210 protein-coding genes, 2 tRNA genes, 1 other RNA gene and 6 pseudogenes (1 of these 219 only partly in view) are annotated in these 230,686 nt (G+C 28.8%); 106 read left to right on the plus strand and 113 right to left on the minus strand.

Annotation, left to right across the window (positions count from 1 at the left end; translation table 11 throughout):
• Positions 1-57 precede the first annotated feature (57 nt).
• The 3 genes from CORN_RS05965 (at position 58) to CORN_RS05975 (ending at position 2,301) form a co-directional block, all read left to right on the plus strand.
• Positions 58-621: a bacteriohemerythrin gene (locus CORN_RS05965; protein WP_066008738.1), complete on the plus strand. Its 564-nt coding sequence runs from the start codon at positions 58-60 to the stop codon at positions 619-621.
• A gap of 9 nt (positions 622-630) precedes the next feature.
• Positions 631-852, plus strand: a complete 222-nt coding sequence (locus CORN_RS05970; protein WP_066008737.1) for a CopG family transcriptional regulator — start codon at positions 631-633, stop codon at positions 850-852.
• Between the two features lie 240 nt (positions 853-1,092).
• Positions 1,093-2,301, plus strand: a complete 1,209-nt coding sequence (locus CORN_RS05975) for a major outer membrane protein (protein WP_172663987.1) — start codon at positions 1,093-1,095, stop codon at positions 2,299-2,301.
• Positions 2,302-2,324: 23 nt separating this feature from the next.
• On the opposite strand, the gene CORN_RS08565 is transcribed toward CORN_RS05975, so the two are convergent.
• Positions 2,325-2,450, minus strand: a complete 126-nt coding sequence (locus tag CORN_RS08565) for a hypothetical protein (RefSeq protein WP_281360261.1) — start codon at positions 2,448-2,450, stop codon at positions 2,325-2,327.
• Between the two features lie 128 nt (positions 2,451-2,578).
• Between CORN_RS08565 and CORN_RS05985 the strand changes: the two genes are divergently transcribed.
• The 10 genes from CORN_RS05985 to lepA are packed head-to-tail and all read left to right on the plus strand — an operon-like array spanning position 2,579 to position 14,148.
• On the plus strand, positions 2,579-3,016 hold the full coding sequence (locus CORN_RS05985) for a c-type cytochrome (RefSeq protein WP_066006939.1): 438 nt from the start codon (positions 2,579-2,581) through the stop codon (positions 3,014-3,016).
• Between the two features lie 16 nt (positions 3,017-3,032).
• The gene (locus CORN_RS05990; RefSeq protein ID WP_066006935.1) at positions 3,033-4,145 is read left to right on the plus strand and encodes an ABC transporter substrate-binding protein; all 1,113 of its coding nucleotides are present in this window, start codon (positions 3,033-3,035) and stop codon (positions 4,143-4,145) included.
• A gap of 11 nt (positions 4,146-4,156) precedes the next feature.
• Positions 4,157-5,272 carry an ABC transporter substrate-binding protein gene (locus tag CORN_RS05995; RefSeq protein ID WP_066006934.1) on the plus strand — a complete coding sequence of 372 codons (1,116 nt, stop codon included), beginning with the start codon at positions 4,157-4,159 and terminating at the stop codon, positions 5,270-5,272.
• Positions 5,273-5,294: 22 nt separating this feature from the next.
• A complete protein-coding gene (locus CORN_RS06000; RefSeq protein WP_066006933.1) occupies positions 5,295-6,191 on the plus strand; it encodes a branched-chain amino acid ABC transporter permease in 897 nt (298 codons plus the stop codon).
• A 1-nt stretch (position 6,192) separates the two neighbouring features.
• A complete protein-coding gene (locus CORN_RS06005) occupies positions 6,193-7,224 on the plus strand; it encodes a branched-chain amino acid ABC transporter permease (protein WP_066006942.1) in 1,032 nt (343 codons plus the stop codon).
• Positions 7,221-7,991, plus strand: a complete 771-nt coding sequence (locus tag CORN_RS06010) for an ABC transporter ATP-binding protein (RefSeq protein ID WP_066006932.1) — start codon at positions 7,221-7,223, stop codon at positions 7,989-7,991. The genes CORN_RS06005 and CORN_RS06010 overlap by 4 nt, the downstream gene beginning before the upstream one ends.
• A complete protein-coding gene (locus CORN_RS06015) occupies positions 7,978-8,673 on the plus strand; it encodes an ABC transporter ATP-binding protein (RefSeq protein WP_066006930.1) in 696 nt (231 codons plus the stop codon). Before CORN_RS06010 ends, CORN_RS06015 begins: the two co-directional genes overlap by 14 nt.
• A 4-nt stretch (positions 8,674-8,677) precedes the next feature.
• Entirely contained in the window at positions 8,678-11,908 is a 3,231-nt protein-coding gene (gene ccsB, locus CORN_RS06020; RefSeq protein WP_066006941.1) for a c-type cytochrome biogenesis protein CcsB, read from the plus strand.
• Positions 11,909-11,919: 11 nt separating this feature from the next.
• Complete coding sequence (locus CORN_RS06025) at positions 11,920-12,348, plus strand: hypothetical protein (RefSeq protein WP_066006928.1); 429 nt, start codon at positions 11,920-11,922, stop codon at positions 12,346-12,348.
• 9 nt (positions 12,349-12,357) lie between these two features.
• Positions 12,358-14,148, plus strand: a complete 1,791-nt coding sequence (lepA, locus tag CORN_RS06030; RefSeq protein WP_066006926.1) for a translation elongation factor 4 — start codon at positions 12,358-12,360, stop codon at positions 14,146-14,148.
• 27 nt (positions 14,149-14,175) lie between these two features.
• On the opposite strand, the gene CORN_RS06035 is transcribed toward lepA, so the two are convergent.
• Positions 14,176-14,796: a hypothetical protein gene (locus tag CORN_RS06035; RefSeq protein WP_066006924.1), complete on the minus strand. Its 621-nt coding sequence runs from the start codon at positions 14,794-14,796 to the stop codon at positions 14,176-14,178.
• A gap of 276 nt (positions 14,797-15,072) precedes the next feature.
• On the opposite strand from CORN_RS06035, the gene CORN_RS06040 reads away from it, so the two are divergent.
• Positions 15,073-16,407, plus strand: a complete 1,335-nt coding sequence (locus tag CORN_RS06040) for an MATE family efflux transporter (protein ID WP_066006923.1) — start codon at positions 15,073-15,075, stop codon at positions 16,405-16,407.
• Here CORN_RS06040 and CORN_RS06045 read toward each other — a convergent pair.
• Genes CORN_RS06045 through thiD form a run of 4 tightly spaced genes read right to left on the minus strand, consistent with a single transcriptional unit; the run spans position 16,388 to position 19,233 of the window.
• Positions 16,388-17,029 carry a uroporphyrinogen-III synthase gene (locus CORN_RS06045; protein WP_066006922.1) on the minus strand — a complete coding sequence of 214 codons (642 nt, stop codon included), beginning with the start codon at positions 17,027-17,029 and terminating at the stop codon, positions 16,388-16,390. The genes CORN_RS06040 and CORN_RS06045 overlap by 20 nt on opposite strands.
• Positions 17,026-17,652 carry a thiamine phosphate synthase gene (thiE, locus tag CORN_RS06050; RefSeq protein WP_066006921.1) on the minus strand — a complete coding sequence of 209 codons (627 nt, stop codon included), beginning with the start codon at positions 17,650-17,652 and terminating at the stop codon, positions 17,026-17,028. Before thiE ends, CORN_RS06045 begins: the two co-directional genes overlap by 4 nt.
• The gene (gene thiM / locus CORN_RS06055; protein ID WP_066006920.1) at positions 17,639-18,421 is read right to left on the minus strand and encodes a hydroxyethylthiazole kinase; all 783 of its coding nucleotides are present in this window, start codon (positions 18,419-18,421) and stop codon (positions 17,639-17,641) included. Before thiM ends, thiE begins: the two co-directional genes overlap by 14 nt.
• 2 nt (positions 18,422-18,423) lie before the next feature.
• The gene (gene thiD / locus CORN_RS06060; protein WP_066006940.1) at positions 18,424-19,233 is read right to left on the minus strand and encodes a bifunctional hydroxymethylpyrimidine kinase/phosphomethylpyrimidine kinase; all 810 of its coding nucleotides are present in this window, start codon (positions 19,231-19,233) and stop codon (positions 18,424-18,426) included.
• A 205-nt stretch (positions 19,234-19,438) separates the two neighbouring features.
• Here thiD and CORN_RS06065 point away from each other — a divergent pair, with 205 nt between their 5' ends.
• The 3 genes and pseudogenes from CORN_RS06065 (at position 19,439) to CORN_RS08665 (ending at position 21,964) form a co-directional block, all read left to right on the plus strand.
• Entirely contained in the window at positions 19,439-19,909 is a 471-nt protein-coding gene (locus CORN_RS06065; RefSeq protein WP_066006918.1) for a low molecular weight protein-tyrosine-phosphatase, read from the plus strand.
• A 333-nt stretch (positions 19,910-20,242) separates the two neighbouring features.
• Positions 20,243-20,725 (plus strand): annotated as a pseudogene (locus CORN_RS08660) (PDC sensor domain-containing protein); the annotation flags it as partial.
• A gap of 798 nt (positions 20,726-21,523) precedes the next feature.
• Positions 21,524-21,964: a methyl-accepting chemotaxis protein gene (locus CORN_RS08665; protein WP_410688686.1), complete on the plus strand. Its 441-nt coding sequence runs from the start codon at positions 21,524-21,526 to the stop codon at positions 21,962-21,964.
• Positions 21,965-21,992: 28 nt separating this feature from the next.
• On the opposite strand, the gene CORN_RS06075 is transcribed toward CORN_RS08665, so the two are convergent.
• The 3 genes from CORN_RS06075 to ribA are packed head-to-tail and all read right to left on the minus strand — an operon-like array spanning position 21,993 to position 23,499.
• Positions 21,993-22,355 carry a hypothetical protein gene (locus tag CORN_RS06075; protein WP_066006832.1) on the minus strand — a complete coding sequence of 121 codons (363 nt, stop codon included), beginning with the start codon at positions 22,353-22,355 and terminating at the stop codon, positions 21,993-21,995.
• Positions 22,349-22,942: a 16S rRNA (guanine(527)-N(7))-methyltransferase RsmG gene (gene rsmG, locus CORN_RS06080; RefSeq protein ID WP_094750268.1), complete on the minus strand. Its 594-nt coding sequence runs from the start codon at positions 22,940-22,942 to the stop codon at positions 22,349-22,351. Before rsmG ends, CORN_RS06075 begins: the two co-directional genes overlap by 7 nt.
• Positions 22,939-23,499, minus strand: a complete 561-nt coding sequence (gene ribA, locus CORN_RS06085; protein ID WP_066006830.1) for a GTP cyclohydrolase II — start codon at positions 23,497-23,499, stop codon at positions 22,939-22,941. The genes rsmG and ribA overlap by 4 nt, the downstream gene beginning before the upstream one ends.
• Before the next feature lie 70 nt (positions 23,500-23,569).
• Between ribA and hemB the strand changes: the two genes are divergently transcribed.
• The 4 genes from hemB to CORN_RS06105 are packed head-to-tail and all read left to right on the plus strand — an operon-like array spanning position 23,570 to position 27,653.
• Positions 23,570-24,553 (plus strand): porphobilinogen synthase, encoded by a 984-nt coding sequence (hemB, locus tag CORN_RS06090; protein WP_066006826.1) that lies wholly within the window; start codon positions 23,570-23,572, stop codon positions 24,551-24,553.
• Between the two features lie 2 nt (positions 24,554-24,555).
• Positions 24,556-25,041 (plus strand): DUF2603 domain-containing protein, encoded by a 486-nt coding sequence (locus tag CORN_RS06095; protein ID WP_066006825.1) that lies wholly within the window; start codon positions 24,556-24,558, stop codon positions 25,039-25,041.
• Positions 25,028-26,383, plus strand: coding sequence for an oxygen-independent coproporphyrinogen III oxidase (gene hemN / locus CORN_RS06100; RefSeq protein WP_066006824.1), 1,356 nt, complete (start codon positions 25,028-25,030; stop codon positions 26,381-26,383). Before CORN_RS06095 ends, hemN begins: the two co-directional genes overlap by 14 nt.
• 1 nt (position 26,384) lies before the next feature.
• Positions 26,385-27,653, plus strand: coding sequence for a (Fe-S)-binding protein (locus tag CORN_RS06105; RefSeq protein ID WP_066006823.1), 1,269 nt, complete (start codon positions 26,385-26,387; stop codon positions 27,651-27,653).
• Positions 27,654-27,659: 6 nt separating this feature from the next.
• Here the strand turns inward: CORN_RS06105 and CORN_RS06110 are convergent, their stop codons facing one another.
• The 3 genes from CORN_RS06110 to CORN_RS06120 are packed head-to-tail and all read right to left on the minus strand — an operon-like array spanning position 27,660 to position 29,886.
• Positions 27,660-27,869 carry a hypothetical protein gene (locus CORN_RS06110; protein WP_066006821.1) on the minus strand — a complete coding sequence of 70 codons (210 nt, stop codon included), beginning with the start codon at positions 27,867-27,869 and terminating at the stop codon, positions 27,660-27,662.
• Between the two features lie 38 nt (positions 27,870-27,907).
• On the minus strand, positions 27,908-28,915 hold the full coding sequence (locus tag CORN_RS06115) for an alanine racemase (RefSeq protein ID WP_066006819.1): 1,008 nt from the start codon (positions 28,913-28,915) through the stop codon (positions 27,908-27,910).
• Entirely contained in the window at positions 28,915-29,886 is a 972-nt protein-coding gene (locus tag CORN_RS06120) for a L,D-transpeptidase family protein (RefSeq protein WP_066006817.1), read from the minus strand. Before CORN_RS06120 ends, CORN_RS06115 begins: the two co-directional genes overlap by 1 nt.
• A 120-nt stretch (positions 29,887-30,006) precedes the next feature.
• Between CORN_RS06120 and CORN_RS06125 the strand changes: the two genes are divergently transcribed.
• The 3 genes from CORN_RS06125 to CORN_RS06135 are packed head-to-tail and all read left to right on the plus strand — an operon-like array spanning position 30,007 to position 31,433.
• Complete coding sequence (locus CORN_RS06125) at positions 30,007-30,426, plus strand: copper chaperone PCu(A)C (RefSeq protein WP_066006812.1); 420 nt, start codon at positions 30,007-30,009, stop codon at positions 30,424-30,426.
• The gene (locus CORN_RS06130; RefSeq protein WP_066006811.1) at positions 30,426-30,872 is read left to right on the plus strand and encodes a hypothetical protein; all 447 of its coding nucleotides are present in this window, start codon (positions 30,426-30,428) and stop codon (positions 30,870-30,872) included. The genes CORN_RS06125 and CORN_RS06130 overlap by 1 nt, the downstream gene beginning before the upstream one ends.
• Positions 30,873-30,875: 3 nt before the next feature.
• Complete coding sequence (locus CORN_RS06135) at positions 30,876-31,433, plus strand: SCO family protein (protein ID WP_066006810.1); 558 nt, start codon at positions 30,876-30,878, stop codon at positions 31,431-31,433.
• An 11-nt stretch (positions 31,434-31,444) separates the two neighbouring features.
• On the opposite strand, the gene CORN_RS06140 is transcribed toward CORN_RS06135, so the two are convergent.
• The 6 genes from CORN_RS06140 to mapA form a co-directional block, all read right to left on the minus strand.
• On the minus strand, positions 31,445-32,647 hold the full coding sequence (locus CORN_RS06140; protein ID WP_066006809.1) for an ABC transporter permease: 1,203 nt from the start codon (positions 32,645-32,647) through the stop codon (positions 31,445-31,447).
• Between the two features lie 62 nt (positions 32,648-32,709).
• Positions 32,710-33,156, minus strand: a complete 447-nt coding sequence (locus CORN_RS06145) for a hypothetical protein (protein WP_066006807.1) — start codon at positions 33,154-33,156, stop codon at positions 32,710-32,712.
• Positions 33,132-33,647 (minus strand): LPP20 family lipoprotein, encoded by a 516-nt coding sequence (locus CORN_RS06150; RefSeq protein WP_066006805.1) that lies wholly within the window; start codon positions 33,645-33,647, stop codon positions 33,132-33,134. The genes CORN_RS06145 and CORN_RS06150 overlap by 25 nt, the downstream gene beginning before the upstream one ends.
• Positions 33,648-33,712: 65 nt before the next feature.
• Positions 33,713-36,301: a DNA gyrase subunit A gene (gene gyrA / locus CORN_RS06155; RefSeq protein WP_066006803.1), complete on the minus strand. Its 2,589-nt coding sequence runs from the start codon at positions 36,299-36,301 to the stop codon at positions 33,713-33,715.
• Between the two features lie 21 nt (positions 36,302-36,322).
• Positions 36,323-36,904: a ComF family protein gene (locus tag CORN_RS06160; RefSeq protein ID WP_066006801.1), complete on the minus strand. Its 582-nt coding sequence runs from the start codon at positions 36,902-36,904 to the stop codon at positions 36,323-36,325.
• Positions 36,901-37,548: an outer membrane lipoprotein MapA gene (gene mapA, locus CORN_RS06165; protein WP_066006800.1), complete on the minus strand. Its 648-nt coding sequence runs from the start codon at positions 37,546-37,548 to the stop codon at positions 36,901-36,903. Before mapA ends, CORN_RS06160 begins: the two co-directional genes overlap by 4 nt.
• Before the next feature lie 199 nt (positions 37,549-37,747).
• Between mapA and CORN_RS06170 the strand changes: the two genes are divergently transcribed.
• Positions 37,748-39,109 carry a DASS family sodium-coupled anion symporter gene (locus CORN_RS06170; protein WP_066006799.1) on the plus strand — a complete coding sequence of 454 codons (1,362 nt, stop codon included), beginning with the start codon at positions 37,748-37,750 and terminating at the stop codon, positions 39,107-39,109.
• A gap of 4 nt (positions 39,110-39,113) precedes the next feature.
• On the opposite strand, the gene CORN_RS06175 is transcribed toward CORN_RS06170, so the two are convergent.
• The 19 genes and pseudogenes from CORN_RS06175 to ileS all read right to left on the minus strand — a co-directional run bounded on the left by CORN_RS06175 (position 39,114) and on the right by ileS (position 61,652).
• Complete coding sequence (locus CORN_RS06175) at positions 39,114-39,728, minus strand: thiamine phosphate synthase (RefSeq protein WP_066006834.1); 615 nt, start codon at positions 39,726-39,728, stop codon at positions 39,114-39,116.
• Positions 39,718-40,824: a 2-iminoacetate synthase ThiH gene (gene thiH / locus CORN_RS06180; RefSeq protein WP_245162270.1), complete on the minus strand. Its 1,107-nt coding sequence runs from the start codon at positions 40,822-40,824 to the stop codon at positions 39,718-39,720. The genes CORN_RS06175 and thiH overlap by 11 nt, the downstream gene beginning before the upstream one ends.
• 28 nt (positions 40,825-40,852) lie before the next feature.
• Positions 40,853-41,611, minus strand: a complete 759-nt coding sequence (locus tag CORN_RS06185; RefSeq protein WP_066006798.1) for a thiazole synthase — start codon at positions 41,609-41,611, stop codon at positions 40,853-40,855.
• Entirely contained in the window at positions 41,611-42,408 is a 798-nt protein-coding gene (gene thiF, locus CORN_RS06190) for a thiamine biosynthesis protein ThiF (protein WP_066006797.1), read from the minus strand. Before thiF ends, CORN_RS06185 begins: the two co-directional genes overlap by 1 nt.
• Positions 42,408-42,599 (minus strand): sulfur carrier protein ThiS, encoded by a 192-nt coding sequence (thiS, locus tag CORN_RS06195; protein WP_066006795.1) that lies wholly within the window; start codon positions 42,597-42,599, stop codon positions 42,408-42,410. The genes thiF and thiS overlap by 1 nt, the downstream gene beginning before the upstream one ends.
• Positions 42,596-43,708, minus strand: coding sequence for a succinyl-diaminopimelate desuccinylase (gene dapE / locus CORN_RS06200; RefSeq protein ID WP_066006793.1), 1,113 nt, complete (start codon positions 43,706-43,708; stop codon positions 42,596-42,598). Before dapE ends, thiS begins: the two co-directional genes overlap by 4 nt.
• Before the next feature lie 4 nt (positions 43,709-43,712).
• The gene (locus CORN_RS06205) at positions 43,713-44,306 is read right to left on the minus strand and encodes a LysE family transporter (RefSeq protein WP_066006792.1); all 594 of its coding nucleotides are present in this window, start codon (positions 44,304-44,306) and stop codon (positions 43,713-43,715) included.
• Positions 44,300-44,998: an SIR2 family NAD-dependent protein deacylase gene (locus tag CORN_RS06210; protein WP_066006789.1), complete on the minus strand. Its 699-nt coding sequence runs from the start codon at positions 44,996-44,998 to the stop codon at positions 44,300-44,302. The genes CORN_RS06205 and CORN_RS06210 overlap by 7 nt, the downstream gene beginning before the upstream one ends.
• A gap of 41 nt (positions 44,999-45,039) precedes the next feature.
• Positions 45,040-49,070, minus strand: a pseudogene (locus CORN_RS06215) (N-6 DNA methylase).
• Positions 49,071-49,078: 8 nt separating this feature from the next.
• Positions 49,079-51,277, minus strand: a complete 2,199-nt coding sequence (locus tag CORN_RS06220) for an endonuclease MutS2 (RefSeq protein ID WP_172663989.1) — start codon at positions 51,275-51,277, stop codon at positions 49,079-49,081.
• Positions 51,277-51,624 carry a hypothetical protein gene (locus CORN_RS06225; RefSeq protein WP_066006781.1) on the minus strand — a complete coding sequence of 116 codons (348 nt, stop codon included), beginning with the start codon at positions 51,622-51,624 and terminating at the stop codon, positions 51,277-51,279. The genes CORN_RS06220 and CORN_RS06225 overlap by 1 nt, the downstream gene beginning before the upstream one ends.
• Complete coding sequence (gene murC, locus CORN_RS06230) at positions 51,617-52,909, minus strand: UDP-N-acetylmuramate--L-alanine ligase (protein WP_066006779.1); 1,293 nt, start codon at positions 52,907-52,909, stop codon at positions 51,617-51,619. Before murC ends, CORN_RS06225 begins: the two co-directional genes overlap by 8 nt.
• Before the next feature lie 87 nt (positions 52,910-52,996).
• On the minus strand, positions 52,997-54,520 hold the full coding sequence (locus tag CORN_RS06235; RefSeq protein ID WP_094750269.1) for a sulfatase-like hydrolase/transferase: 1,524 nt from the start codon (positions 54,518-54,520) through the stop codon (positions 52,997-52,999).
• Positions 54,521-54,717: 197 nt separating this feature from the next.
• Positions 54,718-54,969 carry a hypothetical protein gene (locus tag CORN_RS06240; protein WP_172663990.1) on the minus strand — a complete coding sequence of 84 codons (252 nt, stop codon included), beginning with the start codon at positions 54,967-54,969 and terminating at the stop codon, positions 54,718-54,720.
• Positions 54,970-55,006: 37 nt separating this feature from the next.
• Positions 55,007-55,795: a carbon-nitrogen hydrolase family protein gene (locus tag CORN_RS06245; protein ID WP_066006773.1), complete on the minus strand. Its 789-nt coding sequence runs from the start codon at positions 55,793-55,795 to the stop codon at positions 55,007-55,009.
• Entirely contained in the window at positions 55,788-55,961 is a 174-nt protein-coding gene (gene xseB / locus CORN_RS06250) for an exodeoxyribonuclease VII small subunit (protein ID WP_039628709.1), read from the minus strand. Before xseB ends, CORN_RS06245 begins: the two co-directional genes overlap by 8 nt.
• The gene (guaB, locus tag CORN_RS06255) at positions 55,961-57,412 is read right to left on the minus strand and encodes an IMP dehydrogenase (protein WP_066006771.1); all 1,452 of its coding nucleotides are present in this window, start codon (positions 57,410-57,412) and stop codon (positions 55,961-55,963) included. The genes xseB and guaB overlap by 1 nt, the downstream gene beginning before the upstream one ends.
• A 10-nt stretch (positions 57,413-57,422) precedes the next feature.
• Positions 57,423-58,787: an Asp-tRNA(Asn)/Glu-tRNA(Gln) amidotransferase subunit GatA gene (gatA, locus tag CORN_RS06260; RefSeq protein WP_066006770.1), complete on the minus strand. Its 1,365-nt coding sequence runs from the start codon at positions 58,785-58,787 to the stop codon at positions 57,423-57,425.
• A gap of 99 nt (positions 58,788-58,886) precedes the next feature.
• The gene (gene ileS / locus CORN_RS06265) at positions 58,887-61,652 is read right to left on the minus strand and encodes an isoleucine--tRNA ligase (protein ID WP_066006768.1); all 2,766 of its coding nucleotides are present in this window, start codon (positions 61,650-61,652) and stop codon (positions 58,887-58,889) included.
• Between the two features lie 100 nt (positions 61,653-61,752).
• Here ileS and CORN_RS06270 point away from each other — a divergent pair, with 100 nt between their 5' ends.
• Complete coding sequence (locus CORN_RS06270) at positions 61,753-62,844, plus strand: CinA family protein (RefSeq protein ID WP_172663991.1); 1,092 nt, start codon at positions 61,753-61,755, stop codon at positions 62,842-62,844.
• 49 nt (positions 62,845-62,893) lie between these two features.
• On the opposite strand, the gene CORN_RS06275 is transcribed toward CORN_RS06270, so the two are convergent.
• The 4 genes from CORN_RS06275 to CORN_RS06290 all read right to left on the minus strand — a co-directional run bounded on the left by CORN_RS06275 (position 62,894) and on the right by CORN_RS06290 (position 71,475).
• Positions 62,894-64,975 (minus strand): ShlB/FhaC/HecB family hemolysin secretion/activation protein, encoded by a 2,082-nt coding sequence (locus CORN_RS06275; protein WP_246260875.1) that lies wholly within the window; start codon positions 64,973-64,975, stop codon positions 62,894-62,896.
• Between the two features lie 147 nt (positions 64,976-65,122).
• Positions 65,123-67,975: a filamentous hemagglutinin N-terminal domain-containing protein gene (locus tag CORN_RS06280; protein WP_172663992.1), complete on the minus strand. Its 2,853-nt coding sequence runs from the start codon at positions 67,973-67,975 to the stop codon at positions 65,123-65,125.
• Positions 67,976-68,005: 30 nt separating this feature from the next.
• The gene (locus CORN_RS06285) at positions 68,006-70,615 is read right to left on the minus strand and encodes a hypothetical protein (RefSeq protein WP_172663993.1); all 2,610 of its coding nucleotides are present in this window, start codon (positions 70,613-70,615) and stop codon (positions 68,006-68,008) included.
• 368 nt (positions 70,616-70,983) lie between these two features.
• On the minus strand, positions 70,984-71,475 hold the full coding sequence (locus CORN_RS06290) for a TlpA family protein disulfide reductase (RefSeq protein WP_066008448.1): 492 nt from the start codon (positions 71,473-71,475) through the stop codon (positions 70,984-70,986).
• 559 nt (positions 71,476-72,034) lie between these two features.
• Between CORN_RS06290 and CORN_RS06295 the strand changes: the two genes are divergently transcribed.
• Positions 72,035-73,411 carry a cation:dicarboxylate symporter family transporter gene (locus tag CORN_RS06295; RefSeq protein WP_066008449.1) on the plus strand — a complete coding sequence of 459 codons (1,377 nt, stop codon included), beginning with the start codon at positions 72,035-72,037 and terminating at the stop codon, positions 73,409-73,411.
• Here CORN_RS06295 and CORN_RS06300 read toward each other — a convergent pair.
• Both CORN_RS06300 and CORN_RS06305 read right to left on the minus strand, forming a co-directional pair.
• Positions 73,408-74,265 (minus strand): aminotransferase class IV, encoded by an 858-nt coding sequence (locus tag CORN_RS06300; RefSeq protein WP_066008450.1) that lies wholly within the window; start codon positions 74,263-74,265, stop codon positions 73,408-73,410. The genes CORN_RS06295 and CORN_RS06300 overlap by 4 nt on opposite strands.
• Before the next feature lie 11 nt (positions 74,266-74,276).
• Positions 74,277-75,254 (minus strand): glycosyl transferase family 90, encoded by a 978-nt coding sequence (locus tag CORN_RS06305; RefSeq protein ID WP_066008451.1) that lies wholly within the window; start codon positions 75,252-75,254, stop codon positions 74,277-74,279.
• Positions 75,255-75,383: 129 nt separating this feature from the next.
• Here CORN_RS06305 and CORN_RS06310 point away from each other — a divergent pair, with 129 nt between their 5' ends.
• A complete protein-coding gene (locus tag CORN_RS06310) occupies positions 75,384-75,875 on the plus strand; it encodes a hypothetical protein (RefSeq protein WP_066008452.1) in 492 nt (163 codons plus the stop codon).
• On the opposite strand, the gene CORN_RS08405 is transcribed toward CORN_RS06310, so the two are convergent.
• The gene (locus tag CORN_RS08405) at positions 75,872-76,792 is read right to left on the minus strand and encodes a hypothetical protein (protein WP_066008453.1); all 921 of its coding nucleotides are present in this window, start codon (positions 76,790-76,792) and stop codon (positions 75,872-75,874) included. The genes CORN_RS06310 and CORN_RS08405 overlap by 4 nt on opposite strands.
• A gap of 3 nt (positions 76,793-76,795) precedes the next feature.
• The gene (rsmH, locus tag CORN_RS06320; protein ID WP_066008454.1) at positions 76,796-77,713 is read right to left on the minus strand and encodes a 16S rRNA (cytosine(1402)-N(4))-methyltransferase RsmH; all 918 of its coding nucleotides are present in this window, start codon (positions 77,711-77,713) and stop codon (positions 76,796-76,798) included.
• Positions 77,714-77,775: 62 nt separating this feature from the next.
• Between rsmH and CORN_RS06325 the strand changes: the two genes are divergently transcribed.
• The 5 genes from CORN_RS06325 to CORN_RS06345 all read left to right on the plus strand — a co-directional run bounded on the left by CORN_RS06325 (position 77,776) and on the right by CORN_RS06345 (position 83,785).
• Complete coding sequence (locus tag CORN_RS06325; protein WP_066008455.1) at positions 77,776-78,354, plus strand: class II aldolase and adducin N-terminal domain-containing protein; 579 nt, start codon at positions 77,776-77,778, stop codon at positions 78,352-78,354.
• A gap of 82 nt (positions 78,355-78,436) precedes the next feature.
• Positions 78,437-79,915 (plus strand): peptidylprolyl isomerase, encoded by a 1,479-nt coding sequence (locus CORN_RS06330; RefSeq protein WP_066008456.1) that lies wholly within the window; start codon positions 78,437-78,439, stop codon positions 79,913-79,915.
• Positions 79,912-81,291, plus strand: coding sequence for a cell division protein FtsA (ftsA, locus tag CORN_RS06335; protein WP_066008457.1), 1,380 nt, complete (start codon positions 79,912-79,914; stop codon positions 81,289-81,291). Before CORN_RS06330 ends, ftsA begins: the two co-directional genes overlap by 4 nt.
• Positions 81,292-81,302: 11 nt before the next feature.
• Positions 81,303-82,409 carry a cell division protein FtsZ gene (gene ftsZ, locus CORN_RS06340; protein WP_066008458.1) on the plus strand — a complete coding sequence of 369 codons (1,107 nt, stop codon included), beginning with the start codon at positions 81,303-81,305 and terminating at the stop codon, positions 82,407-82,409.
• 23 nt (positions 82,410-82,432) lie between these two features.
• Positions 82,433-83,785 carry a nicotinate phosphoribosyltransferase gene (locus tag CORN_RS06345; protein WP_066008459.1) on the plus strand — a complete coding sequence of 451 codons (1,353 nt, stop codon included), beginning with the start codon at positions 82,433-82,435 and terminating at the stop codon, positions 83,783-83,785.
• Positions 83,786-83,792: 7 nt separating this feature from the next.
• Here the strand turns inward: CORN_RS06345 and ispG are convergent, their stop codons facing one another.
• The 5 genes from ispG to CORN_RS06370 are packed head-to-tail and all read right to left on the minus strand — an operon-like array spanning position 83,793 to position 87,682.
• Positions 83,793-84,863: a flavodoxin-dependent (E)-4-hydroxy-3-methylbut-2-enyl-diphosphate synthase gene (gene ispG / locus CORN_RS06350; RefSeq protein ID WP_066008460.1), complete on the minus strand. Its 1,071-nt coding sequence runs from the start codon at positions 84,861-84,863 to the stop codon at positions 83,793-83,795.
• 56 nt (positions 84,864-84,919) lie between these two features.
• Complete coding sequence (locus CORN_RS06355; protein ID WP_066008461.1) at positions 84,920-86,764, minus strand: primosomal protein N'; 1,845 nt, start codon at positions 86,762-86,764, stop codon at positions 84,920-84,922.
• Positions 86,761-87,225: a type II secretion system protein gene (locus tag CORN_RS06360; RefSeq protein WP_066008462.1), complete on the minus strand. Its 465-nt coding sequence runs from the start codon at positions 87,223-87,225 to the stop codon at positions 86,761-86,763. Before CORN_RS06360 ends, CORN_RS06355 begins: the two co-directional genes overlap by 4 nt.
• Positions 87,226-87,462, minus strand: a complete 237-nt coding sequence (locus tag CORN_RS06365; protein ID WP_066008463.1) for a hypothetical protein — start codon at positions 87,460-87,462, stop codon at positions 87,226-87,228.
• Entirely contained in the window at positions 87,452-87,682 is a 231-nt protein-coding gene (locus tag CORN_RS06370; protein ID WP_039665884.1) for a hypothetical protein, read from the minus strand. The genes CORN_RS06365 and CORN_RS06370 overlap by 11 nt, the downstream gene beginning before the upstream one ends.
• Positions 87,683-87,833: 151 nt before the next feature.
• On the opposite strand from CORN_RS06370, the gene uvrB reads away from it, so the two are divergent.
• The 3 genes from uvrB (at position 87,834) to CORN_RS06380 (ending at position 91,787) form a co-directional block, all read left to right on the plus strand.
• Entirely contained in the window at positions 87,834-89,807 is a 1,974-nt protein-coding gene (gene uvrB, locus CORN_RS06375) for an excinuclease ABC subunit UvrB (RefSeq protein WP_066008464.1), read from the plus strand.
• An 8-nt stretch (positions 89,808-89,815) separates the two neighbouring features.
• Positions 89,816-90,088 (plus strand): hypothetical protein, encoded by a 273-nt coding sequence (locus CORN_RS08670; protein WP_066008465.1) that lies wholly within the window; start codon positions 89,816-89,818, stop codon positions 90,086-90,088.
• 196 nt (positions 90,089-90,284) lie between these two features.
• Complete coding sequence (locus CORN_RS06380; RefSeq protein WP_066008466.1) at positions 90,285-91,787, plus strand: LTA synthase family protein; 1,503 nt, start codon at positions 90,285-90,287, stop codon at positions 91,785-91,787.
• A 21-nt stretch (positions 91,788-91,808) separates the two neighbouring features.
• Here the strand turns inward: CORN_RS06380 and efp are convergent, their stop codons facing one another.
• From efp to pheS, 8 genes are read right to left on the minus strand one after another with little or no spacing between them, the layout of a single operon-like run.
• Positions 91,809-92,378: an elongation factor P gene (efp, locus tag CORN_RS06385; protein WP_039618934.1), complete on the minus strand. Its 570-nt coding sequence runs from the start codon at positions 92,376-92,378 to the stop codon at positions 91,809-91,811.
• A gap of 60 nt (positions 92,379-92,438) precedes the next feature.
• Positions 92,439-94,019, minus strand: a complete 1,581-nt coding sequence (gene serA / locus CORN_RS06390; RefSeq protein ID WP_066008467.1) for a phosphoglycerate dehydrogenase — start codon at positions 94,017-94,019, stop codon at positions 92,439-92,441.
• On the minus strand, positions 94,016-94,495 hold the full coding sequence (locus tag CORN_RS06395; RefSeq protein WP_066008468.1) for a hypothetical protein: 480 nt from the start codon (positions 94,493-94,495) through the stop codon (positions 94,016-94,018). Before CORN_RS06395 ends, serA begins: the two co-directional genes overlap by 4 nt.
• A 6-nt stretch (positions 94,496-94,501) precedes the next feature.
• Positions 94,502-96,169: a 30S ribosomal protein S1 gene (locus tag CORN_RS06400; protein WP_066008469.1), complete on the minus strand. Its 1,668-nt coding sequence runs from the start codon at positions 96,167-96,169 to the stop codon at positions 94,502-94,504.
• A 55-nt stretch (positions 96,170-96,224) separates the two neighbouring features.
• A complete protein-coding gene (locus tag CORN_RS06405; RefSeq protein ID WP_066008470.1) occupies positions 96,225-97,061 on the minus strand; it encodes a 4-hydroxy-3-methylbut-2-enyl diphosphate reductase in 837 nt (278 codons plus the stop codon).
• Positions 97,051-98,337, minus strand: coding sequence for a 3-phosphoshikimate 1-carboxyvinyltransferase (aroA, locus tag CORN_RS06410; protein WP_066008471.1), 1,287 nt, complete (start codon positions 98,335-98,337; stop codon positions 97,051-97,053). The genes CORN_RS06405 and aroA overlap by 11 nt, the downstream gene beginning before the upstream one ends.
• Positions 98,334-100,664, minus strand: a complete 2,331-nt coding sequence (gene pheT / locus CORN_RS06415) for a phenylalanine--tRNA ligase subunit beta (RefSeq protein WP_066008472.1) — start codon at positions 100,662-100,664, stop codon at positions 98,334-98,336. Before pheT ends, aroA begins: the two co-directional genes overlap by 4 nt.
• Positions 100,661-101,653, minus strand: coding sequence for a phenylalanine--tRNA ligase subunit alpha (gene pheS / locus CORN_RS06420; protein ID WP_066008473.1), 993 nt, complete (start codon positions 101,651-101,653; stop codon positions 100,661-100,663). Before pheS ends, pheT begins: the two co-directional genes overlap by 4 nt.
• Positions 101,654-101,737: 84 nt before the next feature.
• On the opposite strand from pheS, the gene CORN_RS06425 reads away from it, so the two are divergent.
• A complete protein-coding gene (locus CORN_RS06425; RefSeq protein WP_066008474.1) occupies positions 101,738-102,103 on the plus strand; it encodes a histidine triad nucleotide-binding protein in 366 nt (121 codons plus the stop codon).
• A gap of 17 nt (positions 102,104-102,120) precedes the next feature.
• Here CORN_RS06425 and pckA read toward each other — a convergent pair whose 3' ends face one another.
• The 5 genes from pckA to CORN_RS06450 are packed head-to-tail and all read right to left on the minus strand — an operon-like array spanning position 102,121 to position 109,586.
• Positions 102,121-103,695, minus strand: coding sequence for a phosphoenolpyruvate carboxykinase (ATP) (gene pckA, locus CORN_RS06430; RefSeq protein WP_066008475.1), 1,575 nt, complete (start codon positions 103,693-103,695; stop codon positions 102,121-102,123).
• A 10-nt stretch (positions 103,696-103,705) separates the two neighbouring features.
• On the minus strand, positions 103,706-105,484 hold the full coding sequence (locus tag CORN_RS06435; RefSeq protein WP_066008476.1) for a biotin/lipoyl-containing protein: 1,779 nt from the start codon (positions 105,482-105,484) through the stop codon (positions 103,706-103,708).
• Between the two features lie 58 nt (positions 105,485-105,542).
• A complete protein-coding gene (locus CORN_RS06440) occupies positions 105,543-106,877 on the minus strand; it encodes a sodium-dependent transporter (protein WP_066008477.1) in 1,335 nt (444 codons plus the stop codon).
• 9 nt (positions 106,878-106,886) lie between these two features.
• Positions 106,887-108,224, minus strand: a complete 1,338-nt coding sequence (locus tag CORN_RS06445; protein WP_066008478.1) for a sodium-dependent transporter — start codon at positions 108,222-108,224, stop codon at positions 106,887-106,889.
• 9 nt (positions 108,225-108,233) lie between these two features.
• A complete protein-coding gene (locus CORN_RS06450) occupies positions 108,234-109,586 on the minus strand; it encodes a sodium-dependent transporter (protein WP_066008479.1) in 1,353 nt (450 codons plus the stop codon).
• 198 nt (positions 109,587-109,784) lie between these two features.
• On the opposite strand from CORN_RS06450, the gene CORN_RS06455 reads away from it, so the two are divergent.
• From CORN_RS06455 to cetZ, 5 genes and pseudogenes are all read left to right on the plus strand, one after another.
• A complete protein-coding gene (locus CORN_RS06455) occupies positions 109,785-110,108 on the plus strand; it encodes a F0F1 ATP synthase subunit C (RefSeq protein WP_066008480.1) in 324 nt (107 codons plus the stop codon).
• A gap of 23 nt (positions 110,109-110,131) precedes the next feature.
• Positions 110,132-110,217, plus strand: a tRNA-Leu gene (locus CORN_RS06460).
• Between the two features lie 20 nt (positions 110,218-110,237).
• Complete coding sequence (locus CORN_RS06465) at positions 110,238-110,672, plus strand: hypothetical protein (protein WP_066008481.1); 435 nt, start codon at positions 110,238-110,240, stop codon at positions 110,670-110,672.
• Positions 110,673-110,751: 79 nt separating this feature from the next.
• A pseudogene (locus CORN_RS08675) lies at positions 110,752-111,519 on the plus strand (PAS domain-containing protein); the annotation flags it as partial.
• A 102-nt stretch (positions 111,520-111,621) separates the two neighbouring features.
• A pseudogene (gene cetZ / locus CORN_RS08680) lies at positions 111,622-112,047 on the plus strand (energy taxis response protein CetZ); the annotation flags it as partial.
• Positions 112,048-112,060: 13 nt separating this feature from the next.
• Here cetZ and CORN_RS06475 read toward each other — a convergent pair.
• The 8 genes from CORN_RS06475 to CORN_RS06510 all read right to left on the minus strand — a co-directional run bounded on the left by CORN_RS06475 (position 112,061) and on the right by CORN_RS06510 (position 120,668).
• A complete protein-coding gene (locus CORN_RS06475) occupies positions 112,061-113,224 on the minus strand; it encodes a metal-dependent hydrolase (RefSeq protein WP_066008483.1) in 1,164 nt (387 codons plus the stop codon).
• Positions 113,221-114,123: an NAD(P)H-dependent glycerol-3-phosphate dehydrogenase gene (locus CORN_RS06480; protein WP_066008484.1), complete on the minus strand. Its 903-nt coding sequence runs from the start codon at positions 114,121-114,123 to the stop codon at positions 113,221-113,223. The genes CORN_RS06475 and CORN_RS06480 overlap by 4 nt, the downstream gene beginning before the upstream one ends.
• A 2-nt stretch (positions 114,124-114,125) precedes the next feature.
• The gene (gatB, locus tag CORN_RS06485) at positions 114,126-115,544 is read right to left on the minus strand and encodes an Asp-tRNA(Asn)/Glu-tRNA(Gln) amidotransferase subunit GatB (RefSeq protein ID WP_066008485.1); all 1,419 of its coding nucleotides are present in this window, start codon (positions 115,542-115,544) and stop codon (positions 114,126-114,128) included.
• A gap of 126 nt (positions 115,545-115,670) precedes the next feature.
• Positions 115,671-116,351, minus strand: coding sequence for a F0F1 ATP synthase subunit A (locus CORN_RS06490; protein ID WP_066008486.1), 681 nt, complete (start codon positions 116,349-116,351; stop codon positions 115,671-115,673).
• A 62-nt stretch (positions 116,352-116,413) separates the two neighbouring features.
• Positions 116,414-117,922, minus strand: coding sequence for a phytoene desaturase family protein (locus CORN_RS06495; RefSeq protein ID WP_066008487.1), 1,509 nt, complete (start codon positions 117,920-117,922; stop codon positions 116,414-116,416).
• Positions 117,913-119,253, minus strand: a complete 1,341-nt coding sequence (radA, locus tag CORN_RS06500; protein WP_066008488.1) for a DNA repair protein RadA — start codon at positions 119,251-119,253, stop codon at positions 117,913-117,915. Before radA ends, CORN_RS06495 begins: the two co-directional genes overlap by 10 nt.
• 3 nt (positions 119,254-119,256) lie before the next feature.
• Complete coding sequence (ftsY, locus tag CORN_RS06505; protein WP_066008489.1) at positions 119,257-120,123, minus strand: signal recognition particle-docking protein FtsY; 867 nt, start codon at positions 120,121-120,123, stop codon at positions 119,257-119,259.
• A complete protein-coding gene (locus CORN_RS06510) occupies positions 120,123-120,668 on the minus strand; it encodes a TlpA family protein disulfide reductase (protein ID WP_066008490.1) in 546 nt (181 codons plus the stop codon). Before CORN_RS06510 ends, ftsY begins: the two co-directional genes overlap by 1 nt.
• Positions 120,669-120,735: 67 nt before the next feature.
• On the opposite strand from CORN_RS06510, the gene CORN_RS06515 reads away from it, so the two are divergent.
• From CORN_RS06515 to CORN_RS06530, 4 genes are read left to right on the plus strand one after another with little or no spacing between them, the layout of a single operon-like run.
• Positions 120,736-121,365: a 5-formyltetrahydrofolate cyclo-ligase gene (locus CORN_RS06515; RefSeq protein ID WP_066008491.1), complete on the plus strand. Its 630-nt coding sequence runs from the start codon at positions 120,736-120,738 to the stop codon at positions 121,363-121,365.
• Entirely contained in the window at positions 121,289-122,842 is a 1,554-nt protein-coding gene (rny, locus tag CORN_RS06520) for a ribonuclease Y (RefSeq protein WP_066008492.1), read from the plus strand. Before CORN_RS06515 ends, rny begins: the two co-directional genes overlap by 77 nt.
• 8 nt (positions 122,843-122,850) lie before the next feature.
• Positions 122,851-123,414: a DedA family protein gene (locus tag CORN_RS06525; protein WP_066008493.1), complete on the plus strand. Its 564-nt coding sequence runs from the start codon at positions 122,851-122,853 to the stop codon at positions 123,412-123,414.
• Positions 123,411-124,667 (plus strand): ComEC/Rec2 family competence protein, encoded by a 1,257-nt coding sequence (locus tag CORN_RS06530; RefSeq protein ID WP_066008494.1) that lies wholly within the window; start codon positions 123,411-123,413, stop codon positions 124,665-124,667. The genes CORN_RS06525 and CORN_RS06530 overlap by 4 nt, the downstream gene beginning before the upstream one ends.
• Here the strand turns inward: CORN_RS06530 and CORN_RS06535 are convergent.
• The 3 genes from CORN_RS06535 to CORN_RS06545 are packed head-to-tail and all read right to left on the minus strand — an operon-like array spanning position 124,614 to position 127,509.
• Complete coding sequence (locus CORN_RS06535; RefSeq protein WP_066008495.1) at positions 124,614-125,426, minus strand: YihY/virulence factor BrkB family protein; 813 nt, start codon at positions 125,424-125,426, stop codon at positions 124,614-124,616. The two genes, CORN_RS06530 and CORN_RS06535, sit on opposite strands and share 54 nt — an antisense overlap.
• Complete coding sequence (locus CORN_RS06540; protein ID WP_066008496.1) at positions 125,426-126,808, minus strand: FAD-linked oxidase C-terminal domain-containing protein; 1,383 nt, start codon at positions 126,806-126,808, stop codon at positions 125,426-125,428. Before CORN_RS06540 ends, CORN_RS06535 begins: the two co-directional genes overlap by 1 nt.
• Positions 126,808-127,509, minus strand: a complete 702-nt coding sequence (locus tag CORN_RS06545; protein WP_066008539.1) for a plasminogen-binding N-terminal domain-containing protein — start codon at positions 127,507-127,509, stop codon at positions 126,808-126,810. The genes CORN_RS06540 and CORN_RS06545 overlap by 1 nt, the downstream gene beginning before the upstream one ends.
• 135 nt (positions 127,510-127,644) lie before the next feature.
• On the opposite strand from CORN_RS06545, the gene CORN_RS06550 reads away from it, so the two are divergent.
• Genes CORN_RS06550 through tpx form a run of 3 tightly spaced genes read left to right on the plus strand, consistent with a single transcriptional unit; the run spans position 127,645 to position 130,679 of the window.
• Positions 127,645-128,802, plus strand: a complete 1,158-nt coding sequence (locus CORN_RS06550; protein WP_066008497.1) for a peptidoglycan DD-metalloendopeptidase family protein — start codon at positions 127,645-127,647, stop codon at positions 128,800-128,802.
• 1 nt (position 128,803) lies between these two features.
• On the plus strand, positions 128,804-130,147 hold the full coding sequence (mgtE, locus tag CORN_RS06555; protein WP_066008498.1) for a magnesium transporter: 1,344 nt from the start codon (positions 128,804-128,806) through the stop codon (positions 130,145-130,147).
• A gap of 13 nt (positions 130,148-130,160) precedes the next feature.
• Positions 130,161-130,679 carry a thiol peroxidase gene (gene tpx, locus CORN_RS06560; RefSeq protein WP_066008499.1) on the plus strand — a complete coding sequence of 173 codons (519 nt, stop codon included), beginning with the start codon at positions 130,161-130,163 and terminating at the stop codon, positions 130,677-130,679.
• Here the strand turns inward: tpx and CORN_RS06565 are convergent.
• The 6 genes and pseudogenes from CORN_RS06565 to waaF all read right to left on the minus strand — a co-directional run bounded on the left by CORN_RS06565 (position 130,676) and on the right by waaF (position 137,024).
• The gene (locus tag CORN_RS06565; protein WP_066008500.1) at positions 130,676-132,061 is read right to left on the minus strand and encodes a replicative DNA helicase; all 1,386 of its coding nucleotides are present in this window, start codon (positions 132,059-132,061) and stop codon (positions 130,676-130,678) included. The two genes, tpx and CORN_RS06565, sit on opposite strands and share 4 nt — an antisense overlap.
• A gap of 12 nt (positions 132,062-132,073) precedes the next feature.
• Complete coding sequence (gene cysK, locus CORN_RS06570; protein ID WP_066008501.1) at positions 132,074-132,976, minus strand: cysteine synthase A; 903 nt, start codon at positions 132,974-132,976, stop codon at positions 132,074-132,076.
• A gap of 96 nt (positions 132,977-133,072) precedes the next feature.
• Positions 133,073-133,375, minus strand: a complete 303-nt coding sequence (locus CORN_RS06575) for an HU family DNA-binding protein (RefSeq protein ID WP_066008502.1) — start codon at positions 133,373-133,375, stop codon at positions 133,073-133,075.
• Positions 133,376-133,453: 78 nt separating this feature from the next.
• A complete protein-coding gene (locus tag CORN_RS06580; protein WP_066008503.1) occupies positions 133,454-134,590 on the minus strand; it encodes a hypothetical protein in 1,137 nt (378 codons plus the stop codon).
• 8 nt (positions 134,591-134,598) lie between these two features.
• Positions 134,599-136,103, minus strand: a pseudogene (locus CORN_RS06585) (MBOAT family O-acyltransferase).
• Positions 136,104-137,024, minus strand: coding sequence for a lipopolysaccharide heptosyltransferase II (gene waaF, locus CORN_RS06590; protein ID WP_066008504.1), 921 nt, complete (start codon positions 137,022-137,024; stop codon positions 136,104-136,106).
• A gap of 52 nt (positions 137,025-137,076) precedes the next feature.
• On the opposite strand from waaF, the gene CORN_RS06595 reads away from it, so the two are divergent.
• Positions 137,077-137,901, plus strand: coding sequence for a glycosyltransferase family 2 protein (locus tag CORN_RS06595; RefSeq protein WP_066008505.1), 825 nt, complete (start codon positions 137,077-137,079; stop codon positions 137,899-137,901).
• On the opposite strand, the gene CORN_RS06600 is transcribed toward CORN_RS06595, so the two are convergent.
• From CORN_RS06600 to CORN_RS06635, 8 genes are read right to left on the minus strand one after another with little or no spacing between them, the layout of a single operon-like run.
• A complete protein-coding gene (locus tag CORN_RS06600) occupies positions 137,881-138,597 on the minus strand; it encodes an acylneuraminate cytidylyltransferase family protein (RefSeq protein ID WP_047208541.1) in 717 nt (238 codons plus the stop codon). The genes CORN_RS06595 and CORN_RS06600 overlap by 21 nt on opposite strands.
• Entirely contained in the window at positions 138,584-139,615 is a 1,032-nt protein-coding gene (locus CORN_RS06605; protein ID WP_066008506.1) for a nucleotidyltransferase family protein, read from the minus strand. Before CORN_RS06605 ends, CORN_RS06600 begins: the two co-directional genes overlap by 14 nt.
• Positions 139,612-140,772, minus strand: coding sequence for a UDP-N-acetylglucosamine 2-epimerase (neuC, locus tag CORN_RS06610; RefSeq protein ID WP_094750324.1), 1,161 nt, complete (start codon positions 140,770-140,772; stop codon positions 139,612-139,614). Before neuC ends, CORN_RS06605 begins: the two co-directional genes overlap by 4 nt.
• On the minus strand, positions 140,762-141,772 hold the full coding sequence (gene neuB, locus CORN_RS06615) for an N-acetylneuraminate synthase (protein WP_066008508.1): 1,011 nt from the start codon (positions 141,770-141,772) through the stop codon (positions 140,762-140,764). Before neuB ends, neuC begins: the two co-directional genes overlap by 11 nt.
• A complete protein-coding gene (locus tag CORN_RS06620) occupies positions 141,759-142,880 on the minus strand; it encodes an N-acetyl sugar amidotransferase (RefSeq protein WP_066008509.1) in 1,122 nt (373 codons plus the stop codon). Before CORN_RS06620 ends, neuB begins: the two co-directional genes overlap by 14 nt.
• A gap of 2 nt (positions 142,881-142,882) precedes the next feature.
• On the minus strand, positions 142,883-143,446 hold the full coding sequence (locus tag CORN_RS06625; RefSeq protein ID WP_047208542.1) for a PglD-related sugar-binding protein: 564 nt from the start codon (positions 143,444-143,446) through the stop codon (positions 142,883-142,885).
• 7 nt (positions 143,447-143,453) lie between these two features.
• A complete protein-coding gene (locus CORN_RS06630; protein ID WP_066008510.1) occupies positions 143,454-144,464 on the minus strand; it encodes an NAD-dependent 4,6-dehydratase LegB in 1,011 nt (336 codons plus the stop codon).
• A gap of 10 nt (positions 144,465-144,474) precedes the next feature.
• A complete protein-coding gene (locus CORN_RS06635; RefSeq protein ID WP_172663994.1) occupies positions 144,475-145,320 on the minus strand; it encodes an alpha-2,3-sialyltransferase in 846 nt (281 codons plus the stop codon).
• A 1,763-nt stretch (positions 145,321-147,083) separates the two neighbouring features.
• Between CORN_RS06635 and CORN_RS06640 the strand changes: the two genes are divergently transcribed.
• Positions 147,084-148,769 (plus strand): phosphoethanolamine transferase, encoded by a 1,686-nt coding sequence (locus tag CORN_RS06640; protein ID WP_280642218.1) that lies wholly within the window; start codon positions 147,084-147,086, stop codon positions 148,767-148,769.
• A 778-nt stretch (positions 148,770-149,547) separates the two neighbouring features.
• Here CORN_RS06640 and CORN_RS08570 read toward each other — a convergent pair.
• Together CORN_RS08570 and yibB are read right to left on the minus strand one after the other, a co-directional pair.
• On the minus strand, positions 149,548-149,640 hold the full coding sequence (locus CORN_RS08570; RefSeq protein WP_141071507.1) for a glycosyltransferase family 4 protein: 93 nt from the start codon (positions 149,638-149,640) through the stop codon (positions 149,548-149,550).
• Between the two features lie 853 nt (positions 149,641-150,493).
• Positions 150,494-151,432 carry a protein YibB gene (gene yibB, locus CORN_RS06645; protein ID WP_047208546.1) on the minus strand — a complete coding sequence of 313 codons (939 nt, stop codon included), beginning with the start codon at positions 151,430-151,432 and terminating at the stop codon, positions 150,494-150,496.
• Between the two features lie 57 nt (positions 151,433-151,489).
• On the opposite strand from yibB, the gene CORN_RS06650 reads away from it, so the two are divergent.
• Positions 151,490-152,485 (plus strand): capsular polysaccharide synthesis protein, encoded by a 996-nt coding sequence (locus tag CORN_RS06650; RefSeq protein WP_066008512.1) that lies wholly within the window; start codon positions 151,490-151,492, stop codon positions 152,483-152,485.
• Here CORN_RS06650 and CORN_RS06655 read toward each other — a convergent pair.
• The 4 genes and pseudogenes from CORN_RS06655 to waaC form a co-directional block, all read right to left on the minus strand.
• Positions 152,469-153,642: pseudogene (locus tag CORN_RS06655) on the minus strand (glycosyltransferase family 2 protein). The gene CORN_RS06650 and the pseudogene CORN_RS06655 overlap by 17 nt on opposite strands.
• A gap of 3 nt (positions 153,643-153,645) precedes the next feature.
• On the minus strand, positions 153,646-155,193 hold the full coding sequence (locus tag CORN_RS06660) for a glycosyltransferase family 2 protein (protein ID WP_066008514.1): 1,548 nt from the start codon (positions 155,191-155,193) through the stop codon (positions 153,646-153,648).
• An 8-nt stretch (positions 155,194-155,201) separates the two neighbouring features.
• Positions 155,202-156,074, minus strand: a complete 873-nt coding sequence (locus CORN_RS06665) for a lipid A biosynthesis lauroyl acyltransferase (protein WP_066008515.1) — start codon at positions 156,072-156,074, stop codon at positions 155,202-155,204.
• Positions 156,071-157,090, minus strand: a complete 1,020-nt coding sequence (waaC, locus tag CORN_RS06670) for a lipopolysaccharide heptosyltransferase I (RefSeq protein ID WP_066008516.1) — start codon at positions 157,088-157,090, stop codon at positions 156,071-156,073. Before waaC ends, CORN_RS06665 begins: the two co-directional genes overlap by 4 nt.
• A gap of 66 nt (positions 157,091-157,156) precedes the next feature.
• Between waaC and CORN_RS06675 the strand changes: the two genes are divergently transcribed.
• The 20 genes from CORN_RS06675 (at position 157,157) to CORN_RS06770 (ending at position 177,295) form a co-directional block, all read left to right on the plus strand.
• Entirely contained in the window at positions 157,157-157,936 is a 780-nt protein-coding gene (locus tag CORN_RS06675) for a 3'-5' exonuclease (protein ID WP_066008517.1), read from the plus strand.
• A gap of 60 nt (positions 157,937-157,996) precedes the next feature.
• A complete protein-coding gene (gene galE, locus CORN_RS06680; protein ID WP_066008518.1) occupies positions 157,997-158,983 on the plus strand; it encodes a UDP-glucose 4-epimerase GalE in 987 nt (328 codons plus the stop codon).
• The gene (gene pglK / locus CORN_RS06685) at positions 158,977-160,671 is read left to right on the plus strand and encodes a BC-type lipopolysaccharide transporter PglK (protein ID WP_066008541.1); all 1,695 of its coding nucleotides are present in this window, start codon (positions 158,977-158,979) and stop codon (positions 160,669-160,671) included. Before galE ends, pglK begins: the two co-directional genes overlap by 7 nt.
• Complete coding sequence (pglH, locus tag CORN_RS06690) at positions 160,668-161,732, plus strand: GalNAc-alpha-(1->4)-GalNAc-alpha-(1->3)-diNAcBac-PP-undecaprenol alpha-1,4-N-acetyl-D-galactosaminyltransferase (protein ID WP_066008519.1); 1,065 nt, start codon at positions 160,668-160,670, stop codon at positions 161,730-161,732. The genes pglK and pglH overlap by 4 nt, the downstream gene beginning before the upstream one ends.
• Before the next feature lies 1 nt (position 161,733).
• The gene (gene pglJ / locus CORN_RS06695; protein ID WP_066008520.1) at positions 161,734-162,834 is read left to right on the plus strand and encodes an N-acetylgalactosamine-N,N'-diacetylbacillosaminyl-diphospho-undecaprenol 4-alpha-N-acetylgalactosaminyltransferase; all 1,101 of its coding nucleotides are present in this window, start codon (positions 161,734-161,736) and stop codon (positions 162,832-162,834) included.
• 1 nt (position 162,835) lies between these two features.
• Positions 162,836-164,974 (plus strand): undecaprenyl-diphosphooligosaccharide--protein glycotransferase, encoded by a 2,139-nt coding sequence (gene pglB / locus CORN_RS06700; protein ID WP_066008521.1) that lies wholly within the window; start codon positions 162,836-162,838, stop codon positions 164,972-164,974.
• A complete protein-coding gene (gene pglA, locus CORN_RS06705) occupies positions 164,971-166,098 on the plus strand; it encodes a N,N'-diacetylbacillosaminyl-diphospho-undecaprenol alpha-1,3-N-acetylgalactosaminyltransferase (RefSeq protein WP_066008522.1) in 1,128 nt (375 codons plus the stop codon). Before pglB ends, pglA begins: the two co-directional genes overlap by 4 nt.
• Positions 166,091-166,693, plus strand: a complete 603-nt coding sequence (pglC, locus tag CORN_RS06710) for an undecaprenyl phosphate N,N'-diacetylbacillosamine 1-phosphate transferase (protein WP_066008523.1) — start codon at positions 166,091-166,093, stop codon at positions 166,691-166,693. The genes pglA and pglC overlap by 8 nt, the downstream gene beginning before the upstream one ends.
• The gene (gene pglD / locus CORN_RS06715; protein WP_066008524.1) at positions 166,680-167,276 is read left to right on the plus strand and encodes a UDP-N-acetylbacillosamine N-acetyltransferase; all 597 of its coding nucleotides are present in this window, start codon (positions 166,680-166,682) and stop codon (positions 167,274-167,276) included. The genes pglC and pglD overlap by 14 nt, the downstream gene beginning before the upstream one ends.
• Positions 167,273-168,433 carry a UDP-N-acetylbacillosamine transaminase gene (gene pglE / locus CORN_RS06720; protein WP_066008525.1) on the plus strand — a complete coding sequence of 387 codons (1,161 nt, stop codon included), beginning with the start codon at positions 167,273-167,275 and terminating at the stop codon, positions 168,431-168,433. The genes pglD and pglE overlap by 4 nt, the downstream gene beginning before the upstream one ends.
• Position 168,434: 1 nt before the next feature.
• The gene (pglF, locus tag CORN_RS06725; RefSeq protein ID WP_066008526.1) at positions 168,435-170,198 is read left to right on the plus strand and encodes a UDP-N-acetylglucosamine 4,6-dehydratase (configuration-retaining); all 1,764 of its coding nucleotides are present in this window, start codon (positions 168,435-168,437) and stop codon (positions 170,196-170,198) included.
• A 110-nt stretch (positions 170,199-170,308) separates the two neighbouring features.
• The gene (locus tag CORN_RS06730) at positions 170,309-170,686 is read left to right on the plus strand and encodes a chemotaxis response regulator CheY (protein WP_066008527.1); all 378 of its coding nucleotides are present in this window, start codon (positions 170,309-170,311) and stop codon (positions 170,684-170,686) included.
• A 12-nt stretch (positions 170,687-170,698) separates the two neighbouring features.
• The gene (locus CORN_RS06735; RefSeq protein ID WP_066008528.1) at positions 170,699-171,535 is read left to right on the plus strand and encodes a 50S ribosomal protein L11 methyltransferase; all 837 of its coding nucleotides are present in this window, start codon (positions 170,699-170,701) and stop codon (positions 171,533-171,535) included.
• A complete protein-coding gene (gene ftsH, locus CORN_RS06740) occupies positions 171,535-173,457 on the plus strand; it encodes an ATP-dependent zinc metalloprotease FtsH (protein ID WP_066008542.1) in 1,923 nt (640 codons plus the stop codon). Before CORN_RS06735 ends, ftsH begins: the two co-directional genes overlap by 1 nt.
• Positions 173,457-174,074 carry a phosphatidylserine decarboxylase gene (locus CORN_RS06745; protein ID WP_066008529.1) on the plus strand — a complete coding sequence of 206 codons (618 nt, stop codon included), beginning with the start codon at positions 173,457-173,459 and terminating at the stop codon, positions 174,072-174,074. The genes ftsH and CORN_RS06745 overlap by 1 nt, the downstream gene beginning before the upstream one ends.
• Complete coding sequence (gene pssA / locus CORN_RS06750; protein ID WP_066008530.1) at positions 174,071-174,781, plus strand: CDP-diacylglycerol--serine O-phosphatidyltransferase; 711 nt, start codon at positions 174,071-174,073, stop codon at positions 174,779-174,781. Before CORN_RS06745 ends, pssA begins: the two co-directional genes overlap by 4 nt.
• 62 nt (positions 174,782-174,843) lie before the next feature.
• Entirely contained in the window at positions 174,844-175,398 is a 555-nt protein-coding gene (locus tag CORN_RS06755) for a hypothetical protein (RefSeq protein ID WP_066008531.1), read from the plus strand.
• A gap of 49 nt (positions 175,399-175,447) precedes the next feature.
• A tRNA-Ser gene (locus tag CORN_RS06760) sits at positions 175,448-175,537 on the plus strand.
• 101 nt (positions 175,538-175,638) lie between these two features.
• On the plus strand, positions 175,639-177,108 hold the full coding sequence (locus tag CORN_RS06765; protein ID WP_066008532.1) for a Y-family DNA polymerase: 1,470 nt from the start codon (positions 175,639-175,641) through the stop codon (positions 177,106-177,108).
• On the plus strand, positions 177,101-177,295 hold the full coding sequence (locus tag CORN_RS06770; RefSeq protein ID WP_066008533.1) for a hypothetical protein: 195 nt from the start codon (positions 177,101-177,103) through the stop codon (positions 177,293-177,295). The genes CORN_RS06765 and CORN_RS06770 overlap by 8 nt, the downstream gene beginning before the upstream one ends.
• An 18-nt stretch (positions 177,296-177,313) precedes the next feature.
• Here CORN_RS06770 and ciaB read toward each other — a convergent pair whose 3' ends face one another.
• Positions 177,314-179,149, minus strand: coding sequence for an invasion protein CiaB (gene ciaB, locus CORN_RS06775; protein ID WP_066008534.1), 1,836 nt, complete (start codon positions 179,147-179,149; stop codon positions 177,314-177,316).
• Positions 179,150-179,213: 64 nt separating this feature from the next.
• On the opposite strand from ciaB, the gene CORN_RS06780 reads away from it, so the two are divergent.
• The 4 genes from CORN_RS06780 (at position 179,214) to CORN_RS06795 (ending at position 185,195) form a co-directional block, all read left to right on the plus strand.
• On the plus strand, positions 179,214-179,618 hold the full coding sequence (locus CORN_RS06780; protein ID WP_044599200.1) for an acyl-CoA thioesterase: 405 nt from the start codon (positions 179,214-179,216) through the stop codon (positions 179,616-179,618).
• A 64-nt stretch (positions 179,619-179,682) separates the two neighbouring features.
• A complete protein-coding gene (locus CORN_RS06785) occupies positions 179,683-180,612 on the plus strand; it encodes a ribose-phosphate pyrophosphokinase (RefSeq protein WP_066008535.1) in 930 nt (309 codons plus the stop codon).
• Between the two features lie 115 nt (positions 180,613-180,727).
• Positions 180,728-182,668 (plus strand): site-specific DNA-methyltransferase, encoded by a 1,941-nt coding sequence (locus CORN_RS06790; protein ID WP_066008536.1) that lies wholly within the window; start codon positions 180,728-180,730, stop codon positions 182,666-182,668.
• Positions 182,661-185,195, plus strand: coding sequence for a DEAD/DEAH box helicase family protein (locus tag CORN_RS06795; RefSeq protein ID WP_066008543.1), 2,535 nt, complete (start codon positions 182,661-182,663; stop codon positions 185,193-185,195). The genes CORN_RS06790 and CORN_RS06795 overlap by 8 nt, the downstream gene beginning before the upstream one ends.
• A gap of 27 nt (positions 185,196-185,222) precedes the next feature.
• On the opposite strand, the gene ssrA is transcribed toward CORN_RS06795, so the two are convergent.
• Positions 185,223-185,581: a transfer-messenger RNA gene (gene ssrA, locus CORN_RS06800) on the minus strand.
• A 1-nt stretch (position 185,582) separates the two neighbouring features.
• Positions 185,583-185,993 carry a histidine phosphotransferase gene (locus CORN_RS06805; protein WP_066008537.1) on the minus strand — a complete coding sequence of 137 codons (411 nt, stop codon included), beginning with the start codon at positions 185,991-185,993 and terminating at the stop codon, positions 185,583-185,585.
• Positions 185,994-186,080: 87 nt separating this feature from the next.
• Here CORN_RS06805 and ruvB point away from each other — a divergent pair, with 87 nt between their 5' ends.
• Positions 186,081-187,091 (plus strand): Holliday junction branch migration DNA helicase RuvB, encoded by a 1,011-nt coding sequence (ruvB, locus tag CORN_RS06810; protein WP_039619088.1) that lies wholly within the window; start codon positions 186,081-186,083, stop codon positions 187,089-187,091.
• Positions 187,081-188,124 carry an AI-2E family transporter gene (locus CORN_RS06815; protein WP_066008538.1) on the plus strand — a complete coding sequence of 348 codons (1,044 nt, stop codon included), beginning with the start codon at positions 187,081-187,083 and terminating at the stop codon, positions 188,122-188,124. The genes ruvB and CORN_RS06815 overlap by 11 nt, the downstream gene beginning before the upstream one ends.
• A gap of 27 nt (positions 188,125-188,151) precedes the next feature.
• Here CORN_RS06815 and CORN_RS06820 read toward each other — a convergent pair whose 3' ends face one another.
• From CORN_RS06820 to CORN_RS06830, 3 genes are all read right to left on the minus strand, one after another.
• On the minus strand, positions 188,152-189,903 hold the full coding sequence (locus CORN_RS06820; RefSeq protein ID WP_172663995.1) for a coiled-coil domain-containing protein: 1,752 nt from the start codon (positions 189,901-189,903) through the stop codon (positions 188,152-188,154).
• Positions 189,904-190,012: 109 nt separating this feature from the next.
• On the minus strand, positions 190,013-191,257 hold the full coding sequence (locus tag CORN_RS06825) for a two-partner secretion domain-containing protein (protein ID WP_066006663.1): 1,245 nt from the start codon (positions 191,255-191,257) through the stop codon (positions 190,013-190,015).
• Between the two features lie 176 nt (positions 191,258-191,433).
• On the minus strand, positions 191,434-192,729 hold the full coding sequence (locus tag CORN_RS06830; protein ID WP_066006661.1) for an MFS transporter: 1,296 nt from the start codon (positions 192,727-192,729) through the stop codon (positions 191,434-191,436).
• A gap of 76 nt (positions 192,730-192,805) precedes the next feature.
• Between CORN_RS06830 and CORN_RS06835 the strand changes: the two genes are divergently transcribed.
• Entirely contained in the window at positions 192,806-193,420 is a 615-nt protein-coding gene (locus CORN_RS06835) for a non-canonical purine NTP pyrophosphatase (protein WP_066006659.1), read from the plus strand.
• A 56-nt stretch (positions 193,421-193,476) separates the two neighbouring features.
• Here the strand turns inward: CORN_RS06835 and CORN_RS06840 are convergent, their stop codons facing one another.
• The 3 genes from CORN_RS06840 to CORN_RS06850 are packed head-to-tail and all read right to left on the minus strand — an operon-like array spanning position 193,477 to position 197,178.
• Positions 193,477-195,912 (minus strand): efflux RND transporter permease subunit, encoded by a 2,436-nt coding sequence (locus tag CORN_RS06840; RefSeq protein WP_066006657.1) that lies wholly within the window; start codon positions 195,910-195,912, stop codon positions 193,477-193,479.
• A complete protein-coding gene (locus tag CORN_RS06845; RefSeq protein WP_066006655.1) occupies positions 195,912-196,481 on the minus strand; it encodes a Tgt2/MlaC family protein in 570 nt (189 codons plus the stop codon). The genes CORN_RS06840 and CORN_RS06845 overlap by 1 nt, the downstream gene beginning before the upstream one ends.
• Position 196,482: 1 nt before the next feature.
• Positions 196,483-197,178, minus strand: a complete 696-nt coding sequence (locus tag CORN_RS06850) for an MlaA family lipoprotein (RefSeq protein WP_094750262.1) — start codon at positions 197,176-197,178, stop codon at positions 196,483-196,485.
• A gap of 221 nt (positions 197,179-197,399) precedes the next feature.
• Between CORN_RS06850 and modA the strand changes: the two genes are divergently transcribed.
• The 4 genes from modA (at position 197,400) to CORN_RS06870 (ending at position 199,887) form a co-directional block, all read left to right on the plus strand.
• Complete coding sequence (gene modA / locus CORN_RS06855) at positions 197,400-198,146, plus strand: molybdate ABC transporter substrate-binding protein (RefSeq protein ID WP_066006650.1); 747 nt, start codon at positions 197,400-197,402, stop codon at positions 198,144-198,146.
• The gene (locus CORN_RS06860; protein ID WP_066006648.1) at positions 198,143-198,532 is read left to right on the plus strand and encodes a hypothetical protein; all 390 of its coding nucleotides are present in this window, start codon (positions 198,143-198,145) and stop codon (positions 198,530-198,532) included. The genes modA and CORN_RS06860 overlap by 4 nt, the downstream gene beginning before the upstream one ends.
• Positions 198,526-199,380 carry an ABC transporter ATP-binding protein gene (locus CORN_RS06865; protein ID WP_066006646.1) on the plus strand — a complete coding sequence of 285 codons (855 nt, stop codon included), beginning with the start codon at positions 198,526-198,528 and terminating at the stop codon, positions 199,378-199,380. The genes CORN_RS06860 and CORN_RS06865 overlap by 7 nt, the downstream gene beginning before the upstream one ends.
• Before the next feature lie 192 nt (positions 199,381-199,572).
• Entirely contained in the window at positions 199,573-199,887 is a 315-nt protein-coding gene (locus CORN_RS06870) for a DMT family transporter (protein ID WP_066006645.1), read from the plus strand.
• 10 nt (positions 199,888-199,897) lie between these two features.
• Here CORN_RS06870 and CORN_RS06875 read toward each other — a convergent pair whose 3' ends face one another.
• Entirely contained in the window at positions 199,898-201,550 is a 1,653-nt protein-coding gene (locus tag CORN_RS06875) for a 4Fe-4S dicluster domain-containing protein (RefSeq protein WP_066006643.1), read from the minus strand.
• Between the two features lie 89 nt (positions 201,551-201,639).
• Between CORN_RS06875 and selA the strand changes: the two genes are divergently transcribed.
• The 4 genes from selA to CORN_RS06895 are packed head-to-tail and all read left to right on the plus strand — an operon-like array spanning position 201,640 to position 206,049.
• Positions 201,640-202,971, plus strand: a complete 1,332-nt coding sequence (gene selA, locus CORN_RS06880; RefSeq protein ID WP_066006641.1) for an L-seryl-tRNA(Sec) selenium transferase — start codon at positions 201,640-201,642, stop codon at positions 202,969-202,971.
• Positions 202,964-204,769, plus strand: coding sequence for a selenocysteine-specific translation elongation factor (selB, locus tag CORN_RS06885; RefSeq protein ID WP_066006639.1), 1,806 nt, complete (start codon positions 202,964-202,966; stop codon positions 204,767-204,769). Before selA ends, selB begins: the two co-directional genes overlap by 8 nt.
• 52 nt (positions 204,770-204,821) lie before the next feature.
• Positions 204,822-205,535 (plus strand): bifunctional thiol oxidoreductase, encoded by a 714-nt coding sequence (locus tag CORN_RS06890; protein WP_066006637.1) that lies wholly within the window; start codon positions 204,822-204,824, stop codon positions 205,533-205,535.
• Positions 205,522-206,049, plus strand: coding sequence for a hypothetical protein (locus CORN_RS06895; protein WP_066006635.1), 528 nt, complete (start codon positions 205,522-205,524; stop codon positions 206,047-206,049). The genes CORN_RS06890 and CORN_RS06895 overlap by 14 nt, the downstream gene beginning before the upstream one ends.
• A gap of 20 nt (positions 206,050-206,069) precedes the next feature.
• Here the strand turns inward: CORN_RS06895 and gdhA are convergent, their stop codons facing one another.
• The 4 genes from gdhA to gltX all read right to left on the minus strand — a co-directional run bounded on the left by gdhA (position 206,070) and on the right by gltX (position 210,990).
• Positions 206,070-207,437: an NADP-specific glutamate dehydrogenase gene (gene gdhA / locus CORN_RS06900; protein WP_066006633.1), complete on the minus strand. Its 1,368-nt coding sequence runs from the start codon at positions 207,435-207,437 to the stop codon at positions 206,070-206,072.
• Between the two features lie 12 nt (positions 207,438-207,449).
• Positions 207,450-208,115 (minus strand): MqnA/MqnD/SBP family protein, encoded by a 666-nt coding sequence (locus CORN_RS06905; RefSeq protein ID WP_066006631.1) that lies wholly within the window; start codon positions 208,113-208,115, stop codon positions 207,450-207,452.
• Between the two features lie 248 nt (positions 208,116-208,363).
• The gene (locus CORN_RS06910) at positions 208,364-209,599 is read right to left on the minus strand and encodes a malic enzyme-like NAD(P)-binding protein (protein ID WP_066006629.1); all 1,236 of its coding nucleotides are present in this window, start codon (positions 209,597-209,599) and stop codon (positions 208,364-208,366) included.
• A complete protein-coding gene (gene gltX / locus CORN_RS06915) occupies positions 209,599-210,990 on the minus strand; it encodes a glutamate--tRNA ligase (RefSeq protein WP_066006627.1) in 1,392 nt (463 codons plus the stop codon). The genes CORN_RS06910 and gltX overlap by 1 nt, the downstream gene beginning before the upstream one ends.
• Positions 210,991-211,054: 64 nt before the next feature.
• Here gltX and CORN_RS06920 point away from each other — a divergent pair, with 64 nt between their 5' ends.
• Positions 211,055-211,882: a SurA N-terminal domain-containing protein gene (locus CORN_RS06920; protein WP_066006625.1), complete on the plus strand. Its 828-nt coding sequence runs from the start codon at positions 211,055-211,057 to the stop codon at positions 211,880-211,882.
• A gap of 17 nt (positions 211,883-211,899) precedes the next feature.
• On the opposite strand, the gene CORN_RS06925 is transcribed toward CORN_RS06920, so the two are convergent.
• The gene (locus CORN_RS06925) at positions 211,900-213,231 is read right to left on the minus strand and encodes an acetyl-CoA carboxylase biotin carboxylase subunit (RefSeq protein ID WP_066006623.1); all 1,332 of its coding nucleotides are present in this window, start codon (positions 213,229-213,231) and stop codon (positions 211,900-211,902) included.
• Between the two features lies 1 nt (position 213,232).
• On the minus strand, positions 213,233-213,682 hold the full coding sequence (accB, locus tag CORN_RS06930; RefSeq protein WP_039619124.1) for an acetyl-CoA carboxylase biotin carboxyl carrier protein: 450 nt from the start codon (positions 213,680-213,682) through the stop codon (positions 213,233-213,235).
• 130 nt (positions 213,683-213,812) lie between these two features.
• Here accB and dcd point away from each other — a divergent pair, with 130 nt between their 5' ends.
• Genes dcd through CORN_RS06955 form a run of 5 tightly spaced genes read left to right on the plus strand, consistent with a single transcriptional unit; the run spans position 213,813 to position 218,106 of the window.
• Positions 213,813-214,373, plus strand: a complete 561-nt coding sequence (gene dcd / locus CORN_RS06935; RefSeq protein WP_066006622.1) for a dCTP deaminase — start codon at positions 213,813-213,815, stop codon at positions 214,371-214,373.
• 50 nt (positions 214,374-214,423) lie between these two features.
• Entirely contained in the window at positions 214,424-215,431 is a 1,008-nt protein-coding gene (gene pseB / locus CORN_RS06940) for a UDP-N-acetylglucosamine 4,6-dehydratase (inverting) (RefSeq protein WP_066006620.1), read from the plus strand.
• A complete protein-coding gene (gene pseC, locus CORN_RS06945) occupies positions 215,428-216,555 on the plus strand; it encodes a UDP-4-amino-4,6-dideoxy-N-acetyl-beta-L-altrosamine transaminase (protein WP_066006618.1) in 1,128 nt (375 codons plus the stop codon). The genes pseB and pseC overlap by 4 nt, the downstream gene beginning before the upstream one ends.
• Entirely contained in the window at positions 216,552-217,841 is a 1,290-nt protein-coding gene (locus CORN_RS06950) for a DUF4910 domain-containing protein (RefSeq protein WP_172663996.1), read from the plus strand. The genes pseC and CORN_RS06950 overlap by 4 nt, the downstream gene beginning before the upstream one ends.
• Before the next feature lie 28 nt (positions 217,842-217,869).
• On the plus strand, positions 217,870-218,106 hold the full coding sequence (locus CORN_RS06955) for an acyl carrier protein (protein WP_425337381.1): 237 nt from the start codon (positions 217,870-217,872) through the stop codon (positions 218,104-218,106).
• Here CORN_RS06955 and CORN_RS06960 read toward each other — a convergent pair.
• Together CORN_RS06960 and CORN_RS06965 are read right to left on the minus strand one after the other, a co-directional pair.
• On the minus strand, positions 218,103-218,852 hold the full coding sequence (locus tag CORN_RS06960) for a hypothetical protein (RefSeq protein WP_066006614.1): 750 nt from the start codon (positions 218,850-218,852) through the stop codon (positions 218,103-218,105). The genes CORN_RS06955 and CORN_RS06960 overlap by 4 nt on opposite strands.
• 9 nt (positions 218,853-218,861) lie before the next feature.
• Positions 218,862-220,067: a DUF2920 family protein gene (locus tag CORN_RS06965; RefSeq protein WP_066006612.1), complete on the minus strand. Its 1,206-nt coding sequence runs from the start codon at positions 220,065-220,067 to the stop codon at positions 218,862-218,864.
• A gap of 71 nt (positions 220,068-220,138) precedes the next feature.
• On the opposite strand from CORN_RS06965, the gene CORN_RS06970 reads away from it, so the two are divergent.
• The 6 genes from CORN_RS06970 to CORN_RS06995 are packed head-to-tail and all read left to right on the plus strand — an operon-like array spanning position 220,139 to position 225,057.
• Positions 220,139-220,921: an AAC(3) family N-acetyltransferase gene (locus CORN_RS06970; RefSeq protein WP_172663997.1), complete on the plus strand. Its 783-nt coding sequence runs from the start codon at positions 220,139-220,141 to the stop codon at positions 220,919-220,921.
• Position 220,922: 1 nt separating this feature from the next.
• Positions 220,923-222,422, plus strand: a complete 1,500-nt coding sequence (locus tag CORN_RS06975; protein ID WP_066006607.1) for an amino acid adenylation domain-containing protein — start codon at positions 220,923-220,925, stop codon at positions 222,420-222,422.
• Positions 222,409-223,149, plus strand: a complete 741-nt coding sequence (locus CORN_RS06980) for a GNAT family N-acetyltransferase (RefSeq protein ID WP_066006605.1) — start codon at positions 222,409-222,411, stop codon at positions 223,147-223,149. The genes CORN_RS06975 and CORN_RS06980 overlap by 14 nt, the downstream gene beginning before the upstream one ends.
• Positions 223,139-223,873 (plus strand): formyltransferase family protein, encoded by a 735-nt coding sequence (locus tag CORN_RS06985; RefSeq protein ID WP_172663998.1) that lies wholly within the window; start codon positions 223,139-223,141, stop codon positions 223,871-223,873. The genes CORN_RS06980 and CORN_RS06985 overlap by 11 nt, the downstream gene beginning before the upstream one ends.
• 3 nt (positions 223,874-223,876) lie before the next feature.
• On the plus strand, positions 223,877-224,101 hold the full coding sequence (locus CORN_RS06990) for an acyl carrier protein (protein ID WP_066006603.1): 225 nt from the start codon (positions 223,877-223,879) through the stop codon (positions 224,099-224,101).
• Positions 224,098-225,057, plus strand: a complete 960-nt coding sequence (locus tag CORN_RS06995) for a 3-oxoacyl-ACP synthase (RefSeq protein ID WP_141071480.1) — start codon at positions 224,098-224,100, stop codon at positions 225,055-225,057. The genes CORN_RS06990 and CORN_RS06995 overlap by 4 nt, the downstream gene beginning before the upstream one ends.
• Positions 225,058-225,087: 30 nt before the next feature.
• Here CORN_RS06995 and CORN_RS07000 read toward each other — a convergent pair whose 3' ends face one another.
• Complete coding sequence (locus CORN_RS07000; RefSeq protein ID WP_066006599.1) at positions 225,088-226,305, minus strand: DUF2920 family protein; 1,218 nt, start codon at positions 226,303-226,305, stop codon at positions 225,088-225,090.
• Positions 226,306-226,381: 76 nt separating this feature from the next.
• Between CORN_RS07000 and CORN_RS07005 the strand changes: the two genes are divergently transcribed.
• The 7 genes in view from CORN_RS07005 to CORN_RS07035 are tightly spaced (at most 25 nt apart) and all read left to right on the plus strand, a layout consistent with a single transcriptional unit that may run on beyond the window.
• Positions 226,382-227,191, plus strand: a complete 810-nt coding sequence (locus CORN_RS07005) for an AAC(3) family N-acetyltransferase (RefSeq protein ID WP_066006598.1) — start codon at positions 226,382-226,384, stop codon at positions 227,189-227,191.
• A gap of 13 nt (positions 227,192-227,204) precedes the next feature.
• The gene (locus CORN_RS07010) at positions 227,205-227,792 is read left to right on the plus strand and encodes a hypothetical protein (RefSeq protein ID WP_066006597.1); all 588 of its coding nucleotides are present in this window, start codon (positions 227,205-227,207) and stop codon (positions 227,790-227,792) included.
• Positions 227,793-227,801: 9 nt separating this feature from the next.
• Positions 227,802-228,731 (plus strand): ketoacyl-ACP synthase III, encoded by a 930-nt coding sequence (locus CORN_RS07015; RefSeq protein ID WP_066006595.1) that lies wholly within the window; start codon positions 227,802-227,804, stop codon positions 228,729-228,731.
• Positions 228,721-228,951, plus strand: coding sequence for an acyl carrier protein (locus CORN_RS07020; RefSeq protein WP_066006593.1), 231 nt, complete (start codon positions 228,721-228,723; stop codon positions 228,949-228,951). The genes CORN_RS07015 and CORN_RS07020 overlap by 11 nt, the downstream gene beginning before the upstream one ends.
• Before the next feature lie 13 nt (positions 228,952-228,964).
• Positions 228,965-229,705, plus strand: a complete 741-nt coding sequence (locus tag CORN_RS07025) for a GNAT family N-acetyltransferase (RefSeq protein ID WP_066006591.1) — start codon at positions 228,965-228,967, stop codon at positions 229,703-229,705.
• A 25-nt stretch (positions 229,706-229,730) separates the two neighbouring features.
• Positions 229,731-230,036: a hypothetical protein gene (locus CORN_RS07030; RefSeq protein ID WP_066006589.1), complete on the plus strand. Its 306-nt coding sequence runs from the start codon at positions 229,731-229,733 to the stop codon at positions 230,034-230,036.
• On the plus strand, positions 230,015-230,686 hold the 5' portion of the coding sequence (locus tag CORN_RS07035) for an AAC(3) family N-acetyltransferase (protein WP_066006588.1). The gene runs 81 nt beyond the window's last position; 672 of the gene's 753 nt are visible here — the first part of the coding sequence; it begins with the start codon at positions 230,015-230,017; its stop codon lies beyond the right edge, outside the window. The genes CORN_RS07030 and CORN_RS07035 overlap by 22 nt, the downstream gene beginning before the upstream one ends.

Genomic DNA, 230,686 nt, shown 5'->3' on the forward strand with positions numbered 1-230,686 from the left:
TAAAATATTGTAAATTATAATTCTTACAAAATTCTGTCAACAAACAAAGGATTAATTGTGTTACCAAAATGGTGTGACAAATATAGTATTCATAATGAAGAAATAGATAGACAACATCAAAAACTTTTTGAACTTGCTGCTAATGTTGAAATGATTTCAGATAAACCTATCCATAAAGGTCAAATCAAATTTCTACTTGCAGATTTTTTTAACTATATGAAAGAACATTTTGCCGAAGAAGAAAAGTATATGGCAAAAATAGGTTATCCTGAACTAGTTAATCATCAAAAAATTCACAAAAGCATTATCCAATCTATGATTGACTTAATTCAAAATATTAAAAGCACCAACGATCTAAAAGAAAAACTTAACATCATTGCATCAAAATGGCTTTTAGAGCACATCTTAAGAGAAGATATGAAGATAGAAAAGTGGCATCAAACACAATTAAATAAAAAAGACAATGAAACAAATCTAGAAGATTTGCAAGAATTTTATGAATACATATGTTCTTGTACTGATAAAATCCACAAAGTACCTTGTGAAATTCATCAAAAAATCCAAAAAACTAACGCAAGCTATAAATGTAAAACTTGCCAAGAAGCAATCAAACTAAAATAAGGGCTAAAAATGAACAAACGCTATACTTTAATTCTCTCAATAGAACTTTATGAACGCTTAAGCCAAACTGCAAAATTTTCTAAAAAGAAAAAATCTGAAATTTTACGTAATGCTTTAGAAAACTATCTTGACGAAATGGAAGATTTTGCTCCAGCTATAGAAGCCTTAGAGGATCTAAAAGATGGAAATAGTAAAAAATTGGATAATATTATTAAAAAATTAAAATGCTAGTTTTATTTAGTTTCCATACATTAACTATCAAAGAGCATAATTACATTTGTAAAAGCAAACATTCATAGATAACTCCTTAGTTTTTAAAGATCTAGTTTAAAACTAGATCTTTAAAGATATATCTACTTTCAATACACAATCTTTAATATATTTATATTGTTTTTGTTTACTTTAAGAATTCTTATATAAAACTATGCTATAATACAAGCCATAGTTTTAATTTTAATAAGGAGAATTCTCATGAAACTAGTTAAACTTAGTTTAGTAGCAGCATTGGCTGCAGGTGCTTTTTCAGCAGCTAATGCTGTTTCACTTGAAGAAGCTATAAAAGATGTTGATGTATCAGGAATGTTTAGATACAGATTTGAATCTGATAGATTAGAAAAAGGAAACACTGTTTCTAATGGTTATAATGGCGCTAAAGAAAACAGACATAGATTTAAATCACAAATCAATTTCAAAGCAGCTTTAGATGATAACTTTAAAGCTTTCGTTCAACTTCAATACGATAGTACAGGTGAGTTAGGTTTTAATAGTCCAACTGCTAAAGCTGAAACAAACACAGCTCAAGGTTTTGATGTTGAACAAGTGTATTTAGAATACACTAATGAAGCTTATGCTACAAGTGTAATCTTTGGTAAAATGGAAGTTGGTTCTATTTGGACTGATGATGCTATCGGTACAGGAGCTAAAATCATCAATAACTCTATCGAAGGTTTAACTTTTGCTGGTTATTGGTTTGACAGCTTTAACGTTACAGACGATGGCGATTTCACTGCTTTAGGTATAGCTGATTCTTCACTATATGGTGCTGCTGTATTAGGTGATTTTGATCCATTTGCTTTCCAACTATGGGCTGCTTATTCAAACAACTGGGCATTTTTATATGCTGTAGATGCTAGCTATAAATTTAGCTTCAATGATGTAGCTAACTTCAAAATCCAAGGTCAATACTTAGGAAATAGCTTAGATAGTGACAAAGAAAAATTAGGTCTTGACAACGGTAATTTCTATGCTGCTCAATTACAAGGTCAAATTTCAGCATTTGATTTCCAAGCAGGTATTGTTGGTTATGGTGAAAAAGATAAAGCTACTATAGTAACATTGGAAGATAAAGGTAGAGTAATAGCTCCAGCAGAGCAAATTTTCTATTCATCTGCAGGTAGTGACTTAAGAGGTAGCACTGGTGAAAATTTCTATTACTTTGCAGGCTTAGGTTATACTTTTGCTGAAACTGTAAGAGTAGGATTTGACTATGTAGGTGGTAAATCTGAACAAGTTGGTTATGATATAGATAAAAATGAATATATTGCAAGATTATCTTATAAATATAGTCCAAAACTTACATTTAGTGGCTTCTATTCTTACCTAACTGAAGATTTCAATCAACAAGGTGTAGAAGATAACGATGATCAATTCATCAGACTTGAAGCTCTATACAAATTCTAATTATAAAAGCTAAGCCAAAAGGCTTAGCTTACTATATCCAAAACTATTTCTTCTTTTAATCCTTGAATTTTAATTTCTTTTATTTTTAGGTCATTAGGTAGATTTTCAAGCAAAGCTTCTTTATTATGTATATTTTTACTTGCTAACACTCTTAGTATTTTACCTCTGTATGCTTTTGCAAAATGACTTAAAGTTTTGGAATTTTTAAAAAAATAAAGTAAAATTATTTATTTTTTTTAGATATAATCAAGCTTTATTTATATTTAAAGGTATATTTATGTTACGCTTGTTTATGATAAGTATCTTGTTAATTAATTCACTATTAGCTTTTAATATAAAATCTTTATTTACTTACACTTTTAACGATAATATTAGCTATGATCCAGAAAAAACTAAAGAAATATATTTCAAAAATAAATGCAATACTTGTCATGGTGAAAACGGAGAAAAAAATTCTTATGGTAAAAGAGCCATTAAAGATCTAAACCCAGAAGAGATAAAAGGAGCTTTAAAAGATTATGCCAACGGGTACTATAAAAGCCAATCAAGTGATAATATTCAAATGGGTATATATGCTAAAAAATTAAGTGATAGTGATATGGATCATATCATTGCTTATTTAAAAGGGCAAAATTTTTCTATAGAACTTAATCAAAAAGATCTTTTAGAAGAAGAACCTGCACCAAAAACTAAGCATAATACATTTTTAAAATAACAAAAAAGGAGTTTTCATGAAAAAAAATCTACTACTGGCTAGTCTGCTTTGTGCTAGTTCAATTTATGCCGCAGAGATAAAAATAGGTGTTATCTTGCCACTTACTGGCACCTTAGCTGCTTATGGTAATGATGTATATGAAGGCATCAAATTAGCTAATGCCTTAAATCCAAATTTAAAAAATGGAGATAGTGTTAAAATCATAGCCATAGATACGAAAGGTGATAAAATAGAAACAGCAAATGCTGCTACTAGACTCATCTCACAAGATAAAGTTTTAGGGCTTATAGGTGAAGCTGTTACGCCAAATACCATGCAAGTTTTATCTATAGCCGAAGAAAGGAAAATTCCTGCTATAGCACCAGTTGCTTCAGGAGATAAACTTTTAGATAAAAAAACTTATGCTAGTAGAGTTTGTTTTATGGATAGTTTTCAAGGAGATAAATTCGCTAACTATGCATATAAAGATTTAAATTTAAAAAGCGTAGTTGTAATAGTTGATCAAAGCAATGTATATTCTTTAGGTCTAGCAAGAGCTTTTGAAAAGGAATTTAAACAAAACGGTGGAAAAGTACTTAAAAAACTAACCATTTCTTCAGGTGATAAAGACTTTAAAGCTATTGTTTCACAACTAAAAAGCATCAACCCTGATTTTGTTTATATGCCAATCTATCATCCTGAAGCAGCTTTGATAGCAAGACAAGCAAAAGCAGTAGGTTTTGATAAACTTTTAAGTGCAGGTGATGGAGTAAACAACAAAACATTTATCGAACTTGGTGGTGATGCTGTAAATGGAGTAGTTTTTACTGATAGTTTTGATTATAACAATCCTCCAACAACTTTATCTAAAAAATTTATTGAGGCCTATGAAAAAGATCATGGCACTAAAGAACTCCCAGCTTTTTCTGCTATGGGAGCTGATGCTTATTATGTAATGGTAAATGCAATGAATGAATGTACTAATAACCTTACCGCACAATGTGTTAATGAAAAAATTCATTCAACTAGTAATTTTGAAGGTGTAGGTGGAGTTATAAGCATAGATGCAAGTGGCAATGCGAGTCGCTCTGTAGTTATAAAAGAAATACAAAACCAAAAACAAATTTACAAAACTATTATCAATCCCTGAAAGGTCAAATTATGAAAAAAATCAGTATAGTTATATTATCCATCATAACTAGTAATATCATACAAGCAAAAGAAATTAACATTGGTGTAGTCTTACCTCTAACAGGTCCAACTGCAGCTTATGGACAAAGTGCTTTAGATGGAGTTAAAATTGCAAACTCTATGAATAACACTTTAAGCAATGGTGATAAAGTAAATATAGTTGTAGTAGATACAAAAGGTGATAAAATAGAAAGTGCTAATGCTAGCACAAGATTAGTTTCGCAAAATAAAGCTTATGCTCTTATTGGAGAAATGCTAACAGCTAACACTTTGCAAGTTATAAGAATTGGTGAAGAAAAAAAGATTCCTGTAGTTGCTCCTGCTGCTACTGCAGATAAAATTTTAAACAAAAAACTATATGCTAGTAGAGTTTGTTTTATGGATAGTTTTCAAGGATCATCTTTGGCTACATATGTAAAAAATAAACTAAATTACACCAAAGCTGTTATTGTTAGCGACCAAAGTGCTGACTATTCTTTGGGTTTAACTAGAGCTTTTGAAAAAGAATTTAATAAGCAAGGTGGAAAAATTTTAGATAAATTTAGAATTACTGCAGGAGATAAAGATTTTAAAGCTATACTTTCGCAAATTAAAAATTTAAAACCTGATTTTATTTATCTTCCAGTATATTATACTGAAGCTTCTTTATTTGCACGTCAAGCAAAAGCAATGGGTGTAAATATCCCTATGGGTTCAGCAGATGGAGTAGCTGATGAAACTTTTATCAATCTTGCTCAAGAAGCAGCCGAAGGATATTTATTTACCGATAGTTTTGATTACAACAATCCTCCGACGCAACTTTCAAAAGATTTCATATTAGCCTATGAAAAAGAAAAGCAAAACAAAGAGGTTCCAAATTTCACAGCTATGGGTGCTGATGCATATTTTGTAATCTTTGAGGCTATGCAAAAATGTATTAATGATTTTAATAGCAAATGTATTAATGATAATATTCATTCAACCTCTAATTTTGAAGGAGTAAGTGGGGTAATTAGTATTGATAAGACTGGTAATGCTACACGCTCAATTGTTATAAAATCAATAGAAAATCAAAAACAAGTTTACAAAGATTCAATTCTTCCGTAAATAAAATTTTTTAAGAGGTTTAATGGATAGTTCTTTAATTTTACAACAAATTATAAATGGTTTTAGTTTAGGTAGCATGTATGCACTTATTGCCATAGGCTATACAATGGTCTATGGTGTTTTAAGATTAATTAATTTTGCACATGGTGATATTATGATGGTAGGTGCATACTCAGCTTTATTTTGTGTTACAAGTATGAATGTGCCTTTTTTAGGTGCTCTTTCTCTAGCTATGTTGTTTGCAGCAGCCTTGGGTATAGCAATCGATAGAGTAGCTTACAAACCTTTAAGAAAAGCACCTAGGATTTCTTTGCTTATTACAGCCATAGGTATAAGTTTTTTAATACAAAATGTATTTAATGTTTTATTTGGTTCTACGCCAAAATATTTCCCTGTACCAAGCTACCTAGAAGCAGTAATTAATTTTAATAATATTAGTATCAGTATTAACAGTATCTTGGTGCCAATTTTAACATTTTTTATACTATTAGTAGTTTTATTTATACTCTATAAAAGTAAATATGGCATTGCAATTAGAGCTTTAGCTTTTGATGTTCATACTGTAAATTTAATGGGTATTGATGCAAATCGTATTATAGCTATTGTATTTGCGTTAGGATCAGCTTTAGCTGCCATTGGCGGTATTTTTTGGGCAGTAAGCTACCCTTCAGTAGAACCTAGCATGGGAACTCTAATAGGGCTTAAAGCTTTCGGCGCTGCTGTTTTAGGTGGTATTGGTTCTGTTGCTGGTGCGGTTTTAGGAGGCTTGATCATAGGATTTACAGAAGTTGTAGTGGTTGCTATCTTTCCTGATCTTTCTGGTTTTAAAGATGCTTTTGCATTTATTTTTTTAGTATTGATTTTACTTTTCAAGCCAACTGGAATTTTAGGTATTAATTTTGAAAAAAGTAGGTTTTAAGATGATTGCAAGAAAAATTACACATTTAAGTTTTTTCATAATAGCACTTGCTGTTCTTTTTATATCTCCTTATTTTTTCAATGATTATAAAATAGGAATTTTAAGCAATATCGCCATTTTTGTAATCTTAGCAGTAAGTTACAATCTTATCAATGGAGTTACAGGGCAATTTTCGTTAGAACCAAACGGTTTTGTAGCCATAGGAGCTTATGTAGCTGCTTTAGTTTTACTTACAAGTGAAAGTAAAATTGATCAGTTTTCTTTAGAAGATCCAAGCAATTTTATTTTAATGATTCATTCGCCAAGTTTTATTGTAGCTTTACTTTCTGCTGGTGTTTGTGCCATGCTTTTGTCTTTAGTTTTGGCTTTTGCCGTATTTAGAGTCAGAGGAGATTACCTAGCTATTGTAACTCTAGGTTTTGGTATTATTATCAAACTTATGGCAATTAATTTTGCTTCAATTACAAATGGATCTTTAGGTTTAAATGATATTCCAAAACATACAACTTTATACTGGAGTGGTGGGATTGCAATATTTTCTGTTATTATCATCCTAAATATTGTTAGTTCAAAGTTTGGTAGAGCGATGAAAGCTGTAAGAGATGATGAGGATGCAGCGTTGGCAATGGGCATTAATACTTTTAATATTAAAACTCTAGCTTTTAGCACTTCAGCATTTTTAGAAGGTGTTGGTGGAGGATTGCTAGCTTGTGCGTTGGCTTCAGTTTCACCTGAACAATTTGACTTTTTATTTACTTTTCAGCTTTTAATTATCATTGTTTTAGGTGGTTTAGGTTCAACTACCGGTGCTATTATAGGAGCTATTTTGGTAATAGGCGGAAGTGAATATTTGAGATTTTTAGATGAAAGCATGAATATCTTTGGCTATGAAACTCCAGCTATGCCTGGCCTTAGAATGGTTGTATTTTCCATTATATTGATTTTAGTGATGCTTTTTGCAAGAAGAGGAATAATGGGTGATAAAGAGTTGACAGATGTTTTATTTAAGTTTTCTAAAGGAAAGAAAAAATGATTTTAGAACTTAAAGAAATTCATAAAAATTTTGGTGGAGTTAGTGCTATTATAAATACTTCTTTTGCTATTAAAGAAAGTGAAATTTTTGGGCTTATAGGTCCAAATGGAGCAGGTAAAACAACTTTATTTAATATTATCACAGGAAACTATAAGCCAAGTAGCGGAGAAGTTTTTTTTCTAGAAAAAAAAATAGATCATCTAAAACCTCATAAAATAGTCCATCTAGGTATTGCAAGAACCTTTCAAAACATAAGACTTTTCTCAAGTATGAGTGTTTTAGAAAATGTTTTGATCGGTTTTGATAAAAGCATTAAGTATAGTGTTTTTGAAGCCTTTTTACATCTTGGAAGATTTTCCAAAGCAGAAAAAAATGCAAAAAAAGCAGCTTATGAAATTTTAGAACAACTTAATATTGCTCATTTAGCCAATGAAAAGGCTACCAGCTTAAGCTATGGACAACAAAGAAAAGTTGAAATAGCAAGAGCTTTAGCAACAAATCCTAAACTTTTATTGTTAGATGAACCTGCAGCAGGTATGAATTCTACAGAAAGTGATGATCTAGCTAGGTTAATTTTTGATATAAGAGACAATAAAAAAATCAGCGTTTTACTTATCGAGCATGATATGAAATTTGTAAATAAACTTTGCGATAGAGTTATGGTGCTTGATTATGGTAAAACAATTTTTGAAGGAAAACCTAATGATGCGGTACAAAATCCTGAAGTAATTAGTGCGTATTTGGGAGATTTTAATGCTAGTAGTTAAAGATTTGCATGTTTACTATGGCTTAATAGAAGCTGTCAAGGGTATAGATTTTACTATAAAAACAGGAAGTATAGTTAGCTTAATAGGCTCAAATGGTGCTGGTAAAACTTCAACGCTTAATGCAATGCTAAATTGCGTTAAAAAAACTGGAGAGGTAACCTTTTTGGGCTATGATACTCAAAGACACTTACCTCATACCTTAGTGCAAAAAGGCATTGCTTTAGTACCTGAAGGAAGAAGAGTTTTTATAAATCTTACTATAGAAGAAAATTTAAAAATTGGTGCTTTTAATAACGCAGAAAACTATGAACATTTAAAAAATCAAATGTATAAACTTTTCCCAAGATTAAAAGACAAAAAAAATGCGTTAGCAGGAACATTAAGTGGCGGGGAAGCTCAAATGCTAGCTATCTCAAGAGCACTAATGAGCGAACCCAAGCTTTTGATGTTAGATGAACCTTCTTTGGGGCTTGCTCCTAAAATAGTAGGAGAAGTTTTTGATATTATAGTAAAACTAAAAGAAGAAGGAATTACTATTTTGCTTGTTGAGCAAAATGCGTTTTCAGCTTTAAAAATAAGTGATTATGCTTATGTTTTGGAAAATGGCAAAATTGCTATGCATGCACCTGCAAAAGATCTTATCGGAAACGATGAGATTAGAAAAAAATATCTTGGAGCTTAAATATATGAAAAAACAACTTTTAGTTTTTGGTGATATAAAAATTTCTATTTTTTTATTTTTAGTTTTTGCCCTATTTTGTGCTCTAGCTACTTTTATAGAAAGTGCTTACAACACACCAACAGCATGGGCAATGATTTATGGCACATCTTGGTTTGGTTTTATACAGTTTATACTTGGAATCAACCTTTTAATAGCTCTTTTTAAGTATAAAATGTTTAATAAGAAAAAAATACCACTTTTAATTTTCCATATTTCATTTTTGTTTATCTTGTTAGGTTCAGCTATGACTAGATATATGGGATTTGAAGGAAATTTACACATTAGAGAAAATGAAAAAAACAACATTATTGAAACTTCAAAAAGTTACATATATATAGCTACTTTAAAAAATGATAAAGTATATAGTGCCTCAAAATCTGAATATATTTCAACTCTACCTTTTGTAAATAATTTTTCTTTTGATTTAATTTTACCTGATGAAAAAGCACAAATTGCTTATGAAAATTTAATTTTAGATGCAAAAGAAATTTATATTGATGATAATAATTCTGCTCCACTTTTGTCTTTAATGCTAACACAAAATAATGAATCTAAAGAATTACTTTTTCAGGCAGGAGATGCAGAAAATATTAATGGAGTTAATATAGCATTTTTAAATGACTCTGTACCAAGTCCTTACATAAAAATTGATAAAGATTTAAAACTTAGTGCTGATTTTGATTTAAAGTATATGTCAATGAGCGATGGAAAAGAAAATATTTTAAAAGCAAACCAAAAAGCACAAGCTAAAGATTTAAGATTGTACTCTTTTAATGATATTAATCTAGTAGTTAAATTTGCCTCCTTGCATGGCAAAAAAACTCTAAAAGGTATTAATCAAGCTCAAGATGAAAACTTTTTTACCTGGTTTAAAAATAGTTGGATGGAACTAGGCCGTAATGTTTTAATTTCTTTATTTGGAGAAGCAAAATACTGGAATAACTCTTTATTAAATAGCTTTAAAGATTTCGCACAAAGCACTAAATATATGCCAACTCAACTCTCAGAAAATGCCATCAATGCTTTAAAACTAAAATTAAGCTACAAAGGAGAATCTAAAGAGGTTTTTTTAGTAGAATACAACTCGCCTATCCGCATTGATGTAGCAGGTCAACCTTTCTTTTTAAGATGGGGTCCTAAAGGAATAGAAATGCCATTTGAAATGTACCTAAAAGACTTTGAACTAGAACGATATCCCGGCTCAATGTCACCTATGTCTTATGCAAGTTATGTAGAAATTGATAATGCTGATCAAAAATTTGAATATAAAATTTTTATGAATAATGTTTTAGATTATCAAGGCTATAGATTTTATCAAAGCTCTTACGATCAAGATGAATTAGGCACGATACTTTCAGTCAATAAAGATCCAGGCAAAATTCCAACCTACATAGGATATTTTTTACTTACACTAGGAATGTTTTTGAATATTTTAAATCCTCATTCAAGATTTAGAACTTTAGCTAAGCTAATTAATCAAGACACTCTTAAAAAAACAAGCGCTATTTTAACCTTTGTGCTGATATTTTTCATGGCTCAAAATAGCTACGCAAATGAACCTATCAAAGTCAATGAAACTCATGCTAAAGAACTTTCTTCTTTGGTTGTACAAAAACCTGATGGTAGAATGGTTCCTTTTAACACTTTAGCCATAGAAGTTTTGGAAAAAATATACAAAAGTACAACCTTTCAAGGCCAAAGTGCCGAAGCAACAATTATATCAATGATTTTTGATGGAAGTGCTTGGTATGATAAAGATATTATTTTTATGCCAAAAAGTCGCTTGATTAATGAAGAAATTTCTAAAATTTTAGGTATTGAACCTAAAGCTTATGCTAGCTTTAAAGACTTCTTTACTACAGATACTTATAAATTACAAAAATATGTAGAAAACGCTAATAGAAAAAATCCAAACCGTAGAAGTGTTTTTGATAAAGAAATCATCAAACTTGATGAAAGAGTAAATATCGTAAATTTAATTTTTTCAGGTGATATTTTTAGATTTATTCCTTTACAAAATAGCACTAATAATCAATGGATTGCACCACGCGAAGCTTATATAGGTTTAAAAGATGAAGAAGGTAAAGAAGTTAGAGGTATTTTAGAAAACTACTTCAATGCAGTTGCCAATTCCATTGCTCATAATAATTGGGACGAAGCAACTAAAAGTTTAAGTACCATTAAAAATTATCAAGAAAAATATGGTTATGAAATAATGCCAAACTCCAAAAAGATTAATACTGAAATATTTTTTAACAAAAGTCAAATTTTTGTAAATCTTGCACCACTTTACCTATGTGCTGGATTTTTACTTTTAATTATAGTTTTTGTAAAAATGTTAATGCCAAAAATTCGTATTGATTTTATCTTTAAATGTGTCTATGTGTTTAATATTGTGGCATTTTTCACTCATACACTAGGTCTGGCTTTGCGTTGGTATATAGCGGGTCGCGCACCATGGAGTAATGCTTACGAGAGTATGGTCTATATAGCTTGGGCTTTATCGCTATCTGGAATCTTCTTTTCTCGAAAAAGTCCTATTGCTCTTTCTTTAACTTCAATTTTAGCAGGAGTTACTTTAGGTGTAGCTCATCTTAGTCAGATGGATCCACAAATTACTAATTTAGTTCCTGTATTACAATCTTATTGGCTAACTATACATGTTTCGGTAATTACTGCTAGCTATGGATTTTTGGGCTTATGTACATTATTAGGGATATTTGTTTTAATTTTGTTATGTATGCTAAAAATTAATGGCAAACACAATGAGAACATTTTAAGAAATATCACAGAAGCCACAAGAATTAATGAAATGGCTATGATTTTAGGACTTTGCTTATTAACTGTTGGAAATTTTTTAGGTGCTATATGGGCAAATGAAAGCTGGGGTAGATATTGGAGTTGGGATTCTAAAGAAACTTGGGCTTTAATTAGTATATTAGTTTATGCAGCTATTTTACACATTAGAATGGTTCCAAAATGGGCGAATCAATATACTTTTGCAGTGTGTTCTATGTTTGCTTATTGGGTAATTATTATGACTTATTTTGGAGTAAACTACTTTTTAACCGGTATGCATTCTTACGCAGCAGGTGATTCGGTAAAAATTCCTGACTATGTATATTGGGGCTTTTTATTTATGGTCGCATTGAGTTTAGTAAGTTATTTCAAAAAACCTTATGCGAAAAAACTATAAGAAAGTAACAAATGAATAATTCTCTTTTTATATTTTTAATTGCTGCCTTAGTTGTAATTATCATACTTGGTATTCTTTTGGTTTTATTTTTTACACATAAAGAAAAAAATCCAAAAAATATTAATGCCAGTAAAATAAATGCGAATATTAGTAATATAGAAGATTTTATATCCAAAGCTAATACCGCAAAGAATTCACAAGAAATTCAAACTTTAATTTTGCAATTTCTAAACTCACAAAAATTTGGTTCAAATCCAAAAGATAGTGCCACTAAAAGAAAACTTGATTTTATTAGTGCTGTCTCAGCTAATGCTAATGCTACTCCTAAAAATATTTCTTTTTTAAATAATGAATTAAAAAAAAGATATAAAGCTTTAAAAAAAGAAATAGATGCTTATGAGCAAATTGGTTTAGCTAAAAGAAAAATGAGACAATCTTAAGGGTTTTGAATGAAAAATATTAGAAATTTCTCTATCATAGCTCATATTGATCATGGAAAAAGCACACTAGCTGATAGAATTATTAGTGAATGTGGAGCTATTAGCGATAGACAAATGAGTGCCCAAGTAATGGATACTATGGACATAGAAAAAGAACGCGGTATAACCATAAAAGCACAATCTGTACGTTTAAACTATAGTTTCAACAATGAAGAATATATATTAAATTTAATAGATACTCCAGGTCATGTTGATTTCTCCTATGAAGTAAGTCGCTCGTTAGCAAGTTGCGAAGGAGCTTTGCTTGTCGTTGATGCTTCTCAAGGAGTAGAAGCACAAACCATAGCTAATGTTTATATAGCCTTAGAAAATGATCTTGAAATCATACCAGTGATTAATAAAATTGATCTTCCTTCAGCTGATATAGAAAAAGTTAAACATGAAATAGAACATATTATAGGTATTGATTGTTCTAATGCAATTTGTGTTAGTGCAAAAACTGGTGTAGGTATAAAAGAACTTATAGAGACTATCATCACAAAAATTCCCGCACCAAAAACTGATGATGAAGCACCTACTAAAGCTTTAATTTATGATTCTTGGTTTGATAATTATCTTGGAGCTTTAGCCTTAGTTAGAATTTATGAGGGAAATATCACCAAAAATGATGAAGTTTTGGTTATGAGTACAGATAAAAAACACTTAGTGCAAGATCTTTTTTATCCTCATCCATTAAGTCCTATAAAAACTAAAAAATTAGAATCAGGTGAAGTAGGTGTTATCGTGCTTGGACTTAAAAATGTTGCCGATGTTCAAGTGGGCGATACCATAACATTAACAAAAAATAAAGCAAAAGAAGCTATCGGTGGTTTTGAAAAAGCCAAAGCTTTTGTTTTCGCAGGATTATATCCTATAGAAACAGATAAATTTGAAGACTTAAGAGATGCTTTAGATAAGCTAAAACTTAACGATAGTTCTATTACTTATGAGCCTGAGACATCATTAGCCTTAGGGTTTGGTTTTAGGGTTGGTTTTTTAGGTCTTTTACATATGGAAGTTATCAAAGAAAGGCTTGAACGTGAGTTTAATCTTGATTTAATAGCTACTGCACCAACTGTTACTTATGAAATTTATCAAACTGATGGAGAGATTTTAAAAATTCAAAATCCAAGCGAACTACCTCCGGTAAATAAAATTGATCACATAAAAGAGCCTTATGTAAAAGCTACCATCATAACTCCAAGCGAATATTTAGGAAATTTAATCACTCTTTTAAATCGTAAACGCGGTATGCAAGTTAAGATGGATTATATCACACCTGAACGTGTTTTGCTTGAGTATGATATACCTTTAAACGAAATCGTTATGGACTTTTATGATAAACTTAAATCACTCACCAAAGGCTATGCTAGCTTTGATTATGAACCTATTGAATTTAGAGTGGGTGATCTTGTAAAACTTGATATTAAAGTAGCCGGTGAAAATGTAGATGCACTAAGCATTATTGTGCCAAATGAAAAAGCACTAAGCAAAGGTAGAGAACTTGTAAAAGCAATGAAAGAAATCGTTCCAAGACAACTTTTTGAAGTTGCTATCCAAGCAAGTATAGGCAATAAAATTATTGCAAGAGAAAATGTAAAATCTATGGGTAAAAATGTAACTGCAAAATGCTATGGCGGGGATATCACTAGAAAAAGAAAGCTTCTTGAAAAACAAAAAGAAGGTAAAAAAAGAATGAAAGCCATTGGCAAAGTACATTTGCCTCAAGAAGCATTTTTAAGCGTTTTAAAAATAGACTAAATCCCTAGTCTACACTAGGGATATTAATCAAGCATTGATATCTAAAGAATTTCCACCCAATTCATTGATTTTTTGAGTTACTTTTTCAATAGCTTTATCAATTGTTTCATAGCTGATATCAGGAAGTTTGCCACCCCACATTTTTTCTGCTTGCGCAAATCCTGCTTTTAGACCTTCTAAACCCTTTTGAAGTTTTTCCATATCTTCACCAGCTCCGTTAATAACAAAATCAGCCAATCTTTGAGATGTTTTTGCTACACCAAAATACCCATCTTCCCCAATAAGCTCTTTTGCTTCATCAGCATTTAAACTAAGTATATCTTTGCCTTCATATCCTATAGCTTTAAAATCTACATTTGATAAAATAGCCGTTAAAGAATCCTTAGACTGAGCTCCTTGAAAAATCCCTGCTTGAGATAAACCATTGGATGAACTCATGCTAAATACTTGTTGCATGAAACTCATAGCATAAAGCCCAGTTATGCCTTTTCCACCTATACTGGCAAGCTTATTAAGCTTATCCTCATCAATATCTTTAGTACTATTAGCACTTTTGGTATTGGCATCTTCAAGTTTTGTATTCGAATCAGCCTTCCTATTGCTAATTTGTGACTCCGCTGCCACACGAGAATACGAATTTATTTGCATCCTTGCTCCTTTTTTTGTGGGTTTATAAAAATCGGATAAAACAAATTAAAATGAATATTAAGCCAAAAATAAAAACTTTTATAATATAATATTTGAATTATACTATATTATAGGATTTTTAAAATTTAGGTGACTTATGTTTTTCAAAGATTATTTTATTGAAATTTCAGATCCATATTTTAAAGATACTATAGAAGGTATTGAGTCTCTTTATTAGCTTTATTTTATTTATACAATCATAAACATATTATAAAATAAATACTAATAAGGAAAACTATGTCGTTACACAATTTTTATACTAATACAAATGCTACTATATTATTTTACAAATGTGCCCTACCTAATATGGCAAGTGCTGCATTTATATATCTTTATGTTATTATTGATGGAATTTTTGTTGGGAGATATCTAGGTACAAATGCACTTGCTGCTATGAATTTAGTAATGCCCTTTATTATGATAAGTTTTGCTTTAGCAGATATGATAGCTATAGGCTCATCAGTGCAAATAGCAATCAACTTGGGCAAAGGAAAAATCGAAAAAGCAAGAGCTATTTTTTCATTTTGTATTATTCTTATTTTTATCATCTCTTGTATAATGGGAGTATTGGGATTTTTTTTAGCAAAATCTTTAAGTGCTTTTATGGGAGCTGATGAAAATATACAAAATTTATCCACTGAATATATGCAAATTTTTGCTCTTTTTGCACCTTTTACCATGTTAGCTTTTGCTATGGATAATTATTTAAGAATATGCGGTAAAACCTTTTATAGTATGGTAGTTAATATCACAGTGGCTCTAAGCAATATCATTTTAGATTGGCTTTTTATAGTTGTTTTTGAATGGGGTTTGTTTTCAGCTGCTTTAGCAACTTGTTTAGGAATGTTTTTAGGTACTATTTTAAGCTTTGCACCTTTTGTTTTTAAGAATTTGATTTTAAAATTTAAAAAACCTATAATTAATTTAAAAATATTCAAAAATATCATCTATAATGGTTCTTCTGAATTTTTTTCAAACATATCAAGTTCTATTTATACCATACTAGCTAATGCTATATTATTAAAAATAGCAGGAAATCAAGCACTAGCGGCATTTTCTATTATACTTTATTTAAGCACCTTTGCTTTTGCTTTAATTTTATCAATGTGTGAAGCCATGCAACCTGCTATAAGTTATAATTATGGTTATAAAAATATACTAAGAATTCAAGTTATTTTCAAAAGAATGCTTATAGCATCTAGTGTATTCGGAATATCTGTCTTCTTACTTGTGTTTTTTTTCAATGAATTTATAGTTTCCTTTTTTAATAAAAATAATGAAGTGGATTTTACAAATCTAGCACGAAATGCACTTATATTATTTTCTTTTTCTTTTTTATTAAGTTGGCTTGGGAAACTTTGTGCATCTTTTTTCACCGCTTTAGATAAACCTATGATTTCTTTAGCTATATCTATCATACAAAGTTTAATATTACCTTTTATTTTTATACAAGTATTATCACATTATTTTGGTTTAAATGGAGTTTGGCTTGCTTCTTTTGCAAGCGAAGTTCTTATGGTTTTTATTGCTTCTTATTTATTATATAAAACTTTTAAAGATCTAAACTCTTAGCTAATTTCAAACAAGAATTTAGATCTTGCTCTTTACATATATATAAATTTTCAAAATTTTGAAGTTTTAAAGCTGTGCTTTGACCTATAACTACAACCTTATCATCTTTTTTTAAAGCAAAAAACTTCAAAAATTGCTCTATGTTTGAAGGTGCACTAAAGATAAAAACACTTGGGTGGTGTATTTTTAACTCATCTTTTTTTGGTTCTATAGCTATATTTTCATAAGCAATTAATTGCTTTAAAGAAACATTTTCTTTTAATAAATATTCATCAAGACCTGAGCTAATTTTCTTCGCTCTTAGATAAAGACATTTTTTATTTTTAAACTCAGATAAAAACTCACTAGCTAAACTTTTACCATAAGCTTTACTAGGATATTTGACATTTTTAAAACCAAGTTCTTTTGCAAAATCAGCACTTTTTTGACCAACAGCATAAAGTTTAATATCAAAATCAATCTTACTTTTACTTGACATTAATGCTTTTAATGCGTTTTTAGAACTAATAATCAAACAATCAAATTCTTTTAAATTAATCTCAAAGTTAAAATGTATAATTTTATTTAATCTTATGGTTTTAACACCATCAAATTCTTTATCTCCTATAAAATAAATCATTATTTTCTCACAAATACACTATCAAAATTTGTTCTTAAATTTAAAGTTGCCTTATAAGGATCGTTTGCTTGCATTATCGCTCTAACTACAGCTATACCTTGTATATTACACTCTTTCAATAAATTTAAATTAGTTTCATCTATCCCACCAATAGCCACAATAGGTAAAGAAGTTAATTTTGAAATTTCTTTTAAACCATCTATACCAAGCACAACACAATCTTGTTTACTAGGCGTAGCAAAAACAGCCCCTGCTCCAAGATAAGTAGCACCTTGAATATTTGCAAGCTCACTTTTATGATTAATCGTAAGCCCTATGATTTTATCTTCACCCAAAAGCTCTCTTGCTTTTTTTAAAGGCATATCCTTTTGACCTATATGCACCCCATTTGCATTAACAGCCATAGCTATATCAATTCTATCATTTACTACAAAAGGTGTATTGTATTTTTCACACAAAGCTTTAACTTTTAAAGCAAGATTATAAAATTCTAAAGTACTAAGATTTTTTTCTCTAAGCTGTAAAATGTCAACCTTAGCTTTCAAGGAAGCTTCCAAAATACTTAAAAACTCATTTTCGCTTTTTTCACCCTTGTTTGCAACAAGATAAATTTTAAATGATTTCATACTTGGCTCTTTTTTTAACTTCTTCATCATTTAAATTGCTCAAAGCATCAATTAAATTCACTCTAAAGCTAGCACTTCCACTAGAACTTTCTTGGGCAATCTCACTAGCTATACCAAAACTAAGCAAAGCACATAAACTAGCTTGAAATTTATCTTCTATTGCTCCTGCAAAAACTCCACATAAAGAAGCACACATACAACCTGCTCCGGTTATTTTAGTAGCCATGATAGAGCCATTATAAACTTTAGCAATCTGTTTTTGGCTTATAATATAATCAATTTTGCCTGTTATAGCTAATATACGCTTAGTTTTTTGAGTATACTTCCTAGCTTTTTCTAAAAACTCATCGTTGATTACAAAAGTACTATCAACTCCTCTTGCTTTACCATCTAAACCTATAACACTTGCTATTTCAGATGCATTTGCCTTAACAATACTAATACCTTTTAAATTAAGCAATTCAAAATTAATGCCATCTCTTGCTTTACTTACACCTAAAGCAACAGGATCAAAAACTATAGGTTTGTTTAATAAGGTATATTCTTTAATTGCTTTTAACATAGAATTAGCTACAAGCTGATTAATCGTACCTGTATTTAACACTAAAGCCGAGCTTATTTTAGCAAAATCAGTTTGTTCTTCGTAAAAATCAGCCATAGCAGCACTTGCTCCCATTGCTATAGTTACATTTGCACAATCATTAGCTGTAACATAATTAGTAATATGATGAATCAAAGGATTTTTTTCTCTTGCTATTTTGATGAACATTTTTACTCCTTATCAAGTTGAAAAAAATGATTTGTCGGACCACAACCCTTACCAAGTGCTAAAGAATTTAAAATAGCTTCATACACATAATCTTTGGCAAGTTTTATAGCTTCATACTTTTGTTTACCCAAAGCAAGATTGCTAGCTATAGCTGAACTTAATGTACAGCCTGTACCGTGCGTATTTTTTGTGTTGATTTTTTCTGCCTTAAAAATACTAAATTCCTTCCCATCATAAAAAATATCGTTAGTATTATCTTTACTATGCCCACCTTTAATCAAAACACTTTTTGCACCTTCTTCATAAAGTTTTATAGCAGCTTTTTTCATATCCACCTCGTTAAGTATTTTAAAATCACATAAAAACTCAGCTTCAGGTATATTTGGAGTAAGCACGTCAGCTAATGATAAAATTTCATCTTTAAAAAATTGACAATTCTCCAAAGACATCAATGCATAACCATTTTTAGCAAACATCACAGGATCTATGACTACATTTTTAGCTTTAAAGCGTAATAAATTTTCTTTTACACAAGTTATAATTTCTTTTGAACCTAGCATTCCAATTTTCACAGCAGCTGGTTCTATGTCTTCATAAACGGCTAATATTTGCTCATCTATTATTTTAGTTGGTATATCAAAACAAGAAATCACTCTTGTAGTGTTTTCAGCAACAACACTTAAAACTACACTCATACCAAATAAATTATGTGCACTAAAAGTTTTTAAGTCAGCTTGTATGCCAGCTCCGCCGCTACAATCGCTCCCAGCTATAGTTAAGATAGGAATTTTAGTTTTTGTTTTTGCTTGTATCATTTTTATCCTTTTTATAAAAAAGGAAAGTTTTTGCAAGAATTCAAAGTTTGCATTACCAAACTTCTCAAGGGTCGAAGTCTAACTTCCTCTCAGCAAAAGCTCCCCGCTAAAGAAAAATTATATCTTAGTTTTAATTAATCTTAAAAAATATTTTAAAATACTGCTATAATTTTGAAAAAACTACACAAATTTTGAGGAAAAAATGACTAAAATTATTTTTGTTTGCTTAGGAAATATTTGTCGCTCTCCTATGGCAGAATTTATTATGAAAGACCTTATATCAAAAGCAAATTTAAATAATAAATTTATTATTTCTAGCGCTGGAACTTCGGGTTACCATGATGGAGAGGATATGCACTATAAAACCAAGGCTTTATTAAGTAACAAAAATATCATTACAAAACCATTTTATAGTAAAAAATTAAATTTAAAAATGTGCAAAGAAAATGATCTTATTATTGTAATGGATAATAATAACTATAATGAAGTAGTAAAAAAATTTCCTAATTTTAAACATAAAATTCAAAAAATCACTTCTTATGCATTAGAGTTAGGATATGATGAAGTTCCTGATCCATGGTATAGTAATAATTTTAACGAGACCTATGATATACTTTCTCATGCATGTGTTAGCTTATTAAATACTTTTTATAAAAAATTATTATTTAAATAATATTTTATATATGTTGCTTTTTTAGTAGTATAATCTCATACATAAAAAATTTCTACAAAATACAAGGAGTTCTCAATGAAAAGTATTAAATTAAAAATTTCATTAATTGCAAATATTATAGCTATTATATGTCTTATAATACTTGGTATTATAAGTTTTGTTTTTACAAAAAAAGCCTTGAATTATGAAGTGGTCAAAGCAGAAACCAATTACGTAAAAACAGCAGAAAAATCAATGAGAGATTTTAAAAATCTCAACTCGCACGCTCTTGAAAAACTATCTCAAGCTATCATGAAACTTCCTTATAGCGAGCTTAATACCCAAGAAAAACTTATGGAAAACACAGGTAGTCTACTTAAAACTGTTAGAGATATGAATAGTTATCTAGCGGTTTATATAGCTCAACCAAATGGGGAATTAATAGTAAGTGATCCAGATAGCGATAGCAAAGGATTAGATTATGGAATTTATGGAAAAGCAGATAATTATGATGCGACAACAAGAGAGTTTTTTATAGAAGCTAAAAAGAAAAATGGCTTGTATATCACCGCCGCTTATATTGACACAACAACAGGCTTACCATGTTTTACTTATTCTATACCTTTAATTAAAGATGGTAAATTTATAGGAATTTTAGCTATTGATGTTTTGGTAAAAGATTTACAAACTGAATTTAATGAGCTTCCTGGAAGAACTTTTGTATTTGACCAAGCTTATACGGTATTTGCTTCTACAGACAAATCATTATTAAATGTAGAAAAAAATCCTGATATTATTGCGGTAGCAAAAGCTTATGAAAAATCTGGAAATTATAATATTTTTAACTACACCACACAAAATGGACAAGATAAGTTTGGTATTTGTGCTAAAGTAGATAACTATACTACATGTGCGGGTGAGAACATCGAAGTTATTGAAGCACCTGCTTTAAAAATAGCTTATATTCAAACCGCTATAGTTATTTTTACAAGTATTGCTAGTATTATTTTACTTTATTTTATCATTTCCTACTATCTATCTCCACTTCAAACCATCCAAAGTGGTCTTAACTCTTTCTTTGACTTTATCAATCATAAAACAAAAGATTCAGCTATGATAGATGTTAAAAGCAATGATGAGCTTGGTGCTATAGCTAAAGCCATCAATGAAAACATCACTAAAACTAAAAATGCTTTAGAACAAGATGCTAAAGCAGTAGAACAATCAGTTGAAACAGCTAAAGAAATAGAAAGTGGTAATCTAACAGCAAGAATTACTGCAATTCCTGCTAATCCTCAATTAATAGAATTAAAAAATGTATTAAATGAAATGCTTAATGTATTAGAACAAAAAGTAGGTTCTAATATGAGTGAAATCAATAGAGTATTTGATAGCTATAAAGCATTGGACTTTACTACTGAAGTTAAAAATGCTAAAGGTGGAGTTGAAGTAACTACTAATGTATTAGGTAAAGAAATAGTAGCTATGTTAAGACAATCATCTGAATTTGCTTCTTTACTTGCTACTGAAAGTGGAAAATTACAAAGTGCTGTTAAAAACTTAACAGATTCATCATCTTCTCAAGCTTCTTCTTTAGAAGAAACAGCAGCAGCATTAGAAGAGATTACTTCTTCTATGCAAAATGTATCTCATAAAACTAGTGAAGTAATTGCTCAAAGTGAAGAGATTAAAAATGTTACTTCTATTATAGGAGATATTGCTGATCAAATTAACTTGCTTGCATTAAATGCTGCTATTGAAGCAGCACGTGCAGGTGAACATGGACGTGGCTTTGCTGTTGTTGCTGATGAAGTTAGAAATCTAGCAGAAAGAACTCAAAAGTCTTTAGGTGAGATTGAAGCAAATACTAATATCTTAGTTCAATCTATTAATGAAATGGGTGAAAGTATCAAAGAACAAACTACAGGTATTACTCAAATTAATGATGCTGTAGCTCAAATTGATCATGTAACTCAAGAGAATTTAAAAATAGCTAATGATAGTGCAGCTATATCTGATAATGTAAATAAAATAGCTAATGATATCTTAGAAGATGCTAGGAAGAAGAAGTTTTAATAAGTTAAACCCTTTTTAGGGTTTAACTTTAACTAATATAAGATTTTAAACATACTCCATCTACGCTTAATTCATATGCTTTTTTTAGATTATTTTCTAAACTATCCAATAAAAATAAAATTTTAGAGTCAAACATATAAAATTCGGCCATCTTTGAAGCAATTTTTGCCAAACTCCTATCTTCTATTAAAATATACTTTGCTCCTAATGCATTTGAAAGTAAAATTTCTTCTTCATTTTTTGCAAAAATAGCAAAATCACATTTTTTTTCTTGTGCTTTCTTGATTATGCTTTCATTATACAAAAAACAATTTACATTAGCTTGAATAAAATCATCTTCAATGTGACTAAATTTTTGCATATTTATCAAAGGATGTCCGAAAATTAACATAATTTTTCCTTCATTTTTAAAAGACAATAATTTCTAAAACCTTGATTGAAAATCTGATAATCTTTCAAGTCTTCTAATTCTTTATAAATCTCACTACCTTTATAAAGCAAAAATAATGTTTTATCATCATAAAAACCACTTGAAATTTTTACCAAAGGTTTTACATCCATCAAAGCTCTTGATGTAATTAAATCCACTTTAAAAGATGGATAGTTTTCTATTTTTTCTTTTATAATATTTACATTTTTTAAATCAAGTTCAGTTTTTATCACTCTCAAAAAAGATGCTCTTTTAACACTAGGCTCAAAAAGAAAAAATTCACTCTCTTGCAAAATACAAGCTAAGAATATTGCAGGAAAACCAGCACCACTTCCAATATCAATGATTCTTTGCTTATCATTCAAGTCATAAAAGTCTAAAATTTTAATACTATCAATAATATTTTCATCTATATTATTAAAATGTGTTAGATTATGTACAGCATTAAATTTTTTCAATAAATCTTTATAGAGTGTAATTTTTTTGAAAAAATCATCTTTATTTACAAATGCTTGCAAAAAAGTTAGCTTGTCTTCATATTTTTTCAATTTAAATGCCCCATTTGTGTATGTTTGATTTCTAAATAATCTCTATTGAAACGATTTGCTTCTACTAAAATAGGAATTCTTAAATTTACCTTTTCCTTAAGTGAGCTAAGTTTTTCAGGATTATTAGTCAAAAGATTAATTTTAGAAATTTCATAATACTTAAGTATAAAATCTACTATTTCATAACTACGCTCATCAGCCTTAAAACCTAATTGATGATTTGCTTCTATAGTATTAAAACCCTTATCCTGTAAGGCATAAGCATTAATTTTATTAAAAAGTCCTATGCCTCTTCCTTCTTGTCTTAGATAAATCACCATTCCACCATGCTCTTGAATATATTTCAAAGAAAATTCAAGCTGTTCTCCACAATCACACTTTAAACTTCCTAAAACATCACCCGTTAAACACTCTGAATGAATTCTAACATTTACTTCTTTATCTAATTTACCTTTAAAAATACAAAGATGCTCTTTATCATTTTCTTTAAAACTTTGTATATTAAATTCACCAAAACAAGTAGGAAGTTTTGCTATTTCAGAAATTTGAATAGTCATTATTTTACTTTACCTTTTTATAAAAAATATGCTAAAATTTAAAGAATTTTAACAAACAAAAAGGAAATTTATGTTTAAACGCTTTAGAAGATTGAGACTTAATGAAAATATTAGAAGCTTAGTAAGAGAAAATACCTTAAATTTAGATGATTTAATCTATCCACTTTTTGTTGTAAATGGCACTAATATCAAAAATGAAATTGCATCTATGCCAGGTGTGTTTCAAATGAGCTTGGATGAAATTTTAAAAGAGTGTGAGGAATTGATTAATCTTGGCATTAAGGCAATTATTTTATTTGGTGTATTAGAAGGTTCTAAAAAAGATAGTTGCGGTAGTGATGCTTTAAGTAATGATGGTTTAATTGCCAAAAGTCTAAGAGCTATAAAAGCAAAATTTCCTAATTTAGTAGTAATTACAGATCTTTGTTTTTGCGAATACACAGATCACGGACATTGTGGTATTATTGATCCTAAAAGTAAAAGTGTAGATAATGATTTAACTTTAGAAATTTCAGCCAAACAAGCCTTAATCCATGCAAAAAATGGTGCAGATATGATAGCGCCAAGTGGTATGATGGATGGAATTATTGAAACCTTAAGAAAAACTTTAGATAAAAATGGTTTTGAAAATTTACCTATTATGGCTTATTCAACTAAATTTGCTTCAGCTTATTATGGTCCTTTTAGAGATGTAGCTGATTCTGCTCCAAGCTATGGAGATAGAAAAACCTATCAAATGGATTTTGCCAATGGTAAAGAAGCTTTGTGTGAAAGTTTAGAAGATGAAAAACAAGGTGCTGATATTTTAATGGTTAAACCAGCACTTGCATATTTAGATGTAGTAAAAGAAATAGCAAATCACTCCAAACTTCCACTTTGTATTTATAATGTAAGTGGTGAATATGCTTTGTTGAAAGCTGGACAAAAAGCAGGTGTTATTGACTATGAAAAAATAATGCTTGAAACAATGTATGCTTTCAAAAGAGCCGGAGCAAAACTTATTATTACCTATCATGCAAAAGAAGTCGCTAAATTATTAAAAAACAAGGAGTGATTGTGGGTAATTTAAGTAAAAAAAGTTCTCAAGATATTATAGATGAATTATCAAATCATTTAGGTATAGAAAAACATAACCAAACTATATTTCATCTTACTCATATAAATGAAAAAGAAAAAAAATTAAGTCTGAAAAATGGTCATGAGTTAGCACCTGAACCATGGTTTATAATAGATGAAAATGATGAAGTTAAAACTATGTTTTCCGTAAAAACATTAATCGAGTTTTTACAAAACGCCAAAGAGATGCAAAAAGATAATTTTGAACTTAAGTTAGAAAAAGCTATTTATCAACAAATTCCTATTGATTTTAACGATGTATGGATTGTTGCTATGGATGAAATAAGACATCAAGTAGCTAAGGGTATTAAAGAAGTTAATATTGACCTAGATCAATTAATTAGTAATATCCATACCAAACATCCTAATTTATTTATAGATATAAAAGAAATGATGCAAAAGGTAAAACCAAATGAAAGACTATAAAAGTTTTATTAAATACTCCAAAGCAGGACCAAGATATACTTCTTATCCCACTGCAGTAGAGTTTAATACTCATTTTAAATATGAAGATTATATAGAGATTTTAAAACAACAAAAAGCTCAACTATCTTTATATTTTCACTTGCCTTTTTGCAGAAGTGCTTGTTATTTTTGTGGCTGCAACGTAATATATACCGCAAAAGAAGAAAGCAAAGAAAAGTATTTAAATTATCTTTTTAAAGAACTTGATATTTTAGCAAATATTATCAATACTCAAAGAGAAGTAGCTCAAATGCACTTTGGTGGTGGTACACCTACTTTCTTTTCTGCCAAGCAATTGCAAAGTTTAATTTTAAAAATCAAAAGTGTTTTTCCCAATTTTACCCAAAATAGCGAAGTAAGCTGTGAAATTGATCCTAGATTTTTAAACGAAGAACAAGCAGATGTTTTAATTCAAAACGGTTTCAACCGCATTAGTTTTGGTGTACAAGATTTTGATGAAAAGGTGCAAAAAGAAATTCATAGAATTCAACCTTTTGAGCTAACCAAAAATGCAGTAGATATGGTAAGAAAAAAAGGCATTAACTCAGTAAATATGGACTTAATCTATGGTCTTCCTTATCAAAGCTTAGAAAGCTTTAAGCAAACTCTAGAAAAAGCATTGCTAATCAATCCTGATCGCTTTGCCATTTTTAATTATGCTCATGTGCCTTGGCTTAAAAAGAATATGAGAAAATTTGATGAAAGCACTCTACCAAGTCCCGATATAAAGCTTCAAATTTTAGAATATTGTGAAAAATTTTTAACTCAAAATGGCTACAAAATGATAGGAATGGATCATTTTGCAAAACCACAAGATGAGCTTTTTAAAGCTTTAGAAAATGGTAGTTTACATAGAAATTTCCAAGGCTACACCACTAAAGGTGGAACCGATTTAATTGGTATTGGTCTAACAAGTATAGGTGAAGGACAAAGACATTATATGCAAAATTTCAAAGATATGCCAAACTATGAAAAAGCTATTGATGAGGGTAAATTGCCTTGTGAAAAAGGCATTATGCTTGATGATGATGATGAGCTAAGAAAATCTGTCATTATGGAACTTATGAGCAATTTTGCTCTTAATATAAAAAATGTAGAAAGTAAATTTAAGATTGATTTTTTTGAGTATTTTAGGCAAGATTTAAAAGAACTTGAAGAACTTAACGAATTTATCACTATAGATAAAAATCATATTAAAGTTAATGAAACAGGGATACTTTTAATACGCAATATTGCTATGTGTTTTGATAAATATCTAAAACGTATTAGTGAAGAAAAAAAAGTATTTTCTAAAACGGTTTGATATGTTAAACATTAATGAAATCTCTAATGCTTGCGTAAAATGTGGAAAGTGTATACCAGTTTGTACTATACACGAAATAAACCGCGATGAGAGCACTTCTCCTCGTGGTTTTTTAGATCTTATTGATGCTTATGAAAATCAAGAGCTAAAACTTGATAAAAATCTTAAAAAAACTTTTGAATCATGTTTTTTATGTACAAATTGCGTAGAAGTCTGTCCAAGTCATTTAAGAGTTGATAGTGCTATTGAAAAAGTACGTTATGATATAGCTAAAAAATTTGGCATAGCATGGTATAAAAAACTAGCCTTCTTTTTTTTAAGACATAGGAAAATTTTGGATATTTTGGCTAGATTAGGTTACGTTTTCCAAAGTTGTGCTTTTAATATACAATATAAAAATTTAGGAATGAAAACTAGATTTAATCTGCCTTTAATCAAAAAAGATCGTTTACTTCCTTCTTTGGCTAAAAAAAATTTTTTAGCTTCTAATCCTGATTTTATAGATAATCAAGGAGAAAAAACCATAGGGCTTTTTATAGGATGCTTATCAAATTATTCTTACATTAATACAGGTTTTGCATTACTTGAAATTTGCAAACATCTTAAAATCAATGTAGATTTATTAAAAGATCAATCTTGTTGTGGTGCTCCGCATTATTTTACTGGAGATTTTAAAAGTGTAGAAAGTTTAGCTAAAAAAAACATCGTTTATTTTGAAAAAAAATTAAAAACACTAGATTATATCGTTATTCCTGAAGCAACCTGTTCTGCAATGATAAATATAGACTACGAGCATTTTTTTCATATGCAAAAAGATGAAGAATGGGCTGCAAGAGCCAAAAACATCTCTAATAAAATATTACTTGCAACAAAATATTTTTATGAACATACCAACCTAGAAGAACTTTTAAAAACAAAGAAAAAACTAAATACAAAAATTACCTATCATGATCCTTGTCATGCAAAAAAAATGCAAGGAGTTTCTAAGGAACCTAGAGCCTTACTAAAACAAAACTATGTTTTTAAAGAACTTAGTCATTCGAATGAATGTTGCGGTTTTGGTGGAGTGAGTATGCAAACTGATCACTATGAAAAAGCCTTGCAAGTTGGTATAAAAAAAGCTCAAAATATACAAAAAAGCAAAGTAGAAATTATCAGTGCAGAATGCTCAGCTTGCAGAATGCAAATTTCAAATGCGCTAGAACATGAAAAAGTTTCTACGCAGTTTTTACATCCTTTAGAGTTGATAGCAAAACTACTTCAAGATTAATAAAAATTAATCTTGATTTTTTATATCTTCAATATTTGATCTATTTTTTTCTATCAAAATTCTATTTTGCTCTATATTTTCACTATTTTTTTTGCATTCATTTTTTAAGATTTCTATATTTTTATATAAAATCTTCATTTTTCTTTCATAGCGATTGATTAGCAAAAACACTATAAATAAAAATAAAATCAAAATAGCCCAATTTAAAAATGCCATATTTTTACCTTTCACTGAATATATTAGTATTTTTTATCTTAAACTACAATTCTTTTTAAATTTGGAGAAAGTTTCACTAAAATTTCATAACTAATTGTATTAAAAAATTCAGCCATAACATTTGCATCATCTATAACGCAAATTGTCTCACCGTTATTTTCACAAGAAAAACTATCCATAGACATCTTTCCTAATATTTTTTTACCACTAGGAAGATAAAAATCACCCTTCCCATCATAACGCAAAAGTCCATCTGCATAACCTAAATCATAAGTTGCTATTTCGATATCTTCTTTAGCATTATATACACCACCATAACCAACACATTGACCTTTTTTTAATATTCTTTGACTTAATCTTTCAGCCCATAAACTCAAAACCCTATGTAAATCTTTACTAAAATATGCATAACCAAATTGTACCAATCCTACTCTGCAATACTCATCATCTTCTAATGTATTCGCTCGAAATAGAGCTTCAGAATTATGTGAATGAAATATTAAGTTTTTAGCATCTTCTTGCAATAGATTATAAATTAACTCTTTAGCATATTGAAATTTTTGTTTTTGTACAAAATAACTTGCATCCATTTCATCACTTCCCGCAAAATGCATCATCACACCATGAAGTTGCAAGTTGTGATTTCTAAGCTCATACAAAATTTCTTGAATTTCTTCAGGTAAAATTCCATTTCTATGCATATTTGTATCTATAACAAGATGAATTTTAGTATTTTTTTTAATTTTTTTTATATCATTTTTTTCATTTAAAGCATAAATAAATTTTTCATTTTCTCCACCGTGTGGATGATGAGATAAAATCAAGATATTATCAAAAATATCTTCAAGCTCTTTTGCCTCAGCTTCATTTTTTACTGCAACAAAATTTATACCCTTTGCTTTTGCTATAGGAGCTAAAAGCTTAGCTCCGTGTCCATAAGCATTATCCTTAAAAACACATATTACTCTTTGATAACCTCCTGCTTTGGAAGCTATGAGATCAAGGTTATATTCATAAGCTAAGCGGTCAATTTTTATATAAGCCATTACTGTTCAGCTAAAATTTGCATTTTATCATCAACAAGCTTAACATAAAGAACTTTTTCTCCTTTGAATTTATAATTAGTACTACGATAATCTTCATAAAATCCTATTCTAAAAATCTTTTCATCTTTTTTATTCGGATAAGGACTTATACTAAAATCAGAAAATTTAATTTTCTTTTCTTCTCTTTTTGCAAAAATTCTTTCTTTATTCTTTGCAAATTGCTCATAAGTAAATTTATTTTGATGTTTAAATATTTTTTTATCATAAAACGATAAATACTTATTAATATCACTTTTTTGCCAACTATCTTTCCAAGCATATAAATTTGCTAACAAAATAGCCACTTCATTTACATTGGTTGTTATTTTACTTTTTTCTTCAGTCATTGCATAAGCTTTTCTATCTGCTATTAAATTATTAAATTCATCAAGTAAATTATTGTGTATAGCAATGCAACCTCTAGTTCTATAAGTATCCGTACGGGTTCCATCTAAAGGATAACCATGAATCCAAATTCCACCACCCGTTTTTCCTAAAGTTTTATCAAGTATATTTGGATAAGTCGTTGCAAAAGCAAATGGGCCATAATAAGGATCACCAGGATAAAATTTCTTACCAAGTTCATAAAATCCTATAGGAGTTTTTAAATCTCCCTCTACTTCTTTATCTCCCGCTAAACCAGTTAAAACTTCTTTTTGAATAAATTTCTTTTCTACTTTACCATTGTTATAATGATAAACTCTAATGATTTTATCACTTTTATTGGTTAAAACAATAGCGACATTTTCTTCATAATAACCAAAACTGACATTTTTATCTTTTATTTCATCAAGCCAAAAATCTTTTTTACTTAATTCTTGATTCAACACTTTCTCTACCGCGCTAATACCTTCATTTAAATAAATTTTTGCAAGATCACTTGCATTTGCAAATATAGCCAAACTAAATAATGCCAATATAATTTTAAACAATTTTTACCTTTCTACTTAAAAAATTAAAACAACAAAGAGCTAATTATAATATTTTTACAATAAATATATTTTTAATTTTTTCCGTGTATAATGTTTATAATTAATTAAAAAAGGAAAATAATGAAAAAACTACTTAATTTAGCTCTTTTAAGTACTTTTGCTTTAGCTAATAATATTACTGTAAATAATCCCTATGTAAGACAAACTCCGCCGAATTCTAAAACCACAGCCTTTTTCTTAGAGCTCAAAAACAATTCTAATCAAGACATAAAACTAATAAAAGCCCAAAGCTCACTAAGTGATACAGCTGAAATTCATGATCATATTGTAGAAAATGGTAAAAAAATGATGGTGCAAATCCCTCAAATCATCATAAAGGCTAAATCAAGCACTGAACTTAAACCAGGTGGTAAGCATATTATGGTATTAAATCTTAAAGAAAATATCACACCACAAACCAAAGCTAATTTAACGCTTTATTTTGATGATAATAGCACAATTGAATTAAAAGATATCGAGTCAAGAAGTATTAAAAAATAATGAGAAATCTACTTGTCTTTGCCTTGGCCATAGTTTTTGCCATATGTGGGGCTTATTTTTATACAAATTCATCAAACAACGAAAAAAAAAGAGAATTAATCACTACTTTAACACCCTTAGCATGTGATTTAAATATCCAAGAATGCGAATATATTTTTAAAAATAAAAAAGTCTTAGTAAATTTGAATCCAAAGCCCATAATCACTCTAAATGAGCTTGATTTAAATATTACTAATTTAGGTGATTTTAAAAAATTAAACGCTAGAGTTTATGGGCTTAATATGTATATGGGAGACATTGTTCCACAATTTAAAAAAATCAACAACACCTACCATGCTAAATTAGTTTTAAGTTCTTGCACATTAGATACAATGCGTTTTAGAATAGAGCTTTTTGATGATGAAACTCCACTAGATTTTTATTTTGACTTTGATGTAAAAAGGTAAAATATGAAAAAAATAAATATTTTTTTATTAATTGTGGTAATTTTTGGGGTATTTTTTATATCAGTGCAATATTTTGAAAATAACAAATACAATTTTCACTTAAATTCTGAAAAAGGCACGCTTAGTTTAAAAGATTTTATCGGTAAAAAATTAATTGTATATTTTGGCTATACATATTGTCCTGATGTTTGTCCTAGTGAACTTGCATTAATTGCTAATGTTTTAGAAAAAATGCCAAATAAAGAAAAAGCTCATGTGGTATTTATTTCATTAGATCCAGCAAGAGATAACAACTTAACTCAAACTAGTCAATGGGTAAAATATTTTTATCCAGATTCTACAGCCTTGGTTGCTAAAGATGAAAAAGAATTAGAAAAAGTTACTAAAAATTATGGTGTAGTATATGAAAAAATCAATCTTAAAGATTCTGCTATGGGATATTCTATAGCACATAGTGGCGAATTTTATTTGATCGATGAAAATGGAAAATTTATTAAAACCATAAAAGATATTAGTTATGAAAACTTTTTCAATGAAATAAAAAAATTCTTAAACGAATAAATTTCTACAATTTATTCGTTTCTTAAGGTATCTAAAATATCTACTTGAGTTGCTTTTTTAGCAGGATAATAAGAAGATAAACTTACAATCACAATAGCACCAAAAAGCGTAGCACAAAAATCAACAAAAGAAAGCTCTAATGGCAATTTACTCATACCATAAACATCACTTGGTAAAGAAATAATATCAAAATTTCCAAGCACCCACAAAGCTATAGCTGCAAGAATTACACCTGCTATAATACCACTCCCACCTATTAAAAACCCTAAAGAAAAAAAAGTTTTTTTAATCTCTAACTTACTAGCACCTAAAGAAAGCAGTAATGCTATTTCACTACGCCTATTCATAACTATCATTAATAAAGAGCTTACTATATTTAAACTTGCAACCAAAATAATCAACATTAACACTATAAACAAAGCTCTTTTTTCTAAAGCTAGCGCTGCAAAGAAATTTCCATTTTGCTCCCACCAACCTATACTAGCATATCTTGCACCCAAAAAAGCTTCAATTTGTTTAATATCATCAAAAGGCTTACTTGAGTACACATGCACACCATCATAATTTCCTTGAGGATATGATAAAACTTTAGCCAAAGCTTTAGCATCTGTATACATATAAGCTTTATCATAGGCTAACAATCCTGAAGAAAAATCAGCTTTAACATCAAATCTTTTAACCTGTGGAATGAGTGAAAGTCCACTAGCATTGAGATTAGAAAAAATCAAAGTAATTTTTTCATTATAATCAAGTCCAAATTCATTTCTTAAGCCCTTGCCAATCAAAATATCGAAATTATCTAATTTTTTATTCTCTAAGGCTTGCGCTACTACTTCATTAATCTTTTTTTCATCTTCAAAATTAACCCCAAAAAGCATACCGCCTTCTAATTTTAAATCATTTCTTGCTATAACCTGAGTGGCAATATAAGGACTAAATAATAAATTAGGAAATTTAGTTCTTAATTCTTGTAATAATTTATCATCTACACTTGCTCCAAAACGCGGTAATATAGTAATAGGATAATTCATAGTAAAAAGTTTTCTCTCAAATTCTTTATCAAAACCATTCATAATAGCCATTGCAACCAAAAGCACACAAAGTCCTATGCTAACACCTAAAAAGGCTAAAATTTTTGAAAGCATGATAAAAGGCTGATCTTTATCAAAACGCAAATATTTAAATAATAAATAACGAGGGATACTTTTTTGCATTTTCTACTCTTAATATTTTTTTAAGTATTTTAGCTTGATTTTTATAAAATCAAGCTTTGTATTTATCTAAGATAATAAATAAAAGCACTATTGTCGTGAAATTCTATTATAAATCTTAAAGGTAATATTCTCACAAAAGTTTCACTCTGCGCACTTGCTTGTTCGCTTTTTACAAAATCTTTTACATCTATTTTTGAATTAAAAAAACAATCAATCAAATCATTTTTGTGAGCATTTAAAAAGTTAAATTTATCTAGCTTTGTCATTTTTTCTTCAGCTACCACATCAAAATCATTACGTATTAAAGTTTTCAAATCACTTGGCGTGTAAACTAATTCGCAAGCATATTCTAATTTTTTATTTTTGCTTTTAGTCATAGCTATAGAAATAGTTTCATTTTGATGATAAAGAATGAAATTTTTATTAGAGAGTTCTGCCCAAAATATAAATTCATCTTGAGCAGTAACATTAAAAATTATAAAGATTAATAAGCAAACAATTCTTTCCACTTGTCAGCATCGATTTTAAGTTCTACATTTACCCTATAAAGACCATCTTTAAAGTCTTGATCTACAACACTTGCATTTTTAATTAAACCATTTACTTGTGCTGTGATAGTTGAACTTTTAAGCATTGCATCTTTTACCGTATCTTTACCATTAACTCTTACACCATATAACTTACTTGCTAATTGCCTATAAGCATCAGTAATAGCTGCTCTTTTAGCTAAAGCCAAAGCTTGACCAACCGAAACTGTATTTAAAGGAGCAATACCCTCACCTACTGCCGTAAAAGTCAAATCATTATCTGTACTTGTATCATTTGCAAGCATCTTTTCTTCTCTAATGATACTACGTACATCATCTTTGTCTACTTTTTGAACCACAACATCAGAATTTGCCTGAGTAGCTTGAACTTGATTTGGATTCACACCTCTTTGATCTAGTGCACAAGCACTAAAACCCAAAGCCAAACAAAACATAAAAACAACTTTTTTCATTTTTTTACACCTTCAATTTATTTAAAATTACCAAAGAAATAGCAAAAAGTATTCCAATAATTTTACTATTCTAAATTTAAATCCATATTAGTTTCAGTATCCAATTCCTCATCTTCCTCTTTAGGACACTTAGCAATACTTACAACTTCATCATTTTCTACATTAACAACAATAACACCACTTGTATTCCTACCTGCTTTTCTGATACTTTGCATATCAACACGTATCATCTTACCACTGCTTGTTAATGCCATTAAATCCATACTTTCATCTACTATAACTATACCAATTAAGTCTTTTGTTTTAGCGGTAAGCTTCATACATATCACACCCTTGCCACCTCTACTTTGAAGTCTATATTCTCCAGCATCAGTACGCTTACCTATACCTTTAGCACTTACACTTAAAATTTCTTGTGCGTCATTTTCTATCACAACAGCACCCACGACCTCATCATCTTTCTCTTTAAATTTAATCGCAGTCACCCCTCTACTTATGCGACCAATTTCTCTAACTTTGGCAAGTGGGAATTTAATACACATACCTTTTTTAGTAACCGCAAAAAGCATTTTACCACTAGTGGTGTTTTCTAACTCTTCACCGTTTTCATTTGCTTCACTTTCTAAATTTTCTTCTACTTCTAAGCTTTCATCTATATTTACATTTGCAATTTCATTTTCATCTCTTGCTACAATAATCGCAGTAACAAGCTCATCATTTTCATCTAAATTAATCGCTTTCACTCCAACGCTTCTAATATTTTGATATTCACTTAAATTGGTACGTTTTACAATACCATTTTTAGTAAAGAAACATAATGATTTACTTTCATCAAAATCAGTTGTTGGAATAATTGCCATGATTTTTTCATCTGCTTGTAAATTAATAAGATTAACCACAGCTTTACCTTTAGCAGTTCTACTTCCTTCAGGAATTTTATAAACCTTTAGCCAGTAAAGTTGCCCACGATCAGTAACAAACATCAAAGTATCGTGTGTATTTGCCGTAAAGAAGCTTTCTATAAAATCATCATCATAAGTCGTAACTGCAACCTTGCCCTTACCACCACGTTTTTGTTTTTCATACTGCTTACTTGGAACACGCTTAATATAACCACGATGAGTAATAGTAACCACCATATTTTCATTTGGTATTAAATCTTCTATATCAATATCATCATAATCATCTTCAATTTGAGTGATCCTTGGAACATCAAATTTTGTTCTAATTTCTTTTAACTCATCTTTAATTAGATTTTCAAGTAAATTTTCACTTTTTAAAATTTGATCAAGTCTTTGAATTTCTGCCAATAACTCTCTTAACTCGTTGTCGATTTTTTCTCTTTCAAGTCCTGTTAAACGACCTAGCTTCATATCTAAAATAGCATTAGACTGAAGCTCACTTAAGCCAAAATTTTGCATTAATAAATTTTTAGCTGTTGGATTATCTGGAGAGTTTTTGATTAAAGCTATTACTTCATCAATATTATCTAAAGCAATTTTTAAACCTTCTAAAATATGTGCTCTAGCTCTAGCTTTTTGCAACTCATAAATAGTTCTTCTAATAATTACAGTTTTTCTATGATTTAAGAATAAATTCAAAAGCTCGATCAAAGAAAAAACTTTTGGCTCTTTGTTATGTATAGCGAGCATAATCACACCAAAAGTACTTTCCATAGTGGTAGATTTAAAAAGATTATTTAAAACAATCTCGCTCATGGCATCGCGTTTTAACTCAATCACCACGCGAATTCCTTCTCTATCGCTTTCATCTCTAACTTCAGCAATACCTTCGATTTGCTTTTCTTTTGCAAGTTCAGCAATTTGCTCTATCAATCTTGCTTTATTGGTTTGGTAAGGAAGTTCATCTATAATAATGATATCTTTATTAGCTCTTTTTTCAATATGAGTTTTTGCTCTTACTTTTACCCTACCACGACCTGTACGATAAGCTTCTATAATGCCTTTTTTACCAAAGATAATACCACCGGTTGGAAAATCAGGTCCTTTGATAAATTGCATTATTTCTTCTAAACTTGCATTTTTATTATCAATTAAATAAAGCAAGCCATCAATGAGTTCATTTAAGCTATGCGGAGGGATATTAGTGGCCATACCTACTGCAATACCGCTTGATCCATTAAGCAATAAATTTGGAACTCTAGCAGGCAATACATCAGGCTCACTCATAGAATCATCATAATTTGGCACAAAATCAACGGTATCTTTATCTATATCACGCAAAAGTTCTTCAGCTAAAACTGTCATTCTAGCTTCAGTATAACGCATTGCAGCGGCGCTATCACCATCAATAGATCCAAAATTTCCTTGTCCATCTACACTCGGATAACGCATAGAAAAATCTTGTGCCATTCTTACTAAAGCATCATAAACAGCCGTATCGCCATGTGGGTGATATTTACCGATTACATCCCCTACTATACGTGCTGACTTTTTATACGCACTGCGACTTCCAACACCTAAATCATTCATAGCATATAAAATTCTTCTATGAACTGGCTTAAGACCATCTCTAGCATCAGGCAAAGCACGACCTATAATAACACTCATAGAATAATCTAAATAGCTACTTTTTATAGAACTTTCTATATCTATATTTTCAATATCTGAATCTTTAGTAAAAATATTTTCCATAAAAATCCTTAAAATTAATGCCTATATTGTATCAAATTTTGCATTAGCTAAAACTAAAGCAAAAAGTACTTCGATATTATTTTTTTCTAAAATTTTTTTCGCCTCTAATAAACTCAAACCTGTAGTTACTACATCATCTACTAAAATCACAGGATATTTTGGTTGCTTTAAAAGCTTATAAGATCTTTTATTATCTTTTCGAAATTTCAAACTTTTTCCACTATATTTAAATTCTGAATTAGCTTGTAAGGTATGATACATGGGCTTTATAAATTTGCTTCTTAAATGTTTAGTTAAAATAGCAGTGTGTGAATAATTTTTATATGTTTTATCATCTAAAGCTATAGCATTAATTTCGCAAGAGGGTTGAAAGAAATCTTTAAACCTAGCAAAACTTAATTTTGCAAGTGCATTTAAAACAAAATAACCTTGAAATTTATGTTTAAAATAAATCAAATGTTTAATTTGTTCATATTGATAAAAATAATAAACTTTAAAATTTTCATCAAGTCCTCTTATACCTAAAGAATATTCTAAGAGCTCTTCCTTGCAAGCTGGACAAAAGCTCGCAAAGGAAAATCCAAAGCAGTTAAAACATCTCACAAAGAACTAATGATATCTGCAGATTTATTAGCTACTTGCTTAATAAGAAGCTGAGTGAAAAAAGGTAGATCTTTGATATTATAAAAACCTTTAACTTCTTGTTTGGTTTTAATATTAATAGTTTTATTAGTATTAATATCTTTCAAAGTCAATTGACTTGCAACAATTGAGAACAAGGAATTAGAATCAAATTTAGAATAAAAATCATTAAAACTTAAATCTACTCTTAAAACATAAGGAGAATCTTGTGTATCTTCAACCACAACTATACCTCTACTTTCCAATTCTTGTTTTAAAAATACATAAAAATAGTAGTTAAAATTTTCATTAATATAGTAATTATATCCATTAGAAGAAGCATATTTTAAATTTTCATTTAAATCATATACTCTATGAATATAAACTTTTTTCAAAGAAATGCTTTTATCAATTGTTCTTTTATTATCACAATACTTAAGTCCTACATCACTAATATATAAAAGACCTTTAATTTTTGCTTCATAAGCTTTAGAACTAGAAGGATTATAACATTGAGCTTGAATTTTTATAATTTCATTAACCTTAGCTATATTTTGATTTTTAGAATTTACAGCGCAAGCACTAAAAAATAAAGCTAAAATAAACACGAGTATTTTTTTTAACATCTTTTTTCCTCAGAATTACTTTAATTTTTATGGTTTTAAACAGCAAAAATTATACCAAAAACAAATAAATTTTACTAAAACTTACTTTTTTTCACACAAGAAGAATTTTATCTAGAAAAAATTATATAAAAATTGACATTTAAATTAAAATTCATTTAGAATATGTTACAAAACTACAATATTTAAAAGGAGTTGTTAAATGAGTTCAAATACAAAAACACTTATAGTCATCGCTGATTTAGTGTTATTTATCGCTTTACTTTATTTCTCCCCTTTTGGCGAAACTAAGGTAAACCAAGGTTTATCACTATTAATTTTTATTGCCATTTTATGGCTTAGTGAGGCCTTGCATGTTACTATTACAGCTATTTTAGTGCCTGTTTTAGCGGCAATTTTAGGATTATTGCCTACCGCTAAAGCTTTAACTGGCTTTGCTGATTCAAATATCTTTTTATTTTTTGGCGGTTTTGCCTTAGCTGCAGCTATGCATCATCAAAAACTAGACAAACTTATTGCACATAAAATTTTAACCTTAGCAAAAGGGCATCTAGGCTTATCAAGCTTGTATATTTTCATTACCACTGCTTTTTTATCTATGTGGATGAGTAATACTGCAACAGCAGCCATGATGCTTCCACTTGCTATAGGTATGCTAGCTTCACTTGATCCAGAAAAAGATAGAAATACCTATGTTTTTATTCTTTTAGGTATAGCTTTTAGTGCAAGTATAGGTGGCATAGGTACTATAGTAGGAACTCCACCAAATGCTATAGTTGCTACTCAATTACACATTAGTTTTGCACAGTGGTTAAAATATGGCATTCCCATTGTTTTAATTTTCTTACCTGCAATGATTTTAATTTTGTATTTTATGTTTAAACCTAAATTTAACTTACAAGTTGATTTACACACTGAAAATATAGAACTTACAAGACCTAGAATCATCACTTTAGTGATCTTTTTAGTAGTTGCATTATCTTGGATTTTTAGTGGCAATATAAGTCCTATCATCACAAGTATTTTTGGGCATAAAATAGCAAACCTTGATGCAATCATTGCTTTGCTTGCTGCTGTTTTAGTATGTGTTTTTAAAGTAATTGATTGGAAAAATATACAAAAAAACACTGATTGGGGTGTGTTAATGCTCTTTGGCGGGGGTATTACTTTAAGTGTAGTATTAAAAGATTCAGGTGCTAGTAAAGTAATGGCTGATACTATTATTTCATTTATAGAAGATGGACATTTGTTTATTATAGGTTTAATCGTAGCATTTTTCATAGTATTTTTAACCGAATTTACTTCAAATACTGCTTCAGCAGCTTTACTTGTACCTTTGTTTATCTCTATAGCAGATACCTTAGGTGTTCCTGCTTTAGGACTTGCTTTAATCATTGCCATCGGTGCTTCTTGTGCTTTCATGCTACCAGTTGCTACACCGCCAAATGCTATAGTTTTTGGTACCGGTCATATCAAACAACAAGAAATGGTAAGAGTGGGAGTTATACTAAACATATTCTGCTCAATTAGCCTTGCAGTAATTGCATATTTCTTCTGGCTATAGTCTTTTAGTCCTTTTGGACTAAAAGATCTTTACATTTTAAAATATAATCTCCTACACCTTCGCTTTTATACAAAGCTTCTCTTATACACACACCTGCTAAATTTAAATCTTTTAGCTGATTTATAGTTTGGATATTTATCCCACCTATAGCATAAATGGGTATTTTTGAAACTTCTAATAAGACTTTTAAATTTTTTATACCTTTTGGAGCTAAATCAACTTTACAAGAACTTTCAAATATATGTCCAAAAAAAGCATGATTTGCTTTTAACTTATAAGCTAATTCTAATTCTTCTTTAGAATGAATGGAAGTACCCAAAAGCTCAAATTTCTTATAGCATTGTGGGTAATTTTGTAAAACAAATAAAGGAGCATGAAAAAATTGATGATTTAATTTTAAACAAGCTTCATAATGATAATGCAAAAAGCAAATCTTTTGAGTTTTATTAAAAATTTTTAATACTTCTTTGGCTAATTTAGTATATTCTAACTCATCTAAATGTTTTTCTCTAAGCACTAAAATATCAATACTACTTTGACTTAGCTCTTTAATAAAATTTAAAAAATCTCCTTGAGTGTTTTGACTATCGCTAATAGCAATGATTTTTTTATCCCACATAAATATTATCACTCATTATAGCTTGTAAATTTGCATTTTTTAGCATAGTTAAAATTTCATCGACGCTTCGTGTATCGCTGGTTTGAAATTGATCATCACCTTTTTTATCACCTTGACGCTCACCCACTCCCACGCTCGCACCTGCACTCATTTTAGTAGCTCCAAGCTTAACAACCCCATCTCTAAATCCTGCTCTTTCACGCGTAGAAATAGTAATACTTGCAAAAGGCAAAAACAATCTATAAGCACACAAAACTTGCAAAAGTCTTGTTTCGTTTACATCTTTTGGATGAATTTTTTTATTATTGATAATAGGTCTTAATCTAGGAATAGACAAAGCTATTTCAGCATGAGGATATTTTTGCTGTAAAAAATACGCATGTAAAGCCGTAGCAAAAGCATCTTTTCTAAAATCATCTATACCAAGCAAAGCTCCAAAAGCAACTCCTCTCATACCTGCTTTTAACGCTCGCTCTTGTGCATGAAAACGATACTCAAACACACTTTTTTCACCTTCAATATGAATTTTAGAATAGATTTTTTGATTATAAGTTTCTTGATAAACACTTACATATTCACAACCCTTTTCATGAAGTAGTGCATATTCATCTACATTCATAGGATAAACTTCAATCCCCACGACCTTAAAATACTCTTTTGCTATCTCGCAAGCTTTAGCAAGATATTCTATACTAGCATATTCCCTACCTTCACCTGTTAAGAGTAAAATTTCTTCCAAGCCACTTTTTTTAATCTCTTGTATTTCTTTGTGAATTTCAGCCTCATTTAACTTAGCTCTTTTAATATTATTTCCTTTTTGAAATCCACAATAAATACATTTACTATTGCAAAAATTAGAAAGATATAAAGGTGTAAAAAGTGAAATGGAATTTCCAAAATATTTTTGGGTAATCTTGCTTGATTTTTGCACTAAATCTTCTATAAAATCTTGCGCAACACTTGAAAGTAAAGCTTTTAAATCATCTAAGCTAAGATAGTCTTTAACTAAAGCTTGTTTTACATCAAAAGCACTAAATTTACTTTCATCAAATTTTTCAACTTCTTTTAAAACTTTAATTAAAATTTCACTTTCAATACTTTACATATGAGGATATTTTTGCATTTTAATCTCTTAAAAAACCACTCAAAGGCGAGCTTGCACTTGGCATGCTTTCATTTGCTATGCCTGCTAAATACGCATTGTATCCTGCCTCTATAGCCAAAGTAAAAGCCTTTGCCATTTTTGCCACATCTTTAGCTTGAGCTATGGCAGTATTTGCCATCACCGCACTTACTCCCATTTGCATAGCTTCACAAGCTTGTGCGGGATTTCCTATACCTGCATCTACGATAATAGGCAAACTAATTTCATTAAGTAAAATTTGTATAAATTCTTTAGTTTTTAAGCCTTTATTGCTTCCTATAGGGGCTCCAAGTGGCATTATAGCAGCAGCTCCCGCACTAGCCATAGCACGTGCTGCATATAAATCAGGATACATATAAACCAAAGGCGTAAAACCCTCATTTGCTAAAAGTTCCACTGCTTTTATACTTTCATAATTATCTGGCAATAAATACTTACTATCGCTAATCACTTCAACCTTAATCATGTCTCCACAACCAAGTTCTCTTGCAAGTCTTGCTATACGCAATGCTTCATTCGCATTTCTTGCACCTGAAGTATTTGGTAAAAGCTTGATATGCTTTGGGATAAAATCAAGTATATTTTCTATGCCTTTATCATTTACCCTACGCAAAGCTAAGGTGATAATCTCAACTTTTGCTTCTTCAATGGCTGATTTTATAAGCTCAAAAGAAAATTTTCCAGAACCTAAAATAAACCTAGAATTAAATTCATATTTTCCTATTTTTAATTTTTTCATTACTCACTCGCTAAAAGCTCTAAAACTAAATTTGCTTGATGTCCTGCGCAAATATTTACACGTGGGGCCATAAGTCCATTGCCTACTTTTGCCTCATTTTTTAAATCACCACAAACATAAAAGTTTTTTGCTATTTTTTTTGTTTGTATGCTATTACTATCGCCATATCCTGCTAAGCCAGAAGCACATATTAAAGCTTTTTCTGGATAAAATTGATGAAAATTTTGTGCTAAAAGAGCTTTATACTTTGCACTATCAAAGGCTTCGCAAACTACATCATCATTTGTAAAAAGCTCGGCTATATTTTCTTTTTCTACCTTTAAAACTTGTGCAAATACTTCTATAAAAGGATTAATTTTAGCAATTTGATCTTTTAAAGCTTCAGCCTTAAATTTACCTAAATCTTCCACCATATAAGCTTGGCGGTTAAGATTGCTTGGCTCAACCACATCAAAATCAATCAAATGAAGCCTACCAACCCCACTTCTTGCTAAATTTATAGCTATGTGCGAACCAAGCCCACCAAGCCCGCACACTGCCACACTTGCCTTTTTAAGTTTATCATGAAGTTTTGGAGTATGTCTTGCTCTCATCATCGCATCAAGAGCTTCGTATGGTGGTAAGGTATTTTTTTCTATACAAAAAAGCTCATCATTTTCTTTTAAGTCTAAATTTTCCTTTGTAGCAAAACCATTGACTATCCATACATCGTTTTCATTTTTACTCACACTTTGAAAAAATTCCAAAGTATTTTTTGAAGACGTATCTATTAAACTACCATTAAATTTAATTCTCATTAACCACCGCCCACAAAAGTAACGATTTCTACTTTATCATTTTCCTTTAAAATTAAATTTTCAAATTTATCCCTTGGGATAATTTCTCCATTTAATTCTAAGGCGATAAATTCTATTTTTAATTGCTTTTCTTTAACATAATCCATAAATCTAAGCTCTTTTAACTCAAGCTTTTGTCCATTGATAATCATACTTTTTCCTGGTTAAAATTCTCTAGTAAATCTTTAAAAACTAAATATAATTTTTCAAGCTCTTCTATACTCACTCTCTCATCAATTGCATGAATTCTATCATTGCACACGCCAAATTCTACTACCTTCACACCAAACTCAGCAAAATATCTTGCATCACTTGTACCACCTTTGGTGTTAAGTTCTGGTACCACTTGAGTGATTTTTTGCACACTTTCATTTAGTTTTTGTACAATTTTAGAATCGCTTTGTGTTAAAAAAGGCTTTGAGCTTTGATCTATGCTCAACTCATAATCAAGCCCTTCGCAAATTTTTTCTACATAAACTTTAACATCTTCTAAGCTAGTTTGTGGGGAATTTCTTACATTAAACATTAACTTTAAATCATTTGGGGTTACATTGCACACTTCCATACCGCCGCGTATATCAGTAATGACGATTTTAGAAGGCGCAAATACCTCATCGCCTGGGTCAAGATCAAATCCTGCTAAAAATTTTAAAGCTGAAGCAAAATTATGCACAGGATTAATGCATTTTTGTGGGTAAGCCACATGACCTTGCTTACCTTTGATAAGTAATTTTGCATTGATAGAACCACGACGCCCTATTTTAATACTATCTCCAAATTTTTTATCACAAGTTGGCTCAGCAACCACAGCAAAATCAGGTAGCATATCTTTTTCTTGCATAAATTTAAGCACTTCAAGCGTGCCAAATTTAGCCTCGCCTTCTTCATCGCTTGTTAAAATCAGCGAAATTCTTCCTTTGAAATTTTCTACTTCTTTAACCGCACACATAAAAGCAGCGACACCACTTTTCATATCTTGCGCACCTCTTACATAAATAAACCCATCTTTTTCTAAAGGCTCAAAAGGATCACTACTCCAACCCTCTCCCGCAGGCACTACATCCACATGCCCGCCAAAAGCCAAATGCTCACCATCATCGCTAAATTTTTTAGTCAGCAAAAGATTTTTCACACCTTCTTTTTCTATAAAAAAAGCTTCAAAATCACTTAACTCCACTGCGATATAATTTAATGCCCCATCATCATCTGGAGTAATAGATTTAAATTTACTTAATTCTTTAAAAATCTCAACTACTTGCATGTTTTTATCCTATAAAAGCTTTATACAGCATAGAAAGAGCAAAATACTCTAAAATAAATGCTGAAAAAAGATTAATGTAAAATATATGTTTATTTTTTACAAGGGCTTTAAATTTAGACACAAAAAACGATAAAGTAAAAATCCAAAACACAATAAAACCCACCAAACCAAAAAGCAAAGCAAAAGAATTTTCGCTCTGCATACTAAGCCCTGCTACACTCACCCAAAAGCCTATGACATAAGGATTTGTAACGTTTAATAAAAATCCTTTGCTAAAGCCTTTTAAAGGGTGAGTTTTGTTCACCTTGTTAAGGTTAACTTTTCTTGTTTTTCTTAACATTAAAAACACCATAAAACTTAAAAAGAAAAAGCCAAAAACAGCTAGTATTTTATAAAAAAATTCATTATTTGCAAAACTTAAAAGTCCAAGATTAATCAAAACCAAAAAAAGCACATCAGCACTTAATGCACCAAGCCCCACACAAAAAGCATTTTTAAAAGAAGACAAAGCAGTATTTAAGATCAAAATATTCACAGGTCCAAAAGGCACAGCAACACCCATGCCTAGTATAATTCCATTTAAAATTACTTCTAGCATTTTATTTCCAAAAATTTTTCTATATCAGTTTTGATTTTATCAATGGCTGTGCAAACATCTTCTATATAAACTTTAGTAAAATTACTTTCTAGATATTTATCCTCATCAAGATTGTTTAATATACTTTGCTTGCATACTCTTGCATACTCTCCCACGGGCAAAACCTGCCCACTTGTACCTATACATACAAATAAATCACAATTTTGTAATTTCTCATATAAAATTTTATAATTTGGTGCCATTTCTTCAAACATTACGATATTATGTCTTACACTCTTACTTTGGCATTTAGGACAAATTTTATCATCACTACTTTCATAGCCTATGTTAAAAATATTTTCACACTCTAAACACCTAAGTTCAGGCAAAAAGCCATGTAAATGTACCACTTCTTCACATCCTGCTCGTTCTAACAAATCATCTACATTTTGAGTTAAAATACTTATTTGTTTTGGAAATTTTTGTTTTAATAAAGCGATGATTTCATGTGCATGATTTGGCTTGACACTAGCTAATTCTTTTCTTCTTTTATTATAAAATTCCAAAACTTTTTTAGGATTTTTTCTAAAGCCAGTTGCAGAGCAAACTTCCATCACATCATGTTCTTCCCAAAGCCCACCACTAGCTCTAAAAGTTTTTATACCACTTGGAGCAGACAAACCCGCTCCGCTTAATATCATAATGTTTTTCATTACAAACCTTATAAAATTTACAAAGTTTAGCGAAAAATGCTTTAAGAAAATAAATATTTTTGTAAGATTTTTTCTTTTTCTTTTTCTAAAAATTCTAATTTAGGATTAAGAAAATCAATTTGTTGTTCTACTAATTCAATGCTTTGAACAATTTTTTCTTGAATTTCTAGCGGTGGGAGTGGGATTTGATAATTTGAAAATTCGGGGATAGTTAATTGCGGGATATTAGAGCCGCTATTTTTTATTTCGCTATTATTAATAAGAATTTCTGCAAATTTCAAGTTTAATATTTTTTCTTTTGGAATAAGTGTAATTAGTCTTACTATTGGTACAAAAGGTTCAAATCTAGCGACAGCATAGCCTATTGTCCCCCTAGCTAATACTGTCAAGGCTTTTTGGGTTATGGTTGGTTTTATAGTCCAGCCATACAAACCTTTATTTCCAACAGCATTAGCATAAATAGGTACTGAAAACTTTTGTGTTTTAAACTCTGAAAATTCTTTTGGTTTATCACCTCCAGCACTCAGCAAACCAATATTTTTAATTTTTTCCTTTTCCCAGCCATTTTGTGGTGGTTCGGGAAGAGTTTGCAAAAGCTCTTGTATGGTTTTAGAAAAGTTTTTAAAAGCATTAAAATCTTGCTCCCTTTCTTTGCTTTGAGTTTCTTCAACTAATACTTCAGAATGACTGATTTGTTCTTCAATTAGCGAAAGCAAAAGATTAAAATCAAGCTTAAATTCTAATTTTTGCAAATTTTCTAAAATAGAATTTAGTTCATACCCCCCCCCATTATCATCTATGATACCGCATTTTTGAAGTATTGCTTTGATTAAGTTTTGATACTCTTCTACACTCATTCTTATTGTGTTATACTGTTCTTCTACCTTTTCACATTCTGCCACGATTTGCTTTTGAATCTCAAAGTCTGCATTTGGTATTAAAATAGATTCTAAATTTGTTTTATTGATTCCGCCTTGAGCCGAACCTGTAATTTTAGATTTTAAAGCTTGTTGTCCACTATAAGAATGTAATATATAAAATAAATATTTTTGTTTTGCTATATTATCACAACGCAATAAAAAAATATGCTCATTAATCATTGCGGATTTCCCAATAAATTCATTACGCACCATTGCAATTTTACCAGTTAATGCACCATCTTTACATATTAAAATATCAAATTGTTTTACAATTCCTTTATCTTGCAACGCAAAACTTTCATAAAATTCTATTGGTACATACTTAGGATTATCTAATTTGATATACCCACTTTTATTGTCTATATGTTCTCCACCAAGACTCAGTGCACCGTTTTCATATTTGCCGACACCACCACTAGGACGCTTTGCGGCTTGAATATCTAATACAAAATCTTTAAGTCTTACTAACTCAAATTTAGAATTTACAAAAGGATTAGACATTTCACTTTGCGTTGAATTACTAGGATTTAAACTTATAGCTTTATTAAATTCCACTTTTTCAAAATCCATCATATCAACAAGCCTTGCTTTACTAGCATAGCTTTGCAAATCTTTTGGTATATCACTAAGAGTTTTTAAAAATGCTTTGCAAATTAAAGTATTAAGTTTAGTCTCATTTTGCGGATTGTCTCTTTCAAAAAGTGGACTCAAATAAGGCTCGTGCAATTCTTTTAAGCCTTCATCGCCTTTTCTATTGCTCCACTCATAGCCTAAAAATTTCTTTTGTTCTTTTATATCACTTGGGGATTTTATGATTAAGACTTCTTGATTAAGACTTAAACAAAAATAAAGCAGTTTATCTTTTTCTATTGCTTGAGTATAAGCTAAAAAGGCTTTATCTTCTAAACTTTTTTTATCTTTACTCTCTTTATAAATTTTAGATTCTTTAAGTTTTTTATAATCGCTTGTTTGCTCAAATGCATTGCGATAATCTTTAAAGGCTTCTAGCTCTGCAAGTTTAGAATCTAAGCTGCCGTTTAAAAAATTTTCATAAAGCTCTTTATCAAATTTTCTAAAGTCACAATACGCACTTAGATAATTTTGATAAAAGTTTTCATTGTCTTTTAAATTTTCAGCTTCTATGCGTTCTTTAATCAAACTATAATCTTGAGAAATAAGATGATTTTCTTGTTTAAAAGTTTCTTTTTTGCGTAAAAATAAAATAATCGTATTTGTCCCTGTCGCTCCAAAAGTACAGCTTCCAAGCTCAACAATGGCAATAAAATCAAAATTTTGAAATAATATTTCTCTTGTATTTTTATAAATAGAATCCTTATTTAAAATAGAACTTGGCAAAATAATGGCAGCTTTAGCATTATCTTTTAAAATTTGATTTGCTCTTTCTATGAAAAAACATTCAATAGCACTATTTGTTTCTATGTTTATATCATCGTTAAAAAGTTTATAGGTATTTTTAGATTTATCACTTAAAGTTTCTAAAAATCCTTTTACAGAATAAGGTGGATTTGCTATAAGCAAATCAAAATTATTAGATTCTATTTGTGGTTTTGCTTTTTCTCCTTCTAGATTGCTTATATTTGCTAACTCAAAAGAAGCAAGTGCATCAGCGTATAAAATATTGATTTCATTTTGCCCATACATTGCACTTGAGACCTTAGAAACCTTACTTAAGCGATATTCTTTTTCAATACCATAAATATTTTTATAATGCTCTTTTAATTCTTCTTCTGTTAAATATCGCTTAAGCTCATTGGCATAGGTGTTTAAAAAATGTCCAGCACCACAAGCATAATCAATCACCCTTAAAGCTTTAGAGTTTTTGCTTAACATTTCTTGAAGCGGTAAAGAATACATAATAAATTCACAAATTTGAATAGGAGTGAAAAACTGCCCTTCATCTTGCTTCATACCTTTTTGCAAAAAAGTTCAAAAAGATTGCCTAAAAATTGATTTGTAGAGTTTTGAGTAAGCTTGTAATTTGCAAAAAGCTCTACTATTTCTTTTAACACAAGTGCGTTTTTTAAGAATAATTCTTTATTATGCACTTCTAAAAATGCAAAATCATTATTGGAATAAAATTTTAATTCTTTGATGTAATTTTGCATTGCTTCTTTTAAAGTTTTTATCTTTAATTGCTTAAAGTCTTTTTCTATATCTTCATTAGATACAAAGGTAATTTTTTCTCCTAAGAATTCTTTCATAGCTTCTTTATAAAGCCACATTAATCTATCTTGCATATTTGCATAAGTATCTGCCATTACACCAAAATATCCAAATTTAAGATTGTTTTTATTAAAAGTTTCATCATAAATTTTGCAAAGAAAAATATTTACAAGTTTATCAAAGGCATTTTCCTTGCCTGATATATTATGCTTACGTAAAATTTTTGCAAATTCATGATATTTGCCTTCTTCTTTAAGTTCTTTAAGATTATCAAATGTTGGAATTATTTCTAAAATTTTATAAGCATTGACATTTGCTTCAAAAATGCCTTGTTCAAAATATTGTAGTTCATAACTTTCTTTCCAAGTTTTAAAAAGCTCTATATTGTTATTGGCTTTTTTATAAGAATTTTGCAATTCTTTTTCTTTTAAATATTCTTCATTATCGTAAGCTTGTATGATATAATTTTTATATTCCAACTTATCACTAAAATCACTTGTATAAAGACAAAGATATTTTACGCCTTTTTCTTGCTGAAGATAAGAAAAAAGCTGTCCTCCATCTTCTTGCATTCTATTCCATTCTTTTACAAACTCACTATTTTTAGAATCTATAGTTTTACACTCTATAATTAAATAGGGGTTATTTTCATTATCCTTTACTAAAATATCAGCTTTGCCACCTTTTTTATCCCTGCCAAGATTCCATTTTGGTTCTAACTCTAAATGTTCAGCCTTGTAGCCTTTTTCTAAAAGTCTATGCACACATTCAAAAACTACAAAATTTTCAGGGTGTAAAAAATTTGAAGTAGTTTTATCATGAATTTTGATTTCTTTTGGGTAATTAATACTTTGATTTTTATAATCTATTGAAAGCATGTAATTATTGATTGTTTTTACATAGTTTTCATTTTCATTTTTAAAACCTAAAATTTCTAAAACTTGTTTTAAATTATTTTTTGTAATCATTTATTTCCTTACAATTTAACCACCTTAGCGCCAAAACCACCTTGATTAATCGGTGCATCATTAAAGCTTTTTACGCTTTTGTGAGCTTTTAAAAACTCTTTTACCGCAAAAGCTAATTTTCCTGTGCCTATACCATGATAAACTATCACCTCATCAAAACCCACTATCAAAGCATCAGAGATAAATTTATCAAGTCTTTCAAGTGCTTCATCGCTTCTTAAGCCGTGTAAATCTAAAATCATATTTAAAGCACTTGGGCGAGTTATACTAACACTTGATTTTACCTTTTGCTTAGGGGTTTGATTGCTTTTTTTAAGAAGCTTTAATGGTACACGCAAACTTAATCCATCACTTTGAATTATCGCATCATTTTTAGAAATAGCTGTGATTTTACCTTTGATTTTTTCGTATTTGACAAAGTCGCCCACCCTAAGCTCTTCATTTTGCTCCATACTTGGTAAAATAATGCTTTTTTTAAGCTCATTAGCTTTATTTAGACTTCTTTGTTTTTCTTTGATATCTTTTAAATTTATCGTTTTTTTAGCTTCTTCTATGGCTTTGTGATATTTAAACTCTAAATTAGAAACAAGCTTTTTAAATTCTTGCTCGTTTTTTTCTTTTTGATCTTTGAGTGAAAGTAAAATTTCATCTACCTTGGCTTCTTTTTTCCCAAGCTCTTCATTTTTTTTACGTAAAGAAAGCTCAAGATTGATGTTTTTACTCACCATTTCTTCTAAATTTTCTTTATCTTCTCCATAAAGTTTTTTAGCATTTTGCACTAAATTCGCACTTATACCATACCTTAAAGCTGTCTCAAATGCATAAGATTTACCTATGGTACCTTTTAAAAACTCATATTTTGGCCTTGAAAGCTCTTCATCATACAAAGCAGCGATGAGTTCAACTTGTGAATTTTTAGCTAAAAGCATTGCAAGGCGTTTGTGGTGAGTTGTGATGATGATTTTATTATCTTGCTCTAAAAGCTTAGAAATAAGCTCGGTATATAAACACGCTGCTTCTTCAAAATCTGTCCCAAGCTCTATCTCATCAATTCCTAATAAAACATTTTTCTTACCCAAAAGCTTAGAAAAATGCAACATTCTTCCTGCAAAAGTAGAAATATCGTTTTTTACATTTTGTGGATCTTCTAAAATCGCATCAAATTCTTTAAAATTTCCTATTTGACTTTTTTGTGCGTTAATTCTCATAGGAAGTAAATGCTTTGCAAGTAAAGCTGCGCTTAAAATTCCTTTTAAAAGCATAGACTTACCACCTGCATTTACACCTGTGATGATTAAAACTTTTTTATTAAATTCTATATTTACACTTTTTGCATTTTTTAAAGCCGGATGTGCGAAGTTATATAAACTTAAATTATTAGAACTATCAGTTAAAACAAACTCATAATCATGTTTTTTAGCCATCAAAACTCTAGCACTATAATGATCAAATAAATCAAAAGCATTATTAATAAATTTTAAAAACATCAAATTTTTATAAAAAACCAAGCTAATTTTTTTAGCATATTCATAAAAAATCTCTTCTTTGGCATCTTTGACTTCATCAATTTGGCTTTGAATTTTTTCCACACTCAAAGGCACCACATAAAATCCACCGCCACTACTTCTACCTATGATTTTTGCTTTTAAGACATGATTAAACCCACCACGTAAAAGCAAGGCCTCCATACCATTTATAAGATGAATTTGTGTATCGATTAAATACACACTAAGACTTTTAGCATATGTGAGTTTTTTAAACTCAGCTATCAAGCTTTCTTTTTTCATTTTTAGAGCTAAATTTAAATTAACAAGTCTTTCATCAATACTTTCTTTAATTTCACCCTTTTCATCAAAATACTCAAAAAGTTCTAAAATAACCTGTGGAATTTCTATTTTTAAAAGCCATTCTTTCAAACTTTCTTCAAATTTTAAGCCCTTTAAATACTTAAAATACTTACAGATTTTAATAAATTCAAAGCTTTGACTTAAATGTAAAATTCCTTGTTTGCTAAGATGAGTTAAAGCACTATTTAGCTCTTCTATCATAGGTGGTGGATTAAAATCAATCAGCGAGAGTTCGTTGATTCTTTTATGATGAAGTTTGCTATCACCTTGTAAAAAAAATTCTTTGTCTCTTGCAAAAAGTCCTTTGAAATCTTCTATATAAGTATCTAAATCTAGCTTTTTAAAAAATTGCTCTTGCATTATTTATCCACCTTGCAATCTTTTATATCAAAAATCAATGCTTTAAATTGCTTGTTTTTACCATTAGAAACAAAGCTTTGAGTTCCATGCTCGAAGTTAAAATACTCTTTACTTATATTAACATCTTTGCAAATTAGACTTTGTCCTTGTAAAAATGCATTAAGTGTTTCTTTTTTTAAAACTCCACTTCTTGTAGCACTTAACTCAAATTTAATTGCAAAAGCAATCATCAAAATCAACACTAAAATCAAAAGATAATTACTAATCTTGCCTATTTTTTTACGCAAAAAAACAAAAAAAAGTAAAATCGCAAAAAAAGCTAAGATATATAAAAAAATCTTAAACATACTTGCCCCTAAGCTTTGTGCTTATATCTCCTGCGCCAAAGCCAATTACTAAGCCATTTTCAATCAACTCATCATCAAAATAAATAGCGCTTTCTTCTCTTTTGATTTCTTTTATAAATTTAGCTTTTGGAAAATATTTTTGCATATTAATTTCTATTTTAGCTTCCCCTGCTGCATACACAGGTAATATGTAAAGTTCATCAACACTTGCTAAAACCTCACTAAAATACTCTATGTTTGCACTTAAACGCGTGTAGCGGTGAGGCTCAAAAATAGCTATGATTTTTTTATATCCAGCTAATCTTGCATACTCACTTGCTGCTTTAAGTGTGGTTTTGATTTCTGTTGGATGGTGTCCATAATCATCAATCAAAGCCATATTTTCATTTGCAAATAAAATATCAAATCTTTTTTTAATACCTTGATATTTTAAAAGCTTAGTTTTTATCTCTTCCATACTTACAAATTCACTCGCAGCCAAAATAGCTAAGGTAGCGTCCATCGCCACATGTTCGCCCATACCAAAAACACTAAATTCCCCAAAATCTTTAAATGTAAAATATGTTTTTGGTTTAAAATTTTCTACTTTCATATAAATATTTGTGATATCTTTGCTAGGATAAAGTCTTTTAGCATTATTTAAATTTAAACTTGATAAAAACTCATCTTCAGCATTAATCACTTGAATTTTAGACAAATGCAAAAAATCTGCATAGGCCTTGTGTAATCTTGCAAGATCATTTTCATAATGATCTAAATGTTCAGCTTCTACATTAGTCACTATAGCTAAATATGGGTTTGAGTTTAAAAAAGAACTATCACTTTCATCAGCTTCAAAAACGAGATTTTCGCTTTCTTTATAAAGCATATTAGTGCCACTTTCTTTTAACACTGCACCAATGATCACAGAAGCTTCTATCAAGCTTGCTAAAATGCTTGAAGTCGTGCTTTTACCATGAGCACCAGCAACCGCAAAAACCCTTTTGTCTTTTAAGATCATAGGTAAGGCTTCTTTTCTTGAAAGCGTTGTGATATTTTGCTTTTTTGCGCCAGCTAACTCTTCATTATCTTCTTTAATAGCAGCTGAATATACCACTAAATCAACATCTTTAACATTGTCTTTATGATGAGGAATTTTTATATCTATACCTTCTTTTTCTAATTCTTTTGTGATTTTACTTTCTTTGATATCAGAACCACTTATCTTAAAGCCTTGCTCTTTTAAAAATCTCGCCAAAGCTGAAATTCCAATACCACCTATACCTATAAAATGAATTTTTTGCATTTTTGCCTCAAATTTTTTAAAAATTTAAGGCAAAATTCTATCATTTGTTTACTAAAAATAAAATATAAAAGCCTTTGGAGATAAAATCTACTCACTATCATTTGATGTTTTGAGATTAATTAATCTATAATTTAATTGTTTTTGAAACAACTCCTTATAAATTTTTGAGAAATTCTTATGATATGAATCTAATTCAAAAGCCTTATTTGTATCTTTTATACTAGTATTATTTTCAAAATAATAACCATTATCTCCACTATACACTCCATTTTGATCAATCCAAATAAGCTCATTAAAACCAAATTCTAACTTTTCATTTTTTATAGGTGCTAACATATTTCTTCCTCCTAAACTTAAATATTTTGTATTACTAAGAGTAAGATTATAAAGTGTTGGAAAAATATCTTTATGTGAACCCACGCGGTTTTTATCATAATAAATATCATTTTTTAAATACTTTGGAAGATATAAATAAAAAGGCACGCTATAAGCAAAAACTTTTTGAAAATTTGTATCTATCTTAATATCTCTAAATCTATGATCTCCTGTAGCAGCAACTATAATATTATCCTTAAATTTGCTTTCTTTTATATGATCTAAAAACATTCCGAATTCATCATTTGCATATGCATAAGCATTTAAAGCACCTATGGAATCACTGATAATAAATTGATTTAATATCTTTTCATCTAAAGCATTCTCATCAATAAGTTGTTTTTTACTTTTATGTATATAAGGTCTATGAGTGGAAATACTAAGAGAGATAACAAGTGTAGGACTTTTGGCATTTTCAAAGATAGAATATATTTTTTTATACATAAACTCATCAGCTATACCGTATTTATGTTTTGTTTTTCTAGCTTGTGGAAAATCTTGCATAAGCGTATTTTCATCTATAATTTCATCTACACCTTGATTTTTAAAATAATTTCCAAGATTATACCAAGAAGCATTACCACTATAAACAAAAACTATCTTGTACCCTGCATTTTTATAAATTTGCAAAGGTGTAAAATCTAGCTTTTCTTTTTGGTACAATCCATTTGAAATAATATTTGGGCTTAAAAAAATTAAACGATTAAAACTTTCTATGGTATTGTTTGCACTAGATAAAAATCTAGTAAAAACAATATCTTGCTCAAAGTGCTTTTTTAAATTTCCCAAAAGATTAATTTTTTCAGTATTAAACTCAGCCAAATTTAAACCAAAACTTTCCATGATATTAACATAAATGTGATTTTTAGCATGATTTTGATGTGTTAAAGTAGTATCAAACATAGGAAAAAGCTTTTCTTCTAGTTGATTAAGCTGTTTTATATCTACACTTTTAAATTCTTGCTGATTTTTATACTCTTTATATGCCCATGAAAAAGCCATTAAAGGATTTGTAGAAATTTCATTAAAAGCTTTTATGGTACTAAATTCATAACTTGAAGCTCTTAGTGCATTATAAGTAAAATGTCCTCTTAGCGCTACAACATAAGCATAAATTAGTAAAATGTTTAATAAAACAAAAAACACTAGTTTTACTTTAATAGTCTCTAGTTTTAAGCTAAGAATTTTAATATTAAGATAAAAACAAAATATACTAAAAATTACAGCTAATAACAATGCTTTTATAATGGGATAATCAGAAAAAACTATCGACAATATAGCCTTAGTATCATCATCTTTTAAACCAAAAATAAAAATATCAATCTTGCTTGCATAAAGTTGAAAGTAATAATAATGTATAAATGCAGAAATTAAAACAATAAAAGCTATAAAAGCTACATAAAAACTAGAAAGGTAAAAATAAATTTTAGCAATTACCCCCCCCCCGTAGTATGATATTTTCTATCTTTAAAAACCAAACTTACATAAGAAAGCAAACCATACAAAAATAAGGGTAGAAAAATAGCACTAAAAGTTCTCATATCATGACCTAGTCCATACACATACACCATTAAGGTATTTTCGCTTTCATTAGTTAAATTTTTTATCATCAAAAATCTAACTGAAGCAAAAATTCCCATAAAAATAAAACTAAAAGAAAGAATTTGCAATAAAATTTTTCTCATTATACTCCTTTAAATAATATTTTCTTGCTAAAAAAGATTATTCTTCGTAATTTTTTATAAGCTTATCAAAGCCCCATAAATTTCTAGCTTCATTTGCTTTGCTAACTTCTACCACAAGCATTTCTTCTTGATCGCCAAGTTGCTCTTGCACTTCTCCAAAAGCATTAACAAAAAAACTATCTCCATAAAATTTCCACTCATTTTCTTGCTTTAAATTACCTATGCGATTAACCCTTAAAATGCTTGTTGAGTTTAAAAAAGCTCTTGTTTTTAAAAGTTCTAGCCATCTTTGATTGCTTTCAAAAGTACTAGCTGTGGGAATGATGACTAAGTCTATCTTTTTTTTCATAATCATTTGCCAAAAGATATCAAAATGTGCTTCAAAGCCAAAAAGTAAAGCACATTTTAAACCCTCATGTGTGAAAGTAAAAAGTTTAAGCTTATCAGTTTTTTTATTGTTAAAAAATTTTTCTTCATTCCAATGCACATAAGGCATTAAAATTTGTTGCTCATACACTTTTACATTTTGCGGGCTTACTTTTAAGCATAGTTTTTTTAAGCCATCATTTTCAACACTTATAAAAGGTGCAATAATGTTTAAATCATATTTTTTAGCAAGTTTTATCAAGCTTGCTTTTTTGCTTTGACTTTGTTCTTTAATCATACTTTTTGGCATAGTTTTTAGCTCACTAAAAAAACTATTTAAAACATATTCGCCTAAAACCACCAAATTCGCGCCACTTTCCTTAGCAGCTTTTAGATAATAATCAAGCCTTGATTCACTCAAAGCCAAAGTTGGAAACTGCAAAGCTACAACACTACTCATCTACTTGCTCAATTTCTAATTTAGCATTTTCAAGCATAGTTCTTGCTTGCTTGATACTTTTTAAGCCTTCTTTGTAAATTTCTACACAAGTTTTAAGGTCTAAATCTTTATCGTTAAGTTTTTCCAAAGAAAGCTCAGCTTGTTTAATGTGATCTTCAAATTCCATTAATTACTTACCTTATAATTTGGTGCTTCAGCAGTGATAGTTACATCATGCACATGGCTTTCTTTTAATCCTGCTGCGGTAATTTCTACAAATTCAGCTCTTTCTTGGAAAGCTTTAATATCTACTGCACCTACATAACCCATAGAGGATCTAAGTCCGCCTAAAAGCTGATGTACTACACTTTTTATACTCCCTACATAAGGCACCCTACCTTCAATACCTTCGGGCACAAGCTTATCTTGAGCAGTACCTTCTTGAAAATATCTATCCGAGCTACCTTTTTGCATAGCTCCTAAACTTCCCATACCACGATAACTCTTATATTGCCTTCCTTGATAAGTAAATAACTCGCCTGGGCTCTCATCAGTTCCTGCTAAAAGTGAGCCTATCATAACACTACTTGCTCCTGCTGCAATAGCTTTTGCAATATCGCCTGAGTATTTTATACCCCCATCAGCAATTACTGGCACGCCGTATTTACTTGCTTCTATCGCACATTCATCTATAGCTGAAATTTGAGGCACACCTACGCCTGAAACAATACGCGTTGTACAAATACTACCAGGTCCTATACCTATCTTAATCGCATCAGCACCTGCCTCGCAAAGATCTTTAACCGCTTTGGCACTTGCAACATTTCCTACTATCACATCTACATTAAACTCAGCCTTAATTGCTTTTAATGTATCAATAATCCCTTTAGAATGCCCATGTGCACTATCCATTACGATAACATCAACTTCAGCCTCCACTAAAGCTTTCACGCGATCAAGCTGACCCACACCAACAGCCGCAGCTACTCTTAATCTTCCATAGGTATCTTTATTTGAATTTGGATATTCTTTGCGTTTTTTTAAGTCTTTTATAGTGATTAAGCCCTCTAAGTGGTTATTTTCATCTACAATTGGAAGTTTTTCTACTTTATTAGTAGAAAAAATTCTTTCTGCATCATCTAAAGTAGATCCTTTTTTAGCAGTGATTAAAGGCATTTTTGTCATTACATTTTCTACCAAATTATCAAAATTTGTTTCAAATCTCAAATCGCGATTAGTTAAAATTCCTATTAAAATTTTATTCTCATCTACCACAGGAACACCTGAAATTCTATATTCAGCCATTAATTCTAGTGCTTCTTTAACACTTGCTTTAGGTCCTATATAAATAGGATCCATAATCACGCCGCTTTCACTTTTTTTAACTCTTTTTATTTCTCTAACTTGCGAAGCTATATCCATATTTTTATGGATCACCCCTATACCACCAAGTCTTGCCATCATGATAGCTGCCCTATGCTCAGTAACCGTATCCATAGCAGCTGAAATTAAAGGCATATTTAAAGTGATATTTTTTGTAAGCCTTGTTTTAATATCTACTTCTTTAGGTAAAACCTCAGAGTATTGAGGAACTAACAAAACATCTTCAAAAGTTAAAGCGCGTTTGATGATTTTCATGATTTTTCCTTTATTTGTTTTTGATAATTTCTTCCAAGCTTAAAGCACCATCTAATAAAGTTTGCTCATCATAAGCTTTACAGATAAGTTGAGCAGAAATATTAAGTCCGTTTTCATTTTTTGCTACTGGCACACTAATACCACCAAGCCCTGCCAAATTAACTGAAATAGTAAATACATCTTCTAAATACATTTGTACCGGAGTTTTAATATCATTAAAACCAAAAGCAACACTTGGAGCAACAGGCATAAAAATCAAATCACAATCATTTAAAATTTCTTCATATTTTTGTTTGATAAATCTTCTAGCCTTTTGTGCTTTGATATAATATGCATCATAATACCCACTACTTAAGACAAAGGTTCCTAGTAAAATTCTTCTTTTTACTTCCTCGCCAAAACCTTCACTTCTACTATTTATATACATTTGGCTAAGATTATCACATTTTTCGCTTCTTCTACCATATCTTACGCCATCATAACGACTCAAATTTGCACTTGCTTCAGCTGCTGCTATGATATAATAAGCTGCAACATCAAATGTAGAATCCATTAAGTCTTTATAAACAATTTCATGGCCACTTGCTTTTAACATATCTATGGTTTTCAATAAGGCTTGTTTTACATCATCATTAGTTTGTTCTACATAGTTTTTAATCACAGCTATTTTTAGCTTTTTATTTGCATTTAGTTTTGGTGCGGTTGGCTCAAGAGCTATGTTTGCGCTTGTACTATCTTTTTCATCATAACCTGCAATAGCATCATATAAAATCGCAGCATCTTCAACATTTTGTGTTAAAACTCCAATTTGATCAAGACTCGAAGAATACGCTGCTAATCCATATCTACTAACTCTTCCATAGCTTGGTTTAAACCCAACACAACCACAAAAAGCAGCAGGTTGTCTTACCGAACCACCAGTATCTGAACCTAAACTTGCCAAAGCTATCCCAGCAGCGACCGCAGTAGCGCTTCCGCCACTACTTCCACCTGGAACTTTAGTATTATCAAGTGGATTTAATGTCTTACCATAAAAAGAAGTCGCACTTGTGCTTCCCATAGCAAATTCATCCATATTACATCTTCCAAATGGAGCAAAATTATTTTTGCGTAAATTTACAATAACACTTGCATCATAAGGTGCCACATAGCCTTGTAAAATTTTAGAACCACAAGTTAACTCCCAATCTTTAACGCTAATATTATCTTTTATAGCTACTGGTACGCCAGCACCTGAAACACTTAAGTCTTTATTTAAAAACTGCTCGACATAAGCACCTAAATACTTTTGTTGGTGTGCTTTTTCATTTAATTCTTTTTTTAGACTTTCTAATTCTTCATTTGAAAATTTCAAAGCTTCTTTTAAAGTTACCATTATTTATCCTTAAATCTTTTAACCAAATAAAACAAAAAAAGCGTGACAAATAAAAAACTTAATAAAGTAATCACTATCACACTAAAAGGTAAAGCTTGCTCAAACATTTTTTGCTTTTTCCACACTATTACATCTTGGACATAAACATTCTTCTTCTTTTGCTAAAAACTTCCAACATCTTGGACACTTGTGCAATAAAGAACGCACAATTTTAAAGCTATGATTATCTATCTTAAATTCATTCAAAGCTTCTTTATCATCTAAGCTTTCTACCGAGCTTACCATAAACCAATCTGCCACTTCTTCAATATCTTCACTCAAAAGCTCATTTGCACTTGTTTGTAAGCTTAACTCTAGGGTTGATTTGATGATTTTATCTTTTTTTAATACATCAACAAGTTCAAAGAATTTTTCTCTTGATTTAATAAATAATTCATCTTCTATTTTAAAATCATATTCAAAGCCATTCTTTAACACCAAATCAAACACATCTTTAGCATTTTCTTTAATAGCCACATTTGCATGCTCTAATGCTTCATCTATGGTATAAGTAAGACTTGGAGCTAAAAGTGTAAAAAGTTTTCTAGCTATTAACACCATAGCACTTTGCGCGCTTACTCTTTTTGCGTCATCTTTTGCATTACAATACAATCTATCTTTACACACATCTAAATAAATTCCACTTAAATCTGCACTTAAGAAATTTAAAAGTACACTAAAACCTTTTGCAAATTCATATTTTTCAAAAGCGGCTTCACATGTTTCAAAAGCCATTTTAGCACGCATTAAGATCCACTTATCTAAAAGTGTGAAATTTTTTGTTTCTAAAAATTCTATATCATTGGTATTTGCAAGCAAAAATCTCATAGTATTTCTTATCTTTCTATATTGTTCGCTTACTTGTTTTAAAATATTATCTGAAATTTTTAAGTCCGTTGAATAATCACTAAGCATTATCCAAAGTCTTAAAATTTCTACTCCATAATTTTTAGCTACATTTTGAGGTAATATCACATTGCCTTTTGACTTGCTCATTTTTTGACCCTTCTCATCAACGGTAAAGCCATGAGTAAGTATGTTTTTATATGGGGTTTTATGATTAATCGCAGTAGAAATTAAAAGTGAGCTTTGAAACCAACCGCGGTGTTGATCACTTCCTTCAAGATACATCGAAGCTTGATATTCTCCTGCATCATATCTAGCTGAGTTTAACACCGCTTCCCAAGTACTACCACTATCAAACCACACATCTAAAATATCATAAACTTTCTCTAAGTTATTTGGATCATACTTGCTATTTGGTGGTAATAAATCTTTTATTTCCAAATCCCACCACGCATCAGCTCCATTTGTTTCAAAAATTCCTACTAGATAGTCTAAAACATTATCATCAAAAATTACTTCTTTGGTGGTTTTATCTCTAAAAAATGCTATAGGCACACCCCAATCTCTTTGTCTTGATATACACCAATCAGGGCGATTTTCTATCATAGAACTAAGTCTTTTTATTCCACTTTCTGGATAAAATTTCACATTTTTTAACTGCTCTAACGCCAATTCTCTTAAAGATTTTCCATCTAATTTTTTCTCATCCATTAAAATAAACCATTGTTTTGTAGCTCTATAAATAACAGGTTTATGTGTTCTCCAACAAAATGGGTAAGAATGTGTAAATTTAGAACTTTCAAGCAAAGCTTCACCAAGTAGTTCCAATATGCGCTCATTTGCCTTAAAAATATGAAGCCCTATAAACTCATTTAGCAAATGATCCGGTAAAAGCCCTTTAGCTCTTAGTGTTTCATCGTAACACCCGCCATCATCTACTGGCATAATCACTTCAATGCCATATTTTAAGCACACATAATAATCATCCTCGCCATGCCCTGGTGCAGTGTGTACAAGTCCTGTTCCACCTTCCATTAAAACATGATCACCTAAAATAAGAGTAGATTTTCTTTGATTGAGTGGATTGATAGCACTTAGATTTTCAAATTCGGCACCTAAAAGTTCTTTTTTAATTTTTCCTTGAGTGAAGTTTTTATTGATCATATTTTCAAGCAAGGCTTTAGCAAAAATATAACCTTCTTCAGTAATAACATATTTTTCATTTGGATTTAAAGATATAGCTTGATTTGCCGGTAAAGTCCAAGGCGTGGTAGTCCAAATAACTGCTTTAGCTTTTTCAACGCCTAGTTTTTCAAGGGAAGTTTTATCAAGCTCAAATGCTACAAAAATAGAATAATCTTCTTTATCTTCATATTCTACTTCAGCTTCTGCTAACGCACTCTTAGCAGCCCAACTCCAAAAAACAGGCTTGCTTCTTTCTAGTAAAAGTCCTTTTTTAGCGATTTTACATAAAGCCTTGTAAATATCTGCTTCAAAAGCATTTTTCATAGTCAAGTATGGCTCATCCCAATCAGCAATCACACCCAAAGACTTAAATTCATCTCTTTGGATATTTACAAATTCTCTCGCATGCTCTCTACAAAACTCACGAATTTCTTTTTTGCTTAAACTTTGTTTTTTATCTTTAAGTTTAACTTCAACTTGCTGCTCTATAGGTAAGCCATGACAATCCCAACCTGGAGTAAAACGCACTTTTTTACCTTGAAAATAATGCATTTTTATGATGATATCTTTTAAAATTTTATTTAAAGCATGACCAATATGCAAATGTCCATTAGCATAAGGAGGGCCATCATGCAAAGTAAAACTTTCATTTACACCTTGTCTTTTTTGCTTCATTTTTTCATAAGCATAGTTGTTTTCAAACCACTTGTTAAAACGCTTAGGTTCAAGCTCTGCTAAATTTGCACGCATTGCAAAAGTCGTATTTGGAAGCAATAGCGTATCTTTATAATCCATACTATCCACCTTAAAAATTTAAAAATAGTTAATTTTACTTAAAATACTTTTAATTTGCACTTATTTTTTTGTTATAATCGCAAGAAAAAAAAGGAAAATCATGAAACATTTAATTATCATTATAGGCAGTGAAATTATCATTAATGAAAACTACATGCGTTATATTCAAGAGGAGTATAAAAAGCAATTTTTAGAACTCCACGAGTTAAAATTTATAAACAAGCCTGATAAAGATCTTCCTTTTTTACTTGAAAAACTTTCTAAAGAATATAACCATATAACCATTTTTAGTATTAGCGAATACTACACAACCATAGCTAAAATCATAGCAACTTTAAACGATGATGTTTTAATTTTAGAAAATGATACCTTAGTGCCTTCAAAAGCTTCGCGTGAAAAAAATTCCTTTTTAAGTTCTTTTGGGCAATGCCATATTAATTTATTAAATATAAATATAGAGCAAAAACTACCTTTGATCTTGCAAAATCCTGAACTTGATTATGCGTATTTTTGCCTTTTAGATATAGATGAGATGAGTGCGAACATCTTACTTAACACACTTACTACTTCTTTCGAAATTCAAACTAACTCAAGTGCATTATTAGATAATCTCATTTGCATTAGAGCAAGCGCCAGTCAGTATGGAAAACTAGAAGGATTTTTAAAAGGTGTTTTTAAACTTTTTGCTGGAAAAGTGTTTTTAGGGAACGATCCTATTAAATTTATAGCTAAAAAACTTTTGGAAAAAAACTTAAAAATTTCTTTTGCAGAAAGTTGCACCGCAGGACTTTGCGCCTCTAAACTAGCTGAAAATTCAGGAATTTCCAATGTGTTTGAAGGCTCTTTGATAACCTATTCTAATCGCTTAAAAAACTCCTGGCTTGGTGTGAGCAACGACACCTTAGAAAGTGTTGGAGAATACTCTGATCGCTGTATTTACTTTATGCTAAAAGGAACTTTTAAAACCACAAATTGTGATTTTGCTTTAGCACTTAGTGGGGTAGCTGGAGAGGCAGATGATAAAAACACCAAAGCAGGTACCATCTACATAGGAGCTATGTATAAAGATGGAACCTTTTTGCAAGAATGTATTCATATACAAGGAGCAAAAAACTATACAAGAGAACAAACATGCTTAGCTGCATATTGTTTAATGCTTAAATTAAAACCTGAAATTTTCTTTGGTGTTTAAATCCTTATCCACCAAAGTGTACTTTCTAAGTGGTAATTAAAACAAGGGGTTAAAAATACACCCCACCACTTAAATATAATTTCATTCTATGATCATCATCGTATTTATACTGATGTAATGCTCTTGCTGCATCAAGTTTTATATAATATGCATTATTCTTATTATAAAGTATTTGTAAACCCACTGCATCTAAAAAATGCTCATCTGCTAATCTACTTCCTGAGTCTTTTTCATACCAAGCATAACCTATATCATAAAAAGGTGTAAAATAAAAATTCGTATTTGGTATATTTATTCTTATACCAAAGTTAGCTACTATGGTATTATCTCCATCACCTTCTCCATTATCATAAGCTCTTACTCCATAAGCTCCACCTAAAGATGAACTTTCAGAAGAATCTAGTTCAAAATTCCCTAATACCTTTTGATAGTTTATATTTAAAGTATGAGTAATGTATTCATTAATACTATAATAATTATTCAAACTAGCATTGAGTTTTCTAAACCAACCAAAGCCATTACCATCACTTTTAGATGTATCTCCAAATATAGTAGTGCCATCATCATTAACTTTACCTATACTTATCTTAGCACTATAACTTAGGGTATTATTTTCAAAGCCTCTAAATAAACCTTCTAAACCCATACTACCTACATTAGAATGTTTATCTATACTATAATCATCAAATATATTTGAAAAAGGTTCATCTTTTAATATCTTATGATAAATACTAGAAGTAAAGTATAAAGATGAATTTGTATTTATCCATACAGGATAAGAAAAGTCTATACCAAAATTTCTAGAAGTACCACTAAAGCCAACTTCTTTATAATCTCCACCTAAAGAATAAGATCCTTGAGAAATACTTGGAGTAATTTTTAAATTTCCTAAAAAGAAAGTATAACTAGCTCCATAGTTGATTTGTTTTTCATCACTTGATTGTAAGTAAAAATTATAATAATCTCCCATATTTAATATAGAATTAAATCCCATACTAATACCAGCTCTATATTCTCCTGCACTCTTAATACCATAATTATCACTATATAATAATACATTAGCCTTAGTATCAGGTTCTACTTCTATAAGTATATCAGTTTCTCCTACATTCTCTCCTGCTTGTAAACCTGCTAGGGTATTTAGTCCATACATTTCATTGACTTTATACACACTATCTTCTATTAATTTAGTAGAGATGATTTTACCTTTGATTTTTTCATTAAGCTTACTTTCTATGAAGTGATCTTTTATAGTAGTTTTATTTTTTATTATATATTTGCCTAATACTCCTAAAGAAATATTAATTTGAATATTTTTTCCATCAAATTCTTGTTGAGGAATATAAGCTGTTGCTGCAGGATAGCCATTAACTTGAAAATAATAAGCAATGATATTAGATATATCTTGTAAATCTTGCAAGCTAAATCTTTTAGCATTAAACTCACTCACTAAGCTTTGTAAATCTTCTTCTTTAATACCTAGCTTTTTAAAGCTAGTGTTTTTATTAGTAAGAACAAAGTGATATTTAATCATAGGCTTTGTAGTGGAGTTAGTAGAATTATTTATATTGCTTGTATTAGTGGTTTGATTGTTTGAGTTAGTGTTACTTGTTGTATGGTTAGCTTTATTATTAGAGGTATTGGTTTGATTATTTGAATTAGTATTATTAGTATTATTTTCTTTACTAGTATTGTTAGTTTTTTCATTAGTAGTAGTATTTATATTAGTATTGTTTTCTTTACTAGTTGTATTATTAGTATTATCTTTTGCACTAGTATTAACTTCTTTATTTGAGTTAATAGTGTTATTAGTTTTTTTATTAGTATTATCATTAGTAGAACTAGTATTAGTTAAATTAGTTTGATTATTACTAGCTTCCTCTTCTTGTCTTAGTTTTTCTTTTAATTGTTCTTTTTTTTCTTCTAAAACCTTTTTAGCTTCTTGGGCTTTTTCATAATCATCTTTGGTTTTTAGATTTTCTTTTATGGCTTTGTTTTGAGGGAGGTTTTTATCAGGGGATAATTCTATAACCTTTTCTATATCATTTTTAGCTATGATAATAGAACCTTCATTATTATTAGCATAGACTAAAGAACTAATTGCTATAGTAGTAAATAAGAGTTTTTTCATAATGGTTTTTCCTTAATTTTTTATTTTTATTTATTTTTTTCTTAATTTGGCTTTTATATTTGTATAGATTAATCACAATATTGTTTAATGCAAGTATTTATTCATACTCATTATTATTGCTAGGATAGTTATATCCTAGCAAAGTGTTTATAATCCTCCAACCACACAAGGATTCATAGTTTTATAATTATCACTTACTATGCAGGTTTTACCTTTTTGATTCATAGAAGCTTCTTCTATTTCTTCTTGTTCTTCCTCATCATCTATGGCTTCATTACCTATAGAGTTAAAAGTAGAACTTTGTTCAAAGCTTAAAGAAAAATCTGGTTTATTATCTATTGGTGGCTCAACTGGATCAATAGGTTTATCTGGTATATCTATTTCACCACTACCATTGTTATTATCTTTAATAGAAGCTAAAATAGGATAAGGTATTTTAATAGCTGATAATTCTCCTTCAACAATAAAATGTCCGTTAGATTTATCCTTTGCTTGTGCTTGTAGATTATTAAAGCCTTTAATTAATTCTTCTATAGTTTTAGTTTCACCTTGTGCTTGAGCTATTAAAGCAAATAATTCATTGCTAATATCTTTAAAAGCTTGATCGTTTTTATTTGCTAAACCTTTATTGATTAATTCTACATATTTATTATAAGCTAAGGCTAATTCATTAAGTTGATTATAATAATCTTGCTTATTGAAATTCTCATTAGCTTTGTTGATTGAATTTACTAAAGGTTTTAACTTTTCATTGATAAAAGCTAAAAGTTCTGCTTTATTGTTTTTAAATTTATCATACTTAGAATAAGCTGTTTTATAATCATTATGGAATTTTTCCAATATATCTTTCATACCTTCTTGACCATATAAAGCTTCTAAGAAAGATATACTTTGAATGATACTTTCATTTAGGCCATGAATTTTATCAAGATCTTTTATATCTACCCAGTAATTTCCTGCAAATATTTCATCAAGCCATTGGTTTAAATCTTCTTTGCTAATTACATCATCACTACCTAAAACAACATCAGAATCATTTGGGTTATCAGGGTTGGTTGGTGGGGTTGGTGGGGTTGGTTTTTCTATAGTATTTGCCTTAGATAAAAAGTCTTTATAAACACTTTCTTGAGTATTATCATTATAGGTGTGGATGTTGAATTTATTCCAGTTATATTGATCAGCAGTTGCGTTGGTTAAATCGTTTTCATGGTGGTAGATGTGGATGTTGGTGGCATTATTGAATATACCTCCATCTCCAGAAAATTTTCCATGATCATTTAAATTTGATTTAATAATCGCACCAGGTTTAAAATATATGTATATATTTTTAACACCTGAAGTACTAAAAAATCCACCAAAGCCACCTGCACCTGTACAACATGAACCAGAAGGAAATAAATCATCAGCGATTATACTTCCTAAATTGTATATAGAAATATTGTTAAATTCTCCGTTTTCACTATTCCCTACAAAACCACCTACATTTGAATCATCCGTAGATGTTGCTTGTATAACCCCTATGTTATTTAAAGAAATATTAGAAAAAATATCATGATTTTTCGTAATATGAGAATATAGTTGTGTCCCCACAAAACCACCTACAGAACAATGATCAGTATTACAATTAATACTACTTATATTATTTAAAGAAATATTAGAAAAAGAAACTCCACCTTGAGCTAACCCCACAAAACCACCTACATGCGGACTTCCAGAAATACCGCCATCAACCTTAATCCCTCCACCCATATAATCAACATTGATATTTTTAATACTAATCGGATTTTCTCTTATCGTAATATAGCCAAATATACCTACACTACCAGGCTTATTATCTAGTTTAGTTGCATCTATATTAATATTTTTAAGTGTAAAGCCTTGTCCATCAAAGTTTTTATTGAATAAATTTTCTAAGCCATAACCAACTATCATATTAGTATATTCATTAGCTTGTTTTTGTCCATCATTATTTAAGTCTATCCAATAGTTCGCATAGTTTTGACCAGTGCATACACCATTTTTACAATTAGCTCCAAAATCAATATCATTAGTAAGTTTAAAAGTATTACCTAATACATTAGTTCTAAATTCTTCACTCTCATTCCACCCTTTAGCAAAGTGCCACCAGTCTACATCAGAACCTATGCTAATGTATTGATTATATGTTTTATCCATTATACCTTTAGTAGTAAATACAATATCATTATATTTTTTTGTAGGATTATAGTAATATCCTGTAGCACTTAAATAAGCAATTCCTTTATTTTTTGCATCAGTAGTTAGGTTTTTAGAATTTATAGTAGAAATATCTACATAAACTTCATTACCTTTTAAAGTTATATCATCTGCTGTAATTTGATTAAATTTTATCTTATTGTTTTTATTATCATAACTAGTATCAGCACTTAACATTACTTTATTACCTTGTAAAGTAATGTTTTTAGCATTGATATTACCCATATTAACTACATTACCACCATTTGGTTTTGGTTTAAATATAGGGGAAAAGCTTAAACCGTCATCAAAGCTTTTTAAATTAGCAAATGCTTTCATATCATTATCACTCATAGATGAAGTAGAAGCCACAAAGCGATTAGCATTGATGATAGATCCACTTTTTTCTATAATAACCCCATTAGGATTAATTAAAAAGACATTATTACCACCTGCATTTAATACACCTTCTATGGTAGATTTACTTGTTCCATGAGCAATGTTTAGGTAGTTTTGTCCTTGACCTTTAAAATTTACACTTTCACCCTTATTTATACTAAAACCACCACCCCATTGGATAACATGGCTATTTTTATTTGGTGTTTTACCTGTGATATCAATAGTGTTTTTACCAGTATTTTTATCAAAGTATGGACCAGATATAGTTCCACTAGTCCCATGAGTAAATTTACCTCCACTAGGTAAAGCCATTAGTGGAGAAAAAAGCATTGATACTGTTATACCTGAGAGTATGATATGATTTGAGAGTTTATGATGTGCTTTCATGATATATCCTTATTGTTTTTATTTTTGTTTTTAATTTAAATTCACTACTATGCTTTTTGCATCTTTACTTGCACTTAGAGTGTATTTAGCCTTTTGAACCTTTGCTTTAATGTTTTTATGTAAGCTTTGATTGTTTTTAGTGATAATGTCTAATAAGCTTTGTAAATCTTTTTGATCTAGTTGTTTATTATCCTCATTTATAAAGCCTTTTTCACTTTGCATTAGAATAAAGCTTTTATTTTTTATATTATTGTTGGTATAAACATTAATAGAAGTTTTTTCACTTAAATTAATAGCTTCATTAGCACTTAAATAATTCTTTGTATCATCTTTTAAGATAAAGCTATAATGATCAAAGTTATTTACTAGCTTTGCACTGATATTAGTATTTAAATAAAGATGATTATTAGTATTGTTTTTATGCTTTATGGCTTTTGGAGTAAAACCATTATCAGTTTGGGTTTGTAAAAAGCTACCTGCTAATATATCTATTTTAGTATTATTAAATATATTAGTATTACCACTTAAATATAAAGTATTATTATAGCTTTTATCATTTTCACTATATACACCAGAAGCACTTATAATAATAGCTTCATTGTTTTTATACTCATCTATATTTAAATTAGCTATATGGATATAATTATCATGAGTATTTTTAGCTATACCTGCACTAATTAATACCCTACCTTCTCTTTTATCAGAAGCTGTACCTAGTGCTAAATTTGTAAAGCTAATATTATTATTAGCACTTTCTTCTTTAGCACTAATAACATATACATTATCATAAGCAGCACTTGAATAATCTTTAATGTTTAAAGTATTATCTAAAGCGTTTTCATTAGCTCTTAAAATGATTTTAGAACCCTTATCTATATTAGAAGCATTAGATAAAGATTGAACTAAATCATAATTAATGGTATTTTTTTCTAAATTATTTGCTTCTATAATAGTGGTTAGGTTTCTAGCTGATTTTACTTCTTTTAAATTAATAATATTATCACTTGCTGTTTGTGCATAATAGTCTTTATTATCTAAAGTAGTTTTACTAACTCCATAAATATATAAAGGTATAGATACATTAGATGAGCTTAGATTAATTTTATTATTATCTGCTTTTCCACTTAATACCTTAGCTGCTGTGATTGAAATTTTATCTTGATAGTTTTCTACTACACTTTCTTGGGTTAAATCCCCTTTTATATTCACACTATTTCTACTAGCACCCTTACTAGCATAAGCTCCATAAAGATTAAATTCATTCTCTCCAGTAAAATTAGCATTAATCTCAAAAGGTTTTTTAAGATTTATATTAATCTTATTATCATTAGCATAGCCATTACTTGCAAATCCTGCATAAAAGTCTAAGAGTGCTTTTACTTCTATATTAGTATTTAGAGCAAGTAAGGTTTGTAAGTCTTTAACTTCTATAGTATTTTTATGAGCATTACCTTGAGTGATCTTACCTCCATAGATTTCTCCATTTAATACAGCATTATAAGCTAATGGGGTATTTTTAGTATCTACTCTTAAATCTAGTTTTAAATCATTGATTAAGGTGGTGTTTTCACTAACTTGGTAGTTTTGATTATTATTTACATCAACAAAGGCTCCACCTAAATGTGTAGCAGCTGATGTTGAATAAGCTCCACTTGGTCCATGAACTACTAAAGAAGCTCCATCTATAATGAGTTTGTTTTTATTAGCATTAGCATTGTAGCTCATAGCACCTAAAATATGAGTCATTCTCTCATCAAAAATACTCTCTCCTAAAGCACCTTGTCTATAAGGAGTAGTATGAAAGTCTATCTTTACTCCTTTGTTTAATATAACACTATTATTATTAGTATTAGCATCCACTCCAAAAGCACCTACTACATAAGGAGCACCATTTAAAACTAAGGTATAAGTGTTTTCAACACCCATATTCACATAAGCATCTTTTAAATAATTTAAAGTATTATTACTAGCTTCACCCTTTCTTGCTATAGCTGGGGTAATTAAAAAATTATATTTATTATCTAAACCTGTAGCTTTAGGATTCATTACTTCTTTATTAGTAGGTTTTAAATAATATATAGAAGATAATTCTCCTGCTTTTAATGTTAGGGTATTATTATTAGCTTTAGCATTAAAGGTATAAGCTGAAACTAAAAAAGGTATATAGCTTATTTGATTAATGCTATTATTAGCAGAATATGCTCCATGAAAGCCATTTACTACAAAGATATCTTCTTTTATATTTGGAGTAAGTATTTCTTGTTTTAATCTCATATCACTAAAGTTCATATGTTTTGATTTGGGATTATCATAGATTAAAGTGATATTAGAAAGATTTTTATTAGTAGCTAATTGACCATAGAAGTTTTTACCATTTAAAAACTTATAAGTATCATTAGTATTATCATATACACTTTCATCATTAAAACCATGTTTTTTAATAACATAAGCTTTTAAAGTATTATCATAAGTAGCTTGTGTGGCTGCATTTAAAGAACTTAGTGATAAAATAGTTAGTAAAGAAAGTTTTAAAAGTTTAGAATGTTTATAAGATTTAAAAAGATTTAAACTTAAAGAGTGTAAGTTAAAACGAAAATTATCGTATCCCCCCCCCATAGGGTGCAATGTGACTTTAGACATAAAATATCCTTTCAAAGATTAATATTAATATCTTTAATTAACTAACAGCTGTAAATTTATAAAAAAACTAGCTGATATTTCATTAATAAGTTAGAAATTATAAATACAAAATCATAAATTTAAACTGAAATATAAATAAGAGTAAAATAGTTTTATAATGAGAAATATGGGAGGGGGATATGGTGAAATAGAAATTTATGAAAGGTGGGGGTTTGAGAGTGTATTAGTATTTAGTTATAATTTTATAATTTATTTTTTTAAAGGTATTATTGTGAGTTTTTTATGGGTTTTATTTCAAGAAAACAAACTTAAAATCATTCTTTTTTTGCTTTTTAGTATTTTTACAAGTATGTTGGGTGTGTTGGTGTTTAAAGCCAAGAACTAATAGATGCTTTTAAGTAAGACCATGGTTTCTCTCCTATGATTTTATCTTGAACTATTCCATCTTTAATTATAAAAGTCGTTGGAACCGCAAAAACTTTAAATCTTTGCCATGATATATCTAACTCATCTTGCAAGAATATGATGTTTTTATAATTATATTTAGTAGCAAATTTTTCAAATTCTTTACCTTTATCTATAGAATCAATGGCTAAAATTGTCATTTTTTTAGAATGCTCATTAGCTAATTTTTCCAAAAGTGGTAAATCTTTTAAGCAAGAAGGACAGCCTTGTTCTACAAAAGTCAAAATGATAAGATTATCAAAATCAGCTATTTCCACTTCTTTTCCTGCTAAATTTTTTGCAACAATTTCAGGGGTTTTTAACCCTACTTTTCCCCCATTTTTATTATTATCTTCAAAACAAGCACTAAAAAAAACTATACATAAACAAATTAAAAAAATATTTTTAAATTTCATTTTTATTACTCCTTGTTCTAAAGCAATCTCGATAAAAATTCTTAAATTAACTACAAGTAATCTTATGATTATTGATTTTATTTTAATTTATAAAACTTAATTTTAGTTAATACTTGTTAATAAAAACCTAAAATCATTTACCAAAGCTCCTGCTAGAATTTTTTATGCTCTAACAAATTAACTAAAATATAAATTTTATTTTACGCAAAGCCTTAATTTCACACTAGAAAAATAAATTTATCTGTATCAAAATTAACTGCTAATAAGCAGATAAATTATTCATTTTTTACCAAAAAATATTTATTTTATCGTTTTTAAAGTCGCATTTTTATTAGTAACGTTAATTTTATTTGTTATCTAAAAATTTTTTTTGATTTTATATAAATATTATTATTTTTACACATTAAACTATATAATAAATTACAAAAATGTTACTTTTTTTTACATAATAAAGTAAAAAAATATTATTTTTTTACTTTATTACTCATTTTTTATTATTTTAATTTAAAAAATAAGTTTTTCCTTGTATAGTATATATAAAAAACATTAAGGAAATTTTATGCTAGTAATCACCCATAAAGAACCAAGTAGATTAAAAAAAATGCTTAAAAATTTAGGTTTTTGGGTGATTATAGGTATCATAGCTGGCATTAGTCTTGGTTTGTTAGATAAAGAACTTGCATTAGCTAGTAAAATTGGAGTAGATTATTTTATACATGCATTAAAAATTTTAATAGGACCTATTATATTTTTAACCATTGTTTTAGGTGTTGTTAGTCTTGAAAGTTTAAAACAAGTTGGAAGCATAGGTGTTAAAGCTTTACTTTACTTTGAAGTGGTAAGCACCTTTGCTTTGGCTATAGGAATTTTTATGGCAAATATCATGGGACCTGGAAAAGGAATGAACCTTGATCCAAACACCTTGGATAAAGATAGTGTGGCTCAATTTGTAAATAATAATGTAGAAATAAGTGCTCAAAATGAAATTCTACATATCTTAAAAGATGCCATACCTACCGATATTATTGCTGCTTTTAGCGAGGGAAAAACCTTGCAAATCTTAGTTATAGCTTTAGCTTGTGCGTTTATTATTTCACTTATGAGGATTGATGAGAGAAAAGTTATACAAAAAACCTTAGAAATTACGCAAAGTTTTGTTTTTAAAATTTTAGAAATCATTATGTATTTTTCTCCTATAGCTGCATTTTCAGCAATGGCTTTTTTAGTAGCAAAATATGGGCTTGAATCTTTATTAAATTTAGGATATTTACTTGTTGTTATGTTGCTTGCTTCTTTACTTTTTATCTTTGGAGTTTTAGGGATTATTTGTTTTATAGCTAAAGTAAATATTTTTAAATTTATGCGTTTTATTTCAAGAGAAGTTTTGATAGTTTTTGCTACAAGCTCTAGCGAATCCGCATTAGCTCCACTTATGAGAAAACTTGAAAAAGCTGGATTATCTAAAGCCACTGTAGGTTTAGTTTTACCTACTGGATATAGTTTTAATCTTGATTGTACAAATATTTATTTAGCTATGAGTTTGATTTTTCTTGCACAAGCTTTTAATGTAGAACTTTCACTAATGCATGAAATTAGCATCTTAATTGTTTTGATGATAGCTTCAAAAGGTGCTGTTGGAGTAACAGGATCAGGTTTTATTGTGTTAGGAAGTACATTGGCAGCTTTGTCAAATATGCACATAGCTGAAGCTAATAATGGCTTAGGAGCAAGTTTAGGTGAAGTATTACCTGTGGCAGCTATTTCTATACTTTTAGGTGTAGATAAATTTATGTCTGAAATTCGTGCGGTAGGAAATTTGTGTGGTAATAGTGTAGCAGCTTTAATAGTGGCTATTTGGGATAAACAAATAGATTTAGAAAAATTCCGCTACGCTTTAGATAATCCTAAAGAATTTACTAATGCAGGTTTTGATTAAAAAACCTCTTTTTGTACTTTTTCTATATATTTTTCTCTTAGTTTTTGAGTATAAAAACCTACCTTGCCATCATTAATTATCTTACTATCTGCTTTTATAACACCCAAAACCAAAAAAGTAGCCGCGGAAATAAAAACCTCATCAGCCTCATATACTTCTTTCATACTAAAAGCTCTTTGATCGATTTTAAGACCTAGTTCTTTTGCAAATTTTAAGATATTTTTACGGCGAATACCTGGTAAAATTTCATTTGAAAATGGTTTAGTAATTAAAGTTTTATCTTTTATGATAAAAGCTGAGCTACTAGAAGCTTCAGTTACTAAAGTATTTTCTATCATAAAAGCTTCAAAAACCTTAGCCTTTATAGCTTCTTCTTTTGCAAGACATTGAGCTAATAAAGAAATTGATTTTATATCTCTTCTTTTCCATCTTAAATCAGCTGTAGAAATAATACTTACTCCATTTTTAGCAAACTCATGATCAATCACACTACATTCAAAAGCAAAAGCCATAATAGTAGGCTTTAAACCTTTTAAAAGAGCAAAATTTCTACTAGCAACTCCTCTAGTAACTTGCATATAAAGTCCACCTTCTTTAAGTGAGTTTTTAATGATTAATTGCTCTAAAATACTTTCAAATTCTTCTTTTGTATATGGAATTTGTAGTTCAATTTGTGTCAAACTACGCTCAAAACGTTCCCAAAATTCTTCTTTATCAGCTATTTTTGCATTTACCACAGGAACTACTTCATAAATTCCATCTCCAAAGATAAAGCCTCTATCAAAAACACTCACTTTAGCTTCACTAGCTTTTATAAATTCATCATTTAAAAACACAATTTCCTTTTCTTGCATAAACCCTCCTTTTAATCAAATAAATCAATAATATCTTTTGGCAAATCAAGCTGATTAGAATAATAAAAATACTTAGCCAAAACTAAAATCCCTATATAAAATTCTATCCTTTCATCTAAAAATTGCTCTATGTAATTATGAGCATTTTGAATGATTTCTTTTGCTCTATGTGGATTAGTTAGGTAATAATCAAGTAAAGCTTCTACATTTTCATAAGCATCATCAATTAAAGCAAAATGCTCATTTGAAACCAACTTTCCTTCCATAAACCAAGTTTCATAACGCATTTTTGGTGCTAAAACTAAAGAATTTGTTTTCATAGCCCACTTTAAATTGCTTGCTACATCATTACCTTCTAATGAAAGTAAAAATTTAAACTGAGTTTGGTAAGCTCTGCTGATTTTAAAATTTAAATTTTTAATCCACTTTTCAGCTTGAATTTTTCTACCACCAACATGAGCAATATCGCAACGAGGATTATCAAAATACTTTTCAAAAAATTTAATACGATGTGGTTGATAAATCGCACCTCTAAAAAAAAGTAGGTCTTTTTTATCTTCAAATTGATTTTTATCTTGTATAAAATCAAAATGTCTATTTTTATCTAATTTTAAAATGATATTATTAAAACCATTTTCAATAGGTCTTGATTTAGCTATACTCGGATATTTAAGGTTATAACTAATATCTCCAAAACCTTTAATCCATAAAAAATCATCATTAAAATACTTACTAATTGCATAAGCATCATAAGCATAAGAAGTTTTTCTAAAAGGGAATTTTCCTATTTTTTCACAATTTTCATTTTTTTTTATATCAAAAAAATTATTTTGCAGATTGTAATAATTTAAACGAGAAATAATATTATCTATATTTTTTGATTTTAAAATTTCTTTTAAAATATTTTGTAATTGATTTTGATAAATTTTTCTAGGTATAAAACTTTTAACTATACCTTTAATATTCATCATCAATCTAGAATCTGCCATATTTTTCTTTCTTATTTTTAAATAATATAAATTTTAACACAAGATTTCATTTACAAGACTTAAAAATTTAGTTTATTTAAAAACAAAAATGCTAAAATCACAAAAATTACATACTTATTAGGTAAAACAATGAAAATACAAGAATTTATTTTACAATTTATTTTTAAAGTTTCAAACCAACCTGTTAATCTAAAAGATTTACTTGAGGCAAATGCCTTATTAAATGAAGGTATGATGGTAGATCCTGCAAAATTAAATTTCAAATTTAAGGTATTTAATTCTTATCTCATTTATACTTTTTTTTGTGCTTTAATTATCATTCCTTTGATTTTAATTACACATTATTTTTTAACTATTATTGATTTTCATATTAGTATTCTAAGTGCAGTTTTTGTCACTGCTTGTGTTTTTATTGGTTATGATATTTTTAAAATTTATACTAGAAAAGTCATTAGTAAAAAATTGTTAATAAAAGCTTGGACATTACATTTTCCATATTTTGCTTATGAAAAATACTCAAAAATAGCAGAAAATATTTATAATCAAGCCATTAAAGAAGAAATTCCAAAAAACCAACTTGAACAATATGTTTTAGAAAAAATTATTCAAACACAAAATTAATCTAAAAAATCTAAAACTTGATTTTGAAAATATATTGCTTCAAGCTGTCTTTGAAGCTCTTTGTTTTCTTCATATAAAACAAGCTCTTGTGATCTTAAATCTGCTATATCCCTACTTACATAATAAATTTGATTTCTGATGTAAATTTGTGGGAAAAATACCAACAGAGCAAATGCTATCATCAAACCTGCATATAATAAATTTTTAGGATTTAAATTTTTATTTTCTTCGCTTACTATACTATCTAAAAGCTCGTATTTATCTTCTTGGTTATGTTCTTGATTTTCTTCAAGTTTTACTTTCTCTTCTAAAATTTTTTGTTCTTGTTTGACTAATTTTTCTTTTTCTTTTAATTCTTCTTGAGTTTTTTTAATTTTTTCTTGTTCGATTTTTTTTTGCTCTTTTAACTCTTGTTTAAGTTTAGCTTTTTCTTTTCTTTTTTCTTTTAAGTTTTGAAATTTTGAAGCAACAAAAACATTACTTTGAATAAGAATTTTTGATATCTTAATAGAATCTTTCTCTTCTTGTCTCTTTTCTACTTTTTTTATCTCTTGTGTTGTTTTGGTGTTTTTAGGTAGTTTGATATTTTTATCATTTTTCTTATCAAATTTTTCTTTTTGTTTTTTGAAAAAATTAAGTTGCAATTTAAAAGGTTTTTTTTCCTCTAATTTAACATTAATTAGATCTTCTTTTAAATAAATAGCAGATTGTTTTTTAGGCTTTTCTTCATATTCTTCATCAAAATCTGTAAATTTAGGTCTTTTTTTGCGTTGTATTCTACTTTTTAATATACGATCACTTTCATTAAATTTTTGCTCATATTCTTCATAAGGCCTACCTTCTTTAATAGCCCTAGAATATCTTAACATTTTTTCACGTATATTTTGTTTTTCTTTTAAAAAATCATCTTCAACCATTGATTACCTAAAATAAAAAATTCTCATTTTTGCACAACTTGATCTACTATTATAACCTATCTCTTCTTTGGAAGCACTTATAGCTTTTTTACTTAAAATTTTACCAAGACTATGATTTTTACCACATTCACATCTTATAGCTCTTTCATCGCAAATACAATCTTTTTCCCATCTTTTAAAAGTATTTTTTACTATCCTATCTTCTAAAGAATGAAAACTAATAATAGCTAACTTGCAATTTTTTAAATTTGCTTTTTCTATACTTTCAAGCAAAGATTTTAATTCACCAAGTTCATCATTTACTTCTATGCGTAAAGCCTGAAATACAAGTAAGGCTAAAGATATATTACGGCCTTTTAACTTAGCATTTCCTATAATTTGACTTAACTCTTTTGCACTTACAATCTCTTTTTGACTTCTTGCATTGATGATTTTTTGAGCAAGCATTGAAGCAACCGGTGCTAAATCTCCATAATCTTTAAGAATCTGTTCTAAAGCTTCCTTGCTATAAGAATTTACCACTTCTTTAGCGCTTAAAGGATTGTTTTGATCCATTCTCATATCTAAAAAATCAGAATTTAGTGAAAATCCTCTGTCGTTTTTATCAAGCTGCAAGGAAGATACGCCAATATCAGCTAAAATTCCTCTTAAATTCTGCGTAGGTATTTGAGTTAGAATTTCTTTAAATCCCATGTGATTAAAACTTATTCTATCTTGAAATTTTTTTAGAAAATCTTTAGAAAATTTTAAAGCCTCTAAATCTTTATCACAAGCAATTAATTTTAGTTTTTCATGGGCTTGCAATAATGCCTTAGAATGTCCTCCATAGCCCAAAGTACAATCTAAAAAATCCCCATTATCAAAATCATTAAAAGTATCTAAAACTTCTTGCAATAAAACAGGAATATGCGGACTTTGCAAAATAAACCTTTTAAATATTTTTTAGTATAATACCTTAGCTAACTTTAAAACAAGGTTTTTTAATGGATAAAGAAAACATCATTTCTCAAATAAAAATACTTTCTGCTTCAATGTTCAAAAAAAATTTTTTTGGAATTTGCCATGGTTCAGTTTCAGCAAAGCTTTCTCAAGGTTCATTTATTATCAACAAAAACAATACTTTTTTAAATCAAATAGATGAAAAAAATTTAAGTATCTTAAAATTTGCAAAAGATTATAGTTGGGACGAAGCAAGCAGTGATTGTGAAATTCACAAAAGTATATATGAAAATATACCCGAGGCTAAATTTGTATGTTTTGCTTGTCCAACTTATACTCTATCAATGAGTTTAAATCATGATTTTATAACACCTCAAGATTATTTTGGGGAAATTTTTTTAGAAGAAATTCGTGTTTATAATCCTAAAAATTATGAAGACTGGGAAGATAGATCGCAAACTGAAATTTATCGTTACATGTTAGAACAAAAACAAAATTTTGTTGTTGTAAAAGGTTATGGAATATTTGCTTATGGCAGAACAAGTTATGAGTTGGGTAAAATTATAGATTTAATTGAAAATTCTTGTAAAATTATCCATTTAGCTGAAACAAATTTATCATAATCTTTTAAAATTAATTTTTTATTAATCACAAATCATCTATAATTTATGGTTTAATTTATTTAATTCATGGATTGGGGTAAAAATGCTCACTTGGATGCAGCATCATAAAAAATATTTAGTTGTTACTATTTGGATTAGCGTTATTGCTTTTGTTGGAGCAGGCTTTGTAGGTTGGGGAAGTTATGATTTTAACACCGATAGATCAAATTCTGTTGCAAAAGTAGGTGATGAAAAAATAAGTTATGATGAGTTTAATTTAAAGTATTCTCAATTATTTAGCTATTATTCTCAGTTGAATAATGGTAACTACACACAAGAGCAAGCAAAAAAAGATGGTTTAGATATTCAAGCTATTAATGAACTTATACAAGAAAAACTTCTACTTTCTTATGCAAAAACCTTAGGATTGAATGTGAGCGAAGAAGAAATTGCTTATGATTTAGCACACCAAGAAATCTTTCATAATGCCTCAGGGGTTTTTGATAAAAATTTATATTATAATTTACTTGCTAGAAATAATTACACACCGAAAACTTATGAAAAAATTATCCACGATGAATTACTACTTAAAAAAATCAATGCAATTTTAAATTTACAGATCAAAGAAAATGAACTTGATATGTTTGCAGCAAGTTTTTTAATGCAAGATAGTCTGAAAATTCAAACTATAAAACTTGATAATAAAAACATCCCGATTGACGAAAAAGAATTGAAACAAACTTGGGAAAAAAATAAAGAACTTTATAAAACACAAAAGAACTATGAGCTTGCAACTTATTTTTTAAAACCTGATGAAATTGTAGTTGAAGATAAGGAAATTCAAGCTTATTATGAAGAAAACAAAAATAATTACAAAGATTTTGCAGGAAAAATTTTAAGTCTAGAACAAAGTAAAGATAAAGTTATAAAAGATCTAAAACTCTCTAAACTCAAAGTTAAAGCTAACGAAAGTTATGTTGCTTTAAGAAAAAACGAACTTAGTTTTGATAAAAATATTACAATTAGCGATGCTGATATTTATTATCCTTTGGAAAATATACAAAAAGCCAAAGAAAATGATTTTATTAAACCCTTCAACTTTGAAGATGGATATATGGTTGCGAAAATTATCAAAATAAATCCTATACAAACTAAAACTTTTGAACAAGCTAAAAACGAAGTAAGTAAACTTTATATTAAGGAAAAAACTAAGACCATTTTAGAAGAAAAGGCAAAGCTTGCTTTGGAAAATTTTCAAGGTATAGACATAGGTACTTATAGTCGTGACTCAGGTAAAAAGGAAAAAGTAGGTGATATGATGAATGATACTGAATTTAGCGAGTTTTTAATGCATGTATTTGACTCAAATAAAGCCAAATCTTATGTATTATTTGATGATAAAGCAATAGTTTATGAAATCACAAAACAAACTTTAGAAAATCAAAATAAAGAAGAAATTTATAAATTTATCATAGAGCAAAGCGCTAAACAAACCAAACAAACTTTACTTAAAGAAGAATTATTAAAAAAACTTATAGAATTATATCCAATCCAACGCTATTATAAAGGAAATGTAAATTGAATATTTTAGGAATTGATTTAGGATCGATACAAACTTGTGCTATTTTAGTACAAAAAAGCGAAGAAGGACTTAAAGTCATCGGTTTTGGAAAGTCAAAATCAAATGGTATAAAAAAAGGAGCAATTACCAATATAGAGCTTGCTTCAAAATCCATAGAAGAAGCAGTAGCTGATGCACAAATGATGTCAGGTGTACATTATGATAAGGTAATTGTATCTATTTCAGGTGCTTACGCCAAAAGCGTGGATAGCATAGGTGTGGTTAATATACCAAATCACGAAATAGGCATCAAAGAAATTCACAGAGCAGTAAGTACAGCAAAACATACTGCAAATATTCCTAGTGGATATGAAATAATTCATGTATTACCTTATAATTTCAAAGTAAACGATCTTGAGCATGTAGAAGATCCCTTGGGAATGAGTGGAAATCGCCTTGAAGTTTCTACACATATTGTGATTTCTCAAGAAGTGCATATTAAAAATCTAAAAAAAGCAGTAGAACTTGCCGATCTTAGAGTAGATAACATCGTTCTTTCAGGTTATGCTTCTTCTATTGCTTGTTTTGATGATAGTGAAAAAGAATTGGGTGCTATTTTAATTGATATGGGAGGGGCTGTTTGTGATATGGTAATTCATGCGGGTAATTCTATACGCTATAATGAATGTTTGCAAATTGGATCAGTAAATATTACTAATGATTTATCTATCGCATTACACACCCCACCAAAAGAAGCAGAAAAACTAAAATTAAACTACGCATCTTTAATGCAAAATGAAAATTCAATTATACAAATTCCATATATGGGTGATGAAAAAAGAAAAAATGAGGTTTCAGTAGAAGTTATATCTAATGTAATTTACGCAAGAATCGAAGAAACTATCATTATTTTAGCTAAAATGCTGAGTGATAATGCTTGTGCTAATTTAGCAGGAGCTGGCATAGTACTAACAGGTGGTATGACAAAATTTACAGGACTTGACAAACTTGCTTCAGCTTACTTTGATAATAAAGCTGTTAGAATAGCGACCGCGAAAAAAGATACTATGGATGGCTTTAAAGAAATTTTTGAAGATGCGGAAAATAGTTGTGCTATAGGTCTTTGTTTATATGGTGGCGGGTATTTTACTCCGTATGAGTTAGATTCTAATGAAAAACTAAGATATAAAGGAGAACCTGAGTTTATCAATAAACAAATCAAACAAAATCTTACCATAGAAGAGCATGAGGGAGAAAATAAAGATTTTGAGGAAATTTTTCAAGATCAAAAAGATTTTGAAGATGAAAAAGCAGAATTAACAAAAGTTGAAACCAAAAAAGATAAAAAATCAGGTTTTATGCATAAATTTTGGAATAAATTAATAAACCAGTTCTAATAGGAGATACAATGAGCGAATATCTAGTAGAAGAAATGCAACATGCAAAAGGTGCGAAAATAAAAGTCATAGGCTGTGGTGGCGGTGGCGGTAATATGATAGATCATATGGTAAATATGGGTTTACATGATCTTGATCTTATTTCGGCAAATACTGATGCACAAGCTATAGCAAAATCTTTAGCAAAAACTAGAATTCAACTTGGAGAGAAAAAAACCAAAGGTTTAGGTGCGGGAATGCAACCTGAAATTGGAGCAGAAAGTGCAAGAGAAAGTTTTGAAGAAGTAAAAGCGGCTCTAAGTCAAAGCGATATAGTATTTATTTCTGCTGGACTTGGTGGCGGAACTGGCACAGGTGCGGCTCCTGTTGTAGCACAAGCTGCTAAAGAAGTAGGTGCACTAACCGTTTCAGTTGTAACTATGCCTTTTGCATTTGAAGGAAAACAAAGAAAAAAATTAGCCGAAGCTGGTTTAGCTGAATTAAAAAAAGAAAGTGATTCTATCATTGTAATTCAAAATGAAAAACTTCTTAGCATACTTCCAAAAAAAGCAGGCATAAAAGAAGCATTCAAACTAGTAGATGATATATTAGCTAGAGCTGTTAGAGGTATGGTGTCTATACTTTTAGAAGATGGTGATATTAATGTGGATTTTGCTGACGTTAGAACTGTTATGAGCCATAGAGGGTTGGCTTTAATGGGAGTAGGTCATGGAGAAGGCGAAAATGCTATTATGGATGCATTATCTAGTGCTATAGAATCTCCATTATTAGATGGTATGACTATGAAAGGTGTTAAGGGTGTGATTATTCATTATAAAATTGGTCCTGAATGCTCACTAATAGAAATTTCACAAGCCACTCAAAGCATTAGTGATATAGCGGATGAGAATGCAAAAGTAATTTTTGGTGCAACTACTGATGAAAGCATGGGTGATCGTGTTGAAGTAACCATCATCGCAACGGGTTTTGAAGATAAAGCCGAAGCGGAAAGCGCCAAAGAACAAGAAGAAAACAAAAAAAATAGTTACATGAATTTACGTAAAGCTAGCGGTGGATTTGATGAGGAAGTGATTTCTCAGCTTGATGTTCCAGCTTTCTTGCGTCGTCAGATGGATTGATTTTTTAGTAAAAATCCTTAAATATGAACTCATCATTATTATGTGATTTTTACGAACTAAGTATGGCTTATGCTTTTTTTAAACAAAATAGGCATAAGCAAATTGTTTATTTTGAAGTTTTTTTTAGAAAAGCTCCAGACAATGCCTCTTATGCTGTATTTTGCGGTTTAGAACAAATCATAGAACATGTTAATAACTTTTCTCTTTCTAGGAGTGATATAAATTTTTTAAAGAACACTCATAAATTTGATGATGAATTCTTAAACTACCTTTTAACTTTACGTTTTAGCGGAGATATATTAAGTGTAAAAGAAGGTGAATGTGTATTTGCTAATACACCTTTAATGATTATCAAAGCACCTATAATAGAGGCTTTATTACTAGAAACTTTCATACTTTTAACTCTAAATCATCAATGCTTAATCGCTACTAAAGCTAGTAGAATTTCTCAAATAGCAAGAAACAAACTACTTCTAGAGTTTGGCTCACGTAGAGCTCATGGAGAAAGTGCAGCTGTAAATGGAGCTAGAGCTGCTTTTATAGGTGGTTTTCATGCTAGTGCTTGTACTTTAGTTGGAAAAAATTTTGCCATTCCCATTAGTGGAACTATGTCTCATGCTTGGGTACAAATGTTTGATGATGAATTAAGTGCTTTTAGATCATATTGTCAAATTTATAAAGACAATATAAGTCTTTTGATTGATACCTATGATTATAAAAATGGTATAAAAAATGCTATTTTAGTTTTTAGTGAGTTAAATGCTGAAAATACCATACAAAATTATTCTATCCGTGTTGACTCAGGAGATTTGCTTAAAATATCTAAATATATTAGAAAAAAACTAGACCTTGCAGGTTTAAAAAAATGTAAAATTATAGTTAGTAATGCTTTAGATGAATTTATTGTCGAGAAATTATTAAAAAATAAAGCTCCTATTGATGCTTTTGGAATTGGAGAAAAACTTATCACCTCTGCAAGTTCACCTATTTTTGGAGCTGTATATAAGCTAGTAGCAATAGAAAAAAATGGAAAAATTATCCCAAAAATCAAAATCAGTGCAAGTTCAAGCAAAACGACTTTACCGTATTTTAAAAAGCTTATAAGATATTATAAAAACGATAAAGCTTGTTTTGATGTTTTATATACACACAATGAAAATTCAAAAAATTATAAAAATCTTGTAGCTAAAAATCTACATGAACTTATTTTTAAAAATGGAAAATTAGTTTATAAGCTTCCTAGCTTGAAAAATATTCAAGATTATCATAAAAAAAGCATTGATAGTTTAAATTTTAGACTAAAAAAGCTTCAAAATCCAAGTGTTTATAAAGTAAAAATTTCTAAAAAGTTAAAAAATTTACAAAAAAAAATTTAGAAAGAAACTAGTCTTTCTTTCTAAGCTTTACCTCATCTTCTACTTCAAGTAAAAATCTTTCTACAAGTTCATTTTCTTTTAATTTTGCCACCACTTCACCATGTCTTATAACCAAACCTTGATTTTTCCCAAAAGCAATAGCCACATCAGCACCCTTAGCTTCACCCAAGGCATTTACTACACAACCCATAACACTTATATTTAATGGTTCTTTTATATGTTTAGTTTTTTCTTCTACTATTTTAATTGCTTTAATCAAATCACTTTGAATTCTTCCACAAGTTGGACATGAGATGATATTTACTCCACTCTTTTGCACTCCACTATCTTGCAAAATAGCCCTTGCCACTCTAATCTCTTCTTCAAGTTCCCCTGTCATAGAAACTCTCAAGGTATCTCCTATACCCTTTAAAAGTAAATTTCCTAAAGCAATTGAGCTTTTAACTGTGCTATGAAATTTAGTTCCTGCTTCAGTAACCCCCAAATGAAATGGATAGTCACAAAGTGGTCTTAAAGCCTCATAAGCCTTTATAGTATTTTGTACATCTGAAGTTTTCATAGAAATTTTAATATCAAAAAAGTCTAAATCTTCCAATAATTTTATATTATATAAAGCACTCTCAAGCATAGCCTGAATGTTATAGCCATATTTATTGCTAAATTGCTTTTCTATGGAACCATGGTTTACGCCTATTCTAATAGGAATTTGTCTTTGCTTGCAAACTTGCACTACTTCTTTGATATTTTCCTTTGAGCCTATATTGCCAGGATTAATTCTCACCCCATCAATAAATTCAGCACAAAAAACCGCCAACTTGTGATTAAAATGTATATCTACTATTAAAGGCAAGGGACTTTTTGCTTTGATTTCTTTTAAAGCTCTTGCATCCACCATATCCAAACATGCTAAACGTACTATATTTGCACCCGCAAAATAAAGCCTGTTAAGCTGCTCTAAACAACCTTCAATATCCCTTGTTTTAGTAAAAAGCATGGATTGCACCGAGATAGGAGCATCACCACCTATTAAAACATCACCTACTTTTATTTGCCTTGTTTTGTATCTTTGATATTCCATTGTAATCCCACTTTTTTATCTTATTGTATACTTTTTTGACTTTGTAAAAATTAAAATCAATTAAAATCAACTGGATCTATATCACAAGTAATATTTTTAAAATTTAAGGCAAAGTGCTCAAATTTTACAAGTTCTTGGTGAGTATCAGCACGCAATAATACATAAAAACGCCATTTTTTATTTAACATTTCAATGCCACAAGCACCGTGTCCTACTAATTGCACTTGTTTTAATTCTTGAACTTTATTAGCTATAAATTCACACAAATTTAAAGCTTTATTTTTATCCTCATCTTCAATAATTAGCCTTAAAAGTCTTTTAAATGGAGGATAAAGCCCATTTCTAGTGTTTAATTCATCCTTCAAAAAGCTATCATAATCTTGTATATATTTTTCAAAAAAAGATCTATTCTTAGTTTGCAAAAGCACCCTACCTTCACCCTTACGACCTGCACGACCTGCTACTTGCATAGCAAGAGCCAAAGTCTCTTCTAAGGCTTTAAAATTAGGTCTAAATAAATACTCATCAAGACCCAAAATCACACTTAAATCTACATTGTGATAATCATGCCCTTTAGCAAGCATAGAAGTACCTACTAAAATATCAATTTTTTCTTGATTAAAATCTTTTAAAATCATATCAAGCTTTTTTATACTACCAACCTCATCACTATCAAATCTTTTTATAATAGGTTTAAATTCAACCAACTCTTTTTCCAAAAGCTCACAAAGTTCTGCTGTACCCATTTTTTTAGCTTCAAGCATAACTCCATTGCAAGTTGGGCAGGTTTGATCTATTTCTTTAGTAAAATTACAATAATGACATTTTAATGCATTTTTATTTTTATGCAAACTCAAAGCAATAGAACAAAAAGGGCATTTGATAGTATTAGCACATTCTTTACATAAAATTTGTCTAAAATTTGCCCTTGTAGGTAAAAATACCACAGCCTGTTTTTTACTTCTTAAGCTAATTTTTAATTCTAAAAGTAATTTTGATGAAACACTAAGCTCACTCTCATCATATAAAAACTGCTTTTTACTTTCAAAAAAAGTTCCTTTTAGTCTAAAACAAGGATGTTTATAAAAACTTACAACGCTTGGAGTGGCTGAACCTAAAAGAACTTTTATATGCATTTTTTTTGCTATAAATAAAGCTAAATCTCTTGCATTGATTTTTGGATTATTAGAAGCTTTATAAGAATTATCATGCTCTTCGTCTATAATAATCAAGCCTAAATTTTTAAAAGGTAAAAATAAAGCCGATCTAGCTCCCACTACCAAAAGAGCTTTTGAATTTGCTAAATCTTGTAAACACTCTTGCTTTTTTTTCTTAGTGATTTTAGAATGCCATAAGAAAAAATGCTCACTAAAATACACTTTTAATCTTTTTTGCATTTGTGGAGTTAAAGCAATTTCTGGCATTAAAAGCAAAACTTGCTTTCCTTGCTCTAGATATTCTTTTATCAAGCTAATATAAATTTCAGTTTTACCACTTCCTGTATCACCAAATAACAAGCTCATTTGTTTAGTTTTTATAAATTCCAAAGCTTCTTGTTGATTTTTACTTAAATTAGGTGCTTTTTCTATATGAATTTTTTCATTTTTATACTCTTTAATACTTTCAAACATACCTAAAACAAAAGCTATTTTACTAGCATAATAATAAGTAATAAATTGAGCAAGTTCGTATTGGTATTGTGTTAGTTTGAAGCCTGTTTTTTCTTTTATAACTTGGGTTTTAAAATCAGGTTTTGGACATTTTTGTAAAATTATAGCTTTGAGATTTTTTTTTCTTGTAAGATCAACTATTACCTCATCTAAAATTTCAAATTCTTCTTTACTTTCATAAGTTAAGATATCTAAATAATACCCTTTGATAGCAAGTTGATAAAAATTCAAAACCCATAATCCTTACAATTTAAACTCACACATTCTAAAAAAACTTTTTCACTATTATAAGAAAAATCTATGTAATTTTTAGTATTTATGAAAAATCTATATTGAGCATTTGCTATTTTCATCCATGATTTTTTATTTGAAATAATTGGCTTTTCTAAAACACTATAAGTACATTGATTTGCACGATTTTGTAAATTAGAGCAAAAAAATAATTTTTGATTTTCAGTATCAATCAAAGCTTCATCCAAAATTGTTGGAAAATTATTACTTTCTTTAAATAAAAACTGATTTCTAAGCAAAGATAAAGAAGCGTTAATAAGCTCTACTTCACTTTTAACTTGAATGAGTTTAGCATCATTTTTTCCAAAGGAAAAATACGGATAAGCAACCATACTAAGAATAGCAATAATCATCATACAAAAAACAAGCTCTATCAAAGTAAAAGCTTTTTTTGTTTGCATTTATTTTATTTCTTCATCGATAGTATTTATAAGTTTATTAAGTTCTTTTTTTAAAATGTAGTTTTCATAACTCAGTTTTACAAAAGTATTAATAAAATTTGCAAGCTCTATTTTCCCAGTACCTCCAGAAATTAAAGCAATTTCATCTTCAAGATGATTTGCAAATTCATTACTGCAAGTTACAACAAAGTCTTTTGCATAGACATTGATTGTAACTTTCCTTTGATTATTTGCCAAGAACAGCCTCTATTTTCTTGAAAATATCTTCACTTTGAGCATTACGAGATTTTAACTCTTCTTCTAAACGTGCAATTTGATTGCTTTTAGCTTCATTTTGTGCTTTAACACTCACCAATTCATTTCTTAAATTTTCATTCGCTTCACATACTTCATTGTATTTTTCAATCAATTCATTTACTTTGTCTGTCATAGTGTTGATAATTTTTTCATCATACATAATTTTGCCTTTTTGATTTTAATCATAAGAGTATTTTAAACACATAATTGTAACAAAAAAAAATTTAATTTCACATAGCTTTTTATTTTAAAATTTAAATTTTTATGAAAAATTTTGTGTAAAATTAAAAAAATATAAGTTAGGAAATTTTATGTTTAAACTTACTAGCGATTTTAAACCAAGCCCTGATCAAAAACAAGCTATAGATGGTATAGTAAAAAGCATTAAAGCAGGAAATAAATATCAAACCTTACTAGGTGTTACAGGTAGTGGAAAAACTTTTACTATGGCAAACATCATCAAAAATTTAAATATGCCCACACTTATCATGTCGCACAATAAAAGCTTATGTGCACAACTTTATAGCGAATTTAAAGGTTTTTTTGCTAGCAATCATGTGGAATATTTTATAAGTTATTATGATTATTATCAACCTGAAGCTTACATACCAAGAACTGATGTTTTTATAGAAAAAGACAGCTCTACTAATGAAGATTTAGAAAGATTAAGATTAAGCGCAAGTGCTTCTCTTTTAAGTTATGATGATGTTATTTGCATAGCAAGTGTTTCAGCAAATTATGGTTTAGGAAATCCAAGCGAATATGTAGGCATGGTTTTGATCTTAGAGCTTAATATGCAAATAAATCAAAAAGAGCTTTTAAAAAAGCTTGTAGATATGGGCTATAAACGCAATGATAATTTCTTCGACAGGGCTGATTTTAGAGTAAATGGTGATATAGTGGATATATATCCAGCTTATTATGAAGATGAGGCCATTAGACTTGAATTTTTTGGTAATGAACTTGAATCGATGTATCATTACAATGTATTAGAAAACAAAAAAGGTAAAGATCTAAGAAAATTCATACTTTATCCAACTAGTCAATTTAGTGTAGGCGAAACAAGACTCAAAGAAGCTATCAAAGGTATAAAAGCTGAATTAAACGAGCGTCTTGCTTATTTTGAACACGAAAATAAACTCGTAGAAGCACAAAGATTAAAACAAAGAGTAGAATTTGATCTTGAAATGCTCCAAAGCACAGGTATGTGCAAGGGAGTGGAAAACTATGCCCTACATTTAACAGGGCTTAAAAGTGGAGATACACCTTATACACTTTTTGATTATTTTGCTATTAAAAATCAAGATTTTTTGGTAATTATTGATGAATCTCATGTGTCTTTACCGCAATTTCGTGGAATGTTTGCAGGAGATAGAAGTAGAAAGCAAACTTTGGTTGACTATGGTTTTCGCTTGCCAAGCGCCTTAGATAATAGACCTTTGATGTTTGATGAATTTATTAATAAAAATTGCAAATTTTTATTTGTTTCAGCCACGCCTGCACCTTTGGAACTAGAATTAAGCAAAAAAAACATTTTTTATCAAATTATGCGCCCAACAGGACTTTTAGATCCTAAAATAGAAATAAAAGATAGTGATAATCAAGTTGAAATTTTATATGATGAAGCTAAAAAAGTTATAGAACGTAACGAAAGAGTTTTAATCACAGTTCTAACCAAAAAAATGGCCGAAGAACTTAGCAAATACTACTTAGAGCTTGGTTTAAAAGTAAAATACATGCATTCAGAAATTGACGCAATTGAGCGTAATGAAATTATTCGTGGTTTAAGAAGTGGTGCTTTTGATATTTTAATAGGTATTAATCTTTTAAGAGAAGGACTTGATTTACCTGAAGTTTCTCTCATAGCAATTATGGACGCAGACAAAGAGGGTTTTTTAAGAAGTACCACTGCGCTCATTCAAACCATGGGACGTGCGGCTAGAAATGTAAATGGCAAAGTATTGCTTTTTGCCAAAAAAATTACAAAATCTATGCAAGAAGCCATTGATACCACCAACGAAAGAAGAGTCTTGCAAGAAGCTTATAATAAAAGATATAATATCACGCCAACTTCAGTAAAAAGGAATATAGAAGAGAGTTTAAAACAAGATCTTGAACAAGGAGAAATTTATCGCAAAGGAAAAGAACTTGAAAAGATACCTGCAAAAGAGCGTGCCAAAATAGTAAAAGAACTAAGAAAACAAATGTTAGAAGCAGCTAAAAATCTTGAATTTGAAAAAGCAGCAATGCTTAGAGATGAAATTAACAAACTAAGAATTTTATAGGAGAAAAAATGAAAAAAATACTCACACAAATTATTGTCTTTTGTTTCTTATTTATAAGTATATTTTCTATTAATAGGCTTTTGATGCAAAATGGTTTTATTTCACAAAAAATCATACAAAGTAATTTCTATGATATAGTAAAAATGTATTTTTACGGAATTTACCATGATATAAGATTTTTAAGTATTGCTTTTTTACCACTTTTAATTTGTGGATTTCTTGCCTTGATATTTTCCTATCTTAACTATAAAAAAGTAACATTTACGGGGGGGGGTATATAGACTATATGGTATTATTTCAAGTGTTTATATAGCATTTATAGCTATTATAAGTATAATTTTTTCTTTTGCAAAATATTACTACTATGAACTTTATAATGACAAATTTAATATTTTTTTATTTAGTATAAAAAATGATAATATTAGTACTATTTTAGATATCACCTATAATGATTACCCTGTCTTAAAAATTTTACTTTTGGCTTTATTTATTTCTCTATGTTGTGTATTTTTAAATTTAAAAATTTTACATTATAAAATCACTAAAAACAACTATAAAATTCATACCTTATTAATTTTAAATATCATTTTAATTTTTATATACATTTTAGCTCTTAGAGGACCGTTTAAACACGTTGCTATTAATGTTCAAAACTATTCTTTTAGTGAATTCAAAGTTGTAAATGATATTATGCTAAATCCTATAATGGCTTTTGCTTGGGCTCATAAACAATACAAAGAAGAACAAAAAATACCCTCAATTGATGATAACACTGCAAAAGAAATTCAAAGTAAATTGTTTCCTTATATAGACATAAGTCAAAATAACCCTATAGCAGATACTATAAAACCGAGTATCTTTTTAAATATAATGGAAAGTTTTGGTCTAGAAATTGATGAGTATAGTTCTAAAGAAACAAACTTTTTAGGTGAATTAAAACAACATTTTGAGGAAGATTTTTTATTTAAGAGATTTTTATCATCAAGCAATGGAACTATACCTAGTTTGGCAAATTTATTATTTATAAGTCCATTTTCAAATATTTCAACTAGTAAATTTCAAACAATAAAACTACCTCTTACTCCTATTGAAATTTATAAAAAAGCGGGTTATAAGGTTATTTTTATAAGTGCTGGAAATGGATCTTGGCAAAACATAAAAGAATATTTAAAAAAACAAGGAGTAGATGAAATTATAGATGAAAACAGCATAATTAATTCTTACCCTCAAGCCAAAACAACACAAAATGGCTATGGAATATCTGATGAATTTTTATATAAAAAAGCATATGAGATATTACAAGATAATCCCTATAAAACATTAATCATTGCCCTAACAATATCAAATCATCCACCATATTTAGATTATAATATAAAAATCAATCATGATCAAATACCAAATGAGCTATTAAAACTTCTTCCATATGATCATAAAAAACAACTGGCTATATTAAAAGCATATACTTATGCAAACAATGAATTTGGAAAATTTTTAAGCAAAATAAAACAAAGTAAGTTAAAAGATAAAATCATTATAGCCGCTACAGGAGATCATAGGACGAGAGATTTAAAAAATAACCTATATAATACAAAAGCCTTTTCTTATAGTGTTCCTTTTTATTTATATATCCCAAAAGTACTACAATACAATATTAATTATAATAAAAATAGAGTAGGATCGCATAAAGATATATTTCCAACCTTATATAATATAAGCCTTAATAATATAGAATACATTAGCATAGGTGGAAGAAATATGTTAGGCTTAACCAAAAATAAAAAACTAGAATTTGGAATAAACGATGCATTATGGATTGATAATCAAGGTGTGTATACTGCAAACAAGGGATATTTTTTTGAAAGCAACACTTCAATCAAAAACACAAATCAAGAAATCATTTTAGATAAATATCACAAAGAATTTCAAGAATTATATTATAAGTTAAACTGGTGGCAACTTAATAAAAGATTAAACAATTAAATAAGCTAAGATAAACTTAGCTTATTTGTTTGCTCTTTCTATATATTCACCGCGTACAGTATCGACACGGATTACCTCTCCTTCTAATACATGGAAAGGAATTTGCACAACCGCACCTGTTTCCAAAGTAGCTGGTTTTTTATTCGACCCTTGAGTATCACCTTTAAAATTTGGTGCTGTTTCGATGATTTTTAGCTCCATTACTTGAGGTACTTCAACGCCGATTGCTTTTCCATTATGAAATAAAACATCTACCATAGTTCCATCAAGCATCCATTTTTTAGCTTCACCCACATCTTCATCACTAATTGCAACTTGCTCGTAAGTTTGAGTATCCATAAATTGACAATTCTCACCATCATCATATAGATATTGCATTTGTTTTTCTTCTAAATTTGGAGATTCGCATTTATCTCCTGCATGGAAAGTTTTTTCTAAAACCTTGCCATCAATAAAAGATTTAATTTTAATACGTACAAATGCAGGACCTTTACCTGGTTTTACGTGTTGATATTCTACGATTTTAAAAGGAATACCATCAATTTCTATCTTTAAACCTTTTTTTAGATCTCCCATTCCATAAGAAGCCATATATTTTCCTTAATTTTAAAATTAAAAAATAATTGTAACAATTAAGGCTTATAAAAAGCCTTAAATTTCTGCATATTCTGCAAAAATACAAGCATCGATAGCTCTTAATTCTTCAAGTAAAGCTTTTGAAATTTTTGTATCAAGTAAAATTACAGCTAAAGCTTTTCCAAAACCATTTCTACCAAGTCTAAAATCAGCAATATTGACATTATTTTTAGCTAAAATTCCACTAACATTAGCTATAACCCCTGGTATATCATTATTGTTTAAAATAATCATCTTGCCCTTAGGCTTAAAATCTACATCAAAACCATTTAATTCTACTATTCTTTGCTCATTTTCACCAAAAATAGTTCCTGAAATAGAAAGATTAGAATTATCAGTAACTACTTTTATGGTGATTTTATTACTATATCCACTACTTGGTAAAATACGAGAAGAAAGTTCAACACCTTTGTCTTTAGCTACAAAATGTGCGTTAATATAGTTGATATTTTCACCCAAAATTCCTCTTAAAACACTTACTGTTGCAAAAGTTAATAAAGACTCATTATACTCACCAATTTGTCCTTCACTTTCAAGTTTAATAGCCTTAATAGGAGTTTTATCAAGCTGAGCAGCCAAAAAACCCATTTTTGAAATAAGCTCTATATAAGGTGCAACAAAACTTGGTAAATCTTCAGTTTTTATCGGTAAATTTAAAGCATTTGGATAAGAAATTCCTCTTGCAGCATTTAAAGCTTGCTCGCATGCTTGGATAGCAATATTTTCTTGACTTTCTAAAGTATTTGCTCCAAGATGAGAAGTAACAGAAACATTTTCAAAGTCTAAAAATGGATGATTAGTTGCTGGTTCTTTATTAAACACATCAATGCCAAGCCAAGCTATCTTACCACTTTTTAAACCCTCACATAACGCATCTTCATTATAAAGACCACCTCTAGCACAATTTATCAATCTTACACCATCTTTCATTTTGCTAATTTCTTCAAATGAAATCATATCTGTGGTTTCTTTTGTTTTTGGTGTATGTATGGTAATAAAATCACTTTGAGTTAAAATTATTTCTAAAGAATTAACACATTCTATACCTAGATCAGTCATCTTAGAAGCCACTACATAAGGATCATAAGCAATAACTTTCATACCAAAAGCTTTTGCACGTACAGCTACTCTTGAGCCTATATTACCAAAACCTATAACCCCTAAAGTTTTTTTCATAAGCTCTACACCATACCACTTTTCCCTTTCCCATCTTCTTTGTATTTTTAAGAAATTGTGTGCATTTACAAAAGATCTTGCAGAGCATAATAAATGATTCATAGTAAGCTCAACTGCTGCTATAGTATTGGCTGTTGGAACATTCATAACAATAATGCCTTTTTTAGAACATTCATCTATATCAACATTATCAACCCCAACACCTGCTCTAACTAAAGCTTTTAAATTAGAACATGCATTGATAAATTTTAAATCAACATCTGTTGAACTCCTAGTAATAGCTACATCCACATCACTTAATTTTGCTAAAAGCTCATCTTTAGGTAAATGTGCTGCCTCAATAAGCTCTACATCATCAGCTTTTCTTAAAAGCTCCACACCTTTGTCTAATATTGCATCACACACAATAATTTTCTTCATAACCAAACCTCCTTTAATTTTGCATTTATGTTGTAGATTTTTAATTTGTCAATCAGTGCATTTAAAACTTTTTCATTATTTGTATCTAAATAAATTGCAACTTCATCTTTACTTTGCGTTAAAGTGTATTTAATAAAAAAAGAATGTAATGTTTGCTTTAAACAGAACATAGAATAAATATCATTTTTATTCACATCAAGCATATAAAATTTTTGCTTTGGCTTTACTACAGAATCATCCACATTAAAGCTCATATAAAATTCATTTGTTGCTGGAGAAAAATCATTAATTTTAAGATTTGAAAGCTTGTCTTGCCAAGTTTGTGGCAATTCTTTTTTTATCTCATCGAAAGAATACTTAATATTTTGTGAGATAGATAAATTTTCAATATTTACATATCTCACCATAAAAACAAAAACAATAATCAAAGCTAAGCTTAAAAAGCCTAAAATACCATAAAGGGTATATTTTTTCATTTTTTACTATGAAAGTTGATCTTTGATAATATCACCCAAAGTTACTTTATCATTATCATTGATCTCATTTAATGCTTCTCTTTCTTTCATTTTTGCAAGGCTCTTGACGCTCAAACGAATTCTATTTTTCTTTTCGTCAATAAAAACAATCAAAGCTTCTATCGTATCACCTATTTTCAAACTTGAAAAATCTATATTTCCCAAATCTTCTTTATGAATAAGCGCATCAACTTCATCTTCAAGCTCTACAAAAATTCCAAAATCTTTGATATCTCTAATTTTACCCGAAACAATATCATTTACTTGATGTTTTTGTGCATAAACTTGAACTGGGCTTTTTTGTAATTCTTTAGTGCTTAAAGAAATTTTTTGATTTTCCTTGTCCAATTTAATGATTTTAACTTCTACAACATCACCGATTTTATACATATCTTTACATTTATCATTTCTACTCCAAGAAGCATCTTCATTATGTAACAATCCCTCTAAGTTAGCAATTTTTACAAAAGCACCAAAATTAGTCACAGAAGTAATACTGCCTTTTACCACATCACCCACTTTGTGTGATTTTAAAAATTCATCAAAAGGTTTTGCTAATAAATTTTTTAAAGAAACTCTAAGTCTTCTTTCTTTGGCATTAATTTCAATCACTTCAACATCAAGATCTTGCCCTTCGCTTATATAATCTTTTGGATTTTTAGCGTTTTTATCCCAAGAAATTTCACTTATATGTAAAAAGCCTTCTATGTCATTTCCTAAATCTACAAAAGCACCATAAGGCTCGATATTTGAAACTGTAACCTTAATAGTATCCCCGACTTCTAAACCATCTTTGATTTCATCCCAAGGATCAGGCATAGCAAGTTTAATAGACAATGAAAGGTGTTTTTTATCTTTATCATATTTAATCACTTTCACAGGAACTTTATCACCTTCATTATATAATGAGCTAGGATTTACTGGTCCTTTATAAGAAATTTCACTATAATGAACTAAACCATCAACACCACCTACATCAACAAACATACCGTAAGTAGTGATTTTTTTAACAACGCCTTCTATGATTTCTTCTTGATTTAATACATTAGAAATAATTTCTTTGCGTTTTCTTCTTTCTTCATCTACTATTTTCTTTCTAGAAACTACTATACTTTGAGCTTCTTTATCTATTTTAATAATTTTAACTTTAAAAATTTTATTGATGATGTTATTAGAATCTTTAAAATTACTTTGAGATTTTGGCAAGAAAAATTCTACGCCATTTTCATCTATAGCCACAAAACCGCCTCTATTTTTACCAATAATTTTTACATCAAATATACTTTCACTATCTTTATAGTTGTCAATAAATTCTTTAACTTTTTGCTTTCTTAAAGCTTTTTTATGAGAAAGTAATGATCTGCCACCGCGAGAACCCACTATAGCAACTTCTAATGTATCACCTTCTTTGAAGATAAATTCGCCTTTTTCATTTTGAATTTCTTCTACTGCTAAAATACCTTCTGATTTTTGCCCTACATTTACAAATACTTCATTGCCTTTAATTGCAACAATTATACCTTGTGTAGTTGCTTCCTCATCAGACTTGAAAGACTCTTCAAGCATTTGCTCAAAATCTTCTTCTATGATAATATCCTCTAGTCTGTTTTGAACTTTTTTGTTCACCTCGCTCATCGTGGTCCTTTGTTTTAAATTTTAATTCTTGATTATAGTATTGTTTTCTTTAAACTTAGTTAATTTTGGTATATTCTTTGATTTTTTCTAAAACCAAATCAATCACCCAATCAGGTGTAGAAGCACCCGCACTAATACCGCATTTTTTTTTATCATTAAACCATTCTTTTTGAATTTCTTTTTCATTTTCTATTAGATAACTATCCTCACAATAATTTTTTGCTATTAAAAAAAGCTGTTTCGTATTGGCTGAGTTCTTACCTCCAACTATTATCATTACATCACTTTTCTTAGCAAGTTCATTAATTGCTTCTTGATTTTTAAAAGTTGCATCACATATAGTATTAAAAACACGCACTTCTTTTACTCTAAGCATTAAAAAATTTACAATTTCCATAAATTTTTCTATCTTTTTTGTAGTTTGTGATACCACTGCGATCTTAGAAGGTAATTTAATATCGAGTAATTCTTTTTCATCAAGCACTACATAAGCTTTAGTACTCACATAGCTTCTGACTCCTTTAACTTCAGGATGATTTTTATCACCAAAAATCACAACTTCATAACCTTCATTGCTCATTTGTTCGCAAATTTTTTGGGGTTTGGTTACAAAAGGACAGGTTGCATCAAAAATTTCTATATTTTTTTGTTTTAATTTTTCCAAATCTTGCTTTGTTATGCCATGAGTTCTAATAATAGCTTTTTTTTCTGTGCTTAATTCATTAATATCATTTAATGTTTTAACATTATAATTTTTCCAAAGTCGTGTAATTTCTTCATTATTATGAATTAAAGGACCTATAGTGGCCGCGTCTTTGATTTGCTCTGCTTTTTTAATTGCCCTTTTTACTCCAAAACAAAAACCGTAGCTTTTTGCTAATTTAATCTCCAATTTTAGCTCCTATTTGCTTTAAAATCTCAATAAAATTTGGAAAAGAAGTTTTAATGCATTCACAATCATCTACTTCCATTCCACATCTTAACCCCAAAATCAAAAAACTCATTGCGATTCTATGGTCTCCAAAACTTTCTATTTTTGCGCTTTTGGCCTCACCACCCTCTACTTCAAAACCATCTTCAAATTCTTTTATTTTTATGCCACATTTTTGCAAATTTGAAACTATGGCTTTAATCCTATCACTTTCTTTTACGCGCAATTCTTTGGCATTTCTTATAATACTTTTTCCTTTTGCACAAGCAAAAGCTATAGCTAAAGCCGGAATTTCATCAATCAACCATGCGATATTTTTACTTATGCTAACTGCCTTTAAAGGTGCACTTTCAACACAAATTTCTCCAACACTTTCAAAATCTTCATTGACAACACTATAAGTAATTTTCGCACCCATTTTTTCTAAAATTTTAAAAGCTTCAATACGAGTTTTATTTAACAAGACATTTTTTAAAGTTACCCTAGAATGAGGCAAAATACAAACAGCCAAAGCAAAATAAAAAGCCGATGATGGATCATTTGGAATACAAACTTCAAATGCTTTTAATTTTTCTTTTAAAGGTTTGATTTTTATAAAAGTTTTTTCATCATTCAAATACTCAATACAAGCTCCCATTTTATTAAGTATAATCTCACTATGATCTCTTGAAAGCTCAATTTCCTTAAAATAACTTTCTTTTTTTGCAAATAAGGCTGCTAATATCAAGGCAGATTTTACCTGAGCTGAAGCAATATTGCTAGTAAAGTTAAAACCATCTGGTTTTACCCCTTGTATACAAATAGGTGCTAAATTTGCATTAATTCTTCCATAAATTTTGGCACCAATGCTTATTAAAGGCTCGCTTACTCTTTTCATCGGTCTAGCATTTAAGTATCGATCTCCACTTAATACAAAAAACCCATCTTCGATAGCACTTAAAAGACCTATCAATAATCTCATAGCTGTACCTGAATTTCCACAATCTAAAATACAATTTGGAGATTTTATATTAGCTGGAGCTTTAATATAATAAAACTCATTATCTTCGCATATTTCAGCTCCTAAAGCCTTTATAATTTCTAAAGTATGCAGAGTATCTTGAGCTTTTAAATAATTTTTAATTTTACAAGTTCCATAAGTAAGCAAAGAAAAAATGGCAAAGCGATGAGATATAGACTTATCAGATGCCATATCTTCAAGCTCTACTTTGAAAGAGTTAATAGGATTTATTTTCATCGAAGTTTTAAACCATGTTCATCATCTAAAGCTTTGATGATTTTATCTATATATTCAAGGATAATATTATCCTCTAAAGTTTTTTCAAAATCCCTAAATACTAAATTAATAGTCAAGCTATAAAAATCGCCCAAATTTTCATCTGTGTATAGATCTACTACTCTAAAACTTTCTAATCTTTCTATATCTAATTTTACGATGGTATGTTTGATTTTTTCATATTCAAAACCTTTTGGTATAACTATGCTTAAATCTCTACTCATAGATGGAAATTTAGAATAAGCTTTAACGGTTTTAAAGTCTTGTTTTAAACCTTCCAAATCAAGCTCACAAATATAAGTTTTAGCTAAATCTCTTTTGTTTTCTATACTTAAATGCACCCTACCAACAAAACCTATACGCTTACCATTTTTATATACATTTGCTTGCTCATATGGGCTTAAAAATGCATATTCTGATTTTTGCAAACTAAACTCACCTATAATACTCTTTAATTCAGCTAAAAAGGTATAAAAATCTATTAGAGCAGGTTTGGCTTTATTTGCTATTTTAGCTTCTTCTTTGTAGCCACTAAAGATCATTGCAAATTTGGTATGCTCATTTGAAAACTCATCAAAAACACTACCGCACTCAAAAAGTTTGATTTTCTTTTTTGAATTTCTTAAATTAAAACTTACCGCATTTAAAAGATGGTTTATCAAAGTACTTCTTAAAGTATTAAGCTCATTGGTGATAGGATTAATGAGTTTATTTTTAATGCATTTAAAGCCTAATTGAGCTAATTCTTCCTCATTATCCAAAACATAATGAATACTTTCAAAATATCCATTATGACTTGCTCTTAATCTTAAATTTTTAAGATTTTGGTAATCAAAATATACTCGATTTAAACGATTTTTTTCTCTGAACTCTAAAGCCTTTGACGGAATATTATCAATACCAATAATTCTTACTATCTCTTCACTAATATCAGCTATGTTAACTATATCACTGCGATGAAGTGGAATTTTAATATTAAATTGCTCATCATTTACCACACTTATTTCAAAACCTAATTTTCTAAGAATTTTTACCAAATTATTTTTATCTATAGGCATACCAATGATTTTATCAATTTCTGAACCAAAAATCCCAATAATATTAGCTTCGTTTTCTTTGAAAACTTGCTGACTTCCAGAAAAAACACTAATAGTATTAATTTTTAAACATTCGTTGAATAAATACTCCATTCCCAAAGAAAGTTTAGGTTCACTACCTCTTAAAGAGCGATATATAGTATCATTTTTCTTTTTGTAAAAAGCTACTGCATCTGCTATAGTTTGTGGGTGGGTGTAACTTGCTTCTATGATAATAATTTTACTTTCATCGTTGATTTTAAATTTATTCTCTTGTTCTATCCCTGCTAAAGCAATCAACTCATCTTTATAATAAATTCCATATTCACCATGTTCTTGTGTTTTTATCTCTAAAATAATCTTTTCATCAATTTGGCAATCTTTACAAAGCTTATGAAAATCATAAGCACAAAAAATCACCCCACTTGCATGGGTTGCATATGTTAAAAGATTTTCTATATTATTGTTTTTATATGCTTCAATTAAAGCAAGACGGATCTGTATCGTGATATTTAATTTAAATTCTTCTTTTATTTCCAAAGCCTTATAAGCAAAAAATCCTTCTACATCGCTTTGATTTTTTATACTTAATATTCTTCCTATACCTACACTATTTTCATTTTCTTTCAAAGGAATTAATTCTTTTAAATTTAAATCAAACGCTGCACTTAAATCTCTAGCAACGCCATATAAACTCAAACAATCCCCACGGTTTGGAGTAAGCTCTATCTCAATTAACTCATCATTAAAAAGCTCATAGGTATTTAAAGCTTTTCCTAAAACCAGTTTTCCCATGCTCTCATCTAAAATCATAATACCTTCATTACTTTTTCCAAAGCCAAGTTCGCTAGAAGAGCAAATCATGCCCATAGATTCAACCCCTCTAAGCTTAGCAGGTTTTATCTCAAGGCCACTAGGAAGCACTGCACCTACTAAAGATACAGCTACAAATTGATCCTTATCAACATTTTTAGCCCCACAAACAATTTGCAAAATTTCACTTCCAACATCTACTTTACAAATATTTAATTTATCTGAATTTTCATGTTTTACTTTTTCTAAAACCTTGCCAATTACAACTTTTTCAGGAGCTTTAACACTTTTATAACTATCAACTTCTAATCCTATAGAATTTAAAGTATTTACTATAGTTTGTGTTGATATTTCATTTAAATCAATCCATTCGTTTAACCAATTTCTACTAATAATCATCTAAATTGCTCCAATAATCTTAAATCGCCTTCAAACATAGAACGTAAATCAGGAATTTTATGTAAAAGCATAGCAAAACGCTCTACACCCAAACCAAAAGCATAACCACTTACATTTTTATAGCCAACAAATTTATAAACATTAGGATCTACTACACCACACCCTAAAACCTCAAGCCATCCTGTTTGCTTACAAACCCTACATCCACAACCTTTACAAAACACACAAGAAATATCTACTTCAGCCGATGGTTCTGTAAAAGGAAAAAAGCTTGGTCTAAAACGCACCTTTACATCGCCAAACATATGCTTTAAAAAATGCTCTAACATATCTTTTAGATTTGCAAAATTTACCCTATCGCCCTCTTCTACAACAAGTCCTTCTACTTGATGAAACATAGGAGTATGAGTAATATCAAAATCTCTTCTAAAAACCGCACCTGGTGCTATCATCCTAATAGGGGGTTTTTGAGAAAGCATGGTTCTAATTTGCACCGGAGAAGTTTGCGATCTAAGCAAGGTTTTATCTTCAAAATAAAAAGTATCTTGCATATCTCTTGCAGGGTGATTTTGAGGTAAATTTAATGCTTCAAAATTATGAAAATCATCCTCAATTAAAGGTCCTTTTTCTATGCTGAAATTTAAAGCAGTGAAATATTCTATGACTTTATCCATAGTTTGCATGATTGGGTGCAATGCACCTGCATTAGAAGTTTCATCAAAAAAGCTAAAATCTTGCACATCTTGTTTCATTTTTTCATTTAAAGCTTTTCCTTCTAATTCTTGTAACTTTATTTGATAAGCTTTGTTAAATTCATCTCTTGCTTTGTTTAAACCATTAGCAAATTCTTTTTTTTCTTCACCTTGTAAATCTTTTAACTTTGCAAATTCTAAAGTCAAAATACCTTTTTTTCCTAAAACATTTACTTTTATACTTTCAAGTTCTGCTAAAGTATTTGCAGAAGCAATTTTTTCTATCATATCTTGCAATTTTAGCTCCAACTAAATTTTTTTTAAACATTCTAATGTAAAATTATTTAAAATTAGCAAAAATAACAAAAAAAGGACTATTAAATGAGAGAAAAAACCATATTTGAACTAATCATAGAAGGTAAAATCCCTGCCAATAAAGTTTTAGAAAGTGAAAAATTTTTAGCCTTTCACGATATAAATCCTAAAGCACCTATTCATATTTTAATCATTCCAAAGGAACATTTTGAAAATTTTCAAGAACTAAGACCTGAATTAATGAAAGAAATGACACAATTCATACAAGAATTAGCCACTCTTTTAGGGCTTGATAAAAGCGGATATAGATTAATCACAAATTGTGGAAAAAATAGCGGACAAGAAGTTTTTCATTTACATTTTCACATGCTAGGAGGATTTGAACTTCCAAAAAACAAGGAAACTCAAATCAATCCTGAATCATTATTCTAAAAAGAGTTAAACTCTTTTTAGATAGCAGGACCAGCTAATTTAAACTCTGCTCCTTCTTTTACATCTTCATAGCGTTTAAAATTTTCTATAAACATTTTTGCAAGTTTTAATTTAGTCTCTTCATAAGCTTTTTTATCTTCCCAAGTATTAATAGGGTTTAATAACTTGCCTTCTACACCTATCAATTCTTTTGGAACCGCAAGATTAAATAAATCATAATTTTCAAACTCACAATTTTGTATACTACCATCTAAAATCGCATTAATGCAGGCTCTAGTGGCTTTAATACTCATTCTTTTGCCCACACCATAAGCTCCACCACTCCAACCAGTGTTAACCAAATAAACATTAACATTATACTTACTGATTTTTTCACCCAAAAGCTTTGCATAAACGGTTGGGTGCAATGGTAAAAACACTTCGCCAAAACAAGCTGAAAAAGTCGCTACAGGCTCAGTAACACCTCTTTCAGTTCCTGCCACCTTGGCAGTATAACCACTTAAAAAATAATACATTGCTTGTTCTTTACTAAGTTTACTAACTGGAGGTAAAACACCAAAAGCATCTGCTGAAAGAAAAATAATATTACTAGGATGACTCGCACTAAGGCTTGGTTCATGATTTAAAATATGCTCTATCGGATAAGAAACTCTTGTATTTTCAGTTTTTGATGCATCATTAAAATCTACACTTAAATCATCTTTTAAAACTACATTTTCCAAAAGTGCATTTTGCTTTATAGCTCCATAAATTTCTGGCTCACTTTGAGGATCAAGATTAATACATTTTGCATAACAACCTCCTTCAAAATTAAACACACCCTCATCATCCCAACCATGCTCATCATCACCTATTAACTTTCTTTTTGGATCTGTTGAAAGAGTAGTTTTACCTGTGCCACTAAGTCCAAAGAAAAGTGCTACATCACCTTTTTCTCCAACATTAGCACTACAATGCATAGAAAGTTTATTTTCTAATGGAAGCCAATAATTCATCATAGAAAAAATTCCTTTTTTCATCTCTCCACCATACCAAGTTCCACCAATAACTGCTATATTTTTTTCTATGTTAAAAATTACAAAAACTTCTGAATTTAAGTTATCTTCTTTATAATCTTCATTTACGCATTTACAAGCATTGTATACTACAAAATCCGGCTTAAACTCTTCAAGCTCTTCTTCTTTTGGACGAATAAACATATTTTTTACAAAATGTGCTTGCCATGCAATTTGCGTTACAAAACGCACTGCTTTACGGCTTTTTAATGAAGCACCACAATATGCATCTTGAATATAAATATCACTATTGCTAAGCTGCTTTTTAGCTTTTGTTAAAAGTTTTTCAAACAACTCTTTGCTAATAGGCTGATTAATTTTACCCCAAGCAATATATTTTTGCGAAGGATCCTGTTTTACAAAATACTTATCCTTAGGACTTCTTCCGGTAAAAATTCCCGTATCCACGCTAAAGGTACCATTTTTAGTACATACACCTTCATTATTATTTTTCTCGTGTTTTAAAAGCTCATCGTAACTAAGATTATGAAAAACTTGTCCGATATTTTCTAAACCTAAATTTTCTAAACCTATCATTTTTACCTCCTTATTTATAAGTCATTAAAGCCTGACCTTCACTCACACTTTCACCAGTACCTACTAAAAGCTCTGCAATTTCTCCATCTTTGCTTGCACTAACTTCAATCTCCATTTTCATAGCTTCAAGTACAGCTACAACCTGCCCTGCTTTTACACTATCATTTTCTTTGACCAAAATTTTAAATACATTTGCATTCATGCTTGCAACGATAGCATTATCACCTACTTGGACTTTTTTAGTTTCTATGCTATTACTGCTTACTTTTACAGCACTTTTAACATTAACATCTCTATCAAAACCTGCACTTACTTCTACATGGTATTTGTTGCCATTAACCGAAACAGTAAATTGATTTTCATTGATAAGACTTGATTTTAATTTGCTATTTTTTCTAACATTAACCTTAGCTTCACCTTTTAAGAAAGCTATGCCTTTTTCTTTACAAGCTGCAACGATAAAAATATTTTCTTCACTTATTTCTAAATTTTCTTTTTCTAATAAATTTTTAATATAAGCTATACTTTTACTCTCATCAGCATCAGCTATATCTGTTGCTAATTTTGTAGTTGGTTTTAATTTTAATTGTTCGCTTGCAAGTTTGACAACTTCAGGATCTGGAGCAACAGGAGTTTTTCCAAAATATCCTAAAACCATCTTACCATATCCATCTGCGACTTTTTTCCAAGGGCCAAACATTACATTGTTAAAAGCTTGTTGGAAATAAAACTGCGATACAGGAGTAACCGAAGTACCATAACCACCTTTTTCTACCACTTCTTGCATAGCTTTTATAACTTGAGGAAATTTATCTAAAATATTATTATCTCTCATCATTTGAGTATTAGCTGTCAATGCTCCACCTGGCATAGGTGAAAAAGGTATTAAAGGATTTACTGCCATAGCTTCAGGTGGCAAGAAATAATCTTTCAAACAATCTTTTAACACATCTTCATATTTTAAAACTTTCTCTTCATCTAAATCAAGATCAAAATTACTTCCTTTTAAAGCATGAAGCATGGTTAAAATATCAGGTTGAGAAGTACCACCACTAACAGGAGCTGCAGCTAAATCTATGCCATCAACACCTGCCTCTAAAGCTGCTAAGTAACAAGCTATACTCACTCCCGCAGTTTCATGTGTATGCAATCTTATATGAGTATTTTCAGGCAAGTTTTTTCTAGCCATTTTAATAACTTCATAAATTTTATTTGGGTTTGAAGTTCCACTTGCATCTTTAAAACAAATACTATCAAATGGAATTTGAGCTTGTAAGATTTCTTTTAAAATTCTTTCATAAAATGGTATATCATGTGCACCTTTGCATTTTGGAGGTAAATCCATTAAAGTAATAGTAATTTCATGTTTTAAACCATGTTTAACTATGCACTCTCCACTAAATTTTAGATTGTTTACATCATTAAGTGCATCAAAATTTCTTATTGTAGTTGTACCATGCTTTGCAAACATTTTTGCATGTAAATCAATAATTTCTTTACTACCTGTATCAAGTGCTACAGTATTAACTCCTCTTGAAAGAGTTTGCAAATTTGCATCTTTTCCAACAATGGCTCTAAATTTATCCATCATTTCAAAAGCATTTTCATTTAAATAAAAAAACAAACTCTGAAATCTAGCTCCACCGCCAAATTCAAAATGTCTAATGTCTGCTTCCTTAGCTGCTTCTAAAGCAGGAAAAAAGTCATTCATTAAAACTCTAGCACCATAAATAGATTGAAAACCATCTCTAAATGTGGTATCCATCACGTCAATTAATTTCTTAGCCATAATTTTTCCTTATTTTTACATCTTTGCAATTATAACTCTACTTTCTTAAAAAATAAATTTATAAAATTTGATTTAACATAATGATAACAATCGCAATAGGTGCAACAAATCTAAGCAAAAAATACCATACCTCAAAAATAGTCTTACTCATAAATTTAGAAAACAAATTGTAAATTCTTATTTTATCTACAAAAAATCCTACAAAAATTGCACTAGCAATAGCTCCAAGCGGTAACATAAAATTAGAAGTTAATTTATCTAAAATATCAAAAAAACTCAAGCCGAAAAAGCTAAAGCTAGCTCCATAACTAGCACTAAAAGATAAGATACAACTTACTCCTAAAAGAAAAACTGCAAAACCTATAAAAATCAAGGCTTTTTTTCTTGAAATTTTATATTCATTTACAAGATAAAAGGTAAAAGGTTCTATCATAGAAACTGCTGAAGTAATTCCTGCAAAAAACAAAGCCAAGAAAAAATAAAAAGCTAAAAAATGACCAAAAATAGTATCTAAATTAGAAAATAAGGTTGTTAAAGATATAAATACAAGTCCTGCACCTTCTGCGGGATTAGCATTAAATTTAAATATAAAAGTAAAAACAATAAGCCCCATCATTAAGCCTATGCTGATATTTAAAAGCACAATTATAATTGAACTTGTAATTAAATTTGTATCATCTTTTAATGAAGCTGCATAAGTAGTAATACAACCTATACCTAAACATAAAGTAAAAAAAGCAAGACCTAAAGCTGTTAAAACTGAGTTTAAACTAAGTTTAGTAAAATCAGGATAAAACAAATAAACAAAAGCTTCCTTAAAACCATCTTGAAAAAAACAATACACTAGCATTAAAACAAGCATGATAAACAAACTTGGCATAATCCAAACATTAAGTTTTTCTATACCACTTTTAACACCTCTTGAAACTACAAACAAGGTAAGAAAAAAAGCAATTAAAAAATATAAGCTGCTTTCTAAAATACTATTTTGTACTAAATTTCCAAACAAAACCCCTGCCTCTTGGGTATTACTAGGCAAATAATAAATCGAAGTTATCATGTATTTTAAAACCCAACCCATAATAACAAGATAAAAAGATAATACAAAAATTCCACCGAGCATAAAAAATCCTGCAAATTTCCATTTTTTAGCGTATTTACTTGCTAAACTTTTATAGGCATTTACAGGATCGCTTTGACTTAATCTTCCCATAGCAATTTCAGCTAAAAATACACAAAATCCTATACTAATAGTCAAAAGTAGATACAAAAGAACAAAAGCAAAACCACCATTTTGTCCTACTAAAGTTGGAAATTTCCAAGCATTTCCAAGTCCTATGGCTCCACCTGCTACTGCTAATACAAAACCTATTTTAGAAAATTTATCATTCATTTTAATGCCTTAGAAAAAAAGCTGTCTAGCCATGATTAAAATAACTGCCAATGGAGAAATATATCTTAAAAAGATATACCAAATTTCAAAATACACGCCACGCATAAATGGGCGAAATAAAATTTGCAAAGCTTCTTTTTTAAGTATAAAGCCAACAAAAAATGCTGTAATTAAAGCAGAAACAGGCATTAATAAATTTTGTATGAAAAAATCTAAAATATCAAAAAAGCTTTTTCCAAAGAAATTTAAACTTGGTGCACTAATGTGATAAAAAGAAAGTATAGATAAGCTTCCTAAAAAATACACAATCACACCTACAAAAACTAAGGCTTTTTTTCTTGAAATTTGATAACGATTTATAAGATAAAAAGTAAAAGGTTCTATCATAGAAATAGCTGAAGTAATACCTGCAAAAAATAATGCGATAAAAAAGGCTATGGCTAAAATATTCCCTAAAAATCCCAATTTTGCAAAAAGTGTTGTTAATGATATAAAAATAAGACCTGGTCCTTGTTGAGTAGGGTCAGCTCCAAATTCAAATATAAAAGTAAATACAATAAGTCCCATCATTAAACCAATAATAGTATTAATAATAATAATATTTAAAGCACTACTAATAAAATTTGTTTTATCAGGCAAACTTGCTGCATAAGTCAAAATCACACACACACCCAAAGACATACTAAAAAATGCAAGACCGAGTGCATCTAGTATAGAATTAACACTTAATTTAGAAAAATCAGGCACAAATAAAAATTCACTAGCCTTAGAAAAACCATCCATACTAAAAGAATATCCAAGCATTAAAATTAATAAAATAAATAAACTTGGCATCATCCAAACATTAAGTTTTTCTATACCACTTTTAACACCTTTTGATACTACATAAAAAATCACTATAAATACAAAAGTAAAACATACAAATTGAGATAAAACATCATTAGAAAGTAAATTTCCAAAAATAGCACCCGCTTCATTTGTGTCTTTAGGCAATTCAAAAAATCCAAAATAAACGTATTTTACTATCCAACCTATAACAACACTATAAAAAGACACTAAAATAATAGCGCCAAGCATAAAAAATCCCGCAAATGACCATGCTTTTTTGTTCTTTGGTGCTAAAGTATGATAAGCATTTACAGGATCTTTTTCACTAAGTTTTCCTATGCTAAGTTCGGCTAAAAATATCACAAAAGCCACACCTAAGGTTAAAAGCAAATACACCACTACAAAAGCTGAACCGCCATTATTACCCACTAAAGTTGGAAACTTCCAAGCATTTCCAAGTCCAACGGCTGAACCTGCTACTGCTAATACAAAACCTATTTTAGAAAATTTTTCATTCATCTTTTAACCTTAAAAAAATAATTGTTTTACCATGATTAAAATCACCGCTAAAGGTGAAATGTATCTTACAAAAAAATACCAACACTCAAAATATTTACCCTTCATATAAGGAAAAAACAAAGTTTGCAAAGCTTCTTTTTTAAGCACAAAACCTACAAAGATTGCCCCAAACAATCCACCCAAAGGCATCATTAAATTTGAAGCAATAAAATCTAATATATCAAAAAAACTTTTTCCAAAAAATTCTAAAGAATCTTTACTCCATTCAATACTTGATAAAATACATAAACTTCCTAAAAAATATACAATGAAAGCTATAAAAATCAAAGCTTTTTTTCTTGTAAAATTATAAGAATTAATTAAATAAAAAGTTAAAGGTTCTATCATAGAAACTGCTGAAGTAATTCCTGCAAAAAATAATGCTATAAAAAAGGCTATGGCTAAAATATTCCCCAAAGGCAAAAAACCAATTGGATCAATATTAGAAAACAAACTCATTAAAGATACAAAAATCAAACCTGGACCTTGTTGGGCTGGATTTCCATTAAATTCAAATATAAAAGTAAAAACAATAAGTCCCATCATAATACCGATAATAATGTTGATAATTATGATATTAATAGTACTTGTAATAAAATTCGTTTTATCAGATAAACTTGCTGAATAAGTTATAATCGAACCAACCCCGATAGATAAGGAAAAACAAGCAAGCCCTAATGCACTTAAAAAAGCTCCTACACCAAGTTTAGAAAAATCTGGAGAAAATAAAAACTCACTAGCCTTAGAAAAACCATCCATACTAAAAGAATATCCAAGCATTAAAATTAATAAAATAAATAAACTTGGCATCATCCAAACATTAAGTTTTTCTATACCACTTTTAACACCTTTTGATACTACATAAAAAATCACTATAAATACAAAAGTAAAACATACAAATTGAGATAAAACATCATTAGAAAGTAAATTTCCAAAAATAGCACCACTTTCTTCTATGCTTTTTGGCAAAGGAAAAAATCCAAAATAAGCATACTTAACAATCCATCCTATAATCACACTATAAAAAGAGACAATTAAAATAGCACCTATTAAAGAAAAACCAACTATAGACCAAGCTCTTTTGTGTTTAGGAGCCAAAGTATAATAAGCATTCACAGGGTCTTTTTCGCTAAGCTTTCCTATACTAAGCTCAGCTAGAAAAATAACAAAACCTACACCTAAAGTCAAAAGCAAATATAAAAGCACAAAAGCTGAGCCTCCATTTTGTCCTACCAAGGTTGGAAATTTCCAAGCATTTCCAAGCCCAACAGCTGAACCTGCCACTGCTAATACAAAACCTATTTTAGAAAATTTTTCATTCATAAAAATAACCTTAATTTTATAAAACCATAAAAAACTTTTAATGTAGCTAAAAAAAACTTTAATTTATTTTAAAATACATACTTTAATTTAAAATTCAATAATTTTAAAGTTATATTAGTGTATGATTTCAATTCTACAAAATCACGAGTAGGGATACGCAAGCCGAAAGGATTTAAATTTTTATTTTAAGGAAAAATTATGAAAAAAATCATTTTTTTAATGTTAGCTTTAAGTGGCTTTGCATTTGCGGCTGAAGGCTCTATGAATCAATGGTTAGCTTCTTTTTCTATCTTAGCAGCAGGTTTGGGACTTGGTGTTGCAGCTTTAGGTGGAGCTATTGGTATGGGTAACACTGCAGCAGCAACTATTGCAGGTACTGCAAGAAATCCAGGTCTTGGTGGTAAATTAATGACTACTATGTTTATTGCTTTAGCGATGATTGAAGCTCAAGTTATTTATGCACTTGTTATTGCTCTTATCGCTCTTTATGCTAATCCATTCCAAGCATTGGTAGCAGCTTAATTTTAAGCCCTTTAGGGCTTTATGCGGTTATGGTGGAATTGGTAGACACGCCATCTTGAGGGGGTGGTACGTTCAGCGTGTGCGAGTTCAAATCTCGCTAACCGCACCATTTTTAAGGGATATTTAAAAATGATTTTTTATCTTTTAATTAGTGCAATAGCATTTTTAGTTCTTTTTTTTGCTATCAAAAAATATACTTTAAAACTAGATGAACAAACCTTACTTGAACCTATAAAAAATAACATTTACCCTGAATTTTGCGATCTCATTAATGATGAGATAAGGAATATTAAAAACAATCTATTACAAAATACTTTTACACTCAAAAATGAAAACCACAAAGATGATTTTTTGGAAAATTTAAGTGATATGAGTAGAAAACTTAATCATATTCAAACTATGAATTTAAGTAAAAAAAATAATGCTTTATGGGAAGAAACTCTTTTTGATTTTTTAAAAGAATTTGAAAACCTTAACAAACAATATTTAAACGATAGCGAAAGAATAAACGATGAGATAAGAAATTCTTTGCAGGGAAAATTTTCTAATTTAACAAAAAATTAATATAACTAAATTATTTATTTTAAAAAAAGTTATATACTTTACACCATTAATGATATAAAAAATAAAAAAGGGGTTGTTTATGTTTACAAATAAGAAAAAATTCATTGAGCAAATTACTCAACTAGAGCAGTCTAACCAAGCTTTTCAAGATATATTTAATGCTATTAGTAAAACAATGGCTATGATTGAATTTCAAACCGATGGAACTATTATCACTGCAAATGAAAATTTTTTAAAAACTATGAATTATTCTTTAGATGAAATCAAAGGAAAACATCATAGTATGTTCTGTTTGCCAGAAGTGGTAAAATCCCAAAGATATGTTGATTTTTGGAGAGATCTAAAAAGTGGAAAATCTAGAAATGGACTTTTTAGGCGTATAGCAAAAGGTGGGAAAGATATTTATCTTGAAGCTAATTATCTACCAATTATTAATCAAAATAATGAAGTATATAAAGTTATCAAATTTGCAAATGATATCACACAAAGACATTATGAAATGCTTGATCTAAAAAATACCATTGATGCGGCTAATCGCTCTATGGCTATTATTGAATTTAATCCTTATGGAGAAATTTTAAATGCTAATGAAAACTTTACCCAAACTATGGGCTATTCACTTAGCGAAATCAAAGGGAAGCATCATAGTATGTTCTGTGAAGAAAGATTTAGAAATTCTAAGGAATATACTATATTTTGGGAGGAACTAAGAAGTGGTAAATTCCAATCTGGTAAATTCATACGCTTTGGTAAAAATAACAAGCTAATTCATCTAGAAGCAAGTTATAATCCTATCAAGAATGATGATGGAGAAATTTATAAAGTTATTAAATTTGCAACAGATATTACTGAACAGGTAGTAAGAGATGAAGAAAAATTAAAACTTATCAGTGAGCTAGCTGAACAAAATGACAACTTAACTCAAGAAGGAGATAGTGTTATAGAAAATACTGTACAAAACATTCAAAGTATTGCAGATATGATGAATAATAGTAGCAATCTTGTATCTTCATTAAATGAGCAATCAGAAGAAATTAAAAATATTATCCAAACTATTAGTGATATAGCTGATCAAACTAATCTTTTAGCATTAAATGCAGCTATAGAAGCAGCACGTGCAGGTGAACATGGTAGAGGTTTTGCTGTTGTTGCTGATGAAGTAAGAAATTTAGCTGAGAGAACTGGACACTCAGTCAATGAAATTACCACTACAATTAACTCTATTAGAAATGTAACCTCTGAAGTCGTGCAAAGTATAAAAGATGGATTAAGCGGGGTAAATCAAAGCGTAGATTTAGCAAAAGAAGCTAGAGATTGTATGGAAAAAATAAGAAATAGTTCTGCACAAGTGGCACAAGCTATGCAAAATAATTAAAAAATCTTAGCTTTTATAAGCTAAGATTTTTTCCATTTATAAAATGTTGTATTACCTGACCTTCTAATTTATCATCTTTATATAATTCACATCCACTGCAAGAAATATTTTCATCAAAAACTACAAAATCAGCATCAAAGCCAATTGCTATTTTGCCTTTATTTAAACCTAAAAATTGCGCCTGATTATAACTTGTAAAATCACACAATTCTTTCCAAGTTAAAATATTCTCTTTTACCAAATACGTAAAACACAAACTCATATACATGGCTATAGTATCAGTTCCAAAATCTGCTTCGTCAAAAGCTAGATCTTTTTTAGTGCTAGGTGTATGTAATGATGTTAAAAAAGCAATCTTTCCTTTTTGAAGCATTTTTATAAGATATGAAAGTTCATTTTTGGATCTTAAAGGAGGTAGAATTTTTGCATAAGTATTAAAATTTTCACAAGCATTTTCATCTTTAATTAAATGGTGGATTGAAATTTCACTTTGATAATTCTCTAAAAGTTCAAAAGATTTTATAACACCTAAAGCACCAAAACAAGCATTATTTCCATAAAATTCCACTAACTCTTTCATTTTTGCTACTTCACTAGTTTCAGCTATATCACTAATTCCTATAAGTCCTAATTCAAAGCTCATCTTACTATCATTCATAACCCCATGATCATCAAAACTCTCATCAAAGCATTTTAAGAATATAGGGCTTGATTTCATACTAGCATATTGCATACATTGTCTTAAATAATTTGCCCCTAAAGTGCTTGAAAGCTCTAAGCCTTTTGCACCCATATCAATTAAAGTAGCAATGTTTTTTAATTTTTCTGTTTTATCCAATACATCTATAGTAGGTAAAACATTAATATCCAAAGATTTTAATTTATCAAAATAAAGTGCATAACCTTGAGTATTGGCTTCTAAACTATCTTTTAAAACAATAGTTCCAACTCCACCTTTTAAACATGCCTTTTCTAGATCGTATAATCTATCTATACTAAATTCATTATCAAGCAATCTAACGTTTAAATCAATAAATGAAGGAAGTAAAGTCTTACCTTCTATATCAACAATCTGCTCATCATCATTTAAATCATTAGCAATTTGAGTGATTTTTCCATCTTCTATTTTAATATCAAGCTTTTGCTCACCATAAATTTTTGCATTTTTGATAATCATGATATTTCCTCCTTTGATGACATCAAATCTTTCAAAGATTCCCAAGCATTTTTACCTTCTAGCATTAAGACTACTTCATTAATAATCGGAGTGTAAATTTGAAATTGTTTTGATAAAGAATGTATTGCATAAGCAGTTTGCACCCCTTCAGCTACCTCGCCAATATCTATTAGAATATCTTTTATATTTTTACCACTAGCTAAACTTAAACCTACTCTATAATTTCTTGATAAGTTACTTGAAGCTGTTAAAAATAAATCTCCAGCCCCGCTAAGTCCTAAAAAAGTTTCTTCTTTAGCGTTAAAAAATTGCCCAAAGCGATGCATTTCCACTAGACCTCTTGAGACCAAAGAAGCTCTTGCGTTATTACCTAAATTTAAGCCATCACAAACTCCGCTTGCAATTGCTAAAACATTCTTATATGCACCACAAATTTCAGCACCTTTAACATCAGAACTTGTATAAGTTTTAATATAACTTGGAAAAAAACTTGCAAATTGATTACAAAGTTCTTGATTTTTTCCACTAATAACCAAAGCACAAGGTTTTTTTTCTAGTACTTCAGTCGCAAAAGAAGGACCGCTTAAAAAACAAAGTCTATCCTTACTTACAAATTCACTAAAAACTTCATCCATAAATTTTAAACTTTTACAATCAATACCCTTAGAAGCGACAAGAATTTTTTGATTTAAGTCTTTGAAATTATTTTCTAACCACTTATATATTCCTTGAGTATATAAAGCAAAAACTAAGTATTCATACTCTAAAGCCTTTTTAGTGCTAACAAAATAAGAAAGATCTTTCTCATGAAAAGAAGTTATCGCACATTCATTTTTAACACTCAATGCATCATATAAAGCACTTCCCCATTTTCCCGCACCAATAACTGCTATGTTCATATTCAACCAAGTTTTACTTTTAAAATTTCATTCACTTTAGTAGGATTAAACGCACCCTTGCCTGCTTTCATCACTTGACCAACAAAGAAACCAAAGAGTTTATCTTTACCACTTTTATATTCAGCTACCTTATCTTCATTATTTGCTAAAATTTCATCAATAATCTTTTCAATAGCGTCATCATCGCTTACCTGTTTTAAACCAAGCTTTTCAATAGCGTCATCAATTTCAACTTCTGTATTTTCAAACACATAAGCTAAAATATCCTTACCTGCTTTAGCACTAATGACACCCTCTTCTATACGTTTGATTAAAGTGGCTAATTTTTCTTGCTTAATAGGTGAATTTTCTATAGTTAATTCACCTTTTAAAAGTCCCATTAATTCAGTCGTAAGCCAAGTAACACAAAGTTTTGGATTTAATTTTTGATTAATTAAATACTCAAAGTATCTACAAAGCTCTAATGAAGAAACAATCACTTCACTATCACTTTCTTTAATACCTAGCTCTCTAATAAATCTAGCTTTTTTCTCATCAGGAAGCTCAGGTATATCTTGATTTAGCATTTCATCATTTAAAATCACAGGTAAAAGATCAGGATCAGGAAAATACCTATATTCAGCAGAATCTTCTTTACCTCTCATACTCCTAGTTACCAAATTAACCGTATCAAACAATCTTGTTTCTTGCACTACTTCTTGCTCATATTTCCCATCTTCCCAAGCTTCACTTTGACGTTTTACTTCATACTCAATCGCCTTTTGGATAAAACGGAATGAATTTAAATTTTTAATTTCCACTCTAGTATAAAGCTTGTTATCGCCCTTTGGGCGAATACTAACATTTGCATCACATCTAAAACTACCCTCTTGCATATTTGCATCTGAAATGTCTAAAAATCTTATAATAGAATGTAGCTTTTTCAAATAAGCCACTGCTTCATCGGAGCTTCTAAGCTCAGGCTCACTAACGATTTCAAGCAAAGGTGTACCTGCCCTATTTAAATCTACTTTTGAAAAATTACTCTCGTGTATATTTTTTCCTGCATCTTCTTCCAAATGAGCTCTAGTAATACCTATACGTTTATTTTCTCCATTAACATTGATAAACAACTCACCATTTTCTACTATAGGAATATCAAATTGTGAAATTTGATAAGCTTTTGGTAAATCGGGATAAAAATAATTTTTTCTATTGAAAATACTTTTTTTATTTATGGTTGCATTAACTGCTTTTCCAAAAGCTATAGCTTTTTTCACTGCTTCTTGATTTAATACAGGTAAAGCACCTGGCAAAGCTAAACATGTTGGACATACATTAGTATTTGATTTTTCTCCAAAAGAAGTTGCACATGAGCAAAAGATTTTTGTTTTTGTATTTAATTGTGCATGAACTTCAAGTCCTATAACAACTTCAAACATTAAAATTTTCCTTAAAATTTTTCGTTTATTCTAGCGTTTTTTATTTCAAAAAGAGTTTAAAAAAGAATAAAAGAAGTGTATTAAAAAAAGAAAAAGCAAAAAATTACTTTTTTGCTTTTTTAAAAATCAATGATGTTCATCAACTACAGTTGCACCTGCCAAATAAACATAAGTTAAAATCATAAAAATAAAAGATTGTAAAAATGCCATAAAAGTAAGTAACATATAAGCAGGTAATGGTGCAACCCAAGGCACAAGAGCTAAAATAACTGCTAAGAATAAATCATCTCCTTTGATATTACCAAATAAACGGAAAGATAAAGAAATAACTCTTGAAAAATGAGAAACTACTTCTATAGGAAACATTAAAGGTGCTAAAATTTTTACAGGTCCCATAAAATGTGCAAAATATTTAAAAAATCCTTGAGTTCTAATACCTTCAAAATGATAATATATAAATACTACAATAGCTAAAGTTGCACTAAAATTTAAACTAGCACTTGGAGCTTCAAAACCAGGGATAATTCCTATAATATTACTAAAAAATACAATAAAACCTATCGTTGCAACTAAAGGTAAATATCTTCTAGCAGCTTCATCGCTACCCATAGTATCTCTACCCATGCTTAAAATACCTTCCATATAAGCCTCGGCCAAATTTTGACTACCTCTTGGAACAATTTGCATGGATCTTGTAGCAAGTTTTGCTAAAATTAAAGAAATCACAACTACTATACCCAAGTGAAAAAAGTATGCAAAAGTGTGACTAGAATCTATAAAAGAACTAAATAAAAATAAATCTTTCATTAAAAATCCTTAGCAGAATAAATATTTCAAAGCTAATATTATAGAAAAAAATTGCTTATATTTTAATGAAAATTCATTTTATTAGCACAAAAATATCCACCTAAAATTGTTCCTGTAAAACCTCCACCAGGAAATATAAAAGCATTAGCAAAATATAAATTTTTTATACTTTTACTTTTATAGTGTAATCTATATTTAACTCCTTCTTGATCTTGAGAAAATCCATAAATTGTACCTTCATAAGCTTTAGTGTATCTTTGTATAGTTTTTGGTGTAGCTAGTTCTTGATGAACTAAATACGAGCTTAAATTTGGAAAAATTTCATCAAGTCTTTGCACTATAGCTTTTAACACTTCTTCTTTTTTAGCTTTATAATCTTGCTTATTTAAATCCCACTCTTTATAATTTGAACTAAAAGCTACAACACCTATGTATTTATCGCTAGCTAAGCCACTATCAACCTTAGAATAATTCACAAAAGCTATAGGTCTTTTTTTAATATCTAATTTTAAAATATTAGTACTTTCATACGAACTATTTAAAAAGTCATCTTCAAATATAAAATTACAATAATCCATTTTTTCATAAATTTTAGAGATATCTTTATCGTAAATAAAATAAGCACTCACCAAAGAACAAGCACGTTTTTTAGATTCTATTGCTTTAATTTCTTGGATTAATTTTAAGTCTTTAAGTAAATCTTTATACACAATCAAAGGATCACAATTTGCAAGGATATTTTGTGCATAAATAGTACGTTTTTGATTATTTTGAATGTATTCTACTCCATAAGCTTTTTGATCTTTTGTGAGTATTTTAACAACTTCAGCCTTAGCAAAAACTTGTCCTTGATTTTCTTTGATAACTTCGGCCAAAGCATAACTTAAAGCTTGTGAACCACCTTTAATATATACTCCACCATCATAATAATGCTTTTGTGCTATAGCATGATAGCTAAAAATAAATTCTTTACTATCATGATGATAATAACTCATATTTGCATTTAAAATCTTTTTTAGTTTATCATCTTTTATATAAGCATTTAAAACATCATAAACTTTATAATTGAAAATTTTATTTTTAATAAATATCCAAGCAGTGCTAAAAGGAAATAACAATAATTCGCTTAATTTTAAATCCCAAGAAAATCTTCGAATAGCATAAGCTTGTAATCTTATAGCTTTAAAATATCTATCTATACCCTTACTTTCTTTTGGGAATTCTTTTTTTAAAACTTCTTTTACTTTTTCTATGCCGTGAGGTAAAGTTAAATTATAATTTTTACTTTTAATACTCCAAGCACTTGGTAAAGGCAGAAGTTGAATTTTATTCTTTATACCAAGCTTTTCAAAAACTAAATGCTTCATATCAGTTTTTGCTTCACCTAAATCCATCTCATGAAGTCCTACATCAATCAAAACGCCTTTTCTTTTAAAACAAGTAGCACAACCACCAATTAAAGAGTGTTGCTCTAAGACTAAAACTTTTTTTCCATTTTTCGCCAAATATGCTCCAGCACTTAATCCTCCAAGTCCTGAACCTATAATAATTACATCAAATTTTACATCCACTCTAAAACTTCACGCAATTCTTTGGCTACAAAGCATTTTAAACCAAGTTCTTCCATAGGTTTAACTGGCACTATAGCATTTTTAAATTTTTGCATTTTTGCTTCTTTTAAACGCACATCAAGTGAAAATACTTCTTTAATCTCACCATTTAAACTAAGCTCTCCCACAAAAACACTATCTTTACTTAAAGGACGGTTTTTAAAACTTGAAATAATCGCCGCAACAACTGCTAAATCTGCTGCAGTTTCACTGATTTTCACTCCGCCACTTACATTAATAAAAACATCATAATGTCCCAAAGGAATTTCAAGCTTCCTCTCAAGCAAAGCTATTAACATATCTAAACGATTTTTTTCATAGCCTGTAGCGCTACGTTTTGGATAAGTACTCTCACAAACTAAAGCTTGAATTTCTAATATCAAAGCTCTACTTCCTTCCATTACCACACTCAAAGCACTCCCACTTACTGCTTTACCTCTTGTGAAAAATCTATTAGCTATATCTTTAGCGCTAATCAAACCTTTTGAAGTCATTTCAAAAATACCAACTTCAGAAATATTTCCAAAACGATTTTTAAAACCTCTTAAAATTCTTATTTCTTTGTTAGCATCACCTTCAAAATAAAGCACTACATCCACCATATGCTCTAAAATTCTAGGTCCTGCTATAGCTCCATCTTTGGTAATGTGTCCTATGATAAAAGTACTAATATTATTTGCTTTAGAATAGCGCATTAACTCAAAAGTAATCTCTCTAACTTGAGTGATACTACCCGCTGCTGAAGTAATTTTGTTAGAATACAAAGTTTGAATAGAATCAATAATTAAAATTTCATAATCTTTTTTAGAAAGCTCGCTTAAAATATCTTCCAAGCAAAGTTCAGTAAGTAAAAACAAATTTTCACAATTTGCATTCAAACGATCTGCGCGCAGTTTGATTTGAGATTTACTCTCCTCTCCACTTACATAAAGTACTTTTTTACCACTTTTAGCTAAATTTGATGCAATTTTTAATAAAAGCGTTGATTTTCCAACTCCAGGTGAGCCCCCAATCAACACTAAAGAACCTACAACTAATCCACCACCTAAAACTAAATCAAGTTCATTATCATCAGTGCTAATGCGAGTGAAATTTTCTGCTATAACATCATTTATACATACTGCAGAACTTGGAGTGTTTGAGAGTGAATTTAACTCTTTTAAAAGCTTGATTTGTTCTTGCTTTAGCTCAACAAAACTATCCCAAGAACCACACTCAGGGCATTTTCCTAGCCACTTACTTTGCTGATTTCCACAAGCTTGGCATTCAAATAAAATATGTTTTTTAGCCATAAATTATGCGAAAATCTCTTCAACTAAAGTTTTAACATATTCATTAGGATTAAACTCATGAATTTGCCCCAGCTGCTCTCCTACTCCTACATATAAAATAGGAAGCTCAAGTTCTCTTGCTATGCTAAATAAAGCTCCACCTTTAGCGGTTCCATCAAGTTTTGTAATAATCACTCCATCAAGCTTTACTAAATCATTAAAAGCTTTTGCTTGTAAAATTCCAGCTACTCCTTGAGTCCCATCTAATACTAGAATTTTTCTATGCGGAGCTCCCTGCATAGCTTTATCACTTATACGGACAATTTTTTCAAGCTCATTAGCAAGATTTTTTTGATTTTGCAAGCGTCCTGCTGTATCTAAAATAACCCTATCGTAATTTTTTGCTAAAGCTTTAGAAATAGCATCATAAGCAATAGCTGAAGGATCATGTCCTTGAGAAGTAGCGATGATGTCTATATCAAGTTTTTGAGCCCAAAGTTTGAGTTGTTCTATAGCTCCTGCTCTAAAAGTATCACAGGCTCCTAATATAACTTTTTCACCATTTTCTTTATGTAAATGCGCCATTTTAGCAATACTAGTTGTTTTGCCTACACCATTTACACCTAAAATCAAATCCACAAAAGGCTTAACATTAGCAAATTTGGGTTTATCATAAATAAAATATGTCCCCATAACACGCTCCAAATCAGCCTTTTTAACCTCATCATTTGGAGGAAGATAATAAATAATCTCTTCAACTATTTCATATGCCACATCAGCCTCTAAAAGTATTTCTTCAAGCAAATCTTTAGTAATGATTTTATTTGAAGCTTTAACCAAATGAATACTTTCTAAGGTTTTTTTCAAACCATTTTTTAAAAATCCAAACATTACATCACCACTTTTTGTATATCTATATCTAACATTTCTTCAGGAATTATTCCTAAATACTCTTTAACTTTTTCACCTTTTGCGTTAAATAACACCATTGTCGGAATAGAACTAACATTTAAAACTTTAGAAAAAACAAAATTATTCTCCCCTATAGCTACTGGAAAATTTATTTTTTCTTCTTGTGTAAAAGCTAATATTTCTTGATCTTTATTTTCCTCTAAAAAAAGTGCTATTACTTCAAAATTATCTTGATATTTTTTATTCAAATTATTTAAATGTGGAATTTCAGCCTTACAAGGTACACACCAAGTTGTAAAAAATACAAATAATTTAGCTTTAACTGTGTTATCAAAATTAAATTCTTGTTCGTGATATTTTACATACATTTTTCTACCATCTAAAAATTTCAAAGTAAAATCTGTATTTTCACCTTGATTTAAACTCGTATTATCAATGTTTTCATTGCTAAGACTTTCTCTATCACTTGAACATGAAATAAAAAAAATCATGGCAAAAACCGCTAAAAAAAAATTAATTTTCAAGTTATATCCTTATGATTTTTTAAGCTTAAAAGTATAACATAAAAGTTAAAAAATTACGAGGAAAGCCTTGATAAAAAATAATTTCAGGATAGAACAAAAATCTAAAATGTATTTAAAACTAAAATATCAATATAAAAGAGATTTTTTAGTTTTTCAAGAAATAAAAAAAATTCTAAATTTATATAAAAATTGCAAAAATATCCTTATATACATTCCTTTAAAATATGAAATTAATCTTTATAAATTTAGACATTTTCTAACAAAAAAATATCAAATTTTTGTTCCATTTATGCAAGATAAAAGTTTAAAGGTAGTAAAATTAAGATTAGCTCTTGACAAAAAGAGCTTTGGGGTATATGAACCAAAAGATTCTTTTTTGCAAGTCCGTATAGACATTGCAATTATACCTGTTATAGGTGTAGATGCAAAATTAGGAAGAATCGGTCATGGTCAAGGTTTTTATGATAGGTTTTTTGAAAGTATTTCTTATAAAAAACCTTTGGTTGTTTTTACACAAATGATAGATGCAAAATCTGATCAATTTTTTAGCCAAGATTATGATATAAAAGGAAATTTTTATATAAACCCTTATAAAAAATATTTTAGGAAAGTTAAAAATAATGATAGAAATATTAGTTGCATTAATAGCCGTTTTCATAGGCGGAGGGATTGGATATATAGTCGCCAAAAAGATTAATGATGCAAATTTCAATATCTTTTTAGAGCAAGCAAAAGCAAAAGCAAAAGCTATCGAATACGAAGCTGAATTAACACTCAAAGATGCTAAAAACTCGGTTGCTGAAGCTGAATTTACAGCGAAGAAAAAATTTGATGAAAAAATTCAAAAACTACAAAAAGAGCATTCTGCTAAACTAGAAGAACTTAACAAAAAAGAACAAAATCTTCATTATCAAGAAAAACTTCACGAGGAAAATAAAAACAAGCTTTTAAAAGAAAAGCAAACTATAAAAACCTTGCAAGAGGAAAATGAAAATTTAAAACAAAACTATGAAACAAAACTTGGTGAAGTTTTAAAAATCCTTGAACACTCAGCTGGTCTCACACAAGAAGAAGCAAAAAATATAGTCCTACAGAAAATAGAAGAAAATTCAAGAGCTGAAATTGCACATATTGTTAGAAAATATGAAGAAGAAGCTAGAAATGAAGCCAAAAGAAAGGCTAATTTTATTTTAGCACAGGCAACTTCAAGGTTTGCAGGGGAATTTGCCGCTGAAAGACTTATTAATGTTGTCAATATCAAAAATGATGAACTAAAAGGGCGTATTATAGGTAAAGAAGGAAGAAATGTTAAAACCCTAGAAATGGTTTTAGGGGTTGATATTATCATCGATGATACACCTGGAGCAATTATAGTAAGTTGTTTTAATCTTTATAGACGTGCTATTGCTACAAAGGTGATTGAGCTTTTGGTAGAAGATGGAAGAATACAACCTGCAAAAATAGAAGAAATTCATGAAAAAGTTTGTAAAGAATTTGAAGATAATATTTTGGAAGAAGGGCAAACTATTGTAATGGATCTGGGGTTAAATCAAATCCATCCTGAAATAGTAAAACTCATAGGAAAATTAAGATATAGAGCAAGCTATGGACAAAATGCTCTGGCACATTCTCTAGAAGTAGCACATTTAGCTGGAATCATAGCAGCTGAATGTGGCGGGGATGAAAAACTTGCACGAAGAGCTGGGATTTTACACGATATAGGCAAGGCTTTAACACATGAATTTGAAGGCTCGCATGTAGATTTAGGAGCTGAGCTTTGCAAAAGATACAAAGAGCATCCTGTGGTGATTAATGCAATTTATGCTCACCATGGCCATGAAGAAGCTACAAGCATAGAATCGGCTGCGGTTTGCACAGCAGATACACTAAGCGCTGCGCGTCCTGGCGCAAGACGTGAGGTTTTAGAAGCTTTTTTAAAAAGAGTTAGCGAACTTGAAGATATAGCAAAAAGCAAAGAAGGGGTTAAAAAAGCCTATGCTATTAATGCGGGTAGAGAGATTAGGGTTATTGTTAATGCAAAATTAGTCAATGATGATGAATCTGTGCTTTTAGCTAAAGAAATAGCTGAAGAAATTCAAGAAAAAGTACAATACCCTGGTGAAATAAAAGTCAATGTCATCAGAGAACTTAGAGCTATTGATTTTGCAAGATAAGGTTTTACATGCAAGAAATGATAGATAATCTTAGCACTTATGGTTATTTGATTTTGTTTTTTTACTCATTTGGCGGAGGTATGGTAGCCATACTTGCCGCTGGAGTACTTTGTGCAAGCTCTACTAAACTTGATCTGCATTGGTGTATATTTTTAGCCTTTTTAGCTAATGCCATAGGCTCAACTTTGTTGTTTACTTTGGGAAAATACTATAAAAAAGACATAATGCCTTATTTTAAAAATCATAGAAGAAAAATTGCCCTTGCAATGATGAAAATCAAAAAATACGGCGATTTGCTCTTAATAGTACAAAAATTCATTTATGGAGTAAAAACCATCATTCCCATAGCAGCAGGTCTTTGCAAATTTAGTTTTATAAGATTTTTCATCATCAATACCTTATCTAGTTTGATCTGGGCTATCGTTTTAGGCTATGCTGGTTTTATTTTTGGAAATACTTTAAAAGAAGCCTTTGAAGCATTTACAAACTATCCTTATATAGCTCCTGCTTTTATAATCACTTTAATTTTTATTATATGGTTATATTTATCACGTTTTTCTAAGAAAAAATGAGTTTAAAATTCTCTATAAAAGATTCTTATAGAGAATTTTTAATTTTGCTATTATGTTTTTTAACAATTTTTAGTTTAAATCTTATCTATGAGTATAAAAAATACCAAAATTTTAAACTTACTAAGCATTTATTACTTAAAGATAATATTATTTTATCTTCTTATGAAAAAACTAATAAAAAAGGCAAAAAATATCAAGTCCTAAAACTTAAAAACTCTGATTTTGTTTTTTACACTACTAGTTTTAAAAATCTAAATTTAAGCAAAAATGATGTAATAAATCTTAGAATTATCACTAAAAATATTAACTTTAAAGATTATCTTAGTAAAAGTTTTTATGTGCCAAGTTATGATTTTAATAAAACTAAAATACAAAAAGAAAATACTTTAGTAGAGTATTTTTTAAGTCAACATCAAAATGAAAAAATCAAAGAATTTTATGGTGCTTTGTTTTTTGCAAAAAATGTATCAAGTGAACTTAGAAATGATATAAATTTTTATAATATCGCACATTTAATTGCTATTAGTGGATATCATTTAGGCTTGTTATTTAGCTTTTGCTTTTTGATTTTTACTCCTTTATATGCTTTTTTTCATAAACGATATTTTCCTTATAGAAGTTTAAAGCTTGATATTAGTATTTTTGCTTTCTTGCTTTTAATTTTATATATATTTTTAATAGACTTTAGTCCATCTTATACAAGAGCTTTATTAATGAGTCTTTTTGCTTTTTATTTATTTAGTAAAAATATCAAGATTTTAAGTTTTAAATTTTTATTTTTAAGCATAGCTTTTTGTATTAGTATTTTCCCAAAACTTCTTTTTAGCGTTGGGTTTTTATTTTCTATTTTGGGAGTTTTTTATATTTATTTATATCTTCATCATTTTAAAGATCAATTTTCAAACTTCACTCACGTTTTTTTGCTAAATATTTGGACCTTTTTAGCAATGATTATCCCTGTATTATACTTTTTTCCTTTACTTAGCTTTCAGCAATTTTTAGCCATACCTTTAAGTTTAGCCTTTGTAGTGTTTTACCCTTTAGTTTTAATATTACATATTTTTTCTTATGGAAATTTATTAGATTTGCTTTTAATACATTTTTTTGAGTTTAAATTGCATGCAATTAATCTATCAATACCTTTTGTATTTTATTGTATTTATTTAATTTTATCTTTAATCGCTATATTTAATAAATACTTAGCTCTTTTTGTAATTTCTCTTGGGTTTGTTCCCTTTATTTTCTTGATTTAAAAGCAAATAAGCCTTTAAGCCTAAAAGATAAATGATCCAAGAAATATAAATCCACAAAAAGAAAAATAATATTACAGAGAAAGAGCCATATACATTTAAATAAGTTTTATTATATACAGCATAATATACAAAAATCATCTTAGAAATATACCAAATCACAGAAGCACCAAAAGAACTAATGACTAAAGCTTTTAAATCACCTTTTTTACTTACTGAGCTTGAATAAGATATAAAAAATAATGCCCATATAATCACATAAGGCAAAATCTCAAAAAAATTTAAAGCGATATTAAAATCATCTAAGGTTTTTTGTATAAAACCTGAGATATAAAAACTTACCCCAAGCCCAAGTGGAGTTAAGGTTGCCAAAGTCCAATAAGAACTTATACTATGCCAAAGACTTTTAGAATCTTCCTCTAAAAGCTTATTAATCACATAATCATAACCTGAAAAAAAGGCCAAAGAAGTCAAAGCCATAGCCAAAAGCCCTATAAGTCCCAAATTTACGCTATTTTTTAAGAAAGTGTTGATGTATTGTATGATTAATTCTTGTTGAGTTGGGATTAAAAAAGTAAAAATTAAGTTTTTAATTCTTTCTTGATATATTTCAAAGCTTGGAATTTGGGTAAAAACCCAAAAACACAAAAATAAAAGTGGTATTAAAGATAAAATAGTATAAAAACTTAAAGCTGCAGCATAATTTAAAATTTCCTTATCTCTTAAAGCTAAAAGAATTTTAAATAAGTTTTTAAAATTCATCAAAGTCCCATTTTAAAAGGATTAAGTATATTATTTGGATCAAATGCTTTTTTGATGTTTCTCATTAATTCCATTTCAGCTTCACTAAAAGCAAGCCTCATAAAAGGGGCTTTTGAAATGCCTATACCATGCTCACCACTCAAAGTCCCACCTAAAGAAACTGTAAGCTTAAACACCTCTTCCACAGCTTCATAACCTTTTTTAACTAATTCAGGATTATTTTTATCACTTACCATTACATTAGTATGTACATTCCCATCGCCAGTATGACCAAAACAAGGAATTTTAAAACTATATTTTTTAGAAATTTCAGCTATACCTTTTAAAAGCTCAGGTAGTTTTGAACGCGGTACTGTAATATCCTCATTAAGCTTTAAATTTCCATACATTGCTATGCTTTGAGAGCAATTTCTTCTAGCAAACCAAATATCAGCTGCTTCTTGCTCATCTTTAGCTATTTTAAACTCTCTTACCTTAGACTCATAAAAACTTTCTTGCAAGATTTTTAAATCTGCTTCAATGGCTTCTTCTACATTACCATCTACATCAGCAATTAAAATCGCACCTGCATCCATTGGCAAGCCTTTTTGGAATTTTTGTTCTAATGCTTGTATACTTAATTGATCTAAAAATTCCATAGATACAGGAGTTACACCTTTGGCTAAAGTTTTATATACTGCATTCATCGCATCATCAATGCTGTTAAAAATTCCCATTGCAGTTTTTTTAAACTTTGGTAAAGCAACTAGCTTTAAAGTGATTTCACTAAGCACAGCCAAAGATCCTTCGCTTGCTATTAAAATTCCAGCTAGATTATAGCCTGCTACATCTTTTATAGTTTTTTTACCTGCTCTAATGATTTCTCCATTAGGTAAAACTGCTCTTAATGCCATTACATAATCTTTAGTTATGCCATACTTAGCAGCTCTCATACCCCCTGCATTTTCACCAACATTTCCTCCCAAAGAAGAATATTCCATACTCGCAGGATCAGGTGGATAAAACAAACCATATTCTTTTACTTTTTCTTGCAAAGCCATATTTATCACACCAGGTTGTACTACTGCAACCAAATTTTCAAGATCAATTTCTAAAATTTTATTCATATGTTTTTCAAAGCTTAGCACCACTCCACCATTAACAGCCAGACTTCCACCGGTAAATCCACTACCTGAACCCCTAGGAATGACTATGATTTTATTTTCATTGCAGTATTTTAAAATTTGACTAATATCATTTTCATCTCTTGGAAAAAGCACTCCATCGGGTAAATAATGTTTTTTAGTAGCATCATAGCTATACGCTCTTTTGTGAATAGGATCAAAATGAGCGTTTTGTACTCCTAAAAGATCTTGAAAGAATTTTTGATGAATTTCTTGCATTATTTTTCTCTAGTTAAGCTAATTAATTTTTCATAATATACATAATAATTCCCAATTGCTTCATCATTTAAGCTAAAAATATCGCTTTTATAACCCGTAATTCTTGAATAAAATGGAATTTGCAAACTTTGAGCTTGAGGTATGTTAAATTCTTCAATCTTACCAAAGTCTTGACAATCAACTATTTCAGCTTTCTTTTCTAAAGCTACTACTAAAACCCCAACTGCATTTTTTGAACAAAAAGATCTAAAGTCGGATCTTCTTGGGGTTTGGCGATATTCTTGTATCATATGCGCTCCAAATAAATCAGGATGTAGGAAATAAATTCCATTTAATTTTTGCGCTATAAAATCATATACACTTTTATCAGGAGCTATAATCAATGCTCTATCATATAAATAATTTAAAACTATTTTATCACCTACTTGCGGTAACACATTTGGCAAAGGCATGGCATCTTGAGCCAGCATATCAAAAACTTTAAATTGCAATTTAACCAAGCCGTTTTCACGCCCTATCACACTGGCTCTTGCGATGATAGATTTTTGCGTATCAATTTCATGTACAACTATACCGCTTGAGTGTAGTAAAATCCTAGGATCATCTTTTACATAACCATAAATATCATCTACTTTTTCAAGTTTTGTTTGTATCAAATCATAATTTTTAGCCTGCAAAATTGCTAAAAAACAACAAAACATTAAGATAATTCTTGACAAATCATACTCCTTAAAACAGTGTAAAAATTAAATTATATTGTTTTTTCCTTACAAAATTGTAAGAAAAATTAAGTAAAATACAAATTTATGTTTAAATTTTAGAAGGCTTTAAAAATCATGAAAAAAATTTTCATATCTTTGCTTATATCAATAAAACTTTTTGCTATTTCAAGTGTTGAAGAACTTTCTTGGGAAAATGGCAAAACTTTGCTTGATTTTTTACAAGATCACTCTATACCGCTTAATTTATATTACAATCTTGATACCGAAGACAAAGAACTAAGTGCAGAAATTGCAAGTGGCATAAAATATCAAATGTTAAAAGATGAACAAGGACAATTAGAGCAAGTCTTAATCCCAATTAGTGATGATTTACAAATTCATATTTATAAAAACAATGAAAACAAATTTGTATTAAGCTTTACCCCTATTTCTTATATAAAAGAAAAAAGAACCATTCGTGTAGCTATCAATAACTCAGCTTATCAAGATGTTTATGATGAAAGTGGTAGTGTAACTTTAGCAAGAGCAATGGTAAGAGCATTTAAAAATAGTGTTAATTTTAAAAATGTTAGGAAGGGCGATAGTGTAGTATTAATTTATGAGCAAAAAAGAAGATTAGGAAGGCTTTTTGGCGATATTAATATCCAAGCAGCTTTAGCCAATATTAGAGGTAAAGAATATTCTGTATTTTTGTATAAAGATTCTTATTATAATGCCCAAGGAAAAGAACTTGAAAATTTCTTTTTAACAAAACCGGTTAAATATACAAGAATTTCAGATCGTTTTACTAAGGCAAGATATCACCCTATTTTAAAACGCTATAGAGCACACTTAGGTATTGATTATGCTGCCCCAACTGGTACTCCAGTAAAAAGCGCCGGAGATGGAACGATTAGTTTTGTTGGAACAAAAGGTGGTTATGGCAAAGTTGTACAAGTAAAACACATGTCAGGTTATATGACTTTATATGCTCATCTTAGTCGTTTTGGTAAAGTCAAACGTGGTCAAAAAGTTAAGCAAGGACAAGTAATTGCTTATGTAGGTTCTACTGGTATGAGTACTGGACCACATTTGCATTTTGGACTTTATCTAAATAATAAAGCAATCAATCCTGAAACCATCGTTAAAATTCCAAAATCAAGTCTAAGCGGAAAAAATAAGGAAGAATTTTTAAAAATGGTAAAAGAGTATGAAAATCGCTTACAAAGTATAGATGAAAACTATAAAAATCCGCCAAAAGAACAAAATATAGAAAATTCTATGGAGCTTTGAAATGATGAATGATTTTTTAGAAGCACAAGAACTTTTAAAAAATACTTCTAAAGATCAAAGTACTTATGAAATTAATGAAGCCTTAAAAACTATCAAAAGATACAATGAAGAGCTCTATTTACAAACTCTTAAATCTTTTGATACTCACACACTTGCAAATGTAGCTATTATAACGCCTGATCATATACTAGAAGATATTTTAGAACACTTAAGCATTATAAAGATTGCAAAAGCAGTAGAAGAACTTGAAAGTGATGATGCAACTGACTTAATTAAGCGTTTTGAAGAGCTAAATCCACAAAAAACTTTAGCTATTTTAAACCGCTTAAGTTCTGAAGATAAAGAAGAAATTTTACGCCTTAAAAATTATGATGAAAATACTGCTGGTGCTTATATGCAAACAGAAATTTTTACAGCATCTATTGATGAAAGCATAGAAAAAGCAATCAAAAGATATAGAATTTTAAAACACTCAGGACAAGTAGATCAAATTTTTCAAGTTTATATCATAGATAATCAAGGAAAGCTTTGTAATGCTATTAATTTAAGCGATCTTTTGATTTGGGATTTTAAACTAAGTTTTGCAGATATTATTAAAAACAATAGTGAAAAATATAAATGCTATAGCATTAAAGATTATGAAGACATACAAAAAGCTATTGATATAGTAGAAGATTATGATTTGAGTGTTTTAGCGGTTGTAAATGATGATGAAGTGCTTTTAGGTAGAATTACCTATGATGATATTCACGATCTTATACAAGAAAATGCAACAGAGCAAATTTATAATTTAGCCGGAGTTGATGAAGATGCTGAAGAAGAAAGTGCTTTTAAAGCAGCCAAAGCAAGAGCTTTTTGGCTTATGATTAATCTTACCACCTCATTAATCTCAGCTAATATCATTAGCCTTTTTTCAGGTGAAATAGAACAACTTGTGGCTTTAGCAGTGCTAATGCCTATTGTAGCTTCTATGGGAGGCAATACAGGCTCACAAGCTTTAGCAGTAACAGTTAGAAAACTCTCACTCAACGAAGTAGAATTTAAAGATGCTAAAAAAGTTATATTAAGAGAGAGTGGAATTTCTTTACTTAATGGACTTATATTTGCTAGTATTATGAGTATTATAGCTTTTATATGGTTTAAAACAGCTCTTTTGGGGCTTGTTATAGCCTTATCAATGCTAATTAATCTAGCCTTAGCAGGCTTTGTAGGTTCCTTTGTGCCTTTAACTTTAAAAAAATTTAAAATCGATCCTGCAGTAGGCTCAAGTGTAGTAATTACAGCAATCACTGATGGTTTGGGATTTTTTAGTTTTTTGCTTTTAGCAAAAATGATTTTATTATAAAAAGGAAAAAAATATGGCAAGCATTATGTATAAAAATCAAGAAATAGAACTTATAGGAGATGAGCTAGAAATTGGCGATAATGCTCCAAAAGTAACCCTAAGAACTAAAAATCTTGCTCCGGTAGAAATAGCACCCCCTGGAAAAACTCAAATTTTATTAACCTTTCCTAGTTTGGATACTCAAGTATGCTCAAAACAAGCCAAAGAAACCAATAAAAGACTAACTTCAATGAAAAATATTGAAGTTATTACCATTAGTATGGATTTGCCTTTTGCTATGGATCGTTTTTGCGCTACTGAAGGGATTGACGATATTATCGTTGCAAGCGATTTTGCTTTTAAAGATTTTGGCACCAACTATGGAGTATTAATAGGCAATAGTCCTTTTGCAGGATTATTAGCTAGATCAGCTTTTGTAGTCAAAGATGGAAAAATAGTTTATAAACAGCTTGTAGAAGAACTAATGGGCAAAATTGATTTCAAAGATTTAGAACTTTTTATGCATAGAAACTATGGTTACCCTTTGAATTAACCTTCAAAGCTTGTAACCACAAAATCTTCTTTTGGAGCTTCAATAAAGCACGATTTTTCTTTTAAGAAAAGCAAATCCACATGCCCTACAGGACCATTTCTATTTTTACCTATAATAAGCTCAGCCTTTTCTTGCATAGGATTTGGTATAAATTTTCTCTCATAAGTTTTGCCTTCATTTTTTGCTTTATTTTCTCTTTCTTTTTCTTCTTGTTCTCTATAAACTTCATCTCTATATACAAATAAAATAGTATCTGCATCTTGTTCTATAGCACCGCTTTCTCTTAAATCACTTAACATAGGGCGTTTATTAGCTCTACTTTCTAATGAACGATTAAGTTGAGATAAAGCAACCACAGGCATATTTAACTCTCTTGCTAAAAGCTTCAAGCCTCTTGAAATTTCACTTACTTGCAAATGCCTATCATTAAAAGCTGAATTACTCATCATAAGACCAATATAATCTACCACGCAAAGCTCAATGCTTTCATCTTGAGCTTTGATTTTGCGTAAAATGGAACGAATATCTGCTATACTAGCATAACCGCTATCATAAATATAAAGATTTTTTTGTGCATATTCATTACAAGCATCACTCACTCTATCCCACTCATCATCATTTAAATCTGCGATTAGAATTTTTTGCAAAGGAATGAAAGTTTTTGCACTGATTAATCTTTGCATAATTTGAGTAGCAGGCATTTCTAGTGAAAACATCACAACACCTTTGTTTTGCCTTAGTGTTTTTTCTATAAAATTAAGACAAATCGTAGTTTTTCCCATACCAGGGCGCGCAGCGATGATTACAAGATCACCAGGTTTAAAGCCTTTTGTCATTTTATTAAGCTCACTAAAACCTGTATCAAGTCCTAAAATATCTTTATTTTCAGCTTCTTTTTGCTTTTTAAACTCATCCATAAGCTCAGACATAACCATAGTCATATCTTTAATACTATTACTATTTACACGGTTAGTAAGATTAAAAATTTCTTTGCCTATTTCATCTGAAATTTGAGAAATGCTTTTATCTTCATTTACCCTTGTAGGTATAGTATAAGCAAAATTTAAAAGCTGGCGTCTAATGGATTTTTCTCTTAGTTCATATGCATATTTACTCACATCTGCTATGGAAGTAGTGGCTAAAACTTCAGCTAAAATTTGCTCATCTACTTTTTTATGTTTTCTTATAAAACTTGCACTTATTGGCTCACCTGCATTCACACAAGCTAAAATCGCTTTGTAAATATCTTGATGGGCTTTGAGCGAAAAATCATTAATCTCAATATCTGAAGAAATACTAAAAAAAGAATCCTCGCTATATATACAAGAACTTAAAATTGCTCTTTCAAGATCTAAATCAAAATGTTCATTATTTTGACTCATACATACTCCAAATTATAAATTTGCAAACAAATCAGTTGATAAATATCGCTCAGCTGTATCATTTAGCATAGTCAAGACTTTTTTATCAGGATTTTCTAAAGCTATTTTCCTAGCCATATATACATTTGCTCCACTTGAAATTCCTGCCATTATACCGTTTTTACCAAGCTCTAAAGCTGTATTTATAGCATCTTCATTACTTACACAAACTATCTCATCTATGATTTTTTGATTTAAAATTTTAGGAATAAAATTTGCACCTATGCCTTGGATTTTATGGCTTGCAGCGGTATTTTGACTCAAAAGTGGCGAAGCCGCGGGCTCTAAAGCGATGATTTTGATATTAGGATTATGCTCTTTTAAAATTTCTCCTACCCCACTAATAGTCCCGCCTGTACCAAAACCTGCTAAAAAAATATCAAGATCGGGCAAAGCTTTTAAAATTTCTAAAGCAGTATTTTTTTTATGTGCGTTTTTGTTGTTGATATTTTCAAATTGACTTACCATAAATGAATTTGGAATTTCACTCAAAAGCTCATTAGCTCTATCAAGCGCTCCTTGCATGCCTTTGCTCGCTTGAGTAAGCTCTAGCTTTGCGCCAAAAAAACTCATCATTTTTCTACGCTCAATACTCATAGACTCAGGCATAGCAATGATAAGCTTAAGCTTTAAACTTGCACAAATCATTGCTAAAGCTATACCAGTATTTCCACTTGTAGCTTCTATAATGGTTGTTTCTTGATTAATCTTACCTTCATTTAAAGCTTGTTTTATCATCTCTAAAGCCGCTCTATCTTTTATAGAATGACTTGGATTAAAATACTCACATTTAGCATAAAGATTTGGAGCCAATTCTTTTAAAGAAATAATCGGAGTGTTGCCTATACAATCTAAGATACTATTATAAATTGACATTGTTTTCCTTATAATTTTTTAAAAATAATATCAAAAGAAAATTAATACTTAATCTATAAAGAAAGACGCAAAAGTTAAAAACTTTTGCGCAAAGAATTATTTTTTAGCTTTTTTAGCAGTTTTAGCAGCAGCAACTGCATCTTTAAGGTTTTTACCTACTTTAAATTTAGCAACTTTAGTAGCAGGTACTTTGATAGTAGCACCAGTGCTTGGCACTCTAGCTTCTCTAGCAGCTCTTTCAGCTACAGAAAATGTACCAAAACCGATAAAACTAATGCTATCACCTTTAGCTAATACATCAGTAATAGTAGTGATTACTGCATCAGTAGCTGCAGTTGCATCTTTTTTAGTTAGCCCAGCAGTTTGAGCAACTTGAGAAATAAAATCTGCTTTAGTCATAAAAAGCTCCTTGATTAAAAATGATTGTTAAGTTTAACACATTTATCAAGCTTTTGCAAGGGTTTTTACATATAATTGCTAATTTTCATTATTTGCCTCTGGAAAATATTTTTTTATAGCTTTTATAAATTCATCAATATTGTATTTTCTAATTTTATTTTCAAAATTTTCAAGATACTCATCAATATTAGTCTTAGTAAGAATATTGGTTTGGTTCTTTATTGCCATAAACTGTATTTCATTCATATCAATGTTATAATGCGTCAAATCTCTGTAATTTGCAATATCATCCGCATAATCTAAATCATCAAATCCATATATTTTAGTATTTTGATATTTACTAGCTTCTAAGACAACCCACCGAAGAATAGATTTGATTCTATTAAAATACAATCCCCTATCTCCGTTATCAATTGAATAAAATAAACGAGAATAAGATGGTATTAAAATATCAAAATCAACATGAGGGTTTTTTTCGATTATTTTAAACAAATAGACTTTTAAAATATTTTGCATTTGTTCCATCTTTACTTGCATTTCATTGTAATTATTTTTTATTATAAATTTTGAATGTCGTATTTTCTCAAAGGCAAAATCTGTTCCTTTGTAATGTTTTGATGATTTCAACCAATTATCAAAACCACCAAATCTGTGTCCTACATCATTTATCCAAAAAGTTCTTGAATCTAAGTCTTTATTTTTGCTACAATCATTATTAATATTTAAAACACAAAATAAAAATCTTTTTTGTAAATAAACTAGTATATCATTATAATAATTATCATCATATAAAAAATCAAAGTATTTTGTATCTCTTGTAGCTAAATCTAAAATCATTGTTAGATCCAAGGAATAAATCACGCGTTTGATATTTTTATTTTTTAAAAAAGCATAATTTAAAAAAATAGCCCTTTCGTTAAAATAAAGTCCCGGGGAAGATATATTAATAAACCGTTCATTTAAAAGAAGGCTAGCTTTCTTAGGAGAAGAATTTTCCAACATAGAACTACCTATAATAATACTATCAAAATCATAATTCTTAATTATTCCTTGGTTAGCTAATCTAGAATCCTTGTCAAAGCTTTCTGCTCTAAACCAAGGTTTATGATAAAGCATTAGAGGATCGTATATAAACATATAGACAAGATAACAAAAAATAAAAGGTAGGGGTATAAATAAAACCTTTAACACGAATTTTTTATATGATTTAAACATTTTTATCCTTAGAAATTAAAATAAATAAATTCAGTATAAGGAATTACTCCTAAAATAAATATAGATGTATATAAGAAAAATATAACAACTAAAATATAAAATACATTTGGTTTCATAACATTAGTTTTTTCAATACTATTTTTAAACCCAACACATAAAATCATACAAACGATGATGTAAATTAAAGTTTCATTACTACCATTGATGGAAGCCAAAGTATGTTTCCATCTTGAATAAAACCTGTACGGCAATTCCACCCAAGTTATACCAAACATAGCCTTTAATAAATTTATAGCTCCTTGGATATTCTCACTTCTAAAAAATATCCACGCAAGATTAATAAAATTAAAAGTTATAAACCATGCAAATATTTTATAAACAATATTTTCTTTAAATTTAGCATTTGGGATTATAAATGTATATATTCTATGAAGCACCATAGCTAATCCATGCAATACTCCCCATATCACAAAACCCCATCCAGCTCCATGCCATACTCCACTAACAAAAGCCACTATAAAAAGATTTCTTAAATTTATAATCTTAGAAATCCTATTGCCGCCTAAAGGTATATATAAATAATCTTTTAAAAATTTACCTAATGTTATATGCCATCTTCTCCAAAAATCACTTATGTTCAATGCTTTATAAGGAGAATTAAAATTAATAGGAAGTTTTATACTAAAAAATAAAGCTATACCTATAGCCATATCGCAATATCCACTAAAATCAAAATAAAGTTGAAAAGTATAAGATAAAGAAGTTGCCCAAGCTTCAAAAATATTTAAAGCACCTCCATTTTCAACTATCTTAAACCCTGCATTAGCCCAAAGTGCAAAAGAATCGGCAATATATACTTTCTTAAATAAACCCATAGAAAATATAAATAATCCTTTAGCTATATTTTCCCAATTAATAAGAATGGAATTGTCCCAAAGCATACTCTTAAATTGAGGCATCATTTCTTTATGATGTACTATTGGACCTGCTATAAGCTGAGGAAAAAATGTTATGAACAAAGCATAATCTAAAATATTTATTTTGTATGTATTTTCACTTTTTAAACTTTCTATATTTGTTCTTTTATAACAATCTACTAAAAAAGCAATTTGTTGAAAAGTAAAAAAAGATATAGCTAAAGGTAATAATATATGTGGCAAAGGAATATTAAAATCTAGTTGGGTTATTTGAAAAAATACATTAAAATTTTCTAAAAGAAAATCAGTGTATTTAAAAAAAGCAAGTAAAGCTAAATTAAAAAACACACCACTATAAAATAACAATTTTACTTTTTTTCTATTAAGTAAAATTAAATTTGCAAGATAAAAATTCACACCCATAGAAAGCAATAAAATCAAAACATATTCAACCTTCCAAAAAGCATAAAAAAATAAACTTGCTAAGACTAAAAATAATTTTGCGCTTTGAATATGATTAAATTTTTAAGCATATAAAATATAATTAAAACTATAGGTAAAAATATAAATATAAATTCATAAGAACTAAAAACCATTTATACTCCTGAAAAATTTCTTGCTAAATTTATCACCACATCAGGCTTTAAATCTTTCATGCATTTGTGGTGTTTTAAAGGGCAGACCTTTTGCATACAAGGCATACAAGCTAGATCAAGATGAGCTATTTTAGCATTTTCTTGCCAAGGCGATGTTTGGCTGAATTTGGTCGAGCCAAAAACAGCCACCGTTTTTACCCCATAAGCTGCACCTATATGCATAGGACCACTATCATTTGTGATGAGTAAATCAAGCATAGAAATATTTTTACATAAAGTATAAATACTAGTTTTACCACAAAGATTTTTTGCTTTTATGCCTTCTTTTAAAAGATAATGCTCAATTTCATCACAAATTTCTCTCTCACTTTCTACTCCAAAGATTAAAATTTGATGAGTGGAGCTAAATTCTTTTGCTACCCTTGCAAAATAGCTCGCTTCCCATCTTTTCGCACTTCCAAAATGTGCACCTGGGTTTATACCTAAAATTTTTTGAGTTGATTTTGCTTTTATAGGGAGTTTTAAAGCATTTGAAGTGGCTTTAAAATTTAAAGCTTTTTCTATGAAATTTAAGTATTTTAAAACTTGATGTTCTTCTTTTAGAATATTTTTATCAAAATAAAATCTTTTCTTTGTTTTGATTAGATTTAAAACAATCTTACTTGAAAATGCCGAGCGAAATGAAAAAGCTAGATCAAATTTACCAAGATTTTTTCTAGCTTGTAAAATCTGCCTATATCTTTGCTTTTTATTTTCTACTAAAATTTGAGCATTTTCAAAGCGTTTAAAAAGCTCTGTACTTACAAAAGAACCATAAAAAGTAAATTTAGCTTGGGGGTATTTTTCTTTTATAGCATAAATAGCCACACTAGACATCACCGCATCTCCAAGCCAAGTAGGAAGGTTGATAAAAATATTCATGATTTTCCTTAAAAATAAAAGCTATAATTATATCAAAAAATAAAGAGCTAAAATGAGTCAAATTTCCATCATACTACCAACTTATAATGTAGAAAAATATATAGCTAGAGCATTAGAAAGTTGTATAAACCAAACTTTTAAAGATATAGAAATCATTGTAGTAGATGATTGTGGAAGTGATAAAAGTATAGATATAGCCAAAGAATATGCTAGTAAAGATGATAGAATAAAAATCATACATAATGAAGAGAATTTAGGGACTTTTGCTAGTAGAAATATAGGTGTATTAAATTCAAGTTCACCCTATATAATGTTTTTAGATCCTGATGATTATTTAGAGCTTAATGCTTGTGAAGTTGGGCTTGAAAAAATTAAAAATGTTGATATGGTAGTGTTTGATGCATATGTACATAGGGTGAAATTTAAGAAATTTTATAGATTTAAGCAAGATGAGTTTTTTAACAAAAATAAATTTTTGGAATTTTTATTTAAGCAAAAGCATTTTTGCTGGAGTGTTTGGGCAAAAGTATATAGGAAAAATTTGATTTTAAAAAGTTTTGAATATATTGATTTCAAAGAAAGACTTTGCTATGGAGAGGATGTGCTTTTTAACTATATAAATTTTATGCTAAGTGAGAGTTTTTTTGTATCGAAAGAATGTATATACCGCTATGAATTTAATGAAAATGGTAGGTATGAAAACAAAAATAAAGAAATTTTATGGCAAAATTACGAGCATAAAAAGCAAAGTTTAAAACACATTAAAAAATTAGCTAATATTTTTCCATATAAGCATTTTAATGAAAAAATATTAGAAGTTTTAGAAAAAGAAATTTTAGGGTTAGAGAGTAGGATTTTAAATATACTCGCTTTTTAACAACAAACTAGCCATTTTCAAATCATAATCCGTATCAATATCTATAGAATAAATAGACTCCATTTTATAAGCAAAACTATTTGGCATAAAAAAACCTTTATATTGCATAAATTCTTTTATTTTTGCTATATAAATAGCACCATTAAGTCTGTAATATTTTTCTAAATCCTGTGAGCGTAAATTTTTAATCTCTGAAGACAAAAATAAATCCATAGCACCATTTTCTGGTATGGTATTGCTCCAAAGAGGAGAGTGTTCACACTCACAAACGCTAATTACAGAATTAGCTTTTTTCTTAAAAAATAAATCCAATGCCTCATCAATATGTTTATTATTTCTCAAAGGACTTGTAGGTTGTAACAAAACAATATATTTAAAACTTATATTTTTATTAGCATAAAAATCAATAATATTTTTTATAACATCAAAAGAAGATGATGTATCATCTGATAAAGATCTATCTCTTAAATAAGGCACTTGCGCTCCATATTGCATTGCTATCTTTGCATATTCTTGAGAATCTGTGCTAACTATAACATTTTTTATATATTTAGACTTTAAAGCAGCTTCAATACTCCATGCAATTAAAGGTTTGTTCTTTAAAATTTTAATGTTTTTGTGAACAAGACGCTTACTTCCACTACGCGCGGGAATGATAGCCAAAATCTTATTTAAATCATTCTCAATTATTTGCATCAATAATCGCCTTTTCGTATTCTTCAAGCCTTCCTATATCAATCCAATAATCTTGCAATATATAAGAATTTATTTTTATTTTTTTATCTAACAATCGCTTAATCAAATTAGGCATATCCAAATACACATCTTTTTTGATATACTTTAAAACTTCTGGTTCTAATACATAAATTCCAGCACTAACTAAAAATTTCTGCATAGGCTTTTCTTCTATATCTTTTATATCATTGTTAGAAATTTTCACAACACCATAAGGAATTTGATACTCAAATTCTCTAAGTACCACACTCATCATCGCTTTACTTTTTTTATGCTCTTGAACAAGTTGATCAAAATCAAGCTTAGTTAAAATATCTCCATTCATAACAATAAATGATTTTTTCATATCTTTTATCAAAGACAAAGCTCCAGCAGTACCAAGTTTTTGTTTTTCTTTAACATAAGAAATTTCAACACCTAAACTTTTACCTTCTTGAAAATAATCACAAATAACTTCTTTTTTATAATTTACACAAAATATAAATTTTTTAAAACCTTGCTCTTTGAAATTTAAAACAATATTTTCAAGTATTGGTTTTTTACCTATTTTTAACATAGGTTTTGGAGTATTTTTAGTAAGTTCACCCAATCTACTTCCAAGACCTCCAACCATTAGAACTACTTCATTTTCAAAACTTTTTTCTTTAAGAATTGAAGCAATAGATTTTATAGCTATAACTTCATTTTCACTATTTAAGACGGGAAAATCATAAATATCAGTTTGACTAGCTAATTTTAAAAGCTCTTCTTTGCTTATATTTTCTTTAATAGTTAGCGAATTCTTAGTATAAATTGTTTCTATACTATCTTCAAGCTTTTTACCATTTAATAAAGCCCTTCTAATGTTAGAATCACTAATTACACCTAAAAATTTATCATTTTCTACCACTAAAGCTATTCTAACACGCTCGCTACCTATAATTTTTAAAGCTTCTTGAATACTTGCATTTTTAGTAAGTTTTAATTTTTCAATACTCATTGCATATCCACAAATTTTTTATATAAAATTTTTTCCAAAGAAATATTTTTTAAAATATCCTTTATCATTAGACTTGTATTTTTACCTTCACATTCAAAAGGATTAATGAAATTTTTTAGCTTATTTTGATATTCTTTGGTATTAGCATACAAAAACGCTTGTTTTAAATGATAAATATCACAATTTATAATATTATCGGCCAAAATTCTTCCTTCTTGCCTGTTGCCTATATTGATACAAGGAATTCTTAAAAAAGGACTTTCGCAAATTCCACTAGAGCTATTTCCTATAAGCATATTTGCTATCTTCATTAAACTTAAGTATCTTTTAGAGCCCAAATTATCAAATAACTTTGCCTTATGAGATTGTTTTATACAATACTCATTTAAAAGCTCATTAATATATAAACCATTCTCATCAGCATTTGCTTTCGTAAAAATTAAAGTAGAATTTTCCAAACTATCTAAAAATTCAAGCAATAATTTTATTTCTTTTTTAACGCTTGATTTTTGTATCGTTTGAGGATGATAAGTTATTAAATATATATTTTCAGTAAATATAAAATTCAATTCTTTTTGCAAATCTTCCTTACTTAGAAAAATCATATTCTTGATATTTTCTCCACCTAAAGAACCTACATTAAAAACTCTATCTTCACTTTCTCCAAGTTGCAAAATTCTATTTGCATAAGTTTGAGTACTAACAAAATGCAAATGCGCCATTTTACTAATAGCATGCCTAATGCTATCATCAATAGCTCCCAAAGTAAGCTCTCCTCCGCAAAGATGTGCTAAGGGAATTTGCATAAGCAAACAAGTACTAGCACAAGAGAGCATTTCATATCTATCGCCCAATATCACTACAATATCAGGTTTTAATTCTTCAAAAGCTTCGCAAAGTGAAATTTGCAAAAGCCCCATACTTTTACAAATACCTACACTATTATTACCATTAAGCAAAATGGGAATTTTTTTATCTATTTTAAATTCCTTTTCAATTTCTTGATAAGTAAAACCAAAATCTTGACTTAAATGAGCTGCTGTAACAATAAGCTGCAAAGTTAATTCATTATCTTGTTTGATGTATTTGCATAAATTTCTTAACAAATACCACTCAGCTCTAGTGCCACTAATAATACAAATTTTTCTATTCATCAATTAACTCATCTTCAGCATATTCTCTACTAGCAATTTTACCTAAATATTTATCATATTCCATAGCACAAATTCCATCCCCTGGTCGCTTTGTAGTAAGGTTTTCTTCGCTAAAACATTCGCCTTTTTTTATAGCTTTTTTAGCCACAAGAGACTTTCTAGCAATGACTTTATTTTTGCTTTCGCTTTTACTTGGAATTTTAATACCATCTCCAAAAGCTTGTTCTAACTCTCTTATAGATTTAATCATAGCTTTTAATTCTTCAGGTTCTAAGGATGCTTGATGATCAGGCCCTTGCATACTTTTATCTAAAGTAAAATGTTTTTCTATCACGCAAGCTCCCATAGCTACAGCTGCTATAGGTATAGTTATACCCAAAGTGTGATCAGAATATCCCACAGGCAAGCAAAAAGCTTTTTTTAAGGTTTGCATAGCCCTTAAATTTACATCTTCAAAAGGCGTAGGGTATTCAGTGTTACAATGTAAAATGATGATTTTATCTCTTTGGGTTCCATTTTGCACCAAAATATCTAAAACTTTTTCAATCTCACCTAAAGTAGCCATTCCAGTTGATAAGATGATATTTTTATTAAAACTAGCAATTTTTTTTAAGTAAGGAAGGTTGGTTAATTCTCCGCTTGGAATTTTAAAAATTTCTATATCAAACTTTACAAGCAAATCAATACTTTCTAAGTCAAAAGCAGTAGAAAGAAATTTAATATTAAATTTTTTACAATGTTCTATTAAAATTTCATGATCTTGTTTAGAAAGTTCTAATTTTTTAACCATATCAAGCTGGCTTTGATTTTCATCAGTAGTTTGGAGTTGATACTCTGCTTTTTTAGCATTTTTGCTTATGCAATTTTTAGCTACAAAAGTTTGAAATTTCACAAAATCAGCCCCAGCTTCACTAGCTACTTCTATAAGCCTTTTGGCTAAATTTATATCGCCATTATGATTAACTCCAGCTTCTGCTATGATTAAGGTTTTATTGTATTTCATTTTTTAATTTATATTCTCCAAATTCGTTCTTATAAAATAACTCTTTATTATAATGCTTTTCTACTATACTCCAAAATTTAGATTTTGAAATACCTAAAAAATCACAAAAATCTTCTATACATTTATTATCCAAATTATGATCTTTTTGTTTTACAATTTTTACGGCTTCATCTCTGCTTAAAAGTCCATATCTTATAAATCTAGCCGCATAATCACTAGCCATGGCATGGCCAAATTTTGGGTATTTCATCCATGGATGAATTAAATAAGCAATACTATCAACTTGATCAAAATTTTCAGCACAATGTTTCCTGTCCCATTCTCCATTTAAATCACTAAAGCCTCTATTTTTAGCAAAAACATAATTAGAATAAGAATTCCACTTAACAAAATAACTCAAGTATATAGGATGAAGATTACCTATATCGTCTTTTTGTGGATCAAAAAACAATTGCAAATTCTCTTCCTTTATTTCATCATCTATAAATTCATTAATATCCAAATCACTCGCTACCCCATTTAAAAAAATACCACTTGCATCAGGAGTTTCGACGTTGTCATTCCCGCCATATTCATATGAAATATTTTCTCCATAGACAAGCAAAGGTGTGTTAAATTTCAAAGCCATAGCAAAAGGGTAAGAGTAGATTAATCTATCTATAAACCAAGTAGGTTTTCCATACTTTTCAAAGGTTTTCAGCATAACTTTTTTTTGAGTTTTTATATCAGGTTTTAAACTTATAAGATGACAACCAAATTCTTCAGAAATATTTTTTAAATTTTTCTTCCCAGCTTCAGTCATAGTAAAATTATCTTCTACGCTAAATAAAATAGGATTCATTCCTAGTTTCTCTTTCATAATATGTACTTGAAAATGAGAATCTTTACCCCCACTTACCGCAATAGCACAATCATACTCACACTTACCATTCATTCTTCTATATTTATCACAAAGTTTTTCTAATTCTTTAAATCTAGCTTCATAATCAATATTTTCTTTATTTTGATGATTTACACAAGCTGAACAAATATTTTTTCCATTTTTATCTTTACTAAATTTTATTCCTGGTCTCGTATCTGGCATCACACAATAATCACAATATTTCATCGTTATACTCCTTTCATATATACTATACTATTTTCATCTAAAATACTACCATGTTTTAAATGAGTATTTGACCCTAAAAAACTATGCTGCTTTATCAAACAACCCCCATTAACAACACTAGCTGTACTAATATGACAAAAATTTTCAATTATAACATCATGTTCAACCAATGCCTTTGAATTTATTATACAACCTTTACCTACCTTGACATTTGTATTTACCAAGGCATGATGCATTATTATACTTGCCTCATCAATAAAAGATCTTTTTGACACATGAGCAAGCGGCGAAATAATAGTTGGCAATCTAAAACCTATAGTTTTCAACTTATCATAAATTTGCACTCTTGGCAATGAAGTTTTAATTTGTCCAATACCAATTAAGGCATATTTATATTCTTTAAATAATTTTTTTAAATCATCATCATTCCCAAGCAATGGATAATACGCACTTTCTATACCATTATCCACAAAACCAGCAATTTCAAATTTACCCTCAAGCTCTATAACTTCCATACACGCTCTTGCATGTCCTCCAGCTCCAATAATGATTATTTTTTCTTTCACAAAAATCCTAAATATTATAAATATCACTTTTATATTTTTTTAAATTTAAAGGATTACTAAACCATTCTATAGTTTGACTTAAGCCTTTTTCTATATCATATTGTGGTGAAAAGTTAGTAAGGTTTTTGATCTTGCTATTGTCACACCATAGCCTAAATACTTCACTATTTTCAGGCCTTATGCGTTCATTTTCTGTGATAAATTCTACATTTGATTTCATAAGTTTTTTAATGAGTTCTAAAGTATCTTTTATGCTTATTTCATAATTTGATCCTATATTTACCACTTCACCTATAGCCTTTTGACATTTAGCTAACTCTAAAAACCCTAAACAAGTATCTTTTACATAATTAAAATCTCTAGTAGGACTTACATCTCCAAGCTTTATTTGCTTAGCTCCATTTGCAATTTGAGTGATGATAGTTGGAATCACCGCTCTTGCACTTTGCCTTGGGCCATAGGTATTAAAAGGTCTTGCTATGGTCAGTGGGAGATTGAAAGCATTATAAAAACTCATTGCCATAGCATCAGCACCTATTTTACTTGCTGAATATGGACTTTGTGCTTGCAAAGGATGTTTTTCATCAATAGGCACATACAAAGCCGTACCATAAACCTCACTTGTACTTGTGTGAATAATACGCTTTACATTATTTTCTAATGCACTTTGACAGATATTTAAAGTACCTTTTATATTAACATCTACATAACTATCTGGAGCAACATAAGAAAAAGGTATGGCTATTAAAGCTGCTAAATGAAAGATAATTTCTACATCTTTAGTGATGTTTTTGCAAAAATGTGGATCTCTAATATCTCCACAAACTACTTCAATATCATTTAAACACTCTATATCTTCAAGCCAACCCCAATAATTAAAAGAATTATACTGACTCAAAGCTTTGATTTTATAACCATAAAATAGAGAGGTTTTATCCTTACTTTCTTTATAAAGCATTTCAACTAAATGTGAACCTATAAAACCATCTGCACCTGTGATTAATATATTTTTTTTCATAAATTAAATCTCATCTATAAAATTTACTTGATAAATAATGCTTTAATGCTCTAGGTGTTCTTAAGAATCCATAAAAAAGATTTATAAAAGGATTTGCTTCTAAATATATTCTTTTATATCTATTACGTAAATTTTTATTTGGCATTAATCTTGTTTTTATCGAATTTTGGCTTTTAGTTTCGATCTCTAATGTTTTTGAAGGATTTTGCACATCATGAAGTAATATATACTTATTAATACTACTATCTGGACATACTGAAAATATCTTAGCATTGTATACATCTCTTAAAAAATTCAAGATTTCTATATCATAATTTGCATGATGCAAACAACACTCATCAATATTTCTTCCGTCAGCATAACTATATATTTCATCACAAAAATCCATTCCAGCTATATAAATCTCCTTATATCCACAAGCAACGGCACACGCTATGGCGTAAGTACCTGTCAACATCTCAATCCTGCTTCCTAAATAACATGCATCAAAATCAACTTTAGCACTTAACTCCTTAAGTTTGTAAAAAAAATTATCATAACCGTTTAAAGCCGATGGAAAAAAAAATTTAAAATTTTCTTGAAATATTTTTTCTTTCCTGCTAGCAAAATTATACATTTTACATACTATATTTTCAATCTGATATTCATTATTTTTTACCATTTCATGCGAAGTAAAGTACTCATCAAAGAAAAAATCCACAGTATGAAAAATAGCTTTAATTTTTTTGCCTGTATAATATTTATCTTCCGTATAAAATTGATTACTCCTAAAAACATCATATTCACTTGGTAACCTTGCATAATCAATTTTTTTTAAGCTAGGTCCATTTCCAGCAACCAAAACTGCATTCTTCAAAGCACCACCTTTCAGTCTAATTTGCATATTAATATCATATCATACCAAAACAAATATCGCAATAATTATATCCATCCATAGCATTTTAGCACTTTTTATTATCTTTATTTAAAGTAAATTATAATAGAGTTTTACAATTTAAAGCTAAATGTGGCGAGGTAGCATATAGTCTAACCATTTAGTTATTTCTTGATTAAATTCTTTAAAATCTACAAGTAATAAATCATTACAATAATTATAGTAAATCTTCTTTTAAAGCTCTATTAAATCTTTCATTATGAGTATTCATTCTAGGATTTTTTGGGTAAGTATAATAATGAGCGATATTAAGTTCTTTAATTAATATTTATAGTCTTTTTTTAAATTCGCAGCCATTATCTGTAAGTATGAAAATTCTTTTATGAATATTATTAATCTCCAAAGATAACAATAAAACTTTTAAATATATACTAGTATATTTTGTTTTTTAGAAGGTAAAACCACAACATAAGCAATTCTTGTATCTAAATCTATACATAGTGAGCAATATCTTCCTATTTTTGTTATTGACATATCCTATAATATCCATTGCTCAAATCTTCATATGAGTTGTTTTAAAATTTTTTGTTTTTCTGTAATAGTTAACTCTTGTAGATATTATTATAATTTATCTTTAGAAATGATTCTTGCCATAGTAGAAACACTAGAAAATTTTGACTTTATTTCTTTAAAAAAGTTTTAATAAATAACATAACCTTTCCTTACCTAAATTTTGATAAATACTCCTAAGTTAGCTTTATCAATCAATATTCTTTGGATTAATATAATGAAAGATACTGGTTTTATAGCTAAGAAGGTGTTAAATGCATTTAAACTTATCTAGTTAAAAATAAATTTTTATTAAATATATTATAATTTTATAATATAAATTTTTATACTAAAAATTATATCATATAAAGCATACTAATGGTGCAAAAGTTAATTTTAAAAATATTTACATACTGATATCATTTCTTTGTTATAATGTATTTAATTACTATAAATTTAAACACAACAACAAGCAAAGGCGTGATAAAATGTTGGATTTTGTTTTTACAAAAAGTTTTTTTTATATACTAAGTGTAAATATTATTTTATTTTCTTTGGTATATTTATCAAAACAGGTTTATTCTGATTTAAGAACATTTTCTAAAAAAATATCTCAAGTTTTTAGACATAATTTTAGTGTATTTTATATAGTATTTTTTATTATCAATTTTTTTCCAGAATCTATAAGGTTAATATTAGATTCAACTTTAATTTGTTTATTTTTTACCGTAGGCATTGTAAATATTTTTTTGTATCATAAATTTAATTCTTTTTTAAATTCATCATTTTTAGAAACTGTATCATTTACCACACTTTCCGAATCAAAAGAATTTTTATTAAGCTATTTTGATTTAAAAACAATAACTATTCTATCTATCTTTATACTATTTTCATTTGCATTTTTTCTAATTCCCTATAATACCTTATTTTTAATTTCAGATAAATTTCATGTTTTATATATTTTTAAAATCTTACTTTTCATTTTTTGTTTTATTTCAATATACAGAAAACCTCATAAATACTTTATTGATGATTTTTTATTATATAGTTGGTTTGATGCTATAAAAAATCTTAAAAAAAATATCAATGAATACACAATAGAACTTAATAATTTAAAAAGTGAACTAAATAAAGAAATAAAAAATTACAATATAACAAAGACAAAAGACATTGAGATATCAAAAATTGTTATAATAATGGGCGAATCAACTCAAAGAAATTATATGAGTCTTTATAATTATAGTTTAGAAACAACTCCAAACTTAAATCAACTAAAAATGCAAGGAAATCTTTTTGAATTTAAAGATGTTATTGCTCCTCACTCTCACACCAACCAAGCAATTTCTAAAATTTTTACTTTTTCTAACTATGAAAATCAATCAACACCTTGGTTTAAACAGAAAAATATTGTAAACATCATGAAAGCAGCTGGATATTATACCTACTGGATAAGCAATCAAGAATCAGTTTCCACTCCTGGCAATGCTCCAGAAGCTTTAGCGAGACTATCAAACAAAACAATATTTTTAGATAAAATTTTTACAGGTATATCATTATCAAGAGATGAGCAAATTATAAAAGAGTTAAAACAAATACCTCCCAAAGAAAAAGAATTTTATATTTTACATCTACAAGGTACCCATATGGACTATAGCAGGCGTTATTCTAATAAATTTAAAAAATTCAATATAAATGATCTTAAAAATAATAATTTAGATCATCTAAATAAGAATAAAAAATTGACTACTAAACAAGCTAAAATAAAATCACATTACTTAAATGCCATTTATTACAATGATTATATTATCAATGAGATTATCAACCATTTTAAAAATGAAGAAACAATTATATTTTATCTTAGTGACCACGGAGATGAAGTATATGATTTTAGAGATTTTTTTGGGCACACAGAAACCATAGGTTCAAGATATATGGCTGAAATACCGTTTATAATCTACCTTAGTGACAAATTAAAACAAAAATATCCAAATATTATATCACAGATAAAGAAAGCTCAAAATCTACCTTTTATGAGTGATGATTTTTTACATGCTTTCTTGGATATAATAGGGTTAACTATAAATGACTTTCAAAAAGATCGTAGTTTGTTCAGCAATAATTTTAATAAAGAAAGAGTTAGAATATTTGCAAATAAAAATTATGATGAAGAGCTTAAACTACACAATAATTTAGAAAAAAATAAATATTTTTTTAAATCTCCAAGTAAGATTTGGCTACATAGAACCAATGAGCTAAAAAAAATCTTAGATTTTGAAAAGAAATATCAAGGATTTGAGGTAGATGTTCATTATTTTAGCAAAGAAAAATATTTTGATGTAGGACATGATGGCGAAAAAGACTCAATAGGTTTAAACTTAAAAGATATGTTAATAGTTGCTTTAAAAAGAGATAAAAAAACAATACCTCTGCAAACTAAATTTTGGATTGATTTTAAAAATCTTAATACAAATAATGCGCACGAATCTTTATTGGTGCTTTTAAACATTTGCAAAGAAACGGGATTCAATAAAAAAAATTTAATAATAGAAAGTTCAAACTACACCTTATTGAATATATTCAAAAATAAAGGATTTTATACAAGCTATTACTTGTTAAATATAGAAAATATGGAATTAACAGAAGAATTAAAAAACAAAATTCAAGAAGCAATTAATAGTCAAAATTTTAACGCTATTAGTTTTCCATATAGAGAAAATATATACCACTTTATAAAAGAGTCAAAATTTAAAATAAATAATCAAGATATAGAAATATTAACTTGGAATGAAAGCAAAGATTTGCTTTATAACATGAGCATAAAAGCTTTTTTTGATCCTCAAGTTAAAATTATACTTAGCGGAGAAAAAGGATTTTATAGATAAAATATTGTATATTTTAGGTAATAATATCTTACTCTTCTAGAAAATGAATGTGTTGTAAAAATTTATACAAAATAGACTTATCTTTTTAAGTTAACTTTATTATGCACTCTAATAACTTCAGTTAAATTATAAACACTTTGAAATATGACCAATTGTAATCATTTTTGTATAATACAAAAGACATACTGAATAAATAAAATTAGATAAATAATATGTTTTCATATTTGTGAATTTAACTCTAACAAAACAAATCTCTTAGTATAGTCAAACAATAGAATGGTAAATTATAAAAATATCACTAGTGCTTTAACTGTTTTCTTTTTACAAGGAAGTAAAATTTTGTTTTTGATTTGCAAAATAAAACGTCATATATATTGATGCTAATAAATTTTTATCTTTACCTTAAAAAGCTACGTATTCTATATTCTATTTTCACACTTATAACCAACATGCTGTATCAGTATATTTACCTTCTATAAAAATAATTTCAACAAAGCGTATCATAAATCTCTAAGAATAAAAAAATCAATTTTAATCTAAAACTATTGTCTGTTAAATACGACTTATTGTGAGTAAATTTTAAATCCTTAGACATTATCTCAACATCTTTTACCATTCCTGTTTTTAATTAAATTGAGCCAGTCTTGAATAATTCTTTCTTTTGAATTTTTTTCTGCAATTAGTTTTTTACCATAAAATCCCATTTCACTTCTAAGCTCTTTATTGCACATTAAAATTTGCAATTTATCTTCGAATTCTTTTAAATCTCCATCTTTAATTAAAAATCCATTTTTTCATTTTCTGTAATATCACTTGGAACTGCATTAATATCAAATGCTATACATGGAAGTGCATAGATTGTTGCCTCCAATAATGCTATCCCAAACCCCTCTTGAGTAGCTTGTCATTACATAAACACTAACACTTGAACCCTCTTTTGATGTTTTTTGTATAAGGCTTATAAACCACACAAGAAGTTAGATTTTTATTTTCAATTTTATTTTTTAGTTCTTGCTTTTCTTTTTCACCAACTTCTCCTACTATACAAAGTTTCCATATGTGATTTTTTGGATTTTGCTGTATTTTTTTCCAAATATCAAGAAGTCTAAAACACCTTTTTCACAAGAGATGGTGCCTACGCTCAAAACGACTTTCTGTGAATGATTTGTCTGTTTAGAATGGATATTTATAAATTTCGGAATAATATTCATATTTTTGAAATATTTTTGATATTTATTCAATTCTTTTTCAGAAAGCAAAACTATAGTATTAAAAAATTTATCTCTTTTAAGATCTTTTGCTTTATAACTTTGAAATACAACATGCATAGTTTTTATACATCAAGTGTTTTTATTTTTAAAAAAGAGTTGTATAAAAATACATTATTAGAAATTACCATATCATATTGGTTTGCTATTTTTTTACTTTAAAATCCCTAATTCTCTTTTGAATACTTCTAAAATATAAACTTTTAAATATATTTTTAGAATTTCTGTATTTATATTTATCAAAATAACTTACACCAAAATCATAATAAAACAATACCTTAATATCAGGATGAATAAAAAACATGATTTATTTTTATTTTCTTTATATACTTAAATATGAACTTCAAGTCCATCTTCATAAAAAGCATTTGCCGTATTAGAAGCTACTCTACCACCTCCACCTAGAACGACCTAAATCGTGTATTAATAATAAAATTTTCATAATTTTCCTCTAGATTACAGCTTTATATTTTTTTTATTTATAAATTTATAATATATATATTCAAAATATAACTTCATTTTTTGTATAAAATCTTTATCCTTGGAGTTTTTTATTTTTTCTTTGATAAGTTTATAATATTTACTACTTTGTCTTTTAAACAAAATAGTATGCTTAATATCATTAGGTATGAAATTAAACAATGAGTCAAACCATTCGTAGCATCTAACTATATTATAGTTTTGTGGATAATTTCTTGAACACCACAAAAACATAATTTGGTCATCATCTACTATGTTAAACGATAAAAAACATTGCATGCATTCATACAAATTTTTTTTAAAATTACTCCAAGCTCTACTACCCCCATATATTAAACCACCTATTAAAAATGGTTCCATGTTGTAATAAATTTCAGGAATAGTGTTTGCTTCTTGATCTTTTATAGAAAAAAAGTTGATTTTATCATCTATTATATTTTCTTGTTTTTCAAGTAAAAAATTAAACTGCTCTTTGTTAATAAAAAAGCCATCTCCATGATTAAAACCAAAATCAAGCCACATTATATTTTCGCTTGTAAGATTTCTTTCTATTGCATCACAAACAAAAAACGGTTTTAAATACATAAGATAGCAATATAGTGGAGAAATACACTCTATATTGTTAGGATTTTTACGATGTAAAGTTTGATTATAATTCTTAAATGTTTCCTTGATTTTGTTTAAAGTTTGAAGATCAAATTCATTTAATTCTTTTACAATAATTGTGGTTTTACCCTCTAAATAATATTGTTTTCTTTTTTCTAAAATCAATTCTTTCATATCTTCTGTAGTATAAATAATTACATGATTTTTAAGCCCTGACCAAAAATCGAAATAAGATAAATACTGATCATTACTCCTTGTAGTTCTACCAATATTATAAAAAGCTGTAACAATAGTAATTTCATTTTGCATATAATACACCTTAATTATTTTTGATATTATATCAAAAAAACTTTTTAGGAATTTATTATGCAAATATATCAAAACAACCATTTGCTTTATAATAATCTAACAAAAAAATTAAGCTCATTTATACCCATTAAATCAACAAGAAGAAAATTAAGAAATCATATCCAATATAAGTTAGAACACCCTAAAGTAGCTAGTTATCTTTCAAAAAATTATGTCAATCCTTTTTTAGAAGGGAGAATTCCTCATTTTGATTTTGAAAAAAAACATCATTTTAAAAACGATAAAATTATTTGGCAATTTTGGTATCAAGGTAAAAATCAAGCTTCACATATGATACAACAATGTTTCAATTCAGTGCAAAATCAAATGAAAGATGACTACACAATCATCATTTTAGATAAAGATAATATAAAAGATTACCTTGATTTTCCACCATTTGTTATAGAAAAATTAGAAAATAATTTTTTTGGAGAAAAAACTATAACTTTTTTTTCAGATCTTTTAAGAGTATGTTTGCTTGCAACTTATGGTGGCATATGGTGTGATGCAAGTATATTTTTAAGCTCTAAAATTCCTAGTGAACTTTGCGATAAAGACTTTTTTACCTTTGAAAGATCAAAAATAAAACCTAGCAAAGAAAAATTGAAAAAATTTATTAAAAGTGGATATTTTTCTTATGGATATTTTAATTGGAATGATGATTTTAAGGTTAAAATGCTAAATAGTTTTATAATCTCAAAATCATATCACAAAAATATCCAAGCTATGAAAGACATACTTATATACTATTGGTCAAATGAGAAAAATTCTAATAACTTTTATTATTTTACTTTTCAAATTATCTTTGAACTTTTAAAAGAACATGGCTTTATAAATGATACTTATAAAAACATGAGCGATATAGAATGTCATTTATTGCAATTTAGCGCCAAAGAAAAATTTAATTCAACTCTTTGGGAAGAAATTCAAAAACAAAGTTTTTTACACAAACTCACGCATTTTAAATCTATAAAAAAAGATTCAATGATAGATAAAATCATCTTGCAAAGTTGATTTTATCTAAAAATACCTTTTATTTTTTGGCAAATTTTCCAAAGATCATAAGGGATTTTTGTCTGGATAAAAGGTTTGATTATAGGTAATTTTTCCTTTAAATTTAAAGGATCTTTTTTAAATTTTTTAATCATCAAAGCCTTTTTTACATAAAAAGGCAAAAAAGCCTCTTTTATGGCTTGAGAATTTTCACTTTTTTGATCTTTAAAAAATTCTATCAACTCCAAAGCTGTTATCATCCTACTTGCTGCTTTTAAATAGTTTTTTGCCTCTTTAGCGTTTTCTCCAAAAGCTTCATATAGATCTTTAAAATACTCTGACACATTTGCCTTTGTAACTTTTTTATCATGATTTGATATACTATTTGCCCTCAAACGGCATAAGTACAATCTTTTTGGTAAAATATAGATACTATCAGCACTCGCAAACAAAACCATGCCAAAATGAATATCTTCATTGATGATTTTGTTGATAAATTTAAGTTTTAATTGTTTTAAAAATGAAAAATCTATCATACCACCCCAACTAAATGAAATATCCCTAGAACCTACTTTTATAGCCTGTTTAGCATAATCTCTTGGAGTAATAGTGCATTCTTGAGTAAAATTAAATACATTCATTCTTGTTTTTTGACCCTTATCTTCTATACCATCATCATAAATACAAGCATGGTCAAACCATAATACATCTACATTTTGCATTCTCGCAACACACTCTTCTATGCAGTTTAACTCCCAATAATTATCAGAATCTAAAAAGATAATATAATCAATCTTTGAAATTTCTAGCTTATCACTCGCTAAAGCATTTTTGTACTTATAAATTTTATAAATATTTTGTGGATTATCGCCAATAATCTTAAAAACATTTAATTCATTTTCATTTTCAATACATTGTGTTTCATATTCACCATAAAAATATTCTATACCTACATTTCTTGCACTACTCAAACCACCATTTTTTTTATCAAAAAGAATAATTCTTTTATCTTTTAAAGTATATTCTTTTGCAATATTGAGTGAGTTTTTATCTGTACTGCCATCATTTACTAGTATGATTTCTAAATTAGTATAAGTTTGATTGATTACACTATCTAAACATTCTTTTAAATATTTTTCTACATTGTATATGGGGATTACTACGCCTACTTTTTTCATACTTTATCTCCAAGTTGTTTTTTCATTTTTTATAGTTTCAAGATAAATTTGATGATTGATTTCAAGCATATTTTTGCTATTTTCTTCATGGTAAATATGATAAGCTAGGGCATTAAATTTAAGTCTTTTAAACACTCCATTATTAAATAAAAACCTAGCTACAAACTCGCTATCTTCCCTACCCCAGCCTATAAATTTTTCATTAAATCCCTCAATGGCTTCAAAATCACTTTTATAAAAACTCATATTGCAAGTTTTGCTACCTTTAACAAGTTGTGATTTTTTAAAAAATTTCTTAGTTAATTTTGAAAATTTATATACACATTTGGCTAAAAAAATATTTCTTTGATTTTTAAAACCCTTTTTGTTAAATGCCAAACTAAAATCATTTTTGCTTAAAAGTTCTTTACTTTCATTTTCATTTAAAATAGCTCTTGAGCCTTGCAAAATAGTCTTTAAACTAGCAAATTTTAAATGATCATTAATGAAGTTTTTTTCTAAAATCATATCCCCATCGATTAAGATAATATATTCGCTATTAGAGGTATTAATTGCCTTATTGCGACTTGCCGCAGCACGAAATCCCTCATCTTCTTGCCAAATATGCTCTAACTTACAAGGAAAATCTTTTTGATAAGTCTGTATAAGCTTAGCTGTATCTTCCCTGCTTCCATCATCAGCTATTAAAACCTCATCTGGTAAAGGCTCTAAGTTTTTAACGCTATCAAGCACCAAAGCAAGTCTTTCTTTTTGATTATAAGTAGTGATAATCAAAGCACAAGTTTTTGGCTTTTGCTTTTTAAGTTCATATAATTTCATATATTTAAAAAAAGCTCCTAAAGCATTACAAGTACTTATGATAAAGCCTTTATAGCCATAAAAAATTCCTTTTTTTAAAACATAATTTCTAAAAAAAGTCCAAATTCCTCTTAGCAATGCCTTACAAACACTACTTTCTTTGTGTAAATTTTGCAAAGCCCAAAGTTTGGAGTATTTTTGAAGCTTATCTAACAAACTATCGATATCATCAAATGCAAAATGCCTCAAACCATTTTGTAACTTAATCTTTTTGCTATCTTCATGTAAAATCAAACTCTCATGTACCAAATTTTCATTAAAACTAGTATGGGTTTTATTAAATACTCGCATTACATGATCAGGCCACCACCCACAAGCTTTAATCCACTCTCCATTGTATAAATTTTCTCTTGGTAAGGCTATGATATCTTCTTTATTAGGCTTAATTTGCCTTAATTCTTGTAAAAATTCTTTCTTAGCAAGCTCATCTGCATCAATATTAAAAATCCAATCATTACTAGCATAACTGATGGCTAAATTTTTCAAAGGTCCAAAACCTATAAATTTATGCTGATAAATCTTGATATTTTTATAACTTTTACTGAACTCATAAGCAATTTTCAAAGTATCATCATTGCTATCATTTTCTATCAAAACAATCTCACCAAATTCTTGCAAAGATTCCAAACAAGCTTTTAAAGTTTTTTGAGCATTTTTAACAATCATTATCACACTAATTTGCTTTAAATCCATTTTATATCCTACAAATACAATTCATGATTGTATCTTTTAAATCTCTTATGAAAGAAAAAATACTCATCAGGTTTAAATTTAATCATCTCTTCACAACACTTTGCTTGATACTTAGTAAGTTCTTCTATACTTGCTTTACTTGCATCTAAGGCCTTGAAAGTTTTTACAAAAAATTTCTCATCTTTTTGATACACAAAACAAGGTAAAATCATAGCATTTGTTTTTTTTGCAAGCACACTCGCACCTGCTATGAAATTTACTTCTTGATTAAAATATTGTATTTTTATACTTTCACTATCCACTGCATCTTGATCGGTTAAAATTCCAAGCGATCTACTTTCTTTTAAGGCTTTTAACATTTTTTTAAGCCCGCCCTTTTTTTCTATAAGTTCTATGTTAAATTGCGTGCGATTTTTACTTAAAATTTTATCCATTATCACGCTATCAAGTGCTCTTCCAACTATGGAAATTCCTTGAAATTTAGCTCCAAAAGACAAAGCCAAAAGCTCCCAGTTGCCATAATGAGCCGTAGTTACAATCAAGGGTCTTTTACTTTGCATTATATTTAAAATTTGCTCCTCATCATCAAAGCAAATTTTATTGATGATTTCTTCTTTACTTGCATTTTGATTTTTGATAAAATCAATCCCAAATTTAGCAAAATTTTTATAGATATTAAGGCTAGTTTCATCACGCCATTTTTGATTTTTTTCAGGAAAACAAATTTTTAAGTTTATGTTAATGATTTTGCGATGTTTGTGATTTAGTTTATAAGTGATCAAAGCAACCAAATTTGCAAAAGAATTTAAAAGCTTTGTGGGTAAAATCCTCACAAATATCTTTAGTGTATAAAAAAGGCTCAAATATATATAATTTATCATTTTTCTAAAAGCTCACAAGCAAGTTTAAAGATATCTTTTTCATCAATATTTTGTATGCAAAAATCACTCTTATCTATATGTTTTGAATGCAGTATTTTTTTACCTGCATTGATTGTTTTATTGATATTTGTTTCATAAGTATTTCTTTGACTAGGTGTGGCACCAAAAATCGTTATAGAAGGCTTGTTTAGTGCAAAGGCCAAATGAGTAGGCCCGCTATCATTTCCGATAATCAAATCACTTGCCTTAGTTAAAGCACAAAGCTCACTTAAGCTTAATTTTGGCGCAAGTTCTATTTTTAAATGTTTTAAATTTAAAACTATATCTTTAGCAAAATTAAACTCATTAACATTGCCCCAACCAAGCATGATTTTTGCACTAGTAAAATACTCCGAAAGCATTCTACAAAGTAGTATCAAACGCTCTTTTGGGTAAATTTTATTAGGCATAGACGAGCCTACATGTATGAGTATATTTGGCGTACTTTCATTTAAAGAAAGTCTTTGCTCTAGCTCTTCTTTTAACTCATCATCTATACTAAAACAACTTTGCTTTAACTCTATATCACTATGATCAAAATGCTCATTTAATACATAAGCTACTAAAGAAAGATTACGCACGATAATATTTTCTTCATAATTACATGCAAATTTATGCGTATAAAAATTACTCGCAAAGCCCTCTTTGATACTTTCTTGATCAAAACCAAAAGTATTAGCGCATAAAATTTTACTTACCAAAGCAGATTTAATCAAACCTTGCAAATCAATCACAACATCATATTTATTTTGCCTAGCTTCAAAAAGCATAGCAAAAACTTCTTTGAATTTTCTATCTTTTAAAGGCAAAGCATAGACTTCATTGATCATTGGATGATCTTGCAATAATCCTGCAAATCTTGCATCTACAAACCAATCAATACTTGCCTTAGGATAATGTTTTTTAATAAATTGCAAAACAATCACCGCATGGATGATATCTCCAAGTGCGGATAATTTAACCAAACCTATTTTCATATACTACTTTATTTTTAAATTTTCTGTTATGATTTTAACAAAGATTTTTTTAAAAAAAGGTTTATCATGCAAGAATACATTTGCGTTTTTGATTGTGAGAGCATTCCTGATGTAGAATTGATAAAACATCTTTATGATTTTAATGGCGATGATTTAAGCATTAGCAAGCAAGCTTTAGAAAGACAAAAAGAAGAAAGTGGAAGTGAATTTTTACCCCTGCCTTTTCATAAAGTTGTAAGCATTTGTGCAGTGATTGCAGATAAATTTGGAAATTTCATCAAGGTCAATAAAATCAAAGGCGACAACGAAAAACAAATGCTAGAAGAATTTTTTAACTTCATAGACAAACACCAACCCCGCCTTGTAAGTTTTAATGGCAAAAGCTATGACATGCCTTTGCTTGTTATAAGAGCATTAAAATACAATATCAACGCAAGTGCTTATTTAGACGCAAGCGATAAATGGAATAACTACAAAAGCAAATTTGTAGAAAATAAACACTGTGATTTATTAGAATCTTTAGGAAGTTTTGGCCAAAAAGGCTTAAGACTTGACACACTTTGTGCTATGGCAGGACTTCCTGGAAAGTATGATGTACATGGAAATGAAGTATTAGAACTTTTTTATCAAAACAAATTAGAAAAAATTCACGAGTATTGCGAGAGTGATGTGTTAAATACCTATATGCTATTTTTAAAATACGAATTCATCAAAGGTAATTTAACTCAAGAAGATTATCTTAATATTTTAGAACACTTTAAAGAAGAACTTATACAAAAACATAATAAAAAAAACTATCAAAAACCATTTTTAAATGCCATAGAAAAAGAAAAAGCAAAGTTTTAAAATAATTAAGAAAAATATATTAAAATAATCATTTGTTAAATATCGCAAAAAAGGATAAAAATGAAAATTTTAATCACCGGTGGTGCAGGATACATAGGCTCTCATACTTTAAAACAATTTTTAGAAACAAATCATGAAATTTGTGTATTAGACAATCTTTCAAAAGGTAGCAAAAAAAGTTTAGATGAACTTTCTAAGATTAGACCTTTTAAGTTTTTTGAGCAAGATTTAAGCGATTATACTGGGATTAAAAAACTTTTTAAAGAAGAAAAATTTGATGCAATTGTGCATTTTGCAGCTAGTATTGAAGTTCCTGAAAGTATGGAAAATCCTTTAAAATACTATATGAACAATACCGCAAATACAAGTAATCTAATCCAAACTTGTTTAGAAACAGGTGTGAAAAAATTCATTTTTTCCTCAACTGCAGCCACTTATGGAGAACCGCAAACTCCTATTGTAGATGAGCAAAGTCCATTAGCACCGATTAATCCTTATGGGCAAAGCAAGCTTATGAGTGAAAAAGTCTTACAAGATGCTAATATGGCAAATCCTGAATTTAAATACTGCATTTTAAGATACTTCAATGTAGCAGGTGCTTGCATGAGTTATCCTATAGGACAACGCTATCCAAAAGCTACTTTACTTATCAAGGTTGCTGCTGAAGTAGCCACAGGAAAAAGAGAAAAGCTTTATATTTTTGGCGATGATTATAATACTAAAGATGGTACTTGTATTAGAGATTTTATCCATGTTGATGATATTTCAAGTGCGCATTTAGCTGCTTTAGAATACCTAGAAAACAATGAAAGTAATATTTTCAATGTAGGATATGGACATGGTTTTAGTGTGAAAGAAGTTATTGAAACCATGAAAAAAGTAAGTGGGATAGATTTTACAGTAGAGCTTGCACCAAAAAGAGCTGGGGATCCTTCTGTGCTTATTTCAAATGCGGATAAAATCAAAACCCTGACTAATTGGAAACCAAAATATGACGATCTAGAATTAATCTGTAAAAGTGCTTATGAGTGGGAAAAGCAGTGCTAAAGAAACTTTTTTTTATACTCAATACTCATGATAAGAAATTTTTATTTGCATTACTTATTTTTTCTATTTTTATAGGATTTATAGAAAGTTTTGCCATTTCTTTAATCATGCCTTTTGTATCAGTAGCAAGTAATTTTGAGTTTTTAGAAAAAAGCTCATATTTTCAACCTATATATGAGTATTTAAATTTACCAAGTTATAAAATTATTGCTTATTTTGGCTGTATATTAATAGCCTTTTATATTTTTAGAGCCTTTTTAAATGCCTTTTATTTTCATTTGCTTGCGCGTTTTTCTAAAGGGCGTTATCACAGTCTTGCTTGTCGTATTTTTGATAAATACTTACACCTTGAATATGAAAATTTTACTAATAAAAATCAATCAGAACTTTTAAAAACTATTACTCAAGAAGTGTTTCATTTAAGTACTTTAATTAGTGCATTTTTACTCATGCTAAGTGAAAGCTTTGTGGTGTTTTTACTTTATACTTTATTGCTAATTATCAACTATAAAATTACCCTAGCTTTAAGTGCTTTTTTACTCTTAAATGCTTTTATTTTAATCAAAATCCTTTCACCTTTGGTAAAAAAAGCTTCCATGGCTAGAGAAGAAGCGATGAAAAATTACTTTGAAATTTTAAATGCAAATTTAAATAACCTTAAAATCATCAAACTCAAAACCAAAGAGCAAAGCACACAAAAGCTTTATGAAATTCAAAGTGGGCTTTTTGCCAAAGCAAACATTAGCAATGAAAGCATATCAAGCATACCTAGAATTTACCTTGAAGGTATGGGTTTTTGTATGCTTTGTTTTATTGTGGTGTATTTAGTTTTAAGATATGAGAGTGATATTTCATCTATCTTAGCAACTATCACCATTTTCGTAGTAGCTCTTTATAGACTTATGCCAAGTGCAAATCGCATCATCACAAGTTATAATGAAATTACATATTATAAAAACTCTCTTGATATTATTTATAATATGCTTAATGAAAAAGAAGAAAAGCTAGGTAATGAAAGTATTGATTTTAAAGAAAAAATCACTCTAAAGAATCTTTGCTTTGCTTACAAGGGTAAGAAAAATTTATTTGAAAATTTAAATTTTGAGCTTAAGAAAAATGAAAAAATTGCTTTTATAGGTAAAAGCGGGAGTGGTAAAAGCACTTTAGTTGATCTTATCATAGGGCTTTTAAAACCAAGCGATGGAGCTATTTTAATCGATGGAGTTAAACTTGATGAGAGCAATATAAAAAGCTTTAGAAGTAAAATTGGCTACATACCTCAACAAATTTATCTTTTTAATGATTCTATTGCTAAAAATATTAGCTTTGGAGAAGAAATAGACGAAGCACTTTTGCACAAGGTAATCAAACAAGCTAATCTTGAAAGCTTTGTAAATTCACTTGAAGATGGAGTACATACTAAGGTGGGTGATTCAGGTTCGTTTTTAAGCGGGGGTCAAAGACAAAGAATAGCCATAGCAAGAGCACTTTATCAACAACCTGAAATTTTAGTTTTAGATGAAGCAACTAGTGCTCTTGATCAAGAAAGCGAAGCAAAAATCATGGAAGAAATCTATAAAATTTCAAAAGATAAAACTCTCATCATCATAGCTCATAGGCTCTCAACTATACAAGGTTGCGATAGAGTATTTGAAGTAAATCATGGGCATTTAAAGGAACAAGTATGAAAATCACTTTCATCATAGCAACTTTAAATTCAGGTGGTGCTGAAAGGGTTTTAGTTACTTTAGCTAATGAGCTTTGTAAAAATCATGAAATAAATATTATTAAATTTCACAAAGAAGATTCATTTTACAAACTTGATCCAAAAATCGAACTTTTTACTCTAGAACAATTTGACTTTTCCACTCTTTATAATAAAATAGCCTCACGCATTAAAAAATTCAAAGCCTTAAAACAAGCACTTAAAAATCATGAGAGTGATGTTTTTATATCATTTTTAGATACAACTAATATCGCTTGTATTTGGGCAAATAAAGGTTCAAATACACCTTTAATCATTAGTGAACATAGCTCTTATACTTATTTAAAATCTAAAATTTGGAAGTTTTTACGCCGTATAAGTTTCCCTCATGCAAACGCTTTAACCGTGCTAAGTAATGATGATAAAAATTACTATAAAAACTTTGTTAAAAAAGTTATCAATATGCCAAATCCTTGTCATTTTAGCCCCATTAAAGAAAATTTAGAAAAAGAAAACAATATCATCTTTGTAGGCAGACTTGATCATAATAAAAATGCTTCTATGTTTTTGAAAGCCATAGCAAAATTGGATATAAATTTGCAAAATCAATATAATTTTTTCATAGCAGGTGATGGGGAATTAAAACAAGATTTAGAGCAAGAAGCTAAGAATTTAAATATCAAAGTTAATTTTTTAGGTAAAGTTGAAAATATGCAAGAACTTTATAAGAAAGCAAAAATAATCTGCCTTTGCTCTTTCATAGAAGGCCTACCAACAGTTTTACTTGAAAGTTTATATTATCAAGTAGCACGCATTAGTACTAAATACATAAGTGGCCATAAAGATTTAATTGATGATGGAAAAGATGGATTTTTGGTAGATTTAGATGATGAAAAGACTTTGAGCGAAAAACTCACCCTTTTAATGCAAGATGAAAATTTAAGAAAAACGCTAGCACTTAATGCACAAGAACGATGTAAAGATTATGAAGTGGCTAATGTAGCGCAAAAATGGCTTGATTTAATCAAAGAAGTAAGGGTTTAAAATGAAAAAACTAGCAATTTTTATTTATTCTTTAGGAAGTGGTGGTGCTGAAAGAGTTGTATCCACGCTATTACCTGTATTAAATTTAAAATACGAAGTACATTTGATTTTAATGAATGATAAAATATCATATGATATTCCTGAAGTTAATATCCACTATCTTGAAAAATCAAGTCCAAGTGAAAGTAATTTAGCCAAATTTTTAAAACTACCCTTACTAGCCATGAAATACAAAAAGCTTTGTGAAGATTTAAAAATCAATTTGCAATTTGTATTATTAAATAGACCTAATTATATTGCTTTAATGGCAAAATCCCTAGGACTTAAATCAACCCTTATTATCAATGAATGCACTACTCCAAGTGTAATTTATAAGCATAATAATCTAAATTCTTTTATCAATAAATTTCTTATTAGAAAACTTTACAACAAAGCAGATTTAATCTTAGCAAATTCTATAGGAAATAAAGAAGATTTAATACAAAATTTCAACATAGAAACTAAAAAATGCGATATTTTATACAATGCCATAGATTTAGAAAGCATCATAGAAAAATCCAAAGAAGAAATAGACTTTAAAGATCCTTTTATACTAAGCGTTGGAAGGCTTGATCATGGCAAAAATCATACCATGCTTATAAGAGCTTATGCAAAAGTTAAAACTGATTTAAAATTAGTCATTTTGGGCGAGGGTATTTTAAAAGATGAGCTTTTAGCTTTGATTGAAGAATTAAATTTAAAAAACAAAGTCTTTTTATTAGGTTTTGATAAAAATCCTTATAAATACATGAGTAAATGTGACTTTTTTGCTTTTGCTTCAAGTTTTGAAGGCTTTTCCAATGTTTTAATCGAATGCCTAGCTTGCAATACTGCCGTGCTTTGTACTGATCATAAAAGTGGTGCAAGGGAGCTATTTTTAGATGATGAGTTTGGACTTTTAGTAAAAGTAGATGATGAAAAAGCCATGCAAGAAGGTTTAGAAAAAATGTGTAATGATGAAGCACTAAAAGCTTCATACAGACAAAAGGCTTTTTTGCGTGCAAAAGAATTTGATAAAATTAGCATAGCAAAGCAATTATTTGAATTTTTCAACAAGGCATGAAATGAAACTGCAACAAAATTTTACTGATAATAATTCTATAAAATATACTTGTATTTTAATCCTTATAGCTTTTGCTTTTAGTGTTTTGTGTAGATTATACTGGGTAGCCTGGGCAAGTGAGTTTTATGAGTTTTTCTTTAATGATCAACTCATGATTACAACTAATGATGGCTATGCTTTTGCAGAAGGTGCAAGAGATATGATAGCAGGTTTTCATCAACCTAATGACTTATCTTATTTTGGAAGCTCACTTTCTACTTTGACTTATTGGCTTTATAGCATTTTGCCTTTTAGCTTTGAAAGTATTATTTTATATATGAGTACTTTTTTTGCTTCTTTGATTGTTGTGCCTATTATATTAATCGCAAGAGAGTATAAACTCACCACCTATGGCTTTATAGCAGCCTTACTTGGAAGCATTGCAAATAGTTATTATAACCGTACTATGAGTGGGTATTATGACACAGATATGCTAGTGTTAGTTTTACCGATGCTAATTTTACTTAGCTTTATAAGACTAACTATCAAAAAAGATATTTTCACCTTGCTTTTAAGTCCTATTTTTATTATGATTTATCTATGGTGGTATCCATCAAGTTATTCTTTAAATTTTGCCATGATAGGGCTTTTTGGTCTTTATACTTTAGTATTTCATAGAAAAGAAAAGATTTTTTATCTAGCTATTGCTTTGATGATTATAGCTTTAAGTATGCTAGCATGGCAATATAAACTTGCTTTGATTGTATTGTTATTTGCCATTTTTGCCTTTAAGGAAGAAAAAATTAATTTTTACATGATTTGGACTTTGATTTTTGTTAGCATTTTAATTTTACATTTAAGCGGTGGCTTGGATCCTGTTTTATACCAACTTAAATTTTATGTTTTTAAAGCTTCTGATGTACAAAATTTAAAAGATGCTGCCTTTATATATTTTAATGTCAATGAAACCATTATGGAAGTAAATACCATTGACCCTGAAGTATTTATGCAAAGAATTAGCTCTAGTGTTTTAACGTTTATTCTTTCTTTAATAGGTTTTATTCTACTTTGCAAAGATCATAAAAGCATGCTTTTAGCCTTACCTATGCTTGCATTAGGTTTTATGGCCTTAAGAGCTGGACTTAGATTTACCATTTATGCAGTACCTGTAATGGCTTTAGGTTTTGGATACTTTTTATATGCATTTTTTAATTTTTTAGAAAAAAAACAAATAAAACTTAGTCTAAGAAATAAGAATATCCTACTAATATTCATTGCCTTTTTTAGTATAAGCCCTGCTTTAATGCACATTTATTATTATAAATCTTCCACTGTTTTTACTTCTTATGAGGCTAGTATTTTAAATGATTTAAAAACAAAAGCTCAAAGAGAAGATTATGTTGTTACTTGGTGGGATTATGGCTATCCAATACGCTATTATAGTGATGTAAAAACCTTAATTGATGGTGGAAAACACTTGGGAAAAGATAACTTCTTCTCATCTTTTGTCTTAAGCAAAGAACAAATTCCAGCAGCTAACATGGCAAGACTTAGTGTTGAATACACGGAAAAATCTTTTAAAGAAAATTATCCTGATGTTTTAAAAGCCATGGTTAAAGACTATAATCAAACAAGTGCTAAAGATTTTTTAAAAAGCTTAAATGATAAAGATTTTAAATTTAATACCAACAAAACAAGAAATGTGTACATTTATATGCCTTATAGAATGTTGCGCATCATGCCTGTGGTAGCTCAATTTGCAAATACAAATCCTGACAATGGAGAACAAGAAAAAAGTTTATTTTTCTCTCAAGCTAATGCCATAGCTCAAGATAAAACTACAGGTTCGGTTATGCTTGATAATGGAGTAGAAATTATTAATGATTTTAGAGCTTTAAAAGTAGAAGGCGCAAGCATACCTTTGAAAGCTTTTGTAGATATAGAATCAATCACTAATGGTAAATTTTATTATAATGAAATTGATTCAAAGGCTCAAATTTATTTGCTCTTTTTAAGAGAATACAAAAGCTTTGTGATTTTAGATGAAAGTCTTTATAATAGTGCTTATATACAAATGTTTTTATTAAATCAATACAATCAAGATTTATTTGAACAAATCACTAATGATGCAAGAGCAAAAATTTATAGGCTAAAAAGATGAAAATAGGAATTTTAACCCATAGTGCAATGAGTGTTTATTATTTTCGTCTTGCACTCGTTAGGGCTTTAGAAAAAAACAATCATGAAGTTATAATCATCACTCCAAAAGATGATTTTGCTATTAAATTACAAGAGCTAGGTTATAAGGTTTGCTTTTATGATTTAGCTAGATCAAGCGTTAATCCTTTGGTTGTTTTTAAAAATCTACTTAGCCTAAAAAACACACTTAAAAATTTAAATTTAGATCTTTTACAAACAAGTGCACACAAAAGCAATACAACAGGTATTATAGCAGCTAAAATGGCGGGCATTAAATACACTTTTGGCTTAGTCGAGGGCTTAGGAAGTTTTTATATAGATGACGATTTTAAAAGCAAATTAGTAAGAATGAGCATTAATTTACTTTATAAAATTTCTTTTAAACTTGCCAATGGCTTTATTTTTGTCAATGAAAGCAATGCTTTATTTATGAAAAATTTAGGCTTAAAAGAAGAAAAAATCAAAATCATCAAATCCGTAGGGCTAAATTTAAAACAATTTTTACCTTTAAAAATTAGCACAGAAGAAAAACAAGCCTTTTTAAAAGAGCATAATATGCCTGATAAACCCATTATTTTAATGATTTCAAGAGCACTTTGGCATAAAGGTATTAAAGAATTTTATGAAGCAAGTCAAATTTTAAAAGATAGGGCAAATTTTGTTTTAGTAGGTGGAGTTGATAATAATAAATCTTGTGCTCCACTTGATTTTTTAAACTCAAGTGATGTTTTCTATCTTGGCGCAAGAAGTGATATTGCACATTTATTAAATTTATGCGATGTTTTTGTTTTACCAAGTTACAAAGAAGGTTATCCAAGAACGGTTTTAGAGGCACAAGCTTGTAAAAAAGCATGTGTGGTAAGTGATGCTGAAGGTTGCATTGAAGCAGTGGATAATGCTATAGATGGTTTAATTTGCAAAAGCAAAGATAGTAAGGATTTAGCTGAAAAAATCACAGTTTTACTAGAAGATGAAAAACTAAAAAATACTTTAGCACAAAATGCTTTTCTTAGAGCACAAAATTATGATGAGGATATCATAGCTTTGAAATATCTTGAATTTTATAGGGGTTTTACAAATGTATAAAAATAGTTTAAAGCGCGTTTTTGACTTTTTTTTGGCTTTGATTTTATTAGTTACTTTTTTACCCTTTATAATACTTATTGGTATTGTTTTAAAAATCGTACAAGGAAATGTACTTTTTAAGCAAGCAAGACCTGGGTTAAATGAAAAAATTTTTTACATTTATAAATTTAAAACCATGAGTGATGAAACAGATGAAAATGGAGAATTACTTCCTGATGAATTACGCTTAAAACCTTTTGGTAAGCTAATTAGAAGTTTAAGTTTAGATGAATTACCACAACTTTTTAATGTACTCAAAGGTGATATGAGCTTCATAGGTCCAAGACCTTTACTTGTAGAGTATTTACCCTTATACAATCAAGAACAAAAAAAACGCCATAATGTAAGACCAGGTATTACAGGCTGGGCGCAAATTAATGGAAGAAATGCTATTTCTTGGGAGCAAAAATTTAAATATGATGTAGAATATGTGCAAAATTGTTCTTTTTTGTTTGATCTTAAAATCTTTTTCATGACCATTGTTAAAGTCTTAAAAAGAAGCGGGGTCAATAAAGAAGGAGTTGCCACAACGGATAAATTCAATGGACACAACTAAAAGTATTTATATATATGGCTCTAGCGGGCATGGCTTAGTCTGTGCTGATATGGCTAGAAATTTAGGATATAAAAAAATCATTTTTCTAGATGATCATAAAGGCTTAAAATATCATTCAAATTTAGAAAAACACGATATGTTTATTGCCATTGGTGCAAACTCTATTAGAGAAAAACTTTTCAAAAAAACAAAAGAAGATGGATTTAGATTAGTAAATTTGATACATAAAAGTGCTATTATTAGTCCAAGTGCTTTTTTAGATGATGAGGGTATATTAATCATGCCAAATGTAGTAATTAATGCTAAAGCAAGCATTGCAAAAGGTGTGATTTTAAATACCGCTTGTGTGATTGAGCATGAGTGTTTTGTAGATGAGTTTAGTCATATTAGCGTTGGGGCTAAACTAACTGGAAATGTAAAAATAGGAAAGCGTTGTTTTTTAGGAGTTAATTCAAGCGTTATTCCTTGTATGAGTTTAAATGATGATATAACTTTGGGTGCAGGAGCAGTTGTAGTTAAAAACTTAACTTCTAAAGGCATTTATGTTGGAATTCCTGCTAAAAAAATAAAGGAGGCAAAATGAGATTTTTTTTATCAGCACCACATATGAGTGGAAAAGAACTAGAATATATACACAAAGCTTTTGAAAGTAACTACATAGCACCTTTAGGTGAGTTTGTTAATGCACTAGAACAAAGCATAAAAGATTATACAAAAAGCTCTAATGCTCTTGCTTTAAATGCAGCAACTGCAGCCATTCATCTAGCTTTAAGAGTTTTAGGCATCAAAGAAGGTGATGTGGTGTTAGCTTCAAGTTTTACTTTTATAGCTTCAGTAGCACCAATTTCTTATATGAATGCTACGCCTGTATTTATTGATTGTGATGAGACTTATAATTTAGATGTAAATTTACTAAAAAAGGCTATTAAAGAAAGTCCTAAAAAGCCAAAAGCTCTCATTTTAACACACCTTTATGGTAATGCTTCTAAAATGGATGAGATTGTCCAAATTTGCAAAGAAAATGAAATTTTTTTAATCGAAGATGCTGCTGAAGCTTTGGGAAGTTTTTATAAAAATAAAGCTTTGGGTACTTTTGGTGATTTTGGAGTATATTCTTTTAATGGCAATAAAATCATCACAACAGGTGGTGGTGGTATGCTTGTAAGTGAAAATCATGCTAATCTTGAAAAAGCAAGATTTTATAGCACTCAAGCTAGAGAAAATTGTCTTCATTATGAGCATAAAGAATATGGCTATAATTATAGAATGAGTAATATCTTAGGTGCAATTGGCACTGCTCAAATGGAAGTTTTAGAAGAAAGAGTAAGCAAGAAGCGTGAAATTTATAGTTGGTATAAAGAATTTTTAAATGGAACTTTTACTTTTTTAGATGAGCTTGAAAATACTAGATCAAATCGTTGGTTAAGTACTGCTTTACTTGATTTTGATTCAAGCAAACTTAATACTTATGAAAAACATTGTATTTGTGAAAATAAAAATGTTCAAATTCGAGATAAAATTTTAAAAATCATACAAGTTTTAAAAGATAATAAAATCGAAAGTCGTCCACTTTGGAAACCTATGCATTTACAAGAACTTTATAAGGGTTGCAATGCTTACTTAAATGGCAATAGCGAGTTTTTCTTTAGTAATGGAATTTGTCTTCCAAGTGCAACAACTATGAGCAAAGCTGATGTAGAAGAAGTTTCTATTTTAATCTTAAACACCTTAAAGGACTAAGATGGATTATAAAAGCAAACGTCTAGGTTTTTTCCTAGGTGCTGATATTTTACTTTTTGTTATAAGTATTTATTTATCTTTTTCCTTACGCTTTAGCGCAGATATTCCAAGTGAATTTTATGAAGGTATGTTTAAAAGTGCTGTGATTTTGATTTTACTTAAAATCATTTTTCTAGCTTTTTTTAGAATTTATCAAGTTGCTTGGAGGTTTTTTTCACTTAATGAAGCACGTAAACTAGTCATTGCTTTGGCTTTAGCTGAGCTTGTATTTTTGGTAATTTATTATTTTTATGATGATTTTTTCAATCCTTTTCCAAGAAGCGTTATAGGTATAGACTTTGTTCTATCTTGTATGCTAATTGGAAGTTTGCGCATTAGCAAAAGAATGATTGTTGATTTTAGAAAGCCAAAATACAACGAGGAACACCCTTGTATAGTAGTTGGTGCCACTTCAAAGGCTTTGCATTTATTAAAAGGAGCCAAAGAAGGAAGTTTAGGTCTTTTTCCTGTAGCTGTGGTAGATGAGCGTAAAAATTTAATAGGTACTTACTGTGATAAATTTATAGTTGAAGAAAAAGAAGCTATTAGAAAATATACCGCTGAAGGTATTCATACTGCTATTATTGCTTTAAAACTCGAACAAGAAGAATTAAAAAAACTTTTTGATGAATTAATTGCTTATGGTGTTAATGATATAAAACTTTTTTCTTTTACACAAAATGAAGCAAGAGATATAAGTATTGAAGATTTACTAGCTCGTAAACCAAAAGACTTAGACAATGCTTGCGTGATTGATTTTATCAAAGATAAAGTAGTTTTAGTTAGCGGAGCTGGCGGAACTATAGGAAGTGAACTTTGCAAACAGTGTATTAAATTTGGTGTAAAACACTTAATTATGCTTGATCATAGCGAGTATAATTTATATAAAATCAATGAAGAGTTAAGCTTGCATAAAGAAAAAATTGAACCTATTATGATGAGCATATTAAACAAAGAAGCTTTAGAAAGACTTTTACAAGAAAAAAACATAGATTTGATTTTACATGCTGCAGCTTATAAACACGTACCTTTATGTGAACAAAATCCACATTCAGCTATTTTAAATAACGTCATAGGTACTAAAAATTTAATCGATCTTGCAAAAACCTATAAAGTTGCCAAATTCGTTATGATAAGCACAGATAAAGCCGTAAGACCAACTAATATCATGGGTTGTACAAAAAGAATTTGTGAACTTTATGCATTAAGCTCAAGTTGTAAAAATTTTGAAGTAGCCTGTGTACGTTTTGGCAATGTTTTAGGATCAAGTGGAAGTGTTATACCTAAATTCAAAGCTCAAATTGCAGCCAATGAACCACTTACCCTGACCCATCCTGATATAGTACGTTATTTTATGTTAGTAGACGAAGCTGTACAACTTGTTTTGCAAGCTGCTGCTATTGCAAAAGGTGGAGAATTATTTGTGCTTGATATGGGTGAGCCTGTAAAAATTATGGATTTAGCTAAAAAAATGCTTTTACTTTCTAATAAAAAATTAGAAATCAAAATTACCGGACTTAGAAAAGGTGAAAAACTCTATGAAGAACTTTTAATCCACAAAGATGACTTAAAAACTCAATACGAAAGTATTTTTGTCACCACTAGTGAGATTAAAAATTTAAAAATTTTAAATCAAGAGATAGAGAAATTACTCCAAAGCAAAGATCCTGTAAAAGTTTTAAAGGAAATTGTACCTGAGTTTAATCATAATAAAAATGGAGAATAATTAAATTCTAATTTTATTTTAAAATGGTATAATATATACTTTAATTGATTAATAAAAATAAAAACGATACAATTACATTTATGTAATTACATCAAAATAAAGGAAAAAAAGTGAAGTTATTAGTAGTTGATGATAGTTCTACCATGAGAAGAATAATCAAAAATACTCTTGTGAGATTAGGTCATAAAGATGTTTTAGAAGCCGAACATGGAGTTGAGGCTTGGGACTTACTTTCACAAAATGATGATATTAAAATTTTAATTACTGACTGGAATATGCCTGAAATGAATGGTTTGGAACTAGTAAAAAAAGTAAGAGCGGAAGAAAAATACACTGATATGCCTATTATCATGGTAACTACAGAAGGTGGTAAGGCAGAAGTTATCACGGCTTTAAAAGCGGGTGTAAACAACTATATTGTAAAGCCTTTTACACCTCAAGTATTAAAAGAAAAACTTGAAGATGTTTTAGGAACAAACGAAGGTTGATTATAAGTTTTTATGCAAACATATTATTACGAACTTTTTTTTCAAACAGACAAGGAATATTTAGATTTATTCCTTGATCTTATTTTTTCTCTAGATATAGATGCCATAGAAGAAAAAGACAATGGTATTTACATACGCTCAGAAGAAGACTTAGAACTCATTCAAACAGCCTTACTAAATTTTCATCAAAAATTATGTGAAAATTTAAATACTCATATTCATTTTCATTCTACTTTAGAAAAAAAAGAAAATAAAAATTGGATAGAAGAATATAAAAAAGGAATACAAGCTTTAACCATTGGCAATATCCATATACACACTACTTGGCAAGAAGCTAAACAAGACAAAATCAATATTATTATAGATCCTGCCTTAGCTTTTGGTTCGGGACATCACGAAAGTACTTATACTTGTATAGAATTTTTACAAAAATATGCAGATAGTTCCAAATTTTGCTTAGATGTAGGTTGTGGAAGTGGAATTTTAAGCATCATCATGGCAAAACTTGGAGCCAAAGTGCAAGCTTGTGATACTGATGAATTAGCTATACTTGCAAGCAAAGAAAATGCGAAATTAAATCAAGTTTCATTTGATGATATTTGGGTAGGTTCTATTAATAAAAGCTTACATAAATATGATATAGTTGTAGCAAATATCATTGCTGATATTTTAATCATACTAGAGAAAGATCTTAAAGATAAAACTAAAAAAGGTGGGATTTTGATCTTATCTGGTATCTTAAATAAATATGAAGAAAGAATTAAAGATAAATTCAAAGATCTAACTTTGTTAGAATGTAAATACAAAGGAGAATGGTTGAGTTTAGCTTACAAAAAGGAAACAAAATAATGAATAAAAAACCAAACGATTCAAAAGATAATTCAAATAATAATGGCTTTTTCAATAAAAACCCCATTTTTATTTTTGCTATTTTTGCTATCGTGATGATTCTTTTATTTAAAGGATTTTCTGATGATGGTAGCATGGGCATTATGGGTGGGGAAAACACTAAAAAAGTTACTTATTCTGAATTAAAAACTTTAATTGAAAATAATCAAATTGCTCAAGTTAATATAGGTCAAACCACTATAAAAGCTGTATCTAAAGCAGGAAATATGGTATACCTTACTAAAAAAGTTCCAAATGATGCTACTTTTGTACCTTTACTTGATTCAAAAGGTGTTTCTTATGGTGCATTTAATGAAAGTAATTGGTTTATAGACATCTTACTTTCTTGGGTTTTACCGGTATTTATTTTCTTTGGCATATGGATGTTTTTAGCTTCTCGCATGCAAAAAAATATGGGCGGATCTATACTTGGTATAGGAAGTTCTAAAAAACTTGTAAATTCAGAAAAACCAAAGGTTAAATTTAATGATGTTGCAGGTGTTGAGGAGGCAAAAGAAGAAGTTAAAGAAATTGTTGATTTTTTAAAATATCCTGAAAGATACATCAATCTTGGGGCAAAAATTCCAAAAGGACTTTTGCTTGTAGGCCCTCCAGGTACAGGTAAAACTTTACTTGCAAAAGCAGTAGCAGGCGAAGCTGATGTGCCATTTTTTAGCGTATCAGGTTCGTCTTTTATAGAAATGTTTGTGGGCGTTGGAGCTAGTAGAGTTAGAGATTTGTTTGAAAATGCCAAAAAAGAAGCTCCAGCTATTGTATTTATTGATGAAATTGATGCTATAGGTAAATCACGTGCAGCAAGTGGTATGATGGGTGGTAATGATGAAAGAGAGCAAACCCTAAATCAACTTTTAGCTGAAATGGATGGTTTTGGTACCGAAAGCTCACCGGTAATTGTTCTAGCAGCAACAAATCGTCCCGAAGTACTTGATGCAGCATTACTTAGACCAGGACGTTTTGATAGACAAGTTTTAGTAGATAAACCTGATTTTAAAGGTAGATGCGATATTTTAAAAGTTCATATGAAAGATGTTAAAATTTCACCTGAAGTAAAAGTAGAAGATATCGCAAGATTAACAGCAGGACTTGCAGGTGCTGATTTAGCAAATATCATTAACGAAGCGGCCTTACTTGCAGGTAGAGATTCTAAAAAACATGTGGAACAAAAAGACTTAGTTGAAGCGGTAGAAAGAGCTATAGCGGGACTTGAGAAAAAATCGCGTAGAATTAATGACAAAGAGAAAAAAATCGTAACTTACCATGAATGTGGTCATGCTTTAATAGCTGAAACCACAAAAGGTGCTAAAAAAGTAAGTAAAGTTTCTGTTATACCACGCGGTTTAGCGGCTTTAGGATATACACTTAACACTCCTGAAGAAAATAAATTTTTAATGCAAAAACACGAGCTTTTAGCCGAAGTTGATGTACTTTTAGGTGGACGTGCTGCTGAAGAAATTTTCATTAAAGAAATTTCAACAGGTGCAAGCAATGACCTTGAACGAGCAACCGATATCATTAAAGCTATGATTTCTATGTATGGTATGAGTGAAATAGCTGGTTTAATGGTACTTGAAAAACAAAGGAATACTTTCTTGAGTGGAGGGCAAACCATCAAAGATTATTCTGATAAAATGGCACAAGATTTAGATGAATATGTAAAGAAAACTCTAGATGAACGCTATGCAGGCGTAAAAGAAATTTTAAAAACTTATAGTGGCGCTATAGAAGTAATGGTGCAAGCACTTTATGAAGAAGAAACCATTGATGGTACTAAAGTGAGAGAGATTATTAAAAATTATGAAGAAGAAAATAATCTTCCAACACGCTTAGAAGAAAAAGAGCAAGAAGCTACTAAGGAAAACTAATGAAAACAAATTTTATTACAAAAACTGGTTGGAATTTACTCATACTTCTAGCTATAGTTTTTGTAATAGCTCAACTTATATGGGGATTTTCTTGGCTTTTATGGTGTATTTTTATACTTTTTGTCTATCTTTTTAGGGTTAGTAAAATTAATTACATAGCAGATCCAAATACTATTGTGGCACCTATAGAAGGAAAAATAAAATGCATTAAAACAAGCTCATATAGAGAGCTTGGCGAATGCATAGAAGTACAAATTATTAATAATATTTTCTCTCAAGGAAATATTATAGCTCCACTTGATATGGATATAGAAGAAACTAGAGTAAGACATGGACTTTTTTTATGTCCATTTATGAAAAATACAAATTTAATGAGTGAAAGAATGTTATTTTTAGCTCGCTCTAAAGGTAAACAATGGGCTTTACGTATAATTTTTGGAGCTTTAAATAGAAAAGCTCATATTGATGATTTTGGTCATCATTTAAACCATGGGCAAAGTATAGGTTTTATGTTTGATGGTAGTGTAAGTTTATTACTTCCAAAAGATACTAGAATTTGTATAAATGAAAATGATAAAGTACGTATTGGTGCATTGATAGGATATTTAAATCCATGAATTTTAAACTAATTTATATTTTACCAAATCTTTTTACTGCTGCTTCCATATTTTTAGGAATCATTTCAGTAATAGCTTCTATTAATCAAAACTTTGATAGGGCATTGATTTATATCATTTTATCATTAATCTGTGATGGCTTAGATGGTCGTGTAGCAAGAGCTACAAATTCTACCTCCAAATTTGGAGTTGAATTTGATTCTTTAGCCGATATAATAGCTTTTGGTGTTGCACCTGCTATGCTTTTTTATATGAGTATAGGTTATGAATATGGTCGTTTTGGTTCATTAATAGCAGGCTTATTTGTAGTTTTTGGAGCTATACGTTTAGCAAGATTTAATATCACCACAGGAACTTATGAACCTTCAGTTTTTATAGGATTACCTATACCAACGGCTGCAGTTGTAAGTGCTCTATGGGTAAGTGCTTATTTATATTATGATTTTTTACATGATTTTTCTTTAGTGATAGTGTGTATTCAAATACTTTTAGCTTTTTTAATGGTAAGCAATATAAGATACCCGAGTTTTAAAAAAATCGATCTAAAACGTGCAAATGTTTTGAAAGTACTTATTCTTTTGGTAATTTTATTTTCTATGCTTTATTTATATTTTTTAGAAAGTGCATTGATTGTTGCTAGCTTATATGTACTTTATGGAATTATACGTAGTTTTTTTACTCTAGCACGTAAATTTAAAAAAGACTAATTTTACTTTCACTTCATTTTTTAACAATATACTTTTTATTATTTTCAAAAAGGAGTTAAAAAATGAATAAAAACAAATTATTCAGACAAATTCATATTTATATTAGTTTGTTTTTTTTACCATTAGCATTTTTATATGCAATTACTGGTTTTGCTTATATAGCAGGCTTTGATGGAGAAAGTGGAGCCAAAATTCAAAGCTATAAAATTCAAGCTGTTATTCAAGAAGGTGCTGAAACTGACTTTTTAATTGATTTTTTAAAGAAAAATAATTTAAAACTTCCTTCATCTTTAGAACCAAAACTTAATAAAGAAGGCAATGGCATAGAGCTTGGTACTATAAACTATACATCAAGTATCATCAAAATAGATAAAAATAATTACGAAATTATTACAAAAGATAGAAGCTTACTAGGAAATATGATTTTACTTCATAAAGACAAAGGAATGTGGTATTTTTCTGTGCTTGGTTTGGCCTTTGCACTTGCTATGGTAATACTTTATGTTTCAGGACTTTTAATTACAATTATAGCTATACGTAAAGACAGAGGCAAACAAATAGCTGTTTTAAGTGCTGGTTTTATTATAACTTTAATCATAGCTTATCTTAGTGTATAAATTTAAGGTATATCTTATAAATAATAAGATATACTTTCCCTTCTAATATGGACAGATGGGTGAGTGGCTGAAACCACACCCCTGCTAAGGGTGCAGATCTTAACGGGTCTCGAGGGTTCAAATCCCTCTCTGTCCGCCACTTTTATAAAAATTTATTTTCTTTCAATCTAATTTATCAATTTTTATTGATATAATTACATATCAAGTTTGATTAATTTTTAAGGTAAGTTAATTGATGCTATGCAAATTTATGCTTCTATTGATTTAAAATCTTTTTATGCTTCAGCTGAATGTATTTTAAGAAATTTAGATCCTTTAACAACAAATCTTATTGTAGCAGATGAGTTAAGAACAGACAAAACCATTATACTGGCAGTTTCCCCCGCATTAAAAGTTTACAATATACCTAGTAGATTAAGACTTTTTGAGTTTAAACAAAAAATTCACTCAATCAACCAAGAAAGATTAAAACAAACTCAAAAACACCACTTCAAGGCCAAAAGTTTTAATACATTAGAACTTGAAAATGATTTAAATTTAGAATTAGATTACATCATCGCTAAGCCTAGAATGGCTACTTATATAGAATTTAGTACAAAAATATATAGCATTTATTTAAAGTATTTTGACGCTAAAGATATCCACATATATTCTATTGACGAAGTTTTTATTGATCTTAGTTCTTATCTTGAAAAATATAAACTTTCAGCTTATGAGTTGCTTACTAAAATCTTGCTTGATGTTTTACACACAAGTAAAATCACCGCAACAGCTGGTATAGGTACAAATTTATATTTAGCTAAAATTGCCATGGATATACTTGCTAAAAGACAAAAAGTAGATGAAAATGGTTTGCTTATAGCCTTTTTAGATGAAAAATTATATAGATATAAATTATGGCAACACAAGCCTTTAAAAGATTTTTGGCGTATAGGTAAAGGTATTGCCTTAAAACTTGCAAATTTAAACATTCACACTATGGGAGATCTTGCAAGATTTTCTTTAAAACACGAAGCTTTACTTTATAAACACTTTGGTATTAATGCTGAACTTTTAATTGATCATGCATGGGGTATTGAAACTTGCACGATGAAAGATATTAAAAACTACAAATCACAAAATCATTCTAAAGTCATGGCCAAGGTTTTACCTTTTGCATACGATAATAATCAAGCAATAAAAGTTTTAAAAGAACTTGTCGATCATTTAGTACTTGAACTTATACAAAATAACCTTAAAACAAACCATATCACGCTAGATATACAATATGATAAAAGCAATTTAGAAAATTCAAACCTTTTAGCTTCTTATAAAGGAGCTATTACTAAAGATAATTATGGAAGAATCATACCTAAAAATGCTCATGGAAGTATGAATTTAGAAAATTTCACTCATTCTTTAAAAATCATCAATAAAAAATCCTTGGAGCTTTTTTACAAAATCAGCAATAAAAACTTAAGCGTTAGAAAAATTAGCCTAAGTTTAAATAATATCACAGATAAACCACAAGAAAATTATCAAGAATTAAATTTATTTAGTGATTTTAATGCAATTTTACAAGAAAAAAATCAACTTGCAAAAGAAGAAAAACTCCAAAAAGCAAGACTTCAAATCATGCAAAAATTTGGCAAAAAGGCTATTTTAAAAGCCTCGAGTTTAGATAATGAAACCAAAGAAATTGCTTCTTTAATAGGAGGTCATAATGCGTGATGATTATAAAGATATAATAGATATAAAATATCAAAAATCAAAACAATTCCCACCAATGTCAAGAGAAAAAAGAGCAGCACAATTTGCTCCATTTTCAGTGTTAAATGGTTTTAGTAAAGCTATTTTAAAAACACAAAAAGATATGGAAAAAGAATTAGAAAATAGTAAATATCAAGAAGAAAGTTAAATTCTTCTTGATTAAATTTTATTTTGCATTAGAGTATTTTTCAAACTCTCCGCTTTCATCGATTTCATTACCATAAAGCTTGTGTAATTCATAGTAGTATTTTACAAATTCCTTACACTCCTCATCAAGTGGTAAAAACACCTCATCTTCTAAAACACAAAACTCATCTAAATAATTTTTAGCATCTTCTTTTAGCATATAATGTCTTGCTAGCTTATAATAATTTTGCATAAACACAGCCTTAAAGGCCTCATAAGCTTCCTCATCAAATTTAATGTTTAATTTCTCATTTGTAAAAGATAGTACCCCTGATTTAAACAATAAAGACAAATGAATCAAACCTTCGGTATAATAAGGCTTAACCTCCTCTACTCTTTGCCAAGCGATCAAACCTATAGCTCTTTTAATAAGCTCATAAAATACAGGAAGTTTTAAATCATCTTCTTCATGTAAAAAGAAATTCACAAGCCCACCTGCAGTAGCTTTAAACTCTTCTATATTTTTAAACACACCACTTTCATTCATTTTCTTTTCGCTATCATTTGCCACAAAGAAAATATGCCCAAACTCATGGCCTATGGTTGAAACTTCATAAATTCTTTTCCATAATTTTTCATTATAAAATAAAATTTCTCTACCATAATCTAAAAATTCTTTTTCAAACACCATAGAAGAAAGTTTCATAAAAGGTTTAGTTTTTGCATTTTCATAAACATAATTTAAAAAAGCAAAGATCTTTTTACCTGCCATATTGCTTACATATTCATCATTTGGCACTACTTGAGCAGAAAAAAGCCCTTTAAGCTCTGCCCCATAAAAAATCATAGGCATACAAATATAAAGCTGTGTTTTTTCAAGATTAAAATTTACCTCATCAAACAAAGCTTCATCTTCTTCATCTAAATTTGCATACACCATTGCAAAGCTTTCTTTGATTTTATCCTTAAACTCACTCCCATTAAAATCGCTCACATCTTCTAAACGTATATCCCATTCAAGTGCCACAGCATGCGTATAAGAGTCTTCATAGTATTCCAAAGGGTGACCAATTTGCAATGGACATTTTACTTTCATCCATGCAAGTTCTGCCTCTTGCCATTTTTTAACTACTTCATTATTATCTTTTTCGCAAAAAGCAAATTTTAATTTTTCTATATAATCAATATAAGCATTTTTTTCATCATCTAGTGCACAATTTCTTAGTTTTTCTAAAAGTTTATCAAACTCATATTCAAGCTTTAAAACTTCATTTTCAAAGGCCTTTGCATAAGGTAAAAATCTCCAAAGAGTTCCTATTTTCACTAAAGCCCCATAACTTCTTTCACAAATTTCACCATCTTGATTAAGCTGATAAAGCTCATTTTGCTTTAAAAACTCCAATGCATCACTTAAATTTGGAAATTGTTCTTTTAAGATTTTATTATTTGTATCTAAAATTTGTTTACTCCAAACAAATTCAAAAGAATTCATCACTACGCCTATATTATGCACACCTTGAACCAAAGCCAAATAAAACTCATCAAGTAAATTTTTACTTTTTATCTCATCGATTAAATCTTGATGTTCTACTTCATAAAAGGCTCTTACTAAAGAAAAAACTTTATATTTTATTTGGGAAATTTCATCTTCATTCAAACCTTTTTTCTCAAGTTCTTGGACTAAATTTTCCTCTTTTAAATCCACCAAACGACGCAACATTGCCAAAACATTGCTTTTCTCATTTTCAAGGTTAGCTAGTTCTAAAGCCCTATCTATCAAAGGATGACTTTGATTAGTTTGAAGTATATTGTAAAGACTATTGATATTTTGTTTCCTATTTTTCACAATTTTTGCTATTTGCTTAAAATCATTCATTTTTTACCTTTCTTTATTTTTAAAACTTAATTATAATGTTTTTTTTAAAACACAAGGAGAATGTATGAAAGATATGGGAGAACCTAAGCTAAGAGTTATAGCTATGCCAAGCAATACAAACCCTGCTGGTAATATCTTTGGTGGTTGGATCATGTCACAAATTGATCTAGCCGGAGCCATTGCCGCAAGAGAACTCTCTCCACAAAGAGTTGTTACGGTTGCGGTAGATAAAATCATTTTTAAAGAACCTATTTTCGTAGGAGATTTAGTATCTTGCTATGCAAAAATCATCAAAGCAGGCAATACTTCTATAACCGTAGAAGTAGAAGTAGTTACTCAAAGAGCTAATGAATATGGTCGTGTGTATTGTATGCATGTAACTTCAGCTATAGTAACTTATGTAAGCGTAGATAAAGATGGAAATAAATTTCCTATTGATGCAGATTTAAAAAGATTACACGGCTTTTGATATGTTTTATTGTATTTTTAAAAAACTTTTTATATCATCACAAAAAACTTTCTAAGGCTTATATATGCGTGGATATAAAATATTTTCTGGTTCAGCAAATGAAGAATTTGCTAAAAAAATCTCAAAATACCTTTCATTACCTCTAAGCAATGCAGGTGTAAAGCGTTTTAGTGATGGTGAAATTAGCATTCAAATAGATGAGAGTGTGCGCGGTAAAGATGTGTTTATCATTCAAAGTACTTGTGCTCCAACTAATGACAATCTCATGGAACTTTTAATCATGACTGATGCTTTGCGTCGCTCAAGTGCAAGCTCTATCACTGCTATTATCCCTTATTTTGGCTATGCTAGACAAGATAGAAAAGCAAGCCCCAGAGTACCAATTACAGCAAAATTAGTAGCAAATCTTATAGAATCAGCAGGAGTAGATAGAGTAGCTACCATAGACTTACATGCTGGACAAATTCAAGGCTTTTTTGATATACCTGTGGATAATCTTTATGGAAGTATTATTTTTAATGATTATATCAAAAATAAAAACTATAAAAATCCTATCATTGCAAGTCCTGACATAGGTGGTATTGCAAGAGCTAGAAGCGTAGCAAAAGCTTTAGGACTTGATATAGTTATAGTAGATAAAAGACGCGAAAAGGCCAATGAAAGCGAAGTAATGAATGTCATCGGTGATGTAAAAGATAAAGAAGTGATTTTAGTAGATGATATCATCGATACAGCAGGAACCATAGTAAAAGCCGCTGAAGTATTTAAAAGCAAAGGTGCAAAGTCTGTTATAGCTTGCTGTACTCACCCTGTGCTTAGTGGTGTAGCTTATGAAAGGATAGCTAAAGACGTATTAGATGAGCTAGTAGTAACTGACACCATACCTTTAAAACAACAAATGGATAAAATCAAAGTCCTAAGCGTAGCACCTATTTTTGGTGAGGTAATACGTAGGGTTTATCACAATGAAAGTGTGAATTCTTTATTTGTATAATAGTTTTTATGGTTAATCCCATAAAAACTTTATTTTTCTTAGCTTCCTCTAATTTTCTCCGCTTTTAAGAGCAATTTTTATATAATAAACTATAGTCAATTAAAAAAGGAAATAAATGCTAAAAGATAAATTATTGCAAGATTTGCAAGAACGCTTTGAAACTTTAGGACAAGTTAGAAATTTAGCACAAAATTATGATGAGAAATTATTTGATTATCTTTTAGAAGAAAGTGAATATAAAGAAGAATTTAAAAGTAGATTTTTTATTTTTAATAAAAAAGCTTTGATTTTTAAAATAAATGAATTTTTAACATTTTTAGATCTTAAAAATTTAAGTGGTAGTTTCACAAGCTATGCTAACAAAATAGGACTTGCAAATAAAACAAAATCTCTTTTAAAAACAAATAACGAAGTAGTATTAAATTTTGCTTTTAAAGATGGTGTTATAAAAGGCGGACAAAGCAAAGATGAGACAAAAAGTAAAGAAATATTTTTTAATGAAATATTAGCTCGTGATGAAATAGATGTTTTATTTTCTCTAAAGGCTTTGTGTGGCTTTAAGCTCATAGGGGGGGGGGATTTAAAAAATTCACTTTTAGATACTAATTTACTTCTTAAGGGAAATAATCTTTTAGCCTTACATTCTTTAAAATGTAAATACGCAAATAAAGTAAAACTTATCTATATTGATCCACCTTATAATACAGGTAATGATAGTTTTAATTACAATGATAAATTTAATCATTCTACTTGGCTTACTTTTATGAAAAATCGTTTAGAAATCGCTAGAGAATTTTTAAGAGATGATGGTGTGATTTTTGTGCAATGTGATGATAATGAGCAAGCGTATTTAAAAGTGCTTATGGATGAAATTTTTGGAAGAGATAATTTTATTAATACTATTACTTGTAAGGTAAAATCACCTAGTGGTGTTGGTAGCGGAAAAAAAGCATTTTTTGATTGTGCTGAATATATATTATGTTATACGAAAAATAAATTGATGTGGAATTTTAAGGTTTTGAAAATTGATACTTCTATTATAGGAAGTGATGTTGATAAAACTAAAAATAACTATAATAAGATATTTTTAAAACTTGATTTATCAAAAAAGATACAACTTTCTGAAAGTGAAAATATATACTATCTTAACAAAAAAGATTATGATATAAGTAATATACCGAGTAATAATAAAACTAAAGATTTTTTTTATAAAAATATAGATTATATATTTAGAACTGCACCTAATTATAATGAGAGTAAAATAAGAAATATTATAAGCTTAAGCAATATAGATAGTGATTTATTTATTATTGAACAAGAAGGAAAGCAAAAATTAATTTATAAAAATGAAGATGTTTTAATGCTTAAAAATTTTTCAAAAATTGATAAAAAAAATAAATATCTTATAAAATTGGATTATATAACAAATATTTTTACTGATGATTTTTGGCAGGGCATATCAAACGAAGGGCAAATTACATTAAAAAATGGTAAAAAACCTGAAGCCTTACTTCAAAGAATAATTGAAATTTCCACAAATGAAAACGACATAGTAATGGATTTTTTTGCAGGAAGTGGCACCACTTTAGCAGTAGCACATAAAATGAAACGCAAATGGATAGGCATAGAGCAAATGGATTATATAAAAGACATTACAAAAGAAAGACTTAAAAAAGTCATAGAGGGTGAACAAGGTGGTATTAGTAAGGCAGTGCAATGGCAAGGTGGTGGGAGCTTTGTTTATGCTGAGCTTATGCCACTTAATGCAATTTATAAAGAAAAAATAAAAAATTTAAATGATGAAAAAGAACTAGATAGTATTTATCAAGAGTTAAAAACTAAAGCTTTTTTAGATTATAGAGTAGATATAAATGAAATTTTAAAAGATAAAGATTTTAAAGAGTTAAGCTTAGAAGATAAAAAGCAAATTTTAAATTTAGCATTAGATTATAATATGGATTATGTTTTATATGGTGATATAAAAGATAAAGATTATGCCTTGTCTAAAGAAACAATAAAACTTAATGAAATATTTTATGGTGATGAAAATGTTTAATAAAAAACTACACGAGCTTTTACAAGAAGAATTTGGAAAAAGAGGCATAGAACAAATAGAAATTCCTTTTTATGTAAAAGAGAATTTATCAAAAGAATTAAGAATTTATCAAGAAAAAGCTCTAAAGTATTATTATGCAAATTTTGATAGCATAAAACAAAGACATTTAATGTTTAATATGGCAACAGGAAGTGGAAAAACACTTATAATGGCGGCTTTAATGCTAGATTGTTATAAAAAAGGTTATAAAGATTTTATATTTTTTGTAAATTCTACTTCTATTTTAGAAAAAACAAAAGCAAATTTTGCTAACAAGTATTCAAGCAAATATCTTTTTAAAGAAAATATAAATATAGATTCTAAAAATATAGAAATTAACATCATTAACAATCTTTTTGAAAGTAAAGATGAATGTATCAATATATATTTTACAACTATACAAGCTTTATTTTCTCTTTTTAAAAATGAAAGAGAAAATTCTTTAAGCTTTGAAGATTTAAAAGATAAAAAGCTTGTATTTTTAGCCGATGAAGCTCATCATTTAAATAGTGATACTAAAAATAAAAATGAAAATGAGATTAAAGAAGGTTGGGAGGCTATTGTAAAAAGAGCTTATGAAAGTAATAATGAAAATTTATTATTTGAATTTAGTGCTACTATTCCGCAAGAATTTAATGTATTAGAAAAATATCAAGATAAAATTATTTATGAATATACTTTAAAAGAATTTTGTAAAGATGGATACTCTAAACGCATATTTTTAGTTAAATATGATAATAATGAGTTAGAATATAGATTTTTAGGAGCAGTACTTTGTAGTCTTTATAGAGAGTTATTAGCTCAAAAATATAATATAGTTTTAAAACCTGTTATTTTATTCAAAAGTGAATCTATAAAAGAATCTATGCAAAATCAAGAAAAATTTATAGATTTTATAGATAATTTAGAAAGCTTGCATATAGAAGATTTTTATAAAAATATAAACAAAGAAAGTGATCTTTTAAATAAAAGTTTAGAGTTTTTTAAAAAAGAATATCAAAATACTTATGCAAAAACTATTGTAAATTTTTTAAAAAACAATTTTAAACCACTTTTTATATTAAATACAAATGACGATAAAGAACTCGAAAAAAATCAAATTTTACTTAATAGTTTGGAAGATAAAAATAATCAAATAAGAGTTATTTTTTGCGTTGATAAACTTAATGAAGGTTGGGATGTTTTAAATCTTTTTGATATAGTTAGGCTTGGAAATAAAAAATCAAGTAAGGCTATAACCACTAAAGAAGCACAACTTATAGGAAGAGGTGCTAGATATTATCCTTTCAAAAGCGATTTGTTTTATTTTGACGATGAGTTTAAATTTAGAAGAAAATTTGACAATGACTTAGATAATGAATTAAATGCATTAGAAAGATTAAGCTATCACACTAGAAATGATGTAGAATTTATTAAAAATCTTAATGAAAGTATGAATAAAGAAGGATTATTATTTGAAGAAGAAAAAAAGCGCGTGGATTTAATAGTAAATGAAAAAATAAAAGAGATTATTAAAAATAGCAAAATTTATTGTGCTAATAATAAAAGAATTAAAAAGCGTGATTTGAAAAATTTTAGTATTACAAGAATTGAGATGGAGCAAAAAATAAAAGGTTTGCAAATTCCTTATTTTTCAAATTCTATAAAAGAAAGTGAAGAGAAATTTGAAGAAATAAAAGAAGAATATGATCTTCAAAAACTTTCAAAACTAGATAATATAGATAATAAATATTTTTTAAAAGCAATGAATATATTAGGGGTTGATTTTAAAAATATAAATGAAAATTTTAATTTTGAAAGTAAAAAAGATTTTATAGAAAATTGTTTAAAAGATATATATGTGTGTTTTTCAAAAAAACAAAAATTTAATCAAGAAAATAATCTTGAAATAGCTAAATATGTTTTAGAAAATTTCAAATCATTAAAACAAAGAATAAAACAAGAATATGAAGTAAGTGAGTTTCAAACTCATAAATTTAATATAGGTAATAAAGTAGTATTTAAAAATAATGATAAATTTGAAGAAATGAATTTTGAATGGCTTTATCATAAAACTTTTTGTTTTGATAGTAATTTAGAAAAAGAATTTTTAAATTTTATAGAAAATAAAAAAGATGAGATAAATAAAGTGTTTTCTAAATGGTTTGTTATAAGAAATGAAGGCTTTGAAGAATTTAAAATTTACGATAATAGAAAAGATAAAGTTACTTATGCAATGGGATTTGAACCTGATTTTATTTTCTTTGGTAAGAAAAATAAAGATGATGATAATTTTTTAAGCATACAATGTTTTATAGAAATAAAAGGAGAGTATTTAGCTGGAGCAAAAGATACCTGGAAAGAAGAATTCTTAGAAACTTTAAAAGGAAAAATAATATCTACTGAATATAATAAAGATTTAACTCTTCAGTCTTTGCCATTTTTTATAAATAAAGACATTAAGATAAATGATAAATTTGTTAGTAGTTTTGATGAATTTTTAATATAAACATAAAAATAAAATGAGAGCTATTTATGGTGGAGACGAGGGGAATTGAACCCCTGTCCAAAAATAAAACAACCACGGCATCTACATGCTTAGCAAAGGTGAAAATTTCATCTAGCCAAACTCACCTTCCAAAATTTTAAGCTAGACTAAGACTTTAACTTCAATCAAAACTTGTCAAATTTCAATCTACACTATCAAAAATGACCAAATTCTAAGCTAGATAGTATCACTTAAAATTCAGGCTCAACTGAACTTACGCAGCTTTAGCGTAAGCAGGAGCAAATTTAACGTTGTTTGCGTTTAATTTTAATTTGAGCTTTATACGCTTTGCTCAAAGCGACATGCCACCAAGGCCACTCTACTCCTGTCGAAGCCAAGTCGTCCCCATTATTTAGAAATTTTATCAGGAACATTTGCAATTTGAGGATTAAATACACTTAAAAAAGAAGCATTTTTTTCATAATCACTGCAATATCTATCAAGCTGTTCACCTACTAAAAACATCCAATCTACAAATTCATCACTAGCAGGACCATCAAATTTAGTTGCTTCTTGCATAATCTCTTCACAAAATGTGCAAAAATTTACAATTTCATCTAAATTTAATCTTTTAGCAGCCCAAACTACATTGTGGATGTTTTGCTCTAAGTCTTTTAAAGCTTCTTTGTACTTTAAGCCATCACTGCTTAATTTTACTATCAAAGGCTCTAAAACATCACAAAGACTTCTAAAAAAATACAAAAAACGCTCGATTTCTTCAAGCTCGTAATCTAACTCTAATTGCTCTAAAATTCCCATAAAAACTTCTATAATCTAAGCTTAAATATTTATTTTAGCAAATTTTAGATAAAATTAAAATTTCTTACAAAATAAAATGGAAAAAATATGGATAGAATTGTAGAGATTGAAAAATTCTCCCCTGATGAAACTTATGAAACAAGCCTTAGACCTTCAAATTTTGATGGCTACATAGGACAAGAAAATATTAAAAAAAATTTAGAAATTTTTATCAAAGCTGCTAAAAAAAGAAATGAATGCCTAGATCATATCCTTTTTAGTGGACCTGCAGGGCTTGGTAAGACAACTCTAGCCAACATTATCTCTTATGAAATGAATGCAAATATCAAAACTACTGCTGCACCCATGATAGAAAAAAGCGGAGATTTGGCTGCGATTTTAACTAACCTTAGCGAGGGGGATATTTTATTTATCGATGAAATTCATCGTTTAAGTCCTGCCATAGAAGAAGTGCTTTATCCTGCTATGGAAGATTTTCGTCTTGATATTATCATCGGTAGCGGTCCTGCTGCACAAACGATAAAAATTGATTTGCCTAAATTTACACTCATTGGTGCTACTACAAGAGCAGGTATGCTAAGCAATCCTTTACGCGATCGCTTTGGTATGCAATTTCGCTTAGAATTTTATAAAAATGAAGAACTTGCTATCATTTTAGAAAAAGCAGCCCTAAAGCTTAATAAGACTTGTGAAAAAAAAGCTTCTTTAGAAATAGCCAAACGCAGTCGTTCCACCCCAAGGATTGCACTAAGATTACTTAAGCGTGTAAGAGACTTTGCTGATGTTAATGATGAGGAAATCATTAGCGAAAAAAGAGCTAAAGAAGCACTTGATTCTTTAGGGGTAAATGAGCTTGGTTTTGATGCGATGGATTTGCGGTATTTAGAACTTTTAACTGAAGCTAAAAGAAAACCCATAGGACTTTCAAGTATAGCTGCAGCATTAAGCGAAGATGAAAATACTATAGAAGATGTGATAGAGCCATATTTACTAGCAAATGGCTATATAGAAAGAACAGCCAAAGGTCGTATCGCGAGTTTAAAAAGCTTTGATGTGTTAAAACTAAAATATAACAAAGGTTTATTTGATGAAAAGTAGTAACTTTTTCTTGATTAGCTTTATTTTAATCATTTTATTTTGGGTGCTTTTTTTATTTAAACCTTTTTTGATGAATATAGCCATAGCAAGTTTGATGGCTGTTTCTACTTCAAATGTTAATGTTAAATTTTTGAGTATCTTCAAAGGCAAAAAAGTTGTCGCAGCTGCTGCTACTACCGCTTTTATGTTAGCTTTGTTTTTTATACCTTTTGTTTATGCCATCATCGAACTAGTAAAAGCTGCAAAAGGTTTTGACATAAGCTATTTTCACAATACCATAGAGTATTTTAAAAATTATTCTTTACATTTACCTGAGTCTTTAAGTTTTATAGAGCCTAAAATCAAAGAAGCATTAGCAAGTATTGATTTAAATTCCATCTCCAAAAACATTTTAACCTATCTTTCAAGTGCAACTAAATTTGGTACAAAATTTTTAACCGATATGGTGTTAATTTGCGTATTTTATTTCTTTGCTAATCTTTATGGAGCCCAACTCATTGGCTATATAAAAACCATAGTACCTATGAAAAAAGAAGAAACACAAGGCATTTTAAGCGAAGTGAGTAATGTAATGTCTGTTGTGTTTTACTCTATGGTGTTAAATGCTATTTTACAAGGGATACTTTTTGCTATTATAGTGAAATTTTATGGCTATGATGCTATCTTGATGGGGATATTATTTTGCTTTAGTTCTTTGATACCTGTAGTAGGCGGAGCTTTAGTTTATGTGCCTGTTTCGCTATATGAATTTGCAAACAACAACCTAAGTGGTGCTTTGATAATTTTCATCTATAGTGTGGTAATGATATCTTTTATTGCAGATACTTTAGTAAAACCTTATATCATCAAATGGATCAACACAAAACTTGTTCAAATTCCAACGCAAATTAACGAACTTTTAATTTTCTTTGCAATGATAGCAGGAATTTCAAGCTTTGGTTTTTGGGGTATTATCCTCGGGCCTGCTATTTTGACTTTTTTTATTTCAACTTTAAAATTATATGTAATTTTAAAAGAAAAGCATTTCCTATAATCTATACTGCCAAAGCAGTATAGATTATTAAAAACTTCCAACCACACAAGGATTCATAGTTTTATAATTATCACTTACTATGCAGGTTTTACCTCTTTGATTCATAGAAGCTTCTTCTATTTCTTCTTGTTCTTCCTCTTCTTCTAAGCTATTATTACCTATTAGATTAAGTGAAGCAGTTTGTTCGAAGGTTAGATCTGTTGCGGGAAGTTCTGGTCTGTTTGGATCATCTATACTTCCACCATCTCCAGTTATTTCTTTTAAGTCAGGATTTGTATTTAATATAGCATTAGCAAAGGCACCTTTGATAGTAAAATGACCATTAGAATCAGTATTTGTTTTTCCTTGCCATTTTTCTAATAGCATTTGATTATTAGAAATACTATTAGCTAGAATTTGACTTTCACTCATTAAAGAATTTAATTTATTTTCTAAGGTTTTAAATTCTTGATCATTTTTACTTGCTAAACCTTTATTGATTAATTCTACATAAGCATTATAAGCTTTAACAACACTATCAAGTTCTTTTTGTTTGGTTAGTAGTTGTTTTAGAGAATTATTAGAGTGTTCTACTAAAGGTTTTAACTTTTCATTGATAAAAGCTAAAAGTTCTGCTTTATTGTTTTTAAATTCCTCATACTTAGAATAAGCTGTTTTATAATCATTATGGAATTTTTCCAATATATCTTTCATACCTTCTTGACCATATAAAGCTTCTAAGAAAGATATACTTTGAATGATACTTTCATTTAGGCCATGAATTTTATCAAGATCTTTTATATCTACCCAGTAATTTCCTGCAAATATTTCATCAAGCCATTGGTTTAAATCTTCTTTGCTAATTACATCATCACTACCTAAAACAACATCAGGATTACTTGGATTAGTAGGATCTGTTGGATTAGATGGTGGTGTTATATTAGGTTTTTCTATAGTATTTGCCTTAGATAAAAAGTCTTTATAAACACTTTCTTGAGTATTATCATTATAGGTGTGAATGTTTATTTTATCTGAAACATAACCATTTTTATTAAAATCATTCCAGTAAGCTTGATCGGCAGTTGCGTTGGTTAAATCGTTTTCATGGTGGTAGATGTGGATGTTGGATAGGGTAAATTTTGAATTAGAAAAATCATTAAAAAATTTACCTCCAAATGGATTTTTTGAAAATTGATCAAAATACATATAAATATTTGAAAAGTCGGCTATATTATCTGTATGTAATCCACCAATAAAACTACTTGTGCTACTTATGCCAATTTTTATTGCTATATCTTCAAAAGATATTGACTGTGAATCATAAACATCTAATCCGACATACCCAAAAAAAGATCCTACCCCTCCTCCATAACCAGGAATACCACTAAACTCATCTATTTCTAATTTTATATTGGAAAAATATGAGTTGTTAATAGTATCATTCATGTGATTTCTATACTCACCTGCAAAACCACCAGCACTTCCTCTATCTGGATGTTTATTTATATAAATCTTTCCAACATCTACATATATATTATTATATACTCCATTGGCATTTCCAGCAAATCCTCCGATATTAGTGCCTCCTACAAGAGATTTATAAAAATTATATTGGCTAATATTTGTTATATTTTTTAAAACTATATTCGAATATCTTCCACTGGTACTTCCAACAAATCCTCCAGTATAATTTATAGGAGCGTATGACACAGTACTTTTAATACTATCTATATTTTCTATATGAATATTAGACACATCTCCAGCAATTTCGCCAGCAAAACCACCAGTATAACTACCCATCTTTCTATTAACATCAATTTTTGATATATTTTTTAAAGTAATATTATCTATCGTATTATTACCCCATGTAAACCCTATAAAACCACCAGTATAAGTATCTAAAATATCTTTACCACCAACAACAATCCCTCCCTTTAAGATAATCTATATTAATATTTTTAAAAGTAGAACCAATAGCTGATCCAAATATACCTATTGCAGCAGCAGGTCCTTTTGGAATATTTGGTAACTCAGGTATATCTATATTAATATTTTTAAGTGTATATCCTTGTCCATCAAAAGTTTTAGTAAAAGCACTATAAAAAGACACCCAAGGCTCATTGTTATTGTTAGCTCTACGGGAATTTCCATAGCCCACTATCATATTAGTAAATTCATTATCTTGTTTTACACCATCACCGTTCAAGTCCACCCAAAAGTTTGCATAGTTTTGCCAGTCCTTACCTTCTACACCTTTACCTTGATTACCACTAAAGTCAATATTTCCTACTAATCTAAACTCATCTATATTTCTAATATCACCTAAATCTTCATTCCAACCTTTTGCAAAGTGCCACCACTCTATAGCATTTTTCTTTTCATCACCCATATTACCTATGGTTAGAGCTTTTTTGAAATTAGAGCTTCCTATGTGAGTTGTGCCACTAGAATCTGTATAATTTGTAGTTTGTATATTTACATTATTTCCAAATCTATAACCATCATTTGCAAAATTTATCATTTGTCTTTGTATATAGCCACCCTCTGTAGCTGTTACATTGATAGTGGAATTTAAATTTGTGCTATCTGCATCTATATATACATTTTTTCCAACTAAATGCGTAGTAGATTTTTCATTACCTAACCTACCACCTTGTATATCTACCTTATTCCCTATAAGTAATACATTATTAGCATTAATATTACCCATATTCACTACATTACCTGCTTTATGTGGTTTAAATATAGGAGAGAAAGAAGCACCTTGCTCTTTGGTTAAATCAGCAAATGCTTTCATATCATTATCACTCATAGATGAAGTAGAAGCCACAAAGCGATTAGCATTGATGGTTCCATTTTTAGTAATGATTACTCCATTAGGATTGATTAAAAAGACATTATTACCACTTGCATTTAATAACCCATCTATAGTAGATTTACTTGTTCCATGAGCAATGTTTAGGTAGTTTTGTCCTTGACCTTTAAAGTTTACACTTTCACCCTTATTTATACTAAAACCACCACCCCATTGTATGATAGAGTTTTGTTTATTGCCTGCAATATTCATCTCTTTGCCATTAATACTTATACTCCCACTAGTGTCATGAGTAAATTTACCTCCACTAGGTAAAGCAAAAGAAGATGAAAAGAGCAAAGATGCAACTATATTTGAAAGAAGAATTTGTTTTGAAAGTTTTTTATAAGAAGGAGTTAAATCAAAATTATTCGATTCCCCCCCCCCGTGGAGTAAATATTGACATAATAAATCCTTTAATAAAAATTTATGTATGTTAATATTATATTTATAAAGAAGTGCTTAAGTGGGTAGTGCTAAATTTTAGACTTAAGTTCTTCTTCGTTGATGATTTTTTTATTATATTTTACCACTAGAAATTTAGAGTTTTTATATACATCTAAAACCCCATTTATACTTTTAATCATATTTAAATCGTGTTTTGTTTCTAAAGATAAATAGATATTTTTAAAATCAGCTGGACTTTGTAAAAATAAAAGTAAGATAAACCAAATCAAAGACAAGGCTATCAAAATAAAAGCAAGAGTAACTAAGCTAAAATGATGTAAAAAATATCCCCCTACAACACCACCTAAAAAGCTTCCAAAATAACCAAAAGCATTAAACACACCTAAAGCCGCACCTTTTTCATTTACCTTAGCAAATTTACTCGCACAACTTTGCATGATAGGCTCATGTAGGTTAAATCCTATAAAAAACACTACAACACCTACCATAAACACTAAGGCATTATGCGAAAAGGCAAATATAACATAAGCAATGATAAAAAATGCCACACCTAAAAGTAAAATTTCTTTACTTAAACCTCTTTTTTCTCCTAAAGATCCTGATAAACCCATAGCCAAAAAGCCAAGCACCATAGAACTAACATAAACATGCCATAAATTCTCACTTGGGTAGTTAAACTCATGCACCAAAACCAAAGGGATGCTTAAAAATGCTACACTCATAAGCATTTTTTGCATACAATTGGTAAGATTCATTAAGGCTAGGTTTTTTTCTTTTAAAAGTTTTTTTAATGGGGTTTTAGTATTTTCATGTACTATTGTATGCTCTTTTGGTACAACACTAAATAAAAGCACTATACAAATCAAACTCAAAATTGCACTCAAATCAAACAAACTAGAAAGCCCAAATTTAGCACTCATTAATGGAGAAAGCACCAAAGAAGCCGCAAAAGAAAGCCCTATAAATGAACCCATGATAGCCATAGCCTTGCCACGATTTTCTTCATTGATAAAATCACTTATCATAGCAGTGGCCACTGCTCCTATAGCCCCTGCTCCTTGCAACAATCTTCCAAACATCATCGTATAAATATCATCAGCATATGAACACACCAAAGAACCTATGATAAATACCACAAGTCCTATTAACATGGTTTTTTTACGTCCTATTTTATCTGAAATCATACCAAAAGGAACTTGTAATGCCATTTGAGTTAAGGCATACACGCCTACTAAAAGCCCTACTAAAAACTCATTAGCTCCTTTTAAATTTAAAGCATATAAACTTAAAACCGGTAAAACTATAAACAATCCAAAAAATCTAGTTCCTACGATAAAAGACAAAGGTAAAACGGTTTTTAACATCTTCTCTCCTTATAAAGGATAATTTTACTATGATTTTGATAAACTTTTTTTAAAGTTAAAATAAAAAGAGTAATTTATGAAGAAAAAATTAAAAATCATTCTAGCAACTTCTAATACACACAAAGTAGAAGAAATCAAAAAATTTTTAACTACTTATGAAATTTATGCCTTAAACGAAATCATCACTCCTTTTGAGATCATCGAAGATGGTGCAAGTTTTAAAGAAAATGCTTTGATAAAATCTAAGGCTATTTTTAATGCTTTAGATAAAAAACAAGATGAATTTATTACCTTAAGCGATGATAGCGGTATAAGCGTAGAGGCTTTGGATAATGCACCAGGGATTTTTTCTGCAAGATACTCTCAAGAAGGCACTGATGAGGCTAATAGAAAAAAACTCATTCAAGCTTTACATGAAAAAAACCTACACCAAAGTAAAGCTTTTTACACTGCAGCCATAGCTATAAGCTCAAAGTATGGACATTTTAGCACACATGGATATATGCATGGTCTTGCTATTGACACTCCAAAGGGTAATAATGGCTTTGGTTATGATCCTTTATTTATCCCAAAAGGTTTTGATAAAACTTTAGGTGAATTAGATGAGCAAGTAAAATTAAAAATTTCACACCGCTCGCAAGCTCTAATGTTTGCTACTTATATCTTAAGAGTATTAGAAAAGATGGAGTAATATGAAACAATTTATAAAATATATGCTTATTGCTTTTGGTGCTTATGTGCTTTGGGTTATGCTTTATTATAATTTTGCTTAAGATAATGATAACTTAAAATAAAACTTGGCAACAAAAAAAGCGAACCAAACAAAAGCAAACTCATAGCCAAAACCGTAAGCAAACCAAAATAAATCGTCGGGATAAAATTACTACTAATCATCACTAAAAAGCCTAAGATAATCGTAACACTAGTATAATAAATCGCACTTCCTATACCTATATGCGAAGCCTTTATAGCTTCTTCTAAACTTTTATGTTTTAATTCTTCTTTAAAACGATGAATATAATGAATCATATCATCAACCCCTATTCCTATACAAATAGCGGCTATGGTAATACTCATAATATCAAGTGGTATATTTAAAACACCCATTAAACCAAATACCAAAGCTAAAGGTATGAGATTAGCCAAAATCGCCACAAAAGCATAAACAAAACTTCTAAAAATCACCACAAATAAAGCAAAAATCACAAGCACCACAAAAGCTAAAGTATCAAATTGTGATGAAAAAAGACTTTGAAGCATATTATTATATAAAGGCATGATACCGCTGATTTTAACTTCTACGTTATCATTTTGCAAAAGCACATTTAAATCTTTTTCAAGTTGTTTTAAAAAAACATCGCGTCTTAAGTTTGGATCACTATCTAGCATACGCACGCTAAATCGCAACTCGTTATTTTCTACACTTACATAAGGGGTTAAAACTTGCTTTTTAAAGTTCTCATCTAAATTTTCATATAAAAACGCTAAAGCAAAATCATCTAAAGCCTTACCATCATTAATGCTTTTTCCAAGCTCTAATAAACTTTGTAAACTAAGTACAGAGCCTACATATTTTTGTGCACTTAAAAACTCATGAACCTTAGTAGCAATTCTTGTTTTTTCACTACTAAAAAAATACCTATCATCTTTAGCTAAATCATCAAATTCTTGCTCAAACTCATCTAAACTTTCGTTTTGTTTTGGACTTTGCTTAAATTTGACAATCACATCTAAAGGCATGGTTCCACCTAGCTCTTTATCTATGATCAACAAACCTTGTTTTATTCTAGAACTATCTTTAAAATAGCTTACAAAGCTATTTTCTACTTTGATTTGCAAAATTCCAAATAAAGCAAAAACCACACAAAACAAACTAATACCATAGATAATTTTTCTATGTTTTAAACTTACATTTGCACAAAAACTTAAAAATTTCAATGAACTTTGATTAAGTTTTTTAAACTCCAAACGTGGCATTAAGACCAAAATACTTGCAAAATAAATATAAGCTAAGATCAAACTCACGCTAATGCCAAGACTCATCATAATACCAAGCTTGATGATGGGTTCTATATCTGAAAAAACAAAACTTAAAAAACCAACAACCGTAGTTAAAATAGCAAAAAAACTAGGGCTTGCCTTATCAAGTAAGGTTGAAAGCAAGATCTTGTAAACACTAGCTTTTGGGTGTTTGTGCAAATTTTCTATAAAATGCACGATTAAATGTATCACAACAGAAACTGTGATGATAAGCACCAAAGCTACATAGTTTGAAGAAACTACTGTGATATCAAAACCCAAAAGTGCAAAAATCCCACTTGAAGTAAAAAGCGAAATCACACAAATTCCCAAAGCCAAAAAAACTAAACGCAAAGAGCCAAAAAACCACCAAAGTGCTATAAATAAAAGCCCTATTAAGCTAAGTCCGTAAATTTTTAAATCACTTTTTACATAATTAATCATATCATTAGCGATCATTTCTACACCGCCAAGGTGTAAAAAGTCTCCGTTTTGGCTATATTTAGATACTACTTTAGTAATTTCTTCTAGTCTTTTTGCACTAAATTCTCTTGAACTTTCTTGATGTTTTTTTATTAAAGTTCTAAAAAGCTCTTTTTCATTTTCATTTTTTGCATTATCCCTTGAATTAATCAAGTCATTATAAACAAGATCAGGTGCAAGATAAATCAAAATTCCTGTAGTTTTTCCATCTTTTGAGATGATATTTTTCTTATAAAAGGGTTGGTTTAAAATTTCATTTTTTGCTAAATTAATATCCACATCTTGACTAAAAATATTAGGTATATTTTGAATAATCTCTTTTAATTCTTTTGTTTTAGAGCTTGTGAGTAAAGGTGCATTAGCAATAGAAAATACCTTTTGCACTCCATTAATTTTTTCTAAATCAAGAGTTAAATTTTTTATAGTTTCTAAATTATCTTTAGCAAAAATATCTTTATCTTTAGGAGCGAAAGCAAGCATTAAAAAGTTATCATTACCATAACGCGCTGAAACTTCTCTATATAATTTCAACCCTTTATCATGTTCTAAAAGTAAGCTTTCAGCACTTGCATCAACGCTCAAATTTTTAATAAAAAAGCTAAAAAATATACAAAAAACTAAAGTAATTCCCAAAGTTAGTTTTGGAAAATTAAGAAAAATTTTTAAAATTTTGCTTAGCATTATTTAGAAAAATCAACACTAGAAAGCTTTTCAAGCAAGGTTTTAAAGTCACCATTTTGCAAAACATCTTTAAATTGCGAGCGATAAGTTTGTATGATGCTTATACCAAAAATATCCACATCATAAATTTGCCAATCATTATTTTTGTTATAAAATTTAAAAATTACAAAATTTTCCTTGCCATCTACTATCATAGAAGTTTTCAGAAAAGCTCTTTTATTTTTTTCTTCTAAATCAATTACTTTTAGTTTTTGTGAGTCATATAAAGCAAGTTTATCAGTAAAACTTTTTTTAAGATTTTTTTCAAAAGCCTTGTTAAATTGATTTTTTTCATTTTCGCTTAATTTTTCATATCTTACAGAAAGACTAAGTTTAGCCATAAGCTCATAATCAAAAACACCATCAAACAAAGCAAAAATTTTCTCAGCTGCCTTACTTTTGTCATTTTTATTTTGATCTAAAATTTTTAAACTCTCATCAATTTTTTCTTGCATAGTTTTAGAAATATCTTGTAAATTTAAAGCAAAAGCAAATACTATACTAAAAAATAATACTACAATTTTTTTCATTTTATCTCCTTGATTTGATGAGTTCTTGGCGTCTTTGCTCATATGCATCACGTATGAAAGTATAATAATCTACACTATTTTGGTAAATATCATCTATTTTTTCATGCTCAAAACTCAATTCATTAAGTTTTAATGTAGCATTTACACCAACACCAACCCAAAAATTTTCAATATATCCTTCAGGTACCATAAACCAATCAACCGGCAAAGCTAAGGCATCTCTTACATTATAAGGACCCAAAACTGGCAATACCAAATGCGGTCCACTACCTACTCCCCATTTACCCAAAGTTGTTCCAAAATCAGCTTCATAACTTTTTAGAGAAGTTTTACTCGCACTATCTAGCAAACCAAATCCAAAAATCACATTCACACAAAATCTTCCAAATTCTTCGCCAGCTTTTCTAAACTCTAAACTTAAAAGATGATTGATAAATCTAAAAGGCGATCTTGTGGTATCAAAAGCATTTTTTACTCCTGTTCTTACAAAGCTTGGAACAACACTTTTATAAGAAAGTGCAACCGGTCTTAAAAAATAAGTATAAAGATCATAATTAAATTTACTCATAGCTTTATTGTAAGTGTAAAAGCTATCTTCGATTTCTTTTTTTTGATATTCTTGTTCAAAATCTTCAAAGTCATTTGCTAAAACTAAAGTATTCAAAAACAAACACAAACATAGTATATATTTTAACAAGTTTTTTCCTTTATAAAATCTCATAAATTAAAATCTTAAATTATACAAAAATTAAAATAAATTTTTACATTAAAATACTTTTAAAATATTCTTTAAAAAGATTAAAAATTTTTATTTGCCTATAAAATAAGTCTTAGAAAATATGCAAAAAATACAAATTTATTTTTGCTTTTAAAAATAAGCTATAATTTTTTCAAAATTTACTACTAAAAGGACAAAAAATGAAAAAAATTTTCACCCTACTTTTTTTGTGTATTTTTGGATATAGTGCTGATGTAAATATTGCTGCGGCTGCAAATGTAGCTTATGCTTTTAAAGCCTTGCAAAAAGAATTTCAAAAAGAAAATCCTGATATTAGTATCAATGTAAGTTTAGGTGCTAGTGGAAATTTAGTCTCTCAAATCAAAAACGGAGCGCCATTTGATATATTTATGGCTGCAAATATGAAATTTGCACAAAGTTTATATGATGATAATTTTGCTAGCACAAAACCTGTTATTTATGCTCAAGGAGCTTTAGCTTTACTAAGTGTAAGAATGGATTTAAGCAAAGGGTTAAACACCTTAAATGAAGAAAAAGTAAAAATTATCACTATAGCCAACCCCAAAGCAGCTCCTTATGGTCAAGCTAGTATAGAAACTTTGCAAAATACAAAAATTTATGAGCAAGTAAAAACTAAAATCATTGAAGCAAAATCTATAGGAGAAGCACTTACTCAAACACTAAAAGCAGCTGATGTGGGTTTTGTAGCAGCAAGTGCTTTGCATGAAGATACACTAAAATCTTATAAACTTCAAGAAGGAAAAAATTACATTTTAATCGATCCAAAGCTTTATGAACCAATCAATCAAGGCATTGTTATTACTTCTTATGGTAAAGACAATACTAAAGCTAAAAAATTTTATGATTTTATTTTAAGTAAAAAGGCTAAGGAAATTTTCAAAACTTATGGTTATAATATCCCATGATTAAAGCTAAGATAAATACTATAAAAAATCATGAAAATATAAGCTGGGTAGAATTTCTTATAAAAAAACATAAATTATATATGCTTGCTTTAGAACTTGATAAAAAAGTAAGCATTAATCAAGAAGTTTTGTTGGCATTTAAAAGTAGCGAATGCTTACTTAGCAAAAAAAGCCTAGAAAATTCATTTTTAAATACCTTTTATGCAAAAATCATTGATATTTTTCAAGGACAAATCATCACTATAATAAGATTAGAAAATGAAATTTGCACCTTTGAAGCTCAAATTAGCACTTGTGAGTTTTTAGAGCAAAATTATCAAAAAAATGATTTTGTATTTGCTTATGTGCATCCTAGTGCTTTATTTATCAAAGAGTATTTATGCTAAAACTTGATTTTGAAAAAATCTTTAAAAATAAAGAAAAAGAATTTAAACTTAAGATTAAACTTGAAGTAGAAGAAGGAGAGTTTTGTGCTGTTTTTGGAAAAAGTGGTAGCGGTAAAACTACACTTTTAAGAATTTTAGCAGGTTTTGAAAAAGCACAAGGAATTTGTACTTTTAATGATACAATATTTTTTGATGATAAAAACTTTCTAAATCCACAAAAAAGAAAACTTGGCTTTGTTTTTCAAGATTATGCTTTATTTGAGAATATGAATGTGGAGCAAAACTTACTTTTTGCCAAAAAAGATCTTCAATTTGCTAATGAACTTTTAGAACTTTTAGATTTAAGCAAACACAAAAAAAGTCATATTTTAGAGTTAAGCGGAGGACAAAAACAACGCGTAGCTTTAGCAAGAGCCATTATGCAAAAACCAAAACTTTTACTTTTAGATGAACCATTTAGTGCTTTAGATAATGAGATAAAACTGCATTTGCATGATTATCTTTTAAATATACATAAAACCTATAAAATCACTACTATTTTAATCAGTCATGATGTAAGTGAAGTTTATAAGCTAGCTAATAAAGTCATTGTTTTAGAAAATGGAACTATCATCAAAGAAGGCTCACCTAATGAAATTTTTTTAAAAACACAAGGCTCACAAAAATTTGCTATAAAAGCACGTATTTTAAAACTACAAAAACAAGATAGTATATTTATAGCTATACTTGCTATAGGCAATCAAATCAGCCAAGTAGCACTAAGTCCTTTAGAAGCAAAAGATTTTAAAGAAAATGATGAAGTACTTTTAAGTCAAAAAGCCTTTGCCTTAAATTTAACTAAGATATAAAAAGTAATGCTAAAATAACATAATTAATATAGTAAGGCTATAGATGACTTATGGATTTTTTATCTTAAAATTTTATACTAGCTTATGGACAAAATGGAAGATAAGATTATCTTATGGTTATTTTATAGCTCCTACTGCACCGCCTTTTATCCTTTTGTAATTTCATTTTTAAATTAATTAAAAGGATACAAAATGCATTGGTTAGTTTTGGCAATTAGTATAATTTTTGAAGTGATTGCAACAAGTTCAATGAAATATGCTAGCATTAGCAAAAACAATCTTTACTTAATTATTTTTGCAATATTTTTTTCATTTTCTTTAGCAGGCTTGTTTTATGCTTTAAAAAAAATTGATTTAAGTATAGCTTATGCTATGTGGGCTGGTTGCGGTATAACACTTATTAGTATTGTAGGCTTTTTAATCTTTAAAGAAGTAATAACCATTAACAAACTTATTTTTATTGTTTTAATTGTCATTGGAGTTGTGGGATTAAAACTTAGTGCTTAAGCCTTTTGGCTTAAAGCACATTCATACTTTGTATCATTACTTTTGCTTTGCACTCAGCACAACAATATAGTGTTTTTATCTTAGCTTCATCTCCCATAAATTTTGGCTTCATAATACTAGCGATTTTTTCAATAGCCTTTTTAGTAGCAAATTCCTTCCCACATTCTACACAAGCAAAAAGCTCATCTTGAGCTAAAATCATAAAAGAAAAATACTCTTTTTCTAAATCTATCCCACTTCTTTGAAGCACTAGGGTATCTTTTTCAGCACAACTTGCCTCACAATATCCACAAGTAGTACATAAGCTTGCATTAAATTTCAAAGAATTATCCTTAGTATCAGCTATTAAAGCTCCTACATTACAAGCTCCCACACAAGAAAGACATAAGGTACAGGTGTCTGTATTGATAGTGATTTTTCCATAGCGTATCCATTCTTTACTTGGGATATTGCCTAAATTTTCTTCTTTTATAAGTTCTCTTAATCTTATAGCAAAATCTTCTCTTTTTAAAAGCGCAGGATTATAAGATATAAATTTGAGATTTTCTATAAAATGTGCTTGATTTATAGCCTCTAAAAGTTCTTTTTCATCTTTAGCCAGAAAAATTGCATTTTGTTTAAATTTTCTTTGAAAAATTTCATTCATCAAAGCTATCACTTCTAAAGCACCTTGCGATAAGCCATCACTATAAAAAATTACACTCGCACCACTTGTTTGAAGCATAGCTAAAAAATGTGCTTGATCAAGATAGTTTTCGCCTTTAATCATAAAAGGCATTACATCTTCTTTTAAAGTGATATTTAAATTTTCTATAGACATTTTCTCAGGAATGATTAAAATAATTTTATCTTCATAAAATTTTAAAATTTCATAAAAACTATTGCGTGGCATAGGTGCATAATCAAGCGCTCCACTAGGACAAATCCCTACACAATCACCACAGCTTAAACAATCCACATGAGAAAATTCTAATTTTCTTTGCTCATCATCTTTTAAAATAGCCACACTAGGACAAATTTCAGCACATTTTCCACAATGAACACTTCTTCTTTCATGATATTGACAAATGCTATCATCATAACTAATATAATTTCTAAATTTATATTTTGGAGAATTAGAATTTAAAAGTTTTATAAGTTCTTCTTGACTTAAAGTAGTTAAATCATAGCAACCACTTTGTTGATCAAAACTTTCTTTTTTTACATCATATAAGAAAAAATCACAATCAATCTCTACTTGCTCATCATCTTTTAAAGCTATCACGCAAAGCTCGCCCACGCAACCTAAAACGCCCAAACACTGCTCATTGCTTAGTTTTAAAACCTTGTATTCTTGTTTTTTTAAGCTTTCAATAAGCTCATTTTGATCCTCATTACTTACAATGATTACATTTTTACCCACTTCTTTGGTGTATTCTAAATCAAGTCCCAAATCATAAACTTTAGATCTAATCTTATATAAAGACTCAATAGTTTTTGCTTTTTTAAGCACATTATCTTTAGAATTTTTAAGATAAAAATTAATCTCAGGTGCATAAACTTCAGGGTTTAAAAGCTTTGAATTTCCTATAAAAACTTCTTCATCACAGGCTTTTTGAACTATGCTAATATCATCACTTAAAGGAATTAAATCTTCATTTTCTAAAAATACAAAATCTTTCATAATGCTCTCTTTTTAAATTTTTAATCTTAATTATATAAATTTCATTATAAAAAAGTTATAATTTTACTAATTTATTCTTAAGGTTTAAGATGAACAAATTTAGAAATTTTCCACCCATAAACACTCTTATAAACGATGAAAGCTTGACTAATTACCCTTTATATTTAAGGTCTCATTTTGCAAAAATAGTTGTTTCAAATTGTAAAAAAGAACTGAGAAAAAATGAAAATTTAAATTTTAGCTTACAAGATTTGCTAAGTAAAATTGCTCAAAGTATTGATAAGTTTTTAAACACACAAAGTCAAAGTTTGATCAATGCTACCGGAGTTATCATACATACTAATCTTGGTCGTAGTATTATTGATGAGAGTATTTTTGAAAGAACTAAAGAAATCATCTGCTCTTATTCAAATTTAGAGTTTAACATGCAAAGTGGCAAAAGAGGCTCAAGGTATGACGCACTTAGTGCGAATTTAAAAATATTATTTGATTGCGAAGATTGTTTGATTGTTAATAATAACGCCTCGGCTGTATTTTTGATCTTAAACACCTTAGCAAAAAATGAAGAAGTTGTAACTTCAAGAAGTGAGTTAGTTGAGATTGGGGGAAATTTTAGAATTCCTGAAGTTATGCTAGCAGCTGGAGTTAAGCTAAAAGAAATAGGCACAACCAATAAAACTCATTTGTATGATTATGAAAAAGCTATCAATAAAAATACTAAAATGATTTTAAAAACTCATCGCTCTAATTTTGCTTTTAAAGGATTTTTTGAAGAGGTAAGCTTAAATGAAATTCATATTTTAGCAAAAAAGAAAAAGCTCATATTTTATTATGATTTGGGTGCGGGTTGGTGTGAAAAAATCAATAAACAACTTAGCAAAAATGAGCCAAGCGTGAAAGAACTTTTAAAACATTGTGACATTTTAAGTTTTAGCGGCGATAAACTTTTTGGCTCTACTCAAGCAGGTATTATACTTGGAAAGAAAAAATACATTCAACAACTAAAGAAAAATCAACTTTTAAGAATGCTAAGGGTTGATAAAATCACTCTGGCTTTTTTAAATGAAACCACTAAAGCTTACTTAGAAAAAGAATATGAAAAAATTCCTACACTAAAACTTTTAAATGATGATTTAAAAACCATAGAAAAAAAGGCACTCTTTATTAAAGAAAAAATTCCTATAAAATGTGAATTAAAAGCTTCTAAAAGTTTAGTAGGTGGTGGCTCTATGCCTGATAAAAGCTTAGATACTTTTGTGCTAAGTTTTGATGAAAAAGCTTTGCTTTTACAAGAAAAATTTAGAAAAAAAGGTGTGATTGGACGTATTGAAAATGGATATTTTGTACTAGATTTTAGAAGTATTTTAGAAAAAGATTTAAACAAAATAATAAGCATTATTAAAGAGGTATTTCATGCATAGTATTATCATAGGCACAGCTGGACATATTGATCATGGTAAAACTTCACTTATTAAAGCTTTAAATGGATTTGAGGGTGATGATTTAAAAGAAGAGCAAGAAAAAGGTATTACGATTAATCTTAGCTTTTCAAATTTAAAAAGTGAAAATTTAAACATTGCTTTTATTGATGTGCCTGGACACGAAAGTTTAATTAAAACTATGATAAGCGGTGCTTTTGGTTTTAGAGTATGTATGTTTGTTGTGGATATTAACGAAGGTTTAAAAGCACAAAGTATAGAGCATTTAAGAGTTTTAGAATTTTTAGGTGTAAAAGATGTGGTGCTTATCTTAAGTAAGGTTGATTTATGTAAAGATTTAGCACATAAACAAGAAGAACTTTTAAAAGAATTAAAAACATTTAAAATCAATATCTTAAAAGTTTTTCCAACTAGCATTTATGATGAAACAAGTATATTAAATTTAAAAAAATACTTGCTTAGTTTAAAACCTAAAGAAAATGATGATAGTTTGATTTTTAGATATTACATTGATAGGGTTTTTTCTCTAAAAGGTATAGGCACAGTAGTAACTGGAAGCTTGAATGAAGGTAAGATTAGTAAAAATGAAAAAATATTTTGCCTTGAAAACCAAAAAGATATTATTGTAAAAAATATACAAATTCATGAAGAAAATGTTTTAGAAGCAAAGGCTTATAACAGAGTTGCTTTAAGTTTAAATTGTAATTATCATGAATTAAAAAAAGGGTATATACTTAGCAAAAAAGGTATTTTTAAAAGCTTTAAAAGTATCGATGGAGTTGTTTTTACCACAGAGATTAAACACGGAAGTATTTTAGAATTTTGCAGTGGATCAAAAAAGCTTAATGCAAAAATTAGCATTATTAAAGAATTTGAAGATAAAACTTATGTTAATTTAGAGTTTGATAAAAACCTGCCTTTGTGTTTTGATGATAAATTTATCCTACTTGAAAATGGGCGTATTAAAAGTGGTGGGGTGGTGCTAAATGCAGTGAGTGAGCCTTTAAAAAAAGATATGAAAGCTAAGTATCTAGCACTTTTAGAACAAAAAGATCTTAAAAAGGTATTTGAGTTTTTAAAACAAACTCATAAACTTGGATTTGGTTTACTTTCAAGTTATCAGCGTTTCAAACTCACTCATGAGCAAGCTTTAAATTTGGCAAAAAGTTTAGATCATGTTTTTGTTGATGAGCAAGCTTTAAATGTGTATGATTTAAATGCTATACAAACTTTGAAAGAATTTATTAGTTTTATCTTTTCTAAAAATCCTTATGCTTTAATTTCGCCTCATTCTATCGCACTAAGACTTACCTGGGCAAGTGAGAATTTTTGTGCTTATACACTCAAGCAAATGCAAGAAAAATTAGATTTTAAAGATGGCATATGGTTTTTAAAAGGACAAGATTTTGAAAAATTACAAGAAAAGGCTCATTGTGAGCTTTATGAAATTTTAAAAAAAGAAGGTATAAAACCTACCGCTCCTTATAATCTTTATGAATATTTAGAGCTTGATAGAAAAAATGGAGATCTTATCTTAAAAAAACTCACCAAAGAAAATAAAGTCAAAAGACTAGCACATAATCTTTTTATAGAAAAAAATGCTCTTGAAAATCTTATGCAAGAGTTTTTAAAGCTTTTACAAAATCATCATTTAGATATAACTTTTGTAAAAAATCATTTTCAAATTTCAAGAAAATATGCCATAGCCTATTTAGAATACCTTGATCAAAATTATCCTCAAGTAATAAAAATAGAGGAAAAAAGAATACTAAAAACCTAAGTATTAAAAATTACATTTTATAATATATAAAAATTTAAAATAAAGGAAAATGATGAGAAAATCTCTAGCTCTTTTGACCCTTGCTAGCTCTTTATTTGCAGCAAGTAATGAAGAAATCATTAATTTTTTTAAGAAAAATCCAAATTTATCAAATGCAAACATTAGTGTTTCTAGTAGAGAAAAAATTCCTGATACTAGTTTTGAAGCTGTAATAGTTAATTTTGAAATTAGTGGCAAAAATTTCCAAGAGATTGTTTTCACTCAAGACAATATCATCACAACTGAAGTAATTGATGTAAAAAAAGGTGAATTTTATTCTCAAATTTATCAAGCAAAACTTATGGAAAAACAACAAGCTGAATTTTCAAAAAAAGCCCTAGTTGAACTTAAAAAAGAAAAAATGTTTATTTCTTTAGGTGATAAAAATAAACCTTTACTTTATGTTTTTAGCGATCCTGAATGCCCATATTGTAGAATGCATTTGGATAAAATAGAAGAAACACTAAAAACCCATCAGGTTAAATTTATCTTAACCCCTATCCATGACACTAGTGCTTTTGAAAAATCTGCATTAATCTATCAAGAAAGCAAAAATGCCAAAGATGATGCACAAAAAATTGCTATCATGAAAAAATATTATGATGAAAATATTAAAGATTATAAAAAACCTAGTGAAGCTGAGGTTAAAGTAGTAAGAGAAACTTTTGCAAAATACTCTAAACTTGGTCTTCGTGCCGTACCAACTATAATCGATGCTCAAAAATAATCTTTTCTTACTTGTGTTTGCACTATTTTTGAGTGCTTGCACAGGTCCTATGCAAACTTTTATCCAAACAAGTAATGAAGGTATTTTCCTACATGCTAATAAAAATCAAAGTTTTTCTTTACATATCAACAATCCTTCAAAATTAAACACAAATTTGGAAGTCAAACTCACTCAAAAATTACAAAATCTAGGTCTTATTTTAGACAATACTAGAAGTGATTATAAAATTTATATCAATATAGTAGATTTTAAAAAATTTTCCTATGCACAAAGACTGCGTGCTTCTAGTGCAAGATTTTTTTATAACGACTTTGATAAAATAGATGATGTTTTTGAAATGGAAGTAGAAAACTACTATCTTTTACAAGTTAATTTACAAATTAATTCTAAAAATTCTACTCAAAGCACTTCACTTTTAGCAAGAACTGCTTATCTTAGCAATATAGATAGAGCTAAAGAATCTTTAGAGGAAAAAATTGCTAATCAAATAACAAGCTTTTTTTATATGCAATAAAGATGGCATTTAAGCCATCTTTAAATATAACCATGATCAATCATTGCATCAGCTACTTTTTTAAAGCCTGCTATGTTTGAACCTACTACTAAATTTCCTTCATGATTATAAGCTTTTGCACACTCATATGAATTTTCAAAAATATTTTTCATAATCTTATACAATTTTGCATCAACCTCTTCAAAACTCCATTGACACATACTTGCATTTTGTTGCATTTCAAGTTGAGAAGTTGCTACTCCACCTGCATTTGCAGCTTTAGCTGGAGCAAATAAAAAATCTTTTTGATTTAACATAAAATCAATCGCTTCAAGTGTACTTGGCATATTAGCCCCTTCTGCTACCATGCGACAACCATTATGATATAAAGTTTTAATATCTTCTAAATTTAATTCATTTTGTGTAGCACTTGGAAAAGCTATATCACAAGGTATGCTCCATACCCCATTACAACCTTGCTTATATGCACTTTTTGGAGTAAAAATAGCACCTTTTTTAAGTGCTGCATAATCACTCACCCTAGCTCTTTTTACTTCTTTAATTTCTTTTAATAAATCTAAATCTATTCCATCTTTATCATAAATAAATCCATCGCTATCACTTATTGTAATAGCTTTTGCACCAAGTTGATGTAATTTTTCTATGGTATAAATTGCCACATTTCCACTACCCGAAACGGCACATTCTTTTCCTTCCAATGCATTGTTATATTTTGCTAGCATTTCTTGAGTAAAATACACACAGCCATATCCTGTTGCCTCTGTTCTTGCTAAACTTCCACCCCATGGAATTTTCTTTCCCGTTAAAGTCCCATCAAAATTAGAGCTAATTTTCTTATAAGCTCCAAACATATATCCAATTTCCCTAGCACCAACCCCTATATCACCTGCTGGCACATCAGTGTTTGCACCTATAATTTTTGAAAGCTCAGCCATAAAAGCTTGACAAAAACGCATAATTTCTGCTTCACTTTTACCCTTAGGATCAAAATTTGCTCCACCTTTAGCACCACCTATCATTAAACCTGTTAAAGAATTTTTAAAAATTTGTTCAAAACCTAAAAATTTCAAAACATCTAAATTCACACTAGGATGAAATCTAATCCCACCTTTATAAGGTCCTAGACTAGAATTAAACTGCACTCTATAACCAAAATGCGTTTGGGCTTTACCTGCATCATTAATATATACAACTCTAAATATAGTTGTTTTTTCAGGCATTACAATGCGCTCTAATATAGCATGATCTTGATAGATTTTATTTGATTCTAATAAAGGTTCTAAAGAATTTAACACCTCAGTTGCCGCTTGAAAAAAGATAGGTTGTCTTGGGGAAATTGTTTGAATTTTTTCTAAAGTTTCATTGATATATTGTTTAGCTATACTCATAAATTGTCCTTTTTATAGTATCTTGCTGTTTGTTTTAGCTAAAAATTTTTTTAGCGCCATTTGCTCCTTTGTTCCTATTTTGTAGTAAATTAGCTTTAAATATGCACTAATTTCTTTTTGAGAAAGATTTCTTGATTTAGAATAATCTAGCAAAATATATTGTGGAATGAAAATTTTACTTTTTGTAAAATTTTTCATCATTTTTTTATAAATAGAAAAATTTTTAACACAAGAAAAGCGTGCAAAAACAAAAGGCAACTTTGTCTTTTCATACCATAATTCGCACAAATCAATGTAATCTTTTGGATTTTGCAAATAAAGTTTTAAAGCCTTATCTCCGATGATAACCTCCCCTTTTTGCTTTAAAACTTTTGCAAGAGCATTAGAAGTTGCAGAGCTTGCATCTTCTTTGCTTTGAGAATGTTTTTTCACTAAAACGCTTTTTACCTTTTTGCTTGCGCAAATTCCCACATTTAAGGTTTTGTATTTTTTTCTACGACTTTCAATACTTGAAATAATCGCTGCATCAATACGTCTAAAATACAAATGACGATTTAGCTTACTAGGAACCCCTTTTTTGTATTCTGTAGTTTGCTTAACATAGCTAGGAAAAGATGTTTTTTTAAGATAGATATGTAAAGGGAGTAAATTGAGATAATCTATCTTTCCAAAAACCATCTTAGCCTTTCTATAATTAAGTATTAGTATCCTATAAAAAAATATCTTAAATATAAATTAATTTATTTAAAAATATCATCAATACTAAAATTCATATGAAAATTTAATATTTATTATAATAAATCATTTCATTATCAAATATTATTAAACTAAAAATTAAAAAATAAAGAAGAGAAATTATAAAAATTGAAAATAAGAATTAAGTTTTATTCAAAAAAATATTTTAAATAAAACTTAATATATAAAAATTATTGTAAGTCTGTCATATATTTTTGGTAGTCAAATTCTTTTAACAAAGCTACACCATCCTCAACCGCAGCTCTTGCTACTGCAGCACTCACCACAGCTTTTACTCTGCTGTCAAATGGTTTTGGTATTACATAATCTCTACCAAAGCTAAGTTCTTCTACTCCGTAAGCTTGCTTTACCTCATCGGTTACTTCAAGTTTAGCTAAATCAGCTAAAGCTTTTGCAGCAGCTACTTTCATATTTTCGGTGATTTTAGTCGCTTTCACATCTAAAGCACCTCTAAAGATAAAAGGAAACCCTAAGACATTATTAATTTGATTTGGATAATCACTTCTTCCTGTACCTACTATAGCATCATTTCTAACTCTTTTAACATCTTCAGGCATTACTTCAGGTACAGGATTAGCTAGTGCAAAAATCACAGGATCTTTAGCCATACTTAAAACCATCTCATCGTCTAAAATTTTTGGTGCACTTAAACCCAAAAATACATCAGCTCCTTTTAAAACCTCTCTCAAAGTGCTATCTTTAGTATCACTTACAAATTCTAATTTGTATTTATTTAAATCATCTCTTTGAGTATTAATCACACCTTTGCTATCCACCAAAATAATATTTTTAACCCCTAGGTTTCTATACATTCTAGCACTTGCAATACCTGCTGCACCGGCACCGCTTACTACCACTTTAATATCTTCAAATTTTTTACCGCTAATTTCCATGGCATTCATTAAACCTGCTGTAGAAATAATCGCTGTACCATGTTGATCATCATGCATTACAGGAATTCCAAGATCTTGCAAAGCAGCTTCTATCTCAAAACATTTTGGTGCCGAAATATCTTCTAAATTAATCCCCCCAAAAGTAGGTGCTATAGCTTTACAAAAAGTAACAATCTCATCTACGCTATGAACATTGATTTCTAAATCATATGCATTAACATTTGCAAATTTTTTAAACAAACAAGCCTTTCCCTCCATAACAGGTTTACTTGCGCTTGCTCCTATATTACCAAGTCCTAAAACCGCACTACCATCACTTACTATGGCAACTAAATTAGCTTTATTGGTGTATTTATAAGCTAAAGTTTCATCTTTTGCTATCTCAACACAAGGCTCAGCAACCCCTGGAGAATACGCCAAAGATAAATCATGTGCACTATCCATAGGCTTTCTAGCAATAATATCTACTTTACCACCTAAGTGATACTCCAAAGCTTCTTCTTTTAAATTCATTATTTCTCCTTCATGTAAATTAGTAAATTTTCTATTCTAAACTTAGCTTTTTGCACTCCTAAAAATTCTAATACTTCAAAAATACTAGGACTTACAGAGCTTCCAGTGAGTGCAATACGTATAGCTTGAGCTAGATCTTTTAATTTAAGATTATTTTCTTCTAAGAATTGATTAGTTAATTCTTCAAATTCGCAAGCTTTTTCTTGCTCACTTAAAACCATAGCGTATTTTTCCAAATAAGTTAAATTTGTAACATTAAGAAATTTATCTACAGCCTTTTGATCGTATTCTTTTGGGTCATTTAGTAACACCTTAGCCCCATTAATAATATCGTGCAAGGTTTTAGCTCTCTCTCTTAACATATCAAGTAAAAATCCTGCTTTTTTATATTGACTTAAATCAAAACCCAAATCTTTTAATTGTCTATTAATTTCTTCAAAAGATAAGGTTTTAATATAATGAGTATTAAGCCATTCCAATTTTTTAAAATTATAACAAGATGCACTTTTATTGATATGGTTTGGATCAAAAAGTTCTTGCATACTTTCCAAAGAAAAAATCTCATCATCCCCATGGCTCCAACCAAGACGTACCAAGAAATTTAGCAGGGCTTGAGGTAAAATTCCCATATTTTTATATTCCATCACATCAGTTGCTCCATGACGCTTAGAAAGTTTTTTACCATCTTCACCATGTATCATAGCCACATGATAAAATTTGGGAATTTTAAAGCCTAATGCTTCATAAAGCACGATCTGTTTTGGAGTATTTGATAAATGATCATCTCCCCTTATAACATCACTTACACCCATTAATGCATCATCAATCACAACGGTTAGATTATAAATTGGACTACCATCACTTCTTGCAATCACAAAATCATCCAAAATATCTTCGGCTTTAAAACTAACCTCACCTTTTATACCATCTACAAATTTAATCTCTCCACTTTTTGGTACTTTTATACGCACCACAGGCTCAATACCACTTGGCGGAGTTCCTTTAAAATCTCTATATCTACCATCATATTTTGGACGCTCTTTAGCTGCTTCTTGCTTAGCTCTTAATTCATTAAGCTCTTCTTTACTCATATAACAATAATAAGCTTTACCCTCATCTAGTAATTTTTGAATGTATTTTTTATAAACATCAAATCTTTGAGATTGATACTCAATCATTCCATCATAATCTAGTCCACACCATTTAAATGCTTCTATAATAGCTTGTGTAGCTTCTTGTGAATTTCTTTTTAAATCCGTATCTTCAATACGCAATAAAAATTTACCTTTATTTTTTCTTGCATAAAGATAATTATATAAAGCTGTTCTAAGTCCTCCTATGTGCAAATATCCTGTTGGAGAAGGAGCAAAACGCGTTGTAATTTCTTGCATATTTTTACCTTTTTTAAATTTTTATTGTTATAATGCTATATTTACACTTAAATAAAGGTTTTATATGAGAAAATTTTTAATATCTTGTTGTTTTACTGCAAATATTTTATATGCTCAAACCATTGGTGGTGTAGCAATGGTGGTAGAAAGTCAGCCTATCACTCTTTATGATATAGAACAAACTATGAAAGAATTAAAAACCAATGATAAGCAAAAGGCTATAGCATTTTTAGTAGATGATAAGGTTCAACAAAGCGAGGCTAAAAAATTAGGGATTTATGTAAGTACTTTTGAGCTAAATGAAAAATTAGATCAAATTGCAAAAGGTAATAAAACCGATATTAATGGTTTACAAGAAAAAATAGAAAAAGATGGTTTGAGTTTTGAAGTTTTTAAAAATCAAGTTAGAAAAGATCTTATAAGAGATAAACTTTATAGAAGTATAATGCAAAATGCAAAAATCAATATTGACGATCAAACGCTAAGGCACTTTTATGAAAGTAACCTTGATAAATTTAGTACTTTTTCGAATATAGATTTAGTTGTTTATAATTCTACAAATCCCGAGCTTTTACAACAGCTAACACAAAATCCTATGTATAAAAATTCTCAAATTAAGTCAAAAGCCATTAGCCTAAATGCAACAAATTTAGATCCAAGATTACTTGCTTTATTAAACAACACTAAAATAGGAGAATTTACTCCTGTATTAAATGGTGAAAATACCTATATAGTGTATTTTATAAAAGAAAAATATGGTAAAAATCCTATCGAATTTGACTTAATCAAAGATCAAGTTAGCAACGTCTATACTCTAACTCAAAGAGAACAAGCCTTAAAAAATCATCTTGATAAAATAAGAGCAAACGCTCATATAGAAGAATTAAGATAGGTTAGACCTATCTTAAATTAATGTCTTGAAAGATAATTTGTATCATAATTATTATTGATAAAGTCTGCATTATCCATCATAGCTAAATGAAAATCTTTAGTTGTTTTAATACCGCCCACAATAAGCTCTTGTAGGGCTATTTTCATTTTAGCTATAGCTGTGTTTCTATCTTCTCCCCAAACAACTAACTTTCCAATCATAGAATCATAATAAGGAGGTACACTATAATCTTGATAACAATGACTTTCCATTCTTACATTGCGTCCTGCTGGAGCTACATACTTTGTGATCTTACCTGGACAAGGTAAGAAAGTTTTAGAATCTTCAGCAGTAATTCTGCATTCTATAGAATGACCTTTGAGTTTAATTTCTTCTTGTTTTGGTAAAGGATACCCTTCTGCTACTTTAATCATAAGCTCAATAATATCTACCCCACTTACCATTTCACTCACACAATGCTCAACTTGCAAACGTGTATTCATCTCGATAAAATAAAAATCTAAATTTTTATCTACCAAAAACTCAAAAGTTCCTGCACCCTCATAATCAATAGCTTTCGCAGCTTTTACCGCTGTTTCATGAAGTCTTGCTCTTGTTTTTTCATCTAGTAAAATTGCAGGAGACTCTTCTATCAATTTTTGATGGCGTCTTTGCATAGAGCAATCTCTCTCGCCTAAATGAATTACATTACCAAAACTATCCCCTAAAACTTGTACTTCTATATGGCGTGGATTTTGGATATACTTTTCCATATACATAGTGCCATCACCAAAAGCACTCATAGCTTCACTTTCTGCTGACCAATAAGCTTTTTCTAAATCTTTTTCATCTTCAACTACACGCATACCACGGCCACCACCACCTGCTGCCGCCTTTAAAATCACAGGATAACCTATTTCCTTAGCAAGTTTTTTTGCTGCTTCAACCCCACCTAAAGCTCCATCGCTTCCTGGGATTACAGGTACACCTGCTCTTTGCATTACTTGTTTTGCTTTACTTTTATCACTCATTAACGCCATAGCAGCCACTGAAGGGCCTATAAATTTGATATTATGTTTTGCGCAAATTTCAACAAAATTTTGATTTTCACTTAAAAATCCATATCCTGGAAAAATTGCATCAGCCTCGCTAATTTCAGCTGCACTAATAATAGCTGGAATATTCAAATAACTTTCTGAACTTCTAGCATTTCCTATGCAAATACTTGCATCAGCATACTTTAAATACAAAGCATCTTTATCTGCCGTAGAATACACACAAATTGCTTTTTTTCCCATTTCTTTTATAGTTCTTAAAGCTCTTAATGCAATTTCTCCGCGATTTGCTATTAAAACTTTTTTAATTTCCATTTTATAATTTCTCCACCACAAATAAAGGCATGCCAAATTCCACAGGCTGACCATCTGCCACTAATACTTCTACTATCCTACAATCATATTCGGCTTCAATTTCATTCATGATTTTCATCGCTTCAATAATTGCTATAGTACTTCCTTTTTTAATAGTTTGTCCTGCCTTAGCAAAAGGTGCTGCACCTGGACTTGGAGCTTGATAAAAAGTGCCTACCATAGGGCTATTAATAGTTGGTTTATTAGAAGAGTTTGAACTTGCTTTAGTTTCATTAACTACATTTACATTAATTGGCTGTGGAGCCGGAGCAACAGGTGCAGGGGTTGGTAATTCGCAACACATATCTCTTTCAAGTTCTATTTCAAATCCATCTTGTTCTTTTATTTTAATCTTACTTATATTTGCTTCTGCAAAAAGTTGCATTAATTCTTTGATTTCTTCTTTTGTCATATATTCTCCTTATTTATAAGACTTAATTTATAATTATATATAAAAATACTAAAAATAACTTCAATTATTTATTTTTTACTTTTATTTTAAGATATAATTTAAAAATTCACTTTGATTATAAAGGACAAAAATGGGCTTAAAAGCGGATAATTGGATCAAAAAAATGGCATTAAGTCACAATATGATAGAGCCATTTTGTGAAGCAAATATAGGTAAGGGTATAGTAAGTTATGGGCTTTCAAGCTATGGATATGATATAAGAGTTGGAAGAGAATTTAAAATTTTTACTAATGTAAATTCAACTGTTGTGGATCCTAAAAATTTCGTAGAAGAAAATGTAGTAGATTTTGTAGGCGATGTGTGTATAGTTCCTGCAAATTCTTTTGCACTTGCAAGAACAGTTGAGTATTTCAAAATGCCAAATGATGTTTTGGCTATTTGTCTTGGCAAAAGTACTTATGCAAGATGTGGCATTATAGTTAATGTAACCCCTTTTGAACCTGGTTTTGAAGGACATATCACTATAGAAATTTCAAATACAACCCCACTACCTGCCAAAATTTATGCTAATGAAGGTATAGCACAGGTTTTATTTTTACAAGGGGATGAGCCTTGCGATGTAACATATGCCGATAAAAAAGGCAAATATCAAGCTCAAACAGGTATAACTTTACCAAGAATTTTAAAATAATTTTATTTTCAGCCGATATAAAAACTTAGTCAAGCAATAGGAAAATATATATGTTTAATGGAAAAAGCATTTTAATCACTGGTGGTACAGGAAGTTTCGGAAAAACTTATACTAAAACATTACTTCAAAAATACAAACCTAAAAAAATCATCATCTATTCACGCGATGAGTTAAAACAATTTGAAATGGCAAGAGAATTTAATAATACTTGTATGCGTTATTTTATAGGTGATGTAAGAGATAAAGAAAGACTGAGTGTGGCTATGAAAGATGTTGATTTTGTCATTCATGCAGCTGCTATGAAACATGTACCAATTGCAGAGTATAATCCTATGGAATGCATTAAGACAAATATAAATGGTGCCCAAAATGTAATTGATGCATGTTTGGAAAATAATGTTCAAAAATGTATTGCTCTTTCGACCGATAAAGCTTGTAATCCTATCAACCTATACGGAGCCACTAAACTAGCGAGTGATAAACTTTTTGTAGCAGCAAACAACATAGCAGGAAATTCTCATACTCAATTTAGTGTTACAAGATATGGAAATGTAGTAGGCTCAAGAGGCTCTGTTATACCATTTTTTAAAAAGCTAATCAATGAAGGCGCTAAAGAGCTTCCTATCACAGACGAGAGAATGACAAGATTTTGGATATCTTTAGAAGATGGAGTTAATTTTGTTTTAAGTAATTTTGAAAGAATGCACGGAGGAGAAATTTTTGTGCCAAAAATCCCCTCTATGAAAATTACCGATCTAGCAAAAGCTATAGCCCCAAATTTAAATCATAAAATCATAGGTATAAGGGCAGGCGAAAAACTACATGAAATTATGATTTCAAGTGATGATAGTCATTTAACCTATGAATTTAAAGATTATTATGCCATTAGTCCAAGTATTAAATTCACCAATACAGAAGTTAATTTTAGTATTAACGCAAAAGGTGAAAAAGGTGAAAAAGCTACTAATGGATTTTCTTATAGTTCGGATAACAATCCTTTGTGGATTAGCCAAAAAGAACTTTTAAATATAATAAATCACACAGAGTTAGAAAAATGATAACTTATTCTCATCAAAATATTGACGAACAAGATATAAAAGTAGTTTGCAAGGCTTTAAAAGATGATTTTTTAACCGGTGGAAAAAAGGTTGAAGAATTTGAAAATGCACTTTGTGAATATGTAGATGTAAAATATGCTTGTGTGCTAAATTCAGCAACTTCGGCTTTACATCTTGCATATTTATCTTTAAATGTTGCAAAAAAGATAGTTTTAACAACTCCAATTACATTTGCAGCTACTGCAAATGCAGCTTTAATGGCAGGTGCTAAAGTAGAATTTATAGATATTAAAAGCGATGGAAATATAGATCCATCTAAATTAGAACAAAGATTAATAAAAAATAGTGATGATATAGGTGCAATATGTGTTGTTGATTATGCTGGCAATAGTGTAGAAATGGATGAAATTTTAACACTAGCTAAAAAATACAATATACCTTTAATAGATGATGCAAGCCATGCTTTAGGAAGTATTTACAAAAATGAAAAAGTAGGAAGTAAAGCTGATTTAGGAATTTTTTCTTTTCATCCTGTAAAGCCAATTACTACCCTTGAAGGTGGAGCTGTAGTAAGCGATAACGAAGAATTAATCAAAAAGATAAAATTATTAAGATCTCATGGAATTTACAAAAAAAGACTATGGGATAGTGATATGATCGATCTAGGATATAACTATCGTTTAAGTGATGTAGCCTGTGCTTTAGGTACAAATCAACTTAAAAAACTTGATAAAATGATAGAAAAAAGAGAAGAAATAGCTAGTTTTTATGATGAAGAATTTAAGCAAAATCCATTTTTTAGCACTATAAAAATCAAAGATTATAAAAAAAGTTCAAGACATTTATATCCAATATTGCTTTATCCTGAATTTTATTGTCAAAAAGAAATAATATTTGAAAAATTGATAAATTCAGGTATAGGTGTGCAAGTGCATTATAAGCCAACTTATGAATTTAGTTTTTATAAAAATTTATATGGAAGCATTTTTTTAGAAAATGCGGATAATTTTTACAAAGCAGAACTTAGCATACCTGCTCATCAGCAAATGAGCTTAAAAGATGCAAAATTTATAAAAGATCATTTGCTTAAAATTTTAGAACAAACTAAAAAGGGTTGTATATGAAAAATTTATCACGGGGGGGGGGGATGTACGTTTTAGCTAAAAAACTTTTCCCTATATGCAGAAGCATTACTGGAGCTGGTTTTAGGCAAAGCTTGAAAATTCTTGATGAGGCCATAGGTGGAAATATTCTACAAATTCATTCTATAAAAAGTGGAACTAAAGTATATGATTGGATAGTGCCACAAGAATGGCAAATAAACGATGCGTATATAGTTACTCCAGATGGTGAGAAAATTTGTGATTTTAAAGAAAATAATTTGCATGTATTAAATTATAGTGAAGGTATTGATGCTGAAATTTCTTTACAAGAATTGCAAAATCATTTATATTCTATAGAAGATTATGAAGATGCTATACCTTATGTAACTAGCTATTATAAAAGACGCTGGGGATTTTGCATAAAACACAAAGATAGAAAAAAATTAAAAAATGGTAATTATAAAGTATTTATAGATGCAAAACATTTTGATGGTGTTTTAAATTATGCTGATTTTATAATACCTAGCACTCAAAATTGTAAAGACGAAATTTTAATCTCTACTTATCTTTGTCATCCATCTATGGCAAACAACGAATTAAGTGGCCCAATAGTGGCTATATTTTTAGCTAAATGGCTTTTAGAACAAAAACATAGAAAATATAATTATCGTTTTTTAATTGCACCTGAAACCATAGGAAGTATAGTTTATATAAACAAGCACTTAAAACATTTGCAAAAATACACAAAAGCAGGTTTTGCTCTTTCTTGTATAGGTGATGATAATGCTTACTCACTTATTCACACCCCAAGAGAAGATACTCTAGCTGATAAAGTAGCCCTACACACTTTAAAAAATAAAGCAAATTTTAAAGAATTTAGCTTTTTAGATAGAGGTGGTAATGAAAGACAATTTTGTGCACCTTTGGTAAATTTACCTGTTGTAGGAGTTTGTAGAACTAGATTTGGTGATTATAAAGAATACCACACTAGTAAAGATGACTTAAGTTTAATTTCACCAACAAGTTTAGAAAATAGTCTTAAAGCTATGCAAGAAATCATTATGAATTTAGAAATTAATGAAATTTACAAAAGCACTACTTTTTGTGAACCAAATTTGGGTAAAAGAGGATTGTATCACACTATTAATACTGTATCAACCAATAGTCAAATTCCATTATCTTGTAATTTTCTTGCATATTGTGATGGGCAAAATGATGTTTTAGATATAGCTTCAAAACTTAATATACAAGCTTATGAATTAAAAGATTTAATAGAAAAATTAAAATTTCACAAATTAATTCTTTAGCCTTAATATAAAAAGAAAGGAACAACTAATGGAAATTTCAATGCAAGCGGTTAAAACTATATTTGAAAATATAGGGAGATATGATATAGATGAAAATGCAAAAAATTTAGTTGATGAGGACATTATTGATAGTGTAGATATGATGAAACTTATAGTAGAAATCGAAAAATTTTTTAACAAATCTTTAGATGCTAAATTTATAACACCTGATAACTTTAAGGATTTTCAAAGCATCCAGCAAATGCTTGAACAAGCTATGAATTAGTCTGTAAAATATTTGCAAAATCTATCTTGATGTTTTTGCTCTAAAATATCATATAGATTTTGTATTTTATTTATAAATTCATCATTTTTATATGCCTTTAAGGTCATGGAATTCAATTCTTGCATAGCAAAAAAATCATATTTTTCATCTTCACTCATCTCATCTAAATACATTTCTTTTCCATAGTATTCGTAAGTATATTTTTTTAATGCCTCTTCAATATACTCTAAAGCTTTGAAAATAAATATCATAATAGGTTCTTTTTGGAGTATCTTTGTATTGTTATCAAAAGTTTTTATAAATTCTTTTTCAGCTGTATGTGTAATAGTACAAAAATTATTTTTTTTATGCTTATAAAAAATATCAAACAATGCACAAGGTTTTACACCTAAAAAATTACCATCAAAATCAACTTGTGGATAATAAGGGTATAATTTACAAATCAATGGTCTTAGATTATGCGGATTACAAATACCATTTAAAGAGCATTTTATAAAATAAATAGTAATTTTCTTTTTATTTTTCAATTCATATATTGCTACACTATGTTCATTTAAGTTATTATTTCCTGCTTTTGTTAAAGACAAATATTCAGCTTCAATCATAGGTAAAATGACACTATTTGATTTATTAAATTTAAAATATTTTGCATAAATATTATGGCAACATCCACCATTGCAAGTCATATAACATTTTGGTGCAAAAATAAATTCTTTATCGTGTAGAGTATCAAAAAAATTATTCATATTTTTCCTTTAAATGATTTCTAGAACAAATTTATTGCCATTATCTTTAAAAGTAAAAACTTTATTTTCACAAGGATAACTTATACTATTTTGTTTTAGATTAATTTTTTTTCCTTTAAAAGTTTCTAATAATCTAGGCACCTCTTTTTTAAACAATCCTTTTATAGTGATACCACCACCATGTTCTGAATGCTTAATAAATCTTCCATCAACATTATCTTCCATTAATTTAAAATCTACATCATAGCCTAAATTTTTATATATTTGCATCAGTTGTATTTTATCTTTTACAGGACTCATTGAATCAGTAGAGCTATGATAACTTATATATTTTATATTATTATCTTTTTGAGCTTGTAAGGCTAAATGCGTAGGATTAAGCAAGGCTCTTATCATATAGTTTTCTTTTTTAAAACAATAAGGAGAGTTAGAATCTACATTCCAATATGTTTTTAAAAAACAACAAAATTGAACATTTTTCTCATAAATTATAAATTCTGTTTGATTTAAATCTTTTCCTATTATGTATTGCAACAAAAGCAAAGCTTCACCAGAATTATCAACAACCGCATCAACATACCAAGGAGCAATTTTTGAAATTAGCAAAGATAGGTATCCTCCGTATGACCCCCCCCCATAAATTTTAGGTAAATTTTGAAACTGCGGAAATTTAATCATAATATCTTTTAATGCATTGATATGATCAATAGCAGCCATAATGCCATAATTTTGATATTCATTATTAGGAGGTATTAATGTCGCTGCAATAGTTGCCTTATAATCTTGTTGTCTTCTTCCTACATCTTTTAAATATTGAACATGAGAATCTAATTTTTGGATAAAATCCCCAGTAGTATTTTCATTTAAGCCAAAAACACTCAATCCTAGATTTTCCAAAGTTCTTTCAAAATATCTTAAGTCTTCTTTTAAAATCGATAGCTTAGCACTATAATTAGTATCATTACTCCTTCTAATGCTAAAACACCAATATATAACATTTACAACTACTACATCATATTTTTGAGCAATATACTGTCTATCAAAATCCATAACAGCCATACTTGTATTTGTACCATACCCACCTATCATAAAAACAATAGCCTTCATTTCTTTGCTATCATCATAAGTAATTCTGTATTCAAGTTTACTTTCTCTTTTTATATTAAGTTCTACATCATCACAAGAATCTATAAAATAAGTTTGGTTTATAAGCATATCTTTCTTTCTTATATCAATTTATGCTATTATAACCAATTAAAATCTAATTAAAGAAAAATACAAGATATATGAAATATATACTAGAATGCAATAACAAAAAATATTCCAATAAAGATTTAATTGAATCTTTTTATAAACTCGGTATCCAAAAAGGTGATACATTATGTATACATAGTGAATTAGTGAAATTTGGCATACCTTTACTTCCTAGAAATGAATTTTTGCAAACTATTTTAGATTGTTTTTTTGAGGTCATAGGAAAAGAAGGCACACTCATAATGCCTACCTTTACTTATAGTTTTTGCAAAAATGAAATTTATGATAAATTAATTTCTAAAAGTGCTGTTGGGGTTTTAACAGAATATTTTCGTAAATGGGGGGGGGTAAAGCGTACAAATGATCCTATATTTTCTTTTGCTATTAAAGGAGCTAAAGAAGAATTATTTTTAAAAGATACAACAAGTTGTTTTGGAGAAAACTCTGTATATGATGTTTTAACAAAACAAAATGGCAAACTAATTTTATTTGGATCTAAAATAGCCGGTTATACTTTTAGTCATTTTATAGAAGAAAAAGCTAATGTGCCATATAGATATTTTAAAAATTTTAGTGGTAAAATTACTTATGAAAATGGTAAAATGGAATGTAAAAATATTAAATATTATGTTAGAAAACTAAATGAAAATTCAGATTTAGATGTTGATAAACAGGTGGCTATTTTAAAGAGTGATAATAATTTTAATATTTTAAATTTTTCTAATGCTCATATAATAAGTATCAATATGAAAAACTACTTAGAAAAAACATTAAAAGCTTTAAAGGACAATCCTTATTGCTTGCTAAAGGAATAAAATGATAACCCACATCAATGATTTTTTACAAGAAAGTGTTGCTAAATTTGGAAGTAAAAATGCTTTTGTTGAATTTAATGGTAAAAGTATAAGCTATCAAGAATTTGATAATTTAAGCAAAAAAATAGCAAGTGAAATTCTTTCTAAACTTCCTGTAAAGAGCACACAAGAACCTGTATTAATCATGCTTCCTAAAGGGATTGATTGTTTGCTTTCTTTTTTTGGTGTAGCAAAAAGTGGAAATTTTTATACACTTTTAGATGAAAAAAGTCCTAAAGAGCGTGTAGAAAAAGTCATAGAAGTTTTAAAACCCAAACTTTTGATCACTTCTAAAAGATTAAATTTAGATTTTAGCCTTGATACTATTTTCACAGAAGATTTTGAAAGTTTTATTACAGATGAAAACGCTTTAGATAACGCCTTAATAAATCACATAGATACTAATTTACTTTATGTCTTTTTCACAAGCGGAAGCACAGGAACACCAAAAGGGGTAAGCATAAGCCATAAAAGCGTGATTGACTATACTTTTTGGGTATGCGAGACTTTTAAACTAAATCATGAAGATATACTAGCAAATCAAGCACCATTTTACTTTGATAATAGCATTTTAGATATATTTAGCTCTGTTAAAATGGGAGCTACGCTTCATATACTGCCAAATCATCTTTTTGCTTTTCCAAATAAAATTTTAGAGTATTTAGAACAAGAAAAAATAACAACAATTTTTTGGGTGCCTTCAGTGCTTATTTATTTTGCCAATACTAACGCTCTTGACACCTTCAGACTAAAACACTTAAATAAAATTCTTTTTTGTGGCGAAATTATGCCAAACAAACAACTCAACATTTGGCGTAAATACCTTCCTAAAGCTCTATTTGCTAATCTTTATGGACCTACTGAAATCACCGATGTGTGTTCTTTTTTTATAGTTAACAGACAATTTAGCGATGATGAGCTTTTACCTATAGGAAAAGCTTGTAAAAATACTCAACTTTTAGTTTTTGATGAAAATTTAAATTTAATTACTTCCAATCAAGTAGGAGTTAAAGGTGAGCTTTATGTAAAAGGAACTTGTCTTTCTTTAGGATATTATAACGATAAAGGAAAAACCAAACAAGCTTTTATGCAAAATCCTTTACATGATAATTATTTAGATTTGCTTTATAAAACAGGTGATGTAGTAGCTTATAATGAATTTGGTGAACTTTTATGCTATGGAAGAATAGATCACCAAATCAAATATATGGGTCATCGTATAGAACTTGGAGAGATAGAAAATGTTATCAATTCTCACGAAAATGTTAGAAATTGTGCTTGCATTTTTAAAGAAGAAATTATTTGTTTTTATGAAAGCGAGAATGAATTAGAGTTTAAAAACTTTTTAAAAGACAAACTTCCTACTTATATGATACCTAAGAAATTTATTAAAATAGAACAATTTGCTTTAAATGCAAATGGTAAAATTGATAGGAAGGTTTTAATAAGTGGAATGGTTTGAAAAATTGAATCAAGATTTTGGAGATTTTACCATTCATAATTGCTATGAATATAAAAATATCTTTCTAAAAAAAGCAACAATCGATAATTATTTTCTACAACAAGAAAATGGCAATTTCTTTGTTTACAATAAAAAACTTTTATTTTATTTTATCAATGAAATAAAACAATATAATCTAAAACCATCTTTTGTTAGACTTATAGGAAATCAAGAAAAATATTTTGAAAAACATAATTATTTTCTAAAACTCAATAATTTTGAATGTTTTCAAATATTGAAACAAATGAGTCTTAGAAATGAAAATTTAACACCTATTCAATTTGAATTCATAAAAAAACCGACTATAGATGAAACAATAGAATGTTATAATTTTTTAAATGATATTTTTAAATATAACTTTAACCTTTTTTATCAAAAAAATAATTTTAAAAAATATATCAACAATATTTTATGCTACAAAGAAGATAATAAAATATGTGGTGTTTTATTATATACTAATATTTTAAATCACACAATTTTAGATTATATTGCTATAAAATCTGACTTAAAACACAACAATATAGCTTATGCTCTACTAAATCATTTTTTTATAGAGAATAAAAACGCAAAATTTTACAAACTATATGTTGATATCAACAACGCGAAAGCAATAAATTTTTACAAAAAATCAAATTTTACTTTTAATAAAATAGAACTTAGATTTTACAGGAATTTTTATGACTTTTAAAGAAATTTATTTAATAGGAGAAGGAAGAGTAGCTAAGGAATGCTTAAAAATAGCTACTTGTTTTTTTAAAAAAGAAATTGTATTTATTTCTCAAAAAGATAAATCAAAACTCGATATTTTTTTTACTAAAATGCAAAATTGTTTCATCATAAGCGTCAATAATTTTTATATTTTTAAAAGAGAATGCGTAGAATCAAATTTTATCATCAACTATCACAACTCCTTACTTCCAAAATACAGAGGAAGAAATGCACATATATGGGCTATATGGGAAGATGAGATAGCTACTGGCATCACTTGGCATAAAGTAGATCACAATATAGATACCGGAGATATCATTTTACAAAAAGAAATCAAAATTAACAAATCTTTTACAGCCATAAAACTACTTCAAATGCAACAAAATTTAGCTATAAATTCTTTTAAAGAATGTTTAGAAAATATCAAAAATTCTTCTCCACAAAAAAATACTGTTTCGGTATGTGAAGTGGGGGGGGGGATTTATACAAAAAATCAATTACCCAATAATGCTATACTAAATATATCTTGGGATATTTCTACTATAGAAAGATTTTTAAGAGCTTTAGATAATGGCAATCTAACTCCTAAAACCAAAATAAAAATAAATGATAAGATATATGATATTTCATTTTATGAAATAGACCATCTTGAAATAAATTTAATTTTAAGTAATAATATCAAAATAATAATTCCAAAAAGGTAAGAAATGCAGCTTATACAAGAATTTTTTAACAAAATAGACAGAGAAGATATTAATGAAAATATGCAAAATTTACTTAGCGATGACATAATAGATAGTTTGGATATCATGGCTTTAGTGACTGAAATCGAAAAACATTACAAAAAACCTTTAAAAGCAGAATTTATTAAAGCTGAAAATTTTGAAAGTTTTAAAGATATTAAAGAAATGATAAAACAAGCGATGCAATGAACATAAAACTATATAATCATTCCATTAAAGCCGTTAGTATTGTATTACCTAAAAATCCATATTCTAAAGAAGATGAATTAAAACTTTGTAATATAAATGAAAAAAAATATCAACTTTTGCAAAAAAACTCAGGAATTTACAGCCATTTTATAAGTGATAAACAAGTATATGCAAGTGATTTGGCCACACAAGCTTTAGAAATGCTTTTTGAAAAAAATATCATTTGTAAAAATGAACTTGATATGATTATTTTTACAACTTTCACACCAGATTTCTTAGCACCAGCTTGCACTAGTTTAATTCATAAAAATTTAAATTTAAGTGAACACACTCTGTGTTTTGATATGTTGGGATTTTGCCCTGGATTTTTACAAAGTCTTTTTCAAGTTTTTTTAGCATTAAATCACACGCATATTCAAAAAGTAGTTTTAATATGTGCTAGTGTAAAAAGCAAGGCAATTGATACTCAAAAAGATAAAATCACCTTTTTAAACAATAGCGATAGTGCAAGTGCCATTTTAATAGAAAAAAACACCAATGCTTATGAAAAAAGTTTTTTTTCTCAAAAAATTTTTTCAACCCAATGTCTAGAAGAAACCCTACCCTTTAATGGATTTAATCACAACTCAAATGAAACCATACAAGCTAATGGTAATCTAGCTTTTTCTTTTGCCATGCAAAACTATCCAGTATTTTTTCAAGATTTTTTTGATTATTTTAAATTAGACAAAAATAAAATTGATGAATTTTTCATTCATTCTTCTGATAATTTTTCTAAACAAAAATTACTTGAAGAACTAAAATTAGCCACCAAAGAAGATGCTATCCTTAAAAACTACGGAAATACTACTATAAATAAATTACCTTTAGAGCTTGCTTCATACATGGGGGGGGGTATAAACAAATTTTCCTTGGAAGCTTTGGAACAGGCATTACCTTTAATGCATGTAGCTTAAAAATAAACTTTAATAAGCTACAAAGTTTTATCAAAATTGTGTGATTTCTAATACAAATTTATCTTTTATATCTTTAAAAGTAAATATCTTATCTTTACAAGGATAAGATATACTATCTTCTTTCATATCAAATTTTTTACCCTGAAATTTTTCAAGCAATATAGGTAATTCTTTTTTAAATAAAGCTCTATTTGTCATTCTCAATCCATGCTCTAAACTCTTTATATACCTACCATCTATATCTGCTTCATCTTTAACAATATGCAAAGTAGCATCAAATCCAAGCTGATTATAAATTTCATATAGATTAGTTTTGTGTTCCACTGGAGCACCATCATCTTTAGCACTATGATAACTGACAAATATTGTATTTTTATTTTTCTCGCTTTGTAGTTTTAAATGCTTTGAATTTAAAAGAACTCTTATCATATAATTATCATCACTTAAATAATATAAAGAATTTTCATCTCTAGTCCAATATTTTTGCACAAAACAAGAAAGAATATAATGTTTTCCTTTTATAAAAAATTCAGCACAGCCTGTTTCTCTACCTAACAAATGTGGTAAATGTGGCAATGAAACTCCAGAATTATCAACAACCGCATCAACATACCAAGGAGCAATTTTAGCACACATTAACGCAAGGTGTCCTCCGTATGACCCCCCCCCATAAATTTTAGGTAAATTTTGAAACTGCGGAAATTTAATCATAATATCTTTTAACGCATTGATATGATCAATAGCAGCCATAATACCATAATTTTGATATTCATTATTAGGTAAAACAAAATCACATGAAAGATTTACTAAAAAATCTTTTTCTAATCTACCTTCATCTTTGATCACTTCAACCTTTTCATTAAGTTTTTCCAAACAAGCTTTAAAATTATCTTTTTCATGTTCTAAAATTTGCAGATTGCAAAGATTTGCAATCTCACAAAAACTCTCCCAATCTTTTTTATTTGGCTTAAAAATTGGATTATAATTTTCATCTATAGAAGGTCTTGCGCTAAAACAATGATAAAAAACATCCACCACTACAACATTAAAATTTTTAACAAGATACTCTCTATCAAAATCCAAAAATGAAATATTTGCATTATCTCCAAAACCCCCTATAATAAAAACAATAGCCTTCATTTCTTTGCTATCATCATAAGTAATTCTGTATTCAAGTTTACTTTCTCTTTTTATATTAAGTTCTACATCATCACAAGAATCTATAAAATAAGTTTGGTTTATAAGCATAAAATATCCTAAATTTTAAATTAATTAATATATAATTATATTTAAAAAAATAAATTCTAAAATTAAAGCAAGAATAATGTTAGATTATAAAATACAAGATTTAAAAAACATACTAACTCAAAATATCACTCCAGATAATGAAATAGTTTTTATAGCAGGAAATTTGGCTAATTTTGGGATTTTTGACTCTAGAAATAAAAAAGATTTACTTGATACTATCATAGAAAGCATAATGCAAGCTAGCAATCATCAAAGCACTATAATGACACAAACCATGAGTTTTCAAATTTGCAATACAAACACTCCTTTTCATCGTTATACGTGGGCAAATTTAGGTGCTTTTGGTAATTATTTGCTAAATCTTAATGGTAGCATAAGAAGTCTTCATCCTTTTGCATCTTATACAGCTTTTGGAAAAAATGCACAAATTTGTGAATGCCAAAATCCTTTTGCTTATGGCTTGCAAAGTCCTTATGATAATATGCTTAAATATGATAATATTTTAATGCTAAGTATGGGTATGAAACCAAATTTAACTTGCTCTATAGTCCATCATGCAGAATTTAATATGCATGTTCCTTATAGATATATCAAAGAATTTAATCACCCTATCAAAATAAATGATGAAATTATTTATAAGAAATTTTATCTTCATGTGTTATATAAAGAATATTGTGGGGGGGGGTATATAAGAAATTTAAATGTTAAGTTCTTTGATTATTTTTTACATAAATACAAAGGCAAAATCAAAAAATTTCCTTTAGGAAAAAATATAATTTATATTTATAATTATAAAGATTTTTATAATTCTTGTATAGAATATCTCCAACAAGATATTTATGCATGGATGAGTGAAGAGCCAAAAGTTAAACCATTTGCATTTTAAATTAAGGAAAATCATGGAAAAAGAATTAGAGTTTAACTTTAAAGGAAGTCGTGACTATATTCAAGGAACAGATATTTACAATACAATATTATTTTTATATAAAGATAATATTGTATCAAATTTTGAAATTTCTTTTCATAATATAGCACACAATAATCTAATTTTAAGTGATATTAAACCTAATGATTTAAAAGACTTAAGATTTGTTTGTAATTTTACAACAAAAAATTCTTCTTTATGTTATTTATATGGGTTAGATAATCCACTTTCTAAGCCGACACTTTCTAAGCCTTATCTAGAAGAAAATATTATTGAAAATACCATCATTGATTATACTCAAAAAAGCATTATTTTAAGCAATCCTAGTGATTTTACTTATATAGAAGAAATCGTTGCTTTAAATAAACACCTATTAACTAAAATATTCCCTGAAGTAAAAGGAAAATGGTATTTTTCAAAACTACAACTTCAAAATATCCCTCTAGATAAATCTTATCCTATCAAGATTATTTTTAAAAGTAATTTTAATTTTTTAATAGTAAAAAGTGAAATTTATACTAAAGATGATTTTGTTGGTTTTATTTATTTTAGTTTAAAATAAGGAACTTATATGTTAGGAATTTGTGAAATAGGAACTTATATCAGTCATAATAAAATTTCTAATTTTGATAAAAAAGAACAATTTGAAATTAACGATATTTTTATAAAAGAAAAAATAGGTTTTCAAAGCCTTAGTAAAAGTTTAGATGATGAAAAAACCTCAACAATGTGCTTAAAAGCTTTTGAAAAAATAAAAAACAAAATTGACTTAACCACTATAGATTGTTTAGTTTTGATTTCACAAAATCCAGATGTAAAAATCCCACATACCTCTGCAATTTTGCATAAAGAATTAAATCTTTCTTCAAATTGTGCTTGTTTTGACATAGGACTTGGATGCAGTGGATATGTATATGGACTTTCTATCATACTTTCTTTTATGCAAAACAATGGTTTAAGAAATGGCTTATTATTTACCTGTGATCCTTATCGTAAAATCATAGACAACAATGACAAAAATACTTCTTTATTATTTGGTGATGGTGCAAGCGTAAGTTATATAAGTAAAGATTATAAATACAAAGCAAAATCCTTCAAATTTGGAACAAATGGCAGTAAGTATGAAAATATATTTTGCGAAAAAGATACATTGTTTATGAATGGACGAGGTGTATTTGATTTTAGTGCCACTACCATACCAAAACATATACTTGATTTCTTAGAAGAAGAAAAAATAAGTATTGATAATATCGATCGTTTTATCTTGCATCAAGGCAGTAAATATATAATTGATACCATTAGACAACGATTGAAAATAGACAAGGAAAAAATACCTTTTAAAGCAAATTTATATGGTAACACCGTATCTTCTTCAATACCAATTTTACTAGAAGATGAATTTCAAAGCAAAGAATGTTATAATAATATACTAATTTCAGGATTTGGCACGGGACTTTCTTGGGCTAGTGCTATACTACAAAGGAAAAATAATGCAAATTAACACTCAAGATATTTTAGAAATATTAAAAGATGTTGGAGTTTTAGTCGATGTCAATACGCTAGAATTTGATAAACCTTTAAAAGATCAAGGAGTTGATTCTTTAGATATGGCAAATCTTTTTTTAAATTTACAAGAAAAATATAATATAGAAATTCCTATGGAAGATGCGGAAAAACTACAAAATATTGAAGAGTTATTGCAATATATAAAATCAAAATAATATTATCTAGACAATGATAGATTTATCCAACAAACAATATACTCCTAATGATTTTTTACTCCATAATTATTATGGAAGTCTTGATGTGTTTTATAATAATATATCGCAAAAAGATTCTCTAATTCAAAAAGATAAAAACAATTTTTTCTTTTATGATAATAAGCTTTTATTTTATTTTGTCAATGATATAAAAAAATACAACTTAAAACCATCTTTTGTAAAACTAATAGGCAATAACGAAAAATACTTTCTTAAACACGAAGAATTTTTAGCTCTAAATGATTTTAAACTCTATCAAACTTTCAAACAAATGACTCTTAAAAATGAAAATTTAAATTTTTTTAAATTTGAATTTATAAAAAAACCGGTTTTAGAAGACATTGAAGAGTGCTATAATTTCTTAAGTGATGTTTTTAAACATGAATTTAATCTTTTTTATAAAAAGCAAAATTTTCAAAGATATATCAATAATATCTTAATATATAAAGAAAATAATAAAATACGCGGTATTTTATTTTATTCATCTCATCTAAACTATGCGTATTTAGATTATATTGCTACTCAAAAAAATCTAAGATATAAATATATATCTTATGCCTTACTTAATCATTTTTTTATAGAAAACAAAGATAAAAAATTTTATAAATTATTTGTCAATATTGACAATTTCAAAGCAATAAATTTTTATAAGAGATCAAACTTCAATTTTACAAAATTAGAACTTAGGTTTTATAAAAATTATGATATAATTTAAAAAAGATTAATTTATAGGAAATTTTTTGGAAAAAATACAAGAATTTTTTAAAAACATAGATAGAGATGATATTGATAAAACTTCTAAAAATTTAGTCTCAAAAGGACTTATTGATAGTATTGATATAATTTCTTTGGTAAGAGAAATAGAATCTTATTACAAAAAACCATTAAAAGCAAATTTTATAAATGAAGAAAATTTCGAAGATTTTGAAAGTATTCAAAAAATGATAACTCAATCATATGAAATAAATTCTTCTAAAGATATGGGGGGGGGGATACAACTCCTCTCTTTAAATACAACAACACAATTTATTCAAATAAAGATTTAATCAATACACTAAAAAATCATAATATCAAAAAAGGCGATATTTTATATATCCATAGCGAAATATTTAATTTTGGAATTCCACTAATTGATTTAAATGCCTTACAATACAATATACTAAAATGTTTCTTTGATGTTATAGGTAAAGAAGGTACTTTAATAATGCCAACTTTTACCTATAGCTTTTGTGATAATGAGATATACGATAAAACAAAAACAAAGTCAAAAGTTGGGGTATTGAATGAATTTTTTAGAACTCAAGAAGGTGTAAAACGTACAAATGACCCTATATTTTCTTTTGCCATAAAAGGAGCTAAAGAGGAGTTATTTCTAAAAGATACCACAAGTTGCTTTGGAGAAAATTCAGTTTTTGATGTATTAACACAAGAAGGTGGGAAAATAATACTATTTGGTAGCCATAAACTAGGCATAACCTATATACATCATATAGAAGAAAAAGCGAGAGTATCTTATAGATTTTTTAAAAATTTTAAAGGCATACTTATCAACGAAGATGGCAAAAAAATCAATAAAAATATAAATTATTTTTGCAGATCATATGAAAAAATTTCAATTACCTCCTCAGACTTAATTATTGACTTTTTAAAACAAAATAACAATATACAAATTTCATCTTTTGCAAATGCACAAATT

Source organism: Campylobacter ornithocola, from assembly GCF_013201605.1.
In the GTDB taxonomy this organism is placed as follows: domain Bacteria; phylum Campylobacterota; class Campylobacteria; order Campylobacterales; family Campylobacteraceae; genus Campylobacter_D; species Campylobacter_D ornithocola.

Coding starts and splice junctions, on each gene's coding strand:
- CORN_RS05970 (WP_066008737.1), top strand. CDS start 631: ATGAACAAACGCTATACTTTAATTCTCTCAATAGAACTTTATGAACGC.
- CORN_RS05975 (WP_172663987.1), top strand. CDS start 1,093: ATGAAACTAGTTAAACTTAGTTTAGTAGCAGCATTGGCTGCAGGTGCT.
- CORN_RS05985 (WP_066006939.1), top strand. CDS start 2,579: ATGTTACGCTTGTTTATGATAAGTATCTTGTTAATTAATTCACTATTA.
- CORN_RS05990 (WP_066006935.1), top strand. CDS start 3,033: ATGAAAAAAAATCTACTACTGGCTAGTCTGCTTTGTGCTAGTTCAATT.
- CORN_RS05995 (WP_066006934.1), top strand. CDS start 4,157: ATGAAAAAAATCAGTATAGTTATATTATCCATCATAACTAGTAATATC.
- CORN_RS06000 (WP_066006933.1), top strand. CDS start 5,295: ATGGATAGTTCTTTAATTTTACAACAAATTATAAATGGTTTTAGTTTA.
- CORN_RS06005 (WP_066006942.1), top strand. CDS start 6,193: ATGATTGCAAGAAAAATTACACATTTAAGTTTTTTCATAATAGCACTT.
- CORN_RS06010 (WP_066006932.1), top strand. CDS start 7,221: ATGATTTTAGAACTTAAAGAAATTCATAAAAATTTTGGTGGAGTTAGT.
- CORN_RS06015 (WP_066006930.1), top strand. CDS start 7,978: ATGCTAGTAGTTAAAGATTTGCATGTTTACTATGGCTTAATAGAAGCT.
- ccsB (WP_066006941.1), top strand. CDS start 8,678: ATGAAAAAACAACTTTTAGTTTTTGGTGATATAAAAATTTCTATTTTT.
- CORN_RS06025 (WP_066006928.1), top strand. CDS start 11,920: ATGAATAATTCTCTTTTTATATTTTTAATTGCTGCCTTAGTTGTAATT.
- lepA (WP_066006926.1), top strand. CDS start 12,358: ATGAAAAATATTAGAAATTTCTCTATCATAGCTCATATTGATCATGGA.
- CORN_RS06035 (WP_066006924.1), bottom strand. CDS start 14,796: ATGCAAATAAATTCGTATTCTCGTGTGGCAGCGGAGTCACAAATTAGC.
- CORN_RS06040 (WP_066006923.1), top strand. CDS start 15,073: ATGTCGTTACACAATTTTTATACTAATACAAATGCTACTATATTATTT.
- thiE (WP_066006921.1), bottom strand. CDS start 17,652: ATGAAATCATTTAAAATTTATCTTGTTGCAAACAAGGGTGAAAAAAGC.
- thiM (WP_066006920.1), bottom strand. CDS start 18,421: ATGTTCATCAAAATAGCAAGAGAAAAAAATCCTTTGATTCATCATATT.
- CORN_RS06065 (WP_066006918.1), top strand. CDS start 19,439: ATGACTAAAATTATTTTTGTTTGCTTAGGAAATATTTGTCGCTCTCCT.
- CORN_RS08665 (WP_410688686.1), top strand. CDS start 21,524: ATGCAAAATGTATCTCATAAAACTAGTGAAGTAATTGCTCAAAGTGAA.
- CORN_RS06075 (WP_066006832.1), bottom strand. CDS start 22,355: ATGTTAATTTTCGGACATCCTTTGATAAATATGCAAAAATTTAGTCAC.
- ribA (WP_066006830.1), bottom strand. CDS start 23,499: ATGACTATTCAAATTTCTGAAATAGCAAAACTTCCTACTTGTTTTGGT.
- hemB (WP_066006826.1), top strand. CDS start 23,570: ATGTTTAAACGCTTTAGAAGATTGAGACTTAATGAAAATATTAGAAGC.
- hemN (WP_066006824.1), top strand. CDS start 25,028: ATGAAAGACTATAAAAGTTTTATTAAATACTCCAAAGCAGGACCAAGA.
- CORN_RS06105 (WP_066006823.1), top strand. CDS start 26,385: ATGTTAAACATTAATGAAATCTCTAATGCTTGCGTAAAATGTGGAAAG.
- CORN_RS06110 (WP_066006821.1), bottom strand. CDS start 27,869: ATGGCATTTTTAAATTGGGCTATTTTGATTTTATTTTTATTTATAGTG.
- CORN_RS06115 (WP_066006819.1), bottom strand. CDS start 28,915: ATGGCTTATATAAAAATTGACCGCTTAGCTTATGAATATAACCTTGAT.
- CORN_RS06125 (WP_066006812.1), top strand. CDS start 30,007: ATGAAAAAACTACTTAATTTAGCTCTTTTAAGTACTTTTGCTTTAGCT.
- CORN_RS06130 (WP_066006811.1), top strand. CDS start 30,426: ATGAGAAATCTACTTGTCTTTGCCTTGGCCATAGTTTTTGCCATATGT.
- CORN_RS06135 (WP_066006810.1), top strand. CDS start 30,876: ATGAAAAAAATAAATATTTTTTTATTAATTGTGGTAATTTTTGGGGTA.
- CORN_RS06140 (WP_066006809.1), bottom strand. CDS start 32,647: ATGCAAAAAAGTATCCCTCGTTATTTATTATTTAAATATTTGCGTTTT.
- CORN_RS06150 (WP_066006805.1), bottom strand. CDS start 33,647: ATGAAAAAAGTTGTTTTTATGTTTTGTTTGGCTTTGGGTTTTAGTGCT.
- gyrA (WP_066006803.1), bottom strand. CDS start 36,301: ATGGAAAATATTTTTACTAAAGATTCAGATATTGAAAATATAGATATA.
- mapA (WP_066006800.1), bottom strand. CDS start 37,548: ATGTTAAAAAAAATACTCGTGTTTATTTTAGCTTTATTTTTTAGTGCT.
- CORN_RS06170 (WP_066006799.1), top strand. CDS start 37,748: ATGAGTTCAAATACAAAAACACTTATAGTCATCGCTGATTTAGTGTTA.
- CORN_RS06175 (WP_066006834.1), bottom strand. CDS start 39,728: ATGTGGGATAAAAAAATCATTGCTATTAGCGATAGTCAAAACACTCAA.
- CORN_RS06185 (WP_066006798.1), bottom strand. CDS start 41,611: ATGAAAAAATTAAAAATAGGAAAATATGAATTTAATTCTAGGTTTATT.
- thiF (WP_066006797.1), bottom strand. CDS start 42,408: ATGAGAATTAAATTTAATGGTAGTTTAATAGATACGTCTTCAAAAAAT.
- thiS (WP_066006795.1), bottom strand. CDS start 42,599: ATGATTATCAATGGACAAAAGCTTGAGTTAAAAGAGCTTAGATTTATG.
- dapE (WP_066006793.1), bottom strand. CDS start 43,708: ATGCAAGTAGTTGAGATTTTTAAAGAATTAAGTAAATTTAAATCTATT.
- CORN_RS06205 (WP_066006792.1), bottom strand. CDS start 44,306: ATGCTAGAAGTAATTTTAAATGGAATTATACTAGGCATGGGTGTTGCT.
- CORN_RS06210 (WP_066006789.1), bottom strand. CDS start 44,998: ATGAAAAACATTATGATATTAAGCGGAGCGGGTTTGTCTGCTCCAAGT.
- CORN_RS06220 (WP_172663989.1), bottom strand. CDS start 51,277: ATGCAAGAGCAATTTTTTAAAAAGCTAGATTTAGATACTTATATAGAA.
- CORN_RS06225 (WP_066006781.1), bottom strand. CDS start 51,624: ATGTTTAAGATTTTTTTATATATCTTAGCTTTTTTTGCGATTTTACTT.
- murC (WP_066006779.1), bottom strand. CDS start 52,909: ATGCAAAAAATTCATTTTATAGGTATAGGTGGTATTGGAATTTCAGCT.
- CORN_RS06240 (WP_172663990.1), bottom strand. CDS start 54,969: ATGAGAAAAATTTTATTGCAAATTCTTTCTTTTAGTTTTATTTTTATG.
- CORN_RS06245 (WP_066006773.1), bottom strand. CDS start 55,795: ATGAGTAGTGTTGTAGCTTTGCAGTTTCCAACTTTGGCTTTGAGTGAA.
- xseB (WP_039628709.1), bottom strand. CDS start 55,961: ATGGAATTTGAAGATCACATTAAACAAGCTGAGCTTTCTTTGGAAAAA.
- guaB (WP_066006771.1), bottom strand. CDS start 57,412: ATGAAAATCATCAAACGCGCTTTAACTTTTGAAGATGTTTTGTTAGTT.
- gatA (WP_066006770.1), bottom strand. CDS start 58,787: ATGGTAACTTTAAAAGAAGCTTTGAAATTTTCAAATGAAGAATTAGAA.
- ileS (WP_066006768.1), bottom strand. CDS start 61,652: ATGGATTATAAAGATACGCTATTGCTTCCAAATACGACTTTTGCAATG.
- CORN_RS06270 (WP_172663991.1), top strand. CDS start 61,753: ATGAAACATTTAATTATCATTATAGGCAGTGAAATTATCATTAATGAA.
- CORN_RS06275 (WP_246260875.1), bottom strand. CDS start 64,975: ATGAAAAAACTCTTATTTACTACTATAGCAATTAGTTCTTTAGTCTAT.
- CORN_RS06280 (WP_172663992.1), bottom strand. CDS start 67,975: ATGAAAGCACATCATAAACTCTCAAATCATATCATACTCTCAGGTATA.
- CORN_RS06285 (WP_172663993.1), bottom strand. CDS start 70,615: ATGTCTAAAGTCACATTGCACCCTATGGGGGGGGGATACGATAATTTT.
- CORN_RS06290 (WP_066008448.1), bottom strand. CDS start 71,475: ATGAAATTTAAAAATATTTTTTTAATTTGTTTATGTATAGTTTTTTTT.
- CORN_RS06295 (WP_066008449.1), top strand. CDS start 72,035: ATGCTAGTAATCACCCATAAAGAACCAAGTAGATTAAAAAAAATGCTT.
- CORN_RS06300 (WP_066008450.1), bottom strand. CDS start 74,265: ATGCAAGAAAAGGAAATTGTGTTTTTAAATGATGAATTTATAAAAGCT.
- CORN_RS06305 (WP_066008451.1), bottom strand. CDS start 75,254: ATGGCAGATTCTAGATTGATGATGAATATTAAAGGTATAGTTAAAAGT.
- CORN_RS06310 (WP_066008452.1), top strand. CDS start 75,384: ATGAAAATACAAGAATTTATTTTACAATTTATTTTTAAAGTTTCAAAC.
- CORN_RS08405 (WP_066008453.1), bottom strand. CDS start 76,792: ATGGTTGAAGATGATTTTTTAAAAGAAAAACAAAATATACGTGAAAAA.
- CORN_RS06325 (WP_066008455.1), top strand. CDS start 77,776: ATGGATAAAGAAAACATCATTTCTCAAATAAAAATACTTTCTGCTTCA.
- CORN_RS06330 (WP_066008456.1), top strand. CDS start 78,437: ATGCTCACTTGGATGCAGCATCATAAAAAATATTTAGTTGTTACTATT.
- ftsZ (WP_066008458.1), top strand. CDS start 81,303: ATGAGCGAATATCTAGTAGAAGAAATGCAACATGCAAAAGGTGCGAAA.
- CORN_RS06345 (WP_066008459.1), top strand. CDS start 82,433: ATGAACTCATCATTATTATGTGATTTTTACGAACTAAGTATGGCTTAT.
- ispG (WP_066008460.1), bottom strand. CDS start 84,863: ATGGAATATCAAAGATACAAAACAAGGCAAATAAAAGTAGGTGATGTT.
- CORN_RS06360 (WP_066008462.1), bottom strand. CDS start 87,225: ATGCAAACAAAAAAAGCTTTTACTTTGATAGAGCTTGTTTTTTGTATG.
- CORN_RS06370 (WP_039665884.1), bottom strand. CDS start 87,682: ATGTATGATGAAAAAATTATCAACACTATGACAGACAAAGTAAATGAA.
- uvrB (WP_066008464.1), top strand. CDS start 87,834: ATGTTTAAACTTACTAGCGATTTTAAACCAAGCCCTGATCAAAAACAA.
- CORN_RS08670 (WP_066008465.1), top strand. CDS start 89,816: ATGAAAAAAATACTCACACAAATTATTGTCTTTTGTTTCTTATTTATA.
- efp (WP_039618934.1), bottom strand. CDS start 92,378: ATGGCTTCTTATGGAATGGGAGATCTAAAAAAAGGTTTAAAGATAGAA.
- serA (WP_066008467.1), bottom strand. CDS start 94,019: ATGAAGAAAATTATTGTGTGTGATGCAATATTAGACAAAGGTGTGGAG.
- CORN_RS06395 (WP_066008468.1), bottom strand. CDS start 94,495: ATGAAAAAATATACCCTTTATGGTATTTTAGGCTTTTTAAGCTTAGCT.
- CORN_RS06400 (WP_066008469.1), bottom strand. CDS start 96,169: ATGAGCGAGGTGAACAAAAAAGTTCAAAACAGACTAGAGGATATTATC.
- aroA (WP_066008471.1), bottom strand. CDS start 98,337: ATGAAAATAAATCCTATTAACTCTTTCAAAGTAGAGCTTGAAGATATG.
- pheT (WP_066008472.1), bottom strand. CDS start 100,664: ATGATTATTAGTAGAAATTGGTTAAACGAATGGATTGATTTAAATGAA.
- CORN_RS06425 (WP_066008474.1), top strand. CDS start 101,738: ATGAGAGAAAAAACCATATTTGAACTAATCATAGAAGGTAAAATCCCT.
- pckA (WP_066008475.1), bottom strand. CDS start 103,695: ATGATAGGTTTAGAAAATTTAGGTTTAGAAAATATCGGACAAGTTTTT.
- CORN_RS06435 (WP_066008476.1), bottom strand. CDS start 105,484: ATGGCTAAGAAATTAATTGACGTGATGGATACCACATTTAGAGATGGT.
- CORN_RS06440 (WP_066008477.1), bottom strand. CDS start 106,877: ATGAATGATAAATTTTCTAAAATAGGTTTTGTATTAGCAGTAGCAGGT.
- CORN_RS06445 (WP_066008478.1), bottom strand. CDS start 108,224: ATGAATGAAAAATTTTCTAAAATAGGTTTTGTATTAGCAGTAGCAGGT.
- CORN_RS06450 (WP_066008479.1), bottom strand. CDS start 109,586: ATGAATGAAAAATTTTCTAAAATAGGTTTTGTATTAGCAGTGGCAGGT.
- CORN_RS06455 (WP_066008480.1), top strand. CDS start 109,785: ATGAAAAAAATCATTTTTTTAATGTTAGCTTTAAGTGGCTTTGCATTT.
- CORN_RS06465 (WP_066008481.1), top strand. CDS start 110,238: ATGATTTTTTATCTTTTAATTAGTGCAATAGCATTTTTAGTTCTTTTT.
- CORN_RS06475 (WP_066008483.1), bottom strand. CDS start 113,224: ATGATTATCAAAAATGCAAAAATTTATGGTGAGCAAAAGCTTGATATT.
- CORN_RS06480 (WP_066008484.1), bottom strand. CDS start 114,123: ATGAACATAGCAGTTATTGGTGCGGGAAAATGGGGAAGTGCTTTATAT.
- gatB (WP_066008485.1), bottom strand. CDS start 115,544: ATGTTTGAAGTTGTTATAGGACTTGAAGTTCATGCACAATTAAATACA.
- CORN_RS06490 (WP_066008486.1), bottom strand. CDS start 116,351: ATGAAAGATTTATTTTTATTTAGTTCTTTTATAGATTCTAGTCACACT.
- radA (WP_066008488.1), bottom strand. CDS start 119,253: ATGGCTAAAAAACATATTTTATTTGAATGCCAAGCTTGTGGAAATCAG.
- ftsY (WP_066008489.1), bottom strand. CDS start 120,123: ATGTTTGGATTTTTAAAAAATGGTTTGAAAAAAACCTTAGAAAGTATT.
- rny (WP_066008492.1), top strand. CDS start 121,289: ATGATAGAAATATTAGTTGCATTAATAGCCGTTTTCATAGGCGGAGGG.
- CORN_RS06525 (WP_066008493.1), top strand. CDS start 122,851: ATGCAAGAAATGATAGATAATCTTAGCACTTATGGTTATTTGATTTTG.
- CORN_RS06530 (WP_066008494.1), top strand. CDS start 123,411: ATGAGTTTAAAATTCTCTATAAAAGATTCTTATAGAGAATTTTTAATT.
- CORN_RS06535 (WP_066008495.1), bottom strand. CDS start 125,426: ATGAATTTTAAAAACTTATTTAAAATTCTTTTAGCTTTAAGAGATAAG.
- CORN_RS06540 (WP_066008496.1), bottom strand. CDS start 126,808: ATGCAAGAAATTCATCAAAAATTCTTTCAAGATCTTTTAGGAGTACAA.
- CORN_RS06545 (WP_066008539.1), bottom strand. CDS start 127,509: ATGTTTTGTTGTTTTTTAGCAATTTTGCAGGCTAAAAATTATGATTTG.
- CORN_RS06550 (WP_066008497.1), top strand. CDS start 127,645: ATGAAAAAAATTTTCATATCTTTGCTTATATCAATAAAACTTTTTGCT.
- mgtE (WP_066008498.1), top strand. CDS start 128,804: ATGATGAATGATTTTTTAGAAGCACAAGAACTTTTAAAAAATACTTCT.
- tpx (WP_066008499.1), top strand. CDS start 130,161: ATGGCAAGCATTATGTATAAAAATCAAGAAATAGAACTTATAGGAGAT.
- CORN_RS06565 (WP_066008500.1), bottom strand. CDS start 132,061: ATGAGTCAAAATAATGAACATTTTGATTTAGATCTTGAAAGAGCAATT.
- cysK (WP_066008501.1), bottom strand. CDS start 132,976: ATGTCAATTTATAATAGTATCTTAGATTGTATAGGCAACACTCCGATT.
- CORN_RS06575 (WP_066008502.1), bottom strand. CDS start 133,375: ATGACTAAAGCAGATTTTATTTCTCAAGTTGCTCAAACTGCTGGGCTA.
- CORN_RS06580 (WP_066008503.1), bottom strand. CDS start 134,590: ATGTTTAAATCATATAAAAAATTCGTGTTAAAGGTTTTATTTATACCC.
- waaF (WP_066008504.1), bottom strand. CDS start 137,024: ATGAATATTTTTATCAACCTTCCTACTTGGCTTGGAGATGCGGTGATG.
- CORN_RS06595 (WP_066008505.1), top strand. CDS start 137,077: ATGAGTCAAATTTCCATCATACTACCAACTTATAATGTAGAAAAATAT.
- CORN_RS06600 (WP_047208541.1), bottom strand. CDS start 138,597: ATGCAAATAATTGAGAATGATTTAAATAAGATTTTGGCTATCATTCCC.
- CORN_RS06605 (WP_066008506.1), bottom strand. CDS start 139,615: ATGAGTATTGAAAAATTAAAACTTACTAAAAATGCAAGTATTCAAGAA.
- neuB (WP_066008508.1), bottom strand. CDS start 141,772: ATGAAATACAATAAAACCTTAATCATAGCAGAAGCTGGAGTTAATCAT.
- CORN_RS06620 (WP_066008509.1), bottom strand. CDS start 142,880: ATGAAATATTGTGATTATTGTGTGATGCCAGATACGAGACCAGGAATA.
- CORN_RS06630 (WP_066008510.1), bottom strand. CDS start 144,464: ATGAAAAAAAATATATTAATCACAGGTGCAGATGGTTTTATAGGTTCA.
- CORN_RS06640 (WP_280642218.1), top strand. CDS start 147,084: ATGGGCGAATCAACTCAAAGAAATTATATGAGTCTTTATAATTATAGT.
- yibB (WP_047208546.1), bottom strand. CDS start 151,432: ATGCAAAATGAAATTACTATTGTTACAGCTTTTTATAATATTGGTAGA.
- CORN_RS06650 (WP_066008512.1), top strand. CDS start 151,490: ATGCAAATATATCAAAACAACCATTTGCTTTATAATAATCTAACAAAA.
- CORN_RS06660 (WP_066008514.1), bottom strand. CDS start 155,193: ATGGATTTAAAGCAAATTAGTGTGATAATGATTGTTAAAAATGCTCAA.
- CORN_RS06665 (WP_066008515.1), bottom strand. CDS start 156,074: ATGATAAATTATATATATTTGAGCCTTTTTTATACACTAAAGATATTT.
- waaC (WP_066008516.1), bottom strand. CDS start 157,090: ATGAAAATAGGTTTGGTTAAATTATCCGCACTTGGAGATATCATCCAT.
- CORN_RS06675 (WP_066008517.1), top strand. CDS start 157,157: ATGCAAGAATACATTTGCGTTTTTGATTGTGAGAGCATTCCTGATGTA.
- galE (WP_066008518.1), top strand. CDS start 157,997: ATGAAAATTTTAATCACCGGTGGTGCAGGATACATAGGCTCTCATACT.
- pglH (WP_066008519.1), top strand. CDS start 160,668: ATGAAAATCACTTTCATCATAGCAACTTTAAATTCAGGTGGTGCTGAA.
- pglJ (WP_066008520.1), top strand. CDS start 161,734: ATGAAAAAACTAGCAATTTTTATTTATTCTTTAGGAAGTGGTGGTGCT.
- pglB (WP_066008521.1), top strand. CDS start 162,836: ATGAAACTGCAACAAAATTTTACTGATAATAATTCTATAAAATATACT.
- pglA (WP_066008522.1), top strand. CDS start 164,971: ATGAAAATAGGAATTTTAACCCATAGTGCAATGAGTGTTTATTATTTT.
- pglC (WP_066008523.1), top strand. CDS start 166,091: ATGTATAAAAATAGTTTAAAGCGCGTTTTTGACTTTTTTTTGGCTTTG.
- pglD (WP_066008524.1), top strand. CDS start 166,680: ATGGACACAACTAAAAGTATTTATATATATGGCTCTAGCGGGCATGGC.
- pglE (WP_066008525.1), top strand. CDS start 167,273: ATGAGATTTTTTTTATCAGCACCACATATGAGTGGAAAAGAACTAGAA.
- pglF (WP_066008526.1), top strand. CDS start 168,435: ATGGATTATAAAAGCAAACGTCTAGGTTTTTTCCTAGGTGCTGATATT.
- CORN_RS06735 (WP_066008528.1), top strand. CDS start 170,699: ATGCAAACATATTATTACGAACTTTTTTTTCAAACAGACAAGGAATAT.
- ftsH (WP_066008542.1), top strand. CDS start 171,535: ATGAATAAAAAACCAAACGATTCAAAAGATAATTCAAATAATAATGGC.
- CORN_RS06745 (WP_066008529.1), top strand. CDS start 173,457: ATGAAAACAAATTTTATTACAAAAACTGGTTGGAATTTACTCATACTT.
- pssA (WP_066008530.1), top strand. CDS start 174,071: ATGAATTTTAAACTAATTTATATTTTACCAAATCTTTTTACTGCTGCT.
- CORN_RS06755 (WP_066008531.1), top strand. CDS start 174,844: ATGAATAAAAACAAATTATTCAGACAAATTCATATTTATATTAGTTTG.
- CORN_RS06765 (WP_066008532.1), top strand. CDS start 175,639: ATGCAAATTTATGCTTCTATTGATTTAAAATCTTTTTATGCTTCAGCT.
- CORN_RS06770 (WP_066008533.1), top strand. CDS start 177,101: ATGCGTGATGATTATAAAGATATAATAGATATAAAATATCAAAAATCA.
- ciaB (WP_066008534.1), bottom strand. CDS start 179,149: ATGAATGATTTTAAGCAAATAGCAAAAATTGTGAAAAATAGGAAACAA.
- CORN_RS06780 (WP_044599200.1), top strand. CDS start 179,214: ATGAAAGATATGGGAGAACCTAAGCTAAGAGTTATAGCTATGCCAAGC.
- CORN_RS06785 (WP_066008535.1), top strand. CDS start 179,683: ATGCGTGGATATAAAATATTTTCTGGTTCAGCAAATGAAGAATTTGCT.
- CORN_RS06790 (WP_066008536.1), top strand. CDS start 180,728: ATGCTAAAAGATAAATTATTGCAAGATTTGCAAGAACGCTTTGAAACT.
- CORN_RS06795 (WP_066008543.1), top strand. CDS start 182,661: ATGTTTAATAAAAAACTACACGAGCTTTTACAAGAAGAATTTGGAAAA.
- CORN_RS06805 (WP_066008537.1), bottom strand. CDS start 185,993: ATGGGAATTTTAGAGCAATTAGAGTTAGATTACGAGCTTGAAGAAATC.
- ruvB (WP_039619088.1), top strand. CDS start 186,081: ATGGATAGAATTGTAGAGATTGAAAAATTCTCCCCTGATGAAACTTAT.
- CORN_RS06815 (WP_066008538.1), top strand. CDS start 187,081: ATGAAAAGTAGTAACTTTTTCTTGATTAGCTTTATTTTAATCATTTTA.
- CORN_RS06820 (WP_172663995.1), bottom strand. CDS start 189,903: ATGGGTAGTTATACTGGTGGTTTTGCTGGCGAAATTGCTGGAGATGTG.
- CORN_RS06830 (WP_066006661.1), bottom strand. CDS start 192,729: ATGTTAAAAACCGTTTTACCTTTGTCTTTTATCGTAGGAACTAGATTT.
- CORN_RS06835 (WP_066006659.1), top strand. CDS start 192,806: ATGAAGAAAAAATTAAAAATCATTCTAGCAACTTCTAATACACACAAA.
- CORN_RS06840 (WP_066006657.1), bottom strand. CDS start 195,912: ATGCTAAGCAAAATTTTAAAAATTTTTCTTAATTTTCCAAAACTAACT.
- CORN_RS06845 (WP_066006655.1), bottom strand. CDS start 196,481: ATGAAAAAAATTGTAGTATTATTTTTTAGTATAGTATTTGCTTTTGCT.
- modA (WP_066006650.1), top strand. CDS start 197,400: ATGAAAAAAATTTTCACCCTACTTTTTTTGTGTATTTTTGGATATAGT.
- CORN_RS06860 (WP_066006648.1), top strand. CDS start 198,143: ATGATTAAAGCTAAGATAAATACTATAAAAAATCATGAAAATATAAGC.
- CORN_RS06865 (WP_066006646.1), top strand. CDS start 198,526: ATGCTAAAACTTGATTTTGAAAAAATCTTTAAAAATAAAGAAAAAGAA.
- CORN_RS06870 (WP_066006645.1), top strand. CDS start 199,573: ATGCATTGGTTAGTTTTGGCAATTAGTATAATTTTTGAAGTGATTGCA.
- CORN_RS06875 (WP_066006643.1), bottom strand. CDS start 201,550: ATGAAAGATTTTGTATTTTTAGAAAATGAAGATTTAATTCCTTTAAGT.
- selA (WP_066006641.1), top strand. CDS start 201,640: ATGAACAAATTTAGAAATTTTCCACCCATAAACACTCTTATAAACGAT.
- selB (WP_066006639.1), top strand. CDS start 202,964: ATGCATAGTATTATCATAGGCACAGCTGGACATATTGATCATGGTAAA.
- CORN_RS06890 (WP_066006637.1), top strand. CDS start 204,822: ATGAGAAAATCTCTAGCTCTTTTGACCCTTGCTAGCTCTTTATTTGCA.
- CORN_RS06895 (WP_066006635.1), top strand. CDS start 205,522: ATGCTCAAAAATAATCTTTTCTTACTTGTGTTTGCACTATTTTTGAGT.
- gdhA (WP_066006633.1), bottom strand. CDS start 207,437: ATGAGTATAGCTAAACAATATATCAATGAAACTTTAGAAAAAATTCAA.
- CORN_RS06905 (WP_066006631.1), bottom strand. CDS start 208,115: ATGGTTTTTGGAAAGATAGATTATCTCAATTTACTCCCTTTACATATC.
- CORN_RS06910 (WP_066006629.1), bottom strand. CDS start 209,599: ATGAATTTAAAAGAAGAAGCTTTGGAGTATCACTTAGGTGGTAAAGTA.
- gltX (WP_066006627.1), bottom strand. CDS start 210,990: ATGCAAGAAATTACAACGCGTTTTGCTCCTTCTCCAACAGGATATTTG.
- CORN_RS06920 (WP_066006625.1), top strand. CDS start 211,055: ATGAGAAAATTTTTAATATCTTGTTGTTTTACTGCAAATATTTTATAT.
- CORN_RS06925 (WP_066006623.1), bottom strand. CDS start 213,231: ATGGAAATTAAAAAAGTTTTAATAGCAAATCGCGGAGAAATTGCATTA.
- accB (WP_039619124.1), bottom strand. CDS start 213,682: ATGACAAAAGAAGAAATCAAAGAATTAATGCAACTTTTTGCAGAAGCA.
- dcd (WP_066006622.1), top strand. CDS start 213,813: ATGGGCTTAAAAGCGGATAATTGGATCAAAAAAATGGCATTAAGTCAC.
- pseB (WP_066006620.1), top strand. CDS start 214,424: ATGTTTAATGGAAAAAGCATTTTAATCACTGGTGGTACAGGAAGTTTC.
- pseC (WP_066006618.1), top strand. CDS start 215,428: ATGATAACTTATTCTCATCAAAATATTGACGAACAAGATATAAAAGTA.
- CORN_RS06950 (WP_172663996.1), top strand. CDS start 216,552: ATGAAAAATTTATCACGGGGGGGGGGGATGTACGTTTTAGCTAAAAAA.
- CORN_RS06955 (WP_425337381.1), top strand. CDS start 217,870: ATGGAAATTTCAATGCAAGCGGTTAAAACTATATTTGAAAATATAGGG.
- CORN_RS06960 (WP_066006614.1), bottom strand. CDS start 218,852: ATGAATAATTTTTTTGATACTCTACACGATAAAGAATTTATTTTTGCA.
- CORN_RS06965 (WP_066006612.1), bottom strand. CDS start 220,067: ATGCTTATAAACCAAACTTATTTTATAGATTCTTGTGATGATGTAGAA.
- CORN_RS06970 (WP_172663997.1), top strand. CDS start 220,139: ATGAAATATATACTAGAATGCAATAACAAAAAATATTCCAATAAAGAT.
- CORN_RS06975 (WP_066006607.1), top strand. CDS start 220,923: ATGATAACCCACATCAATGATTTTTTACAAGAAAGTGTTGCTAAATTT.
- CORN_RS06985 (WP_172663998.1), top strand. CDS start 223,139: ATGACTTTTAAAGAAATTTATTTAATAGGAGAAGGAAGAGTAGCTAAG.
- CORN_RS06990 (WP_066006603.1), top strand. CDS start 223,877: ATGCAGCTTATACAAGAATTTTTTAACAAAATAGACAGAGAAGATATT.
- CORN_RS06995 (WP_141071480.1), top strand. CDS start 224,098: ATGAACATAAAACTATATAATCATTCCATTAAAGCCGTTAGTATTGTA.
- CORN_RS07000 (WP_066006599.1), bottom strand. CDS start 226,305: ATGCTTATAAACCAAACTTATTTTATAGATTCTTGTGATGATGTAGAA.
- CORN_RS07005 (WP_066006598.1), top strand. CDS start 226,382: ATGTTAGATTATAAAATACAAGATTTAAAAAACATACTAACTCAAAAT.
- CORN_RS07010 (WP_066006597.1), top strand. CDS start 227,205: ATGGAAAAAGAATTAGAGTTTAACTTTAAAGGAAGTCGTGACTATATT.
- CORN_RS07015 (WP_066006595.1), top strand. CDS start 227,802: ATGTTAGGAATTTGTGAAATAGGAACTTATATCAGTCATAATAAAATT.
- CORN_RS07020 (WP_066006593.1), top strand. CDS start 228,721: ATGCAAATTAACACTCAAGATATTTTAGAAATATTAAAAGATGTTGGA.
- CORN_RS07025 (WP_066006591.1), top strand. CDS start 228,965: ATGATAGATTTATCCAACAAACAATATACTCCTAATGATTTTTTACTC.